We start from the raw sequence: 225,302 nt of genomic DNA, 5'->3' as shown, positions 1-225,302 counted from the left end.
CAGGGACGGGTCGATCTGGACGGAGATCAGGTCGCCCTTGCCTTTGAGGCGGATGCGGACGAGGCCAGCGCCAGCGACGCCATCGGCTTCGGTGGCTTCGATCTTGGCTTGCGCTTCCCGCATCTTGCCCTGCATTTCCTGGGCCTGCTGCATGATCTTGGCGAGGTCTTTCATGGCGGTGCTTCCTCTTATTATTAGCGCCGGGCGGCGAGCTGGATGACATTGTCACCCGCAGGCCCGGATTCAAGCGGTTCGGGCTCGATCACATCCACAATGACTGCGCCCGGCAGGCTGGCCAGCGCCTCGGCGACGGCCGGATGGGCAGCGGCGGAGGCGAAGCGCTCCTCGCGGGTGCGGATCTCGGTCTGGCGCACGGTTTCGCCGCCGCCGGAGACGCGCTCGACCACCCAGTCCATGTCGGTTTCGTTCTCGAGGAATTTCTTCAGGCGGGCCAGCAGGTCGGCCGGGGCGCCGGGCTCCAGTTCGCACTGCAGCAGGCCGGGCGTAATCTTGCCGGGGCGGACGTATTTCTCCAGCTCGACCTGCAGGTTCACTTCGCGCAATTCATCAAGGCAGGCGATAATATCGGCAAAACTTGTGATGCCGCCGGGGTGGTGCGGCGCCTCAGGGGGGGCGTCAGACTTTCCCGGCGAATCTGTGCCTCCGCTGGCGAGGAGGCGCGCGGCCTCTTCCGGAGATGGCAGGCTGCAGGCGGCTGTCAGGCGCAGCAGCACCATGTTCAGTGCCGTCGCCGTGTCGGGCGCGGTCTGCAAATCATTGAAGCCGGAGAGCAGGATCTGCCAGCAGCGCGAGGCCTGCGCCGGTGTCAGCTTCTGCGCGAGCGCCTGCGTTCGGGCGGCCCAGTCGGCCGGGCCGCCGGGATCGAAATCACCGCCAGTGGCCTGCGCGACGGCAACGTCGGCGGCAATGTCCATCAGGTCCTTCAGGATGACCGACGGGTCAGCCCCGGCATGGACCTGGTCCTTGATCTCGGTCAGGGCAGCCTTGGCGTCGCCATTGATGGCAAAGCTGAACGCATCGAGCAGGCGGCCCCGATCGCCGAGGCCCAGCATGTCGCGCACGGCGGGGCCGGTGACCTCGCCGCCATCCATGGTCTGGACGATGGCCTGATCGAGAATGGAGAGCGCATCGCGCACCGAGCCTTCGGCGGCGCGGGAAATGAGGGCGAGGCCTTCTTCGGAGACCTTGGCGCCTTCGCGCTCGGCAATGCGTTTCAGGTGAGCGGCAAGTTCGACCGAGTCGAGCCGCTTCAGGTCAAACCGCTGGCAGCGCGACAGGACCGTGACCGGCACCTTGCGGATTTCCGTGGTCGCGAAGATGAATTTCACATGCGGCGGCGGCTCTTCCAGCGTCTTCAGCAGCGCATTGAACGCGGCTGTCGACAGCATGTGAACTTCGTCGATGATGTAGACTTTATAGCGCGCCGAAACGGGCGCGTAACGGGCGCCGTCCAGCAGGTCGCGCATGTCGGCGACGCCTGTGCGGGAGGCGGCATCGAGTTCCAGCACGTCCGGGTGGCGGCTGGCCATGATGGCTTCGCAATGGTCGCCGGGCGGGTCGAGATGAATGGAGGGCGCGTCGTGGCCCTCGCGTGTGTAGTTGAGGCCGCGGGCGAGCAGGCGCGCCGTGGTCGTCTTGCCGACGCCGCGCACGCCGGTGAGCATGAAGGCATGGGCGATGCGGCCCGTCTCGAACGCGTTCGAGAGCGTGCGGACCATGGCCTCCTGGCCGATCAGGTCGGTGAAGAGGCGCGGGCGGTATTTGCGCGCGAGAACCTGATAGGCCTTGGGCTTCGCGCCAGCCTCTTCCTCTCCGAACATGGAGAAGGTCTGGTCGTCGCGCTCGGGGGTATCAGATTCGCTCATCGCGGGGACATTAGCGGCTTCGCAGGCGCGGGGGCAAGGAAACAAAGCAAGGCTCATCCTGAGCGAAGTCGAAGGATGCGCCGGGAGGCGGAGAATCCGGCATCCGCCCGCGCCCGTCCTTCGACTTCGCTCAGGATGAGCGCTTTGCGAGGGCGGCACTACCTATCGAATTCGTAACTCAAGCCGGGATTGGCTTGCTGCTATGCCTGCAATCATGGGTGGGATGAGACATGCGCAGAGGCTGGCGGAGGCCATGGCAGGGTCGCTCTGGGCGAAAGGCCTGCTGTCGGCCGGGCTGCATGCGCTGGTGCTGGGCGCCGTGCTGCTGGTCAATCCCTGGCGCCCGCGCCCGCCGGTTGCGACGGTGCCGCTGATTGTCGACCTGATCGTCGAGCCGCCTCCCGAGACACCCCCGCCGCCAGCCCCTGCCCCGCCCGCGCCCGTCGAGACAGTCCCTGCCCGCCGCGCCCTGCCCAAGCTGGAGACACAGGCGACGCGCGCACCACCCGCCGCCGCGCCTGACGATACGCCGGGCGAGACGCTGATCCTGCCGGAGGAGACCGCCCCCGGCAGCGCGGAAACCGGCAATGTGCCCGAGGGGCCGGGCGTAGACCCCGCCGTACAGACAGCTTTGGCGATGATGTTTTGCGGACGCATGAGCCCGGAGGAGCGCGAGGCCGCAGACTGCCCGCCGGAGCCCACGCCTGATCCGTTTGACCGGGAGCCCTGGTTCAGGCTGGCCACGCCGGAAGAGAAACGGCTACAGGCGCTGTATGGCGAAAAGCTGGCGCGGACAGGTGGCTATGACAATCTGCTGGAATGGTATGTCGAGCATGACAAGCCTATTCCCAAAATGCTGCCGGGCGGGATCGACAATTCGATATTTGTCGACCGCAAGAGCGAGGCGGATATCCAGCATGACCGCTTGATGCGCGGCGGCACGATGGACTGGGAAGACGACATCCGCCGCGCGCACGGCCAGTAGGCTCAGCCCTAGCGCGCGATCAGTCGATCCCGAATCGCCTGCTGCATGGCGTCGTCCACGCCGAGCGTGTCGGCAAGGTAGGCGTCGAGGGAGCCGGATTCGGCGGTCATCGTGGCGAGGGCTGTTTCGAGATAGCGCAGGCGCACGCCGAGGAAGGGGCGGTAGACTTCCGCGTCATGGCGCTTGCCCAGCATGTCGTTGAAATACTTTGCCGCTTCCGGAAGGAAGAGCGAGACATTCACGGCCTTGTTGGTCAGCTCGTAATCCTCGCGGATGTCTGCCTCGCTGACACCCAGCACATGATGCGTGAGGGCGCAGAGGATGCCCGTGCGGTCCTTGCCGGCGGCGCAGTTGACGAGGCCCGCCTGATCGCCATCCAGGGCAGCCAGTTGGCGGAACCAGTCGGCAAACATCTCGGTATGGTGGGCCTTGTAGGGGGCCAGCTGGTAATAGGTGTTCATCCAGCCATCGGCGGCCTCGGCATTGACTTCGACTTCCTGCAGGAAGCGCGTGTGGGGGGCATCCACCTCACGGCCGCCATCATGGGTGATCGTGGCGGGAGCCGACCAGCGGCCGGGCTGTTTCTCGCGCTCGTCAGGGCGGCGCAAGTCTGCCTGCAGGGCGATGCCGAGCGCCTCTACGGCCTCGATATCGGCCTCGGAAGCCTCGGCATAATGGCCGGAGCGGAACAGGAGGCCGGGTTTCACCGCGCCCCCGTAGCGGGAGGCGTAGCCACCGAAATCACGGAAATTGCGGACGCCTTCAAGCGGATAGATGCGGGTTTTCATGGCTAACCAGCTAGCGCGCGATACCCACCCCGTCCAGACAGGACCTTGCGTCAGCTGTGAATGACCGGGAACCAGGGCCAGTCTTCCGCGTAGTGAGGGCCTACGGCATATCTGCCGATGAAGGAGATACCTCAATGACAAAGTTCCGTTCTGCCCTACTCGCTGCCTGCCTCGTGGTTGGCGCGCCCGTCCTGACAACCGCATGCACAAGCATGCCGGACGAAGTCAGCCGCGCTGATATCGATTCCCAGAGCACACAGGCTCTGAACCGCCTGACCGCTGACAATTCGGCCGCCAAGGCAATCGCTGCGAAATCGCGCGCCGTGCTGATCTTCCCGTCGATCGTCAAAGCCGGTCTCGGCGTTGGCGGCGCTTATGGTGAAGGCGAAATGCGCAAGAGCGGCGTCGTGCAGGACTATTACAGCACGTTCACCGGTTCGTGGGGCCTTCAGGCCGGCGCGCAGCAATATGGCTATGCCGTCTTCCTGATGAATGACGATGCCGTGAAATATGTTGAAGATTCGGACGGCTGGGAAATCGGCGTCGGCCCAACGGTCGTTCTGGTGAATGCCGGTGTTGCCGAGAACCTCTCGACCTCGACGCTGAAGGAAGACGCCTATGCGTTCATCTTCGACCAGAAGGGCCTGATGGCCGGCATCTCCATCGAAGGCACGAAGATCACGAAGCTCGACGCGAAATAGGCTTTAGGCTTTTGACCTGAATGACGGGCGCTTCCTTTGGAGGCGCCCGTTTCGATTCCGGGTTGTCTCCGGCAAATTTTCGCCTGAAACTTCGCCCTGTGGAAACGGGACGGAGACGAAAAGGGGACCGACATGCCCGAATGGATTCTTCGCTGGATGGCCATCGGCCTTTTGGCGCTCATCACCTTCATCTTCATCGTGCTGGGAGCGGCTGTCCTCAGCGGCCTGACCAATGACCTGTTCCATGCCTTTCTGGAGCTGACCTGGCCCGACAGGCGCGTGGCCGCCATGGCCTCGTTCGAGCCGGATTCGCGCGAGCAGATTTCCTTCTCCATCCTGAATTATGGCATCACGGCGCTTGGCACGGCCTGGGTCGCGTCCTTTGCCTATCTCGTCGTGATGCGGAACCAGCAGAAACAGACCGACCAGCAGCTGTCCATGGCACGCCTGCAACTGACAACGGACCTCGACGAGCAGATCCTCCAGGTGCTGGAATCCGAAGGCGTCGTGGATTTCACCGCTGACGGCAAGCCGGCACGTGTCCGCCTGATCAGCGTGATGGACCGCAACACGCAATGGCGCGCCGGATCGGACCGTTACTGGAAATACCGGGAGGGCGAACGCACGGTTGCCTTTGTCGACACGTCCACCGTGGTCAGCCAGAAGGCCGAGGTCAGCGTCTCGGCCCTGCAGCGCTATCTCGGCTGGATCCGGCGGATCATGCGGGCCATCGAGACCGGCGTCCTGCATGACCGCGACGTGCTGCTGTTCTGGCGATGGGTCGTGATCGGCTGCTACAAGGGACGATACCCCTTCATGCGCGACATCTTCTTCAAGGACGACCTTGATGATTTCGTGGCGCTGGTCGACCGGATCGTGGTGACCGGCGCGAAGGAAGGCAGCGGACGCGGCTTTGTCGGCTACCTGCAGACTCTCGGCGAGCCGGAGCTGATCGCGCTGCTGTCGGACGAGGCGAAAGCGATTGTGACGCCGCAGGCCGTGGCGGCTTAGACCCTCACCTCCCATTGCTGCGCAATGGGCCCCTCCTCTCCCGGAGGGAGAGGGGTTGACCCGGCGCCGTCGCGGATGTGGATTTGCGGCATGAAGGAAACGAGGGATCGAGCTCGCAAATTACGCCGGGACGGAAGTTTTCCGGAGCGTTTGCTATGGTCAAAATTGCGGAACCGACACCTCGGTGGTTGGAAGTTCCGGCGGCAGCATCCGATTGGTCCCTATTTTGCTGACTTCGCATGCGAAGAGGCGAAGCTCATTATTGAACTTGATGGGGATACGCATGGCAATCCGGACCAGCAGGCACATGATGCCAGGCGGACGGCTTTCCTCGAGAGTCAGGATTGGCAGGTAGTTCGTATCTGGAATAGCGATCTGCTGGAAAATATCGACGGGGTTCTGGATACGATCCAGCTCACCCTCATTCACATTTCCAGAACACGCGACGGCTCGACGTAACCCCTCTCCCTTTGGGAGAGGAGGGGCCCGCGCCCGTCAGGGCGTGGGAGGTGAGGGTCTACCGGAACGGCGGTTCGTCGAAAGCGCGGAGTTTGCGGCTGTGCAGTTTGGCGCCCTTGTCGGCGGCGAGCATTTCGAGGGTTTCGATGCCGATGCGGATGTGTTCGCCGATGGCGCGTTCGTAGAATCGGTTGGCCGCGCCGGGCAGCTTGATCTCGCCGTGGAGCGGCTTGTCGGAGACGCAGAGCAGCACGCCATAGGGCACGCGGAGGCGATAGCCATTGGCGGCAATCGTGGCGCTTTCCATGTCGATGGCGATGGCGCGGGACTTGTTGAAGCGCCGGGCGCTAGCGGTGAAGCGCAGTTCCCAGTTGCGGTCATCCGTGGTGACAACCGTGCCCGTGCGCAGGCGACGCTTCAGGGCATCGCCGGTTTCGCCGGTGACGCGGGCGGCGGCTTCCTGCAGCGCGACCTGGACTTCGGCAAGGGCCGGGACCGGGATTTCGGGCGGCAGCACGGCGTCGAGCACATGGTCTTCGCGCAGGTAGGCGTGGGCGAGCACATAGTCGCCGATGGACTGGCTGTGGCGCAGGCCGCCGCAGTGGCCGACCATGAGCCAGACCTGCGGGCGCAGGACGGCGAGATGGTCCGTGATCGTCTTGGCGTTGGACGGGCCGACGCCGATATTCACCAGCGTGATCCCTGCCCCGTTGGGCGCGCGCAGGTGATAGGCCGGCATCTGGTAGCGGCGCCACGGGGCCGCGTCGATGTCGGCGCGCGACGCCTCGGCAACATCCGACACTTCCAGCCCGCCGGGGACGGAGAGCGAGGTGTAGTGACTGTCCGTGCCGATCTGGGTCAGCGCCCAGTCGCAGAAGGCATCGACATAGCGGTGATAGTTCGTGAAGAGAACATAGTGCTGGAAGTGCTCGACCGGCGTGCCGGTATAGTGCTGGAGGCGCTTCAGCGAGAGATCGACGCGCGGCCCGTCGAACAGGGCCAGCGGGTGGGTCTCGTAGGGCTCGTAAAGCTCGCCATCGGCCACTTCGTCGCCAATGTCTGCCAGTTGCGGGCTGGGGAACCAGCGGGCGAGTTCGGCGGGCGAGATTTCCTCAAGGCCCTCGGCCTGTCCCTGTTCCCAGACATAGGCATAGGGGATTTCCTGCGACGAGCGCTCGACGACGACTTCGATGTCATAGTCGCGCATCAGAGGCGTAAGCTGTTCGATCAGGTAGGGGCGGAAGAAATCCGGCCGTGTGAAGCTGGAAATATAGGTGCCGGCTTCGGACATCTTACCGAAGGCGCGGGAGATGGGCGGCGGCGGGCCATCCGGATCATAGGTGAGCCGGATCTGCGGATAGCAGAAGGCGCCGCTATCGCGGAGATTGGCCTCGGGCGGCGTGCCCTTGTGGAGGTAAAGATCGAGCGCGCCGGAAAGCGCCTCGACGGCTTCGCTGTAAAGCTTGTCCAGCGCGTCAACGACCGCTGCAGGTGTGGTGAGTTTCGTCATGTGCCCAGATGCCGGAAATGAATGGACTCGTCAATTGCCGCTGCTTGTTACGGCGAATTACGGATTGCCGACTTCCCTTGATGGTTGCAATGGCTTGGCGCGCCTGAAAAACGGAATAGTTTCAGTCGCAACCTTGGGAGGGGATAATGCGTACACGCCTGTTGGACGGAGTTGTGGCCCTGTCGGCCGCAGCGGGGGCCGGGCTGGAAATGATCCTGTCGCTGGCCCCGCCAAACCCGGGTGGGCTGGCCGGAACGCTCGTCGAATATTTAAGCTATTTTACGCTGGATACGAATGTGCTGGTCGCTCTGGCCATGGGCTGGAGCGCGCTGGCACCTGAAAGCGGGCCGGGGAAATTCTTTTCGAAGCCGGGCGTGCGCACTGCCATCACGCTCTACATCCTGCTGGTGGCGCTGGTTTATCACTTCATGCTGCGCGATATCTGGACGCCTTATGGCTGGGCCAAGGTATCCAATTTCATCCTGCATTATGTGACGCCGGTCCTGATGCTGTGCAACTGGCTGCTGATCTCGCGCAAGGACGGGCTGCGCCTGTTGCAGATTCCGGGCTGGATGACCTTCCCGGCCGTTTATGCCGTGCTCGTTCTGCTGCGCGGGCAGCTGACCGGCATCTATCCCTATGGGTTCCTCAATGTGGCCGAGATTGGCTGGACCGCATCGCTGATGAATGTGGCTGGCATGATCCTCGGCATGGGGATCGCCGGATGCGTCATGGTTGTGGCGGCGCGCAGGCTGCCGCATGGCCCCATGGGGGCCATGCCGGCCAAGTGAGGCGTCAGTGCGATCCTGGTGACGGGACCGCGCTGGAGCCCGCCGTTCCGATGCCGAGTGAGCCGTCCATGTAATCCGAAATCGGCGTGGGCGTTGCAGCACAGGCGACCGGTGCAGGTGGTGCCTGCCCGGTCGATTTTGCGCTGTGGAGAGCCTTCGGTTCAGGACGTATCGGCGTGCGCGACGGCTTTCAACGCAATATCATGAAGCTCCAGAATAGCGGCGCGTTCGTGCGTGTCCTGACGGGGACTGCGCACCACGGGTGGCAGGTCTTCGGCGAGAATGGGCGCGGGCTCCGGCGCACGCAGGTCGTGCGCGAGGCGCCGTGTCATGCGGGCAATGTGGCGGGCGGGATCGGCATAGACATCGCGCAGGGCGACAGCGCGGCGCACGAGCGTCTGGGCGGGAATGAGGTCGTCCGGACGGGGCGGATATTCGCCGGGCTCGGGTGGTGGCAGGGGCTGGTCGAGATAAAGCATGCGCGGGCGTAAGGCAGCGGCGCGCCGGGGCGGTTGCGGACGCGCGGCGCCGGGGCGTGGGCAGGGATCGGACAGGCGGAAGACGGGACGCGTGAAGAGTGGGCGGCGCGCGGGCCGGGCGGGCTTGCGGGTGGGCGCCCCGCCCTGACGTGAGCTGCGCACAACGCGTTCCGGCAGGGGCTGTTCCAGCACCATCAGGACAAGCAGGCGGCGCGTGAGCATTTCGAGCCGCACGAGGCGGGCGCGCAGGACGGCGCATTCAGCCCGCTTGAGGAACGGGCGGCACAGCGTGAGCCCGAGGCGCAGACTGCCCACAAGTTCATGGGCATGATAATCCGCCCGCCGCCAGGAGACGATGAGGAGACTACGGAGGGAGTCAGAGAGGTTGAACATGGCGCCGATCATGCCACGAGCTGGCGAGGGGGCGGAAAGCGGAGGGGCAAAAGAGCCGGAATGGCCGGTGCGTGCTGGATCGGCGGCAGAGCGAAGTGTGGGATAGGCGGACGGCCCGCGCGCGAATCACTGGTTGCGTCCGGCGCAGCATTTCGCGGGCCATATGCCGGATGCCCGGTCCACCCCCGATAGGGCCGCGGGCAATGTCTGGCACCTGCAGGAAGCCGTGCAGATCGCGGCGCTGGCCGGCGATTCACCCCTGCCCTGTTATGCCGCACCATGACCGTGGACAGGCGCCGGATGAACTTGCGGAATTCTGACCGGAATCGGCTCAAATACCTCCAGTACATTGTTTTAATACTATTTACATGGGAATCTTCCGCAACGTAAGCTAACAAAAGGCGCGAGTTATCATGCAAATATGCATGCCAGACCTCCAGAATTCGGGATTCGAAGCGCCATTTCAGATGAAGGTTTAGGCAGGCGCGCCCGCTAAACAGGCGCTGGCAGAACAGACGCAGCGTTTGACATAAAATTCGCGTTTCAATCGTTGCGTTGCTGCGTCTGCGAGAACATTATTGCAGTGCAGCATGAGTTGGCTGCTCCCAGTTGGCCAGTGCGCGCCTCAGCGCATTACGGGGAGTAGCGATCATAAGACTCAGTTGCGGGGGGAGTTTCCTGCCGGAATTTTCCGGCGCTAACTTCTTAAAGGGCTAAACCCATGTTGAAACCAATTGCATCTATCATGGCCGCTGCCGTGATCCTCTCGCCAGTCGCTTTTGCTGAAGCGCAAACACCCATCACTGTCGAAATCCAGTACGACAAGGACCTGCTGGCGCTTGATGCCGGCGCACCTGTCGTGATGGCTTCGATCAAGGCGCAGGCCAAGAAAGCCTGCACCAGCTATGTTCCCGTCTTCGGCGGCAATTACACAGATCGCAGCTGTGTCAACGACATCGTGTCGGCCGCCGTTTCCAAGATCAACGAACAGCAGGCGCTGGAAGGCCGTGAAACGGCTGACGAATTTGCCCAGCAGACCGTGATGATCCTCGCCGACGCGGAACAACGCTAGGCCATTTCCTCCCGGTCTTGTGCGTTGGAGGGGTCGCCCACGGCCACGGGCGGCCCCTCACTTCACCTCATTGGTGAAAGGTGAGTCCTGTTACAAAATCTGAAGGACAAAGCGCGCGAACCATGTATGTTCACGCTTTGGTGCAGGGCGACGTGAAAGCGTCGCCTTGTTTGCTTTGGTGACTGGACGGGCCCTTCCGGCGGACAATGGATACGGGATGATTTTCAAACACGGAGACGGCGCGCGCCCCTCTGCCGCAAATGATCCACGCATGCTGCAGCAGGCGCTCAACGCGGCCGGTTACGGCGTATTCCTTTATGATGCCGCCAGCGGCCAGATGAGCCTGGATGCCCGCACGCGCGAGCTGTTCGGCGTGCCACATCTCGACAGCGCGCAACCCGCCGACATTATGATCCAGCTGGCTCATGAAGAAGACCGGGCTTGGGTGGCGCGGGCCGCCAGCGAGGCGCTGAACCCGAACGGCAGCGGGACTTATACGGTCGAGCACCGCACGCTGATGCAGGATGGCAGCGTGCGCTGGGTCGCCGTGAACGGACGCACCGAGTTTGAAACCACTGGCGACGAGCGCCGCGCGGTGTTGACCTGCGGCGTGGTGCGGGACGTGACCGAGGAACGCGCCATCATGGACGAGCTGATGGTGGCACAGACGAATCTGGCCACGGCTGTCGAGGCGGCCAACCTCGGCATCTTCCAGTCTGACTTCATCAGCAATACATCAAGCTGGGACCGGCGCGCGGTGATGCTGTTCGGCGCCGACGTCGAGGGCGCTCAGCTTGGTGAGCAGGAGATCTTCGAGTCGATCCATCCCGATGACTATGAAGAGGTGATGGCGGCGATCCAGCGCTCGATGGATCCCGACGGCGACGGCGAATACAAGGCCGACCACCGCATCAAGGGCGCCGACGGCGAATTCCGCTGGATCGGCGTGCGCGGGAAAACCGAGTTCGGCGTGCAAAAGGGCGAGCGGGCGCCGCTCTACCAGCGCGGGGTCGTGTTTGACCGGACCGAGGACAAGATGCGTGAGGAGCAATCGGCGCTGCATGTGCGCGAGATGAACCACCGCGTGAAGAACACGCTGTCGCTGGTCACGTCGATCATGAACCAGACGCTGCGCTCGTCGGAGGACCTGGACGATTTCCGGGAGAAGTTTTCGGGGCGCGTCGGGGCGATTTCTTCGGTGCACTCGATCATCGTGGATGGCACCAGCACGCCGGCGCGCCTGCGCGACCTGATCGAAAGCCAGGTGACCCCCTATGTTCCGGACACGGGCGATTGCCTGGAGGTATCGGGCGAGCAGGTGCAGCTGACGGCGGAGCGCGCGCGGGCACTGGTCCTGGTACTGCACGAACTGGCGACGAATGCCAGCAAGTATGGCGCGCTGAGCGTGGCGGAGGGCAAGGTGCGGATTGCCTGGGAGCGCGTGCGCGAAGACGGGCACGACTTTGTCGACATCCGCTGGGAAGAAGTGGGCGGGCCGGCCGTCTCGACGCCGGAGCGGACGGGATTTGGCAGCAAGCTGATCATGAGCCTGCTCGGCAAGGGGGACGGATCTTTCGCGAAGACGGACTACCTGCCCGGCGGCGTGCAGGTTTACATGCGCGTTGGTCTCGAAGCGGACTGATCCGGCCGCCAGCGATTTCATAAATGTCGATGCAAACCGGGCGGCCTTTCGAGGGCCCGGCCCAGATTTCGATTGACGTGCGCCGTATTTGTAACAATATTACATTACATTAATTGACACGGGACCGGATGACCGGCCCGGCAAAACCGGAGGAAACACGCATGCTGAACTCGACCGCAACTCGCACACCCGCCGCCGCCCTGATGGCCCTGCCGGTTGCCTATGGCCTGTTCCTTTTGATGAATTCGCTGATCGACGTGAAGGAGATCAGCATTGTTCCGGTGGCCTCGCGCGTGCTGGATGCGATCACGCCGCAGCGGCCGGACCCGGATGCGCCGATGACCAAGCGCACGAAGCCAACACCGCTGGATGCGGCCACACAGCCGCCGCCACCGCCGCGCGCATCAGCGACGCAGACTGACATTTTCCTGCCGACCCCTGTCGTGGCCGGCGCCGTGCCGGAGGGCCTGTGGACACATGTGCAGATGCCGACGATCAAGCCGGTTGTCGTATCATCGCGTGGGTATCAGGTGGTGCGTCCGCCTTTGCCTGTCTATCCGCGCCGGGCCGCCGAGCGGGGCATTTCGGGGACATGCAATGTGGCCTTCAGCATCGACCCGCGTGGCAAGCCGTTCCGCGTCTCGGCCACGTGTAGCGACCCTGTCTTCGTCAGCGAAGCGGAAAGCTCGGTCTCGAAAGCGGAGTTCGCGCCGCAACTCGTCGACGGCCAGTTCGTGACGGTGACGGGGCTGGAATATCCGCTGAATTTCAAGCTGGGTGAGTGACCGCTTCACCTGCTGCGCAGGCACCTCCCCCGCAAGCGGGGGAGGATGAAGGGACTATTCCGCCGGGACGGAGGCGGGTTTGCGTTTGTCGAAATTGGTCCAGACGCCGTCTTCGCCGTGCCAGTCGCCGCGGGTGGCGCCTTTGGAATATTCGGTGGCGCGCTGTTCGAAGAAGTTGGCGTGCTCGACCCCGTTGAGGATTTCCGAGAGCCAGGGCAGCGGGTGCTTGTCGATGCCGTAGATCGGCTCGAGCTTCAGCTGGCCGAGGCGCCAGTCGGCGATATAGCGGATGTATTGCTTGATATCGTCGGGCGTCATGCCTTCGATCTCGCCGGCTTCGAAGGCGAGTTCGATGAACTTGTCTTCCAGCGCGACCACAGTGCGGCAATTGTCGCGGATCTTCTCGCGAAGCGCATCGGTCATCACGCCGGTTTCCGCGCAGAAGGCGTGGAAGAGCTTGATCATGCCTTCGCAGTGGAGCGACTCGTCGCGGATCGACCAGGTGACGATCTGGCCCATGCCCTTCATCTTGTTGAAGCGCGGGAAGTTCATCAGCATGGCAAAGCTGGCGAAGAGCTGGAGGCCTTCGGTGAAGGCGCCGAAGACGGCCATGGAGACGGCGATGTCTTCATTGGTCTCGCAGCCGAACTGGCCGAGATAGTCATGCTTCGCCGACATCTCCTGATATTCCATGAAGGCGGAGAATTCGGAATCGGGCATGCCGATGGTTTCCAGCAGCAGCGCATAAGCCGCGATGTGGATCGTCTCCATGTTGGAGAAGGAGGCCAGCATCATCGACACTTCGGTCGGCTTGAAGAGCGGCATGTAATTGGTCATGTAGTTCGCGCCGACCTCGACGTCGGACTGCGTGAAGAAGCGGAAGATCTGGGTCAGCAGGTTACGCTCGCCGTCCGACAGCTTGACCGCCCAGTCCTTGCAGTCCTCGCCCAATGGCACCTCTTCGGGCATCCAGTGGACCTGCTGCTGCTTCTTCCAGAAGTCATAGGCCCACGGGTAGCGAAACGGCTTGTAGGCAAAGCTGGGTGTCAGCAGTCCTGGCAAATTCTGGTGTCCGTCAGCCATGGGGGCCTCCTTGGTGTTCATGTCGATGTTTGGAGTAATATACACCACATATAGTGCTTCATTCAGGTTAATGACGCAAGATGTTCCGGTAACGATTGCGACACTTGTCCACAGGCCTGCACACAGGAAAAGCGCTGGCGACGTGTTTGCGGGCAAATGCGCCCAAATTTCTTATACGCCCGATTCCGGTGCGAGTCCCCCGTCGGTCGCGGGGCATTTTTCAGGAAGACGCACGCACAACCCTAATGCGCATCTCAGGACACATTCGCACGTCACATTAGCTTATTGTTTATTATATATAATATATACACGCCCGATGCGTTTTGTTGACCAACCTTCTTACGACCCTGAATGGCTTGCGATAATGCGCACGCAAGCGGGGACGCAATAGAGACCGCCCCCATGATCTCCGCACTTGAACATCTTCGGCAGATTTTCGATGCCCTGCCTTATCCGATCTTCGCCAAGAACGGGAAGCATCAATGGATCTATGGCAACGCGGCGTTCGAGCAACTTATCGGCACCGATGACTATATCGGGAAGGATGATTCTGCCTATTTCCCGATGGAGCAAGTCAAGGTGTTCCGCACCCAGGACCGCCGCGTATTCGGCGGCGAGGAAAGCCTCAATGAGGAAGAGATCGGTGAGGGCCTTTTTGCACTGACCCGCAAGATACCGCTGACCTTGCCCGACGGGTCGCTCGGCCTGGTCGCCATCATTCTCGCCACACTCAAATCTGATGCAGCGACGACGGACCGGGCGTGGATATCCGAAGCCTTGCGCCGGGAACCGGCAGAACAGAAACAGCATCTGGAAACCTCCTGGTCCGAACGGCATGAGGAGCTGCAACAGCGCCTGACCGCAGTTGAAAGCATGCATTCCAGTACGCTGCAGATTGCGCGGACGGACGCGACGACCGGTCTCATGAACCGTCTGGGCTTTGATGCCGAGATCGAAAAAGCCATCCTTGCGTCCAAGGAAAGCGGCAAGCCCTTCGGCGTCGCGTTCATCGATGTTGACCGGTTCAAGCAGATCAATGACCGGTTTGGCCATGCGTCCGGCGACAAGGTGCTGACCGTCGTCGGCAGGCGCCTGAACGAGCTGCCTGACGTATTCGCCGTGGCCCGCTGGGGCGGTGACGAATTCGCGCTTTTGACAGAACTGCCGAATATCGGCCTGGAAGCCCTGAGCCAGGGATTCGAAGAGGCGCGCCAATATGCCTTCCGTCCGGTCAAGGATGGTAATCGCAGGATCAGTATTTCCGGGTCTGCCGGTATGGCCGTCTATCCCGATGATGCGACCGACGCTGAAGAGCTGATGCGCTATGCCGATATTGCCCTGATCCGGGCCAAGCAGTCTGGACGCGGACGCGTTCTGATTTTCGATCACAAACTCAATGATGCCGAAAAGCGCCGCACACGGATAATGAGGGACCTGCCCGAGGCCATCGCCAATGGCGAAATAGTGCCCTATTACCAACCCATCATCTGTACGAGCAAACGCACTGTTCGCGGTGTCGAAGCACTGGCGCGCTGGACGCACAAGGAGTTGGGGCCGATCGATCCGGCAGAGCTGTTTGAACTCGCCCACATGGCCGCAATGGCGAGTGACGTCGACAAGCATCTGCGCACCGTGGCCCTGGAGCAGGTAAAGCCGTGGCTGGACAATGGCCTGATCAACTACCTTTCACTGAACATTTCACCGCAGGACATCGTCTGTGAGGATTTCGCAGAGAAGTTTCTGGGCAGGCTGAAGGCGATGGAGATCAGTCCGCAAAGTATTTGCGTTGAGATCCTGGAATCAGCCATTGTCAGCGATCTTGGTCTGGCGCACGCCAACCTCGAGCAACTGAGTGCTGCAGGCGTGAAGATTGCGCTGGATGATTACGGCACAGAGTTTTCAAACCTGCGAGCCTTGCTGGACCTGCCGCTGGACAAGCTGAAGCTGGACCAGTCGCTGGTGCGCGCACTCGGCACGAACAACAAGGTGGGCAACCTGCTGATCTCGATCATGGAGCTGGCCAAGGCGCTGGATGTTCGCGTGGTGGCCGAGGGCATCGAGACCCGGCTGCAGTCCAGCTTCATCACCTCCATCGGATGTGACCTGATGCAGGGATACCTGTTTTCCCCGCCCCTGCCCTATGCGCAAATGAACGAATGGCTGGGCGAGTATCGCGAGAAAGTGGCCTGAGACCTGTCGCGCTAGTGAGCGTGGCGGGATGACGGCGACAGGTGGGCTGGCAGCACGGGGCGCGGCTGGCCAGGCGCGGTCGCATTCACCGGCATGACGGCCTGAGAGACAGTCAGCGACACGTCTTCCCAATCGCTTGTCTCCAGCCCCGATTCGAGACGACGCTCGGCACGCATGGCGCGGCGGAAGACGAAGGCTGTGAGCACGACGAGGCCGACGACCGAGATGGCCAGGGCAATGTTGACGAAGGTCTGCGGGACGTGGAGTTCGGCGAGGAGTGTCCAGACGGCGGTCAGGTCGACAATGGTCGTGATCTCCATGATGAGGAGCGTCATGACCAGGGCTTTCAGGAAGCGGCCCATGAGATGTGTTGTCCATGAAAACACCAGCATGCGCTGGCACAGGTTCTATTATCTGCCTGTCCCGACCGGCCCGCAAGATGGATTTATCAGGTCGCTAGTGTGTCGCCGCGCAGGCGGCCGGGACATGGGCGCCGAGCATGGGCAGGCCCTCGGTGCAAAGTTCCAGACCGCCCTGCCACATCATGTGCAATGCCACATAGAGGATCACGGCAAGTCCGACAAAGGCGATCCAGCGATGCTTGCCAAGGATGCGCGCGATCAGCGATGAGGCGAGGCCCATCAACAGGATGGACAGCGTGAGGCCGAAGACCAGCACCCAGGGATGTTCGCGCGCGGCGCCGGCGACGCCGAGGACATTGTCGAGCGACATGGAGACGTCGGCGAGGATGATCTGCACAACGGCGGCGCGCAGGGACTTGGCAGGTTTTTGCCCGGCAATCGTGCCGTCACCATCAAGGTCTTCCGCCGCAAGGGCTTCAGCCGTGTTGTGCGCAGCGTGTTCCTGAAGCTCGCGCCACATCTTCCACGCGACCCAGAGCAGCAGGATGCCGCCGGCAAAGAGCAGGCCGACAATCAGGAGGAGCTGGGCTGCAACGAGCGCAAAGGCGATGCGCAGCACCGTGGCGGCGATGATGCCAATGAGAATGGCCTTGGCGCGCTGCTGCTTTGGCAGGCCGGCGGCGGCCATGCCAATGACCACGGCATTGTCGCCCGCCAGGACGAGGTCAATTGCGATAACGGCGAAGAACGCCTGAATGAGTTCCGGCGTCAGGAAATCTGGCGTCATGGCGGGAAGGCTTTCCTTGCCGGTTAACCTGGAAATGCTGTCGGCTTCGTTACTCAGATGGGGGTGATCGGTTCAGGCGGCAATGCCATACCTGTTGAAACGGGTCTCCGCTTCTAGGAGCGGGCTGTGTTTGTTGTAATTTCGGCCGTCGTCGAATTGGCGATGAAGCAGAGTTCGTGCGCCTCATGGTGCAGGGCTTTAATCTGGTCGGCGGACGGGGCGAGCCCCTCATAGCTGACGACCGGGCTCAGGGTCACACGGGTGATCGCCATGCGACCGGCCGGATTCTTGCCCATCACACCAACGGCCTGGTCTTCATAGGTGTTGACGACGAAGCCGGCATCACGCGCCTTGTGGAGGTAAAAAAGCATATGGCAGCTGGAGATTGACGCGACAAAGGCCTCTTCGGGATCGACATTGCCCGCGACTGAATACGGCAGCGGGACAATATCAGGTGATGCCGAAGCTGGCACTATCAGGCCGCCGTCAAACTCCCACTCATGCGCGCGTGTGTGCTTGTTGGCCTTGAAGTCCCCCTCACCACGCGACCATCTGATGATGGCTGTATGTTTACCCATGTCAGGTCTCCCGAATGTGCGCATTGCGGCTGCCGCTGTTTACCCCGCCGCGACGGCCAGCATCAAGCCGCATGAATCGGAATGCGGTTGCCGCTTCGCCGGTCTAGTCAGGCACCGGAAACTGACAGGAGGCCACATGCGTGTCGCAGATATTTACTGGGCAGATGTTGAAGCAGCGCTGGACGCAACCGGCTTTGCCTCGCTGGGCGTGCTGCTGGAGGCCGATGCGCGAGCAAATCTGATCGGCGCCTATGACCAGAGCGCGCCCTATCGCAGCCATGTGCATATGGCGCGGCACGGGTTCGGGCGGGGGCAATACAAGTATTTCCGCTATCCCCTGCCCGGCGCGATCGCGGCGCTGCGGGAGGCGCTGTATCCGGGCTGCGCGGCCATCGCCAATCGCTGGGCTGAGCGGATGCGCACGGACATGCGCTATCCGGCCGAGCATGCCGACTTTCTGGAGACATGCCGCGCGGCGGGACAGACGCGCCCGACGCCGCTGATCCTCTCCTATAAGTCCGGGGACTATAATTGCCTGCATCAGGACCTGTATGGCGGGATCGTTTTTCCGCTCCAGATCGTTATCCTGTTGAGTGAAGAAGATGATTTTGACGGCGGTGAATTTGTGATGACAGAGCAGAGACCAAGGATGCAGTCGCGAGCGCATGTCGTGCCGCTGCGCGCGGGCGAAGCGGTGGTCTTCGCGGTGAATGAGCGGCCTGTGAAAGGCACGCGGGGCGACTATCGCGTGAAGATGCGGCATGGCGTCAGCACACTGACGCGCGGGGCGCGGTTTGCCACGGGCATCATCTTCCATGAGGCGACCTGATGGCTGACCTGTTGAGCGATCTTCGGCCGGGCGAGATGTGGCATGGCGAAGGCGTGCTGCACTTGCCGGGCTTTGCCGATGCGGGCGCTATATGGGCCGCGCTGCACCCTGTGCTGAAGGCGGCGCCGTTCCGGCATCTGGTGACTCCGGGGGGAAAGACCATGTCAGTGTCGATGACGAATTGCGGACGGGTTGGATGGGTGTCTGACCGGGCGGGCTATCGGTATCAGGCGGTTGACCCGCTGAGCGGGCGGCCATGGCCGGACATGCCCGACGCCTTGCGCGATGTTGCCGTGCGGGCAGCGACAGCATTCGGCGCGGCCGACTTTGCCCCCGATGCCTGCCTGATCAATTGCTATGATGTCGGCGCGCGGCTGACGCCGCACCAGGACCGGGATGAGCAGGACCTTGGCCAGCCGGTTGTATCTGTGTCGCTTGGCCTGCCCGGCCGGTTCGTGATTGGCGGGACGGAGCGGGCTGGCCCGAAACAGACTGTGCTGCTGGAGCATGGCGACGCGCTGGTGTTCGGGCGGGAGGCGCGCCTTGCCTATCATGGCGTGCTGCCGATCAAAGCAGGCGATCACCCGGTGATCGGCGCACGGCGCATCAGCCTGACCTTTCGCAAGGCGGGGTGAGGCTCAGAGATTGAGCGCGTCGGCAAGGTATCTGGCGCAGGTTTCTGGCGTGCTGGCTGTCGTATCAACTTCAAGGTCGTAGCGGACGTGGGCATGCACGCGCCCGTATTGCCAGCGGACCTGGCCGATCTCGCGATCACCCCGCGCGACTTCCCGTCGCTCGCTCGCCTCAAGCGTGGCGTAGACTTTGACGAAGGTGACGTCATGGCTCGCAAGTAGCGCCTGATACTCGTCCTGCTCCTTATCGAGCATGACATCATCCACGATGAGATTGAGCCCTTCATTCGCCATGGCAGCAATAGCGTGCCGCATGCCGCGCAGGACACGGGTCGCATAGGGACCCGTCCTGATCATGACTTCCGGGGGATCGATGCCTTCCAGTGGCAGGATCCGTAGACCCTCCGGATGATGCGCATAGCGCAGCGGCATCATCTCAAGAAAGGTGTCCATCTGCACATGCAGGAAAGGCTGCTCAGCCACAGCCTGCAGGGCACGGGCGAGCGTGGTCTTGCCTGCACTGCTGGTGCCGTTGAGAATGACGACCTTTGACCGCATAGGGAATATTTTACCAGTGACTGAATGCCCTACATCTATCGGCCGCATACCCCTGCGGCAACCGCTTCCCTTCTCGACTCCTGCCTGCAGGCCGCGCACAATAAAAAAAAGGGAGAAGACGATGCAGGTTGCCGCCTATGCTGCGAAGAGCCCGGAAGCACCGGTTGAGCCACTCGAGATCACGCGCCGCGACTTGCAGCCTAATGATGTGCTGATCGACATTACCTGGTGCGGGGTGTGCCATAGCGACATCCACACGGCGCGCAATGAATGGGGCCGGACGAAGTATCCGATTGTTCCGGGACACGAGATTGTCGGGACAGTGAGCGCGACTGGCGCAAATGTTCGCAAGCACAAGGTGGGTGACACGGTTGGTGTTGGCTGTCTGGTGGATGCCTGCCTGACGTGCGGCGCCTGTCATGATGGCGACGAGCAGTATTGCGAGAAAGGATCGACGGGCACCTATGGCGGCACCGAGCCGGTGATCGGCGGGCAGACGCATGGCGGCTATTCGAAACAGATCGTGGTACGCGATGAATTCGTACTGAAGGTTTCCGATAGGCTGAACCCGGCGGAAGTGGCGCCCCTGCTGTGCGCAGGCATCACCAGCTGGTCGCCGCTGAAACACTGGAACGTCAAGGCCGGTGACAAGGTGGGGGTGATCGGGCTGGGCGGCCTCGGCCATATGGGCGTGAAGTTTGCCGTGGCGATGGGCTGCGAAGTGGTGATGATCACAACGTCAGAAGAGAAAGGCACCGATGCCAAGCGTCTGGGCGCGCATGACGTCCTGGTGTCGACGGACAGGGACGCGATGAAGGCGCAGCGGGGAAGTTTTGATTTCCTGCTGAACACCGTGCCGGTGAAGCATGACCTGAACCCCTATCTCATGCTGCTTGGACGCAATGGCACGATGGTGATTGTGGGCGCGATTGAGCCGCTGGAGCCCATGCATGGCGGCCTGCTGCTGAGCGGACGCAAGCGCGTGGCGGGATCGGGCATTGGCGGCATCGCGGAGACGCAGGAGATGCTGGACTTCTGCGCCGAGCACGGCGTGACCAGCGACGTGGAAGTGATCGCGATGAAGGATATCAACGCCGCCTATGACCGCGTGGTCAAAGGCGACGTGAAATACCGGTTCGTGATTGATATGGCGACGCTCTAGCGGGCGACGGAGATGGAGAAGGCGCCGAAACGCTGGGGCGTGACCTGCGCGTCGAATTCCTCGGTGCGGTTCACATAGGTGAAGGCGAGCTGGACGTCTCGGTAGTGGATGGCGAGGCCGGCCTGAAGATCGCCGACATAGGTCTTGCGATCATCGACGCGGGGGCTGTCGCGGAACAGGTTGCCATCAAGGAACATGTCGCGGCCAACGGCGCGGCCAGCGACGCCGACAAAGAAGTAGCCACCCATCGGATTCTCTTCGGTGCCGGGGATGAACTCTCCAGCGCCTGACAGGGCCGGACGGATGCGCGGCGGGCCGAAGCTGGAATCGAGGTCCCAGCCGATCCGCGCAGTCAGGCCCGAGGACGCATAGGTGCGCACGTTGCCGAGCGCACCGCCAAGGTCGAAACCCAGATCGGTTTCGACGCCGAGCGGCAAGGTTGGCCCCGGAAAGCGGTAGAGGCGCTGGGCGATGATCTCGACGCCGGGTTCATCCTTCAGCTGGCTGGTCCAGCCCTGCGCCTCCGCGACGCCGATGATGCGGTGGAAATTGTTCTGGACGAATTCGCCGCCCGCAGAGGGGCCGACAATGCCGAGATTGACCTGCAGCGTGTCCTGCGTGTTGCCATTGGTGCCGACGATCGTGCCTGAAGCGTAGAGCCAGCCGGCATAGGGCCGGTCTGTCGGGTCTGGCACGGCCAGCGTCTTGTCCTCGGGCGTGAAGATGACGTGGCTGAGGGCAAAGCCCTGGCGCAGTTCCTGACGCTTCAGATCGAGGAAGGGAATGCGGTCGGCCACCCATTCGAGCGCCGGGAAGATTTCGTCGGCGCCGGACACGCGCTCAATGCGCAAACCGTTGGAGTAGTTTCGGTCCGTGCCACCGCCGAACTTGTCGTTCTCGACAGTGAGCGAGACGACCGCGGGTTTCTTCACCTCCTGGGCATGAGCCGGGGGCGTAACAAAAAGGGCCGCGACAAGCGCGACCCGTGAACAGGTGTGGGTCAACATCATGACCGGTGAACTAGCATCTATCGACGCATCGTGAAACTTACACCTGCGAAATCTTCAGTGTTGCTGAAACTGCCATTGCGGTCTTCATATTTCACTTCGCGGCGGATGTAGCTGAGCGAAAGCTCCCCGCCTGCCCGCTGGATCGAAACGCCTGCCTGAAGGTCGCCGACCGTGACCTGATCGGTCAGGGACATGTCGTTGAGATTTGGGGCGAAGCTGGTGTTGCCGGCATCCCAGATGAGGGCTTCGCCATCGGCGCCGGCGAAGATGTACCAGCCTTGAGGCTGGCCGTTCTTGTCGAGGATGTTCAGATCCTTACCGATCCGGACTTCACCGCCGACGCGCTGGCTGAGGAGTTCGCCATCATCCCGCACAGCGATACGCGGGGCGACGCCGACGTCAAACTTGAGGCCGGTCAGAGCGCGGGGCGCAGCGAAGGCCACTTCGGCGGCGATGTCTTTTTCGATCTGGGTTGGCGCGCCCATGCCGAGCTTGCCGCGTTCGGCTGCGATTGCCACCAGAGCGGGGCTGCCGGTCCAGGAGAGCTCCGGAAGGTCAGACGGGACGATGCCGGCGAGTGAGTCGAAACTGGCGGTCGACCCGTTATTGAATTGTGCCACCGGGGCTGGCAGCACACCGAGCACTGTGCCTGAAAAATGCGCAGGTGCGCCGTCGACGACATGAACCGACACGTCGGCAGGCTGTTCGGCTTGAATATTGTGGGTTCCGAGCGCCGAAGGCACTGCCATGCTCATGCCGAGACTTGGTGGCACGGCCGGTTCGCTCCGGACAAAATCATGCGGAGATGTCGACACACAGCCCTGGCAGGCCATGGTCATGACTGTTGATGCTATTGCGAATACCATACGCTTGACACCCTTCATGGCTAATCCTCGTACGCTCACGCTTGTAGAGAATTACACCTCACCCGACTTAATGTAGCATAAAGGACACAGGATCCCCAAATGCCTTTCGCTCGTAAAAGATTAATTACGCCCTATTGAACGCCTTCCTGTAGTTACGGTTCCACAACCCGCATTTTTTTCGATTTTTCCCGCAAGAATTGGGCCATCGGGCCCATCAATCTTGTTAATCCGTATGAATTTTTGTTCGAATTGCGGCAACCCGGCAAGACCTTGCACGAAATTCAGCCAGGCAGATGTTCCACCTGAATGCGAAAGGCGGCCAGCCCGATTGGACTGACCGCCTTGCCATGCGTGGATTGTGAGAGCCGGCCTATTGGCAGGCAAGGCACTCGTCATAATCGGTGTTCGGCGTGTCGAGCGTCTGGCCCTCGATCCGTTCGGAACCGGCAAAGGCTGCACGCTGCACCGATTTGGAGCGGCAGTAGTAGAGCGACTTCAGGCCGCGTTCCCATGCCGTCCAGTGGAGCATGTGGAGATCCCACTTGGAGACATCACCCTTGAGGAAGAGGTTCAGCGACTGCGACTGGCAGATATAGGGCGTGCGGTCGGCCGCCAGCTCGATGATCCAGCGCTGGTCGAGTTCGAAGGCGGTCTTGAAGACGTTCTTCTCGTGTTCGTCGAGGCATTCAAGGTGCTGGACCGAGCCCTCATGCTCGAGGATGGAGGTCCAGATCTCGTCAGTGTTGAGGCCCTTCTGATCGAGCAGGGTTTCGAGTTGCTGGTTCTTCACCGTGAACGAGCCCGACAGCGTCTTGTGGGTGTAGACATTGGCTGGGATCGGCTCGATGCCTGCGGATGTACCGCCGCAGATGATCGAGATCGACGCGGTTGGCGCTACGGCGAGCTTGTGGCTGAAACGGGCCATCATGCCGACGTCACGGGCATCCTCGCAGGGGCCACGCTCCTTGGCGAGCTTGACCGATGCGGCATCTGCACCCTGGCGGATGTGCTTGAACATCTTCTCGTTCCACACTTTGGCCATGGCGCCTTCCATCGACACGTTCATCGACTGGAGGAAAGAGTGGAAGCCCATGAGGCCGAGACCGACGGAGCGTTCGCGCTTGGCCGAATAGACGGCGCGGGCCATTTCCGGCGGCGCGCGTTCGATGAAGTCTTCGAGCACATTGTCGAGGAAACGCAGGATGTCTTCGATGAAGTGCTCTTCCTTCGACCATTCCATGAACTTCTCGGCATTGACCGAGGAGAGGCAGCAAACCGCCGTGCGATCCTGACCACGATGGTCGACGCCGGTTGGCAGCGTGATCTCGGAGCAGAGATTCGACTGGGTGACCTTGAGGCCAAGCTTGCGCTGGTGGGCGGGCATCGAGTTGTTCACGGTATCGGTGAACAGGAGATAAGGCTCGCCGGTCTGCATGCGCAGCTCGAGGATTTTCTGCCAGAGCTTGCGGGCATTGATCGTGCGCAGGACTTCGCCCGATTTCGGGCTGACCAGACCATAGTCCTCATCATTGCGGACGGCTTCCATGAAGTCGTCAGTGATGTTGATGCCGTGGTGCAGGTTGAGGCTCTTGCGGTTGAAGTCGCCGGACGCCTTGCGGATTTCGAGGAATTCCTCGATTTCCGGGTGGTGGACGTCGATATAGCAGGCAGCCGAACCGCGGCGCAGGGAGCCCTGCGAAATCGCGAGCGTCAGCGAATCCATCACACGGATGAAGGGGATGATGCCGGACGTCTGACCGTTCTGGCCGACTTTCTCGCCGATGGAGCGGACATTGCCCCAATAGGTGCCGATGCCGCCGCCATTGGAGGCGAGCCAGACATTCTCGGTCCAGGTCTCAACGATATCGTCAAGCGAATCGCCAACCTGGTTGAGGAAGCAGGAAATCGGCAGGCCGCGCGCGGCGCCGCCATTCGAGAGGACGGGCGTCGACGGCATGAACCAGAGTTTGGACATATAGTCGTAAAGGCGCTGGGCGTGCTCGGCGTCGTCAGCGAAAGCCAGCGACACACGCGCGAACATATCCTGATACGACTCGCCGGGCAGCAGGTAGCGGTCGCGCAGGGTCGTCTTGCCGAACTCGGTCAGCAGGGCGTCACGCGACGGATCGGTCTGCACGGGCGTGCCTTCGACCACGCGCAAAACCGCCTCGGCACCGGCTTTCGGCTTGCCTTTACGGGGCGAATTTTTGGTCACAGACTTGGCCTCGGATGCAGACATGTGCAGCCCTCCAGTTTCATTGTTAAATATAGGAACTGAAGCCCCCGGTCGCCAGATATGGCGCCCAACTTCTCTCCTGACACAACATATAGTGTCCGAAGGTTAACAGTGGGTCAACGGGACAATTCGTGAAAGTGTCAAATTTGGCGTGGAATTCGGGTTAACAAAGCCTTAACGCGACGCCGGATCACCCGCCCCCAAAGGCGAATTGCGCAACTGCTTATTCGTGCAGCAGGCGACCGTCGGGGTCAATCCAGAAATCGGGGGAAAAAGGCGGAGACAGGCGAACGACCCGGGCGGAACTCGTTGGGGCTGCTTCGTTCCCGATCTGACCCGATTGGCGAATGGCCCGTCCGCCACCTGCCTCCTCCGGGCTATATGCGCGGAGAGACGGCGAATCGCAAGGGCGAGGATGAGTCGGTTTCAGGTATCCCCAAGAATCACGCGCTCTTCAGCGGAGAAAGCGCGGGCCCGCGACAGGAACCTTTGCTCGCGGCCATTGTCGAGCGAGAACATGCCGCCACGCCCGGGCACTACATCTAGTATGAGCTGGGTATGCCTCCACGCGTCGAACTGGCTGGACGATATGTAGACGGGCACACCATCGACCGCACCGAGGCAGATGTCGACGTCGCCGAGACGGAACTCGCCCGCCGGGTAGCACATGGGGCTGGAGCCATCGCAGCAGCCGCCGGACTGATGAAAGATGATCTCGGGATGATCCTTGCGAATCTCCTCGATGAGGCGGAGCGCAGCCGGCGTGGCGGTGACGCGCGGGGGAATGGTGAAGGCGTCGGTCATGCGACCTCCGGTTTCCGGCAACTGGTAAAGCTTTGGCGTGTTCCGGCGCGCAACAGGAAGGCGCGCGCGCCGGAACCGCTTGTCAGCCCGAAGGGGCGCCTTCAGGCGATCAAAAGAAGCCGAGCTTTTGCGGGGCATAGCTGACCAGCATGTTCTTGGTCTGCTGGTAGTGATCCAGCATCTTGGAATGATTCTCGCGGCCGATGCCCGACTGCTTGTATCCGCCGAAGGCCGCATGGGCCGGATAGGCGTGGTAGCAATTGGTCCACACGCGGCCCGCCTGGATGGCGCGGCCGAAGCGGTAGCAGGTGTTCGCATCGCGGCTCCAGACACCGGCGCCGAGGCCATAGAGCGTGTCATTGGCGATGGCGAGCGCTTCGGCGTCATCCTTGAACGTGGTGACCGAGACGACCGGGCCAAAGATCTCTTCCTGGAAGACGCGCATCTTGTTGTGGCCCTTGAGGACCGTCGGCTGGATGTAGTAGCCCCCCGCAAGGTCGCCGCCATGGTCGACAGCGGCCCCGCCGATAAGGACTTCCGCGCCCTCCTGACGACCAATGTCGAAATAGGAGAGGATCTTTTCTTTCTGCTCGGAGGAGGCCTGTGCGCCGACCATGGTGGACGGATCGAGCGGATTGCCGAGCTTGATGGCCGCCACGCGCTTCAGGGCCCGTTCCATGAAGCGGTCATAGATCGACTCGTGGATCAGGGCGCGGGACGGACAGGTGCAGACCTCGCCCTGGTTCAAGGCGAACATGACGAAGCCTTCGATAGCCTTGTCGAGATAGTCGTCATCTTCGCGCATGACGTCTGCGAAGAAGATGTTCGGCGACTTGCCGCCGAGTTCCAGTGTGACCGGGATGATGTTCTCGGAGGCATATTGCATGATGAGGCGGCCCGTCGTCGTCTCGCCGGTGAAGGCGATCTTTGCGATGCGCTTGCTGGAGGCTAGCGGCTTGCCGGCTTCAAGACCAAAGCCGTTGACGATGTTGAGCACGCCCGGTGGCAGGATGTCTGCGATCAGCTCGGCGAAGACGAGGATCGAGGCGGGCGTCTGCTCGGCTGGTTTGAGGACGACACAGTTGCCGGCAGCGAGCGCGGGCGCGAGTTTCCACACGGCCATCAGCAGGGGGAAGTTCCATGGGATGATCTGGCCGACGACGCCAAGGGGCTCGTGGAAGTGATAGGCGACGGTGTCATTGTCGATCTCGCTGATGCCGCCTTCCTGCGCCCGGATACAGCCAGCGAAATAGCGGAAGTGATCGACTGCGAGTGGCATGTCTGCGGCCATGGTTTCGCGGATGGGCTTGCCATTGTCCCATGTCTCGCAGGTGGCGAGGAGTTCGAGGTTTTCCTCCATGCGGTCCGCGATACGGTTCAGCATCAGGGCGCGTTCGGCAACCGGGGTTTTGCCCCAGGCATCCTTCGCGGCATGGGCAGCATCGAGGGCAAGTTCGATGTCTGACGCATCAGACCGCGCGATGGCGCAGATCGTCTTGCCTGTGATGGGTGATGGGTTGTCGAAATAACGCCCGGCCTTGGGGGCGACGAACTTGCCGCCGATGAAATTGTCGTAACGGTCCTTGAACGGAGACGTCATTGTCGTGGAATCGAGAAACTGGGTGTCGGCCATGTTGATATTTCCTCCATTGGCTTCTTCGTCGTGATGCGAAGACTGGAGTTCAACATTGTCTTGAAAGGATGCGCTGTCAGGTGGGGCGCGAGCGGGCCTGAGGGCCAAGTGTCTCAGAACTGAGACAGGTTACGCCGGAAACGTCAGTCTGCGCTGAGGCCCAGCCGGTCCATGCGGCGATAGAGGGTTGCGCGGCTGATGCCAAGGGCGCGGGCGGCGGCGGCCATATTGCCGTCGGCGCGGGCAATGGCGCGTTTCAGTTCGCGTCGCTCGGCGCTGTCGAGGCCGATGCCGCGCTGGTCGGAATCGCCGAATATGTCGCCGGCGGGGCGCGGCGTGGCGAACGCGCCCTGCCCGAGATTATAGGCCTGACGCGCGGCGCGCGTGGCGCCGATGACGAGGTCATCGCCATTGACAGCAAAGAGGACGGCCCCGCGCTGACCATCGCCCTGCCCGCGCACAATGCGCTGGCCGGCAAAGGCGCTCTGGAAATGATCGGCTTCGATCTGGCGTGCGGCATCGGCCACGGTCTGGGCGATCAGTGTGGCGAAGGGCTGGGTCAGGTCTGACCGGCAGGAGGAGACATCAAGCACGGCGGCGAGTTCGCCATGCTCGTCGAACACGGGCGCACCCATGCAGGTCATCACCGTGTTGCTGTCGTGGAAGTGCTGGTCGCGATAGATGGTGACGACGCGTTCCTCGGCGATGCAGGTGCCGATGCCATTCGTGCCTTGGGTGGCTTCCGACCAGTCGGCGCCCTGCCAGAGCCCGGCGGAGCGGAACATCTTTTCGTCCGAGCTGGGTGCGCGCTGGTCGAGCACGATGCCGCCCGTATCGCACAGGAGGATGCTGCAGCCCGCGAGGCCGAGGCTGGCGTGGAGACGGTCCATGACCGGGTTCGAAATGGCGAGCATGCGTCCAAGCACGTCGCGGCGTTCGGTAAGGGCCGCCTCATCAATACGAACGTCCCTGTGTGGGGCGTCTGGCGCGAGACCGTGCGTGGTGAGAGAGCGTGCCCAGGAGGCCGCGATGGCAGACTTGGCAGCAGCGCTGCGCGAGAGGGCGATCTCGCGTACATGGTCCGCATGCGCCCCGGTGGGCACGGATGCGGACGGATCAGACTTGCTTTCCATGTCCAGAACCTAACACGCGGCGTGACGGCCTCAAAGTGGGCAAGACATGCCCCGTTTTTGAGTTGTCCGGGGCAAAGCCTGCTGGTAGGTCTCGCTCTCGCGAAAAACCAGAAGGGGGAAGCGATGACATTCCGACATATGATGCTGGCTGGCGTATCTGTCATGATGGTTGCGGGCAGCGCCGTGGCAAAAGAGGACGAGGCCCCTTCGCGGCGCTTTACCGCTGACCGCGTGTTCGACATGGAATACGCCTCCGATCCGCAAGTCTCCCCTGACGGCAAGCGCATCGCCTATGTACGCCATTCGATGGACCGGATGACCGACAAGGACACGGGCCAGATCTGGATCATCGACCTTGAGAGCGGTGCGAACCGTCCCCTTCTCGCCGGCAGCACGGGCGCGTCATCACCCCGCTGGTCGCCGGACGGCACGCGCCTCATCTATGCGACCGCCACAGACGGCAAGCCCGAAGTCCGCCTTCTATATCTCGACACGGGCCGCAGTTTCCCGCTCGCGCAGTTCCTGGAAGGCCCATCAGAGGCTGTCTGGTCGCCCGATGGCAAGCATGTGGCGTTCAGCATGTTCGTGAAGGGCGAGGCACCGAGCTTCGCCAAGGCCCCGACGCCGCCGGAAGGCGCGACATGGAATGATGGCGTCAAGGTGATCGACACGCTGACCTTCCGCTTCGATGGTGCAGGTTACCTGGAGGACGGCGCGACACAGGTGTTCGTACTGCCGGTGGATGGTGGTACGCCGCGCCAGGTAACGTTTGGCGACGCCGATATGCAGAGCCCGGAATGGCTCGACAATGACACGCTGCTTGTTTCAGGCAACACGGCGGACGACCGCGACCTCGACCCGATCGAGAGCGAGATCTATGCGGTGGAACTGGCCGACCTGTCGATCAAGCCGCTGACCACCCGTGACGGGCCTGACACGTCCCCTGTCGTGTCGCCGGACGGCAAGACGATTGCCTATCGCGGCTTTGACGACAAGACGCTCTCCTACCAGCAGGCCGATCTTTACCTTATGGACGCAGACGGCTCGAACAAGCGGGCCCTGGCGGCAGACTTTGCCGGCGATGTTGGCGAGACGGCCTGGGCGCCTGACGGCAAGAGCCTGTTCGTGCTGTCGGAAGACCATGGCGTGTTGTCAGTTTACGAGATCAACCTCAACGGCAAGGTGAGCCAAGTGGTGACAGGCCTTGGCGGCGCTTCGATTGGCCGGCCCTATGCGGATGGCAGCTTCTCACTCAGCGGCGGCAAGAAGCCGGTGATCGCCTATACAGCCGGGTTCACGGACAAGCCGTCCGAGATCGCGGTTATCGGCGCGAACGGCAAGGACGCCAAAGTGCTGACCGATCTCAATGCAGATGTCCTGCCCTATCTCGACATGGCTAGAATCGAGGAAGTGAAGGTCAGCTCCAAACATGACGGCAAGGAGATCGAAGCATGGGTCGCCCTGCCGCCGGACTTCAAGGCCGATGGCAGCTTCCCGCTGATCCTGGAAATCCATGGCGGGCCCTATTCGATGTACGGGCCGTTCTTCGCCAGCGAGATCCAGCGCTATGCGGCGGAAGGTTATGTCACGATCTGGTCAAACCCGCGCGGCTCAACAGGCTATGGCGAGGATTTCGCGCTGGAGATCGACCAAGCTTATCCGGGCCATGATTATGATGACCTGATGACCGTCGTCGACGAGATGGTGGCGCGCAAATATGCCGACCCGGAACGCCTTTTCGTGACCGGTGGATCAGGCGGCGGCATCCTGACAGCGTGGATTGTCACGCAGACGGACCGGTTCGTGGCGGCCGCTTCGGTCAAGCCGGTGATCAACTGGATGACCATGGCGCTGGCCGGAGACATTGCGCAGGTGGTGCGGCGCCACTGGATACGCGCGGAGCCATGGTCTGACCCGGAGACCTTCCTCAAGCATTCGCCGATCCGCTTTGTCGACAAGGTGGTGACACCGACCATGATCATGGTTGGGGAAGAGGATTACCGGACCCCGGCATGGGAAGCCGAACAGTTCTATACGGCGCTGAAAATGCGCGGTGTGGATACGGTTTATGTGAGGGTCCCGGGATCGCCGCACTATATCGCTTCGCGCCCGAGCCGCCTGATTGCCAAGACGGATAATATCATGGGCTGGTTCGCGAAATATGATCCGGCGAAGAAGGACGAGGCAAAAGAAAAAGCCGGGGACGAATAGTCCCCGGCTGGATCAGCGGCCAGTCTTGCGACGTGTGCGAGCGGGAACGAGGGCGCGTTCCTGCTTGCGCGCGATGAGCGCCGTAAAGAGGCCCATAACGGCTTCCTGCATGATCTCATCCGTCATCGTTTTGAGGCGGAGATCAATGTGATTGGTAAGGCGCTGGACGCCGTTGCGGGCCAGAAGGTCGACACCGCGCTTGCGCTTGGGGCGGGATTTAGTCGGCTGGCGATTCATCTTTAGTCCTCGTTTTGGCGACCCCGGTAATGATGCCGAGGCCAATGAGAATAACAGAGCAGACACCGATCCAGATAAGCGCCACGCCAAGCATGAATGCGCCATAGGCCAACCCGGCGATGAGTATGATGAAGCCGATGAGATAGAGCGCAAAAGAGGACATGGGGGATACTTTCGGGACTGACTGTACTGGTGGCATAACGCCGTTCAGTCGCCCCGGTTCCCTGTCAGACCCGTATATCGCTTTAGTGCGCTCCTAACCCGCCAGAGGCCAGGATGGGCCATATGGTGGCGAGCAACAGAAGTGCAGCCGTGATGTTGAAAGCACGCAGCCGGACTGGCCGGTTGAGGAAGCGACGCACCTGCGTGCCCAGAACCGCCCATGTCGATGTACTGACGAGACCGACCATGGCAAAGACGGTCACCATGACGGCGACGCTGACGAACGGGTGGTCTGGCAGCGTGTAGGCGCTGATCGCGGTGAGGACCATGGCCCAAGCCTTGGGATTTACCCATTGAAAGGCCGCCGCCTGAAGGAAGCTGAACGGCTTGCCTGTGGCCTCGCCCTGCCCCGCTGCCGGCGGCGGCGCGGCATTTGCGATCTTCCAGGCCAGATAGAGCAGGTAGAGCGCGCTGACCGTCTTCAGGGCCACGAGCGCAACGGGAAAGGCCTCGAACACGCGCGCGAGCCCAAGCCCGACCAGAACGATCATGATCGCCAGCCCTACGATGATGCCGCTCATGTGCGGAAGGGTGCGCTTCAATCCGAAATTTGTGCCGGACGCCATGAGCAACAGATTGTTCGGCCCCGGTGTGATCGAGGTGATGAACGCGAAGGCCGTAAGGGCGAGAAGGAGCTGTATAGGCATGATGACCGCAACAATATGCGATGCATGGCGCAATGTGCTTGTCTTTTGGTGCGCATAAGCAGTATTTATGCAATCCATGACCGATATGGACACCATAAATAGCAATATATTGCGCGAACTCCAGGCCAATGGCCGGATCAGTAATCTTGAACTGGCCGAAAAGGTCGGGCTGTCCCCGTCCGCCTGCCTGCGCCGGGTGCAGGAGCTGGAGCGCATAGGCGTAATCCAGGGATACCGCGCTGTCGTCGACAGGAACGCCGTGGGCGGTGGCTTTCTCGCCTACATCACCGTCGGGCTGTCACAGCACACGAAAGCGCACCAGATGGCCTTCGAGAAGGCCATGCAGCGGGCGCCGGAAGTGCGCGAGTGCCACAATGTGACCGGCACGATTGAATATCTGTTGAGGGTCGAGGTGGCCGACCTTGCGGCGTACAAGCATTTCCACACGGAAGTTCTCGGCACCGTGCCGCAGGTCAGCTCGATAACGTCATACATCGTGATGGGCTCGCCCAAGGACCAACGCGCCTGACAGGCGGCCCTAGCGGGGGCGGTGCTCTGTTCCCTCACCGGCGGTGATGAAGACCGCAGTTGCGCTCTCAGGGACGTCAGCGATGTGCCACACGCCAGGCGGGTTGATCGCGTACTCACCGGGCGAAAGCGTGACACTCTGCGTGCTGCCGTCCGGATATTCCTGGTGCAGGGTCATGCTGCCGGCTGTGCAGAGCACCAGTTCCGATCCATGAGGATGAACCTCCCAGCCGGACCAGTCTTCGGTGAACGTGTACATCGAAACCAGCCGCCCTTCGATGCCGTCATTCGGGTGGAGCTTTCCATAGGCTTCGTACCATTCCATCCCGCCCGTCATTTCCGGCAGGACGTGCGCTGTGGCGCCGAGGCCGAGGTGGACGGGAAACTGCGTGAGCGTCATGGGCTGGGTCATGAGGGCCTCCTGTATGGCCTGAAGCTAGCAGCTTTAGTGGTAGGCTCAAAATCTTTGAGGTGGGCTTGTAAGGCCCCATGAGGGGGCGCAGTGTCCGATCAGGATCGCGGGAGAGAACGCAATGATTCTGATCGGCATGTATGACAGCCCCTTCGTTCGGCGCGTCGCCATTGCGATGAAACTCTACAAAATTGAATTCGAGCACAAGTCCTGGTCGACCTTCGGCGACGCCGAGAAGATCGTGGCTTACAATCCGCTCATTCGTGTGCCGACACTGATGCTGGACGGCGGTGAAGTGTTGATTGAAAGCGCGGCCATCCTGGATGCGCTGGACGACATGGTAGGCCCTCAGCGTGCCATGACGCCCACCAACGGGGCGGCGCGGAGGTCGGCGCTCAAATTGTGCGCGCTGGCCTCAGGCATGGCCGACAAGGCCGTGTCGCTTGTCTATGAACGTCACGTGCATGAGCGCCCGAATCCGAAATGGATCAAGCGATGCACGGGCCAGATTTCCCGTGTGTTGAACGTGCTGGAAGTGGAGCGCGCGGGCCAGCACACGCCCTATTGGTTTGGCGAGGACATGGCGCATGGGGACATCATGGTCAGCTGCGCGGTGAACTTCATGCGCGATGCCCTGGCCGATGACATCGACCTTTCGCCCTGGAAAGCCCTCGGCGAGCATACCGACAAATGCGAGGGCCTCCCGGAATTCCGGGAGGCCCTCATGAAGTTCAAGATTGGCTAGGCGTGCGGCCTAGTAATCGTGGTTCGACTTGGCGTGACGCTTGCGCTCGTGCGGGTCGAGATAGATCTTGCGCAGACGGATATTGGTCGGGGTGACCTCAACCAGCTCGTCGTCGGCGATATAGGCCAGCGACTTCTCGAGCGTCATCTGCAGCGGCGGTGTGAGGCGGACAGCCTCGTCGGTGCCCGAGGCGCGCATGTTGGTGAGCTTCTTGCCCTTGAGAACGTTCACTTCGAGATCGTTGTCGCGCGTATGCTCGCCAATGATCATGCCGGCATAGACCTTGTCACCCGGGTGGATGATCATCGGGCCACGATCTTCGAGGTTCCAGAGCGCGAAGGCAACGGCTTCGCCCTGCTCCATGGCGATCAGAACGCCGGTGTGACGACCCTGGATGCGGCCTTTGTGCGGCGCGTATTCATGGAAGATGCGGTTCATGATGGCCGTGCCGCGCGTATCGGACATCAGCTCGCCCTGATAGCCGATCAAGCCACGGGTTGGGGCGTGGAAGACCATGCGCGTGCGACCGACGCCTGACGGGCGCATGTCGAGCATGTCGGCCTTCCGCTCGGAGAGCTTCTGCACGATGATGCCGGTATGGTCGTCATCGACGTCGATGATGACTTCCTCGATCGGCTCAAGCTTCTCGCCATTCTCGCCTTCCTGCATGACGACCTGCGGACGCGAGACACCGAGTTCAAAGCCTTCGCGGCGCATGGTTTCGATCAGCACGGCGAGCTGGAGTTCGCCACGGCCAGAGACGGTGAACGCTTCGGCGTCGGTAGCGCGCTCAACCTTGAGAGCGACGTTGCCTTCGGCTTCCTTCACGAGACGGTCCCAGATGATACGGGACGTGACCTTGGTGCCCTCGGTACCGGCATATGGCGAGTCATTGACGCGGAACGTCATCGAGATGGTTGGCGGGTCAATCGGCTGGGCTTCGATCGGCGTATTGACCGACGGGTCGCAGAACGTATCGGCGACGTTCGCCTTGGTCATGCCGGCGAGCGAGACGATGTCGCCTGCCATGCCTTCGTCGACCGGGATGCGCTCAAGGCCGCGGAAGGCGAGCACTTTCGACACGCGGCCCTGTTCGACGAGCGAGCCGTCACGGGCGAGGACCTTGATCGACTGGTTTGGCTTGATCGTGCCGGACGAGATGCGACCGGTCAGGATACGGCCGAGGAAGGGGTCGGACGAGATCGTCGTGGCGAGAAGGCGGAACGGGCCTTCCTCGACTTTCGGGGTTGGGACGTGATCGACAACCATCTGGAACAGCGCGTCCATGTCGGTGGTCGGGTTTTCGTATTCGGTGTTCATCCAGCCCTGCTTGGCAGACCCGTAAAGGATCGGAAAGTCGAGCTGCTCGTCGGTGGCGTCGAGGTTGGCGAAGAGGTCGAACACTTCATTGATGACTTCGTCTGGACGGCGCTCGGGCTTGTCGATCTTGTTGACGGCCACAATCGGGCGCAGGCCGACTTTCAGGGCCTTGGAGACCACGAACTTGGTTTGCGGCATCGGGCCTTCCGATGCGTCAACCAGCACGATCGCGCCGTCGACCATCTGGAGAATACGTTCCACCTCACCGCCGAAGTCGGCGTGGCCTGGCGTATCGACGATGTTGATACGGTAGCCGTTCCACTCGACCGAGGTCGTCTTGGCGAGGATGGTGATACCGCGCTCGCGCTCGATATCGTTCGAATCCATCGCGCGTTCGACGGTTTTCTCGTTTTCGCGATACGTGCCGGACTGTTTGAGCAGTTCGTCGACCAGTGTTGTCTTGCCGTGGTCAACGTGGGCGATGATCGCGATATTACGCATTTTCTCGATAGACTGGGACATAGGGATATAAAGGCTTTCGGGAGGAGGAATTAGGTGTCTGGCGCGCCCCCTAGCCGAACATGGAGCTTTTGACCATGGGGGATGGGCAGGATTGCCGACGCCGGGTAAGGAATTCCCTTCTTTTGGCAAACCGATAGTGTCCCATTCCATGACAAACTCCAATGACATGCCGCTGGCGGCAAAACCCCTTGATCGCGCGGCACACAGGCGGACGGACGAAGCCTGGCTGGAAAAGGCCATGCAGGATGACGCATCTCTTTACTTCCTGATGCGGGCTGGCGAACCCTTCCTGGAAACGCGCGGCCTGTTCTGGATGGGACCGGAAGCGCGCAAACTTTCCCCGGGATCGCCCGTTCTGTTCATGGGCGAAGACAAGACCGGCGCACCGGTATTCGCAATGAACCTGCCGGAGCGGTTTGACGTCGCCGCATCGCTGATTGCTGGTACGGGCGAATTCAAGGATTTCCGTGCGGCAGTGGGTGCCATGGCCGAGATGGAAGCCAATCTCGCCTCGACGGCGCGCAGCCTGTTTGCCTGGCATTCGAGCCATGGCTTTTGCGCGAAGTGTGGCGGCGTGGTCGGCATTGTCGACGCAGGCTGGAAGAGCCAGTGTCAGGCGTGCGGGACAGAGCACTTTCCGCGCACGGACCCGGTCGCCATCATGCTGGCCGTGAAAGACGGGAAATGCCTGATCGGACGCCAGGCGATGTGGCCGGCGGGATTCATGTCGTGCCTCGCGGGCTTCTGCGAACCGGGCGAGACGATCGAGCAGGCCGCAGCGCGCGAACTGTTTGAGGAGGCGGGTATCAAATGTGATCCGGCGAGCGCTGAATACGTCGCGTGCCAGCCCTGGCCTTTCGCATCTTCACTCATGGTGGGGCTCATTCTTGAAGCGGAAACAACGGAAATAACGGTCGACAAAACGGAGCTCGATGAAGCCCGATGGATCACACGCGCCGAAGCACGTGAAATTCTTTCCGGGAAACATTCTGAACTTTATGCGCCGCCGCCGATGGCCATTGCGCATCATATACTGAAGACTTGGGCCCTTCGCGACGAATAGACGTATACGGAACTTCGTTTCCCGCTCGCGCCTCAGGTGAAAATCAAGAGTTGATTTCCCGCGAATCACAATATTATTGGCTCGCCACTGACAGGAGATTGGAAATGGCGACTGCAACGAAAAAACCGGCCGCAAAAAAACCGGCCGCAAAACCAGCAGCAAAAAAGCCGGCCGCTAAGCCAGCCGTAAAAGCTGCGACCAAGACCGCTGCTAAACCAGCCGCGAAAAAGCCGGCTGCAAAGCCAGCCGTGAAAAAACCGGCCGCGAAGCCTGCTGCGAAAGCCGCTGCGAAGCCTGCCGTGAAAAAAGCTGCTGCGAAACCAGCCGCGAAAAAGCCAGCCGCGAAAAAGCCGGCCGCCAAAAAGAAATAAGTCTACGGACGATAATTCGAGAAACGGGCGAGCGTGTCTCGCCCGTTTTTTTATGCGTTTTCAAAGCACTGCGCAGATGTGCAAAAAAGAAGCCCCCGCACTCTCTTGGAGCACGGGGGCCGTCCTGCCTTGCGGTCAATTCAAGGGCTGCCCACGCGGCCGGACCCTTTCGCCCTGACTAGAATTTCAGGACATAGGCCACGTCGATCACGTCGACCGAGTCGTCATAGTCCAGATAAGTATAGCCAACGCGCACGCCCTGGTTCGGGGCGAAATAATAGTCGCCACCGATGCCCAGCGCGGCAGCATCATCGTCGGCGGAAGCCGAGACGCCGCCAGCAGATGCCTTGATTTCCGTGCTCACGTAACCGACGCGACCGAACACGTCGGCTTTCTCGGAAAACGGGATCCGGCCCACGGCATATGCGCCGTAGGAATTTTCCAGTTCAACGTTCACATCGACGCCAGCAATCGAGGTGGACTCGTCGGCGACGCCGATTGCGCCCTCGATTTCGGCACCGAGGAATTCGTTGAAGTTGTAGCCTCCACGCAGCTGGATGGCGCCAAGGTCGGCATCATCGGCGCTGTAGTTTCCATAACCGAACGTGCCGTAAAAACCCTGCTCCTGCGCGAGGGCGGGAGTAGCGGCGAGAGCAGCGATCGTCAGGGCCGTGGTGAGTGCAAGTTTCATGGGAGGTATTTCCTTATGTTGATCCCGTCTCCGGGAACCCGAAATCTAGCGATTGATTGTGGCAAGGTGCGTGAATTCCGATTCATGTTTGCATACGGCCAAAGTGTGTGGCCGGCGTGCAACGCCCCTGAATCGGCGCCTTGGGAATACAGGAAAAAACACGTCGCCCGCCCTCGGAATGAGAGCGGGCGACGGTAAAAATACGATTCAGATGTGTGGCAAAACCTGCCTTAATGGTTAAGCGCAGACCATTCCGCATCGGCCTTGGAAACGAAGCCCGGAATGTCCGCATTCCATTTACCCTGGATGTCGGAATTGTAATTCAGATAGAGCTTGCCATCGACGATCTTCCAATAGCGCGCATCGCCTTTGGCATATTTGCCGTCGGCCATCGCCCAGGCACAGTATCCGCCATATTGCGGCGCATAAGCCTCAGGGTTTGCGAGAAAGGCATCGCGATGCTCGGCGTTGGTGAACTGGAAGGTCGCGCCCTTGTAGTCAGTCGTGAAATCCTTCGACCCCTTGGCGGGCGCGCCGGTCTCGAAATAAGCGACAGGATCGTATCCCTGCAGCGCCGTGGTCGAGAAACGGCCCGTGTAGATGGCCGGTTCGGCCGAGGCGATTGGGGCATATATCGCAGGTGCAAGGAGCAGCGCAGCGACGAAGAGCGTGGAACGGAATTTCATAAGGCACCCATGGTCTGGATTAAAAAAAGGGGTCGCCGGGGCGGAGAGCGAACGAGGCAGGAAGGGGCGATGCCTCGCCAACATATCCCCGGCGACCAGGCAGGAACTCAGACAGCTTTCGCCTGAGTTCCTGTAACGTGTGATGACGGGCCGTGCTCCACTCCGGGAAGAATGGCATCGCGGATGCCGCCAAGAATGCTGAACAGCGTCTCGCGCCTGAAGATGAGCAGGGCCAGTGACCCCAGCCAGACAGTGACGGCCATGGCGAACAGGCCGCCGCCGTCATTGTTGGGATCAATGCCCAGCGGCGTGAACAGGTGGAAGCTGACCGCGCCGCTCATGACTGCGACGGCAATCAGGGCAGCCAGTGTTTGCAGGCGGCGCAAGGCCGGGACAAGACCGAGTAGGAAAAGTGTCGAGGCCACTAGCTCGGCGGAGCCAATCACGTACTGGCTGAAAAGGCCGGTCTGCGCGAACAGGCCCCCTGCCCCGAAACTGGCCGCCCATGCATCCAGCCGGCCGAAGATGACCTGCGTTTCGACAGCATTGGTGAACTTGTAGCGAAGGCTATCGAGGAGCACCGCCGCAGCGATGAGGCTGAAGACAATCGGTGCGTATGTCTTTATCCTGTCGAGCATTTGCGCGTCCCTCTCCCTGTTTATGAACGCAATGTCTCACGGGAGGCCGCCGCATGACAAAGCAAACCGGTGTAACGCGGGCCCACAATTCCGTGAGCGGCCCATTACCGGTTGTGAAGTATGCGACCCACGCCTAACCCGCGAAGCAGGCCCGCGTGCACGGTGCCCAGGCAAAGGGTTTATAGGCCTTGTTGAGCGGCGTTTCGGCGACATGGTTGGTGTAATTTGAGATCGTCTTCAGGGAGACGCCAAGAATGACGGCCAGAATATCCGCCTTGTCCCAGCCGGCATTCAGAAAGACCGACACTTCCGTATCGGATACGAAGCCACGCTGACGCACCATGCGACGCGTGAAGACACGCAGCGCATCCAGACGGGCATCTGCAATCGCCTGATTGCTTCTGACCGCATCAATCACTGCCGGATCGAGCCCCGCCTTTGATGCGACTGCGGAATGGACCGCGACACAGAAGTGGCACGCATTCTCGATGCTGACCGTGAGCAAGACCACCTGGCGCGCAAGCGGATCCAAGCCTGAGTGCTCAAAACTTTTCGACAGGGAGAGGTACCCCTCCAGCGCTGCGGGGTTTTCGGCCAGAACGCCCAGCATGTTGGGGATCATGCCATAGGTTTTGTTTACCCCAGCGAGCGCATCCCTCGCGGCAGATGGCGCCGTGGTCTCGTCATGTATCTTCAGGTCACTCATGGGGTGGCTTTCCTGGATCAATCACCGGACGGAGAGATGTCCGTCCCTGTTCGTGAAGGATTTAGGCGGTTTTGCCCTTCGCAGAACGCCGAGAGACCCCATATGCTTCATTCTGAATACGCATAGGAGGCCCGGGGTGGACCGAATTGATGCCATGCGCCTGTTCATTCGCGTTGCGGATGCTGGCAGTTTCTCCAAGGCAGCGAGTGATCTCGGCCTCGGCCAACCGACCGTTTCCCGGCGGATACAGGACCTTGAAGCCACGCTGGATGCCGCGCTCTTCATGCGCACGACCCGTTCGCTGAGCCTGACAGAGGCGGGCGAGCGTTTCTACAAGCGCGCCGGCGACATCCTGGCCGACTTCGACGATGCGGAAGCAGAAGCGCGTGGGCTGGACCATGAGCCGGTTGGCCTGCTGCGGATTTCCTGCGTCTCGTCCATGGCCCGCCTGGTGATCGGGCCGCGGATTGCGAGCTTCATGAAGCTCTATCCACATATCCGCGTCGATGTGCTGACCGATGACACCTATACTGATCTCGTTGGTGAGGGCGTGGATCTCGCCTTCCGGATCGGGACGCTGGTAGATTCCAGCCTCATGGCGAAAAAAGTGGGCGAGGCACCCCGCGCCCTGTTTGCGGCGCCGGAATATCTTGAAGCGCGGGGTGTGCCCCAGCATCCGCGCGACCTTAGCCAGCATGACGCTCTCATGTTCCGCCAGACGTCGACAACCGAATGGACACTATCTCGCAATGGCGAAACGGAGACGGTTAAAGTAGATGGGCGATTCAAGGCCTCGTCTGGCGACCTGCTGCTACAGGCTGCTCAGAACGGCCTTGGCCTCTTCCTGGCGGCGAGCTGGCTTGTACATGGATGCGTCAATGACGGCAGCCTTGTGCGCGTTCTGCCGGAATGGACAGCCACGCCAAGCCCGATCCATTGCGTGTGGACATCCGGCAAGCTGCGCGGCAAGGCCAAGCTGTTCGCCGAGCATGTCGCCGACGCGCTGAAATTCGAGACGCCCGTCTGCTAGAAACCGAGGGCCGGCTTGGCGGGGAACACGCCGAGAATCTTCAGCGACTGCGAGAAGAAGCCCAGCTCTTCCAGAGCGATCTGCACCGGACGTTCGTCCGGATGACCTTCGATTTCTGCGTAGAACTGCGTCGCCGTGAAGGAGCCGCCGATCTGGTAGCTCTCCAGCTTGGTCATGTTGATGCCGTTCGTGGCGAAACCGCCCATCACCTTGTAGAGCGCTGCGGGAATGTTGCGCACTTCGAAGAGGAAAGCGGTCTTCGCAGGCCCCTGCCCTGCTTCGATATCCTTGGCCGTGCGCGACATGATGATGAAGCGGGTCGTATTGTGGGCCGCGTCCTCGATATCCTCGGCAAGAATGTCCAGACCATACACTTTGGCCGCGAGGCGTGGCGCGATGGCCGCCACGGCGCGATTACCGGCTTCCGCGACTTCGCGGGCCGCGCCAGCCGTGTCTGCTGCCGTCACAGGCTCGATATTATGAGCCTTCAGGAAGTTCCGGCACTGGCCAAGGCCCATGATATGGGACCGCGCCTTCCTGATTTCGTCCAGCTTCACGCCCGGCAAGGCCATCAGCTGGAACCGGATGGGCAAATAATGCTCGGCCACGATCTGGAGGTTTGTCGTGGGCAACAAATAGTGGATGTCACCCACACGGCCCGCGATCGTGTTTTCCACCGGAATCATGGCTAATTCGGCTTCCCCCTTCTCCACGGCGGTGAAGCAGTCCTCGAACGTACGGCAGGGGAGCGGCGTCAGGCGCGGGTAGGCCTCGTTGCACGCGATGTGGGAATTTGCGCCCGGTTCGCCCTGATACGCGATGTGATTGGCCATTCAGCGTCCTTTTTAACCTTCTGTGCATGCGTCGGATCGCCGCGACGAAAGGAGAAGCGCCCCTTCCTCACAGCCTTTATGTTGTCTGCACTCCGTTAGCGTGCCAAAAGGCGCGCGCCAAGACACATGACAGATAGATTCGAAGGAATGCCCCAATGGGAGAACTCGGTCTCAACAAGATCCTCGGCGCGTTGCTCGCCACCGCGCTCGGCCTGATGGCCCTGCATCAGCTTTCGGCCATCGTGTTCAACCACGGTGGCGAAGGCCATCATGGTGAAGAGCAAGCTGAAGCGACCTCCCTGAGCGAGCAGATGTGCGCCAAGTACGCGTATTGCGTTGCTGTTGCCGATAGCGGTGGCGGTGGCGAAGCCGAAGAAGAGGTGTTCGACCTCGGTGCGGCGCTTGCTGCTGCTGACCCTTCCAAAGGCGAGCGCGTCTTCAAAGCCCAGTGCACCACCTGCCACAACATCACGGACGGCGGCGCCAATGGCACCGGACCGAACCTGCACGGCGTTGTCGGCGCCTCCAAGGCGGCACACCCGGGCTTCACCTATTCAGCCGCTCTCTCGGGCCTGGGTGGCAGCTGGACCTATGAAGACCTGAACCACTGGCTCAACAATCCGGGTGCCTTTGCCCGTGGCACGTCCATGTCGTTTGCCGGCCTGCGCCGCGATACCGACCGCGCCAACGTGATCGCGTACCTTGCAGCGAATTCACCAGGCGCGCCTGCTTTCCCAGCTCCGATGGAAGCCTCGTCCGATGAAGCCGCCCCCGCCGAAGCCGCGCCGACGGAAACCGTTACTGAAGCGGTGACCGAGGATGCAGATGCTGCGACCGAAACAGATGAGCAAACCTTTACCGAAGACGCACCCACACCGACGGACGAAGAAAACGAGTAGGGCTCAGGCGCCGGTCTTCCAGACTGGCGTTATCCCGCTCTTAGACGAGACATGTATGCGCCGGGCCCCTATGGGCTCGGCGTAATACGTTTTGATACGCGTTATTGCCTGATCGAGCGGTTCACGTGCGACGGCCATGTGCCAGGCATTCGCGTGCAGAAGGTGATGCGCGTCCGTCATGATGCCGACGTGGCCCTTCCAGAAAACGAGATCGCCGCGCTTGAGGGCGCCTGAAACTTTCCAGTCGACGATTTCGTCCCCTGCCCAAGCGTATTGCATGTCGCTGTCACGCGGCAGGAGCACGCCCGTCGCCTCAAAGGCCTGCTGTGTGAGGCCGGTGCAATCGATACCCAGACTGTCGCGTCCACCCCAGCGGTAGGGCGTGTGCAGATAGGTTTCGGCCACGGCAACCGGATCGGCCTCCAGCGTATCCAAGGGCGCGACATGGTGCGTGTGGAGCCATCCGGCGGCAGATTGGACGTATTGCCCCTCCGTTGCGGTAGGCGACAACAGAGCGCCCCGGCTGAGAACGCACTGAACGGGCGCTTTCAGGTCAGGTGCCGCATATGCAAAGGTCCGGAGAGCCGAGATTTTATGGGTAGGTTCTGCGACCTCTTGTGACAGGTCTGATGCCTTCATCCAGCCGACATAGTGGTCGCGCCGGGACCGCACCTTTGCGTAATCGCTCTGGTGCCCGAAGACGTCAACAATCTCGCCGAACAGGGCCTGCGTGGCCACCCGCGCTGTCGCATCGGGCCCTTCCAGCAGGTCTGCTGTTCCAACAACTACCTGAAAGGCCTGTGCCTGCCCGTCCGGACGGGCAAGGCGGCTATCTGTCAGTTCGGGCATGTTCGGGCCTCGGCAAGCGGCGCCTAGGCAGCTGCGGTCGACTTCCCGCCGCGCCGTGGCGTCATGGTTTCGTCAGTTTCGCCCGAAGCTGCGGCCATAACAAGGCCGGCAAAGGACCGAAGATAGGTCATTCCGGCAGGCGTGCGCTCAATGAAGATGTTCCGGAGGTCATTGTCATCCTTGATACGGCGGATGAAATCGAGCCGTGACAGGGTGTCGAGGGCGCGCGTGACGGCCGGTTTGGCAATGTCGAGATGATCGGCCAGTCCGCGAACGGTGTGCGGGCCGGGAACGAGCGCAATGGTCATGAGGATCGCCTGCTGGCGCGCCGTCAAATCCGGCGCATCCGAGCGCACTGAGGCTGTTACCGCCCGCCGCCAAAGCTCCAGTCCGCCGCGTTCCGACAATTCCATCTACATATCCTCTTGATTCGCCTCAGAAACGAATCTCGGGTGATTTGCAAAGGTCGTCCAGACCGGAAACAGGCGTTAACCGCTTGCCTCTTCACATTGGCACCAAAACACACGACATTGCGCGCATGGCCACTGCACACACACACGATCATATTCACGCCAACACGCCCTGCAGCCCGCAGGATGTGGAGACGTTCCTGAACGACGCCGAAGCGCTGGTGATGCGGCGCGGGGCGCGGATGACGCGCATCCGCCGTAAAGTCCTGCGACTGCTGCTGGAAAGCGCCGAGCCCGCCAAGGCCTATGACCTGTTGGCGAACCTCGACGGCGAAGGCTCGGCCAAACCGCCGACTGTCTATCGCGCGCTCGATTTTCTGCAGGAAGCCGGCCTTGCCCACAAGATCGAGAGCCTGAATGCCTATGTCCCTTGCGGGCATACGAGCCACAGCCATTCGGCCGTGTTCCTCATCTGCGATACATGTGGAGGTGCCGAGGAGCTGCACGCGGTTGCGACCAGCGATGCGCTGAAAGATGAAACAGCCGCTGCAGGCTTTAAAATGACGCGTGCTGTCGTTGAAGTGCGCGGTATCTGCCGGGACTGTAACGCGTGATCACACTTTGGCGGGGCAGTTGCAATCAATGGGATTGCGACGAGATGGGCCACATGAATGTGCGCCTCTATGTCGAAAAGCAGGTTGAGGGACTGGCCGCCTTCACCCATGCATTGGACATGCCGCTGGCCTTTCAGGAAAGCGCGCCATCCACGCTTGTTCCCGTAGATCAGCATGTCCGCTTCATTCGGGAAGTGCTGCCGGGCCGCCCGATCAGCATGGATGGCTGCATCGTCAGCGTCGGCGAGAGCGATGCTGTCATCTATCAGGAACTGCGTCACAGCGATGGCGCACTGTCGGCCGCCTTCCTGACACGCGTTGCGCATGTCGATACAAAAGCCCGCGAACGCTTCGCGTGGAGCACGCGCGCCCGGGCGGCGCTTGAGGCGCATATTGATACACCACCCGCAGAAGCGGCGCCGCGGTCATTTGATCCCAATGCCCCTGCCTTGGCGACGACCGACATCAACATCGCGACCGCCCGTGACCTTGGTATTCCCATGATCGGCAAAGGCGCCGTGCCGCAGCACCATCTGGATGTGCACGGGTGCATGTCGCCTGCCTGGATCATCGGACGCATTTCCGACAGCGTGCCGAACCTACTTTATGATTGGCGTAAGCGGGTGGCCGACGCCGCTGGCGGCGTTCGCATGGGCGCGGCGGTGCTGGAAAACAGGCTGCGCTACCATCGCTGGCCGAAGGCCGGCGACCTTTACGAGATCCACACCTCGCTCGGCTCAACGGCCGAGAAGACCCATTCGCTGGTGCACTGGGTCATGGACCCCGTAACAGGCCTGCCATGGGCCACCAGCCAGGTCGTGGCGATCACGCTGGACCTCGATGCGCGCAAGGCCATCGCGACGCCCCCAGCTATGCTGGAAGACCTTGAGCGAATCGCCCCGCGCGGGCTCAGCCTCTAGAGATATTCGGCGAGGATTTCCGCGATGCGCGGAATGTCGGCCTGACGAAGGCCGGCAATGTTCATGCGGCCGGATGATGGAAGGTAGAGCCCGTGGCGCTCCCGCATCTCGACGGTTGCTTCCGGCGTGACCGGCACCTGGCTGAACATGCCGTTCTGGGAGGCGAGCGCGGCAAATCGGTTGGAACCGGTGCGGGCAACGAGTTCATCTGACAGCGATTCGCGAAGGCCGATCATGCGTTCGCGCATCTCGGTCAATTCCGCTTCCCATTCGGCGCGCAGTTCAGGATTGCCGAGGATCGTCGCAACAATAGCCGGACCATGGGCGGGTGGCATGGAATAGCTGGTGCGGGAAATATCGGCGACATGGGTCATGACCGCCTGCGCGGCGCGGGCGGTATAGGCCTGGCCGAGAAAACAGCCAGCGCGCTCGCGATAGAGACCGAAATTCTTCGAGCAGGAATATGAGACCATCGAGTCTTCGGCAATCTGCAGAAAGAGGCGCGCGCCCTCCATGTCGGCATCGAGGCCGCTGGCAAAGCCGTGATAGGCGATGTCCAGCATCGGGATTACGCCGCGCTCGACAGTCAGCATAGCCAGATCAATCCATTGCTTGACGCTGAGGTCGATGCCCGTCGGGTTGTGGCACGGGCCCTGGATGATGATGCCATCGCCGCGTTTCGTTTGTGACAGGCTGGCCATCAGGCCTTCGAAGTCCACCTTGCCGGTTTCCGGATCGGCATAGTCATAGTCGGCGACGGCGAGCCCGGTATTCTTGATCAGTGCAGGATGGTTCGGCCAGGTCGGGCGGCTGACCCAGACGGTCTTCACACCAAGACGCTTCATCAGGCCGACGCCGAGATAGAGCGCCCCGCAGCCGCCGGGCGTGGCCAGCGAGACAAGGCGGCCCTTCTCAATAAGATGCGAACTGTCGCCGAACACGAAACGCTCGATGGCTGCGCAGAAATCCGGATTGCCGCGTGGGCCTTCATAAACTTTGGTCGTCTGCTGCTGCAGGATCATTGCTTCCGCCTTGGCGACGGCGGACATGACGGGCGTATGGCCCGCATCATCCTTGTAGACGCCGACACCGAGATCGAACTTCTCAGCGCGCTTGTCTTCGCGATAAGCGGTCATCAGACCGAGCAAGGCGTCGGGCGCAAGAGCCGTGAGCGATTCGAAGGCGGGGTTCATAATGTGTCCAGTTCAGGCGAGATAGTTTCAAACGCAACCAATAGGCAAGTATGCCTCTCCTCGCAACATCACAGGTGCGCGCGCGGAACAAGCAGGCTGTGAAGCAGTAGTCCCTATAGCGCTGTTGCGTATGGACGGGGAATATATGGTCAACAATCTCAACACCACACTCGGCTGGCTGATGCGGGCGGGTTATGCCGCACGCGGGCTAGTCTATCTTGTCGTTGGCGCGCTGGCCCTGTTTGCGGCCATCAACGGCGGCGAAGCCGAAGGCACGACCGGGGCCCTAGCCTATATTTTTTCACGCCCGCTTGGCGCCTTCCTGTTGGCCTTCGTTGCCGCCGGTCTCTTTGCCTACACGCTGTGGCGTCTCGTCGATGGGGTGATGGACCTTGAGAATGAAGGCGACGATGCCGAAGGCTATGCCAACCGGGCCGGGCAGATCATGTCGGGCCTGACGCACGCGGTGCTCGGCGTCTCCGCGCTAACCATTCTCTGGAAAGGCCATGCCAGCGATGACGGCAACTCGGCTGCCAACTGGAGCGCGATGTTGATGCAGCACCCTGCAGGACGTGCGCTGGTCATTACTGCGGGGATCACGACGCTCGGCGTCGGGATATATCTCTTCATCAAGGCCTGGCAGGCTTCCTATCGCAAGGACATTCGCTGCACGCCGGTTACCGAACGGCTGGCGCCCTTTCTGCGCTACGGACTCGCGGCGCATGGCTTCGTGTTGCTGATTGTTGGCGGGCTGATCCTCTATGCGGGGCTCACGGCTCATGCCGAGCATGCCGTGGGCTTTGGCGAAGCGCTGGAGAAGCTGGAGACGCAACCGTTTGGACGAACCCTGCTGGGCGCGACTGGTGTGGGCCTGATGGGCTTTGCGCTCTATTGTTTCGTCCTGTCGCGCTACCGGATCGTGCCACGCCTTGCGCCCTCCGACCTGCCGACACTCGGATGAAATAATGACCGTTGCGATTTGCGCCGCAATGGTCATCTATTCTCGGGCAAAGAGACCGAGAGGAAACACCCATGCCTGCTTATGTCATCCTGATCCGCGACCGCCTGCGCGACGAAGAAGCCATGTCGCGTTACGCAGCCGCCGCTGGAGCCGCGCGCGGGGATCACAAGATCACGCCACTGGCCTTTTACGGCACGCATGAAGTGCGCGAAGGCGCAGACGCCGATGGCGTGGTGATCCTCGGCTTCCCGGACATGGCCGCAGCCAAGGCCTGGTATGACAGCCCGGAATACACCGCGGCCCGGGAACACAGGTTCCAGGCCGCTGATTACCGCGTGATCTTCGTTGAAGGCGTTCCGGAAAGCTAGTCGACGAGCGTCGCTTCGGTCTTGGACTTCACTTCGTCCATGGTGACGCCCGGCGCCAGTTCGATCACTTTCAGGCCCCCCTCAACGACGTCCATGACGCAAAGGTCGGTGATGATCCGGTCGACGACGGCCTTGCCAGTGAGCGGCAGGGTGCATTCTTTAAGCACCTTGGTCTCGCCCTTCTTGTTGGCGTGATCCATGACGACAACGATGCGCTTGACGCCGGCGACCAGATCCATCGCGCCACCCATGCCTTTGACCAGCTTGCCGGGGATCATCCAGTTGGCGAGATCGCCATTCTCGGCGACCTCCATGGCGCCCAGGATGGCGAGGTTGATGTGGCCACCGCGGATCATCGCGAAGCTCGTGGCGCTGTCGAAGAAGCTGGAGCGCGGCAGCGTGGTGATCGTCTGCTTACCGGCATTGATGAGGTCCGGGTCTTCCTCGCCTTCATAGGGGAACGGGCCCATGCCGAGCATTCCGTTTTCCGACTGGAGCGTCACGTCGACGCCCTCCGGGATATGGTTTGCCACCATGGTCGGGATGCCGATGCCTAGGTTCACATAGAACCCGTCTTCCAGTTCCTGCGCGGCGCGGGCCGCCATGTCGTCACGTGTCCAGGGCATTAGTGGGCCTCCCGCTTGCGTGTGGTTCGCTGCTCGATGCGCTTCTCGAAAGTGCACTTGACGATGCGCTGGACGAAGACGCCCGGCAGGTGGATTTCGTCCGGGTCGAGATCGCCCGTGGGGACGATTTCCTCAACCTCGGCGATCGTGACCTTGCCGGCCATGCCCATCGGCGGATTAAAGTTGCGAGCGGTCTTGTTGAAGATCAGGTTTCCCTGCGTGTCGGCCTTCTCGGCCTTGATGATGGAAACGTCCGAGACGAGGCCTGTTTCGAGAATATAGGTCTCGCCGCCAAACTCGCGGTGTTCCTTGCCCTCGGCGACCAGCGTGCCGACGCCCGTCTTGGTGTAGAAGCCGGGAATGCCCGCGCCCCCTGCCCGGCAGCGCTCGGCCAGCGTGCCTTGCGGGTTGAACTCGAGTTCCAGCTCGCCGGAGAGATACTGGCGCTCGAACTCCTTGTTCTCGCCGACATAGGACGAGATCATTTTCCTGATCTGGCGGGTCTCGAGCAGCAAGCCGAGCCCGAAGCCATCGACGCCTGCATTGTTCGAGATCGCCGTGATATCCTTGACGCCGCTGTCGCGGAGCGCCGCGATCAGGTTTTCAGGAATGCCGCAGAGACCGAAGCCGCCGGCCATGACGGTCATGCCGTCGAATGTGAGGCCGTTCAGGGCCTCTGCTGCCGTCTTGTAAACCTTGCTCGCCATCAGGCTGATGCCACCTTCTGCTCAATTGCGCCGAAAATCGAATGGCCTTCGCCATCCAGCATTTCAATGCGTACCACATCGCCGGGAGACATGAAGGGGGTCTCGGGTGCATTTTTCAACAATTGTTGAATCATGCGGATTTCCGCGATGCAGGAATAGCCGCGACCGCCCTCGCTGACCGGCTTGCCGGGGCCGCCGTCTTCGCCCTTGTTGGACACCGTGCCGGAGCCGATGACCGTGCCAGCGCTCAGCGGCCGTGTCTTCGCAGCATGGGATACGAGACGCGCGAGGCTGAATGTCGCGTCCTGCCCGGCTTCGGCCCGGCCGAAAGCCTCGCCATTATAATCGACGCGCAGCGGCAGGTGCACGAGGCTGCCCTTCCAGGCATTGCCGAGTTCTTCCGGCGTGACAGCAACGGGGCTGAACGCGCTTGGCGGCTTGGACTGGAAGAAGCCGAAGCCCTTGGCGAGTTCGCCGGGGATAAGACCGCGCAGCGAAACGTCATTGCAGAGGAGGACGAGCTTGATGTGGCCAGCGGCGTCTTTCTCGGAGACACCGGCAGGCACGTCATCCGTGATGACGGCGATCTCGCCTTCCATGTCGCAGCCCCAGCTCTGGTCGCCGAGGGGAATGTCGTCACGGGGGCCGAGGAAGGCGTCGGAGCCGCCTTGGTACATTAACGGATCATCATAGAAGCTTTCCGGCACTTCGGCGCCACGTGCCGCGCGGACCAGTTCGACATGGTTGATGTATGCCGAGCCATCGGCCCACTGGTAGGCGCGCGGCAGCGGGCTTTCGCAGTCATGCTCGTGGAAGCGAAAAGTCGGCACCGAACCGATCTCGACCTGCTCGGCCAGCTGCTGCAGCTGCGGCGCGTAGACGGCCCAGTTGTCGAGCGCGGCCTGAAGCGTCGGGACGATGCGCGCAGCATCGGTGCATTTGGTGAGGTCTTTCGAGACGACGACGAGGCGACCATCGCGGGCGCCGTTTTTAAGGGTGGCGAGTTTCATTTCGTTTCTCTCTTTTAAGTTTCTAGTTGTAGTAAGCGCGCCAGTCTCCGTTGTATTTTTTTTCGAAGTTCTCTCTGGAGTCAAAGCTCACCCGCAACGGCTCCGCGTCAAAATACCTGCACGCATCATATTCCTTTGACTTTGCCTGAAGTGCTTTGCGCCACGCCTCCTGCGCGTGCTTGCCCGCCTTGCTTGACAAGTCACTATCCGCTTCAAAAAACACGATGGCGACTCCAAAGATTCTTGAAACCAGCCAGGCGCGCGGCCCAGGCATGACAGAACGAATGGCCTGGATATCAGCGTCTGTAATCGCGGCCACAGCCTCTGCCCTGACGGCATTTTCAAGCTCTGAAAATATCACCAGCGTTTTTTCCTGCGACGCGGCATCAAGATGATCCAGCACGCCGAGTTGACGTGCCGTTTTTAGAACCCTGCCTTGCTTGCGGGTGTTGAAACCGAACCCGTCCTTCTTCTGGAAACTGGCGGCATCGCCCCGGCGATCAAAGATGATATTCAGCCGTGGCAGTTCTCCATCATGGATCTCATCATAGTGAACGTTCAACGGAGCGGTAACACCGTAGTGGGAGGCAACCCACGCACACAATTGCGCATCTGGCGCTGATAGCGCGGCCTTCCCGAGCTTGATTTGCAAGGTTTCCTTGTAGCCGGGCTCTCTCGCGGAAATCAAACCTCAACTCTCCTCTCGAAACATTGCGGCGCGCCTCAGTGGCTTTCCGTCTCGATCTTTTCGTGAAGCCATGCGGCGTGCTTGGGCGCTTTCTTCGTCCGGCTCCACTCTTCCAGCATCTCCGGCGCAACGCGCTTCAGCTCGGCCATCTGTTCCGGCGTGCCGGTATTGCAGGCGAGTTCGAGACGGTGGCCGTTGGGGTCGAAGAAATAGATCGAGCGGAAGATGCCGTGATTGGTCGGGCCGATCACATCGAGGCCATGAGCTTCTGCGCGGGTCTTGGCGTTCAGCAGATCGTCCATCGTGGCGACCTTGAAGGCGATATGCTGGACCCATTGCGGCGTGTTGTGGTCGCGGTCCATGTCGGGCTGCTCGGGCAGCTCGAAGAAGGCGAGCACGTTGCCGTTTCCGGCATCGAGGAAGATGTGCATGTAGGGATCGTATGCGCCGGTTGAGGGCACATGATCTTCTGCGATGGCCAGCTGGAAATCCATGCCGAGAACATCATGGTAGAACTCGACCGTTTCCTTGGCATCCTTGCAGCGATAGGCGACGTGGTGAACGCCATTGAGTTTCGGGGCTGTCATTGGGCCTGCTCCTTTGTCTTCGCGTTGCGCAGATGCTGGATCAGCTTGCCGATCCAAAAGCCGATGGTGCCCCCAACAGGTATGCCGGTAAGAATACCATACATGCGTGCGCGCGTGAGGGCAGCCTGTTCATCGCCCACATCCATATCAGGCGTAACCATATGATGGTTGAACAGGCTGATCGCGATGAACAGGCCGATCAGGGCGAACAGCGCCCCCATATGTGCCGGAAAATCGCTCTGGCGCTTGCTCAAACTTTCTCACTCACATTCAACACACCGCGCTCAACCTGATCGCGTTCCATGCTTTCGAACAATGCCTTGAAATTGCCTTCGCCGAAACCGTCCTTGTAGTCGCCTTTGCGCTGGATGAATTCGAAGAAGACCGGGCCAACCTGGGCTTGCGCGAAGATCTGCAGCAGCAGCCGTGGCTCGCCGCCTTCGGTCGTGCCGTCGAGCAGGATGCCGCGCATCTGCAGCTCGTCTACGGGCTGGCCGTGGCCCGGGAGACGACCATCGAGCATCTCGTAATAGGCGGCTGGCGGGGCGGTCATGAAGGGCACCCCGAGCGTCTTCAGGCGGTCCCAGCAAGCAACGAGATCGTCGCAGATGAGAGCGATGTGCTGGATGCCTTCGCCATTGAACTCGCGCAGGAATTCCTCGATCTGACCCTTGCCGCCTTCGCCTTCTTCATTCAGCGGAATACGGATCTTGCCGTCCGGCGCAGTGAGCGCCTTGGAGGTCAGGCCGGTATATTCGCCCTTGATGTCGAAATAGCGGATTTCGCGGAAGTTGAAGAGCTTCTCGTAGAAGTCCGCCCAATACTTCATGCGGCCGCCATAGACATTGTGCGTCAGATGATCGACCAGTTTGAAGCCTGCGCCTTTCGGCTGGCTATCGACGCCCGGCAGATATTCGAAATCGATGTCATAGATCGAGAGTTCGTTCTTTCCCGTGTCATAGCGGTCGATCAGGTAGATGATCGAATTGCCGATGCCGCGAATGCCGGGTATGTGCAGCTCCATTGGGCCGGTGCGCATCTCGACTGGCTCGGCGCCTTGCGCCAGAAGATGGTCATAGGCCTTGCGAGCGTCACGGACACGGAAGCCCATGCCGCAGGCCGAGGGGCCATGCTCGCGGCTGAAATACCAGGCCGGGGATTTCGGCTCGTAATTGGTGATCAGGTTGATCCCGCCCTGACGCCAAAGCTCGACATCCTTTGAGCGGTGACGGGCCACTTTCGTGAAACCGATGGTTTCGAACACTTTCTCGAGGTGGCCCTTATCAGGGGCAGAGAACTCAATGAACTCGAAGCCATCAAGCCCGGCGGGGTTGTCAAACAGGTCGGCCATGGTTCACTCCTCTAGCGATGCAATAATATAGTTTCATGTGTAACTAATTTGCGCGGCCATGGCAAGTGTGAAAGTGGAATCGATTGATGCCTGACACCCCCTCGAGACCATCCCTGAGGCTGAGCGAGTTCCTGCCCTACCGACTATCGGTGCTATCCAATACGGTGTCGCGGAACATCGCGGACCTCTATGACCGGGCGTTCGGGATTTCGATCTGGCAGTGGCGGGTGATGGCCGTTCTGGGAGAAAACTCCGGCATCACGGCCACCGAGATTGGCCAGGTCACAGCCATGGACAAAGTCGCCGTCAGCCGCGCCGTCTCCGGCCTGCTCGACAGCGGCCATATTGCGCGCAGGGCCTCGAAAGAAGATGCGCGCCGGGCGATCCTGACGCTCACGGCCAAGGGCAAGGAAGTCTATGACCAGATCGTCCCAATCGCGCTGGGCGCCGAGCGCGATCTTGTGGAAAGCCTGAGCCCGGACGAGCAAGCCCAGCTGGCAGCATTGATGGAGAAGCTCGCCCGCGCGGCCGAGCCGGATCGCCCACTCTGGTAGGCGCTAGCTGAGCGGCCAGAACAACGGGATGACGAACATCGAGACCACGAACATGAGTATGTTCAGCGGGAGCCCCACCTTGACGAAATCCATGAACTTGTAGCCGCCTGCCGTGTAGACCAGCGTATTGGTCTGATAGCCGATGGGCGTCGCGAAACTGGCACTGGCGGCAAACATTACGGCCACCACAAAGGGGCGCGGGTCGATGCCGAGATGCGTGCCGAAGCCGATAGCGATGGGCGTCAGCAGCACAGCGGCGGCATTGTTGCTAATGAACTCGGTCAGAGCGGTCGTAACCAGATAGATCATGGCGAGCAAAGCCAGCGGCCCGAGACTGCCCATCGGCCCGGCGACCAGATCGATCACGAGCTGGACGGCGCCGGTCTTCTCCATCGCCTGCCCCAAAGCGAGCATGCCAAAGATCAGCATGAGAATGTCCCAGCGGATGGCCTGATAGGCTTCCTGGTGGTCGAGACATCCGAGTGCGACAACGGCGGTGGCCCCGATGATTGCGAGCGCCGCAATCGGCAGGACTTCAAAGGCGGCGAGGCCCATGACCAGGAGGAGCGCGATCACCGCGATGCCCGCTTTGCCACGCCGCACGGACCGGTCGCTGGTGGCCGTCAAATTGTTGAGCGCGCCGTCCTCGAACATCTGGCGCATGCCGGCGGCTGGCCCTTCGACAAGTACCGTGTCCCCTACGTCGAGGCGCATTTCGCCGAGCTGGTCCGCCATGTTCTCGCCGCGCCGATGCACGGCCATGATGTAAACGCCATAAAGCCGGGCGAGGCCAAGGCCGAGCAGGCGCCGGCCGATCAGGCGCGACTGCGGACCGATCACGCCCTCGGCAATGATGACTTCGCTTGTCTGCACAGGCTCGAACGCCGTGCCCTCCTGCGCGTCCGCGCCGATGGCGACATGGCCAAGCTCCTTGAGGCTGAGCATTTCTGACACGGGCGAGCGCAGGACGATCCGGTCGCCGCCGCGCAGGATCAGCTTCCCGAGCGACGCCTTGAGCGAAACGCCCTCGCGCAGAACGTCGATGATCGAGAAACCGCGCTGGGGCGAGAAGCCCGTCTCGGAGAGGGGACGGCCGATGAGCACGGAGTCGATCGGGATGAGGATCTGCGCGATGAAACGGCGCTCTTTCTGGTCGGGCAGCATGCCGGCCAGCGTGTCGCGCTTGGGCAGCAGCCACCAGCCGACCAATATGAAGTAGGTCATGCCCGCAAGGGCCAGCAATGATCCGGCAGCCGTGATCTCGAACATGCCGAATGGTTTGAGCCCGCCAGACTGGGCCACGCCGTCAACCAGCAGGTTGGTGGACGTGCCGATCAGGGTGGTGGTGCCGCCGAATATGGAGGCAAAGGAGAGCGGGATCAGCAGCTTGGACGGCGATATCTTCAGCGACTTGGCAAGCCGGATCGCAACGGGAATCAATACGACGACAACAGGCGTGTTGTTGATGAAGGCCGACAGGAAGATCACCGCCACCATCATAACGAGAATGGCAAGAATGGGCGACCAGCCATGCGTTGCCAGCGTCACCCATCGCCCGGCCTGATCAATCACGCCAGTGCGATCGAGCGCGGCCGACATTACGAACATGGCGGCGATGGTCAGCGGCGCGGCATTCGAGAAGACACCCAGCGTTTCCTTGACGCTCATGATGCCGGTCAGCATCAGCGCTCCCATGGCCAAAAGCGCAATCACGTCTGCAGGAAGCGATTCCCGTACGAAACCGAAAAATACGACAGTCACGAGGAACAGGACGATCGCGATCTGTACGGGGGACGAGGCCAAAAACTCGACCATGCGGATGAACTCCAGAATTCTGGAGCGATTAGACCTGAAGCCACGATCTGCGCAACGGCTCTTGCGTTTTCACTGCGCAAACGACGATACAGATTTTCTAATCGATGAGTCTAGCTGACCCGTCGGCGACGAGCGTAGAGCGAGCGCGCCACAGGACCATCTTCCTCGACTGTGAAGCCTTCCACGAGGCGCGCGATGAACGCCGACAGCTGGTCACGCACCTCATAGGGCGCTTCCATTGGCAGGAAGTGCGATGTGCCGCGCACCTGTTTCATCATCAGGTTGGGGTGCATCTGGATGAGCTGGGCGCGCACCTTTCCGCTGATGACGGAATCGGAATTCGGCCGCAGGATCGTGATCGGGATCTTCTTCTTGCGCACCTTGCGCATGGCGCCCCAGGGACGATTACGCTGTGCGGCAAAGGTCGCCGCTTCCCATTTCGGTTCGCACAGCAGGCGCCATTCCTGTTCTGCGTTGGCAGCTTCGGCATGATCAACGCGGTCAACACCATCCAGCAGGTAATCGGCCAGGAAGGGCTCGCGCCAGCTGCTGAAGGCGCCCCGGCCCGTATAGGAATCCAGCGCATCGCGGAACGATTTGAACACGGGTTTGCGCTTGCGCGCCCGCTTGGCCATGCCGTTGCGCGCAATCAGCATCGAGATCGGCGGGAAGACGTGGTTCCAGAAATAGACTTTGCGCGAGAGGATGACCGGATCGACCAGAACGAGGCCTTTGACAAGGTCAGGCCGCTTGCCTGCCACCATCAGTGCGACGCACCCGCCCATGGAATGACCGCCGAGGACAACGCCGTGTGGCGCCTCTTTTTCCAGCCACTCGATGACGTCGTCGCGAAAACGGCTCCAGGATCTCAGGCTACGCGGTTTGGAGGGCAGCGTGCTACGGCCATGACCACGCATATCGAGCGCCGCAATGCGGGCCCGCAGGCCAAGCGGCGCAAGTAGGGACTGGTAAGTCATGGCATTGAAGCCGGTCGCGTGAAGCCACACAGCCGCATAGGGCTTTATCGGGTCCCCGAACTCGATGCCCGCCAGTTCGCCGCCAGATTTCAACTCACTCTTAATTCTGCGCATCAGGCGCGGTTCCCGAATACGCGGCGCAGAATTTCGCTGGTACGTGCCAAAGGATTTTCCCGGATCTTCTTTTCCTCTTCCGCTACATAAAGGAAGATTCCGTCAAGACCGAGACCCACCGCATGCTGCGTCAGATCGTTCTGCAAGCTGCCCGTGACACCGCCAAAGCCATACTGGCCGGCAACCTGCTCCATTGAGGTAAAGGCGCCGGACTGGGCGAGCGTCTGTTTAACGTAGGGCGTGAAGGACTGGCGTAACTGTGATTCCGTTCGGGAGCGGAGATAATCCGTCGCAGCCGTGTCGCCGCCATTGAGAATCTGCAGGGCATCATTGATCGTTATGGATTTCACGGCGCCGAGGATAAGTGTCTTGGCCTCTGGCACGGCGGCCTCGGCAGCGCGGTTCATGCGCAACTCAAGATCATCAAGCGGTCCGCTGGCCCCAACGCGGGCCAGATTGATCTGGATGTCGCGATAGGTCTTGGGCAGTGGGATGCGCACGCGCGGGTCGCCGAAATAACCGTTCGTCTTGCCGAGCTGCGAGGCCACGAGATTCGTGCCGACCGTCAGCGCTTCGCGCAGGCCCGCATCGATTTCTGCTTGCGTGAGGGCGCCCTGACCTGCCTGCGAGCCCATGATGTCACCGAGAATCGCGCCGTAATCACCCGTCGCACCGGTCGTCGCGCAGCCTGTTGGCAACAGCACCAGCGCCAGCGCACTGAATGTCGCTAATCTCATCGCCCTCTCCTCAACTTGCCGCCCTGACCCCAAGCCGCGACCCTACAGGACCGTCCAAGTGAATAGAAGAGACAAGAACACCGCTGCGGCATCAAAGCGGGAGGTTACAGTCTTGTCATCAGAAATGCATTGACCACGAATGTAGTCCTCGCCTAAGACTACGGGTGTAGTCCATCTCGGGGAGAGAGCAGGAATGAAAATATCGGCCGCAGAACTCGAAGTCCTGAGCGTGCTGTGGGAGCAACCCGGCATCGCGGCAAGCGATGTGCATGAGGCGCTCGCAAATGACAAGGACTGGACAAGCCGAACGGTCAAGACGCTGCTTTCGCGTCTCGTTGAAAAAGGCGCAGCCAGCACACAGGAAGACGGGCGCCGATATCTCTATTTCCCTGCGATTGACGAAGAATCCTACAAGGCCAAGGCAGCTGGCCAGTTCATCGACCGGGTATTCTCCGGACGCGCTGCACCACTCGTTGCCTATCTGGCAGACAGCCGCGGCCTGACATCCCAGGATATCGAAGACCTGGAAAAACTTTTGGGGGACCTCAAGAAATGATCACCGAATTTCTCACGCCTGATCCGAAATCCTTCCTGGAAATGGTTCTGGCCGTTTCCCTGCTGATCATTCTGGTTCTTTTTACCCGCAAGGCCATCGCCCGCGAATTCGGCCCGGGCCTCGCCTATGCGCTCTGGCTGCTGCCGCTGGCGCGCCTTGTCATGCCGCCGTTACCGACGGGCATGTCATGGGTCAGCCTTCTCGGTCTTGCGCCCGCGCTACCGCTGACCGATGCAGCAACAGTCACAACATCAACGGCCACCCAAGTATTCGCTTCAACTGGAGCGCAAAGCGGGACGATGGACCCCATTTCCAATACGCTGGAACTCACGCCGGCTGCTCCTGTCACGGCGGATGCCATTTTCCTGCCCGGCATGGATATGGCCGTCTCGATTATAACCGTCTTACTGGCGATTTGGTTGATCGGAGCGCTGGTTTCACTTGTTCGGAACAGCGCCGCACAGAACGACTTCATGAAAATTGTCGCTCGCGAAAAGGTTCCAGCGTCACCACAACTGCAAGCTCTGGCCGATGATGTTGCCCGTCAGGTTGGCCTCAAGCGGACGCCGCAGATTGCCACCAGCCTGATCTCGAACGGACCGCTCGTGACCGGACTCTTCCGCCCGATCGTGTTGCTGCCAGCATGGTTCGAGACTGATTATGACCGGGTCCAGCAACGCGCCGCGCTTGCACACGAATTGACCCATGTGAAACGGGGCGATCTGTGGGCACTCCAAGTCGCCGAACTTTTTGTTGCATGCCTCTGGTTCAACCCATTGGCCTACATGGCCCGCAAGGCCTTCCGCACTGATCAGGAAGCCGCGTGTGACAGCGATGTCCTGCGCTGCGGCGCGGCCAGCCCGCATGCCTACGGCTCGACCCTGCTGAAGGCTGTACGGATCTCCGTGCCGGAACGCCTGCCGATGGCAGCCAGCCTGCCGCTGACGCATTCCCTGAAAGAGCGTATGCGCCGCTTGGCCTATCCGGCCCCGACGAAGCGCCGCCGGTTGGCCGGCATGGGGCTCACCGCCCTGCTCGGTTCAGTCGCGCTTATTTCCACGGCGTCCGTGACGGCGACCGCCGGGGAAATGAAGGCAGAGCTGACGCGCAGTCTGAAGATCGACAACTCCACGCTGTTCATAAACGGCAAGAAGGTTGAAAACCGCCAGTTCGTCCTGTTGGGGGATCCGATCAAGACACCTGATCCGGCTATTGAGGCGGAGATTGCTGAACTCAACCATCGCATCAGCCTGGAAACCAGCAAGTTCGTTGTGCCAGAGGCCATGCCGCCTCTGCCGCCGATGCCTGTCATTCCACCTCAACCGCCTGTTCCGCCTGTCGCAGATGTGTCTGAACTGGACGGTGGCGCCGGCAACCATGCGTACTCTTCTCATGATGCCGAGAAGCTGGCGGCGGAAAATGAAGCCGCCTGGGATGCCTGGGAAGCAGAGTACGAAAGCAGCATGGCGCAATGGGAAGCGGAGGTCGATCACATCGTCTCCAAATGGGAAGACACCTACGGCGATGATTTTGAAAAAACCAATCTCATGATCGAAACCCGTATCGACGGCCTGACTGACAGACTCGAAGCCAAGATCGAGGCGGCCTATGGCGACGGTCAGGCTGGGCGCGACGAACTGGTGACCAGCGCACTTGAGACGCTGGCGCTCTCCTGCCGCGACGCGAATCTTGCCCCCGGCGAAACCCGCATCCTTGGCGCTACCGGCCCTGATGGCGACGACTTTCATGTCGCCTGTGTCGAAGGTGACGCAACCCGCCTGGAAGCTGCCGAAACGGTGGCCGCTATCACCAAGAGCGACCTGCTCTGCGACGATGAGAAAGCCTCGTTCAAAAAGCGGAAGACCAGCCACCGCACGATCGAGATCAACAAATAGGCGTGGTAACCTCAACCTTTGCCAACGCTTTTCGGCCCCGGTGTTTCTCCGACACCGGGGCCCTTTTCTGTTCAATGCCCTTTGCGCCCGTCTGACGCCGCCTTAGGGTGCGTCATGATCAGCCAGAACAGGACGCTGTAATGATGAGAACCCGATTTGCCGCCATCTTGCTGGGCCTCGCAGGCCTCACGGCCTGCGCCTCGGTCGAGCCAAAGCCCTGCACGGCTGAATGGGTCGACTACAAGACCGACAAGGTGCTGAAGAAATTCGCGTCCAACAATCGCGGCATGATCAACGACCTGCGTCGCCTGCAGAATGCCGATGGCGATGTCGACCCGTTCGTGGCCATGCAGCTGCTTTCGAAGAAGAACCAGATCGAACGCTTTGCCGACACGTTCCAGACCATTGTAGTTCCAGAGCTGCAAGCGGCGGTCGACCAGTGCGGCGACGCGGAACTTATTCCTGCGTTCACCGAGTTCCTGCGCAATGAAGGCGTGGGCGACGCGACGCTTCAATGGGTTGGCCCGTTGATCGGATTGATGCAGGACATGCGCGAGCCGCAAAACCAGCGACCGAACACGCTCTAGGTAACGCCCGCATGAAGACGCTCATTGTTGTCCCTGCCCGCTATGGCTCGACCCGTTTTCCGGGCAAGCCGCTGACACTGATTGCCGGCCAATCCATGGTCAGCCGCGTCGCCGCCATGGCCGCCAAGGCCGCTGCCGCGCTTGAAGACGCAGCGCATGTTGTCGCGACCGACGATGCGCGCATCGAGGCGCATTGCAAGGAACGCGACATTCCCGTCGTGCTGACCGACCCGGCCCTGCCATCGGGCAGCGACCGCGCTTTGGCCGCCGCAGATGCGCTGGGTGTCCTGCCGCAGGTCGTGGTCAATCTGCAAGGCGACTCGCCGTTCACGCCGCCCGCACACATCATCGCGGTGGCCGAAGCCGTACTGACATCGGGAACGGACGCCGCGACGCCCTATGTGCGCCTGACATGGGAGGCACTGGATGACCTGCGCGCGCACAAGCTGGAGACGCCGTTTTCCGGTACCACGCTGACGCATGATACCGAGGGCCGCGCACTCTGGTTTTCGAAAATCATCCTGCCTGCCATGCGCAAGGAAGCGGCGCTGCGAGCAGCCGGAGACCTGTCACCGGTCTGTCGGCATATCGGCCTTTATGCGTTTCGCCTTGAAGCTTTGCGGCGGTATGTGAGCCTGCCCGAAGGCCATTACGAGCAGTTGGAAGGGCTGGAACAACTGCGGCTTCTGGAGAATGGCATGTCGATCCAGTGCGTTGAGGTTGCGCCCGATACGATTGCGATTCCGGGTATTGATACGCCGCAAGACGTTGCGCTGGCCGAACGGCTGATCCGCGACCATGGCGACCCGGCGGGGGCGTAAAGCACTTGGCCCGCCTGATCATCCTGCGCCATGGCAATACGTTCGACAAGGGTGATACCCCGACCCGCGTAGGGGCGCGGACGGACCTTTCCCTGTCCGTTTCGGGGCACATGCAGGCCCATTCGCTGGCCACGCACTTCCGCGATACGGTCTTCCGCGCCGCTTTCTGCTCACCGCTACTGCGGACGCGGCAGACGGCCCGTGCCGTACTGGACGCCCGGCCGCACGCGCCTGCCTTGCGCATCCTGCCCTTCCTGACGGAACTCGACTACGGACCGGACGAGAACCAGACGGAAGAGACAGTGATCGCGCGGATAGGCGCCGAGGCCCTCGCGGCCTGGGACCGGGATGCAACGCCGCCGCCCGACTGGCAGGTTGACCCAGCCGCTTTGCGCGCCGCCTGGGCGAGCCTGGTGGAGCGCGCGGCAGAGCTGGATGCAGATGACACTGTGCTGATCGTGACCAGCAATGGCATCGCGCGCTTCCTGCCGGATGTCGTGGATGGCCAGCCAGAGGGTCTTGACCGGAAGCTGAAGACCGGCGCCTGGGGCGTTGTGGACGTCGGCCCGGACGGCACGCGTATCGTCGACTGGAACCTGCGGCCTTAAGCGACTTCGCGGGCCTCTTCCTCGGCGACGCGTTCACTGGCGCCTGAGATGGGCAGAAGGATAGAGACGGTCGTGCCTTCGCCTTCGATGGATGAGAGGCTCATATGCCCGCCATGCATTTCAGCGAAGGACTTGGTGAGTGCAAGGCCGAGACCCGTGCCTTCATAATTGCGATCGCGCGTGCCCGAGACTTGCTCGAACGGCTTGGCGAGACGGGGAAGGTCCTCAATCGGAATGCCGATGCCCGTGTCGGTGACACCGATCTGGATGTCTGCGCCGCGCTGTTCAACGGTTACGGTGATCGTGCCGCCTGAATCGGTGAACTTGATGGCGTTCGACAAAAGGTTCAGTACCATTTGGCGGATCGCACGGTGGTCGGCGTCAAGATCCGGCAACCCGGGCTGCGCATCCAGCACGATCTGGATGCCCTTGTCCTCAGCCTTGCGGCGGATCATGCGTACCGCGGCGTCGACCGGATCGACCGGGTCAATCGGTTGCGGGTTGATGGTCATCTTGCCGGCTTCGATCTTCGCCATGTCGAGAATGTCGTTAATCATGTCGAGCAGGTGCTGGCCGGATGTCAGAATGTCGTGGGCATAGCCCTTGTAGCGCTGATCGCCGAGGGGGCCGTAAAGTTCGTGCGCGAGGATTTCCGAGAAGCCGTTGATCGCGTTAAGCGGCGTGCGCAGCTCATGGCTCATATTGGCAAGGAAAGCAGACTTGGTGTGCGCGGCGTGCTCGGCCTTGGCCTTCTCTTCAGAATAGCGCCGGGCCAGTTCGCCCGCGCGACCTTCAGACCGTTCGAGATCCAGCACGGCCTTGCGCATGCTCTGCTTCTGGCGCTTCAGGGCTTCTTCATTGTGCACATTCTCAGTCACGTCGATACCGACCGTGATCAGTCCGCCGTCAGATGTCGGCCGCTCGACAAGCTTCAGCCAGCGATCCGTCTGCAACTCCACCAACAGAGTGCGTGCATCCTCGGAGGATTGCTTCTCGGCGCGGATGGCGCCTGTGCGAGCGATCATGATTGTATCATAGCTGATGCCGGGCCGCAGCGTATCCTGCAGGCCAAAGTCGAGCGCGAAGGCACGGTTCCAGTAGAGCAAACGCTTGCGATGATCCCAGAGTGCAAAGGGACCGTTGAAGCCTTCAATGGCTGTGCGCAGGCGGCGCTCGGCCGCTTTCACACGGTCTTCAGATTGCTTGCGCTCGGTAATGTCGAGCACGATACCGCCGAAAATCGCCGCCTTACCTGTCGGATCATCCGTCATGCTGCCACGCATCTCGATCCAGAGTGGCGGTTCGGAATGGGAGAGGAACTGCGTCTGGATCCACCCAATGTCGCGGGCCTTCTCGAATGTATCGATCATGCGGGCCTGATGCTCCGGATGGACCTGCTGCAACAGGGCCTGCACGTCGATCAGGCCGGAGCCGTCCATTCCGAAAAGGTCTGACGCCCCATCGCTGAGGAAGACGGCTGAACTGCCGGGTGCCCATTCCCAATAGCCTGCCCGCGCACCGCGCATCACGAGGCCCATGATGCGGTCGGCCTCATCCTCACGCGTTTCCTCGATCAGGGTGACGGCGTCCTCGCGCGAAAGACGGTTCATCAGGCCGACAATGGCCAGCACGGGCGCCGCCAGCAACAAGGCGAAGATGAGCAGGCGGACGAGATCATCCAGCGTAAAGAGGGGATGAAGCACGCTCTCGCAAACAGCAGCAGGGCTGCCGTCCAGAGGCACACATGCAGTGGCTAGCCGGTTGAAATCGGGGGCCGATGTGAGACGGGCCTCGCCCGGCTTGAGGGAAAGCGTTGCCGTTTCGAGCGCCGGGTCGCCAGACCCCACGCTGGTATTGCCGGAGACCAGGGTCACCCTGCGACCTGCACCGGCCGCTGGGAGCCAGGTTCCGCCCGGAGCCAGTGCCAGCATGGCGCCGCCTTCTTCCGGACTGGAGACGAGAACGATGTCACCCTGCGAAGAGACACTAAAGCGCTGCCCTTGTTCAAGGAGAGAGGCAGCCGTTTGCGCGGCAACCTCCAACCGGCTTCCGGCAGGCGATTGCTGGGCATCCTTGAGCGAGAGAACCGCATCAACGCCCGGCGTTGCGGTCGCGATGGCAGAACGGGACGCGCCAGACTCGGCGACGAGGCGGATGGCAATTTCAGCTGTCTCGGCGCGGCCTTCCATACGGGCCGCTGTGGCGGCGGCTTGGGCGTGAAGCCCTGACAGAAGCGCGGCATCAGCACTCTGGCGCTCTTCCCATGCCTTGAGACCGAGGGCGCTGGCCATGAGGACGATTATGGCAAGGATCGTCCACTTCAGCCGAGCGGAAGCCCGTGCAGACGCCTTGTCTGCAACGGTCATTCCATCAAAACTGACGATTTGATCCGCCAAGAAGGCTCCACTCCCCGTAACTGGACATACTTACCCGTATACCGTTTTCCGGTGGAATCATTGCCTAAGTGTTAATAATCCTGACGAAATCGTTAACTACTTCAGCCAAGCGCCCGACCGACAATGTCTGCCGAATTGGGCGACAGTTTCGCTTCCTGTAGTCGCTTCAGGGTGGCCTGCGCTGCAGCGCCTGCCTTTGGCTCCAGCACGCGCCATTGTTCGAAGGCGGTGATGAGGCGAGCGGCGAGGGCCGGATTGGCGGCGTCGGCCTTGAGGATGATGTCCTCGACAGCGCGGTATCCCGAACCGTCCGGCGCGTGGAAGGCCGCCAGGTTGGCAGTCGAGAAGACGCCGACAACCGAGCGCACGCGGTTCGGGTTTTTCAGGTCGAACTCCGGATGGGCGGCCAGTTCGGCAACCGTCTCGGCTGTTCCCTGCCCGGCCTGCACGGCAAACCACTTGTCCATGACGATCGGGTTATGCTTCCAGTTCTGCTCGAAATCAGCCAGCGCTTCGTCACGCTCCGGGCATTCTCCGTGCATCGTAAGGGCTCGCATGGCGGCGAGGCGTTCCGTCATGTTCGTCGCCTTCTGATACAAGACAAGCAGCTTGCGGCGCGCGTCCTTGTCCTCGGACGCGCCGAGCAGATTGATGCACGCCCCGCGGAAGGCCCGCACACCGGCCTGTTCCGCCGAAGGCGCATAAGGCGCTGGGGATGGGGCTTCGAGCGTGGTTCCGAGCGTGTCCGAAAGCGCTTCAGCGAGAGCCGCCTGCAGGCGCTTGCGGGCAGAATGGAGGGCGACCGGGTCAGCCGGTTCACGCTCGAGAAACAGTTCGCCGACTTCCGGCAGGCGCGTCAGAAGCGCCGCGAGGGCCGGGTCATCGCCTGCGTTGCGGATGGCGGCAGCAATGGCACCGACGAGTTCGCTGTCGGGTCTGGTCTGGCTGCCCTCGGAGAGCTTGAGGATTTCCTCGGTGACAAGCGTGCGCACGCCTTCCCACTGGTTGAAGGGGTCTGTCTCGGCCACGACGAGGGCAAGCCTCTGGTCGCGGGTGAGGTCACGCTCGACGCGGACCGGGGCGCTGAAGTCGCGGTTGACCGACAGGAGCGGACGCCCGGCGGCTGCCTTGCGGGTGATCGTCGTTTCAGCGGTGTCCAGCACTGTCATCCAGGCATCTGTGCCGCCCTTGCCGTCAAGCACAGCAAGTTCCAGCGGGATGGGAACAGGCTTCTTGTCGGGCTGTCCGGGTGTTGGAGGGGTTGTCTGGGAGAGGTTGATGGTGAGTTCCTTGGTGGCCTCGTCCCAGCTTTCCTCCACCGTGACGCGCGGCGTACCGGCCTGTGCATACCAGAGGCGGAACTGGGTGAAGTCCTTGCCGGTCACGTCCTCGAAGCATTTGTAGAAGTCCTCGATCGTGACGGCCTGGCCATCATGGCGCTCGAAATAGAGGTCCATGCCTTTGCGGTATGTTTCCTCGCCAATGATGCGGCGAAGCATGCCGATGACTTCGGCGCCCTTCTCGTAGACGGTGGCCGTATAGAGGTTGTCGATCGAGCCATAATTATCTGGTCGGACCGGGTGGGCCAGCGGGCCAGCATCTTCGGCGAACTGGCGGGAGCGCAGACGGATAACGTCCTTGATGCGCTGCACCGGGCGCGAGCGCATGTCGGCGGAGAAGTTCTGGTCGCGGAAGACGGTGAGGCCTTCCTTCAGGCAAAGCTGGAACCAGTCGCGGCAGGTGATGCGGTTGCCGGTCCAGTTGTGGAAGTATTCGTGGGCAACGATGCTCTCGATGGCTTCGAAGTCTGCATCGGTGGCGGAGTCCTCATCGGCGAGAACATAAGCCGAGTTGAAGACGTTGAGGCCCTTGTTCTCCATGGCGCCGAAATTGAAGTCGCGCACGGCAACAATGTTGAAGACGCCAAGATCGTATTCGCGGCCATAAGTCTGCTCGTCCCAGGTCATGGAGCGCTTGAGACTGTCCATCGCCCAGGCGGCGCGGTCTGCATCGCCCTTGTCGACATGGATGGCGAGGTCGATGTGCTTGCCGCTCATCGTGGTGAAGCTGTCGCGATAGACATCATAGTCGCCGGCGCAGAGCGCGAAGAGATAGGACGGCTTCTTGTGTGGATCGTCCCATGTGATCGTGTGGCGACCGTTGCCTGCATCTTTCACTTCGCCGGGCGTGCCATTGGACAGCATGATCGGACAGGCTTCCTTGTCGGCAACAATGGTAACGAAGAAGCGGCTCATTACGTCCGGGCGGTCCGGATAATAGGTGATGCGGCGGAAGCCGACGGATTCGCACTGCGAGCAGAAACGCCCGCCTGACATGTAGAGGCCGGACAGCGCAGTGTTCTTTGACGGCGCAATCACCACGACGGTGCGGAGGGTGAACTGATCCGGCACATCCGCCAGCGTCAGGCCATGTTCCGTCAGGCTGTAATCGGACGGCGTCAGCGCGCGGCCGTCGATTTCGACCGAAACCAGTTTCAGTGCTTCGCCGTCCAGCTCGAGTGGCGCATTGCCTGCCCCTGCTTTGCGGGTGACCTTGAGCTCAGCGGTCACCTTGGTTGCATCCGGGTCCAACTCGAAAGACAGCTCGACATGATCCATATCGAATGGGTAAGGCGTATAGTCGGCGAGCTTGACGGCAACGGGGGTTTCAGTGCGCATGATGTCTCCGGAAAACGGCAGCGGGATATGGGCTCGATACGGCCTCGGACGGACCGCGTCGAGGGTTGGCGTCACTGACATCGGGACGGAACGGTCCGTTTCCAAGGGGCAGAGCGCCCCGGGACTGCAGGAAATACGAGGGAATACGCGCGGATGAGCCAGCTATTGTCCCTGATGGGCTCGCCCATCGTCCGGAGCATCGCCGGTATAACCAGCCTGCTGGTTGCCGTCGTGATTGCCATCCTGTCGCTCGTGCCGGGACGGGACCTGCCGGACGTACACCTCAGCGACAAGGTTGAACACGCGATTGCGTATTTGGTTCTGGCGGGCCTGATCTGCTTCTGGCTCGGGCGCGAGCGTATCGTTCGAGGCACAATTGTCGCCGTAGGCTACGGCGCGGTGCTGGAATTTGCGCAGGCGCTTGCCGGCACGGGGCGCACGCCTTCGCTGCTGGATGCCGGGGCGAACCTTCTGGGCGCCTGCATCGGTGCGTGCCTGGCATGGATTGCGCTCGCCACAGCGCGGGCGCGCTAAGGCAGCCTATTCGGCAGCTGCCGGCACCGAATCTTCTTCAGACTGGTACACATGGCGCAAGATAAGCGCGCAGTGACTTGCCAATTGCATCGCGCCTTCCGGCAGGTCTTCCGGAGCGGCGCTTGCCATGTCCGCCAGTCTGCGGGCTATGCGCAGGAGGTCCGGCGTGTGGACGATCATGCGGGCCTGGTGCTCAATGCGGCGCGGGTCGCGGTCGTATTCGCTACCTGTCACACGCCAGCCGCCCCAATCACCATCATCGGTGACAATAACGGGAAAGGTCGCAGGATTGGGATCAATGCCGAGCATGGCCATGGAGCGCCACTTGATCAATTTGCGGTCGATCCGCCATTGTTCGAGCAGAAATTCCTCTTCGTCATCCTCGGGGCGCTGATGCTTGTGCATCGACTGTTCGGAGACGAGTTCGTGCGCTTCGAAGCGGCGACCCAGCCCACAATCATATGACACTTTCAGCGGCTCATCGACATTCTTAACCCATTGCGGAATGACCTGTTCGACCAGCGCCCAGGTGCCAACAGGTTTTACAAAGACGCGTTGCGACTTGTGGAAGGTTGCCTTGGCCATAGTTCGGTGTCCCCTAAACTAACACCCCAACCTGCCAGAATCCCCTTTCTTTGAGCTGAAAACGATAGGTCAAATTTCACCTATCGCCGGGTGTTGCCCAATTGAAATCGAGGATTTCCGCTGGGTCACGGCTTTCCGCGCACGTAAAGGGCGCTAGATTGGCACCATAGCAAAGTTATGCGCCTCCACAGGAGGCCAGGGAGCCAGACGCCATGAATTTCGATTTTTCCGAGGACCAGAAATTTCTCGCCAATGAGGCGCGAAAATTTCTCGAAAGCCAGTGCGGGATGGGCGAAGTCCGCGCCATCCTGAATGACGACTCCAAGGCCTATAATGAAGGCGTTTGGAAGAAGGTCGTCGAGATGGGCTGGCTCGGCACAAGCATTCCGGAAGAGCATGGCGGCCTCGGGCTCGGCATGCTGGAAATGTGCGTTCTAGCCGAAGAGATGGGCCGCGTTCTGGCGCCCGTACCATGGGCTTCGACGGCGTACTTCTTTACTGAAGCCCTGAAGCTTGCAGGCTCCGAAGCCCAGCAGGCCGATATTTTCCCGAAGATCGTTTCAGGTGACGTAATCGGTTGTTACGCGGCCAGCGAAGGCCCGGGTAACCCGGACGCTGCTTCGCTCAAGACGACTTTTGACGGCAAGACTGTCAGCGGCGTGAAAGTTCCTGTCACGGATGGTGACATTGCCACGCACGCCGTCGTGCTGGCCAAGGACGGCAAGGGCGCAAGCCTTGTGCTGGTCGACCTGTCCGGCAAGGGCGTGTCGAAGAAGGTTCTCTCGACACTGGACCCGACCCGCAGCCATGCCGAACTGAGCTTTGACAAGGCGCCAGCCACTTTGCTCGGCAAGTCCGGCGAAGGCGCGATTCTGAACGATGAACTGCTCGACCGCGTGGCCGTGCTGATCGCGTTCGAACAATTGGGCGGCGCCTCGCGCTGTCTCGAAATGGCAAAAGAGTATGCCATGGAACGCTACGCCTTTGGCCGCCCGATCGGCGGCAACCAGGCCATCAAGCACAAGCTGGCCGAGATGTACGTGAAGAACGAAGTGGCACGGTCGAACTGTTTCTATGGCGCCTGGGCGCTGTCGACGGATGCAACCGAACTGCCTGAAGCCGCAGCTGCTGCCCGCGTGGCCGCATCGGAGGCCTTCTGGTTTGCCTCGAAAGAAAACATCCAGACGCATGGCGGCATGGGCTTCACATGGGAAGTCGACTGCCACCTCTTCTACCGCCGTGCCAAGCTGCTCGCAGTTCAAGCCGGCAGCCCCAAGGTATGGAAAGAAAAACTCGTCCGCGCGCTGGAAACGAAGAATGCGGCCTGATTTCGACATCCCCTACTTGGTCAGGCGGCCCCCACATGGGCGCCGCCTGACCAGGATGTCATTCGCCGTGGCCGGCCTCGGCTGCGGGAGCGGTAGCGGTCCAGCTGACGCTCGACTTCGGCGTCTTGCCGGCACCGGCAAAGACCTGCAGCGATGCGGAGTCATAGGTGACGTCGAAGCTCTCGATGAGCACGCCGGTCTCACTCATGAAGGTGCTGTAATTGTTCACGACAACACTGCTGAGCATCCACACAGTCCGCGTCGTGGCGGCGGAATCAGAGACGATGATTTCGAATTTGGGCATCGCCTCGCCGTCAATAACATGCTGCAGGACCTTGGCCGAAGCGGCATCAAACGTCCGCGTCACGTAGATCGCGCCACTGGCCAGCGTGCTGCGGGCTGGCGCAACCGGCATGAAGCTTTCGGGATCCACGACGGCCTGACGCGAGACACTGAACGACACGTTCGTGATCGGGACATCGACACCGTCGAGTTTCATCATGCCGTCTGCCTGAGCCGCACCCATAATGCACAAGGCAGAAGCTGCCACCGAAAGATACCTGAGAGAGTTCAACATAAAAAAGGGTCCTTGATGCGAGATCCGTCACGACCAGCCCAATGCGGTGTCGCGCAGATCTTGCCCCTTCTTAGACAGGGCAATTTGGAAGTGATTATGGCGACCCGGTGGTCGCAACCGTCAAAGCAAACAAATATTTCTGGAGGAAATTAAGTATGGACTTCAACGACACGAAGGAAGAAGCAGAGTTCCGCGCCGAAGCCCGCGCGTTCCTCGACAAGCACCTCGAACCAAAAACGGGCGCACGCCCACGGCCGGGTTCCGGCAAGGACGCGCTGCAGCGCGCCAAGGACTGGCAGAAGGTGAAGGCCGAGAACAAGTTCGCCCAGATCACCTGGCCCGAAGAATGGGGCGGCCGCGGCGGCACGTCCATGCAATCGGTCATCTGGGGTCAGGAAGAGGGCAAGTATGATGCCCCGACCGGCCCGTTCGCCATCGGCCTCGGCATGTGCGTGCCAACCGTCATCGCGTTCGGCTCAGACAAGCACAAGGAACGCTATGTCGAGAAGGCGTTGAAGGGCGAGGAGATCTGGTGCCAGCTGTTCTCCGAACCTTCTGCAGGCTCTGACGTTGCCGGCCTCAAGACGAAAGCCGTGAAAGACGGCGACGAGTGGGTGATCAATGGCCAGAAAGTGTGGACCTCGGGCGCGCACTATTCCGACTTCGGTATCGTGCTCGTGCGGACCAATCCGAAAGTGCCCAAGCACAAGGGCCTGACCATGTTCATCGTGAACATGAAGCAGAAGGGCGTCGAAGTGCGTCCGATCCACCAGGCTTCCGGTGGCCGCGAGTTCAACGAAGTCTACTTCACGGACGTGCGTATTCCTGACTCCGACCGACTCGGCGAAGTCGGCGCTGGCTGGAAAGTCGCCCTCGTGACGCTCATGAACGAGCGTCTCGCCGTCGGCGGCTCGCCGGGTCCTGACTGGGGCGAGATCATGGCATATGCGAAGGACGCAGGTTCCATGGGCGACCAGGCCTTCCGCGAGAAGCTGGCTGACTGGTATGTCGCAGCACAGGGCTACAAGCTGACGAAGTTCCGTACCATGACGGCTCTGTCACGCGGCCAGACACCGGGACCGGAAAACTCGATCGGCAAGATCATCACGGCCAACCACCTGCAGGACATCTGCAACTCGGCCATCGAGATGCAGGACCATTACGGCATCATCAATGATACCGAGACGATGCCAGGTGACGCCATCTTCCAGCAAAGCTTCATGTGGGCCCCTGGCCTGCGTATTGCCGGCGGCACGGACGAGATACTGAAGAACATCATCGCCGAACGCGTGCTGGGCCTGCCCCAGGACGTGCGCGTCGACAAGGACCTGCCATTCGACGAGATGAAAGCCGGTTAAGGCCGCTCGCGTCAGGACTTCGGTTCTGGCGCGACCGCCTTTTCGGCGACAAAGGCAGCGACATCACTGACACAGGCCCTGCCCGCATCGGTCAGGGCCTTTGCACGTGAGGCGTTATCACTGCCCTGCGCCACAGCCGATGTTGAGACACTGGTCTGCGCGAGCATCTTGCGCGAACGGCCTTCAAGCAGGGTCGCCTGAATGCGGCACCGCGCGGTCGTTCCACTCAGCGTGAAATCGGACATGCGCCAGGCCAGTTCGAAATCTGCGTCCGCGCCGGTGTCAGAGCCGATAGCGACACCACCGCCCTCGCCGCCGAGGGAATCCAAAAGCGCGATCTGCATCATGCGCGTGGCGCTGTCGGTCCACTCCACACCGGGCACGAGGCGAAGCGCTCCGCTGCTATCCTCTGACGCAATGGCGCGACCACCGAAAAGGCGCGAGGCTTCCGGCTCCCGAATGATGATAGAGGCATCAATGGGATGCACCGTCTCGGTCGGACCGAACCGGTAGAGCCCCTCAGGAACCTTTTGCTCCGGTAGAAGCGATACACATGATGCGAGGCTGGCAGCAGCCAGCGTAATAGCAATTCGGCGCAACATCAGCGCTCTCCTTCATAGGGAATGGGGTCGCCAGCGACGAAGCTCTGGGGATTGCGTTCGATCTCGCGGGCGACGCGGTCGAGACGGTTGATCAGAACGCGCAAGTCCTGGCTGGCCAGCCGGGCGTCTTCGATAGCAGACGTCGCCGGGCCCTCAATGGCGTCAGCCGCCGCAGAGACGGCCCGGTTGCTCTGTTCGATGGTTTCGTTGGCGGTCTTTGTAATGCTGCGTACATCGCTGACGACGAGGTCCAGTTGATCTGCCAGTTCGGCAATGCGCGTATTGGTGTTATTGCTCAGCGTCTCAAACGAAGCGGACGCGCCTTCGAACTTGCGCGTCGCGTTGGACACATCGTCCAGCGTGGCCGAGGCCTTGTCGGCGAGGCCATTATCCTGGGCGATCTTGCCGCTGAGCAATTCGAGATTCTTGAGCGTGGTCGACAGGGCATCAATGTTCTCGTCGGTGAAGACGAGGTTCACACGCTGGATGGCCTGGTTGGCGTTGCCCAATACTTCCGTGCCGCCTGAAAAGAGCTCGTCCAGCTGCGTGCGCTCGGCTTTGATGACGGGAACAGGTTCGCCCGCGCGCGCTTCGAGTGGATCGCCCGTACCGGCCGTGATCTGGATAAAGGTGGTGCCTGTAATACCGGCCAGCTGGATTGAGGCGGTCGAGTCCTTGCGCACCGGCGTTTCGCGGTCGATGCGGATACGGGCGCGAACCTTGGACGTGTCGGCCCGGTCAATTCGCACGGTCGAGACCTCACCCACCTTGATGCCGATATAGCGGACAGCCGAGCCTTCCTCGAGGGAGACAGGCCCTTCGAATACGATGTCGTAGGCCTTGAAGTCCTGCCGGAACTGGGCTTGCCCCAGCCACATCACGAAGCCCGCAACCGCGAAGGCCGCGATCAGCACAAAGGCGCCGATGAGGGCATAATTAGCGCGCGTTTCCATATCCGGTCTCCATTCTAGTGTCCGGTAGCGGCACGGCCACGCGGGCCGCCAAAATATTCCTGCACCCACGGGTGATCGAAGGCGCGTAGTTCGTCGATCGTTCCAATCGCCAGCACTTTTTTCTCGCCGAGTACGGCGATCCGGTCACACACGGCATTCAAAGTATCGACATCATGGGTCACAAGAAAGACGGAGAGCCCCAGCGATTGTTGCAGCTGGCGCAATAGCGTGTCGAAGCCGGCCGCCGTGATCGGGTCGAGACCGGCGGTCGGTTCGTCAAGGAACAGAAGTTCGGGGTCGAGGGCCAGAGCGCGGGCCAGCGCCGCGCGTTTGCGCATGCCACCGGAAAGGTCTGACGGAAACTTGTCGCCAGCGTCCGGCTCAAGGCCTGCGAGACGGATCTTCATGTCGGCCAGTTCTGCGCTGAGCTTGGGCCCCAGGTTCGTGTGCTCTTTCATGGGCACCATGACATTCTCGCGCACCGTAAGGTTCGAGAACAGGGCGCCATCCTGGAACATCACGCCCCAGCGGCGCTCAAGGCCACGGCGCTCTTCATCGCTAAGCGTATCAAGCTTTTTGCCAAAGACTTCGACCGTACCGGCCGACGGCTGCTTCAGCCCGACAATAGCGCGCAGAAGGACGGACTTGCCGGTACCGGACGGCCCGACCACGCCAAGCACTTCGCCGCGCTGGACGTCGAGATCGAGATGCTCGTGCACGGTATGCGTGCCGAAACGCGTCTCCAGATCGCGGATGCGGATGATCGGCTCGGCGGTCATATGCCAAGCTCCATGTAGAAGATGGCGAACAGCGCATCGATGGCAATGATCGAGAAAAGGGCCTGCACGACGGACGTTGTTGTTGCCCGGCCAAGGGACTGGACGCTGCCGCCAACGTTAAGTCCCTGACGGCACGCGATGAGGACACAGACAAGGCCGAAGACGGGCGCCTTGGACATGCCGACCCAGAATTGGTCGATCGGCACGGAATCCCTGAGGCGCACAATGAACACGCCCGGATTGATATCGAGGGACAGCCAGGCAACCATCACGCCGCCGGCAATACCGGCCAGCGTCGCCGCAAAGGCGAGAACGGGCGTCATGATAAGCATGGCCAGCACGCGTGGCACGACCAGCACTTCCATCGGCTTCAGGCCGAGTGTCTGCATGGCGTCGATTTCCTGACGCATTTTCATCGTGCCGATCTGCGCAGTGAAAGATGAATTGGTGCGGCCCGCCAGAACGATGCCCGTCAGAACCACACCAAATTCACGCAGTTCAGAATATCCGATCAGCTCGACCGTGTAGATTTCCAGATCGAAACTCTTGAGCGTGGTCGCGCCGATGAAGGCGATGACCATGCCGACGAAGAAGGAGAGGAAGGTGATGATCGGCAGCGCATCGAGCCCGGACTCTTCCATCACAGCGACGATGCTGGTCCAGCGCAGTTTCCACGGCTGCACGATAAGGCGCGCACAGGTCACAAGCGTTTCACCGAGAAAGGCCAGAGTCGAAATACTCTCAGCCGCAATATGAACGAAGGTTCGGCCGGTCCGGTCGAGCAGCGCCCTGATGCTGCCATCCTGCGGCGGGCTCTCTGGCGCGGGGCTGGATACGGCATGGATCTGTGCGATGAGGCGGGCGGCGCTTGCATGCTCGCCAATAATCTCGGGTTCGCCGTCTTCGTCTGAACCCGCCGCGCGCAATGTGCGGTCGATGATAAAAGCGCCTGCCGTGTCAAGCGTTCCAAGATCGGAGACATCCACGGCGAGGGGAGAGGAGACGTTCAGGGCGCGCAAGGCATCGTCGACGTCCTGCACATGCTGGACGGTCCAGTCCCCGGTCAGCCGGAGGACGGTGCGTTCGTCACTTTCATCAAGCGCGAATTCGGGGGAGACTGTTTCTGTCATCAGCGTGTAACTACCTGACTTGCCTAGCAAAACATGCTTAAGGCAAGGGCATTGGAATAGATGAAATTTCATCCATCGGGACAAGGCATGAGCAATCGGCACCTCGAAATCACCCGCGTCTCATCGCCCCTGAGAGTGGCTTTTGCCATTTCCCGCGGGGCGAAGACCGAGGCCAACACTGTTCTTGTTCGGTTGCAGCAGGGCGCCGCTACCGGCTGGGGCGAGTGTGTTCCCTATGCGCGCTATGGCGAGACCGTCGAGAGCGTAATGGGCGCCATCGAAGCAATGCGGGGCGCCATTGAAGGCGGACTGACGCGGGATGATCTCCAGACGCAGATGCCCGCTGGCGCCGCCCGTTGCGCGCTGGACTGCGCGCTGTGGGACCTAGAAGCGAAGATGAGCGGCACGCCCGTCTGGCAACTGGCAGGGCTGCCGGAACCTAAACCTGTCGAGACCGCCGTGACCGTGACCCTCGACACGCCGGAGGCCATGGCGCTCGCCGCCACAACAACGCAGGGTCGTCTCCTCAAGCTGAAACTCGGAGGCGCGGAAGATCTGAAACGGATCGAGGCGGTGCATCTGGCCCGCCCTGATGCACGTCTGATTGTCGACGCCAATGAAGGGCTGCTTCCGGCTGACTTCCCCGCCATTTCCAAAGCGGCAGCCGATCTTGGCGTCGTGCTGATCGAACAGCCCTTCCCCGCTGCCGATGATGAGGCACTGGTGCGCCGCCCTGCTCCGGTTGCTATCTGCGCTGACGAAAGCGCGCATACGAGCGCGGACATACAGGATCTCGCCCGCCGCTATGACGCGGTGAACGTGAAGCTCGACAAGACCGGCGGCCTGACCGAAGCGCTTGCCATGGTGCACGCTGCCCGGGCCAGCGGCATGGGCGTCATGGTGGGGTGTATGGTCGCCGGGTCCATCTCTATGGCGCCAGCCGTGCTGCTCGCGGGTCTCTGCGACGCCGCCGACCTCGACGGGCCCCTCTGGCTGAAAGAGGATGTCGCGAACGGCCTCACCTATCGCGACGGCTGGGTCGATCCGCCGACGCAGGCGCTTTGGGGCTAGGGTTACGCGACGCGATGCGAGCAGGTGGCGATCTGCCCGTTGCCGTTGATCAGATGACCTCTTAGGGTTTGCACCGACAACAGACCCGGGAGGAAATGGGCATGGCGAAAGCCGAGGTGCAGGGATTCGTGCACGATAAATTCGAAGGTGTGCGGGACCAGTTCCAGACACATCTGGACACCGGCGCGGACATTGGGGCGTCCTTCTGCGTGACGAAGGACGGCGAAACGGTCGTCGACCTTTGGGGCGGCTATGCCGATGTCGAGAAAACGCGGGCCTGGGAAAAAGACACAATCGTCAACGTCTACTCAACGACGAAAACCATGACGGCGCTGATGGCTCTTTGGCTGGCAGATCGTGGCGAACTCGATTTCGACGCGCCAGTCGCGAAGTACTGGCCGGAATTTGCCGCCAATGGGAAAGCCGACATCAAGGTCAGCCATTTGATGAGCCATTCGGCTGGCCTGTCAGCCTGGCGCGAACCCATGACGAATGAAGACCTTTATGACTGGGAGAAAGCGACCAGCCTTCTGGCTGCGCAGACGCCCCTGTGGGAACCGGGCAGCGTGCCCGGCTATCATGCCATAACGCAGGGCTATCTCGTGGGTGAAGTCATCCGCCGCATAGCCGGCAAGACCATCGGCACGCTCTTTCGCGAAGAGATTGCCGAGCCACTGGGTGCGGATTTCCATATCGGGCTGCCAGCCTCGGAAGACGCGCGGGTTGCCGACCTGAAGCCCCCGGCGGATTCCAGCTTCGGGGCTGGCCCGGACATGACGGAGGTCCTGAAGCTCACGCGCGGAAATCCCGGCGTGGATGTCGGCGATACACGCACACGCGCCTGGCGCGGCGCCGAAATCCCGGCAGCAGGCGGAACGGGCAATGCGCGGTCTGTCGCGACGATCCACACCATCCTTGCCAATGGCGGCGTGGCCAACGGCAAGCGCTTTATGAGCGAGGCAGGCTGCCGCAAGGCGCTGGAAGAACAGATCCAGGGCACGGACCTCATCCTCGGCATCCCCGTGCGTTATGGCCTTGGCTTTGGACTGTCAGGTCCGATGTCGCCTGCCCTCAATGAGCATTCCATGTTCTGGGGCGGTTATGGCGGCTCCCTCGCGCTGATCGATATGCAATCGCATACGACCATGTCCTATGCGATGAACCTGATGCAGGGCACGACGACGGGCGACATGCGCGCAATCACCCTCGCCATGCTGTCATGGCAGGCACTCAACGCTTAAAGCCCCAGGCCCCTATTTCGCCGGGTCGAGGATGTCCTTGAATCCGCTCGGCGCGTGGGGGCCGAGGAAGAGCTGTTCGAATGTGCCGATGCCTTCGGAGCCGAGACCATCTGGCCCTTCATGCCGGGCGCGGACGATTTCCTGTATGTGCAGGTTCTCGATGACATGCCACGGCATCTTGGCCGGTTCGAAATCCTCGCGTGCAATAGCGAGCTGGTCGCCCCGGAACGCGCCATGGCGATACTTGTCATGGCCATAGCCGATGCCCTTCATAAGGAAGGTGCCCATCGGCTCGAACGTGACCTTGTGAGCGCGGCCGCTCGGGTCGGTCATGTCCAGCTGGGCGCTCTGCATGCGGCGGGTGCCAGGGGTATAAACCGTATTCATCTTGGCATCGGCAAGGTGAATACCACCGCCCTGCTCTACGCCATCAGGCACAATGACGGCGCGTGTGTTCCACGGCGTGCCTGTCTCGTCATGATTGACGTGATAGAACATGGAGAGGTTCGGGAAATTGGTGGGCGTCCAGATCCAGTAGAATTGCGGCGGCGGTGCCGGGATCAATGGCTGGGCATCCGGCGCGCCGATCGGGCGCACGCCCCATGAGCGGTCGCGCGTACCGGTAAAGTCGGCCGGCTTGATGTCGATCTCGGTACCGTCCATGCGCAGGCTGCCGGACCAGCGACCGTTCTGGGTCATGCGCGTCAGGTCCATCATCATGCGCGGACCCTGACGACGGGTGAAGCGCGGCTCTTCAATCGGGAAGGCGCGGCCTTCGAACTCGACGTCGAGGGCGAGGCCCTCGGTTTCCTCAAGGCGCAGGCGGATTTTCTTCAGCGGCTCAATCACCTCGACCGAGAGCGGGCCGACATGCGTGTCCATGCGCTCCATGTTAAGCGGCCGCGAGAGATAGACGCTGGCCTGCTTGCCATTCCGAAGGATGGAGACGGCGCCGTCTATAATGTTCAGGTGCGGGTAGACGCCCATGGCAGCGGCAAAGAAAGTCGAGCCATCAGCGCTGTAGCCGTTGAAGAAATACCGGTCATAGAAATTACGGTCGGAACCGGAATAGGCAACGGGTTCCGGGGTCTGGTGGATGGGGTATTCGTCACCGGCGCTCAGCATGGGATATCCTTCCTTGGGGTCACCTCTTGGCGGGTGATCTGTCGCGTTTACGGTGGACGATGGAGGTCAGCCCATCAAGGGGTGACGCAAAGGGAGGTAGCGCAATTGATGTCACAGATGACGGCGGCAGAGGCCAATACATTCCTGTCGGGCGCATTCAAGAGTTCCGGAAACCGGAGCGAAGTGAGGCTGATGGAGAAAGGCCGCGCCGTGGTAAGGCTGGTGGCTGATGAGACGCACTTGCGGCCCGGCGGCTATATTTCCGGGCCGACGCAGATGAGCCTCGTCGATACGGTCGCCTATATGGCGGTGATGACGCTGACGGGACACGAGCCGATGACGGTGACGAGCAATCTGAACATCAACTTCCTGCGGCCCTGTATCGGCCCCGTGGTCGTCGCTGACGCGCGCGTTATGAAGATCGGCCAGGCGCTGGCCGTGATGGATGTGGACGTGCGTATCGAGGGCGCCGAGAAGGCCGCGAGCCATGCCATCGTGACCTATGCCCTGCCCCGCAAATCGGAAGCTGGCGCATGAACCGGCTGGGCCTCGCCGCCGCGCTGACCGGCTTTGCCGCCGTCGCGCTCGGCGCATTCGGCGCGCACGGGCTGAGCCTTAACGGGGATGCGCTGGACTGGTGGAATAAGGCGACGCTTTACGGGCTGGTGCACGCGGCCGCTGCGCTGGCGATTTCGATCAGCGTGCAAGCCGACCTTTTGCGCCGCGCCGGATGGGCGTTCATCCTGGGCGTGGTGATCTTTTCAGGCTGCCTCTATGCGATGGCATTGGGCGCGCCTCGCTGGCTGGGCGCAGTCGTACCGCTGGGCGGCGTTTCGTTCCTGGCGGGATGGGCGCTGGCCGCAGCGAGCGCCGTGCGGCGCTAGCCGACGATCGAGTTCAGCGAGGCGTATTTGTCTGCCAGCTTGTCGGCCGTCTTGCGGGCGGAATCGATCGTATCGGCAAAATCAGAGAGTTCGGCATCGACCGGGGCCGTATCCATATCCATGTCAGAGCGAGCCGCCACAGTGCTGAGCGCGCTCTGGAAATTGCGATAGGCCGTCTGGGCACGCACAAGGGCGCGTTCATAGCTCATCACATCTGTACGCGTGGCAGCGTCAGCAGCGGCGCTGTTCAGAACGGCCTTGGCTTCCTGAGAGACCGAAGCAAGGCCTGTTCGGGCCGCTTCGCTGTCGGCAGAGATGCGCGAGAGAACGATGGCCGGGGCGTTTGTCGCGGCGCCGATGCGGGTGGCATAATCGTCTGGCGCGTCGCCGCGGCCATTGATCAGCATGTCGGCGAAGCCAGCGAGACCGCCGGACGCTTCGACCCAACCTTGCTCGGCGGCGCTGTCAGAATATTCAGCCGAAACCTTGCGCAGGGCAGACTGGTTGTGCGAGAGGCCGCTTTCCACTGTCGTTTCCCCCGGCATCATCGAGACGGTTGCGCAACCGCCAAGAAGGCATAGGGATAAACTCAGGACTACGCTACGCATCAAACAGCCACCTCAAAACACATTTCGGGTCCCCACCCGTAATAATTCTTACGAATGGTAAAGAGCCAAGTCCAGTGATAGTTCCGAGACTTGCTGACAATTAGTGAAGAACGCATGAATAAGCGCCAGACCCGACGCACATTGTATCCACGACACGACTCTCGCCGCAGCGGACGGCTCCGCGTATCGGATATTCACGAGATTTACTGGGAAGAATCAGGCAACCCGGACGGCATTCCGGTCGTCGCCCTGCATGGCGGGCCCGGCGGCGGATCGAACCCCGAGATGCGCCGCTTCTTCGACCCGGCCCGGTATCGCATCTTCCTGTTCGACCAGCGCGGTTGTGGCCGCTCGACCCCGCACTCGGAACTCCGCGAGAACACCACCTGGGATCTTGTCGATGACATGGAGACATTGCGCGAGCATGTCGGCGTCGACCAATGGGTCGTTTTCGGCGGCTCGTGGGGCTCGACCCTGTCGCTCGCCTATGCCGTGACGCATACGGAGCGGGTGCTGGGCGTGGTGCTGCGAGGTGTGTTTCTCGTTTCGAAGGCCGAGATCAGCTGGTTCTACCAGTCGGGCGCGAGCCGCCTGTTCCCGGATTCCTATGATCGCTATATCGCGCCGATCCCCGAGGACGAGCGCGGCGACCTGCTGAATGCTTTCCACAAACGCCTGATCGGCAGCGACAAGAATGCCCGTATCGAAGCGGCCCGCGCCTGGGCCCGCTGGGAGGGCGAGACGCTCTCCATCAAAGGCCCGGTGACAACGCCGCCACGCTTCAACGAGGATGAGTTCGTTGATGCCTTTGCGCGGATCGAGTGCCACTATTTCGTCAATCGTGGTTTCTTCGCGCATGATTCCTGGTTGCTGGAAGAATGCGAGCGCAAGCTGAAGGATGTGCCGGGCATGATCGTGCACGGGCGCTATGACGTGGTGACGCCGCTATCGACGGCCTGGGCGCTGTCCAAGGCGTGGCCGAAAGCGCAACTGCACATCATTCCTGATGCGGGTCACTCCTCGATGGAGCCGGGCATTGTCGACCACCTCATACAGGCCACGGATGATCTGGCCGAGATGTTCCGGCCGACAAAAAAGGGCTGATGCGCCAGCGACGCCTGTGAGGGCGCTTGGGGGTGTTGTCTGGTTTTCGGAGTTTGAGTTCCGGGTCAGGTGTCCGGGATTGGGCCCAGTTTTTCCACAAAGAGCCGTATCCCCAGCGAAAGCTGGGGCCCAGAGCCGCAGAGACTTGCACCTGCCGGACTGGATCCCAGCGTGCGCTGGGAAAGCCGGACGGGACGAGAAAGCAGGTCTTCCCCTGCGAGTGCGTGAGCGAGCCGATCCGAGACCGGAGCCCGGAAACTGCCCGAAGGATGCCCGGTCATGTCGTCGGACAGAAAGACCAGATCCACGCGGCCATGGCTTGTAACCGCCCAGAGCATCTGCGAGCCGGGGCCGCCATTTGCCTTGAACCATGCGCGCAGGCGCTGGATCCGCAAATAGATCAGCGGCCAGATTGGCAGCAAGTACCAAGGCAGGCCCGGCATGGGGCGGAAGAGGGTAAACTCTGGCATCGGGCGCATTATACGCCGGGGTCGATTGAGGTTGGATAAGTCCCCCTCCGTCTGGCCGCTGCGCGGCCAGACACCTCCCCCGCTGCGCAGGGGAGGATAAGGGGTGCAACGCCACTATTCGACCGGCGGGACCCAGTTGGGGCCGAGGAGGACGGTCAGCGCACCGGGCAGCGGCACGTGGTACTGGTCCTGGATCTTGTCCATGAAGCCGAAGATCAGGATGATGCCGACAAAGGGCGGCACGAACCAGCGCATCACGAAGCGCCAGAGGTTCATCACCGTGCCTTCGCCAAGCTCCGAGGTCAGCATCTCGCGGCTGAGCACCCAGCCCGCGAAGATGACCGTCAGCAGGCCGCCGAGCGGCAGCAACAGGCCTTCGGTCATGAAGTCCATGAAGTCGAGATATTCGAGCGAGAAGACATAGGCGGCGCCGATCATGAACAGGGCAAAGCCCATGCCGCATGCTGCGCCGAGGCGCGTGACGCCCTGGCGTTCTTCAAGCCAGGAGACGCCGACTTCCATCAGCGAGATGGACGAGGTGAAGGCCGCAAAAAGCGCAAGCGCGAAGAAGACCGAGGCGAAGATCGCGCCGCCCGGAATGGCACCGAACGCCACCGGCATCGAGATGAAGAAGAGGCTGGGGCCGCCTGCCGGGTCGAGGCCTGCGGCGAAGACGATCGGGAAAATGGCAAAGCCTGCGATCAGCGCGACCAGCGTGTCGGAGCCGACGACGATGAGCGACGAACGGGTGATGTCGGTATCCTTGGACAGATAGGCGCCATAGGTGATCATCAGACCAACGCCGACACCGATGGAGAAGAAGGCCTGGCCGATGCCGGCGAGGAATGTGCCGAAGCCGACATCTTCCCATTTTGGCTGGAGGATGAAAGCTGCCGCGCGGGCCGTATCCCCATTGGTGACCGAGAAGCCGACCACGACGATCAGCATGACGAAGAAGGCTGGCATCAGGATGGATGAGGCCTTTTCGATGCCGCCCTTGATGCCACGCCCGACGACGAAGGCGTTCGCGCCAATGAAGCAGGCCAGCAGGAAGAGAATGTACCATTTCGACCGCAGCGGATGTTCGCCCTGCCCAATCGTGTCAGCGAAGTTCTGGCCGGAGGCCGCCGCGTCCATGCCGTCGAAACCGCCGAAGGACTGGATAAGGAACGCGATCAGCCAAGCGGAGATAACGACATAGAAGGAGAGGATAAAAAAGGCCGTGAGCGTGCCGATCCATGGCGCTATGCCCCAGTTCTGGCTGCGGCTTTCAGCGCGGGCAAGCGACTGGATGCCCTCGACGGCCGACATGCCGGATTTCCGGCCCATGGCGTATTCCGCCATCAGGAGCGGCAGGCCGATGAGCAGGACGCACATCATGTAGATCAGGATGAAGGCGCCGCCGCCCTCTTCGCCCGCCGTATAGGGAAAGCGCCAGAAATTGCCGAGACCGACTGACGAGCCAACGGCCGCCATGATGAATCCGAAGCGCGAGCCCCACTTGTCTGTCTTGCGGCCAATGCCTGCCATATGCCCTCTCCCCGGGGTAATTTGTTTCGCGCGAACCTAGCGGCCGCGGCATGAAAATCAATTGCAGGGTCTGTTAGCGGGTCAAATGATGCCCGTCGAGGAGAGCTTTTCGTCCCTGTGCATATGCGCTGACAGGATGAGCCCGAAACAGGCCATCGTCGTGAGCATGGCCGTGCCGCCATAGGAAATGAGCGGGAGCGGCATGCCGACCACCGGCAGGAGGCCGATAACCATGCCGACATTGAACACAATATAGAAGGCGACTGTCGCGGCCGCGCCCGCCGAAGCGAGCCGACCAAACCAGCTGTGTGATTGCGACGCGGAATAGAAGGACCAGCCGAGGATGACGGCAAAGCCGAGCAGCAGGGCGGTCGTGCCGATGAAGCCGAATTCCTCGCCGATCACGGTGAGGATGAAGTCGGTATGCTGTTCGGGCACATAATCCTGCTGGGACTGGATGCCCTGAAGCCAGCCCTTGCCGTTCACGCCGCCACCGCCAATGGCGATCAGGCCTTGCTCGATCTGGTAGCTTTCACCGAGCGCGTTGGTGGCGTGGCCAGACATCTGGGCGAGAAATGTATCGACACGCTCGCGCTGGTAGTCGGCGAGGACGAAATAGATGCCGGGCACCGATGCAATACCTGCGAGCATGCCGACAAGGATGACCCGCATCGACAGGCCCGCGAGGAAGATGACCACCCCGCCGGATGCGATCAGGGCGAGCGTGGTGCCGAAATCCGGCTGCTTGAAGATCAGGGCCGCCGGGATGAGCATGATGCAGAGGGCGCCGATGTGGATGAGGATGCGGCCCGATGTGGGCGTGATGACGCGGTCATAGTACCAGGCGAGCGCCATGGTCGTGGCAAGCTTGGCGAACTCGGATGGCTGGACGCCGATCGGCCCGATCTGGAGCCAGCGCTGGGCACCGCCACCGCTGAAGCCCATCACGAGCACAAGGACGAGCAGGAGTATCGTGAAGGCATAGGCCGGAAGCGCGAGCGTGCGCCACCAGGAGAGCGGTAGCATGGCCAGCACGAGCATCATGACGAAGGAAATGCCAAAGCGCGTGAGCTGGAGATACCAGAGATTATGCTCGTTCGGATTGGTGTAGGCGGAGGAATAGAGCATCGCGACGCCGGTGAGCGCCATGGCGATGATCAGCAGGATGAAGCCCCATGGCAGTTTCGCAAGCCGGCGCAGCGGACCCATTGTCTCGAAGTTCAGCGATTTGGCCGTGCGGGTGCGCGCCTCGCCCCGGCTGAAGCCGGTATAGCCGTCGCGGCTCATGTCGGCTCCCCCTGCCCTGCTGGCGTGACGGAGGCCGTCTGGCCATAGGCGGGCTTGCGGCCGCTATCATTCTCGATGGCAAAACGAAGGATGTCGCGTGCCATGGGCGCAGCGGCGCCCGAGCCACTCTCACCATGTTCGACCACGACAGCGCAGGCATATTTCGGATTGTCGGCTGGCGCATAGGCGACGAAGAGCGCGTGGTCGCGCAGCTCGCGCTCGATATTGAGGCCCTTGCGGATGCCCTTGTCGCGCTCGGCCTTCGAGATGCGGCGGACCTGCGCGGTACCGGACTTGCCGGCCATGCGGGGACCCCCAAGGCCAAGATCGCCCGAGCGATAGGCCGTGCCGCCGCCTTCCGAGGTCACGCCATACATGCCCGAGCGCATGATATCGATAATGTCCTTGTCGAGCGGCTGGTCGAGGACGCCATCATCGCCCGATTGCGGGCCGAGGCCGACAAGATGGGGTTTAAGGCTGCGCCCTTCGGCGGCGATACGGGCCGTCATCAGGGAAAGTTGCAGGGGCGTGACGCCGAGCTGGCCCTGGCCGATACCGAAGTTCAGTGTCTCGCCTTCATACCAGGGTTCGCCCATGGCCCGTTGTTTCCATTCAGGGTCGGGCACGAGTCCGCCGCGCGCGCCGGTCATGCCGAGCGTCCAGGCCTCGCCGAAGCCGAACTTGCGCGCTGCGGCTGCAATCGCCTCGACGCCGGTGCGGCGGGCAATGTCGTAGAAATAGACGTCGCACGAGTGCTTGATGCCATTGTGCATGTCCATCGAGCCGTGGCCGCCTTTCTTCCAGCAGTGCCAGGTGCGGTTGCCGAAACGGTAATAGCCATTGCAGTTGACGCGGTCGGTGGGCTTCACGGCGCCGGATTCGAGCGCGGCCGTGGCGACGACCATCTTGAATGTGGAGCCCGGCGGATAGACGCCGCCATGCGCGCGCGGATAGAGCGGCGATTGCGGATTGTCGCGCAGTTCGGCATAGGCCGTGCCGGAAATGCCGTTGACGAAATCATTCGGGTCGAAGGCGGGCGTCGAGACCATGGCGAGGACGTCGCCGGTATCGACCTGGATCATCACCGCGGCGCCGCTCTCCTCGCCAAAGCGCTCGATGACGGCGCGCTGGAGATCGGAATCGATGGTGATGTAGAGGTCCTTGCCGGGAACGGGCGCGAACCGCTCGTCCGGGATTTCCTCAATGACGCGGCCGTGGGCATTGGTGACCAGTTTGCGGAAGCCCGGCTTGCCGCGCAGGTATTCCTCGGCGAACCGCTCCATGCCCTGCCGACCGGTGCGCATGTCGGGATGGCGGAACAGTTTCTCGAGACGCTTGGCTTCGTCGGCTTCCATGCCGACGGACAGGCGTTCCAGATCGTCCTGGCTGGCGCGGGCGACATAGCCGAGCACGTGGGCAAAGTCGCGGCCGCGCGGATAGGACCGCGTCAGCGCCATCTCGACCTGCACGCCGGGGATCTCGGCGGCATGCACGTTCATGCGCGCAAAGTCTTCATAGGTGAGTTCGTTGGCGACAATGATCGGGACGAAGCCTGCATTGCGGCGACGCCCGGCGGTGATCTCGCCAGCCAGCCGCTCGATGCGCTCGTCCGACAGGTCGATCAGGGCAGCGACCTGCGCGAGCGTGCCAGCCGGATCGCGTGTCTGTTCGGGCACGATGGAAACGCGGCCTGCACGGCGATGCGAGGCGAGCGGCTTGCCGAACCGGTCCAGGATGCGCCCCCGCTGCGGCGGCGCAAGCGCCAGCTTGATATGGTTGTCCTCGGCAGCGGCCTGGTATTTCTCGCGCTCAAGCACCTGAAGCTGGAAGAGACGTGCGACGAGACCGGCCCAGACGACACCGCCTGCGCCTGCCGCAATGATCATGCGGCGCGTGAAATCATCCTCAATGCTGCGGTTACGGCTCATGTCGCCTGCCCCACGGATTCCCCGGGCGCGCGGCCAAGGTCGAACAGGCGATGACAGGCGGCGTAGATGACGCCTGTGGTGAGGAAGGCGGCGAACAGCGGTGTCGCACGCACGGCATGATCCTCAAGCGCGCTGGCCATCAGCCACAGGACGAGGAAACCGGAAATGAATTGCAGGATTGGCGCGATAACGGCGACCAGCGGTTCGTTCATCACATCGAACATGCCAGCGATCCAGGCGCTGAAACCGTACACCACGAGGTTCACGATGACGAAGCAGCCGAGCGGCGCATTGAAGCTGATATCCTGGATCAGACCGAAGGCGATGAGCAGGACCATGGGGCGCAATGACATGCCAACGCGGCCCCAGCCAACAGCCCCCCAGAGGGCCGCATAGGGCCACGCAATGGACAGACCGAACAGTGTCTTGGGGGTGAGGCCGAGCAGGCCAATGGCGGCAATGGCAAAGGCGCCGAAAAGCAGGCGCGGGGTTGGCCCCGTACTGGACCATATGCTCTTGCGCGGCCGGCCGGATTTGCGGTTAGCCATTACTGGCGCACCCCCTGGGCAGCGCTCGCCTGTTCCGGCGCCGCTTCATCGGAGGCCGGGATTTCCTCGATCGCAATGGGCGTCTCGATCAGCGGCGGCGGGATCATCTGGACATACCCGCCTGCGCGGCGTGCCATGCCATATTTCACGCGCCAGTCGCCGCCCTGCATACGGGCCTCACCGACGATCAGGCCGCGCGGAAAGGCCCCGCCTTCGGCAGACGTGAGAATGCGTTCACCTTCGATAAAGCCGCTACGCTCCGGCATGTCGGTCAGGCTGCCGAGGCCGTCGCGGCCACCGTACAGGATGGCGCGCACGCCGCTGACTTCGCCCATGACAGGTACGCGGCTGTTGAAGTCTGTAATCAGGAGGATGCGCGAGGAATGCTCGCCAAGCTGGATGACCCGGCCGACAAGACCGCCTTCATTGAGGGCTATGGCGCCGGGATCAACGCCCTGCGCGCGGCCGGCATTGGCCAGCAGCGTCTGGGCAAAGGGACCGTCGCTCTCGGCGGTGACACGCGCCGTGACGCCGCGCACGGGGGGCTCGCCCATCAGGTTCAGAATTTGCTCATAGGCTTCGAGGCGCTCGGCCATGGAAATGGCCGCAGCCTTGTAGCGCGAGAGTTCGCGCACTTCTGCTTCGAGATCCTTGATGCGCCGCTCGCGGGCGACCTGACCGGTCATGCGGGCCCAGAGGCTGATACTGTCGCCGCCGCCAAGCTGGTCGCCAGCCACTGTGCGGACAGGATCGAAGATGTGGCGGATTTGCGGGGCGGACTGGGCCACGACGAGGGCGCCGGCGCCGAAAATCAAGACAAAGAGAATCAGTCGCTTGGCTGAGCGCTGCTTCGGTTTTTGTCCTGATCGGCTTAGGCGCGCCATTCGCCCTGTTTCCTTGCCGTTTTTTCTGCCCGTTTCCCTAGACTTCCGGAGACAGGACCGTTTTCATTTTCGAGTAGTTTTCTAGCACATAACCGCAGCCATTCACGACGCATTTCAGCGGATCATCTGCAATCATCACAGGCAATTGCGCCTGTTCACGGATGACCGTGTCGAGGTTGCGCAGGAGGGCACCGCCGCCTGTCAGCACGATGCCACGGTCAACGATGTCAGCAGCCAGTTCTGGCGGCATGGCTTCGAGCGCGATCTTCACGGCGTCGATAATGTCGTTCACCGGCTCGCTGAGCGCTTCGGCAATCATGGCCTCGGTGATCTCGGTTTCCTTCGGCACGCCGTCCAGCGTACCGCGGCCACGAACCGTCAGGGCCATGCCGGTGCCGTTCTCGGGCGCCATGGCTGTGCCGATCTCTTTCTTGATCCGTTCGGCGGACATTTCGCCGATCAGGATTTTCTGCTCGCGGCGCAGATAGTTGACGATGGCCTGGTCCATCTTGTCGCCGCCGACGCGCACGGAGCGCGAATAGACGATGCCGCCAAGGGAGAGAACTGCCACTTCAGACGTGCCGCCGCCGATATCAACGACCATCGAGCCGGCTGGCTCATCAATCGGAAGACCAGCGCCGATTGCGGCTGCCATGGGCTCTTCGATCAGCTGGACTTCACGGGCACCAGCGGCAAGGGCCGACTGGTGGATGGCGCGACGCTCGACGCTGGTCGCGGAGCTGGGCACGCAGATGATGATGAGGGGAGACACGAACGCCCGGCGGTTATGAACCTTCCGGATGAAGTGCTTGATCATTTCCTCGGCGACTTCGAAATCGGCGATCACGCCATCCCGCATCGGGCGGATGGCTTCCATGTTCACCGGCGTCTTGCCGAGCATGTTCTTGGCTTGCTCGCCAACCGCGTAGACGATCTTGCGGCCGCCTTGGGTCATGTAGGCAACGACCGAAGGTTCATCGAGCTTTACGCCCTGGCCTTTCACATAGACCAGCGTATTCGCTGTGCCGAGGTCGATGGCCATGTCCGTGGACAACATGCCGAGAAGGCTACCAATCATGACGTCTACGAGCTCTTTCTGATGCGCAACGAACCCCCGGTCCGTTACAATTGTGCAATTCTATACACAGCCCCATACCCCATGTGCCGTTAACGCCCATTTAATGCAAGGGACGGAGGGCACATAAATGGTACGCTACGTACACCACCTGAAAATCAATGGTATCCATTGGTGTTTACCGTAGAATCGCCTGATGCGATTGGGGGATAACGGAACGGATCGTTCCGAAATGGTAAACGCCGAGCGGGTGCTTGTTAACGAATTGGCGGTTTTGCACTCACCCGGCGTCACGGTGCGATTTGTACACTTGGTACGATTTGAGTCGTTTCTGGCGGGCGGGGCCCGCGATGAGCGGAAGATGAACACGTCGTTCGGAGAGTATTGGGGCGGGGGCTCCTAAACCGGAACTGCAGCATCGGTCTGGCCCATAAACGCGCTCCCAAACCCATCAGCGCTCACGGCTTGAACACACCCCTGGCAAGCCCCGACCGGTGCTGCATTTTTCCTCAGGCAGCATGTCCGGCGATTTCATCCAGTTCGCGCACGATACGGTCGGCGGGCTCCTGCTCGCTATCATGGCGGGCGTGTTCGGCCTCGGCGCGGAACCTGGACGGGCGGGCCATGGACGGGAAGTGGATATGGGTGTCGCCCCGGCCGCGTATGGTGAGGCGACCATAATGGAAAAGCCGGCCGAGAGGCCCTTGGTGGATGGCGCTGCCTTCGATGGCGTCGAGCGTAATTTCCTGCACATCGGCGCGAAAGAAGCCCGATTTCAGGATCACGCGCCGGTCCGTAATGACAAATTCCGTTGTGCGCAGGCGAATCTGCTCGGAGATGAACATGACAATGCCGATGACGAGCACGCCGAGAAAGATCAGCGCCAGCCAGCCGGGCACCCAGCTGAGCCCGTGAAACCGGCCGCGATAGACCACGTGCTCGCCGTCATAGAGCCTTTTGTCGATATAGCTTGCCATGGGAATTAACCTTGTCGCCTGCTGACCAATGGGCAGCGATGGGCAAGGTTCCCGCTGGCAAGCGCTCAGGCGGCGGTGACGAAGGTGGCGATGACTTTCTTGCGGCCCGTCTTGTCGAAGTCGACCGTGAGCTTGTTGCCCTCGGAAAAGGCGACCTTGCCGTAGCCGAACTTGTCATGGAACACACGGGAACCCGTCTTGAAAGCGCTGGTTCCGCCTGATGTGGCCGCAAGTGGTCCAGCTTCGCCGGGCGGGCGGGATGGCGTACGCGAGGCATTTTCCTGCAACCGTTTCCACCCGGGGCTGTCATAGGATGAACGCGCGCCAAGGTCTTCCATCGTGCCGCTGAACGCCTCTTCGCCGCCGGGAAGACCGGAAAAGCCGGTTTCGCTCATCGCATCGACATGCTCGTGCGGGAGTTCATCCACGAAACGGCTGGGCATGACGCTTTGCCAGCGGCCATAGATCTGGCGGTTGGCCACGAAGGAGATATAGGCGCGAGCGCGGGCGCGCGTGATGCCGACATAGGCGAGGCGACGCTCTTCCTCGAGGCCCTTCAGGCCGCTCTCGTCGAGACTGCGGCGCGAGGGGAAGACTTCCTCCTCCCAGCCGGGCAGGAAGACCATGGGCCATTCGAGGCCCTTGGCGCCGTGCAGCGTCAGGATCTGGACCTGGTCCTCCCCTGCCCCGCCGCTGGACGCATCCATGACCAGTTCGACATGTTCGAGGAAGCCGGCGAGCGTATCGAACTCGCCCATGGAACGGACGAGTTCCTTCAGGTTGTCGAGCCGTGTCTGGGCCTGCGGGCTGCGGTCCTTCTGGAGCATGTCGGTATAACCGGACTCTTCGAGGATGACCTCGGCGAGTTCGGTGTGCGGCAGGCCATTGGCATACTTGTCGCGCCACATGTTGAGCTGGTCGATGAACACGGTCAGGCCGCGCTTGGCACCGCCTTTGATCTCGTCGGTCTGCAGCACCATTGGCGTCAGCGTGTAGAGGCTACGGCCATCGGCACGGGCATAGGCCTGCAGCTTGGCCAGTGTCGTGTTGCCGACGCCGCGTTTGGGCTCATTGACCACGCGCTCGAAGGCCAGATCGTCGTCGGGCGAGCGGATGAGGCGCAGATAGGCCATGGCATCGCGGATCTCGGCGCGCTCGAAGAAGCGCGGGCCGCCAATCACGCGGTAAGGGATGCCGAGCATGATGAAGCGTTCCTCGAAAGCCCGCATCTGCCAGGAGGCACGCACCAGCACGGCGCAATCATCATGCTTGCCGCCAGCCCGGACCCAGCTTTCGATATCGTCTGCGATAAGGCGGCTCTCCGCCTCGCCGTCCCACAGGCCGCGCACTTTGACCTTTTCGGCGTCCACGAGGTCGGCGTCACTGTCGTCGCCGACAAAGAGCGTTTTGCCGAGGCGGCTGCGATTGTGGCTGATCACGCTGGAGGCGGCGGCGAGAATGTGGCGCGTGGAGCGATAGTTGCGTTCGAGGCGGATGACCTTTGCGCCGGCAAAATCCTTCTCGAAGCGCAGGATATTGTCCACTTCGGCGCCGCGCCAGCCATAGATTGACTGGTCGTCATCGCCGACGCAGCAGATGTTATGGTTGCCTTGGGCCAGCATGCGCAGCCAGAGATATTGGGCGACGTTCGTATCCTGATACTCGTCGACGAGGATGTATTTGAAGCGGGCGTGATAATCCTTCAGCACGTCCGGGTTCTCGCGGAACAGCGTGATATTGTGGACGAGCAGGTCACCGAAATCGCAGGCGTTCAGCACTTTCAGCCGGTTCTGGTAGATCTCGTAGCACTTGATCCCCTTGCCGTCGGCGAACATGTGCGCGTCTTCGGATGGCACACGGTCCGGCGTCAGCGCGCGATTCTTCCAGCCGTCGATGAGGCTGGCAAGGAAGCGCGGCGTCCAGCGCTTGGGATCGATATTCTCGGCCTGGATGATCTGCTTGCAGAGGCGAACCTGATCGTCGGTATCAAGGATGGTGAAACTGGATTTGAGGCCGACAAGCTCGGCATGCTGGCGCAGGATCTGCGCGCTGATCGAGTGGAACGTGCCGAGCCAGCGCAGGCCCTCGCCGTCCGGGCCGATCAGTTTCAGCGCGCGCTCGCGCATTTCACGCGCAGCCTTGTTGGTGAAGGTCACCGTCAGCGTCTGGCTGGGCCAGGCCTTCTTGGTGGCGATGATATGCGCCAGGCGCGTGGTCAGCACGCGTGTCTTGCCGGTGCCGGCGCCTGCCAGCACGAGCAGCGGCCCATCGGTGTGCAGCACGGCTTCGCGCTGCTCCGGGTTCAGGCCAGACAGATACGCAGCCTCGCCTGCTGCAGCGGGGGGGCGCGCAGCAGCCATCTGGCTGATCGAGAGACGATTCGGATTGGAACTCATAGAGAACATATAGCAGGGATTGGCCAATGTGTTAGGCTAAAGCCGCACCAAGCAGGGAGGCGCCCATGAACAATGAGGCTACCGAGAAATACCTGGAGACCGCGAAAAAGAACGTGCTCGCAAAGACCGGCAAGACGGTGGAGCATTGGGCGGAGGTCGTGAAAGCCAGCGGCATCGAAAAGGTTGGCCAGCAAGTGGCGATGCTGAAGGAGAAGCATGGCATCACCCATGGCTATGCCCAGATGATCTGCCAGATCGCCAGCGGGCGCCTTGATGCCTCTGTGGATGAGCTTCTGGAGATGCAGTTCAAGGGTAAGGAAAGCCTCAGGCCGCTTCATGACGCCATTGCAGCCTATGCCGGGAAACTGGGTAAGGATGTCGGGGTTGATCCCGGCAAGACGGCCACCAGCCTGCGCCGCAGCAAGAAATTCGCCGCCATCGTTCCCGCGTCAAAAACGCGGATCGATCTCGGGATCAACCTGAAAGGCATGCCCGGCAATAACCGGCTGGCCGAGGAAAAACCGGGCGCCATGTGCACGCACAAGGTGCGGCTTGAATCGGCTGCGGATTTCAACGCGGAGGTGAAGGCCTGGCTGAAGGAGGCTTACGAGATAGCATGACGAACAAACTTTTCCCCATCGCACGCCTCCCTGATCTCGCCCTTGAGCCATTTGAGATGGGAGAGGCCTATATATGCCGCGACGCAGGCTTCAGTGACAGCATTGGCCTTACGCAACTGGGCGCGTCCTACACAGAGGTGCCTCCGGGCAAATCAGGGTGCCCCTTCCATGTTCATCATGTCGAAGAGGAGATGTTCGTCATCCTGGAGGGAGAAGGCACTTACCGATTCGGTCCTGACAGCTATCAGGTCAAAGCGGGCGATGTGCTGGCCGCGCCCCGAGGCGGGCCTGAATACGCGCACAAGCTGACCAATACGGGCAAAGTGCCGTTGAAATACCTCAGCATCTCAACGCGCGCTGATACAGAGATTTGCGAATATCCTGACAGTGGGAAGTTCCTCGCCAATACGAAAGAGCCGGGTTCGCGCATCAATCGTTTTCGCTACCTTGGCAGGATGGAGAGCGAGGTGGATTACTGGGACGGGGAAGACTCGCCGGGCTAATCAGGGTTTCCGGAAGGCAATCGTTACCTGGCCGATCTCGATGCCGTAGCGGGTGACATAGGCCCGGTTAAGCAGCACATTGTCGTCCATCAGGTACATCCAGTCATCGAAGCCGACATTCCAGGTGGAATCACCAACTTTCAAGTCGACCTTGTATTTCCAGTTGAACGCATTGCCCGCTACGCGTCCCTCGGCTGGCACGGGCACATCGCCCGCTGTACCGCGATAGGCGCCATTGCCGAGCACGTCGATTTCCCACACCCGGGTATCGCGCTCGCCGTTATCATATTTGAAATTTTCGGTCAGGGTCAGCCGGTTGCCCTCAAGCGTGCCGGTGATGTCAACCTTGAACTGGCGGCGGACCTTGCCGAAGCGGTCCTCGAACACGCCATAGGCCTGTGTCTGGCCGAGGAAGTAATCCTCCAGCACCAGTTCGCGCGGACTGTCGGCGTATTGTGCCACATTCTGGTTGGCACAGGCCGTGGCCAGTGTGGTGGCCGCGAGCATCACTGGCAGCAGGGTTTTTGTTGGGCGCATATCCTAAGTCTCCGGCGGCAGCATGGCTTGCTGACCCTCTCTACGCACGCGCACTCGAATTGGATGAAAATAACCCCGCCTGCCTGCCCGGAACCATTCCGGGCAGGCAGGCGGAGCAATAAGTTACACTCGTGCCGGGTGCATCATCCGCACATGTCCGGGAGGCAAACCGGAATGGCGGAGGAGTCTTCAGGCCGTTAAACAAAGCAATCTACGGGAAAGCCGCCGACCTTGATGGCCCCGCCATTCTGGTGGAGCAGGCACGCACTTTCATGGTACGGATAATCACATACTTTCCGTCTGCGCTCAATAATTTTCGCGCCTCAGTAGAGCGTGGCGAGCGATTTTGCATCATAGTTGGACAGCTCGTCGAGGCGGCCTTCACGGACCTTCTTCGCCCATTCCGGATCCTGCAGCAGGGCCCGACCGACAGCGACCATGTCAAACTCGCCGCGCTCAAGGCGCTCTTCCAGATCATCGAGCTTGCGGATAGTGGCGCCCTCGCCGCGGAAGGCCTTTTCAAAGTCGCCCGTCAGGCCGACAGAACCGACCGTGATGACCGGCAGGCCGGTCAGCTTCTTCGCCCAGCCGGCTGCGTTGAGTCCGTTCTCGCCGTCGACTTCAGGGAATTCAGGTTCCCAATAGCGGCGTTGCGAAGCGTGGAGCACGTCGACGCCTGCATCCACGAACACTTTCAGGAAGGCCTCGTATTCGGCCGGTGTTTGGGCGAGCCTTACCGTGTAATCCTGTTGTTTCCATTGCGAGAAACGCAGGATGATGGCCATGTCCGGGCCCACCTGCTTGCGGGTTTCCTTGATGATGTCAGCGGCAAAGGTCGCACGTTCCGGCAGCGAGCCGCCGAAGCGGTCGTCGCGCTTGTTCATCACGTCCCAGAAGAATTCGTCGATCAGGTAGCCATGGGCGCCGTGGATCTCGATGGCGTCAAAGCCGATGCGAGCTGCTTCGCCAGCGGCATTGGCGAATGCCATCACCATGTCATCAACTTCGGCGCTGGTGGGCTGTTCGAACACTTCCTTGCCGGAATGCGTGACGCCGGACGGGCTGTCGGTTGGCGCATCAGGCTCAGGGCCGGTGCCGGGCTTGCGCATCATGCCCTGGTGCCAGAGCTGCGGGGCGATAAGGCCCTTATTGGCGTGGACCTTCTCGACGACGCGTTTCCACCCGGCGAGCGAATCAGCGCGGTGGAAGTTCGGCACGTTCGGGTCATTGGAGGCCCCGCCCCGCTTCACTGTGGTGCCTTCGGTGACGATCAGGCCGACATCGGCTGCGGCGCGGCGCGCGTAATAGTCCGCCACATCCTCGCCCGGTGTGCCCCCTGGCGACTTGCTACGCGTCATGGGGGCCATGACGATGCGGTTTGGCAGGTTCAGCGACTTGATTTTGAGCGGTTTGAAAAGCGGACTGGTCATGTGGGGCAGGCTCCATTGAATTCTGAAGAAGACAAGTGGCGTCGCCCCCTACCCACGTCAACCATTGACGTTAGGAAGGCGCCGAGGCACCGGTTCATGGCGGGTTCAGCCGGTGTGCCCAATCTGCAAGCCGGTCATGATGAAAAGGGGGAATGTTTCCATGCGGTATAGCCTGTTGGCCTTGGCGGCGGTTTCTTTGGCGGCCTGCCAGACGCCCGGATATGACTACGAAGCCCGGATCGCACCGAATTATCCTCAGGCAGCTGAATTCCGTGATCCTGAAGTTGGGCGCTTTAGAGGTCCGGCGGGAGATGTCGCGGAGGCAGAATTCTCCGCAATGATCTCGCAAGTCAGTCTTGATGGCATGCAGTGGTTCAGGCGGTCAGGCCCTGAGCCGGACAGTCTCTATGAAGGCGGCGTGGCGATTGATGGCTGGGAGTCGGAAGTGCGCTATGAGCGCGAACGCCGCTGCGTGGAGCATGAGGGCCTGTTTAACTGCAAGCGCCAGGGCATTGTGGAATCAGAATGCACGAATGAAACGGTTACCGTCTCGGTTTCGGCGACGCTTGTGGATCTTGGGTCAAACCGACCTGTGTTCACATCCGCGCAACCGGGCTCTGCCGCGCGCGACACCTGTATCGACGTGGCGGAATATCAAGACGGCACGGTCGAGATCGGCACCTATCGCGACCCGTATCGCAGTACCTATAATCCCTATGATGCGCCCATCGGTCTCGTGCGGGACGCGGTGGTCGATGCTGTCGGGCGTTTTCGCTATGATATCGCGCCCTACAACAAGACGCTGCGAGCCGAGATCATGCAGAAGGGCCTGATCCCGGAAGAGCAGAATGATACGCGCTTCACGCTGGCAGTTGATGCCACGAAGAACGGCAATTTCCTCGGCGCCTGCGCGCAGTGGGATGAACTCGCCCGCGAATATCCGCGCGCGCCTGCTGTGCTTCACAATCAGGGCGCCTGCGCAGAGGCCCGCGGCGACATGGAAACGGCGCAGCTGCGCTATGCCCGCGCCGCCGAACTGGCAAGCCAGATTCCGCTGATGAAGGACAAGTCCGCCAAGCCCATTTTCGATGCGCTGGAGCGTGTTTCGGGGCGCCGCTATGACGAACAGCTGCTGGACGCCAGCACACCCAAAAGCGGCAGCTAGGCCTAGTGACCGAACATCGTGGCCAGTGTGACGCCGGTTTCGGCTGCTTCCGCAGCGATGCCCCAGGCAATCCCGCCTGAAAAGGCAACGGCGCTAAACACGCATTTCATGAGGATGCTTTTCATCTGACGGCCACTCCCGGTTTGGAACACTTCACAGAAGCAAAGTGCAAAGCCGGGGCCGTGCTGTAAGGCCTCGTTAACCCTGTTTTTCGGGATCGCCGTCGAGGCGGTGGCCCTCTGTCAGCCGGGTGAGTTTCTCGGCGCGGGCCTGTTCCAGCGACTTCTGGACCTTTGTGCGACCGAACTTGGCACGATTTTCAGCCGCTGCCTGTTCCTTGGCAGACCGGGCCTTGGCCTTGCGGGCTTTGTTGAGATTGATCGGGGTCGTCATGGCGCCAGACTACTCAGCCAAAGGCCGCCAGTCGAGCGTCGAGGCGCGTCTTCACGTCGGGCCACTCCGTGTCGATGATTGAGAAAAAGGCCGTATCGCGCACGAAACCATCCGGCAGTGTGCGGTGGTTGCGCAGGATGCCTTCGCGTTGTGCGCCCAGCTTCAGCACCGCCGCCTGCGAGCGCTTGTTCCGATCATCCACCTGAAACTGCACACGCACAGCCCCTTGCCCGAACGCATGGGCCAGAAGCAGGCGCTTGGCCGCCGGATTGATCGCCGTGCCCGCAGCATGTGGCGCATAGACCGTCATCCCGATCTCGACGCTGCGATTGACCGCATTGGCGTCGAGATAGCTGGTTACGCCAAGAAAATCGGCGCCATCCGGCGACAAAACGCTGAACGGGATCATCGTCCCCGCCGCCGTGCGCGCAGCGATCGTTTCCAGCCACAGGCCAATCCAGTCGCCCGGCCCACGGTGGGACCAGAGAACGAATTGCTCCGGCGCGCCTTCGGCCAATGCCCGCAAGGCCGCGCCATATAGCGCCGGATCGAAAGGCTCGAGGCGGACATGCGCGTCCGCCATCATCACCGGCGCCAGAAGCATGGCCTAGTCCTTGTGGGTCTCGCGCCACTGTTCCATGGCGAGAGAGATGGCAAAGGTCTCGCGGTATTTCGGGCTGGAGGCCGGGCGCGGCGCGCGGGCCGACGTCATCGCCATGATTTCGGCAAGCTTGTTGTGCGCCGCGCCGGACTGGCCTGCCCCGATATAGGCGTGCAGCTCGACCAGCGCCGAGGAGAGCGGGTCGTGCGCACGGATCACGAAATAGGGCTCGTCGTCGGCAAGCTTGCCGATCACGTCAAACTGGGAGGGATTGTCCTTGGAGCCGACGGGAGGTTTGGACATGGATATCTGCCTTTCTGGGCGGAAGTGATTCTTCTCGCGCCAATCTAAACCCGCACAGGAATCGCGCCACCCCCTGCCGGCAAGCCTCCACACATTCCTGCAGAAGGCTTGCCCAAGGTGGCCCTCAGCTCGACGAGACGATACCGCCGTCGCACGGAATGGTGTGGCCGGTAATGTAGGCGGAGGCCTTCGACGACAGGAAGATCGAGAGGCCGGCAACGTCGCTTGGCGCGCCAACGCGTCCTGACGGGTTGCGGCTGGAAACAGAATCCCAATCCACGCCCTCAGTCTCGCCTTTGAAGCCGACGCCAGTGGACAGCATGTAGGTCGGGAACGGGCCCGGCGCGATGCCGTTGACGAGGATATGCTCGCCCGCCAGATGCGCGCCCATGAAGCGCGTCAGGTGGATCACAGCAGCCTTTGACGTGCCATAGGCGAAGCCGCTCATCGGGCTCGTGTGCATGCCGTCGATTGAGGCGATATTGATGACGCGCGCAGGCTCCGCAGCACTGGCAGACTTGCGCAGCAGCGGCATCAGTTTCTGTGTGAGGAAGAAGACGCCCTTGACGTTGACGTCCATGACCTTGTCCCAGCCAGCTTCCGGGAAGTCTTCCAGTGTCGCGCCCCATGCCACACCGGCATTGTTGATCAGCACATCGATCTTGTCTTCGCGCTTGGCGATCTCGTCGGCGAGGTGATTGATGCCAAGCAGCGTGCCCACGTCTGACGGGATGGCATAGATCTCGCCGCCATACTCGGCTTTCAGCCGCTCGACCGTCTCTTCACAGGCCTGCGCCTTGCGCGACGAGATGATGACCTTGGCGCCCTGGCTGAGGAAGCCTGCCGCGATCATCTCGCCGATGCCGCGCGAACCGCCCGTGATGACGACCGTCTTGCCGGCCACCGAAAACAAATTGCTGAAATCCATGCTCATGTCTTCTCTCCTCCTTGAACGACTGCCGTTCTGACGGAGTGCCGAAGGGCGCGCAAGGGCTTAGCGCTTAGCGCTGGCGAAACAACGATAGCGGCCACGTCATGCCCCTGCCTGGGTTCAATCACCGGGATCTTCCATGATCTCGTAGAGATAGGCTTCCGGATACATCAGGAAGTCGCGCGTAAGACTCACATGGTCAAAGTCATCCCATTTTGTCTGCTGCGGTCCCTCTGCCGTCATATGATAGATAAAGGCGTCAGGATACGAGAGGATGATGGGCGAGTGCGTTGCGATGACGAACTGACTGCCATTCTGGACAAGTTCATGAAGCCGACGAAGGAATGCCAGTTGGCGCCTCGGCGACAGCGCGGCTTCTGGCTCGTCCAGCACGTAAAAGCCCTTGCCCTCGAACCGGTTCTGAAAGAGCGCCATCACGGTTTCCCCATGTGACTGTGTGTGCAGTTTCCGCTCGCCATACCGCGCCAGGGTCGATGTCGCGTCCAGATAAGTCGCCTGCCCATAAAGGCTTTCAGCCCTGAGAAAGTAGGAATCCTTTGGCCGCTTCGTGCCGCGCACCATCTTGAGCTGAGCATGCAGGCGCGAATGCGTGTCCTCGACCTTGAAACGGTGGTCCCGGCTGCCTCCTTCGGCATTCAGACCCATTGCAACCGCAATTGCTTCGATCAATGTCGACTTGCCGGAGCCGTTTTCTCCGACGAGGAAAGTCACCTTCTCGTGCAATTCCAGAGTTTGCCAACTCGCTACCGCAGGCAGGTTGAAGGGATAGGACTCGGGGTCCCACCCAGCGTCGCGCTTCTGGACAACGTCCATCACGAAGCCCGCGAAATCGATTGCCCGGCGCCCTGCCATGCGCACCACTCCCATCTGTTTGGAACCGGCACGAAACCAGAGATTGCAGGCAGGAGTCTACCGAATGTTTTCAGAAAGCCTTCTTCAGCCCGGTGAGATCATCTTGCTCGGGTCGACGATATTGTCGAAATCCTCGCCCGGGATGCCGTCCTTGATGGCTTCTTCGCGCAGGGTTGTGCCATTCTTGTGAGCCGTCTTGGCGATCTTCGCGGCGCGGTCGTAGCCGTATTTTTCCTTGAGGGGCGTCACCAGCATCAGCGAGTTCTTGAGGCCCGTCGCAATATTCTCAAGGCGCGGCTCGATGCCGACAACGCAATTGTCAGTGAAGCTGATGGCGGCGTCGGCCAGAAGGCGTGTCGACTGGAGGAAGTTGTAGGCCATCATCGGGTTGAACACGTTCAGTTCGAAATGGCCCTGCGACCCGGCAAAGCCGATGGCGGCATTATTGCCATGAATGTGCGCGCAGACCTGCGTCAGCGCCTCGCACTGGGTCGGGTTCACCTTGCCGGGCATGATGGAGCTGCCGGGCTCGTTTTCCGGCAGCGCCAGCTCGCCAAGCCCCGAACGTGGACCGGAACCGAGGAAGCGGATATCGTTGGCGATCTTGAAGCAGCTCATCGCCACCGTATTGATGGCGCCATGCGTGAACACCATCGCATCATGCGCGGCAAGGGCCTCGAACTTGTTCGGCGCTGACGTGAATTTGAGGCCCGTAATGCCTGCGATCTTCTCGGCCACTTTCTCGGCAAAACCGACCGGCGAGGCGAGGCCCGTGCCGACGGCCGTGCCGCCCTGCGCTAGCTGCATCAGCATGGGCAGCGTGGATTCGATACGCGCAATGCCATTCTCGACTTGCTGGGCATAGCCGGAGAATTCCTGGCCGAGCGTCACCGGCGTGGCGTCCTGCGTGTGCGTGCGGCCGATCTTGATGATGTCCGCCCAGGCCTTGGCCTTGGCGTCGAGCGCGGCGTGCAGGTGCTTAAGCGCTGGCACGAGGCGGTGCGTCACTTCCTCGGCGCAGGCAATGTGCATGGCGGTCGGGAACGTGTCGTTCGACGACTGGCTCATGTTCACATGGTCGTTCGGGTGGACCGGCTTTTTCGAGCCCATCTCGCCGCCAAGAATTTCGATGGCGCGGTTCGAGATCACCTCATTGGCGTTCATGTTCGACTGCGTGCCCGAGCCTGTCTGCCACACAACCAGCGGGAAATGGTCGTTCAGCTTGCCGTCGATGACTTCATCGGCGACCTGCACGATCACCTTGCCCAACTCCGGATCCATCTTGCCGAGATCCATGTTGGCTTGCGCGGCGGCCTTTTTCACAATGCCGAGCGCGCGGACGATGGGCTCTGGCTGCTTTTCCCAACCGATCTTGAAGTTTCCGAGGCTGCGTTCAGCTTGCGCGCCCCAGTAGCGGTCGGAAGCGACCTCAACAGGGCCCATTGTGTCGGTTTCGGTGCGGGTTGGGGTATTGGCCATGAAGAAGGGCTCCGTTGGAATGCGCTGGATATGTCTGGCGCGGGGTTTAGCATGCAGGCGGCATTGGGCAAGGTGGCCAAAAGGCATAGGCGCGCCTGAAATGACTGGAAAAGTCAGCCGGACTGCCTGACAATATGGCCATGATCGACAAGCTGTCAGACCCCGTAATCCTCTTCGCGCTCGTCCTGGCGTTCGTGCTGGGCTTCCTGGTTCGAGGAAATGGGCGCAGTTCGCTTTCGCCCGCTCCCATGAACCAGGAAGAGATCGACGCGGCCATGAAGCGCGTAACCGTTTCCCGATGGATGGATATCGATGCCGAAATCGCCGCAGGCCGCAAACTCGCTGCGATCAAGATGCTGCGGGAATCCACCGGGCTTGGCCTCAAGAATTCCAAGGAAGCCGTAGAGGCCCGCATGGCGTCGCGCGGGATGACACGGCATTGAACACCACTCAACGATTTGAAGCTCGACGCAACCCGGCATTGGCGTGGTTTTTACTCGTCCTTCATTTTATTGGAATGTGTGGATTGCTCCTGCTTTTGGTTAGCCACGCTGGTATTGCGCTTCCGTATGTACTCAGTCCCGCCGTGTCCGATGATAAGCGGATCTGGATTCTCCTTGCAGTGCTTATCTTTGTTTGGATTAGGTCGATTCCGTCCGTCGTTGCCGGCGTTACAACTCGAGGGCCGGTTCTCGTGATAACCGACTCTGGCGTCGAGCGACCGGGCTACTGGATGCTTGAGTGGTCAGACATAAAACAAATCCGCTTTTCGCCTGGCTCCCTGAAAATAATTCCGGCGCATAGGTCTCAAGAGCGCGTTGATCTTTTTTGTACACAATTCGGCTTTTCGGAGATTGCGAATGCTGCACAATTCCTGAAGTCTGTGGCCCCATCTCGCCTCTCGGAAATGATATGAACAAGGACTGGGTGCAATCAGGCAAAGTCCGTGCACGCATCACGGAGATGGGGGCGCTGGAAGTGCGCTGCCATGGCCTGACGACGCAGGCAAAATATTACAAGACCCTACTGAAGGAATTCTTCCGCAAGGACTTCCCGCCCCTGCGCCCCGGCTTTGGCGACTATAGCGTCCACATTGTGATGGAATATACCGGCGAGCCGCCCTGGATGGACCTCGACAATCTCGCCAAGGCCCTGCTCGACAGCCTCACCGGCAATGTGTTCGACGATGACCATCAGGTCGCCCGCCTGCTGGTCGAGCGGCGCGTGGGCGAGCGCGAAGGCATCTGGCTCAGCGCCGAGGCGATGGACTAGGGCCTAGACCTCCACATCGAGCCGCTCCAGCCCTCTGAAGAATGGCAGCGCCCGCCAGACCATATCCTGCTCCGGCAGGCGCATATCCGGATAGCGCTCGAACAGCTTCTGGTAGACGCGCCGCGCCTCCATACGCGCAAGCGGGGCGCCGATACAGATGTGCGGGCCGCCACCGAACGCGACATGGCTCGGGCGCTTCACCGTGATGTTGAACGCATCGGGCGCGTCGAACGTATCCGCATCGCGATTGGCCGAGGCAAGCGAACAGAACACGACCTGACGGTGCTTCATGGGGCACCCGGCGACAGACTTGTCTGCCTCCAGTATGCGCGACGTGGCCGACACCGGTGCCTCGAAGCGCAGCACTTCCTCGACGGCCTGCGCGCCCAGCCCCGGCTCGGTTTTCAAGGCGGCCATCTGATCCGGATGGGTCAGGAACAGCCAGACGCCATTGCCGATCAGGTCGGTGGTCGTGAGGTTACCGCCCACCAGCAGCGCGCCGAGATTGATAACCAGTTCATCATCGCTGAGCGGCGCGTCTCCGCTCGCCTGCAATTGCACCATGTCGGAGATGAGGTCGCCGCCGGGCGCAGCGCGCCGGGCTTCCATCAGCTCCCGGAAATATGTGTCGAGCGCGATGCTGCCCGTTTCCATGCGCGCCGTCTCTTCCGGCGTGCGCACGGGATTGAGGCCGAGGATCACGTCTTCCGACCATTGGCGGAATTCCGGCAGGCGCTCCTCGTCCACGCCCAGAATGCGCGCAATGACCAGAACGGGAATCGGTACGGCAATCTCAGCCATGAGATCAAAACGGCCACTGGCAGGCGCCGCCTCGATTGTCTCGTCCACAATGGCTTCGATCTCGGCCTTCATGTTGTTTATGCGCGTATAGAACGCCTTCGCGAGCGGCGGGCGAACCCGCGAGTGATCCGGTTCGTCGAGGAACAGGATGCTTGTGCGGCCCGGCTCGTTCTCGTCCTCAATCAGCTGGCGCGAGATCGAGCCCTCCTCCGATTGAAGCGGGTGGCGCACAAATGACCGGTCATTCACCGTGGCGCGCACATCGCCATAGCGGGTGAGAAACCAGGTCTTGGCCATCTCGTCGCGCATGACGGGGCAATTTTCGCGCAGCGCCTTCAGCTTGGGGTGCGGATCGTTGCGAGCATCCGGCATGAAAGCCGTCACCTCGATTACGGATTGCGGCACACCAATCGTGCCCTCATCATCGGCCATGTTTTCCTCCCGGTAGTCTTCTTTGTGGGGAGGATAGCACAAGGCGTGGCGCGTTGCCCGCTTATTCCTGTTTCTGAAGAAGGTCAGGCATCGCGCGCGGAATGCAGCTGGCAGTCGCCTGCGCCAGAAGATCGCCGCTTTCATTGCGCAGCCAGCCTTCAGTGAAGATGGCCGCACGGCCCCGGCGCACAACCTGACCACGGCCGATAAGACGCACGCCAACCGGAACAGGCCGGATGAAGCTGGTCGTCATCTGCAGCGTCGGCGACATGGCGGGACCGCCCTGCACGATTGAGCCAGCCACCGACATGACCTCATCCAGCATCGCCGTCACGAACCCACCCTGCACATTCCCGCCCGGATTGGTGGCCTGTGATGGCGCGAGGAAAGCCGCTTCGCACCACCCCGTCTCCGGATCAAAGCCGATCAGTTCAAAATTGACGAAGGCGGTCGCCGGCGGTCGTTTGTCGGGATTCCCGAGAATCTCCTGCCAATAGGACCGCGCATCAAAGCTCATCAGCCGAGGCGCTTGAACGGCATAGGAATGGCCGTCGCGGTCGCCTTGGCGACCAGCTCGCCGTCAGGACCGAAACACTCGGCCTCCATGAAGGCGGCAGACTTGCCGAGCTTCAGGATGCGCGCCTCGACACTGGCGGCACCGGGCATCAGGCGGCGCAGGAAACTTGTTTTCATTTCAAGGGTTGGCGCAGTCATCGTCACGTTGGACGCGATGATGACGCATGTGCTCATCGCCTCGTCCAGCATGGCCGAAATGAACCCGCCTTGCACCGCGCCGGTCGGGTTGGCGAACATTTGCGGCACGTCAAAATCCATGCGGATGCGCATCTTGTCCTGCTCGACTTCAACCAAAGTCATGCCAAGTGTGTCAGAACAGGGCGGCCGCTTCTTGGAGCCCTGGAAACGGGCAAGCATGTCAGCATCGCTGATGCGGGGCTTTTCAGTCTCTGCCAATGCGCCGACGACCTATTTGCGCCGGAAGGCGTCGAGATTGACGACCGTACCGGCTGCCGGTGCGGCCTCGGGCTCAGCGGCCTGGAAGGCAGCGGCGGGCGCGATGACTGAATCGTCCTTCGCAGCTGTCTCGAAGGTCAGGCCGAAATTGACCGACGGATCGACGAAGCGTGTGATCGCGGCATAGGGCACGAACAGGTGCTGCGGCACGCCGGAGAATTTCAGGATAATCTCGAAATGGCCTTCGTTGACTTCAAGGTCCCAGAACTGGTGCTGGACAACAATCGTCATGTCTTCCGGAAAGCGCTCCATCAGATAGTCAGCGACTTTGACGCCGGGCGCCTTGGTGCGGAACGTGATGTAGAAATGATGTTCGCCCGGCAGGCCTCCATTGGCCAGCGCGCGCTTCAGCGCCTCGCGTACGACGCCGCGCATGGCAGCCTGGGTGAGCGCATCATATCCGATATAGTCCGTCATGTTCGCTGATCGACCCTCGATTCTGGTGTTGGTTATTTTCCTGTACACTATGCCCGGCACCCTCAACCGGCAACGGGCTTCGCACGGCAGGCGAGGATTATTTTTCACCTCGCCTCGTCGCCTCATGGGGGATGTGAATATCTTCGCAGCTGCAGTCATACAAGCAGGTCTGGTGGCGTTCCGCGTTCGCTGGCCATGCGGCCCAAGGGCGTATAAGCTGACTGCAAAAATAACAGCGAGATGCCGGAGGAAGCCCACGCCATGAAGATGCCACAGCACGGACGCGACTGGAGCGAGGTGAAAGCCGACATGGTGGCGCGTGGCGGCGGCGACGCAGCCTGGCGCGACGGGCGCACCGCCGTCTATGTCTTCAATGCCGGCGAGGACGTGTCCAGCGTGCAACATGAAGCCTACGGGATGTATATGGCCGAGAATGGCCTTGGTCCCCTCGCCTTCCCCAGCCTTGCACAGATGGAGAAGGAGGTCATCGCGATGGGCCTTGAGCTGCTGCATGGCCCGGAAGGCGCGACCGGCGCGATGACGTCCGGCGGTACCGACTCGATCACGATGGCGATCAAGACCGCGCGCGACTATGCCCGCGCCAATGGCCGCCCGCGCGAAGGCGCAAATATCGTGCTCGCCCAGTCAGCCCATCTTGCCTTCGACAAGGCCGCGCACCTGATGGATATCGAGATCCGCCGCGTGCCGCTAAAGACTGACGGCTCCTATGAAGCAGACCCTGTCGCCATGGGCGAAGCGGTCGATGACGCGACGATCATGATGGTCGGTTCGGCGCCAAGCTTCCCGCACGGGATCATTGATCCGATTGCCGCGCTCGGCGACGTGGCTGCGAAGAAGAATGTCTGGCTGCATGTCGATGCCTGCGTCGGTGGTTATTTCGCACCCTTCGCGCGCATGAACGGCGTGCCTGTGCCACCTTTTGATTTCGAGGTTCCGCAAGTCCATTCGATGAGCGCCGACCTGCACAAATATGGCTATTGCGCCAAGGGCGCCTCGACTGTCCTCTTCCGCTCAGAAGCCCTCTATGAATACATGCCGTTCGACATGGCGGGCTGGTCTGGCGCGCCAATGAAGACGCCGACGCTGGCAGGCACACGCCCCGGCGGCGCGATCTCGGCGGCATGGGCTGTGATGAACACACTTGGCGTCGAGGGCTATCGCGAGAAGCAGGGCCTCGTCTGCAAAACACGCGAGCGCATTGAAGAAGGCGTCAAACAACTCGGCTTCGAAATCCTCGGCAATCCGATGCTTGGCTTGGTCGCCTTTCGCCATCCGGAGCATCACGCCTTCGCCATCTATGGCGAGATATACCGGCGCGGCTGGTTTACCTCCATCACCAAGGAGCCACCGAGCCTGCACCTGATGCTGTCGCCGAAGCATGCCGAGGTGGTGGACGCCTATCTGGCTGACCTGAAAGCCAGCGTTGAAGCCGTCGCCGCCGGCAAGGCCGGAGCGAAGGTCGAGGCGCGTTACAGTTGAGCTAGATAAAATTCGGCAGCGAGGCGAACAGGCCCAGCATCAGGCATCCGGACGCGATCCCGATGGCCGCAAGACGCGGCCCATGCAGCTGGCTCCAGAGCAATGCGCCCGTCAGGCTCATCGTGATAAGTGCGCCTGCGGTCAGGTCGATGAACAGGATCCAGAGAATGCCGAGGCCACTGCCCTTGTGCAGGTTCTTGATAAGCCCGAAAACATTCTCCGCCGTTCGGGTGGCCGTCACCGTGGTTGATCCCTTGGCATATTCCACGAGCAGTGAACCGTTCGGTCCTTTGAACGATTGCTTCCAGACCTCGATGGGCGTGACTTCGGTGTTCATGAACACGGCGCTTTCTCCCTTGCCCTGCCGGGCCGGTTCAGCCTTCGAGGCACGCGGCACTATGCTTGTGCCGAACGTGTCCTGAGCCCACGTCCCGAGATCTTCCTGCGATCCGATTGCGGCAGGATCGACTTCCAGAACCACCGATGACACCTCCTTCGGTGCGCCCGTGTCTATCTTCGCCGTCGACCTGTGGTTCAGCAGGAAACCGCTCATGCCCATCATCAGGAAGATCAGCGCGCCCCAGAGGCCCGTCCACGCATGCACGCGCTTCAACCAGCGCAGGGCTTTCGTACCGCTCATGAATTTCGGCAGGAAAGGCAGGAAAGCCTCGCGTTTTCTGGCGGGTTTGGCTGATGCAGTCGGCGTGTTGGTCACTGGGCATACCTTGTCTTTTAATAATGGCGGTGGCCATGCGGGCTGCACTGCATGAGAAGCCGGGCGGGGCCAATAGGTCTTGTCCCGTATTAACAGTGATAAGACGCACAAAGCCCGCCGATCCGTCGCCAATGCAATGAAGTCGCGCACTTTTTCGGGCAGATGCGATGAAACATTGCAGCACTCCCCCCGCCCAACGAGACCCGCCGAAATCCACCTTGCGCGGGGGAAATTTGCCTCTATCCTTGCGCAATAGGCATCTCGCCTGAAAGATTTTCCCCCATGATTTTCGACCGGATCAAATCGCTGGATGCCATTTTGGCAACGGCCGAAAGCAAGTCACTTCACCGCTCCCTTGGCGCCTTCCAGCTGACCATGCTGGGCATCGGCGCCATTATCGGCACGGGTATTTTCGTGCTGACCGCCGCCGCCGCACAAAAGGCCGGCCCGGGCATGATGTTCTCATTCGTCATCGCTGGCTTTGTCTGCGCCGTGGCCGCGCTCTGCTATTCCGAGCTGGCCTCGATGGTGCCGGTGTCGGGCTCCGCCTACACCTACACCTATGCCGTCATGGGCGAGCTTCTGGCCTGGATGGTCGGCTGGGCGCTGATCCTCGAATATGCCGTGGCCGCCTCGGCCGTGTGCGTTGGCTGGTCTGGCTATGTCATGGGCCTCATCCAGCATACGACAGGGCTAGGGTTACCCGAGTTTTTAAGTAGCGGCCCGGCATGGGGCTTTAGCGGCTTCATTCCGACTGTCGATTTCAGCCATGGCATCGTCAACCTGCCAGCTATTCTGGTCGCTGGCGCGGTCACATGGCTCCTCGTGCTTGGCACCAGCGAGAGCGCCTCGGTCAACGCCGTACTTGTTGCGATCAAGATCGTGGCGCTGACGGCTTTCATCGTTCTCAGCATGCCGCTGCTCAAGGGCGAGAATTTCTCGCCGCTTCTCCCGACAGGGATATTGGGTCATGACGGATTGGGGGTGGTCGGCGCAGCTGCGTCCATCTTCTTCGCCTATGTCGGCTTTGACGCCGTCTCCACGGCAGCAGAAGAGACCAAGAACCCGCAGCGCAACGTGCCCATCGGCCTGATCGGGTCCCTCGCCATCTGTACGATTTTCTATCTTCTGGTCGCGGCCGGTGTCGTCGGCACAGTGGGCGCCCAGCCGGTTCGCGATGCGGCCGGTATGGTGCTTGGCCCGGACGGCATTGGCTTCGCCAATCGCTGCGCAGAACTGGCCCGCGAAGGCACAGCCCCTATCGTCTGCTCCAAGGAAGCCCTGGCTGAAACGCTCCGCCGGATCAATTTCCCGCTGATCGGCAACCTGGTTGGCCTTGCCGCCTCGATCGCCCTGCCCTCGGTCATCCTGATGATGATCTACGGCCAGACACGTATCTTCTTCGTCATGGCGCGCGACGGCCTGCTGCCGGAAAGCCTGTCGGACGTGCACCCCAAATATCGCACCCCTTGGAAGATGACCATTTTCACCGGCATCGTTGTCGCGATCGCAGCCGCCTTCTTCCCGGTCGGGCAGCTGGCCGATATCTCCAACTCCGGTACGCTGTTCGCCTTCTTCATGGTGGCGCTAGCGGTCATGATTCTGCGCCGCACCGATCCCAAGCGTCACCGGCCTTTCCGCACGCCGCTGATTTGGGTCATCGCTCCAATCGCTGCGCTCGGCTGTCTCGGCCTCTACCTGAACCTGCCCTTCGTTGCACAAATGGTGTTGCCGATCTGGGGGGCGATTGGCCTCCTGATCTACTTCTTCTATAGCCGCAGCCACAGCCATCTGGGACGGGGAATTCTGGAAGTTCCGGAACTCAGCAAGGACGTACCGCAACAACCTGTCCCGCCTATCGATTAGACAACCGGCAAAGGCGCACGGACAAACTTCCTGCACACCTTGTTTTCATCGGCCCCATGCGACAGTCTGGGGCCGACAGAAACCTGAACCTGCCGGAGTTCCCGTATGCGCCTTCTCGCCCCAAGTCTTGCTGCCCTCGCGCTGACCGCCTGTGCCCACGCGCAGAGCAAAGGCGACCAGGCCGTTATCGACAGCGTCGATGCGCGCTACGAACAAACGGCCGCCATCGCCAAGCAGATATGGGATTGGGCCGAGGTCGGGTATCAGGAAGACAAGTCTTCAGGCCTGCTGCAATCGACCCTGAAGGATGCAGGCTTCACGGTTGAGGCCGGGGTCGCAGGTATCCCGACCGCTTTCGTTGCCAGTTATGGCTCTGGCGGGCCGATCATTGCCGTCCTCGCCGAGTTCGACGCCCTGCCCGGCATCAACCAGGATGCCAGCCCCGACCGCTCACCCATAGAAGGCAAGGCAGCGGGTCATGCCTGCGGCCACAACCTCTTCGGGGCCGGTTCGGTCGGCGCCGCACTGGCAATCCGCGACTGGCTGGAAGAGACTGGCACGCCGGGCACGATCCGCCTCTATGGCACGCCCGCCGAAGAAGGTGGCAGCGGCAAGGTCTATATGGTCCGCGAAGGCCTGTTCGATGATGTCGATATTGCCCTGCACTGGCATGCCGATGATGAGAACTCGGCCGCCGCGCGCACGACACTCGCCAACCGCTCCGCCAAGTTCCGTTTCCATGGCGTCTCTGCGCATGCGGCTGGCGCACCGGAACGTGGCCGCTCGGCGCTCGATGGCGTCGAATCGTTCAACTACATGGTCAACATGATGCGCGAGCACGTGCCCCAGGACGCGCGGATTCACTACGTCATCACCAAGGGCGGCATCGCCCCGAACGTCGTGCCGGACTTTGCCGAAGTGTTTTACTACGCCCGCTATCCGAACGCAGAAGGCGTCGAGGAAATCTGGACGCGCATGGAAGATGCCGCACGTGGGGCAGCGCTGGGCACTGGCACCAAAGTCGACTGGGAGATCATTCACGGCAACAATCCGCTCCTCATCAATGAGACATTGGCCAAGATGATGGACGAAAAGCTGCGTGAAGTCGGCGGCATAACTTACACGCCCGCAGAGCAGGAATTTGCCGAAGAGATTTACAAAAGCTTCGACAAGCCCGGTCTGGCGCTCGGCAGTCAAAGCGAAGTTCAGCCGTATTCCGTCAAGCTGGGCTATGGCTCCACAGATGTCGGTGATGTGTCCTACGCCGTGCCGACAGTCGGCATGCGCGCCGCAACCTGGGTGCCCGGAACCGCTGCCCACAGCTGGCAAGCCGTTGCCGCAAGCGGCACATCAATCGGCTATAAGGGTGCGCAGGTCGCCGCCAAGACGCTGACGCTCGCCGCAATCGAACTCTACAAGGATCCAAAACTGCGCAAGGCTGCGCGCGACGAGTTTGATGCCGCCCGCGGCGAAAACTACGAATACAAGTCGCTGCTTGGCGACCGCAAGCCGCCGCTGGATTACCGGGAATAGGGAGAGAAAAGTGGAGGCTTCTGTTGCCAGGCGCCTCCGGGCCCCGCCTAAGGAGCTGAATCCTTAGGAGTTAATTCGGTTAACTACGTACAGCTACGCTGCGAGCAGTTGACCTTCAGCATGGTTGTCATTTGCAACTATGTTGATGTGAGCTTCTGAGGGGGCTCAATCCGGCGAAGGCCTCGTCTTTACACGTCCGTCGATCCTATTTCGACCCCGTCAGAAACAGGCGAAGTATGCCTGAGCCTGCTTGTGGTGGAGTCGCCGGGTACCGCCCCCGGGTCCGAACCGCTTATTACACGCGCGTTTATCGCCATAGTCCGAAGACAGTATCTATATAGGGGACCTCTCCCTGATATGAAAGACCTTTGCGCGGCATAGCGAGTTTTGCCCACAACCATATTGACAGGCGAACCCATATACATAACATGTTATGTATAGTGCGGAGACCATGATGCCAGACATATTGCAGGACCTCGGCTATCTTGCCTTGGGCAGCAGACTGAAGCGGCTCGCCGAACGCCTGCAGGCCGACGCGACCCAGATCTTCGAGCAGAACTGCTTCATCACGCAGCCGAGCCATTTTCCCCTGCTGGCCGCGCTCGACCGCTACGGGCCGTTAACCGTCAGCGAGGCCGTCAGCGCTCTCGGCGTGAGCCAGCCGGCGGTAACCCGAAGCCTTGTGGGCCTCGTCGATATGGGTCTCGCCGAAACGACTGTGTCTGAAACGGACCGGCGCCAGAAAACGATAAGCCTGACCGAAGCCGGCACATCAGCCGTGGCCCGCATGAAACGCGATGTCTGGCCCCATGTCGCGCGTGCCGCCGAAGAAATGGCCGCCGGTCCTGACGGCAGCCTGCTCGACCAGATCGCCCGGATCGAAGCGGCCCTCGACGCCAAATCGATGCCGGATCGCGCACGCGACGGTCACGCCATTATTGAATATTCAGACGATCTGGCCGGCGCCTTCTACGACATCAATGCCGAGTGGATTTCGGACATGTTCACGCTCGAGCCGAATGACATCGCCATCCTGTCCAACCCGAAGGAGCTGATCATCGACAAGGGCGGGCAGATCCTCTTCGTCTCAACGGGCGGCCTCGGCATCGTGGGCACGTGCGCGCTGATGCCGGTCAAGGATGGCCATTTCGAGCTGACGAAAATGGGCGTGCTCAAATCAGCGCGCGGGCGCAAGTCCGGCGAGTTCCTGCTGGCAAAGGCCCTGGAACGGGCGCGCGCCATGGAAATGAACAGCCTCTACCTGCTTACCAACCGCAAATGCGCGGCGGCCATCCACCTCTACGAAAAGCTCGGCTTCGAGCATGATGCGACAATGCTCGACACCTATGGTCAGCGCTATGACAGGTGCGACGTGGCCATGTCCTATCCGCTCGAGACACTTACTGCTTGATCCGCAATTCCGAGATGGATTGCGCGATCGCGCGATAGGCTGCGGCCAGTTCATCGCCATTCGACGCGTTGAAGGCATAGGCCGGTGTCGTTGCGCAATATTCGAGAATGGTGCGCCCATCTCCGGTCTTCTGCACACTGCTCGGCACTTGGAATCCCACCGTATAGACCGTAATCTTTGCCGGCTCCGCCTTCATCGTGTCGCACAGGTCCTGCGCCTGCCGGAACGAGCTTTTAGTGGCCGTCGGGTGGTAGGAGTTGAAATCCCCGTCCGTCATCAGTATCACGGCCTTCATATTGTGCTTGGCATCATAGTCGAGCGGCTTGGATGCCTCCGGCCAGATTGAATCCCAGCTCGGCGAGATCAGGTACCAGCCCCAGGCAAGGCCGATATGACCCGCCGTGCCCCCATTGGCCGTCAGTGATTGCACGTGTGCCTTCAGAGCATCCTTGTCTTCAGTCAGCGGGACAGGACCAGATGCCCGGCAAGCCGCGAAGGACATGTCATACGCACCGCGCGATGAACTCCCGAACTGAGATTCGATCCGGTATTGCCCGTCACGCTTGCTGGAATTGCTGGCCCACCAGTTCCAGCGCGGGTTGCCCGCGCCCATCCATTTTCCCGAACCTGGCGCCGCTTCCGTCGCAGCGTCGCCGCCCGTGCGTTCATATACGCAAGTGTCCCCCATAGAGGCGTCCTCGAACGCCCGGCGTGCCGCGTCCCAGTTGCCATTGCAGTTTCCATCAGGGCACTGCTCGCGCTCATAATAGAAGAACCGCTTGCCGGTCGCGCTATCAATCATGCGGGCACTGTTATAACTGTCATAACTCGTGCGGGCCGCGGAGTTGCTGGCATCCGCCGAGAGCGTCTGCTCACGCGTAACCGCGTTAAAATACTCACCCGCATTGACCGCATTGTTATACGTCGCGATGGCCAGCCGCACGTTCCCGTCCCGCGGCTTGTCATCCGGAAGCAGTTCATCGAATGCGACTTCAGCGGCAGACTTCAGCAGGCTTAAGCGGTTATAGCTGTTCATTGAACCCGACACGTCGAACACGAAAGCGACATCGGCGTTCCCGATGGCATAGGTCGATGTAGACGAGACCGGGAAACTCAGCTTTTCGAACCCCATGAGGTTCGAAATGAAGGTCGGCTGGTCACACCGGATGCTACCCTCGATGTCCTTGTTGTCCGGATTGAAGTTGACAGTGATGGGTGTGCAGGAAATTCCACCACTCTGCTGGTCGATCAATGCGTTTGCATAGGCGCGCACATCGGCAGAAACTTCTGCTTCGCTTTTCCCGGCCTGGCGCGACAGCGCGCCTGCGAGTACGGCAGAATCCATCGCGTGCTGGACCTTGTTTTTCTGCCGGACCGTATACTGAAAATCCACTGCAATGCCGCCAAAGGCAAGCACGGCAGGAATGAAAAGAGCCGCCATGATGGCAACATTGCCTTGGCGCGAGATGCCCCATTGGCCGATCAACCTGCCTGTCATCTTTCCCGCTCCTTTGTGTTCACCCGGCGCGGTCCGGCCGTCCTAGCGTGTGATACGCAAGTCCGAAATCGATTGGGCGATGGCCCTGTAGGCGTCCGTCAGCTCTTCACCATTGTTTGGCGTGAAAGAATGCCCTGCATCGGTCGCGCAATAGTCGAGAATGGTCTCACCGCTGGGCGTCTTGGCCGCGCTGCTCGGCACCTGAAACCCGACAGAGTATATCTGAACATTGTAGGGCTCTTCCTTCATGGCGTCGCAGAACTCCATGGCCAGCTGGATTGAGTTCTGGCCGATGGATGGGTGTGTCTGGTTGAACTCACCATCAGTCATCAGGATGATGGCCTTCGCCGTGTCAGGCTCGTCCCATGGCCACGGGTGCGATGCCGAAGGCCAGATCGAATTCCAGCTTGGCGAAATCAGGTACCAGCCCCAGGCAATCCCAAGGTGACCGGCCGTACCGCCACCTGCATGCAGCGCATCCACATAATCGTCGAGTTTCGACTTGTCTTCTGTGAGCGGCAATGGCGAGGAATTCTCGCACTGCGACGGGGCGGGATTGAAGGCGCCACTGGAAGAATTCGCGCCGCCATATTCGACTTCACTTGAGCCGCTTCCCTTGGAGCTGTTGTACGTATTCCAGTTCCACAGCGGGTTGCCTGCAATCATGGAATCGTCAGCGCCGGTTCCGCCCGCGGCATCGGTAAAGGCATTTACGCCCACGCGCTCAGAGACACAGGTATTGTCACCTATATCGGTCTCGAACCAACGACGCTTGGGCGTTATGGTCCAGCTGCTGTTATAGCCGCAATAACCGCTGCAAGTGGCCCGCTCGTAATAGAAGAAGCGCTTGCCCGTACTCTGGTCAATCAGCACACGGTTGTTATAAGCGTCATAGCGGGACTTTGCTGAACTTGAACCCGATGATGCATCCGTTCCCAGCGTTATCTTGCGCGTGACATTATCAAAATACTCGCCGGCATTCACATTGGAGTTGTAGGTCGTCAGCGCGATGCGGACGGTGCCATCCAGTTCGCGATCATCGGGCAGAAGCTCATCAAATGCGGTCTTCGCAGACGTCTTCAGGTTCTCGAGCCGGTTATTCGAGTTCATTGAGCCGGACACATCAAAGATGAAAGCGACATCGACATTGCCGACGCCGTATGTGGTACCGGAGGTGACGCGAAAATCGATCTTGTCGCGATGCATCAGCTGGGACAGGGTCGTCGCCTGAGAGCAGTTGATCCCGGCCTCGATATCCTGTGTCCCCTCCAGGAAGACGAGTGTGGGAGCACTGCAGGTCAGGCCATTGTCCTGCACTTTCACCAGCGCAGAGACATAATCCCTGACCATGACACGAATCTGGTCTTCCGTCTGGCCGGCCTGCATGGCCTTGGAGCCAGCAATCACTGCGCTATCGATAATCGCCTGGATCTTGTTCTTCTGCGTGATAGCCATCTGGAAATCGATCGCGATGCCAGCGACGCACAGGATGGGTATGATCGTCAGGGCCGCAATAGCCGCCACGTTCCCGCGCGAATCGCGCACAAAGCTCCGCTTGGACTGGTGTTCCGAATTGACCAACATGACAGGTGCCTCATCCACAGCCATTCTGACTGCGCCCACATGTCACTATGACGGATATAGATTTTCGGCGTGTTAGGCACAATGGCCGTTTTCGAGAGGTCAGCGCAACGTGGAGTTAACCACTTTCCGCGACCTCCCGATCATGGACAAACAGGCGGCTAGTAGGTGATGCGCAGGTCGGAAATCGACTGGGCGATCATCTTGTAGGCGTCCTGCAATTCCTGGCCATTGTCAGGCGTAAACGCGAAATCTGACGAACTGGCACAATAGCTGAGAATATCCCTACCCTGCTTGGGTGCCTGGAAGGCCACCGTGTAGATCACGACACCTGCCGCCTTGGCGCCATCGCACATCTTTTGGGCCTGCTGAAAGGAGTTCCCCAGACCGGATAAGTATACTTCATTGAATTCACCGTCGGTCATCATGATCATGGCCTTGGCCGCATCGGGCTCGTCATAGGGGAGCGGCTTTGAGGCCGCTGGCCACACAGAGTTCCAGTTTGGCGCGAGCAGGTACCAGCCCCACGCCACGCCCGTATGCCCCGCCGTGGTCCCGTAATCGTCGAGATTGTTGATATAATTATAGAGAGCGGACCTGTTGTGCGTCAGTGGCTGAGGACCAATGTCGTTACAGTTTACTGACCACTTTCCGCTGCTGGTATTGTATGTCGGATCATCCGCCTCAAGCCATCCGCCGGGACCAGGATCCGCATCCGTAAAGGCTTGCGACCCGCCGCGTTCGTGGACGCACGTACTCGTCATGTTAGTCGTGACGGTATTGGTTTTCGTGCAGCTCCCGTTTTTATTTTTCTTGGTACAGTACGTGTAGGAAAAGTCGCGTTTTGGATTCAGGTTCGTCACAGACTTGAAATATGCGCCGGCATTTACCTGGGTATCGTAAGTCACCATCGCGATGCGCACATCATCAGGGTTGGCGAGATTTGAATCTGCGGGCATCAGCGTATCCACGGCATCGCGCGCCGCGATCTTCAGGCTTGCCATCTTGCCGCTATTGCCCATCGATCCGGACACGTCGAAGACGAACGAGACTTCCAGCTTGCCGATGCCATAGGTCGACCCCGACCGGACCCGGAAGTCCATCTTGGTCTGGCCAAACAGGTTCGACAGCGTTGTCGGCTGCGAACACATGATCGTCGCATTGATATCCTGCTTGCCGTCGACATATTCCAGGGCAACGCCCGTGCAGGAGACATTACCCTTCTGCTGTTTCAGCAGGGCTGCAACATACTGGTTCACATCCTTGGTCACATCGGCGCGAGACTTGCCGGCCTGCATCGACCGGGCCCCGTATATCACGGCATTGTCGATCATCGACTGAATCTTGTTCTTCTGAGTCATCGTCATCTGCGTGTCGATGGCAACGCCGACGATGGAAAGGATGGGGATGACGGACAGGGCAAAAATGATCGCGATGTTGCCGCCGGTATCGGCGCGCCAACGATCAACAACAGAAAACAGTTCAGCGCGCTTCAACTTTGACTCCAGTTCAGAACAAAACGCTATGCCAATGTAGATAAAACATGAGAGATCCCGGCCTGTTGGGCATTAGTAGGTGATCCGGAGATCGGAGATGGATTGTGCGATCAGCTTGTAGGCGTCCTTCAGTTCCTGCCCGTTATCAGGCGTAAACGCGAAATCTGACGAACTGGCACAATAGCTGAGGATGTCCCTACCCTGCTTGGGGGCCTTGAAGGCCACCGTATAGATCACGACACCCTTTTCCTTCGCGGCGTCACACTGCTTCTTCGCCTGATCGAAGGAGTCGCCCTGACCGCTTGAGAAATACTTGTTGAACTCACCATCGGTCATCATGATCATGGCCTTGGCGGCATCCGGCTCATCATACGGCAGAGCATTCGAACCTGTCGGCCATACAGAATTCCAGGTTGGAGCGAGCAGGTACCAGCCCCACGCCACACCCATGTGTCCGGCTGTGCTGCCATAATCGTCCAGCGAATTGATATAGGACTTCAGGGCAGACTTGTTATGCGTCAGCGGCAATGGACCGAAATCATTGCAATCGGGAATGGATGTCCAGCTCCATCTCCTTCTATATGAGTCGTAAACATATTCCGGGTCGCGCGCCTCCAGCCAGGCATTCGGGCCCGGATCGGCATCTGTAAATGCCTGCGAGCCGACGCGTTCCTGCACGCAGGAACTATCGACATAAGTGGTGGCTGTTTTCCATTTTTTGCATGTACCGTTTCCCCGATACTTGCTGCAATACGTTGCCGATATCGTGCGCTTCTCGTTCTTGTTCGTCACCGCCTTGAAATATGTGCCAGCATTCACCGCCGTGTCGTATGTCGTCATCGCAATGCGCACATCATCAGGGTTGGCGAGATTTGAATTGGCGGGCATCAGTGTGTCCACGGCATCACGCGCCGCGACCTGAAGATCATTCATCTTGCCGCTATTGCCCATCGATCCGGACACGTCGAAGACGAACGAGACTTCCAGCTTGCCGATGCCATAGGTCGACCCCGACCGGACCCGGAAGTCCATCTTGGTCTGGCCAAACAGGTTCGACAGCGTTGTCGGCTGCGAACACATGATCGTCGCATTGATATCCTGCTTGCCGTCGACATATTCCAGGGCAACGCCCGTGCAGGAGACATTACCCTTCTGCTGTTTCAGCAGGGCTGCAACATACTGGTTCACATCCTTGGTCACATCGGCGCGAGACTTGCCGGCCTGCATCGACCGGGCCCCGTATATCACGGCATTGTCGATCATCGACTGAATCTTGTTCTTCTGAGTCATCGTCATCTGCGTGTCGATGGCAACGCCGACGATGGAAAGGATGGGGATGATGGACAGGGCAAAAATGATCGCGACATTGCCGCGTGTTTCATCGCGCCAACGCCTGATAAGACTCTTCACTTGTCCCGTAATCACTGTCTTATATCCCCCCGTCCTGGTATAGTCTTGGATACAAGCCTCTATATTTCATAACATTCATTATATTTTGTTTGCCGAGCGCCCAAATATTGGCCGCCAATAGCAAGTTTGTGTTAAGACTTTTAACCAACGAATCGCACGCGAGGACCGCATGAAACAGTATCTCGACCTGTTGTCAGACATCCTGGAAAAGGGCTTCGAGCGGGCCGACCGGACGGGAACAGGCACGCGCGCCGTCTTCGGTCGCCAGATGCGGTTTGATCTTTCTGAAGGCTTCCCATTGGTCACCACCAAGAAGCTTCACCTGCGCTCGATCATCGTGGAACTTTTATGGTTCCTGAAGGGCGACACGAACATCAAGTACCTGAAAGATAACGGTGTTTCGATCTGGGATGACTGGGCGGATGCCAATGGCGACCTGGGTCCCGTGTATGGAAAACAGTGGCGCAGCTGGGCAGCGCCTGACGGCCGCGTGATCGACCAGATCCAGTGGGTCCTCGACGAAATCCGCACGAATCCGAACTCGCGCCGCCTGATCGTGTCCGCCTGGAACCCGGCTGATGTGAACGAAATGGCCCTGCCGCCGTGCCATTGTCTGTTCCAGTTCAACGTCATGGACGGCAAGCTTAACTGCCAGCTTTACCAGCGCTCGGCAGATATCTTCCTGGGCGTGCCTTTCAACATTGCATCCTATGCGCTGTTAACCCTGATGATGGCCCGGGCGACCGGACTGAAACCCGGCGAGTTCGTCCACACGTTCGGGGACGCCCACCTCTATCTCAACCATGTCGAACAGGCGAAACTGCAGCTCACGCGCGAGCCGCGCCCCCTCCCCTCGATCAGGCTCAATCCCGACAAGACCGACCTGTTCAGCTGGGAATATGAAGACTTCAAGGTCGAGAACTACACGCCTCACGCCCATATCAAGGCACCTGTGGCGGTCTGATCGGGGCCGCTTACCCCTGCTTCAGGGCCTGCCAGGCTGTCCAGGCATCCCCGGCATACATCAGGCCGGGGCCACCGCCCATATAGACGACAACGCCGAGTGTTTCTGCCACCTCCTCGTCCGTCGCGCCGAGACGCTTCAGGGCCTTGGTGTGAAATCCGATACAGCCATCGCATTGTTTGGCTGCGCCGATCGCAAGGGCAATCAGTTCCTTCGTTTTCTTGTCGAGCGCGCCATCGCCCATGGCCGCCTTCGACATTGCGCTGAAAGCCGTAATTGTTTCCAGCGCGTCGGTCTGCCGTAGCCCTGAAATGCCGTGATTGATTCCATCCGTGATGGCCGCATAGTCCTTGGTAACCGACGTCATGCCCGCTCCTGCCTGAAGATTAGCCAGTACGGTGCACCGGTTGGCCGGGAACCGAAATAGGGAAATACCCGGACCGCGCGCGTTAACGCGAAACCCGGGTACTTAAACGGCAGGACTAGAACAGGTAGCGGATGCCTGCGCGGATATTCCGGCCCGGCATTGGCACGCTGTCCTTCAGCACGCTGGTCGCCATGCGTACTTCCTCGTCGCTCACATTGCGCGCCTCAAGGAACAGTTTCGTTCCGGTCCGGCCAAAGCCGTAGCGCGCAATATCAAGGTCAGCATGCAGGTCAGCCGTCACATAGCCATCCGTCGCCAATTGGCCGACGCCCGGCGAATCCTGGTCACCGGCCCATGTCAGCTTCGCACCCAGCGCCAGTGCGCCCCAGTCGGCTTCAGCGCCGGCATTCAGCGTCACCGGCGGCACATAGGGCACATCCGAGCCGTCATCGAATTCTGCGTTGACGAAGTCGAGCCCGGCATCGAACTTCCAGTCCGCTTTCAACGGCCCATCCAGCAGCTGGTAATTGGCAAAGAGTTCGCCGCCGGTGAACTGCGCGTCCTGCTGGCGGAATTCAAAGACCGGCAGGTCATCCAGTTCTGCGCCCGTCGCGGCGAGATAGATGAAGTCAGAGAAGTCCGTCAGGAACAGGTTCGCGCCGAAGCTCATCGTGTCGTTTTCCCAGCGCGCCGTGCCTTCCAGGTTCAGCCCGCGCTCCTTGCCGAGCGTCGCATCGCCGACTTCGTATTGCTCTGTCGCCAGGTGCGGACCGTCAGCGAACAGCTCGCTCTGGTTCGGCGCCCGCTCGGCCCATGACACCTGCGTTCCGAGGAACCAGCCGGAATCCCAGTGCTTGTGCACACCGGCAGAGCCGCTGGCCAAATCAAAGCTCACCTTGCCGGCGCCTTCATTGTCGAGATCGACCTGCTCAGCGCGCAGTCCACCTTCAATCCCGAGGCCACTGTCAAAGTCATGGGTCTCATAGAGGAAGACGCCAACGCTTTTCGTGTCCGTCGGTGTGATGAACGCCTCGTCGCCAATCGCGTCGAGCGAACTATCCGCATACTGGATACCAAACTCGCCTTCGAGCGGGCCCAGCACATGGCCGACTTCCAGCCGTCCCTCGAAACCGTCGGTCTCAAACTTGGTCCCCGGCTCGCCTGGTCCTTCAAATTCAGTATGTTCGTAATTGGCAACCGAGGCCGACCCCGTCACCTTCGTCAGAAAACCATTGTCGATGTTCAGCCCACCACGCATGTCATAGCGCGTCTGCTTCAGGTCGATATAGGCGGTCTCTTCCAGCGGCAGACCATATTGCGAGCTTTGTTGACGCACTGCGCCGCCAAGGAAGCCCTTCTCGCCAACCCATGTCAGGCCGCCCGCGAGGGAATCTGTCTGCACGAACGAGTTCGGCAATTCACCGTCGGGTCCTGCGGGTTCGCCGTTTACGGCGCGCAGGCGATCAGACTGCGCCGACGAGGGAATATCATAATTGCCAAAGTCGCGCGTCGAGGCCGTCAGCGTGCCAACAAGCGATCCCATCACGCCCTGCACGCGCCCACCGGCCTCCGTACCGTCATTGACGCTATTGCTCGCCGCATAGGCTTCGCCCGCAAAGGGCCGTTTTGGCAGGTCTTCCATGATCAGTCCGTCGATCACGTTGACCACGCCGCCAATCGCCTGCCCGCCGTAAACCAGCGCTGCAGGGCCGCGCAGGATTTCCACCTTCACAGCATCAATCCCGTCCGCGGCTACCTGGTGGTCCGGGCTTGCCGCCGATACGTCGATCACGCCGATACCATTCGTCAGCACCTGAACGCGCTCGGCGCCAAGGCCGCGCAGGATAGGACGGCTGGCGCCCTGCCCGAACGAGGTCGAGGCAACGCCCGGCTGGCGGTCCAGCGTATCGCCCAGCGTCGAGGACATATCCTCAACAAGATCCTTGCGGTCCAGCGCGGCAACATTGCTGACCATTTCACCGGCCGTGCGCTGCGGCCCCGGCAGGGTCACGATAACAGGTTGTTCGATGCGGACTTCGTCTTCGGCTTGCGCGTGCGCCATGCCGGCAAGGAGCGGCGCGGTGGCCACTGCAGCTAGAAGGTATTTCATGGGGGAGGAAACCTGTATTTAGTGTTATAAGATAACGTCTCTTTTTATTAGCGGGCGCACAATGCATGTCAATTGCCCAATGCGGGAAACTGCATCAAAATCCTTCCCAGGCGGCATCGGGCCGTCACATCTTGGGAGGGAAAACCATGAAAGTCTTCGCAGCCGAACTTATCGGCACCCTGACACTCGTTCTTTTTGGTTGCGGGTCGGCGGTTCTTGCCGGCGACCAGGTCGGGCAACTCGGCATCGCCTTCGCCTTTGGCCTCGCCATCGTGGCGATGGCCTACGGCATCGGCCATATCTCCGGCTGCCACGTAAACCCCGCCGTCAGTTTCGGCGCCTTTATCGCTGGCCGCATGGATGGCAACACGATGCTCACCTACTGGCTTGCCCAGTTCATCGGCGCCACGATTGGTGCAGGTATCCTCTTCCTTATCGCCAGCGGCCAGAACGGCTATGACGTCGCCGTTGACGGTCTCGGACAGAATGGCTGGGGGACGGGTTACCTCGGCGAGTACAGCCTGATGGCGGCCATCATCTTCGAAGTGGTCGCAACATTCCTCTTCCTGATCGTCATCCTCGGATCGACCAATCTGGCCGCGCCAACGCCCATGGCGGGCCTATCGATTGGCCTGACACTCACCGCGATCCACATTGTCGGCATTCAGGTGACAGGCGTCTCGGTCAACCCGGCCCGCAGTTTCGGTCCGGCCCTGTTTGCAGGCGGCCATGCCATGTCACAGCTCTGGCTGTTCCTGCTCGCACCGCTGGTCGGCGCCGGCCTTGCCGGCATGAAAGCCCGGTTCGGTCTTCTGGAAAAAGACCCAAGCTAATGCCTCAAGCCTCGGCCGGGTTTACCAGGCCGAGGTTTTCACGCCGCCGCATGATCATCGACACGGCAACCGCGCCCACCATCTTGCCGATCACGAACACCACCCAGTTGGCAATGTGGAACGTATTTCCGTCGGGCAGCGGCATAATCCACGCATGATCCCAGAATAAGCGAATGATCGGCAGGGTGACCGGACCGTGAAGGATCGATCCGTTGAAGTTCAGCTGTTTGGCTAGGTCAGCGCCATACAGGAACACCGTCGTGTCGACAGGCGCCGCCAGCGCGCTCGACAACAGGATGCGTGTCGACAACCGGTACTTCGTAAACGTGAACATCAGCCAGTCGACGCCCTCGGAGACCGCGAAGGCAATGCCACTGGCCAGCGCAATCACAGGCCACGCATAGAAAAATGACCACGCCACAGCCATCGCCATCACGGCCAGCACGCGGTGCCCCATCTCGCGCTGCACAAAATCGCGCACAACAAACACCATACCCGTCACAATGGTCATCGGATGCAGCGACAGGCCACGCGGCCAGCTCGCGCTTTTGTCCAGAATCTCGAACTCCGGGATCACCCCGAAGGACCAGTTCAGGAAAGGTATCAAAGCGACATACATAAGCGCCCAGGCACGCCCTTTCAGCATGTATATCGCTGTAAAGGTGAGTGCGAGCGCAACCAAAACCGGAAGCGCTTGTCCTGTATTGCCGTTGGTAATTATCGAGAGAAAGGAATTCAGCACGCCATGCCCCTGCAACTGCGTTTCGTGACGGATATCTGACAAATCCAGTTGATTACACCCCAAAAGAATGTGTCTCACATGCTTAACAAGGCGAGGCAAAAAAGCCGTCCGTCAACGAAAAAGCTGAAAGTTGCATCCTTCATCCATGCAGAATGACGTGAAACTGAGCCTGATTGTTGCCCGTGGCCGCAATGGCGTCATCGGGGCCGCCGGCGAACTCCCATGGCGCCTGAAGGGCGACATGATGTTCTTCAAGCGCATAACCATGGGAAATCCTATCATCATGGGCCGCAAGACGTGGGAAAGCCTTCCCAAGCGCCCCCTGCCCGGTCGCGAGAATATCGTGATGACGCGCGACTGGACCTATGATGCTCCCGGCGCGCGCGTCTATTCCAACTTCATCGCCGCCATGAATGCCGCCAAGGCGGTTGCCGCGCGCGATGGCCGCAAAGAAGCCTTCGTGATCGGCGGCGAGGCCATCTACACGCTGGCCATGCCGCTCGCTGACCGCATCTACCTGACAGATGTCGAATCCTATCCCGAAGGCGACGCCTATTTCCCCGAACTCGACGAGCATGAATGGCGCGAACATACGTCCGAGCATTTCGAGGCCGCTGAGGGCAATGATTTTGCCTACACGATCCGCAAGCTTGAGCGCGTTCACGCCGCAAGCCATGCCGACACAAATTCCTGACCCTTCAATAACCCGGGAATAACCCGCGAACGGTCAGCCACAAGGCCGTGGCGCTCCCCTGCGTCAGCCGTTGCGGCCCTTCAATGCCGGGCCTAGTGTTCCTCCAAAACAAGGAGGAACACGCATGGATTTCGAACTCGTCGCCGATGGTCTCGGCTTTCCGGAAGGCCCCGTCGTCATGTCGGACGGCTCGGTCATCGTCGTTGAAATCCAGAAAGGCCAGATCTCCCGGCACTGGGGCAAGGGCAAGTCAGAAGTCGTGGCCACGCCCGGCGGCGGCCCCAACGGCCTCGCCATCGGGCCGGACGGTGCGCTCTGGTGCTGCAACAATGGGGGCTTCCAGTGGTCGAACGTCGAGGGCCTGCTGATCCCCGGCAACGCGGCGGATGACTATTCCGGTGGCCGCATCGAGCGCATCGATCTCTCCACCGGCAAGGTCGAACGCGTGCTCGACAGCGTTGGCGGCAACAAGCTCAAAGGCCCGAACGATCTCGTCTTTGACAAGGCCGGCAACCTCTATTTCACCGACCATGGCAAATCCTATTCCCGCCACCGCGACTATGGCGGCCTCTTCTTCCTCGCCAAGGGCGCGTCGGAAGCGAAAGAGCTCGATTTCCACTATTCCAGCCCGAACGGCGTTGGCCTCTCGCCCGACGAGCAGACCGTCTTCATGGCCGACACGATGACCGGCCGCATGTGGGCCTTCGACCTCGCCGCTCCCGGCGAGATCAAGCCCGCCAGCCCCTTTAATGGCGGCCGCGTCGTCGCCACGATGCCGGGTCTGCAATACTTTGACAGTCTCGCCATGACCGCTGCGGGCAATGTCTGCGTCGCCACCATCCTCAATGGCGGCATCACGACCATCACGCCTGAGGGCGATTTCAGCCACACGGCCTTCCCGGACATGCTGGTCACCAATATCGCCTTTGGCGGCGACGACATGAAGGATGCCTGGCTCACGCTTTCCAGCACAGGCCAGCTTATCAAGTGCCGCTGGCCGGAAGCCGGCCTCGTCCTGAACTTCAACGCCTGAGACGGCGCCTAGTCCTCGAAAATGATTTCGGGGGCAGGCTTCGTTTCCAGCGTATCGAGGCCCACGGCCACGGTGCGCGCCAGTTCGTGGAAGATACGCCCCGGCTCGCCGCCGGACAGCGCTGCTGGCTTGCCCGCGTCGCCGCCTTCGCGAATGGTCTGCAGCATCGGAATCTGCCCCAGCAAGGGCAGGCCCAGCGTCGTCGCCATGGCCGCGCCGCCGCCCTCGCCCATCAGGTAATGGCGGTTGCCTGCGGGGTCTTCGAACCAGCTCATCGTCTCGACAATGCCGAGCACGGGCACAGCCGTCTTTGTGAACATCGCCGCCCCGCGCCGCACATCGGCCAGCGCCACTTCCTGCGGCGTCGTCACGATAATTGCGGCCGTCACCGGCACGCGCTGGGCAATCGCCAGCTGCGCATCACCCGTGCCCGGCGGCGTGTCGATCACAAGCACGTCCAGTTCGCCCCATTCGGCATCATTCAGCATTTGAGCGATCGCCGACATCACGATCGGCCCGCGCCAGATCATTGGCGCATCCGGATCCGACAGGTAGCCGATCGACAGCGTTTTCATCCCGTAGGCCTCAACAGGCACCAGCTTCTTTGACGCCGCTGTCTCCGGCTGCGCCTCCTGCATGCCGAGCATGGTCGGGATCGACGGCCCGTAGACATCTGCGTCGAGCAGCCCGACTTTCATGCCCGCCTTGGCCATCGCCGCCGCCAGATTGACCGCGACGGTTGACTTACCGACCCCGCCCTTGGCGCTCGCCACGACGAGAATCCGGTCAATTCCGGCAATCTTGGGTATACTGCCACCTTGCGTCGGCGCGCCCTGCTGCATCGCCTCATCAGAGAGGCGCGCGCCCTTGGACACCCGCCGCGGGGCCGGTTCAAGCTTTACATGCTTGTGCGCAGGGGCCGTCACCTGGGCCGTCAGGATGCTGGTCACAGCCTGCACGCCAGGCACCAGTTCAGCCCGTCCTTCGGCCTCGATCCGGCGCGCCTCAGCCCCCGCCTGATCGGCCGGATCTGCAAGCAATACGAGGATCGCGCGCCCCGACTCGTCCACGTCCACCGACTCCAGCCAGTCCGGCGCCCCAAGGGCGTTTCGTACCTGTCCGGCCAGTTTCCGGCGGGATTTTTCCTTCGAACCAAACACTTTCTGCGACTCCTACGTCCTTGAAGCCCGGATTGAGGCATGCACATATCACGCAAGACACTATATAGAAGCCTACGAAACCAACAGGAGGGGCTATGCCCTGGGATGACAAGAACAAATCCAGCGGCCCATGGGGCGGCGGATCCGACGACGAGCCTGCCAAGGATGGTGGTTCGCCATGGACGCGCCCTGGCGGCGGCGGGGGCAATAATAACGACCTCGAAGCACAGATGAAACGTATGCAGGAGCGCTTCCGCAAGCGCTCTAATGGCAATGGTGGCGGCGGTGGACGCCGTCGCGGCGGCGGCGGCACGGGTCCCAATTTCGGCCCGCTCGGCTTTGTCGTGCTCGTCGGTATTGCCCTGCTTGGCTGGCTTTCCACAAGCGTGGTCATGGTCGATCCGACCCAGCAGGCGGCCGTTTTCCGCTTCGGCAAGTGGCAGACCAATTTCGGGCCAGGCCTGCACTTCCACCTGCCTGCCCCGCTTGAGGAGCATGTTCTCGTCGAGGTCGAAAACCGTAAAGAAACGCGGATCGGCAACAATCTCGAAGAAAGCCTGATGCTGACGCAGGACGAAAACATCGTCGACATCCAGTTTTCTGTTTTCTGGAAGGTGAATTCCGAACACCCGGAAAACTTCATCCTGAACGTCAAGAACCCCTCGGAAGCCGTCGAACAGGTCGCCGAATCGGTCATGCGTGAAGTCGTCGGCAAAACGCGCCTTCAGGGCGTGATCACGACCGAACGTGATGTCGTACAGACCGAAGTGGGCAAACAGATCCAGTCCCTGCTCGATGATTATCGCGCCGGCATCGAAATCCTCGCCGTCACGATCGACCGCTCGGACCCGCCGAAACAGGTCATCGAGGCCTTCAACGACGTGAACGTCGCCGAACAGGACGCCGAGACGAATATCAACCAGGCCACCCAGTTCGCCAACGAAGTCGTTCCGCAAGCCCGTGGTAGCGCCCAGCGCATCCTGCAGGAAGCAGAAGCCTATCGCGACCAGGTCCTCGCCGACGCACAGGGTGAGGCCTCACGCTTCGAACAAATCTACGAAGAATATCGCAAGGCCCCACGCGTCACGCGTGAGCGCATGTATCTTGAAACCATGGAAAAAGTGCTGGAGCGCTCCGACAAGCTGATCATGGATCAGGACTCCGGCGCCGTTCCCTACCTGCCGCTGGAACGAACGCAGCGGTCCACGAACGGAGGGCAGCAATAATGCGTACTTTTGGATGGCTAACCATCATCATCGCGGGCGCCGTACTTCTGGTGCTCATGAATTCATTCTTCGTCGTCCGTCAGGACGAGCAGGCCCTGATGCTTCAGGTCGGCGAGCCCAAGCAGGTGTTCAACGCACCGGGCCAGGACCAGGCAGGCCTCTACTTCAAGATCCCGATGTTCCAGCAGATCGAAAAGCTGGATAAGAAGAATATCGGCCTTGATATCGAGAATATCGAAGTGCTGGCATCCGACCAGCGCCGCCTCACGGTCGATGCCTTCGTCCGCTGGCGCATCAAGGATCCGCTGAAATTCTACCAGCGTTTCCGCAACGAGCCTGCCGCTGCCCGCCAGTTGCAGCAGATCACCAACTCGAACATCCGCGAAGCCCTGGGCGACGTGCCGGTGCCGGAAATCATCTCCGGCCAGCGCTCGCAGCTCATGGACCGTATCCGTGAGCGGGTGAACGCCCAGCTGACCGAGGACGGCATCGACATTGTCGACGTCCGCATCCGCCAGGCCGACCTGCCGACCGAAGTAGCAGAAGGCGTCTACAGCCGTATGCAATCGGCCCGTCTGCAGGAAGCCCAGCGCATCCGTGCTGAAGGCGAGGAAAAGGCGCGCCTTATCCGCGCCCAGGCCAGCCGCGAGAAAACGGTTATCGAGGCTCAGGCCCGGGAACAGGCCGAGACGATTCGCGGTGAAGGCGATGCCAAGTCGACGGAAGTCTATGCCAATGCCTACAACAAGGACCCGGAATTCTTCCGCTTCCAGCGCGCCCTGATTGCCTGTGACAAGGCCATTCAGCAAGGCACGCAGATCATCGTGGCACCCAAGAGCCTCGGCATATGTGACGAGTTCATCGACAGTGCCCGCGTCAATGGCGGTTCCCGCTAGGAAATCGGGCCTGTGTCAAAGCTTTACCTGATACTGGCTGCGGCCGGTCTATGGTTCTTTCTGGAGGGGGCGATCTACGCGATCGCCCCCGACTTCATGCGCCGCATGGCCGCCCGACTTGCGGAAATGTCCAGCCGCGACGTCGCCTTTGCCGGGCTGGCCTCGGCCGTCCTCGGCGCCCTTCTGGTTGTCTTTGCAGTGCGAGGCGCCTGAGCCTGTTGCAACAGGGGCGCAAAGCGCCATACTGCTCAGGATACGAGCAACATCCGATCCTCAGGAGCCTCCTCTCACATGCGCATTCCGGCACTCGCCGCCCTTGGTTTCATTCTTGCCTCCGGGCTGCCGGCTTCTGCTCAACAGAGCCTGTCGCAAGCGGTCGATGGTGTTGACCAGAAAGTGCAGCCGAGCAGCCTTCGCGACCTGTCGAAGCGCCTGATGCCCGCCGTCGTGAACATCTCGACCCAGCAGACAATCGCGCCCAATGGCCTGCCAACCTTCCCTGAAGGTTCCCCCATGGAGCGCTTCAATGAATTCTTCGGGCGCGACGAAGATGGCTTCCAGCGCCAGGGCTCGCTCGGCTCCGGCTTCGTCATCAGCGCCGACGGCATCATCATCACCAACAATCACGTCATCGACAATGCCGACGAGATCGAGGTCAACTTCTCCGACGGTCGCGTGCTTGACGCGATCCTGATCGGGCGCGACCGCGACACCGACATTGCCGTGCTCAAGGTCAAGAGCAACACGCCCCTGCCTTTCGTCGATCTCGCCGACAGCGACCATGCGGAAGTCGGCGACTGGGTCATCGCCATCGGCAACCCGTTCGGTTTTGGCGGCTCAGTCTCGGCCGGCATCATCTCGGCCCGCAACCGCGACCTCAATTCCGGCCGCTCGGACGACTTCATCCAGACCGACGCGGCCATCAACCGCGGCAACTCGGGCGGTCCCCTGTTCAATCTCGGCGGCGAAGTGGTCGGCGTGAACACAGCCATCATCTCGCCGACTGGCGGCTCGGTCGGCATTGGCTTCTCGGTGCCGTCCAATCTCGTGAAGCGCATCTCGCAACAGCTGATCGAGCATGGCAAAGTCCGCCGCTCATGGCTCGGCGTGAACGTTCAGGATGCAGACGAAGCCCTCGTGAAGGCCTACAAGGCCAAGGGCAAGGGCGGCGTCATCATCACACGCATCACCGATGACGGCCCGGCTGACAAAGCCAAGCTCGAAGTCGGCGATCTCGTCCTCGCCTTCGACGGCCAGGCCATCGCCAGCGTACGTGAAATGACCCGCCTCATCTCCGACGAGCCGATTGGCAAGACCGTGCCGCTCTCCATCATCCGTGATGGCAAGGCCCGCACGATCTCGGTGACCCTCGGCGAACTGCAGGATGATGACGAAGCCACACCGGCTCAAACCCTCCCCGATGGCCCGGCCAGCAGCAATGATCTCGGCGCCGAGCTTGCCGGCATCGATGATGACGCCCGCCGCCGCTTCGGCATCCCGAAAGATGTTGACGGCGTCGTCGTCACCGGCGTCAGCGCGCGCGGGCGCTCTTTCGGCAAGCTCAACCGCGGCGACGTGATCGTGGAAGTGAACTTTACCAAAGTCGCCTCGGTCACCGACACCGTCTCCCGTGTGGAAACGGCGATGACCACGCCGCAACAGCCCCTCCTCCTGCGCGTCAAGCGCCGGGGGGATGCCGGCTGGTTCGACCAGTTCCTGTCGATAGAACTGACCAGGAAATAATCAAACGCCCAAACAAAAAAGGCGCCGCTCATCCAGCGGCGCCTTTCTTCATTCAGTCCATTCCGCTTTAGATCGCGGTGAGGATTTCCTTGGCCGCAGCGTGGCACTTTTCGATCTCGTGATCGAGGCCAACGCAGATGCGTGTCCATTCCGGCTTGTCTGCCCAGCGCGAGCCAACTACTTTGACGCCCTTCTCAAGCATCTTGTCGGCGAACTCCTGGTTGTTCATGCCAAGGTCCATGTAGATGAAGTTGCCCTGCGGGTTTGGCGCATACGGACGACCGAGATCGTTCGCCATGGCGATCAGTTTCTCGCGGCCCTTGATCATCTTCAGGCGCATGTCATTGAAATAGGCCGTGTCGTCGAGGCTGGCCATGCCAGCCACGAGGCCGAGATGGTTGACCGACGAGAGACGGCCCGTCTTGCGCATCGCCATCGCCATGTCGGCAGGCATGATGCCATAGCCGAGACGCTGGCCAGCCATCGCGTAGATCTTGGAGAATGTGCGCGCTACGATCACCGGCTTACCTGCGGCGACAAACTCGCTCATCACGCCAGCCGGGAAATCGTCGGCCATGTCCATATAGGCTTCGTCGATGAAGACCGGCACTTTGCTGGAAGCGTCTTCGATGAAGGCTTTCAGCTTGGCAGGCTCGATCGTGCGGCCCGTCGGGTTGTTTGGGTTACAGATGTATACGGCGCCGGTGTTCGGGCCAATGGCGGCAGAGATGGCTTCAAGGTCGTAGCCGAGGTCTTGCGTCAGCGGCATGTAGACCACTTTCGTGCCGGCCTGTTCGGCAACGCGTGGAACGCCTTCATACGTGATGGCCGAGGTGACGATCTCGCCGCCCTTGACGTTCACATAGTCAGAGAAGGCCGCCAGGATTGGCGAGGAACCATTCGTCACCAGAACCTGCTCCGGCAGCACGCCTTCACGGGCCGCCACTTTTTCGGCGAAAGCCTGCGTCAGCGGGTAGGCATAACGGTTCAGGTTGTTCAGTTCTTTCGACATAGCTGCGACAGCCATCGGCGACGGGCCGTAGGGGTTCTCGTTGGCCGACATGATCGCGAGGCCGTCGGGATTGACGGCAGGTGCGGTAACGTTCGCCGCCGTGGCAGGCGCTGGCGCCGTCGCGCTGGCGCTGTCGGAACAGGCAGCCAGGCCCGCCGCTGCGCCGAGCGCACCAACGCCGGCAAATTTCATCAGATTACGCCGGGATGGCGAGATCAGCTGGTCGTAGTCAGGATTTTTCATTGCAATGCCCTCTGGGAAATGGGCGGGCTTGTGGCGAAAACTCTACTGACCTCACCCGCTGGAATGAGTGCACTACGCAACGGGCTCCTCTTCTGGCGCAACGATTATTATTCAAGCCCCATAAAATGGGACAAATTTGCACATCAATCAGTCAGGCTGGCTCGCTCCTGAAGCGAAATGCACGCAAATGGCCTTGAAAACGTGCAGGCTCAGCCGGTGACGAACTCGTCCGCCGCATAGCCCTGGAAGAACAGCGCCGCCGTCAGGTCCGTGTGCTGGATGGCTGCCGTGGCCTGCTCGGCCACGATCGGCTTGGCATGGAAGGCAATGCCAAGGCCCGCCGCACGGATCATGTCGAGATCGTTCGCGCCGTCGCCAAGGGCCAGCGCGTCGGCGCGGGTCAGGCCGTGCGCCGCTGCCGCCTCGTCCAGCGCCGTCAGCTTCGCTTCACGCCCGAGAATAGGCCGCCCCACCTGACCGGTCAGCACCGCGCCATCATCCACCAGCGCATTGCCGCGATGCGCATCGAAGCCCGACGCCACGGCCACGCGTGACGTGAAGAACGTGAACCCGCCGGAGACAAGCACCGCATGTGCCCCGTTTGCCTTCATCGTCGCCGTCAGCGTCCTGGCACCGGGGTTCAGCGTGATGCGCTCTTTATAGGCGGCCTCCAGCGCAGACAGCTCCAGCCCCTTCAACATGCCCACCCGCGTCGTCAGCGCGCCCTCGAAATCCAGCTCGCCCCGCATCGCCCGCTCGGTGATCGCCGAGACTTCCGCCTTGAGCCCGGCAAAGTCCGCCAGCTCGTCGAGACACTCCTGCCCGATGATGGTCGAGTCCATGTCCGAGATCAGCAGCCGCTTGCGCCGCGCTTCGACCGGCAAAAGGGCCACATCCACCCCGGAAAGTCCCTTCAACGGTCCACGAAGTCCCTCAACGTCCGCCTCAGACGCCGCAAAAACATACTCGCAAGCCTGCCAGGGTGCGCCGTCAGCGAGTATTCTCAGCTGCCTATCCCGCACGCCCGCAGACACCAGTATTTCACCCAGTTCTGCAGCCAGATCGGCACGCGATGGCGCCGCAACGGCAGTTGCAGCAAAAAAATTGCGGGACTTATCCGGGTTCTGGCTCATGTTATTCCGTCTCTTGGTGTCTTCCAACTTACCCGACTAGCCCTTAGGTCTAGAGCATGCATCCGGCAATCCTCATTCACGGCCCCACTGCCAGCGGCAAGACCGCCCTCGCCATCGCCGTCGCCCGGCGACTGGGAGGTGAGGTCATCAATGCTGATTCCATGCAGGTTTACAGGGACCTGCAAGTCATCAGCGCCCGCCCCGACGCAGAGGAGATGGATGGTGTCGAACACCATCTCTTCGGCCATGTCGATGCGGCAACGCGTTATTCCACCGGCGACTGGCTGGAAGAAGCCCGCCGCGAAATCAAGCGCGTCGAGCTGAAAGGCAAGCGCGCCATCCTTGTCGGCGGCACAGGTCTTTACCTGCTCGCTTTGACGCAAGGCCTGTCCAGCATCCCGCCCGTGCCTGAAGACATCCGCGCCGAAGTGCGCGCTATTGCCGAGGCCGAAGGCGCCGAAGGCCTTCGCGACCGCCTCGCCCCCGTCGATCCCGACACCGCCGAGCGGCTCGGCACGGGCGACCGCCAGCGCCTCGCGCGGGCCTATGAAGTCTGGCTCGCCACGGGTCGCCCCCTCGGCCACTTCCACGACGAGCGTCAGCCGCCTGTCCTGAATGATGGCGAATGGATCGGCTTTGCCCTCACCCCGCCCCGGGCGCGCCTCTATCAGAAGATCGACCGGCGCTTTGAAGGCATGCTGATGCAGGGCGCCATGGATGAGGCCCGCGCGCTGATGGCGCGTAACCTCGACCCCGAACTTCCCGCCATGAAGGCCCATGGCATGCCCTGGCTCACCGCCTTTGCCCGCGGCGAGATCACCGCAGAACTCGCCGCCGAGAACGCGAAGCGCGATACACGCCGCTATGCAAAGAGGCAGTTCACCTGGATCGGCAGGCAGTTCCCATTCTGGCCCAGAATTCCCTCACCGGAGCCTGAAAACCGACTCAGGGTCATTCATGCCCTTTATAGGGAGATTGACACGGTCAAAGAGGCAGATTATTCCTGAGCCCGACGTTGGAGGAAACGCACCGTGCGCACATCACTAGTACTCGTTATTAGGCATCCGTAGTCGACTGATCACACAGTCGATTGCGGATGCGCGCACATAAGGGTCTCCTCAGGGGGCCCTTTTTCATTTCAGCCCTAGCCCGAATTTCCCACACAGTCCGAGAGCCCCCATGACCACTGCCACAAAGACCAAGACGCGCGCCGCTAACCCGGCACCGACAGAGCCCCGCATTATGACGGGCGCCGAGATTGTCATCGAGGCGCTTCGTGAGCAGGGTGTAGACGCGCTCTTTGGTTATCCCGGCGGAGCTGTCCTCCCCATCTATGACGCGCTCTTCTCGGCGCCTGATATCAGCCACATCCTGGTGCGCCATGAACAGGGCGCGGGCCATGCTGCCGAAGGCTATGCTCGTTCCACCGGCAAATGCGGCGTTGCCCTTGTCACATCCGGCCCCGGCGCCACCAACATGGTCACGCCGATTACCGACGCGATGATGGACTCCATTCCCATGGTCGTCCTCTGCGGTCAGGTTCCGACCCATCTGATCGGCACCGATGCCTTCCAGGAATGCGACACGGTCGGCATCACCCGCACCTGTTCCAAGCACAATTACCTCGTCACCGACGTGAACGATCTCGCGCGGGTCATGCACGAAGCCTTCCTGATCGCCACATCCGGCCGCCCCGGCCCGGTCGTGATCGACATCCCGAAGGACGTCCAGTTCGCAACGGGCGCCTATATCGGCAAGGACGGCATCCATAAATCGACCTACAAGCCGCAGACCCAGCCACACGCTGATGCGGTCAGCGCCGTTGTCGATCTCATCATGACCTCCTCATCGCCCGTCTTCTATACCGGTGGCGGTGTCATCAATTCCGGCCCCCGCGCCTCGAAGCTGCTGCGCGAACTGCAGGCCGTGACCGGCATTCCCGTCACGTCCACGCTGATGGGCCTCGGCGCCTTCCCGGCCTCGCACCCTGACTGGCTCGGCATGCTGGGCATGCACGGTGCCTATGAGGCCAACCATGCCATGCACGATTGCGACCTCATGATCTGCGTCGGCGCCCGTTTCGACGACCGCGTCACAGGACGGGTCGATGCCTTCTCGCCAAACTCCAAGAAGGTCCACATCGACATCGACGCCTCCTCGATCAACAAGATCGTCCGCGTTGACGTGCCTGTCGTCGGCGACTGTGCCGCCACGCTGGAAGCGATCCTGAAAGAGCTGGCGAAACGCAAGGGCAAGCGCCCGGACCTGTCCGCCTGGAAAAAGCAGATCACTGCATGGCGAGACCGCAACTGCTTTGCCTACAAGAACTCCGACACGGTGATCAAACCGCAATATGCGGTCCAGCGCCTCTATGAACTGACCAAGGATCGCGAGACCTATATCTCGACCGAAGTTGGCCAGCACCAGATGTGGGCCGCCCAGTTCTACCATTTCGAGGAGCCGAACCGCTGGATGACCAGTGGCGGCCTCGGCACGATGGGCTATGGCCTGCCGGCCGCCGTCGGCATCCAGGTTGCCCATCCGGGCGCGCTGGTCATCGACATTGCCGGCGAAGCCTCGATCCAGATGGTGATGCAGGAATTCTCGACCGCCGTTCAGCACCGCCTACCGGTTAAAGTGTTCATCATGAACAATGAATGGATGGGCATGGTCCGCCAGTGGCAGGAATTGCTGCACGGCGAGCGCTATTCGCATTCCTATTCCGAAAGCATCCCGGATTTCGTGAAACTGGCCGAAGCGCTCGGCGGCCATGGCATCCGCTGCGACGACCCGACTGAACTCGACGGCAAGATCAAGGAAATGATCGCCCATGATGGCCCTGTCCTGTTCGATTGCCGCGTCGAAAAGGCCGAAAACTGCCTGCCGATGATTCCCTCGGGCTCTGCGCATAATGAGATGATCCTCGGCGAGATAACTGGTAACGAAGTCAGCGACGCCGGGAAGAAGCTGGTCTGATGACCGGACAGGCATTGGGTTATGGGACGGACCGAGACATGAGTACGAGCGAGATTCTCGCCCTGCTACGCGAGCACCTTGATGTGGTGATCGCGCTCGGCTCTGCGCTCGTCGCCCTCGTCAGCGCCTTTGCCTCGCGCGCCGAAACCCGCCGCCAGCGACGCCTGCAGACCGAGCGCCTGCGCCAGAGCATCGATGCGGCCAGCCTCGAATGGGGCAATCACGCCATTGATGCGCTCGGCCGGGCCGCCATGTTCGCCCGTACGCGCCACTTGCAGGCCAATGAGGGCAGCTTTGTCGGCGGCAAGACAAGCCAGCTTATCGGTCTATCTGCCCTGGTTGAGCGCGGCCGCATGTTCTTCCCCAATCTCGATGCCGATAATAAGGGCGTCGACAAGGACAGCGCCTATCGCGGCCACCGTCCGCCCATCCTCGATGCCGTGATGTGGGCCTATTTCGAGCTGCAGGCGATGACCCGCGATGGCGGCCCGACCGGAGACAACAGCGCTGACTTCATCGAAGACTGCCGTCGCCTCATGGTGTCGGAACTGCAGGCCCACCTCGATCCGCGCCGACTCGACAAGATCGTTGAGCGCTATAATGACCAGACCCAAGACAACCGACGCGATGCCATCAACCGCGCCAAGGCGCTGAAAGCCCGCCTCGAAACGCGCAGGCCCGGCGTCATCCTCGACACATCCGACGTGCCGGGCACCCAAACGGAGACGAAACAATGAGCGACGGCACCAGCGGCGCCCCCGGCAATCCCAAATCCGCCTATTTCCTCTCGCACGCCGATGAGGAAGTCGAACGGCGCACGCTTGCCGTGCTCGTCGATAACGAGCCGGGCGTTCTCGCCCGCGTCGTCGGCCTGTTCTCGGGCCGCGGCTACAACATTGACAGCCTGACCGTGGCCGAGGTCGATGCCAGCCAGCATCGCTCGCGCATCACCATCGTCACGCAGGGCACGCCGCACATTCTCGAACAGATCGAGGCCCAACTGCTGCGCATCGTTCCCGTCGGCGAAGTCATCGACATCACCAAGTCCAAGCGCGGCATTGAGCGCGAACTGGCCCTCATCAAAGTGGCCGGGACAGGCGAAGTCCGCGTCGAAGCCCTGCGCATCGCCGAAATCTTCCGCGCTCGCGTCATCGACACCACGAACGAGAGCTTCATCTTCGAGCTCACCGGCGCCTCCGACAAGATCAGCCAGTTCATCGACCTGATGCGCCCGCTCGGTCTCGTCGAAGTCAGCCGCACAGGCGTTCTCTCGATCAAACGGGGAAAGGAACAGGGATGAGCAGGCTCGGCCTTCTGCTCCTGTCCGCCCTGCTTGTCGCAGGCGCTGCCAGTGCAGTGGAAGAAACTCCGGAAAGCTGCCGCCCCAAAGTGGCGGGCACGGCGCTTGCGCTCGCAGGCGACGCCGAGAGCGCACAGCTGCAATGCGATATTGATCGCGCTGCCCAGCTCGCCGCCCGTTCCGAACGCCGCTCTGCAACCGCCCCCCGCCCCGTCGTGCGCGTTGTTGACACGGCTTCGCCCTCCGGCACGGCCTATATCTATGACGTGATCGGCACACTGCCCAATTACTGGCTTGAGGCCCGCAACGTCCCCGGCGACGACAGCGAGCGCACCCGCGTGCCTGCCTGCACACTGGGCACGAACATTCCAGCCGACGTCTCACAACTCATCTCCAGCGAATTGACATCTGCAGCCTCAGAAGCGCTGCCGGAATATGGCGCGCGCGAGGACATTCAGGTCAATCCTGACGGATCGAAGCGCGTCGTCCTTCTCCTCGATACACACGACATCATCACCACGGTCGAAACAGAAGCAGGCACGCGGCACTTCTCGCGCCACGCCCGCGCCTCTGACGAGATCGCCCGGCTCAACCAGACCATCATCGGCGTCGCAAATTTCAGCGACAGCTGGGTCTGCGACGCCAACTGAACCCTCACCCTTCCAATCAACCCCCACCCCAAAGCGGAGCTTTTTGAAGCCAATGAAAGTTTACTACGAGCAGGATGCGGATCTTTCCCTTATCCAGAACAAGAAAGTTGCAGTCGTCGGTTATGGCAGCCAGGGCCACGCCCATGCCCTGAACATGCGCGATAGCGGCGTGAAGCAGCTCAAGGTCGCCCTCGCTGCTGGTTCCGCCAGCCGCAAGAAAGCCGAAGCAGAAGGCATCGAAGTCACCACGGTCGAAGAAGCCACGAAATGGGCTGACGTGCTGATGATCCTCGTCCCGGACGAGAAACAAGCCGTTCTCTTCGCCAACGAAATCGAGCCACACCTGCGCGCTGGCCAGCACATCATGTTCGGCCACGGTTTCAACATCCACTACAATCTCATCCGCCCACGCGCTGATGTTGACGTGTCGCTCTCCGCGCCAAAAGGCCCGGGCCACACGCTGCGCGCGCAATACCAGATGGGCTTTGGCCTGCCGGGCCTTATCGCCATCCATCAGGACGCTTCGGGCTCCGCAACCGATGTTGCGCTCTCCTATTCGAAAGCCATCGGCAACACGCGCGCTGGCGTCATCCAGACATCGTTCCGCGAAGAAACCGAAACCGACCTCTTCGGCGAACAGGCTGTCCTTTGCGGCGGTATCGTCGAGCTGATCAAGGCTGGCTTCGAAACGCTGGTTGAAGCCGGCTATGCGCCTGAAATGGCCTATTTCGAATGCCTCCACGAAACCAAGCTGATCGTCGACCTGATCTATGAAGGCGGCATCGCCAACATGAACTACTCGATCTCGAACACGGCCGAGTATGGCGAATATGTCTCCGGCCCGCGCATCGTGAACTCGGAAACCAAGGCCGAGATGAAACGCGTTCTGACCGACATCCAGGATGGCACATTCGCCCGCAACTGGGTTCTCGAAAACCAGGCCGGCGCCCCAAGCTTCCACGCCAAACGCGCCCGCATGAACGACCACCTCATCGAGGAAGTCGGCGAAAAACTGCGCGGCATGATGCACTGGGCCCAGAACGACCGCCTGGTCGACAAAGCCCGCAACTAGGCTTCGCCCATATACGGCATGCCGGACCTATTCGTCCGGCATGCCGCCTGCGGCCACGTTCAAGTCCACATCGCCCTTTACGCCCGCCACATTACCCCGCATCGAATGCTGCCAGATGGCATAGGGCATGTCTGGCGCGCCCTCGACACTGCGTATCCAGAGCGGGTAGCGGTCGAAGGATCCCGCGACCCAGTCCGCGTAGAATTCCTTTGTCGTGTAGAGCACCGGCACCGCGCCATATTCCGCTTCCAGCCTTTCCAGAAAGGCCTGTAACTCAGCCTTCGTGCCAGCCTCATCCCGGAACGGCTTGCAATTATGGGCATATTCCAGGTCCACCGCTGGCGGCAGCGTGCCCTCGCGCACCTCGACCGCGCGGATGAAGTTCACTGCCTGCGCCTCCCACGGCTTGCATAAAATATAGAAATGATAGGCGCCAACGGCATAGCCCCGCCGCGTTGCCTCGATCCAGTTCTGCTGGAAGTCCTCGTCCGTCCAGTCGCGCCCCTCGGTGGCCTTCAGATAGATGAAGTCGACCCTGGCCCCTTCCAGCAGGTCCCAGTTCACCGCGCCATTATGATGTGACAGGTCGATGCCATTGGCCCCCGGTGCCAGCAGGCCGGGCTCAGGCAGGGCCGCGTACGGCTCTGCCGAGCACCCGGAAAGGACCAGGAATACGCAGAACAGGGGGAATCGAAGGTCCATGAGGGCCAATCTGGCATGCAAAGAAGGCGCCGTCGCGTCGAAATGCTTACGCTCCGGCGGCGGCCTCAAGGCGAGATGAAGGCCCTCCAAACGGCCTCATGGCATGTATTTTGCTCTGAAATCCCTTGTATTTCAGTCACCAGGGGATGTGACCAGTGGTAAACCAACTCTCCGCCAAGCAAGGCGAAGGCAGCTTCATCGCCGCAGGCACGCGCCTTGAAGGCCAAATCGCCTTCACCGGCCCGACCATCGTGTCCGGTCACCTGAAAGGCGACGTCATCGCAGATGGTCTTCTGGTTATCGAGGCCGGGGCCATTGTCGATGGCAGCGTCGACGGCACACTCATTGTGGTTCACGGCACGCTCACCGGCACGATCAGCGCCAGTGATATGATCGAAGCCTTTCCCGGTTGCCGTATCGAGGGGCGGGCCTATGCGCCCAGCATGCGCGTTGATGGTGGCGCAACTGTGCTGGCCGATCTGTTGATTGCACCGGTTCGTCCTGCTGACTGGAACGCCCCGAAACAGGCCGCCCCTGCCCCGCAACAGGTCCGGCCACAGCCCAGCCCGAAACCGGTTCAGGCAGACATTCCGGCGCCTGCGCCACTGCCACCTTTCGTCAACACCATGTTCTCGCAGCCGGCCAAGACCAGCTCGGGCAGCTGAGGCCCTAGCGGCCTGCGCCGTCTTTCAGGCGTTCCCACGTGTCATCATTGGGGTCATAGGCAGCGAGCCCCGTGATCCGGTCGCAGGCCCATTTATATCCGTCATCACAGGCTGACTGGAGAATGCGCGTCCCCTCGGCCACGTTCTTTGCGCCGCCCTTGCCCGCGAACACCATATTGCCATAACCGGCACAGCCGCTCACTTCCCCAAGATCGCACGATTTCTTGTAGAGCAGGCGCGATTGCGCGAGGTCCTGCTCCACGCCGTCGCCTTTGTTGGTCAGGTAGGCGAGCGAGGCACAGCCAGCCGCATTCTTGCCGTTGCAGGCCTTGCGATAGGCTTCGCCGGCCAGCTTGTAATCCTGCATCCCGCCCCAGCCTTTGCGGTAATAGTCGCCAAGCTTGGTGCAGGCTTCAAAATCCTTGGTGCCGCAGGCCTGAATGGCCGCAGCGCGGCCTGCGCGGTCCTTCTCCAGGTTCTGGGTCGCCTGCTCCAGCGCGATCTCAGCCTGTGTTCGCTCGACCTTTTGGCCATATTGCGCAGAGGCCGGCGCGGCCATCAGGCCGGCAGCGGCAATAAAAGCAAGACTTGTCAGGAAGCGCATGTCGCAATCTCCAAATGATATTCTGTAACATTGAATATACGCCTCGCGCGGCGCGCCGTCCATGAGCCGGGCTGCTTAAGGAATCGTAACCTGCCCTTGCCGCCATGGCCCTGTCGGCGCAAACTCCGACAAACACTTTTGGGAGACATCAGAGATATGGCAGCGCAAGATCAGCAACCCATAGGATCCGGCTTTGGTGGAAAGACGACCGCCAGCGAAGTTCTCGCCGGCATTGACCTGACGGGTCGTAACGCGATCGTGACAGGCGGCTATTCCGGCATCGGCCTCGAAACGGTCCGTGCACTGGCCGGAGCGGGCGCCCGCGTCACCGTTCCCGCCCGCCGCGTCGAAGTCGCCGAGGACACGCTCGCCGACGTCGCCGGAGATATCGAAATCGCCTCAATGGACCTGGCAGACCTCCGCAGCGTCGACAAATTCACCCGCGAATATGACGAAACCAAGCGCGGCCTCGACATTCTCATCAACAATGCCGGCATCATGGCCTGCCCCGAAGGCCGCGTCGGCCCCGGCTGGGAACGCCAGTTCGGCACCAACCATCTCGGCCACATGGCCATGAGCCTCGCGCTCGCCCCGTCCATGCAACGGGCAGACTCCGCCCGCGTCGTCTGCCTCTCCTCGACCGGCCATGTGCGGTCTGACGTGCACTGGGACGATCCGCACTTCAACAATACGCCCTATGACAAATGGGACGCTTATGGACAGGCCAAGTCGGCCAACGCGCTTTTTGCCCTCGGCGTCGACCATCGGGGCCGCGATGTCGGCGTGCGGGCTTTTTCAGTCCATCCGGGTGGCATCTTCACGCCCCTGCAGCGCCACCTGAGTGAGGAGGAAATGGTCCAGCTCGGTTGGAAAGCCCCCGACGGCTCAATCCCGCCGCAAGTGCAGGCCATGTTCAAGACACCCGAACAAGGCGCATCCACCAGCGTCTGGGCCGCCACATCGCCCCAGCTCAACGGCCGCGGCGGCGTCTATTGCGAGGATTGCGACATCGCCAAGCTCGCTGACGAAAACAGCCAGCGCTGGGAACACGCCCGGCCCTGGATCTGCGATGACGAAAAGGCAGAACGCCTCTGGACCATGAGTGAGAAAATGCTGGCTGACGCCTGATACAAGGGCGCATGAGGAGGACAGAATGATGAAATGCATATTTGCCGCACTATTGGCCGGCGGCCTCGCCACCGCCTGTACAACGCCCCCCACCACTGATGACAGCGCCGCATTGGCGCCCGTTGAAGCACCTGCGACTGACGTGTCGGTTGCAAAGTTTTCCTATGCCAGCGTCTTTGGACAGGACGACCGCCCGGCCGCCGACTATGAACAATACGAAGTGCGCAAGTCGGAAGACGTGCTCATCTTCACCGGTATGCTGCCCGGCATGACCGTGCTTGACCTCGAAGCCGGTGGCGGAACGTATACTGAGCTCTTCTCCCGCGTCGTCGGTGACAGCGGCAGGGTCTACATGCAGAACCCGCCCGCCTTTGACGCCTTCCTCGGGGATTCTGTTTCCCAGCGCGTCGACGGGCGCCTTGCGAATGTTACACCTCTGCGCACGCCCTTTGACGACCTCTCGGCCATTCCGGATGGCTCTGTCGATGTCGCCACATGGCTGCTCGGCCCGCACGAACTCTGGTACACGCCTGAAGGCGCAGAGCCCGGCGATCTTGGAGACCCGGACACGACCTTTGCCGAGATTGCCCGTGTCATCAAACCCGGCGGCCACTTTGTCGTGCTTGATCATATGGCCCCTGTCGGCGCCCCGGCCACGACGGGCGGCGAGACGCACCGTATCGACAAGGCCATCATTATCTCCATCGCAGAAGCCAATGGCTTCACACTTTCCGAGGAAAGCGACCTCCTCGCCAATGCGGACGATGATGGCAGCCTGAATGTTTTTGATCCGGCCATTCGGCGCAAGACCAACCGCTTCCTGCTGAAATTCACCAAGGGCTGAAACGTCCTTCTGCAGTTGACACTACAGGCCCGTCGCTCCCATGCGGCGGGCCGTTTGTATGGCATTAAGCACGCCTGAATCCGCGTGGCTTCGCAAGTGTTAACAGCCTCCGAAAAACTCATCGAACCCGCTTCAACCTGTCTGAACGCACGCGCTGTAAAAGAGGTGACGCAGGACGCGGAGGGACGCAAAGTGAACAGGGAGGGGCTCCTTTTCAGGTGGCTGCGGGCACGGCTGAATCCAAAAATTGAATCGCACCGCGATGTGCTGCGCATAACCATCGGCACGACCATCATGATCCTGTCAGCCATTGCTGTCGGAGAGATGATCGTGTCGCGCCTCACAGGTTCCAACCTCTGGGTTGACCTGTCCCGCGGCATGATATTCGGCACACTGATTTCCGGCCCGGCCGTTCTCTTCAATGCGATCGTGCTGCGCGAGAATGTCATTCTCTCCGGCAAGTTCCGCCGCGCCTATCGCCTGGCCTCCCGCAATGCAGAGCACGTCCTCACCAAGAATCAGGAACTGGAAGAAGCGCAGCAGCAGCTCGCAGAACTGGCGCATTCCGACTTCCTCACCGGCCTCGCCAACCGGCGCCGATTTGAGCAGGCCTTTGCGGATGCGTTCGGCGCCGTCGGTCTTGGCGGCCCGCCCTTCTCGTTGATCCTGCTCGACCTCGACAATTTCAAACAGATCAATGACGGCTATGGCCATGATGCAGGTGACTCCGTGCTGCGCCACGTCGCCCAGCGCCTGCGCAGATCCATTGCCGATCGGCCGGGACTGGGCGCGCGCCTTGGCGGCGACGAGTTCGCCATCCTCCTATGGGATACGTATGACGCACGTGATGTCGAGAGCTTTGCGAGCCGTCTGCGCGATGACCTCGCCAAATCCCACACGTATTATGGCAAGACGCTCGATGCACCGTCCAGCGTCAGCGTCAGCCTCAACCCCGACGCATTCCAATCGGCATCGGAGATGTTCGTGGCAACGGACAAGGCCCTGTTGAACCTGAAGCGTCGGCCTGAGAATGGCATCACGATCCTCGGTCACCGCAAGGATGACGGCGACCTCTCGATTGCCGTCTGATCGCCTAGGCGCGCGCCTCGGCCAGCATCAGTTCAGGCGAATTGCCATGATGCAAAACGGCCTGTGCCGGCAGCCAGCATGTCACTTCCAGACCACCGCCTTCGACCGGCTTCATGCCCACCGTGCCGCCATGCAGGTCGACAAAGTGCTTCACGAGCGCAAGGCCAAGGCCTGCGCCGCGCTGGTCGCCGGAAACGAAACTGTCAAAGCTCGTCGCCCGCTTCTCGGCCTCAAGCCCCTTGCCATTGTCGCGCACCGATAGCGTAACCATGTCGCCGATACGCTGGGCCGAGACGACAATCTCGCCGCCGGATTCGGTAAAGCGCAGCGAATTGGAAATCAGGTTGAACAGGACCTGCCGTATCCGGCGCTGGTCTGCGCGAATGACGCCCAGCTTGCCTTTGACGTCAGACCGGACACTGATTTCCGTGTCTTCGGCTTTCGAGACGACCATCTCAATGCTTTCCTCGATCACGTCCTGTAGCTGCACGTCCTCAAGGTCGAGATCCATGCGGCCCGCTTCGATCATGGCGAGGTCGAGAATATTCTCGATCAGTTTTGACAGATGGTCAGAGGCTGAGAGGATCGCACTGACATAATCAGACTGGCGCTCAGTCAGCTGGCCATTGCGCTGGGTTTCCAGCAGCTCGGCATAACCGAAGATAACCGTCAGCGGAGACCGCAGCTGATAGCTCACATTGCGCACGAATTCCGTTTTCAGCCGGTCGGCCGCTTCAAACGCTTCAGCCCGGTCGCGCAGGGCAGATTCCACACGCCGCGTCGCCGTCACATCGGCAAAGGCGATCAGCGTGTTCCCATCCGGCAGCGGGTGGGTCAGGTAAGTCAGCATGGACCCGTCGGACCGGCGCATTTCGCCCGTGGTCGACTGGCGGGCGCGGGCGGACGGATCGGTGATGTGGGCCTTGATGCCCTCCCAGATCTCGACATCGTGGAACAGCGGCACACAGGCCTCCACCACGACCGAATAGTCTGGCTTGTCCTTCAGCAGCTCGTGCGGAAGGCTCCACAGGCGCTCGAAGGCCTTGTTGAACAGTTTCAGCCGTCCGTCGCCGCCAAACACGGCGACCGCCTCGTGCAGATTGTCCAGCGTCGACGTCTGCGTCTTCACGATGGCGTTGAACTTGGTCTTCAGTTCCAATTCGCCGGTAATGTCCTTGAACAGCAGCAGCAGGCCGCCCATAGGGTGGCGCTGACGCGTGACGGACAATGTGCGGGCATCCGGCAGCGACCAGAGATCTTCCTTCACGCCGTCAATATCGAGATAGTAGGCCAGCTCTTCCGCGCGCCATTCGGCATAGTTCGTCCGCGCCGGCAGCTTGCGCCGTTCGCGCAGCCGGTCCAGCAGCTGGCCATGTGTCGGCCGGTCCAGCAGGAATGTCTCTTCAAGGTCCCACATGTCGCGGAAAGCCTTGTTATAAAAGGTCAGCTTGCGGTCGGCGCCAAAGATGGCGACTGCGTCGGCCACATGGTTAAGCGTCTCGTCATGCGCGCGCACATGGCGGTTCAGTTCCTCGCGCGCATTCTCCTGCGCGGTCACGTCAAATGCCATGGCCCCTGCCCCGCCCGACAGCGGGAAGGTCAGCACGCGCATCGCGCGGCGTTCGCCATTGATCACCATATGGCGCGTCTCATCGATATCGACGCCCTCGGAAATCGTCTTGCGCGCCTGTTCGGCGGCGGCCTGGTCCAGCATCAACTGACGGTCCAGCACGCGGTCCAGGTTGATGCCGTCAACGGCCTCGATATAGGCCGGGTTCACCCATTGCAGCTTGCCCATGCCCGAAACACGCCAGGCCGGGAAAGGCGACTTGCCCAGCATGTCGAGAAAGGCGGTCGGGTCGCGCGCAATAACCTGCCGCGCCTCTTCCAGCTTGCCCCGGGCCGAGCTTTCCTCCAGCCCCTTGATCGTCGTATCGGTCACCCACACAACGGCGCGGGCGCCAGCCGTGCGCCCATCCGCTTCAAGGAAGCGGCCGGAAGGCCCGATAATCGTTAGCGAAAAAGCCTGTCCCGTCTCGCGCAGCTCGCGCAGACGGATGCGCAATGTGGTGTCCTGCCCGGCGCTGTCACGCGCCTCAAGGTCTGCAAGGCCCTCAATGATTCGCACCGCAGGATCCATCGAGATCGCATCATCGGTAAAGCTTAGAAGGCCTGCCAGCGCGACAGGAGAGCCATAAAGTTCCGGCGCGATGATCTCATCACCATCGGCTTCCATGGCGTCGCCCTGCCAGACGAGGATGACACCGGGGTGCGCCCCCAGCACGGATCGGTGCTCAGCGAGCGCCGTTTCAAGCTCGGAAGACCGGTCGCGAAACTTCCGCGCAGCGCCGCGCGCGCCGTCCGAAACCCGCAATGCCCACAACAGTGCCGCAAGGCCCAGCGAGGCCGCGCCGGCGGACATGATGATTGGCACCTGATCTGCACTTATCGCCATAAATCTTCCAGTTCCATTGCCCGAATCGGCCGCGTTCTGGCAGCCGGAAGTGGTTAACGGAATGCTCCCTTTCCATTAAGGCCGGGTTAACAAGACGGTAAGACCACCCCTCTGGGCACGCAAGGTAACTGAAACGTCATGTTGCAAATAAACCACACGCGCATAGTCTACCCCTCTGGCCACCTTACGGAAACCGTCCATGCACCTTCGCCTCCTGGCAACAACTCTCTCGGCGCTTCTCTGCCTGTCCGCACCTGCCGCAGCCGAAAGCGTAAGTGAGGAAGAGGCCGAGCGCCTCGTCGAGACCGTTTCGATGAGCAGTGACGCGCCCGCAGCAGACGACGAACTCGTGCTTCTGCCGGGCCAGGGCCATCTGAACCCCAAGGCGCCGCATGGCCGCCACGCCGCCAACCGCCTCGTGCCCGGCGGCGGCCTCATCATGAGCTTTGACACCAATGATGATGGTGAGGTCACGCGGGAAGAGTTGCGCATCGGCGCTGATGCCGCCTTCATCCTCGCGGATGCCAACAAGGACGGCACGCTCAGCGCGCTCGAACAACAGGACTGGGCGCGCGACCTGCCCACGCGGGACGACACGCTGGCCAATCCCGTCCGCTTCGACCCCAATCTCGACCGGCTTGTCACCCGCGACGAATTCGTGGCCGTGATCGCCCAGCTCGCCGCAGCCTATGCAGACCCCGGCGGCACGATCATGATCGCAAATCTCGCCGCGCCTGAGCCGAAAGAGAATGACAAGCGCTACCGGGAAATGACCGATCTTGACCGGGAAGAAGATGCCGCGCGCAATTAACCGGCGCTTTGCCCTCCGCTAAAGGGCTTCAGCAGACAACGTCGTCCGGGCCCTGCTCGCCAAAGCCTTCAGCAATCAGGGCAGCCAGTGCCGTTACAGCTTCCGCCGCCTCCGCGCCCTCGGCCGTCAGCTCCACTTCACAGCCCATGTGCGCCACCAGCATCAACAGGTCCATGATCGAGCGCGCATCGGCGCTCTGGTTCTCGTGATGCACCACAACATTCGCGTCGAACTCACCGGCCAGCCGCGACAGGCGCGCAGATGCCCTGGCATGAAGCCCCTTGCGGTTCACGATCATGACGCGCTGGCTGGCAGATGTGGTGGCGGGCTGCACTAGCTGGTCTTCGCCAGCAGTTCAGAGGCGATACTGATATATTTGCGGCCCGCTTCGGCCGCCACCTTGGAGGCTTCCGGCAGTGAAAGCGTCTCGCGCACTTCGGCCAGCTTGATCAGCATGGGCAGGTTCACGCCGGACAGGACCTCGATATTTCCCGCGCTCATGATCGACATGGCGAGATTGGACGGCGTACCGCCGAACATATCGGTGAGGATAATAACGCCGCGCCCGCTGTCGCAGGACTTGGCCGTTTCGCGGATCTGGTCACGCCGCGCCTCGATATCGTCCTCGACCTCAATGGAAATCGAACGAAAGCAAGGCTGCTCGCCCACCACATGTTCTGTGGCCGCAACGAGTTCCCGCGCGAGCTTTCCATGGCTGACGACAACAATGCCGATCATGCCGATACCTTCCACATCCGTTCCTAACGAACATGTCATGCTGCCACGCAACAGTTTTGCGTCAACCCTGATTCAGCTGTTACAATCAGGCAGTCCGGCTCAGTTGCCCGAAAGCCCCAGCACGTCATCCATGCCGTAAAGACCAGGCGCCCGGCCGTTAACCCAGGCCGCCGCCTGTAGTGCGCCATGCGCAAACACCGCGCGGTCCAGCGCCTGATGGCTCAGCGTCAGGATTTCCCTGTCCGAGCCAATGGTGACCGAATGCTCGCCGATCACATCGCCCATCCGGCGCACCGAAAAGCCGATCTGACCTGCAACGCGTGCGCTGTCTGGCCCGTCATAGGGCGCCGCGCGGAGGTCATCCAATATGCTGCCACGCCCCTCGGCGGCAGCCTCGCCCAGCATCAGCGCCGTGCCGGAGGGCGCATCCACCTTGCGGCGGTGATGCGTTTCGAGAATTTCGATATCCCACCCCTCGCCGAGCCGGCTCGCTGCCATCCGCGTCAGCGCCTGCAGCAGGTTGATGCCCACCGAGAAATTGCCTGCCTTGACCACGGCGAGATGCTCGGCGGCCCTTGCCACCTCTTTCTCTTCTGCGGCGCTCATGCCCGTCGTGCCGATCACGACACCGCTGACCCGCGTATGCTTCAGCGCATTCAGCGCCGCCAGCGTCGCTTCTGGCCGTGTGAAATCGATCCAGACATCGGCATTCGCCGCCGCGGCCACAGGGTCCGTCACCGGGCGAACGCCCAGCGCCTGCCGCCCGGCCAGTTCGCCAATGTCGCGATCAAACGGCCCCTTGCCCGGCGCCTCGGTACCGCCAGCCACAACAAGGCCCTCATCAAGTGCGGCGGCCACAAGTTGGCGACCCATACGGCCGCCCACGCCAGCTATGGCAACGCTGAACGGGGCGCGGGCTTCAGTATCGGTCATTGCGGTCCTTCCGGCAGTCTCTTGTCGTGTCAGCGGTCTTCCGGATCAGGCGTGATCCCGGCCGCTTCTTCCGCTACCTCAACCCTGTGCTCCAGTTTTGCAAGTTCCCGCTCGCGCAACTCGTCGGAAAACGCACTCGCGAACACACCTGCAGGCAGCGCCACCACACCAATCCCCGCCAGCGCAATCACAGAGGCAAAGGCCCGCCCCAGCGGCGTCACCGGGTACACATCGCCATAGCCCACGGTCGTCAGCGTCGCGATGGCCCACCAGATCGCCCGCGGGATCGACTGGAACGTCTCCTGCTGCTTGCCGCCCACACCTTCAATGAAATAGAGCGCCACTGCCGAGACATAGACCAGCGCCAGTGCCATCGCGAGCGTCGTCAGGAGTTGCGACCCCGCCCGCCGCACCGCTGCGCCCAGCACGTCAAAGGCCGGCACGAACCGCGCCAGCTTGATCAGCCGGAACAGCCGGAACACACGCAGCGCCACCAGCGGCACGCCGCCGCCAAGGATCATCACGATCAATTCCGGCAGGAAGGCCAGCAAGTCCGCGATCGAATAGAACCGCGTCATGTAACGCAGATGCCCGGCGAAGCCGGAATATTCCTCTTTCAGGCCATGGATATAGACGCGCACCACATATTCCACGGCAAACACGGTCACGACAAATACGTTGAATGCATGGAAAGCCGCTCGCCATTCAGGCTGCGCGGTCAGGGTCGGTTCGGTCTCAAGCGCCAGCGTCAGAAAGCTCAGCAGCACAATTGCGATGATCAGCCAGTTTACACGCGAAATACCATGTTCGCGCGCCTCCGGCACAAGCTCCATATAGAGCTTGTGGCGAAAGCCCTGCTGAACAGCAATCTGATGCACTACCATCGACAGGGTCCCCTTCCCGTAAATGCAGTCTGATTAGCCTCTTAGCACGCCCCCCGCGCCTTTGGCGACAGAGGCGACAACCTTGTCCATCAGGCCCTGGATGTCTTCGTCCGTCATCTTCTCGCGCGGCTGGATCGTCACCTCGAAGGCGACAGACTTCTTTCCCTCGGGCACGCCCGTGCCCTGATAGATGTCGAACACATCGGCCGAAACGATCAGCTGCTTGTCGGCGCCGGTCGCGTGCTTCACGAGATCGGCTGCCGGAACGGCGTCATCGACAAGGAAAGCAAAGTCGCGGCGGATCGGCGTCAGGTCAGCGCGTTGCAGCACGGGCTTGGTCTTGGTCGACTTCACCTTCATCTGCGGCAGCGCATTGAGGTTCAGCTCAAACCCGAACATCGGCCCGTCCACGCCCAGCGCCTTCAGCACGCCCGGATGCACCGCGCCGAAATGGCCAACCGTCACCTTCGGCCCCAGCTTCAGGCAGGCCGCCTGCCCCGGATGCCAGTGCGGCTGCGTCGGCGTGCCCACCTGGAACCGCTCGCCCGGCTGGCCGAGCGCTTCGAGAATGGCGAACAGGTCCGCCTTGGCGGCAAAGGAATCATAAGCCGCGGGCTTGCCCTGCCAGTGGCGCTGCACCGCCGGCCGCACGATACCGGTCGCCACGGTGCGCTGGTCCTTCGGGCCATCGCCCAGATAGACCGGGCCCACTTCGAACAGGCGCGCGCCCGGCTCGCCATGATTGGCCGCCTTCTGCGCGGCTGCCGCAAGGTTGCCGATGATCGACGGGCGCATGTAATTGAGTTCGCTCGCGACAGGGTTCGCCACGGCCAGCGCCGGATCATGCTTGGCAAACAGCGCCGCATCATCCTTCGCCATGAAGCTCCACGTCACCGCTTCAAGGAAACCCCGCGCCGCCAGCACACGCCGCGACACGCGCACGCGCTCCTGGATCGGCGTCGTGATCGCGCGGCGACCGCCAGCAGGTTCCGGCAGCGACGTCACTGGCAGCGAGTCATAGCCGATCAGCCGGGCAATCTCTTCCACAATGTCTGCCGACTGCTCCATGTCGAACCGGTGGCTCGGCGGGAGCAGATACCAGGCGTCGCCCGCGTCCTCGATATCGAACTCAAGGTCCTTCAGGATACGGCGCATCTCCGGCAGCTTGACCACGAGGCCCGTCAGGCGCTCAACATCCGCCGGATAGAACGTCACCTTCTTGATGCGCGCATCAATCGATCCGGCCACATTGGCCTTCGAGGCCGTGCCGCCGCCATGCTCAAGGATCAGCGCCAGCGCCATGTTCAGCCCGTCGACACAGCTCTGCGGGTCAACCCCCCGCTCATACCGGTAGCGCGCATCGGAATGAATGCCCGTCGCGCGGCCCGTGCGCGCCGTCGTCAGCGGATCAAACCACGCGCTCTCGATGAACACGTCCGTCGTCTCTGCCGATACCGCCGTCGAGGCACCGCCCATCACGCCGCCAAGGCCGATCACGCCGCTTGCATCGGCAATCACGCACATGTCCGGCGTCACCTTGTAGGTCTTGCCGTCCAGCGCATCGAGCGTTTCGCCATCCTTGCCGCGCCGCGCCACAATCGTGCTGCGCAGCTTGGCCGCATCATAGACGTGCAGCGGACGCGCCTGGTCCAGCGAGATATAATTGGTCACGTCCACCAGTAGCGATTTCGGCTGGATACCCACGGCCTTAAGCCGCACCTGCATCCAGTCCGGCGACGGACCATTCGTCACGCCGCGCACCAGTGCGCCCGCAAACATCGGGCACACCTCAGGCGCTTCCAGCTTGATCTCCACCGGGCAGTCGAAACTGCCTGCAACCTTCTTCACGTCGGTGCGGATGAAACGTCCCGCGCCAGCCGCTGCCAGATCGCGCGCAATGCCCTGCACGCCCAGCCAGTCCGGCCGGTTCGGCGTCACTTCAAAATCGATCACCGGGTCTGTCAGGCCGAGGGCCTTTGCCGCTGGCGTGCCCATCGGGATCGACTCGTCGAGGTCGGCAATGCCGTCATGGTCCTCACCCGCTTCCAGTTCCTTGGTCGAGCACATCATGCCCTGGCTCTCGACGCCGCGAATGGCGCGCGGCTTCTTGTCGAGCGCAAATTCAAGCCCCGGAATATACGCGCCCAGCGGCGCATAGATCGCCGTCATGCCGGCCCGCGCATTCGGCGCGCCACACACGATCTGCTTCATGCCGTCAACGGTTTCCACCTGGCACACGCGCAGCTTGTCGGCATCCGGATGCGGCACGGCCTCGATCACCTTGCACACGGTGAAGGGCGCGAGCTTCGCTGCCGGGTCGATAACCTCCTCGACCTCCAGCCCCGCCTTCAGCATCAGCGCCAGAATCTCGTCAAGCCCGGCTTTCGTCGCCAGGTGATCGGTTAGCCAGGAAAGGGTGAACTTCATCAGCTGAGCCCTCCGCTGACCGACGGTGTCGTCCACGGCGCAAAGCCGTAATGGCGCGTCCATTGCGGGTCGGCCTCAAAGTAAGGTCGCAGGTCCGGCATGCCGTATTTCAGCATGGCGAGGCGATCAACGCCCATGCCGAAGGCAAAGCCCTGATGCGTCGCCGGGTCCAGTCCGCAATTGCGCAGCACATTCGGATGCACCATGCCGCAGCCCAGCACTTCCAGCCAGTCAGTGCCCTTGCCCACTTCAACCGTGCCGCCTTCGCGCAGGCATTGCACGTCCATTTCGGCCGATGGCTCAGTGAACGGGAAGAAGTGCGGACGGAAGCGCGACACGACATTGTCCACTTCAAAGAAGGCCTTCACGAAATCGATCAGACAGCCCTTGAGGTGGCCCATATGGATGCCCTCCTCGATCACCAGGCCTTCGACCTGGTGGAACATCGGCGTATGCGTCGCATCCCAGTCATTGCGGTAAACGCGGCCCGGTACGAGAATCCGGATCGGCGGCTTCTCGCTCATCATGGTGCGGATCTGCACAGGGCTCGTATGCGTGCGCAGCACTTTCGGCGTGCCGCCTTCGGGCGCGTCGAGGAAGAACGTATCATGCGTCTCGCGCGCCGGGTGACCTTCAGGGAAGTTCAGCGCCGTGAAATTGTGCCAGTCGTCCTCGATGTCCGGGCCCTCGGCCACGGTGAAACCCATGTCGCCGAAGATCGCCGCGATCTCCTCGAACACCTGCATCACCGGGTGCAGCGTGCCGGCTTTCGGGCCGGGCGCGGGTGGCAGCGTCAGGTCGACCTTCTCAGTCGCGAGCTGCGCTTCCAGCGCCTCGCCTTCCAGCGCCGCCTTGCGCGCGCGAACGGCCTCGTCGACAGTCACTTTCAGCGCGTTCAGCTTCGGCCCGTTTTCCTTGCGCTCTTCCGGGCTCATCTTGCCCAGCGCGCCCATCAGGCCGGAGACGCGGCCCTTCTTGCCCAGTTCGGCCACGCGCACGGCGTCCAGCGCATCGAGGCTCGTCGCCGCGGCAATCGCCGCAAGGGCCTCTTTCTCTATCGTTTTGATATCAGACAAGGTTACAGCCTCTCTTGCGATTCAGCGCGCTTTCTAGTCGCTTCGGGTCAACATGCAAACGCCCAAAGGAAAAGCCCGGCTTTGGGGGCCGGGCTCTCCTGTATTGCAGCAACGTGGTGTGCAGCCTAGGCGAGCGCGGCTTTCGCCTGCTTGACCAGTGCAGCAAACGCTTCCGGCTCGCGGATCGCGATGTCGGACATGACTTTACGGTCGACTTCGATGCCGGCCTTGGTCAGGCCGTCGATGAAGCGGCTATATGTGAGTTCGTCGTCATGGATGCGGACAGCGGCGTTGATGCGCTGGATCCAGAGCGAGCGGAACGTACGCTTTTTGACCTTGCGGCCGACATAGGCGTACTGGCCGGCTTTCCAGACAGCTGCGTTCGCGTTCGAGAACGTGTTCTTCGAACGGTTGCGGAAGCCTTTGGCCTGCTTGATGATTTTCTTGTGGCGAGCGTGCGCTGGCACTTTGTTACGTGAACGGGGCATGGTGGCCTCCTAAGTCAAGATCGGGGGAAAAACGGGAAAAGCCTACAGGCCGTACGGCAGGAACTTCTTCATGACGCGCGCGACATCAGCACTCGAAGCGACTTTCGTGCCCCGGTTCTGGCGGATGTACTTGGCATTATGGCTCATCAGACGGTGGCGTTTACCCACGACACCGTGCTTCAGCTTACCCGTAGCGGTGATCTTGAACCGCTTTGCAGCGGCTTTCTTGGTCTTCATCTTCGGCATTTCTTGTCTCCTTATATGAGCTCTCACCCTTGGGCGGCCCTTGGTCGTTCATGAGCAGAGGGGCATGCCGTTCGCCCGCACCGCTCGGAAGAGGCGGCTTATGACGGATCAGGAACAGAGAATCAAGGGGCCAGATGCCCGATTCAGCAGGCGATTTGCGCCGGAAACGGGGGAAAGCACAGCCTGCCTCCCCGTCCCGGCGCCAATTACCCCGCCAGATCCCCGAAAAGCTGTCCGACCGCACCCCCGGCGGGGCCATGATGTCCCTGTCATGACAGCTGGTTTCCCCAGGCAGCTGTCATGGGGGCGACAAGCCTCGGCAAGCGGAGGGAAACAGGGTTCGCGACCCAGTGTTTTCCTGTGTCATCTTCATAATGCGATGCGGCCCTCTTCCCTCCGCCCGCCACAAAAAGAAAAACCGGAGGGACAAACGGCCCGTCCGGCTTTCGGTGCAGGCAGTAGATTTCGGAAGGAGGATAAGTATTTGATTAGAGAATGCCGGACATAGCAAGTGTCATCACAATCACCCCATTTTAGTCGACAACAAGCCACAGCGAGTTTAATGCGTGGAAATTGTTTTGCTGCGAAAAACGCGCATCGTGGATAATCATAAAGGTTCCCCGCGATTCTTTTATTTGTACAACGCAGCCGCGTCTGGAGAACAAACTGAAAATGAATAGACCTGTTCATTTGCCTGAGTTCGGCACGCCACCTCTTGATGAATTAGTGCTTGGCGTTCAATTCTCGCCGGTCCCGGGTTACTCTTCAATTTATTCTGGAGAAATATGGGAGCTGTTCAAAGAAGACTTTCCTCACGTTGAAGAACACCCGGCCTTAGAACCTCAGTTCGAAACATTTGGCGGCCATAATGCGCGACCTGGTTTTCAGTTTAGTTTTGGCCCTGCACCAACAAACAGCAGAATGTGGTTTGCTTCGGAAGAACAGAATGATCTCATTCAATTCCAATCTGATCGACTTCTTCATAATTGGAGAAGAGGCCCAAACGGGATGGCCTATCCTCGGTTTGAACCGATCGAGCAAATGTACTTATGCAATCTAGAGAAGATACGTGATTTTTTCAGGCGCCGTTTTTCGCATGAATTGGAGATCACTCAAGCCGAAATCGGGTATGTTAACCTTATTAGAGTCGATGATTTCTCGGAGATTGGAAAGTGGTTCTCGATCTGGAAAGCCTCACAGTTGAACATTGAGGGCCTAACCACCACATTTATGGAAGTGGTTAAAGACAACGATCAAAGAGCAATTGCACGGCTACATCACATTCTGCAATCCGTTCTCACTATTGACGGCAAGCACAAAGCATACAAGCTTGAATTGACTTTTAGAGGGTTACCTAAAGATAAGAGTATCGACGGTACAATTGAGTTTATTCGAAAAGGCCGCGAAAAGATCGTTACGCGCTTTACAGAACTGACCACTGACTATGCGCATCAGGCGTGGGAAAGATTGAAATGACCCTTCATGGCCAACTAGGAGCCGTTTTCCAGCGGACCGTACCAACGGTATCGAATGGAAACGTATATGCTGGCGGATTCAGTCGACAAAGACTCCTGATATCTCCCGACAATTCGGCTTGGTACAACGCATTGAATGCCAAGTTTGATGAATTGACCTCCCTTCAAAGGGGGTGGGATGGATACTCTGGTCTTCCAGTTTCATTTTCTTGCGCGAAGTTCGCAGCGAATATTCTTAATCGCCTCTGCGTAGATAATATTTGCCCGCCAAGTCTTGTGCCAGGAAGCGATGGGACGCTTCAGATCGAATGGCATATGAATCAGTACGATGTTGAAATCGACGTTTTGGGAGCCCAAAATGTGGTAGCGACGCGATATGATCTCCTCAGTGAGATTGAAGAGACTGTTGAGCTTCAGAATGACTTTACAATCATCTCGTCCTGGATCGACGATCTAGCCAAAGACCGACGCGACGAAGTTCGTGGCGCTGCTTAGACTATTGATTCATGGTGCCATACGACGAGCCTGAGATCCAACCTGAAGATCGCATCATCAGGCGGATCAATCCGGATCAGCATGTTATACGGGATGAGAACCGAGGAGTGTCGAGAGTTTCATCGAAGGCATTTTCGCCATCAAGCGGGCCGAACGGCGGGATGTCGGTAGATATACTAGCGCTTATAGATAAAGCTGGAGTAGATGCTGCAGAATTCGTTACAACACCGATTTTTACCGGGTCTGTTTCGTTCCCAGCAAAAGCCGCAAGAGACGCCGCCCTAATGATCGGATATGATCCGATTGAGGGCACCGCAGAGTTTCCCGAAAATCCATACCATGGCGAAGTGTGGGGGTCGGCAAGACCAAATAAATTCACAAACCCTCAAAAGAAGGCAATTCAGTCTGCCTCTGAGTGGTTTGTTGAGATTCCCGGCGTCGCGGTAAACGACTGATCCAAACAAAAAAGCCGGAAGGCCCATGACCATCCGGCTTTTGAATCTAGCGGTTTAGCGACGAACTCACCCGCACTTCAGGCTGAGCACCAGCCCTTCGGCATCGGTCAGCACGTTCAGGCGCGTCGGCACATAGTCCATCGTCACCTGATCGTCAGGGCCGACGACGCGGGTGTTCTCGGGCATTTCAGCCTCGGGAATCTCGCTGGCCTGCTGGCCCACATAGGTTTCCAGTGCGGCCATGCCGCACGTGTCATCCGTTGTGTCGATCGGGTTCATTTCCGGTTGCACCGCCGTGTCGGTCTCGGTCGCAGCCTCCGGCGTTTCGGCCGGCGCAGGCTCTGCTGCTTCGGGCGCGGTTTCCGGTGCAGGCGCCGAACAGGCCCCTGCCATCAGGGCCAGGCCCAGGATCAGTCCAGCACGCATCTTCATCGCGGCGCCAGAACCATCGTCATTTGACGGCCTTCCAGCTTGGGTTCGGTTTCGACTTTCGTGGTCTCTTCGAACTGGATCTTCACGCGTTCAAGCAATTGCATGCCGAGATGCTGGTGAGCCATTTCGCGGCCACGGAAGCGAAGGGTCACCTTCACCTTGTCGCCATCGTCGAAGAAACGCTGCATCGCGCGCGCTTTGACTTCATAGTCATGCGTGTCGATGTTCGGGCGCATCTTGATCTCTTTGAGTTCGCTGGAGCGCTGCTTCTTCTTGGCAGCAGCCTTCTTCTTGCGCTCTTCAAAGCGGAGTTTGCCATAGTCGAGAATCTTCACGACCGGGACTTCCTGATCGGGGGACACTTCAACAAGGTCCATGCTCGCCTCGCGCGCCGCATCAAGGGCTGCTGCAAGGGGCATCACGCCCTGTTTTTCACCGTTCTCATCAATGAGTAGAACCTTGGCGGCGCGAATATCTTCATTGGTGCGCGGGCCGGTCTGTTTCGGCGGGGCGTCGGCGTCTGGTCTGCGAGCTATGGCCTGTCTCCTTTGTGGCTGTTCATAGGCTTGGTGAATATGCCATTCGTTGGCCTAATCATCAAGCCGCGTCGGTTGTTCCCAATTTTCTTTCAAGTCAAGCAGGCAACAGCCCAAGCGCCCGAACTGACTGCCAGACATCGTCGACGCTCAGCTCTTTCAGCGTAGGCGCCGAATTGATGATCACCGGCTGTTTCGGCCCGCGCGGCGCGGCATGGTCCGGGTTGCTCTCGGTCAGCGCGAACAGGGCAATGCCCGGCGCGCCGGCCAGCGTCGCCATATGCATCGGCCCGGTATCATTGCCGACCACGAACAGCGCCTTCTCGGCCAGCGTCACGATCTGGAACAGGTCTGTCCGCGTCACCAGGCTCTTCGCCCTTGGCTCGCGCCGCACGATCTCATGCGCCAGCGGGCCCTCCGCCTTGCCGCCGATAATCACCGGCTGGATGCCCGCATCGGCCACCCGCGAGGCGAGTTCGGCATAATTCTCTTCCGGCCAGCGCTTGGCCTCCCGGTGGGCCGAGGCGCCGGGGATCAGCAGCATGTAGGGCTCTTCCAGCGAGAAATAGGCCGGCTGCAGACGCGGCGTGTCGCCCAGTTTGTGGCGCACCCATGAAAGGTCCGGGAAGGGCGCGCTCGTGCCCAGCCAACGGCCCTCCGGCGGCACGCCCGCCACCTCCAACTGCTCCGCCAGCCGGTCAATCGAGTGCATCTTTCCGCGCTCGGCATTGTCGTGGAAGAAGGCGGCCTTCTCATGATGGCCCGACCAGAGCGGCGTCTTGCCCGACCGGCTCAGCGCCGTGAAATAGTTCTTGGTGCGTCCGCTGGTCTGGAAATCATAGATAATGTCATAATCGGCCTTGCGGATGCGCTGGATCAGCGCCGCCGTGGCCTTCATGCCCTCGGGTCGGCCATCGGTCTCGACCCGGTCCACATAGGGACAGATCTTGCCAAATTCCTCGAAGAAAGGCGTCGTCAGCAGGGTAATGCGCGCCGAAGGGTGCGTTTCGCGCACAGCTTTCATCGCCCCCAGCGACAGCACGAAGTCGCCGAGCGCGCTCAGCTTGATGATCAGCACTTCCTTTGCGCTGGCGCCCGGGTTCACCGGGCTCATCGTGGTCTCGGTCCTGGCCATGTCTGCGGTATAAATCCCTACTCCAACAACCGCTTATAGACATTAAGCGTCGCGGCCTGAAGCCCCCGCTTGGAGAAATGCGCCCTGACATGCGCCTGACCGGCTTTTCCCATGCCTGCGCGGGCACTCGGCCCCACATCCAAAAGGGCCCGTATGGCCCCCGCCAGCGCGGCCGGATTGCCCGGTTCCACCCGCGCCCCGGTCTCGCCCTCGATCACCGTTTCGCGCCCGCCGCCATGGTCAGCCACGATCACCGGCCGCCCCATGGCCGAGGCCTCAGCCGCCACCCGCCCGAAGGCTTCCGGCCTGATGGACGGCGTCATCACGATATCCGAAGCGAGGCACGCCGCCGCCATGTCGCGCTCGTGCTCGGCCAGCAGCACCGTGCCGCCCAGCTTGTGCTCAAGGATCGCATCCTCCAGCCGCGTCACATAATTCGCCCTGCCCTGCGGATCGCCCGCCAGCACCAGAACCAGCTTCCGCAGCTCGTCGACCGACATCAGGCCCAGCGCCTTGATCGCCACCAGCTGGCCCTTCCACTCGGTCAGGCGCCCCGGCAGGAACAGCGTCACGCGCTTGTCGCCCGCAATGCCCCAGCGCCCCCGCACCGCCTCGATGCGGGCGGGCGCCACCTGGGCCGGATCGAACACGCCAAGGTCCACACCGCGCGGAATGGTGACGATCCTGGCCCTGTCCAGCCCGTGCACATCATGCACATGCGCCGCGATCCAGTTGGAATTGGCAATCACGAGATCGCCCTTGGCCATCACGGAATTATAGCGCCGCTTCAGGCCGCTCGTGCCCGAATAGGCGCCATGATAGGTCGTCACAAACGGCAGGCCCGTCGCCTGCGCCGCCCAATACGCGCTCCAGGCCGGTGCCCGCGACCGCGCATGCACAAGGCTCACGCCCTCGCGCGCGATCAGGCTCTTCAGCTTGCCCTCGTTCATTTTCAGCACCAGCGGGTTCTTCGATTTCGCATCCATCCGGAACAGCTCGCCGCCCAGCGCCGCAAACTCCTCCTCCAGCCGCCCACCCTTGCTCGCCAGCAGCGCCCGGCCGCCCGCCGCCACAATCGCCTCGGTCACTTCCAGCACGGTGCGTTCCACGCCGCCAGCCGAGAGTTCGGGCGCCACCTGAAGGATGGTCTTGCCGCTGAGATCCGGAAAATCGTCCAAAGCTGCTCTCGTCCCTCGCTCGCTTGACAGGGGAGACAGATGGCGGAACGGAGAGGTAATGACAACGTCCTATTTCACCGGCCCCAACGGCCACCGCCTCGCCTTTCGCCGCAGCAACGCCAGCACGGGCGATCTCACCTTTGTCTGGATGTGCGGCTTCAAGTCCGACATGACCGGCACCAAAGTGGTGCGTCTCGAAGACTGGGCGAATCAGGCGGGCCACGGCTTCCTCGCCTTCGATTATTCCGGGCATGGCCAGTCCGAAGGCGCCTTCGAAGACGGCACGGTCAGCCAGTGGCGCGCCGACGCCCTCGCCGCCATCGACGCCCAGACAGACGGCCCGCTCGTCCTCGTCGGCTCCAGCATGGGCGGCTGGATGGCGCTGCTCTCGGCCCTCGCCCGCCCGGAACGCGTCAAAGGCCTCGTCCTGATCGCCCCGGCGCCGGACTTTACCGAAAAGCTGATGTGGCCCGAATTCTCCCCCGAGGCGCAGGCCGAGATCATGGAGACCGGCCAGACACTGCGCCCGTCAGACTATGACGAACCCTATATCATCACCCGCGCGCTGATCGAGGATGGCCGCCAGTGGCAGATCCTCGACAAGCCCATCGCCTTTGACGGCCCCGTTCGCATCCTCCAGGGCATGGAAGACAAGGACGTGCCATGGACCCACGCCGCCCGCCTCGTCGACGCGATGACCGCGACTGACCTCACCATCACCCTCATCAAGGATGGCGACCACCGCCTCAGCCGCGAGCAGGATATCGCCCGCCTGCTCGACACCTGCACCGAGATCGCCCGCACCCTCGCCTAGAGGCGCGAGCCGTCCAGCGTCACGTCCGAATTACGCCAGACAATGTCGAACATGGGCTTCATCATCGCCGCTTCTTCGGTCTTGCCCTGCTTCTCCAGCGCCTTCATCAGGCCGGACATCGACCAGCCATTGTGCGGGTACTCTTCAAGGTCTTTCCGGTAGACGGCCTCCGCCTCACCATACTGGCCCGCCGCGATCAGCGCCTCACCCAGCGATTGCCGCGTCGGGTAATACCAGAAAGGCGGCTCCATATAGGGCAGTGAGTCCTGCGCTTCCACGGCGGCGGTGAAATGCGTGATCGCCTCATCATGCTTGCCATCTGCGCTGGCAATCTCGCCCTGCAACAGCTCGTCGGCAATGGTCATCAGTGTGCTGGCCGGATAATCCGCCGTATCCATGAAACTGATCTGCACACTGCCCGTCAGCGCCGCCAGCGCCTCACGCTCGGCCGTGGCTGCTGCGACATCGCCGCTCCGCGCCGCTGCAACGCCGCGCGCGTAATGCCAGATCGCATTCGAGTAATCGAGCGTCTCCGGCGGCTGCTCCGCCTCCAGTATCGTGTCCCACTGGCCGAACTGCACCAGCGACAATAGCGGGATCGTCTTGAAGAACTCGATCGTCGGGAATTCCTCGATCTGCTCCATGCGCACATTGTCGGCTACCTTTTGCCCGGCACTGATCGCCATGTCCTGCTGGCCAGACATGCTGGCCGCCGCCCACAGGAAGTGGATATTGTGCGGATAATAGAGCGCCGGATAAAAGCCCTGCGCATTGCACTGCGCAATATAGTCCTCGTCCACTTTGGCCGCCGTAACATTGGCCTTGGCCGCATCATCATAGCGCCCGACGCGCCAATAGATATGCGCCGGCATATGCACCAGATGGCCTGATCCGGGCACGAGGCCCGCCAGCCGGTCCGCCTCATCCTCGGCCCGCCCCGGATTGGCCGAGGCTTCCACCGCATGAATATAAAGGTGCAGCGCCAGAGGATGCTCCGGCGCATTGGCGATAATGTCCTCCAGCGCGCTGATCACTTTCACCGTCTCCGGCTTTGGCGCGCCGTCAGCCGACCAATAGTCCCACGGCATCGTGTTCATCCACGCCTCGGCATACATGGCCTCGGCATCATAATCGTCCGGATGATCCATCACATACTGTCCCATCGCCTCGGCATAGGCGACATCCAGCGGTTCGCGCGAGGTCGACGGGTCGCCATTATAGCGCGCGGCCATCGCCTCAATCAGCGCCTGCTCAGCAGGCGTTGCACTATCCTTCAGCTCCAGCGCCTTGTTGATCGCGGCAAAGGCCGCCACCCGGTCGGCATCAGACATCACGGCCTTGCCCTTGCTGGTGACATTGATGTTCGGGCCCGTGGCCATCGCCTCGCCCCAGAAACACATGGCACATTCCGGGTCGAGCTTTTGCCCCGCCTTGAACGAGCGGATGCTCTCGGCGTGATTAAAGCCAAAAGCCAGCACCATGCCCTGATCGAAATATTTCTGCGCGTCCGCGCTGGACGTGGATATCTCGCGGTGGAAGTCACCCATGCCCTCGAACAGCGGCGCGCCCGCCGTGGCGGCCACGTCCATCTTTTCCGTTTCAGGCGGTGTGGCGGCCAGTTCAGATGTCGGTTCCATGGCCAGGCCATCTGCGGCGTGCCCTGAAGTCTTGAAATGGCTGCAGCCGGTCAATGCGATGGCGCTGACCGCCATTGTGAAAATGCGGTATTTCATTGCTCGTCCCCTCATCACCGGGGCTTGCCAGCCAGACGGCCACCTGCCCCCTTCTGTTAATAATCCCCCTTAGCACGAATTGCCTCGCAAGTGACCCCTCTTAATTGCGCCGGCCTTTCAACCCCCAGACTACAGGCGCTCAACCAGCGAAAGACGGGCCGCAGAAAGCCCTCCTTAACAATCTGTGTACGCTCTTCTGTAAATCTGATGCCCCGCCCTAAGCATAAATATCGCTTTCTCTGTCATAAGCCCTGGCAGTAGTTTGAAACATCGGGCGGACATACCTTGCGGGGCGACTTTCTAAATTTTGTGGGCCGATTTGTCAGCCTTCTCATCGTCGTATGGGTTTCACTGACATTCCCCTCCGATGCACAGGCCATTGACGTGGGTCGTATGGACGGCCGCATGAATATCAGCCGGCATGCGACGGTTGCCAGGGATGTGCCGGCCGCCATCACGATGGCAGACATCCTCAGCCCGACCAGTGAGATTGCTTTCGTCAAAAACCACGCGGATGCTTTCCAGGCGAGCAGCCGGAAGGGCGACGTCTGGATGCGCATGCAATTACGCAATTCCGGCGTGACCGACATGCATGGCGACCTTGTCGTCCGCTTTCCTTATCTCCAGCGTGTCGATGCTTATCTTCTTGACACGGAGGGATACACTCGAACAGGCACGGCCGGTTCGGGTGTGGCTCTTTCCGGCATTGCCTTGCCCGCCCCCTTCCCGACTTTCGAAATTGATGTTCCGGCCGGACAAACCCGCACAGTCTATATACGTGCGAGTGGCGGCCCGATGGTGGTCATGCCGGTCTGGTTTCACACCAGCGCCGACTATCAGTCATGGTTTCAGGGCTCGGTCGGCATCTTCGCGCTTCTGATGGGTATCGCCTGCACATTTACGTTCTACGCCTGGTCCATCGCCCGCAAATCCGACACGCCAGCCTATCGACTCTATTTCTGGTTCTGCGTCACGGCCATCACCTATGTGATCTTCTCGACCGGCATGGGCAAATCGCTGTTCTGGCCGCAATCGAATGTCAGCACGATAACGCTCGTCTACATCCTTCAGGGCGCCGTCACGGCCTTCGGCGCCGTGTTCATCTCCAACTTCCTGGATATCCGTCGTCGCTGGCCATCCTTCTACATCGTGATCAACGGACTTATTGCGCTGTGCGTGCTCAGCAGCATCGGTGGCTTTTTCCCGAGCCTCCTGTCGCGCGCCGTATACATGATCTGCTCGGGCATCGGCCCCATCGTCGTACTGGTCGGTGTGTGGGTCATGCATCGCCGCGGCGCGCCCGGTGCCGGCGCCGTCCTGATCGGCTGGGCTCCGCTGATCATGGCCACGGTCTGGCTCTATCTCCGCCTGTTCGAGATCACGCCCTATTTCGAGATCAACCATTATATCGTGCCGCTGGGCCTCTGCTTCACCGTGTTCCAGTTCAGCTGGGCAATCAGTAACCGCGTCAAGGATGCCGAAGCCAGCGCCGCAACCGATCCGCTCACCGGTCTTTCCAACCGCCGCGACCTCGACACCACCCTCGCCGCCCTCACGCGCAGCAACACACCGGCCTGCACGGCAGTCCTCGCGATTGATCTTGACGGCTTCAAGGCCATCAATGACACGCATGGCCACGATGCCGGAGACCTTGTGCTCCAGGTCATTGCCAGCCGCCTGAAAAATGTCGGCGCAGGCCGGGCAAAGCCCTTCCGCACCGGCGGCGACGAATTCCTTATCGTCTATTCCAATCGTGATGCGCGCGCCGATATCCAGCAATTCGGCGCCCAGTGCATCACGGTCATCAATCGCCCCATCGCCTACCGGGGAACCCTGCTGAGTGTCGGCGCAAGTGTCGGCGTTGCCTTCATCGACGATCATGTGGATTTCCGGGAAAGCATCTCCCGCGCCGATGCGGCCCTCTATGCCGCCAAGCGCGAAGGCAAAGGCGTCGTGCGCCTGTTTGACCAGCGCCAGTCGCCGGTCGGTCAGCCATCCGCCGTCCAGCCGCCCCTCGGTCAGCCGGGCTTCCGCCCTGTCGTGGTCAACGGCTAGGGCTGGCCTGTTCGGCGGCCAGCACGGCGGCGAGCCCTTCCCTGTAGGATGGATAGTCCGGCCGCCAGCCCAAAGCCGCCTTGGCCCGCGCGTTGGAGACACGCTTGCACTCGGCATAGAAGCTGCGCGCCATCGCGCTCATGTCGGTTTCATCGAGCGGCGTCTCGGGCGGCGGTTCAATCCCCAGCAGGCCGGCGGCGAAGGCGGTCACATCCTGCGGCGGCGCCGCGAGGTCGTCGCACAGGTGGAACACGCCCCTTGCCTCTGGCCGCAGCATCAGCGCTTCCAGCCCGCTCGCAATGTCATCGACATGAACCCGGCTGAACACCTGTCCCGGCTTCACAACACGTGTCGCCGTGCCATTCCGCAGTTTCTCGAACGGTGACCGGCCGGGACCATAGATGCCCGGCAGCCGCACCACGCGCACCGCGCCATCTGTCGCCTCGCGCCACTGCGTCTCCGCCAGCACACGCTGCTTCGATCTTTGCGACCCCGGATTGACCGGGCTCCACTCCATCGCCCAGCCGCCGCCAAGGTCGCCATAGACGCCCGTCGTCGAAAGGTAGGTCACCGATGCCGCCTGCCCGGCGAGATGCCCCGCCACGCGCGCCGCCGGGCAGCCGTCCGCGTCCGGGGGCAGCGTGATCAGCCAGTGCGCGCCCTCGGGGGGCACCATTTGGTCCTTACCGTCCCATTGAATAACCTCTAAGCGGTCCGGGAATGGTCCGGGAATGGTCCGGGAAGTCCCCATGACGTCCCAGCCCCGCGCCACCAGGCGCTCGCCCAGTGCCCGCGCCGAATAGCCCAGTCCAAAGACAAAAAGCAGTGATGGCGGAACTGTCATTTGCGCTCGGCCTCCCAGTCATGACTATAGACCTCACTACAGGTCCCGGAGCTTCTTATCCATGTCTATCCTTGCCGCCACGGCGATCTCAATCGCCATGCTGCAGAATGTCAGCACTGATTTCGCCCAGCGCGAAGCCACCCGCCTCGACGCCTGCATCGCCCGCATCGATGTCGATGCTGAAGAGGCCTACGAAGACGCTCTCGCCTGGAGTTTTGAAGGCAACCGGCCCGGTGCCCGCCAGTGCGTTGCCCTCGCCCTGATTGCCCTTGGCCAGGAGGCTGAAGGTGCAGCAAGGCTTGAAGAACTGGCCAATGCGACCGATAGCGGCACAATGGAACAGCGCGCCCTTTACCTCACGCAAGCCGGCAATGCCTGGCTCGTCGCCGGCGCCCCCGAAGCGGCTATCGTGACGCTGACAAATGCCCTCAAGATCATGCCCGACGAGCCCGATCTCCTCGTCGACCGCGCCAGTGCACAAATCATGCTCCAAAAATGGCCTGAAGCCATCAAGGATCTCGACAGGGCGCTGGAAGCCCTGCCCGGCCTTGCCGCCGCCCACCAGCTGCGCGCTGAAGCCCGCCTCAACATGAACGACCTCCAGCCGGCCCTCGCCGACGTGAAGGCCGCCATGGCCGCCGAGCCCGATAATATCGACACACTGGTCCTGCGCGGCCGCATCCGCGAGGCCATCCGCCTCGCAGATGTGAAGATCATTGCGCCTCAGACCGAATAGCGGTCCTGCAGCATTTGCCACACAGCGCGCAGGCCGCACGCAGCCCCGCCCTCGGGCCGTCCATACTTGCCCAGCCGCCACGCCCAGACATCGAGGTGCGTCCAGCTCTTCGCATCGACGAACTGTTTCAGGAACAATGCGGCCGTGATCGAGCCTGCGAACCGGCCACCTGAATTGACGAGATCGGCAATCGGGCTTTTCAGATCAGAGAGATAAGGATCCCAGAGCGGCATGCGCCAGACAGGGTCACCAGACATGGCAGACCCGGCCTGAATGGCCCCCGCCATATCCTCATCATCCGTATAGAACGGCGCAAGATCGGCTCCCAGCGCCACGCGGGCCGCGCCGGTCAGCGTAGCAAAATCAATCAGCACGTCCGGCTCGAACTCACAGGCCCGCGCCAGCGCATCGGCGAGGATCAGGCGCCCTTCCGCGTCCGTATTGTCGATCTCCACGGTCAGGCCCTTGCGGCTGGCAAGGATATCACCCGGCCGGAAGGCATCCCCGGCCACGGCATTCTCGACCGATGGCACATAGAGCTTCAGGTGCACCGGCAGCTTCGCGCTCATGATCAGCTGCGAGAGCGCGATGACATGCGCGGCGCCGCCCATGTCCTTTTTCATGATCCGCATGCCGCTGCCCGGCTTGATATCGAGGCCGCCGGAATCGAACGTCACGCCCTTGCCGACCAGCGCCAGGCTCGGATGCGACGGGTCACCCCATTCCAGTTCCATGAAGCGCGGCGCATAGACAGCAGCCCGGCCCACCGCGTGCACCAGCGGATAATTCTCTTCCAGCAGGTCATCGCCCACGATGGTCGTTAGCTTCGCGCCGAATTTCTCGGCAATACCGGCGATGGTCGCGTCGACATCCTGCGGGCCCATGTCGGCTGCAGGCGTGTTGACGAGGTCGCGCAGCAGGGCGCAGGCATCGGCCTCGCGCGACAGGGCGTCGGCATCAGCGCTCACAGGAATGACCAGACGTGGTGGCTTGGCCTTGTCCTTCAGGTAGCGATCAAAACGGTAGGCCCCATCGGCCCAACCGGCTGCAATATGGGCGAAGGCCATTCCGCCATCCCCGGCAATGGCATAGGCCCCTTCGGGAAGTTTCGCGGAGATGGCCGCAACGGCCAGCGCATCCTGTCCCTTGCCGATGCCCGCCAGCACATGGCTCAGCGTGCCATCTTCGCCCGCCTGGTACACGACCTGCCCCGCCGCACCGGTAAACCCCTGCCCCTTGGCCAGCGCACGGGCGCCGGGAAAAGGATCATCTTTCAGACTGTCGAATCCCGATGGCGTGAACAGGTAGATTGCGGCCGCGTTGGCCCCTTCAGCGGTGAAACTCTTGTGCATTTACGTGCCTCTCCGGGCGATTTGTTAATCAGGTGGCCGGTTTCGTTAACTGAACCTTGACCTCGGCAGGCCAGACTCGGCCTCACATGCACCTGATACATACTTGGAGCCTTCCCATGTCCAGAGTCAAAACGTCACTGGCTGTCCTCGCGCTTGTCCTGGCAGCGACGACGACAGGCTGCGCAAGCACGGGGTCGAAAGAGGAAAAGGCCCAGAAGGCCGAGCTTGAAAAGGCCATGGCAGAAGCGATGAAGCCAGCCGGGCCTGAAGAAGTCGCGGCCGCCAACCGCGCCGATCCGCTGACCAAGGCCAATTTCTGGTCCAAGGAACATGCCAAGGATCCGGAAAACCTCGAAACCGCCATCACCTTCGCCAAGGCGCTGCGGGATATCGGCAGCGACGACCGCGCCGTTGATGTGCTCTCGCAGGTTCTGGTCGTTCATCCCGATAGCGCGGAACTCCTGATGGTGCTGGGACGTGCCCTCTCGACCAAGCAGGACTTTTCTGCCGCGATCCAGGCCTACAGTCAGGCCGCCACGCTGGAGCCGGAACGGGCCGAAGCCTGGGCAGCGATGGGCACGGCCTTCGACCAGATCGACCGGCACGCCGATGCACAGGCGGCCTATGACCGCGCGCTCAGCATCGAGCCGAACCGGACCTCGACACTCACCAATTACGGCCTGTCGCTGGCGCTCGCCGGTGATCTTGCCGGCGCCGAAGCCAAGCTGCGGCTAGCCGATGCCCAGCCGGACACCAATACGCGCGTGAAGGAAAACCTCGCGCTCGTGCTCGGCCTTCAGGGCAAGTATGCCGAAATGAAAGAAGCCAGCGGTGGCAATGCACCGCCCCGCATCGTCGAGCAGAATGCAGAGCTGCTGCGCGAAATGGTGCAGCCGACCCGGACATGGGAAGCGCTCGCCGAACATGCCGAGCTGGGCAAGCTGCCTCCTGCCCCTATGCCGCCCCGCATAGCGGGCTCCGACACAGAGCGCCCACAGGCGGCAACCTCGATACCGGTCACCGACGCCCCCGCCGCCATGCCGGACAGCAGCGACACCGGCCTGCGCCTGCGCCGCGCCAACTAGGCTCAAGCCTTTAGGCCAGAATGACGAAAGCCCGCCTGCGTTTTGCAAGCGGGCTTTCAGTCATCCGTCTCTCGACTGGTTTATCCTGCATCCTGCCAAGGGCGCTCGACCTGCATGCTTGCAACGTCTGGTGCCGCAGAATTATTACCCTTCATTGCCTGGTACTTGATGTAGGCCGGGCCAAGCACGACAAGAAACAGGACCGGCAGGAAGAACAGGATCATCGGCACGGTCAGCTTGGCAGGCAGGGCGGCGGCCTTCTTCTCGGCAGCCGACATGCGCATCTCGCGGTTTTCCTTGGCCATCACGCGCAGCGCATCGCCAAGCGGCGTACCGTAGCGTTCGGCCTGCGAGAGGGCCATGCAGACCGCCTTGACGCCTTCGTGGCCTGTACGTGCCGCCAGATTATCATAGGCCATGCGACGGTCCGGCAGGTAGGACAGTTCGGCCACGGTGAGCCCGAATTCCTCAGCGAGTTCAGGCGAGGCCGTGCCGATCTCCTGACTGACCTTGTTGAAGCCCAGTTCGATCGACATGCCGGCCTCGACGCAGATCAGCAGCATGTCGAGCGAGTCCGGGAAACCGAGCATGATCGACTTCTGGCGCTTGGCGGCAAGGTTTTTGACATAGAGGTTCGGCGCATAGAATCCGGCCGCCATGCCGAAGGCGAGCGAGCCGTATTTCATGGTCGGGTTGAGGCCCAAGTCATTGACGAAGAAGATATAGAGGAAGGTCAGCAAAAGCCCGACAAAGGGCATCGCCATTCGGGCAAAATAGAAGGCCGAGATCGGGCCGGGGCCGCGCAGTCCAGCCTGGTTCATCAGCTTGACGACGTTCGGATCCTCAAGGGCCTTTGCCAGGTTAAGCTTGGAGGAAACTGCCCCCATCATGCTCTTGTCTTCGCGGCGCAGGCCTTTGGTTTCGAGGGCCGCCCGGCTCTGCTTGCGCAGTTTTTCGCGCTGGTTGGACACGGCCTTGAGGCGCGTCTCCAGCTTGTCGCCTTTCAGGTAAGGCAGGAAGACCGTGACGAATGTCGCAAACACGGCTGCGGCGACCAGATAGGCTGCCAGCGTGTCGGGATGGGTGAAGCTTACAAGAAAATCATACATCGTCTGCTCCCCCTACATGTCAAAGTTGATCATCTTGCGCATCACCATGATGCCCATGCCCATCATACCGGCCGCCATGGCGAGAATGACGTGACCCGTCTCCGTGGTGAAGAGCTGCATGATGTAATCAGGCGTAGTGAGGAAGACCATGATACCGACCGCAAACGGAAGAGACCCGATGATGCCGGCGGAGGCTTTGGCTTCGGATGACAGCGCTTTGACCTTTTCCCGCATCATCTTGCGCGCACGGATAACGGTCGACAGGTTGCCCAGGGCTTCGGACAGGTTGCCACCTGCCTTGGCCTGGATCAGCAGCACGATCACGAAGAAGTTCACTTCCTGCATGGGCACACGTTTGTAGAAACTGTTCGCGGACCGTTCGAGGCCGGCGCCCATGGCCAGGTTGTCGGCCAGCGAGATGAATTCCTTGCGTAGCGGCTCCGGGCTTTCCTTCGCAATGATGCGAATACACTCGTTCAGCGGAAGGCCCGATCTCACACCGCGCACGATAATATCAAGCGCGTCGGCGAACTGGTTGATCATCTTCTTGTAGCGTCTCTTGGTCAGGAAACCGAGAATGAACCGTGGCAGGCCAAGCGCACCGGCGAGAAACGCGCCGGCAATCATGACCGGCTTGCTCTTGAAAGAAATGCCGGAAATGACGAGTCCGTCTGCGCCGGACAGGTAGATGAGGAAGGCACATACGACACCGAGTGCGAAAGAGCCGATCCAGAAGGCTGAGACGGGCAGTTCGAGACCGGCCTGCGCCATCTTGGACCCAATGTCGCGCGGCGCGATGGACCGGCGGCGCTCCTTGTCCTGCTTGCGCAGGTTATCGAGCATTGCCTCAGTCTTGGCGCGGCGCTTCGAATTCTCGTCCTGAACCTTGCCGCGCACCTTGCCGGATGTCGCCCCTGCGCCGATGGCCCGGGCGCGCTTCTTGGCGGCGTCCCCTTCCCCACTGGTGAAAGCGAGGCCGATGCCAGCCAGCGCAAGAAATGCGAGACCGGCGACGGCGTAGATCATCAGGCTGCTATCCATGAATCAGTTCCCCAACGCGTCGAGCGCTGCAGCCAGTTCACGCTCCAGATTGTAATAGGAGGCGCGTTCCCAGAAGCGCGGACGTCCGACACCCGTGCCACGGTGAGCACCGATGATTTTGCCGTTTTCGTCCTCGCCATCCATTTCGAACTTGAGCACGTCCTGCAGCACGATCATGTCGCCTTCCATGCCCATCACTTCGGTGATGCACATGATGCGGCGCGAACCGTCACGCAGGCGCGAAGCCTGAACGACGATATCAATCGAACCGACGATCATTTCGCGGATCGTCTTCGCAGGCAGCGAGAAGCCGCCCATCGTGATCATGGATTCCACACGGCTGAGGGCTTCGCGCGGGCTGTTGGCGTGGAGCGTACCCATCGAGCCATCGTGACCCGTATTCATGGCCTGCAGGAGGTCGAACGCTTCAGGTCCGCGAACCTCGCCGACGATGATGCGTTCAGGACGCATACGCAGGCAGTTCTTGACTAGTTCGCGCATGGTGATCTCGCCGGAACCTTCAATGTTCGGCGGACGCGTTTCAAGACGCACGACGTGCGGCTGCTGGAGCTGGAGTTCGGCGGAGTCTTCGCAGGTGATGACCCGCTCGCCCGGCTCGATGAAAGCGGTGAGACAGTTGAGCAACGTGGTCTTCCCCGAGCCCGTACCGCCGGAGATGAGAACGTTGCAGCGCGAATGACCGATGATGCGCAGCACTTCGGCGCCGGCTTCGCTGATCGACCCGAAATTCACCAAGTCCTGCAGCTGCAGCTTGTCCTTTTTGAACTTACGAATGGTGAGCGTGGGGCCATCAATCGCCAGCGGCGGCGCGATAACGTTCACACGCGAGCCGTCGAGCAGGCGCGCGTCACAGATCGGTGAGCTTTCATCCACGCGGCGGCCAACCTGGCTCACGATGCGTTGGCAGATGTTCATCAGCTGGGCATTGTCGCGGAAGCGGATATTTGTGCGTTCGATCTTGCCGTTGACCTCGATATAGGTCGTGTCGGCGCCGTTGACCATGATGTCGGCAATGTCGTCGCGTGCCAGAAGTGGCTCCAGCGGGCCATAGCCAAGCACATCGTTACAGATATCATCGAGCAGCTGTTCCTGCTCGGAAATGGACATCAGCACATTCTTGATGCTGATGATCTCGACCACGATGTCGCGGATCTCTTCGCGCGCGCTTTCGGCATCCAGCTGGGCCAGCTGCGACAGGTCGATCGTGTCGATGAGTGCGTTGAAGACCGTTGTCTTTGTTGCGTAATATTGCTCGGACTGCTGGTTGACCTTGCGGACCGGCTCGGGCTTTGGTTCGGGTTTCTTGACCTTGACGGGTGTCGCGGCGGTCGGCTTTGGCGCCCCTTTCACCTGTACCGGATCAGGCACTTTCGGCTTGGCCACCTGCGGACGCGGCTGCGGGGCGGGCGCAGCAGGTCTTGGCGCCGTTGGCGCTGACGCATCTGGTGATCCTGAACGTTTGCCGAAGGCCATCTAAGGGGCCCTTTCAATTGAGTTTACTTGCCGAGGAGTTTGTTGAGGAAAGACTTGGCCGGCTTTGCGACAACCCGCCCGGTTAGGACGGTCGCCAGGTGATCAATTGCCATGGACGAACGCGACGCAGCGTCGGTTTCTGAAATCATCTGGCCATTGTTTGCCGCCGTGCCGAACAGTTCCGGCTCGAATGGCAGGATGATCTCCGGCTCGACACCGATGGCTGCCGCGAAATCCTTGATCGGAATTTCCGGACGCTTCGGCACGCCGCTCATGTTGATCACAAGGCGCGGTGGGTTATCGTTCGGACGCTGGCCCTTCAGCTGGTCGATGAAGTTCTTGCCGTTGCGAAGCGAGGCAAGGTCTGGCTGGCAAACAATGATGACTTCGTCCGACGCCACAAGGGTACGCTGCACCCAGCGGCTCCACGTATGCGGCAGGTCGAGCACCATGTAGGGCACGTTCCGGCGAACGCTTTCAATGACCGTTGTAAAGGCCTCGTCCGGGATATCCATGATCTGGTTGATCGAAGCGGGCGCCGTGAAAAGCGAAAGTCTGTCCGTGGCCTTGGCGAGCAGGCGCTCGATAACGGCGTCATCGGCGCGTTCCGGCGCAAGCAGCGCATCGGCGATGGTCTGCGGCGTCTCCTGGTTGAAGTCGAGCGCCGTCGTGCCGAAAGAAAGATCAAGGTCGACAAGCGTCGTATTGACCAGCGTGTTCTCGGCCAGGGCCCAGGCCAGATTGTGCGCGATGGTGGAAGACCCTACCCCGCCCTTCGCACCGATCACGGAAATCTGCTTGCCGACAAAGGGCCGGTCCGGATCGACGAACAGGCTGGAGATGGACCGGATGATCTGAATTGGCTCGAAAGGTGGCACCAGGTATTCGCTGACGCCGCGCGCCACGAGCTGGCGATAGAGCTTGATATCATTGACCACGCCAACGACCATGACCTGGACGTTCTCATCGCAATGCTCGGCAAGGGAATCGATTTCGCCCAGTATCTGCTGCGCGTTCGCCGAGGACTCGATCATCAGCAGGTTTGGCGTCGGATTTTCCTGCATATAGGCAATCGCTGCCGGTATGCCGCCTGGAATGGCTTCGAGCGTGGCCCGGCCCATGCGACGGTCGCGTGCGCACACGTCCATCATCATGCGCGTTTCCTCGCGCTCGTAGAAAACCTTGATGGAGATCGCCGGCAGCGGCGCGTCGCCGCCGTTGACGTCGGGCATCGTGAAGATCGGCTGGTCTGTCACGACCTGCTTCTGCTCGGGCGAGGCGAGCAGGTCGTCGCTGCTCATGAAGCTGTCGAACGCATCATTGGCTGGCGCATCCAGTGCGTCCATTCCCTGATCCTCAGCGAACACATCGTCGAAGTCTGCGTCGAATTCGTCTTCAAAGAGTGCTTTCTCTTTCGACATTATACTTTCGTCCTTCTATTCGACAGGTCGCGCCTATTGGACCGCACTGGAAACGGCGCCCGATTCAGCCGATGAGCGGGCCGAGGCGGTAGATTCGCCCATACGGAATTTTTCGAGAATGACCTTGCGGCGCATCGAGTCGCCTGCCGCCAGTTCACGTTGGCCCAGTAGGTCGGCCGCATCAGCAATCATCGCCGCCTGATTGGTACGGATGGAACAGCCAAGGCTCGGCATCTCATTGTTGGAACGGATGTCGGCAACATCATATTCTGCCATCGACTTACAGTCTGGCTTGATCGCATCGTAGACCTGAAAGGCCATGATCATCGGCTCGGACGCATCAGAATCAGCGCCGTGGCTGCTGCCTGCGATCTCGTCATATTCGACACCGTTCTGCCACGCGATCTCACGCGCAGTGACAATGGCTTCGACCGCGAGCTGGGAGTTCTCGCTCGTCTCGGGCAGTGAAACGATCATCGGGCCATGGCCCTTGGTGCGATAGGTGCGCACGAAATCCTCGATGCGGGCCTTGTCCTTCAGGCTGAGCTGGCTGGACATGGGATCGATACTGATCTCGAGGAATTCGGTCCGCTTGGTGACGCCGATGGCATTGCGATCCAGCGCAGTGCCCTGAAGGTACGAGTCCGGCACAGCCGTCGGCGCCTGGCTCGCACAGGCCGTCAGACCGGCCAGGCAGAGGCTGGCAGCGATCAGAGTGTTGGCTGTCTTAAGCTTCGGGTTCATTCGGATATCCCTTACTCTTCAATAAATCCAACGGGAGAACGGTAGTTTTCTGCGTCCACGGGCGCACCGTCCTTGCCGTATTGCTCGTTCAGCTTGCCGAAGAAGATTGTCTTCGCGTCAGACGCGTTGGCATAACCGTCCGCAGGTGTGCGCAGCTGGTCCTTCTGTGTCGGATCGACCAGGTATGGTGTCACGATCACGACCAGCTCGGACTCGTCCTGCAGGAAGTCACGAGACTGGAAGAGCGCACCGAGGACGGGCAACTTCTTCAGCCCGGGAATCTGGTCCAGCGTCTGGCGTGTCTTGGACTGGATCAGGCCCGCCATCATCATCGATCCGCCCGACGGCAGTTCGATGACGGACTCGGCACGGCGAACCGACAGGGCCGGAATGGTGATGCCGGCGACTTGTATGATATTGCCATTGGCGTCGATCACCGACTGGGTGTTGCCCTGGAAGGACCCCTGCGACGTCAGTTCCGACACTTCGGTGGAAACCTTGAGCGAGATCCTGCCTTCAGACAGGACAACCGGCGTGAAGCCAAGGCCCACACCATATGGCTTGAACTCGATGGTCACGTTGCCATTCTTGTCCTGGCCAACGGGGACCGGAAATTCACCGCCAGCGAGAAACTTGGCGCTCTCCCCGGATATGGCAACGATATTAGGTTCGGCCAATGTCTTGACGATGCCGATACGCTCCAGCGCATCTAGCGAAACACCTACATTGGACTGGAGTGTATCACCGACATAGTTGGAGTATGTCAGGCCGCCGTTCAAACCGCCAAGCGCCCTGCCCTGAATCGGAAAGCTGCTGCTGGAACCAATGGCGCCAGCGAATGTCTGGGGCGCTCCGGGCGTCAGCACTTTGACGTCTTGGTCTACAAGAACACCATCATTATTCGTATCGGCGAACAGCTGCTTCTCGACGAGTTTTGCAAAGTCACCCCATCCGGGCGTACCGGACAGGTTGATACCCAGCTGTTTGATTGCAGTGCGCTGCATCTCAACGATGCGCACTTCCAGCATGACCTGATCCTTGGCTGCGACCTGGACCATGTTGACGATCTTGGTGTCCTCGTCTGCGCCAACAAAGGCCGAGACGAGCTGCTCGACTTGATCGCTTTGCGTCATGTCGTCCACCGAGCCGGTGATCAGGACATTGCCATTGAGGCCTTCCACGTTGACGCGAGCATCCGGAACATGGCGTTCAATCAACTGGTGAAGGCTGGTCATGTCGGTTTCGACATTGATTTCAAGGTTCAGCAACTGGTTCCCGGCGCGGTCAAACACGAAGGCATTTGTCTGGCCATATTTAACGCCGCGGAAGATGATCCGCTTGGATGTCTGCACCACCGCGTCGGCAATGGCCGGATTGGTGATGACAACGTCAGCCGCCGGATTTTCAAGGTCAATGATCAGGGACTTGTTGAGCCCGAGTGTTACCTGCTGCGACACGTTGGACTGACCAGGCGCCGTGATGACGGTTCCCATGTCATTGGGCGCGGCATGCGCAAAACACGGCCCAAGGGCCGCCGCGGCCAGCAGAAGGCCAGTCCTCACGGGAGACTGAAATACCATTCTCAACTTCCCCCAAGCCCTGTCGTTGTCGTCGCCATGCCATTCCGGAAAATTGTAATTCCGCCCTGCATGCCGGATCCGCCATTCAGCATGTCCGTGCGTGAATCCCGGCTCTGGTCATCGCCTGCGTCAGACCAGGGCCTGAGGGCGAGCGCCAGGCTGCCCATTCTCTGGGCCTGCGCGATCAGCTCGGCTTCCTTTTCGGACAGCTCCAGCGTCGCGGTATTGCCGATCTGGGAAGAGCGACCGTCTTCATCAGGTTTGAAGACCTGATCGATTGCCAGAACACGTACATTCTTGATGATCGTCGATGTCGATGGGCGCTCGGTCACCATCTGGTCGGTCTGCACCTGGATATCATGGGTGAGGATCACATCGACCTTGTCATTCGGCAGGATGAAGCCACCCGAGGCAGACTCGGTGGATATCTCAACCGACATGGCCCGCATGCCGGGCGCCAGGATCGCCGCCATCGTGCTGGAATTCGAAGCCAGCACGAGCTTGGCGGGATTGATGGGTTCGCGGTCAAAAATAGGTATGCGCACAATAGCGCCCGTGACTTGCTCGATCGCATCCGGTGCTTTGGCTTCTGTCAGGTAGCCATCTGCCACATTGGACTTCGGCCAGGGCGCCCATTCGAAATCACTGGTCGCCAGCCGGTCACCAATTTCGAGGTTCCGGCGCGCGACCAGAACCTGAACTTCAGAGACTTCGGTCACCTGTGTCTGTATTTCAGGGACAAGCTCCGTAACCGTCGTGGGTTTTGCCATGTTGCGGACCAGGAAGGCGGCCGCCATGGCCGCCATGGCAGCACCAACCAGAATAATGAGACGCATGGGCGACATAGGCGCCACTCCCTGTAATGACTGAACCCGGTAGGCGAACTGCTGCTATGCGGAACCCCCGTCCAATCGGGAGACTTCCATGATTGGGCCTAAGGCTTGGTTAACTCAAAGCACTCACTTGGTTTAATAAATCGGAAAGGAAGGGAGACGCCGAGGCCGACAGGATCGCGCCTGCCGCGATGGCGACTCCATACGGAACACCGGCATTTTCCTCGAACGGCGCCCGGATGAGACCTGGAAGAGCTGCTGCAGGCATGGTCCGGCGGATCATGAGGATAAAGAAAGCGCAGATGCCTCCGGCAATGGCCATCTGGAACACGAAAGGCAGGCCCGCGTCCGGGCCCAGCCACAGCATCACGGCCGGGATCATCTTCGCGTCCCCTCCCCCGAAAATATTGAAGGCGAACAGGCCGAAGGCAATCAGGAATGCGAGGCCCGCAACCATAATATGCCCCCCGATGACCTCGATCGGCAGTCCCGATACAGCTGCAGCAGGAATGAAGAGACCGGCAATCAGCAGGTTAAGCCAGTTGGGGATGGTCAGGCGACTGATGTCATGAAGCGCGGCGACCACGCACAGGATAAGGAATGCCGCAGCAAGAATATTCAGGATCATGTTTGCCGCCCTCCGGTATGCATATATCCGGGAATGTGGCGCAAAAGACTGAAGGAAGTTTTTACTTTTCGGCGCGTCAGGCGCCCGAACGGACTATAGCCGCAAAAGAAAAGGCCGCCAGGTTTCCCTGGCGGCCTTTCCGCGAACCTGTAAGGCTCAGTGGGCCTTAGCCCATTTTGCCGGAAATCGTCGTGAACGTCGTGTTGGCGTTCGTACCAAGGGCGGTAACACCACCGATGATAGCAACAGCGATCAGAGCAGCGATCAGGCCGTATTCGATAGCCGTGGCGCCGGATTCGTCTTTAAGAAAACGTGCAAACATTGGAAACTCCCATCATGCGATAAAAAAGTTCCAGACATTTTTTTCTTTCTGGAACATCGCTGAAACTACAGGACTATTCCAAATATCAGGTGAAGAAATCCAGATAATCCGTGAAGGTAAATGAGTGATTCGTTTACCTTATCAGCGGGGCCCCGAAGGCAGTTCCGAGCCTCTATATAATGGGCCGTTTCCAGTCAATTAGGAAACGAGCAACCTTCTTCGTACAAAGACTTGTCATCAAGCCAGATGCGGAGCGCCGAGAATGAACATACTTGCCAAGTCCTGCACACTTGCACTGGCAGGATCGTTTATCGCCGCCGCCGCCGCCGCTCAGGCCATCTCGGTGGAAACGAACAAGACGGTCCCGGTGCGCGTTACGAGTTCCGCTGCCAGTATCGTGGTCGGAAACAAGAATATTGCTGATGTTGCGGTCCATGACGAACACCTGCTCTTCATCACGGGCAAGACATTCGGCACGACCAATATCATGATCTTCGACAAGACCGGCAAGCAAATCCTGAATTCGGACGTGGTCGTGACCGCCAATTCATCGAACCTCGTGACAGTCAACAAGTCCGGCGCAAGCTATACCTTTGATTGCGCCCCTGAGTGCCGCTCGGTCGCCAGCGCTGGCGACCAGGGCGAGTATTTCGATCAGCTCGTATCGCAGCAGCGAGGCCTGCAGTCCCTGAATGGCGGCAACTGATCGCCTCGGCCGGTTGATGGGCAGCATGGCCCCTTAAGGCAAGGGTCGATGAAATTTCATGGACTTGCTCAATCCAGCGCAAACTTACACCTGCTATCCACGCATGTAAGACCGTAGTCTGATTGGGGTACCATCAATGTCCAAAACCTGCCTCGGCATCCTGACGCCGCGCATCAAGCGATCGTGGCAGGCTTATGCGAACGACCGTCGCGGCCTCGCCGCCGTCGAGTTCGCCATGGTCGCCGCCCCCTTCTTCCTGCTTATCTTTGGCCTGCTGGAAGTCTGCATCCTCTTCTTCATCTCGACGATCATGGAGCACGCGGTTGGCGAGGCCTCCCGTCAGATCCGCACAGGCCAGGCCCAGACAAAGGGCTTCAACGAGCAGAATTTCCGGGCAGCCGTCTGTGATGATTTCATGGGCATGCTCGACTGCGATGCCAGGCTGCACATCGACGTGAAAGCGCTGAGCGGGTTTTCCGCAGCCAACATAGACATGCCGATTGATGAAAACGGCAAGTTCAACCCCGATGGCTTCACTTACAATCCGGGTGGCCCGAACGATATTGTGGCTGTGCGCGTCTTCTATGAATGGAGCCTCATGACGCCGTTCATGACAGCGCCCCTGGCCAATATGGCCGATTCCAAATTCCTGGTTCAGGCCAACGCCGTGTTCCGCAACGAGCCCTTCGGAGACTAGCCGATGTCAGCCAGATCGTTTCTCTCCCGCCTGACACGCCGCAGCAAATGGCGCGGCATCCAAGGCCTCTGTTATAACCAGCAGGGCGTGTCCGCCGTTGAATTCGCGCTCATCGCGCCGGTGATGATCCTGGTCTATTTCGGCTGTATCGAGCTCAGCTTCCTGATGCGAATTGACCGCCGCGTCACCTCCACCAGCGCCAGCCTGGGAGACCTCACGGCTCGCCTTTCCACTGTCACCGACACCGATATGCATGAAATGTTCGATGCGGCGAAAGTCATGATGCAGCCCTATGATGCCGCGTCTGCCAATCTGCGCATCACGAGCGTTGTCGACAATGGCGACGGCAATCCGAAAGTCGTATGGTCGGATTCCTACAATCTCACCGCCTATGCACCGGGCACAAAGATTACCGTTGCCCCGGGCATCATCCCCTCCCCCGGCTCCGTCATCATGGCGGAAGTCTATTACAAGTATCAGAGCCCGTTCGGTTACGTGCTCCGGACCGAGCGAACGGTGTCGGATACGTTCTATCTGCGCCCACGCCGCGTGAACGAGATCAACCGGACGCATGACAAAAACGGCAGCGGCAACCCGTTCGGGCCGACCAGCTAAGATGGGCAGGCTGCGCGCAAGACGCAGCATCCCGCATTACACGAGGAAACGCCGGCAGCCGGCCTCCGTCAGGAGGCCGGTCTGTCTTTTGCATTGATGGTGGTCAGCATGGCCAGCCCCAGGAAAAAGAGCAGCGCGATGGCCGACATGCCGATCCGCTGGTCCTGTGACCATTTGGTGAAATACTCGATCAGGAGCGGCCCCATCCAGACCGTGATCGTTCCAGCGATCGCGAAGAGCCCAAAGAACTCGCCCCGCATATGGGGCGGCGCGACATGGACGACCATGGAGCGGCTGGACGAGATATTGGCCGTGGCAAAGATCGCGATCAGCATGCCCTGCAAGAGGTAGGCAAGGTCCGACAGCGTCCCGAAATAGGGCCAGTCGAAGAGTTCCACATTCGGGATCAGGCCGAAGAGGATCGTCTCCTTTGTGATGGACAGGCCATAGAACATGATCACGACGATCGCTGACAGCTCAAAGATCAGCGCATTCTTCGGCCCCATGCGCCGGTCCAGCCAGCCGCCGAAGATGCCCCCGACAACGGCCCACATCGAGGCCCAGATGGCGTAGACCGTCAGCTCGATCAGGCCCCAGCCGAGGAACAGGCTGACATAGACCGCGCCCACGGCCAGTAGCGCCGCCATGCCATCGGCATAAAGTGTGCGCGCAATCAGGAACTTGAAGGCCTCGCGGTGCTCGCTCGCGCGCTTCACCGTGCTGATGACGCCGCGTACGCCGTCGCGGAAAGCCGGATAGATCGGCGTGCCCTTGATGCCGGTATCCTTGGAGTAGCGGAAGAAGGGATAGATCATCAGCGCGATCCAGACGGCGCAGAGCGGGCCGGCCAGCCGGAACTGCTCGAATTTGGACGTGTCGATGCCAAAGGCGGCTTGCTTGAGCGGCCAATGCATCACGTCCGGCAAGGCAAATAGCAGGACAATCGCAATGAACATCAGCGTCGCGGCCCCGTTGCCGAGCGCGAGACCAAGCCCCGAGACGCCCGGCAGGGCCTCCGGCCGGGCAGCATCGGACAACATCGAATTATGCGCCACTTCACTATAAGTATAGGCGACATAGGCGACGATCAGGCAGGCCATAATCATCGGCACCGAGAGGCCCTGGCCGCCCGGCATGGCCCACCAGAGCATGAAACTGGCCGCTGCCATCGTGGCGAGGCACACGAACAGAAACCGTTTGCGCTTGAGGCCCCGGTCAAAGGCCGCGCCAAGGAAAGGCGCCGTCAGGGCCGCGATCAGGCCGGCCCATTTCGTCACCCCCGCCACCGTCGCCTGCCCCTGGGCACCGGCCACCGCCTGGGCCTTGGCCGGGTCCATGCCGTCCAGCGCGCCGCTGGCCAGCAGGTTGCCGCCGATAATGTCACGCGCGAAATATGGCGCGAAAATATAGATGACGATGAGAATGTAATACGGATTGCGGGCCCATTCGAACCAGGCCCAGGCAAGCCCCGTCTTGCCGGTAGCACCCCCCTCACCCCCTCGCGTGAAACCCAGCTGGGCATCTTCGATTTCGGCCATCTGGCCCTCCGTCGCTGGCAAGGTCGGTTCGGTAATATCGCTACTCATAGACTGCTCTCCCGGTGCGCTCTGAGCGGCGCTCAGGGATAACCGTGCGACATTCCGCAGCGCGAGGAAAGGTCTTTGACAGCGATCAAGCCGCTTTGCGTCGCGTCACCTGCTATGGCCGCTACAGTTTGGAAGCGAGTTCGCCAGCATATTTGGTGATGTCCCCTGCCCCGAGACAGACCACCATTGCGCCGGGCTGGGCAACCCTGTGGACCATGTCCGGCAGGTCCTCCAGCGAGGCCAGGACGTGCGCGCCCCTGTGGCCGTGCCGCTTGATGCTGGCAACCAGCGCCTCGCTCGTAATGCCCTCAATGGGCGATTCGCCCGCCTCATAGACCGGCGCCACATAGACCTCATCGGCCGCATCGAAGCAGCGCGAGAAATCGTCGAACAGGTCGCGCAGACGCGTATAGCGGTGGGGCTGGCAGACGGCGATCAGCTGGCCCTGGCCGAGCATGGCGCGGGCCGCCTTGAGCACGGCGGCAATCTCGACCGGGTGGTGGCCATAGTCATCGATGATCCGCACTGGGGGCTCGCTTGGCCCCTTCGGTGACCATTCCCCGACCGTTGTGAAGCGCCGCTTGACCCCACCAAAGGCCGCAAGGGCCGTGCGGATCTGGTCATCGGTCGCGCCAAGCTCCAGCGCCACGGTGATGGCCGCCAGCGAGTTCTGCACATTGTGCTCGCCGGCCATGGGCAAGGTGAGGTTTGGAATGATGCGCGGGGTGGCCGAGCCGGGCCGGCGCAGGGCGACGTCGAAATGGGCGCCATCGAGATCGGTGTTCAGGTTGATCGCGCGCACATCGGCCTGACGGTTAAAGCCATAGCTGATCCGGCGGCGGTCGGTGACGCGCGCGGCCAGGTTCTGCACTTCGGGATGGTCTGTGCACAGCACGGCAAACCCATAGAAAGGCAGGTTTTCGACAAATGTATCAAAGGCTTCGCGCAGCTTATCCATGGAGCCGTAATGGTCCATGTGCTCCGGGTCGATATTGGTGACGATGGCGCAGGTCGGATGCAGCTTGGCGAACGTGCCATCGCTCTCGTCGCTTTCGACCACCATCCAGTCGCTCTCGCCGGCTTTATAGTTCGAGCCATAGGCGTGGATGATGCCGCCATTGATGACCGTTGGGTCGATGCCGCAGCCATCGAGCAGACAAGCCACCATGCTGGTCGTCGTGGTCTTGCCGTGCGTACCGGCGACGCAGACCGTGTATTTAAGGCGCGTGATCTCGGCCAGCATATTGGCACGGCGGACAACGGGAATGCCGGCGGCGCGTGCGGCCAGCACCTCCGGATTGTCCTTCTTGATGGCGGAGGAAATGATGACCGTTCCGGCCCCCTTCACGTTCTCGCCCTTGTGGCCGATGAACACCTTGGCCCCCTTCTCCTGCAGGCGCTGCACATTGGCGCTTTCGGAGATATCCGAGCCCTGCACCTGGTAGCCCATGGTCAGCATCACATCGGCAATGCCGGACATGCCGATGCCGCCAATGCCCACAATATGCGCGGGGCCGAGGTCGAAAGGGGTGGGTGAAGCCATGAAGAAGACCGATCCATCAGAAAGTGTGAGCGATAGCGTTACCTTGCTGCGCATTCCGTAGGCAAGGACCCGTGCCCATTGAAATTGCCAGCCCGGCGCAGCAAGCTGCAAGTTCGCCACCAATCGTGGCGATTGATTGACGCAATCAGAGGCGCTTTGGGGCGCTTTCGCAACGTGGGGATCTGCCGATGACAATGCATCTTGCCCAGCTGAATATCGGCCGCCTCGTGGCCCCGACCGACGACCCGCGCGTCAAGGACTTCATGGACAATCTCGACTTCATCAACGGCCTTGGCAAGTCGATGCCGGGCTTTGTCTGGATGATGGAGGGCTCAGGCGAGCCGGGTACGGGCAATACCGAAGCCAAGATCGACGGCGACCCGCAATTTGTTGCCAACATGACCGTCTGGGAAGACGTGGAAAGCCTTGAGCGTTTCGTCTGGGGCACGGTGCACCGCAAGTTCTATGAGCGGCGCGAGGAATGGTTCGAGATACTCGGCGGCATGCATTTCGTCATGTGGTGGGTGCCAGCTGGCCACGAACCGACGCTGGACGCAGCACTGGAACGCCTCGCCGCCCGCGAGCGCGATGGCGATTCAGACGCGGCTTTCGGCTGGGACTGGCTGCGCGCAGCCCAGATGCACAAGACCCACGGCTGCCGCCCCTCGGCCGCCTAAAGCTCCGCGACCCGCTCGGCCATGTCGGCGAGGTCTGATGCTGCATTCATCTTGCCGACCGATTTGGCCGCCGCTGCACGTTTGCGCAGGTCATCGCCGTGTTCCAGACGCACAGCGATCAGGCTGCCCAGCAGTTTTGGGTAGAGATTGGACTCCAGCACCATGTCGGCCGATTCCACATCCGTCAGCGCTTCGGCATTGGCGGCCTGGTGGTCGTCCATGGCGATGGCGAGGGGGATCAGGATCGACGGCCGCCCCACAACAGCGAGTTCACTGACCGTTCCCGCGCCGGAGCGCGCCACGACAAGGTGCGCCGCCGCGAGGCGTTCGGGCATGTCGCTGAAGAAGGGCGCGAGGTCTGCATCGACGCCGGCGCGGCGGTAGAGGTTGCGCACGCCTTCCATCTGCTCTTCGCGCACCTGCTGAACCACTTTCAACCGGGCGCGCAGCGGCGCGGGGATATAATCGGCAATCGCCAGAGGCACAGTGTCGCCAATAATGCTGGAGCCCTGACTCCCGCCGGTGACGAACAGGTTCAGCTTGCCATCGGTGGGCGGGTAAGGCTCATCACGCATCGCGATGATGGGCGCGCGCACCGGATTGCCGATGGCCATATGGGCCGCGCCGGGCGGCAGGAAGTCGAGCCGGTTGAAGCCGCTGGCCACAAGCTTGGCATGGCGCGCGAACTGGCGGTTCACCCGGCCGAGCACCGCGTTCTGCTCATGGATGATGATCGGCACGGAGAGGCGCTTGGCCGCCGCTAGCGCGGGATAGGCCGGATAGCCGCCAAAGCCGGCGACAAGCGCAGGACGGCTTGCCTTCATCAGCTTGGAAGCGCGATTGATACCGGCATTGATCTTCAGGGCTGCTGCGGGAAGCGTCCACGGCTTGCGGAAGTTCGGCGAAGCGGCTTTGACCTCTTCCTTCCAGACGGCCGGAAAGTCAGCGGCATAGCGCAGCCCGCGGGAATCGGAGATCAGGCCCACGGTCCATCCGCGCGCACGCATCTCGTCGGCAAAGGCGCGCGCGGGGAACATATGTCCCCCGGTTCCGCCTGCCGCGATGATTACCAGCTTGTCGGAGCTACCCTCACCCATACCGTCCCCTTGTGCGCGTACCTTGTCCGCGCACAAGTGCCAGTGCAAGCCCGAGTGTCAATGCCGTGCCGATCATAGAAGAGCCTCCATACGATACAAAAGGCAGTGTCATGCCCTTGGGCGGGATCAAGGCCACATTTACGGCAATGTTTATGGCGGCCTGAAGGCCGAACAATGAAAACAATCCAGCCGCCGACGCGCGGGCATACCCGTCATCCAGACGGGCCGCCGCCCTGAACCCGCGCAGGACCATCAGCGAGAATGCCGCGAGCAGGACAATCGCGGCCACAAGGCCAAACTCCTCCACCATGACGGAGAAGATGAAGTCTGTATGGGCGTCCGGCAGGCTGGCTTTCACGAGCCCCTCCCCCGGGCCGACACCGAACAGGCCGCCGCGCCCGATGGCCTCCGCCGCCTTGTCGATCTGGTAGGTGTCGTATTGCGTCGGGTTGAAGAAGCTGTTCACCCGCGCACGCACATGCGGAAGCAGCGCATAGAGCAGGCCGGACAGCCCGGCACCGCCCCCGGCAAAGGCGGCGGCCCAACGCCATGGCAGGCCGCTGATGAAGAAGGTGATGACAAAGGCCGCCGTCAGCAGGACTGACTGGCCGACATCCGGCTGCAACAGCAGGAGGCCAAGCGTCACCGCATAGAACAGGAAGGCGATGACCGCCCATGGCCCGCTCGGATAGGCCTCGCGCTGGGCCAGCAGCCAGCCGCTGAGCACGATCAGCGCGGGCTTCACCATTTCGCTCGGCTGCAGCGAGAAGCTGCCGATCCGGATCCAGCGCTGGGCGCCCTTGGCCTCGTATCCGAAGACCAGGATCCAGATCATCAGCGCCAGCGACACGAAGAAGATCACCGCCGCCACGCGCCGGGCCCAGGACTGGTCCAGCAGGCTCATCAAGACGAGGATCACCGCAGCCGCCGCCGCAAACACGGCCTGACGGATGATGAAATAATATTCGTTGTCGTAGCCGATGCGGATCGCTGCGGTTGGCCCGGCTGCCAGCGACATGAGCAGCCCGATCCCGATGAGGAAGAAGGCCCCGCCCATCAATCCCCAGTCAATCGTGCGGCGCCATTCGGTGAGCCAGGACGTGTCCGACCGGGCAAACTGCAAGGCGGTCGGCGCTGGGCTCAAGCCATCACCTTGAAATCGGCGGGCATCATCGATTGGACAATCGAGCGGAAGACATCCCCCCGATGCTCGAAGTCGCGGAACTGGTCGAAACTGGCGCAGGCGGGTGAGAGCAGCACGATGCTTTCTTCTTCGCCAGCCGCCTTTGCATCCCGCAGGGCAGCGGCGACCGCGTTTTCCAGCGTGCCGCATTTCTGCAGGGCGACCTTGCCCTTCAGCGTGGTGGCGAAGGCGTCTTCCGCCGCGCCGATCAGATAGGCCTTGGCAATGTTCGGGAAGAGCGGCGCCAGCGGCTCTATGCCCTCGGCCTTGGGAACGCCGCCGGCGATCCAGTAGACATTCTTGAACGCCTTCAGCGCCTGTTCGGCAGCCTGCGCATTGGTGGCCTTGGAATCATTGACGAAGCGCACGCCGTCAACGCTGCCCACGGTTTCAAGGCGGTGGGCGAGGCCCGGGAAAGATTTGAGGCCCGCCATGATGACGCCATGCTCGACGCCGATTGCCCGGCAGGCGGCATAGGCCGCAGCGGCGTTCTGGTGATTGTGCTTGCCGGGCAGCGCCGGGCAGTCGGCCAGGTTGCCGATGAACTCGGCCTTGCCCGACTGGTTGTCATAAAGCTTGCCATCGATTGCACTGACGCCGCGGCCAAGCGCGTAAGTGGACGAGGCATGGACAACGCGGCCCTTTCCCTGTCCGGACAGGCCAATGGCGATCGACTGCGTGATGACATCGTCAAAGCCGACAATGGCCACATCGCCCGGCTGCTGGTTCTGGAAGATGCGCATCTTGGCGGCCTGGTAGCCTTCCATGCCGCCATGACGGTCGAGATGGTCCGGGCTCATGTTGAGCAGGACAGCCACATCGCAGTGCAGGCTCTTCACGAGGTCCAGCTGGTAGGACGAGAGTTCCAGCACATAGACGGCGTTGGCATGGAGGGCGGCAAGGTCCAGCACGCCCGTGCCGATATTGCCGCCGATGCGCGCGTCGCGGCCAGCCTGTTTCAGGATATGCCCGATCAGCGAGGTCGTGGTCGACTTGCCATTGGTGCCGGTGATGCCGATGATTTTCGGGCGGCCACGTTCCGGCAGCGACTGCACGGCGCGGGCGAAGAGTTCCATGTCGCCGACAACCGGCACGCCGGTCATCTCGGCCATGCGCACAATGCGGTGCGGCGCCGGGAACTTGTAGGGAATGCCGGGCGACAGGACGAGCGCGGCAAAGGTCTGCCAGTCGCGCTTGTTGATGTCCGACAGGGTGAGGCCGGCGGCCTCGGCCTTGTTGCGCGTTTCCTCATTATCGTCCCACGCATGCACGCGTGCGCCGCCCGCCTTCAGCGCTTTTGCTGCGCTGAGGCCTGTTCGGCCAAGGCCAAACACGGCGACATCCCGTCCTGCGTATTCCGTAATGGGGATCATGAGTTTGCGGTCACCTCAGCTTCAATGTTGCGAGGCCCGCGAGGGCGAAGAGGACCGACAGGATCCAGAAGCGCGCGACGACACGCGTTTCCGGCCAGTTCTTTTTCTGGAAGTGATGGTGAAGCGGCGCCATCAGGAAGATGCGCTTGCCGGTGCCGGTGAGGCGCTTGGTGATCTTGAACCAGCCGACCTGCATCATCACCGACAGGGCTTCCATCACGAACAGGCCGCCAATGATGACCAGAGCGAACTCGTGCTTGGTCGCCACGGCCACCACGCCCAGCATGCCGCCGAGGCCGAGCGAGCCGGTGTCGCCCATGAAGACCTTGGCCGGATAGGCATTGAACCAGAGGAAGCCCATCCCTGCGCCGATCATGGCGCCGAGCAGGACGGAAATCTCGCCCGCGCCGGGCGCGAACTGGATGCCCAGGTATTCGGCGAAGACGAAGTTACCGGTGAGATAGGCGATCATCGCATAGGCAGCGGCGGCGAAGGTCATCGGCACGATGGCGAGGCCGTCGAGCCCGTCGGTGAAGTTCACCGCATTGGCGCTGCCGACGACAACGATCATGCCGAAGAGGATGAAGAAGCCGCCGAGCGGCAGGAAGTAATTGTTCACGAAGGGCACCGCGACGCCGCCGGAGAAGGCCGGGTCAGCAGGTTGGACGGATGTCTTGGGCGCCATGCCGGCGATCATCTCGGCGAGGCCATTGAGCGGGCCCCACTGGGCATGACCGACCGGCGTGTGGGCGCCATGCAGTCCCATGATGAATGCGCACGCAACCGCCGCAATGCCGAAGCCGATCAGCAGGCGGGCACGGGCCGACACGCCATCGGCGCTCTGCTTCGTCACCTTGGCATAATCATCGAGGAAGCCGAGCAGCGCATAGGAGAGCGTCACGAACAGGACGACCCAGACGTAAGGGTTGCGCAGATTGCCCCAGAGCAGCACGCCGACCAGCAGGCCGATCCAGATGAGCACGCCACCCATCGTGGGCGTGCCCTGCTTCGACAGCTGTTGTTCCAGCGACAGATCACGGATCGGCTGGCCCTTGCCCTGGCGGGCCCGGAGCATGTTGATGATCATATCTCCGAACACGACCGTCACGAGGAAGGCCGTCACCACCGCCGCGCCTGCGCGGAAGGTGATATAGTTCAGCAGATTGAAGAAACCGCTATCTGCGGCCAACCATTCGTACAGCATCACCTGACCTCTGCAGCGTCTTCTGCGCTGCTATCCATCTTGCCCAAACCAGCCGCTGCACTTCGTTGGCGCAAGCGGTCTGCAATACGTCCCATCCCGGAGGCATTCGACCCTTTGATCAAGAGCACGTCGCCATCGCGGACTGCATTTAGCAGCGCATTCCACAGCTCATCTGCCTTGGGGGCCCATACCTGCTGAAGACCCGGCGGGAGGGCCTCTGCAAGGTGAGTCATTTTGTCACCGGCGAGGAAGACGCCCTCGGCGCCGCTGGCCACGACATCTGCTGCAAGACCGGCATGTTCGCTGTCGGATTGCGCGCCGATTTCCAGCATCTCGCCGAGCGCAACGAGGCGTCGGCCACCGGGCCGCTGGGCCAGTGCCGCGAGCGCTGCGCGCATGCTGGCGGGGTTTGCGTTGTAGGCATCGTCGACCAGCGTGAAATGTCCGCCCTGCGGCAGCGGAAGCTGCTCGGACGTGCCGCGACCGGGTGGCGGCGAATAGCCAGACAGGGCCTCGGCACAGTCCGCCAATGAGCGCCCCGTCTGGCTTGCCGCGAGAAGTGCTGCGGCCACGTTAAGGGCCCAATGCTTCCCGACTGCCTCGATTTCCACACTGACGCTCTGGCCGATCACTTCCACAGTGATGCGGCTCGTCACGCCGTTTGATTCATATCCCGTCACCCGCGCTGTCGCGTCCTCGGCAAAGCCGAATGTCTCGCGGTTGCCCGTCGGGCACAGCTCGCGGGCGCGTGCTGATAGATGGTCCAGAAACGCATCATCTGCCGGCAGTATGAACGTGCCGCCCGCTTCCATGCCTGCAAAAATGTCGGCCTTCTCGTTGGCCACGCCCTCAAGGCTGCCAAGGCCTTCCAGGTGCGCGCCGGCAATGCAGGTGATGATGCCGATATGCGGGCGCACCATGTGGCTGCGCGGCGCAATCTCGCCGGGTGTCGACATGCCGATCTCGAAGACGGCGCGTTCGGTATTCTCCGGCATGCGCGCCAGTGTCAGCGGCACGCCCCAGTGATTGTTGAAACTCTTGACGTTCCAGTGCGCCGGGCCCGCTGCGCGATAGATGCGCGCCAGCATTTCCTTGACGCTGGTTTTGCCGACACTGCCGGTCACAGCCGTGCGGATGGCGCCGGAACGCAGGCGCGCCGCAATGCCCATCATTTCCAGCGCGATCTGCACATCGTCGACCATCATCGTCGGCCCGCCGCTGACCGGTTTCGACACCAACGCGCCTGCTGCGCCTGCCTTGAAGGCGGCCTCGGCAAAGTCGTGCCCGTCGCGGGCATCCTGCAGCGCCACGAACAGGTCGCCCGGCATCAGCGTGCGGGTATCGATCGAGATCGAACCCGACACCCAGAAAGGGTCCGAGGCCGTGCCGCCGGTTGCGAGGGCAATCTCTTCTGAGGTCCAGAGCAGCTGGCTCATGCGTCCTCCCCTGCCAGCGCCGAGAGCGCCGTGTCCTGGTCGGAGAACGGGATGACCGTCTTGCCGAAAATCTGCCCGGTCTCGTGGCCCTTGCCAGCGATGACCAGCGTGTCGCCTTTTTTCAGTTCCGCGATGATTGTACGGATCGCCTCCTCGCGGTCGCCGATCTCGCGTGCGCCAGGCGCACCGGCCAGCACGGCCTTGCGGATGGCAGCCGCATCTTCCGTGCGGGGATTATCATCGGTCACGATCACATCGTCGGCCTGGCGCGTGGCAATCTCGCCCATGATCGGGCGCTTCTTGGCATCGCGGTCACCGCCGCAGCCGAAGATCACTTTCAGGCGGCCGGCCGTGTGCGGGCGGACCGCGCGGAGCAGAACGTCCAGACCATCAGGTGTGTGCGCATAGTCGACGAACACCCCTGCCCCGGCCGGTGTCTTGCCAACGAGTTCGAGACGGCCCTTCACGGGCTCAAGATGTGTCAGGCCATCGGCCACGGCCTCGAAATCCATGCCCAGCGACAGGGCAATCGCCGCCGCGCCCAGCGCGTTCAGCGCCTGGAACTCACCGATCAGCGGCAGCTCCAGCGGCTTGTGTTCAACATCGCGCCAGAACAGCGTCAGCACCTGCCCGGTCGCGCGCGGCATGATCTCGTCGATCCAGAGATCCTCGCCGCGCCAGCCGAAGGAGACGACCTTTAGGCCCGCTTCCGTCGCCGCGCCTTCAAAGGCCTCGCGATGGTCGCTGTCAGCGTTGACGATGGCAGGCATGCCCGTGTGGCCGAGCTTGCGGAAGAGGCGCAGCTTGGCGTCGAGATAGGCTTCCATTGTCGCGTGATAGTCGAGATGGTCCTGCGTGAAGTTCAGGAAAGCGACGGCGGAAAGGTCAACGCCATCAAGGCGGTACTGCTCAAGCCCGTGGCTGGACGCCTCCATCGCGCAATGGGTCACGCCTTGGCGCACCAGTTCACGAAGTGTCTCGTGGATCGTCACCGGGTCCGGCGTTGTGTGGCCGACATCAATCTTGCCGCCCGGACCGATGGCACCAAGCGTCCCCATCGAGGCCGCGCCATAGCCCGCGCGCGACCAGATCTGGCGCAGAAAGTCGACAGTGGATGACTTGCCGTTCGTACCGGTGATGGCGACGACGGTTTCAGGCTGGGAATTGTGGAAGCGCTTGGCCGCGAGGGCGAGCGCCAGACGCGGCTCATCAGCAATCACATGGGCGACTGGCACATTCTCGATGCCACCATCCGATAGGATCGCAGCGGCGCCTGCCTCAATGGCCTGCGGCACGTATTTGCGGCCGTCCGTTGCCGTGCCCTGCAGCGCGGCAAACAGGAAGCCCGGCTGCACCTTCCGGCTGTCGGCCGTCATGCCGGTGATTTCGGTGTCGCCGTCTTCGGCGAGGGGGAACAGGTCTTTCAGCTTCACAGGGAACTCCTCTCATCAGATGCAGAGCGGAGTTCAGCGCCAGCAGGACGGACGCCTTCAAAGCGCGGGGCGAGCCCGAGCAGAGGCGCGACACGTTCAATGATGCGTCCGGCCGTCGGCGCCGCATTCAGCGCAGCAGTATCGCCGCGTTCCGCCCCTACCTGGGGGTCATCCAATGTCACGATCAGGGCATATTGGGGGCGGTCATAGGGAAAAATGGCCGCAAAGCTCGTTACGTTGCGCCGGTCGTCATAGCCGCCGGGAATGGGTTTCTCCGCCGTGCCCGTCTTGCCGGCGACGCGATAGCCTGCCACTTCGGCGCGCTTGCCGGTGCCGGTCAGCACAGCTTCGCGCATCATCGCGTTGACCATGTCGGTCGTCAGGGCCGACATGACGCGCACAGGCGTCACCTTGCGGGCATCGGCCTCGACCAGCGTTGGCGCGACCCGCTCGCCGCCATTCGCAAAGGCCGAGAAGCCCTCAAGGAAGGCCATGGGCGTCACCGCGATGCCGTGGCCATAGGAGATGGTGGCCGAGGCGAGATCGTCGAAACGCTCCGGCAGGATCGGGCTGGCACTGCCTGCGAGTTCGATGGGTGCACGTTCCAGCAGACCAAGCGCGCCGAGGAAGGCTTTCTGGCGGCGCGGGCCCAGCGCGGCATTGATATGCACGGTGCCGAGGTTCGAGCTTTCGGAGATAATGCGCGAGACGGTGCCCGTGCCTGAGATCGGGTGGATGTCGTGGATCGTGTAGCCGCGAATTTCCATCGGCGTGCGTACGTCGAAAATGTCGGTCGGCTTGATGGCCCCGGATTCCAGCGCAGCCGCCACGGTGAAGGGCTTGAAGACGGACCCGAGCTCATAGACTGCGCCGGTCGCCCGGTTGAGGCGGGCGGTGTCGTCCAGCGGCAGCTCAAGCGCGCGGTTGGCATCAAGCGGCGGCCAACTGGCCATGGCGCGCACTTCGCCGGTATGCGCGTCCATCAGGATCACCGCGCCGCCCTGAATGTCGTGCTCGGCGGCAGCGGCCGAAAGTTCGGATTCCACGGCCGACTGGACGCCATTGTCGATGGTCAGGCGCAGCGGTTCGCCGCCTGCCTTGAGGCGCTCATCCATCGCATATTCGATGCCGCCAATGCCCTTGCCGTCGACATTGGTGAAGCCGAGGATATGGCCTGCCAGCGTGCCGCGCGGATAGGCCCGGCGGCTTTCTTCCTCAAAGCGCAGGCCTTCAAGGCCGAGGTCGAACACGGCCTTGCGCTGGCGCGGAGTCAGGCCGCGCTTCACATAGACGAATTCGCGCGCTTCGTTCGACAGGTGGCCCGTCAGCGTATCGACATTGATGTCCGGAAAGACGCTCTTGAGCGACCGGGCAACCTCGCCCGCATCCCAGATCAGTTTCGGATTGGCGACCAGCGAATAGGCGGTCACCGATGTTGCCAGCAATTCGCCATTGCGGTCGACAATGTCGGCCCGGACAGGCGCTTCAGCCTGCGCCACGCTATTCGTATGGCCCGGCGTTGACCCTGAGATCGCGAGGTAGCCGCCCTTGCCCGCGAGCACGACGAAGAGGGCACTGAGGCCCAATCCTGCCAGCCGTGTACGGTCGCGGGCGTCCTGGGTCACTTTTCGCCCCCCGTCTGCTGCGGCTGGGGCGCGGCGCCCGCTTTCACGGGTGGGCCGACAAGCGCATCAAGATCGCCTTCAGCGGCAACCTGGTCGGACCGCGGCGGGGCCATGCCGAGTTCGCCGCGGGCGTATTCCTCGATCCACTCGCGCCGGCTCATGTGCGACAGCTCGGTCTCGAGCAGGGCCTTCTCGTGGCGCGCATCCTCGATCTGGGCCTCAACAGCCATGATCTCGGCAGCCGTATCCTTGGCGCCGTATTTTGCCCGGTAGAGGCTGACAATCAGCAGGCCCACCACCAGGATTCCAAAGAAAAAAGCGCGACGACTCATAGGGCATCCTCCAGGTCCGAGAGCGGCGGCAGGTTCATGCCGTCGCTGGTCTCTTCCTCGATCGCGGGTGCGCCTGTACGGATCGCGGCCCGCAACTTGGCCGAGCGTGCACGCGGATTGCCTTCCACTTCCTTATCAGAAGGGACAATTGCTTTAGAAACAGAGAGTTCGAATGTCGGGTCAGGCCCTTTGGCGGCCAGCGGCATATGGCGTGAGCCACCACCCGTCTTGCCGCCCCGTTCGCGCAGCCATTGCTTGACCATCCGGTCTTCCAGCGAATGGAACGCCACGATGACAAGCCGTCCGCCCGGCCGCAGCAGCCGCTCAGCCGCCTGCAGCGCGCGCGCCAGCTCGCCCAGCTCGTCATTCACGTACATGCGGATCGCCTGGAAGGTCAGCGTGGCCGGGTGCGTGCGCGCCCCGCGACGGCCACCGACGGCCACTTCGACGGCGTCCGCAAGGTCTGCTGTTGTTTCAAACGGCCGCTGCGCCCGGCGCTGCACGATATGGCGGGCAATGCGGCGCGCCTGCTTCTCTTCGCCGAGACGGAAGATGATATTGGCGAGGTCGCGTTCGGACATGGTGTTGACCACGTCGGCCGCCGTTGGCCCGGCGGCGCCCATGCGCATGTCGAGCGGGCCATCCTTCATGAAGGAGAAGCCGCGCTCACCTTCATCGATCTGGAAGCTGGAGACCCCGATATCCAGCACGACGCCGTCAACCGTCTCGAACCCGGCCGTCTTGACTAGTGTGTCCATCTCGCCGAACCGGCCCAGAAGGGGCGTCAGACGCGGCGTTTCACTGGCCATTTTTTCGGCGCGCAGGATGGCGTCAAGGTCGCGGTCGATGGCCAGAACGCTGCATTTCGCAGCCAGCAGGATCGCGCGGGTGTAGCCGCCGCCGCCGAACGTGCCGTCAACGATGCGGTCGCCGTCCTGGGGGCCAAGCCATGCGAGCACTTCGTCCAGCATGACGGGCCGGTGGCCGGATGCTTCAGGACGCAGGGATGTGTGGCGTGCGCTCATCAGCTTTCGCCTCCTTCGACCAGTTTAGGGCCATTATAGTGGCCTGCGCCTTGCTGGTGCAGCACTTCTGAATAGGCCCGGCCAAAGGCGGCCATCACGTCTGGCGAGGCCGCAGCGGCTTCCATGGAAGCGTTGTAGGCGGCGTGCTTGTCAGGGTTCCAGATCTGGAAACTGTCCATATTGCCGGCGAACTTGATGCGGCCTTCCAGCTCTGCAGCCTTGCACAGGTCTTCCGGCAGCTTGATGCGGCCGGTCTCGTCCATCTTAAGGTCGGCAGAACCGGCGATGATGCGGTTGACGAGAACCTTGCGAACGTCAGATTGCGGCGCGAGGCGTGTCAGCGTGGCGCGGTACATGGCCATTAGGGCCTCACCGCCGCCTTCGAGGCAGCCGGAGCCGTCGAGTGCCTGCCAGAGGAAGATCCGGCTGCTTCCCCCAAGCTCTGCGCGAAAGGGCGCGGGGATGGAAACCCGGCCTTTTGCATCAATAGCGCTCTCATAGGTGGAAACGAACACCCGCCAACCCTGTAATAGTTATGCCTAAACCCCAGCATGGTTACCCATGTGTAAATTTGGAATATCATGGGCAGCTATGGGCCTCAATGGGCGAACACGGTGAATCGAAATATCCACACCCCCACCACGATGGAACATAGAAAGCACACACCGGGAACATAAAGGAACACCCCCTTGGGAAGGCATGGGGCGGGCTTATTTATTCCTTGTTAATCAATTGACTGAAGAGCCGTGTTGTCAGTTTGCATCGCGGGAAAAAACTGGCTGCTAATTCCTGCCTATCTGCCTGACATTACATCAAATCAATGTCGGCAGCCGCCTGAAAACATCAGATGCCTTTCTGAATCCTTTGCGCACCCCTTCCCTGCCCTTGGCGAATACATGCTGAGGCACAAGCAAACGCCGCCGGAGTGCGAACTCCGGCGGCGTCAGGATCAGGGATTATTCAGGCCTCAGGCCGTTTCGGATTCCAGCGCCGTTTCAGCTGCCATGACACGGGCGGCAGCGTTGACCACCGCGCCGATGCGCAGGCCGGCCTGGATCTGGTCAGTCGTCAGGCCATGCTTGCGCAGCTCGGCCTCGTGCGCATCAAGGCACATGCCGCAGCCGTTCACAGCCGATACGGCCAGCGAGAAGAGTTCGAAGTCCGCCTTCTCGATACCGGGCGAACCGATCACGTTCATGCGCAGCTTGGCCGGCACAGTCGTATAAGTCGTGTTCGAGATGAGGTGCGTGGCGCGGTAATAGACATTGTTCATGCCCATGATGGCGCTGGCCGCCTTGGCCGCCTTGATGGCCTCAGGGGTCATCTTGCCCTGCGCTTCAGCCTCGAGGGCACGCAGCGTTACAGGCTCACCCACAGCATGGGCAGATGCGAGCATGCAGCCATATTTCTGCTGATCGGTCAGTACGGTTTCATTGACCAGCGAGCCCAGGTTCAGCTTCAGGTCCTTGGCATAGTCCGGCATGCGGGATTTCAGGGTGTCGAGCGACATCAAGGTGTCCTTTCGGGGGAAGAGATGCAGGGAATGGGCGGGAGTGACGAAATCCGGCGAGCACCATGGGGCTTGCGGGGACAAACTGGCCGAGCGCCAAGGGGTAAAGGCGCATGAGGCAGCTCGCCGGACATCGTATCCTGCAGGGAAATAACGGCCCTCAAGGGGGGAGGAAAAGGCCGTCATTCCTTGCCTGCAGGACTCATTTGGGTATTCGCCGCCGCGGCGGCAAATTACAAAATTACAATGTATCTCCACCCACTGGGCGGTTACATGGGCACAGCTCGTCGGTCTGCAGGGCGTCGAGCACGCGCAGCGTATCCGAAGGGTTCCGGCCGACATTCAGGTTGTTCACATAGACGTGCTGAATGACGTTGAACGGGTCGACGACGAATGTGGCGCGATAGGCAACGCCAGCTTCAGGATCGCGGATGCCGAGACCGTCGACGAGCGAGCCATTGGTGTCGCCAAACTGCCAGATTGGCAGCTCTGCGAGGTCCGTATGGTCGCGGCGCCAGGCGAGCTTGACGAATTCGTTGTCGGTCGAGCCGCCGAGAACCACGGCATCACGATCAGCGAATTCTTCGCCGAGGCGGGCAAATTCGGCAATCTCGGTCGGGCAAACGAAGGTGAAGTCTTTCGGGTAGAAGAAGATGACCTTCCACTTGCCTTCGAAGCTGTCCTGCGTGAGCTCTTCAAAAGCGCTGACGCCGCCTTCTTCGTGTTGCATGAATTTTGGCTTCACGCCGGTGACTTTAAAATCGGGAAGTTTCTGGCCAATGCCGAGCATATGGGAGGTCTCCTGTTGGGAATGCTGCAGTTAGCGGGCCCGGTGAAGCCCGCGAGTGCTGCACTTGGGGTTGTTTTTCCCAAAAGAAAAATTGATATTTCCAGTATTTCGTATAGAGGAATTCTATGGCTATACCGACCCTACGTCAGCTTCAATTCCTCACCGCCCTGGGCGATACCGGTTCCTTCTCCCGGGCGGCCGAGGCATGCCACGTCACCCAGCCAACCCTCTCTGCCGGGATCAAGGAACTGGAAGACCTTCTCGGCGTGCGGCTGGCAGATCGCGAGGCGCGCGGCGCCCGCCTGACCCATGCCGGAGAACTTGCCGTCGCCCGCGCCAGCGCCCTGCTTGCCGATGCCCATGCGCTCGTCCAGGTCGTGCAGAGCGCAGGCGCCATGCTGACCGGCCCCTTCCATCTCGGCGCCATCCCGACCATCGCGCCCTTTGTGCTGCCGCAGACGGTGCGCGCGCTGTCGGAAGTCTATCCGGATCTCAAACTCTACCTGCATGAAGACAAGACGACCCGCCTGATTGACCAGCTGCGCACCCGTACGCTCGACGCCGCCCTGATCGGCCTGCCCTGGGATGCGCCGGGCATCGAGACCGTGCCCCTGTTCGATGATGAATTCCTGTTCGCCTCATCCACCAACCATCCGCTGGCCAAGAAGAACGGCCTCTCGCCGGAAGACCTGAACGGCGAGGACATCCTGCTGCTCGAAGATGGCCACTGCCTGCGCGAGCATGCCCTGTCGATCTGCCGCCTGAAAACCGGCGACCATGCCGGACAGGTCGCGGCAACCTCGCTCGGCACGCTGGTCAACATGGTGGCGGGCGGCCTCGGCGTCTCCCTCCTCCCCCGCCTTGCCATGGATCACGGCCTCGCTGTCAGCCATGACGTGGCCGTGCGCGAGTTCACGACGCCGGTCATCGGTCGGCAGGTTGGCATCGCCTGGAAATCCGGCAGCCCCCGCGAAGCCGACGCCCGCAAGATCGGCGAAGTGGTGAAGGCCGCGCTACTTCCCTGAGCCCGGATGCCGGACAAAAAAAGGGAGACGGCCCCGAAGGACCGTCTCCCGACGTTTCCTGCCTTTTATATCTTAGCCCGCTTCGCGCTCGTTGCGCACGTCGAGATCGTATTCCCGCACCTTGCGGTAAAGCGTCGAGCGACCAATGCCGAGCCGGCGTGAGACTTCGCTCATGTGGCCCTCATAGAAGTCGATCGCATACTGCAGGATATCGTGTTCGATATCGGTCAGTGAGCGCAGCTCGCCATGCACATCCGTTATGCTGACAGGGCTGGAGGCCACTTCGCCTGCACCGACATCATTGGCCGCCATGGGCGCGGTCGGAACGGCATTGGCCGCAACAGGCGCTGCCGGCAGGCTGGAAATGTCCGGCATCTGCCCGGAAATCTGCGGGAAGTCCTGCGGCTGAAGCTGATCGCTTTCGCACAGCACGACCGCGCGGAACACAGCATTCTCCAGCTGGCGGACGTTGCCCGGCCAGTCGAAGGCATAAAGCATCTTCAGCGTGTCATCGGCCACGCCGCCCACTTTCGTGCCTTCGCTGGCATTGAAGCGCGTGACGAAATGATCGACCAGGGCCGGAATGTCATCACGACGCTCACGCAAGCTCGGCATGTCGACCGGGAACACGTTGAGACGATAGAACAGGTCTTCGCGGAACGTGCCTTCAGCAACCTGCTGGGCAAGATCGCGGTTTGTGGCGGAGATGATGCGCACGTCCACCTTGGTCGGACGGCGCGATCCGACAGCGTCGACCTCACCTTCCTGCAAGGCGCGGAGCAGTTTGACCTGCGCGTCGAGCGGCAGTTCGCCCACTTCGTCGAGGAACAGCGTGCCACCATCAGCTTCAAGGAACTTGCCCGGCGACTTGGAGACGGCGCCGGTAAAGGCGCCCTTCTCGTGACCGAACAGGATCGATTCAACAAGGTTTTCCGGGATGGCGCCGCAGTTGACGGTGACGAACGGTTTGCCGGAGCGGCCGGACGCGCCCTGGATACAGCGCGCAATCACTTCCTTACCGACACCGCTTTCACCGAGGATCAGGACAGGGATGTCAGACACGGCCGCACGCTCCGCCAGGCGGATGACCTGGCGCATGGGCGCCGCCGACGCAATCATGTCGTCAAAGCTCATGCCGCCTTCGGCTTTGCGCGAAAGACGCTTCACTTCGCCTGACAGCGATTGCATCTTCAAGGCGTTCCGTATCGAGACAACAACGCGTTCCGGATTGGCCGGCTTGACGATGAAATCGACCGCGCCGCGGCGCATCGACTGGACAATCGTATCAATGCCGCTGGTGGCGGTCAGCATGATGACAGGCAGGTCCGGGCGCTTGGTGGCGAGACGCTCAAGCGTGTCGAGCCCCGAGAGGCCCGGCATGGTGAGGTCCAGCAGGACAACATCAACGCCATCTTTCGGATCAGCTGCAACTGCAATGCCCGCTTCGCCATCAGGCGCCGTGCGGCAGGCAAAGCCCGCCTTCTCCACCGCAGCCTGAAGCAGGCGACGCTGTGTCGGATCATCATCAATTACCAGTACGGTCTTCGCCATCATCATACCCTTGTTCGTAGCCGGAGGGTCTGAACTGCCCCCCAAGCCATCAGTTAGTGGAGCGAAATGGAACAACAGGCGTGCCACATCGCGACGCCCCGTTCTGACACAGGGGTGTGTGGATCACGTTCAATGAATCGATGAAATTTCTGGCGAATTCGCCGGATTGGCTGCGCTAGTGCTCGGACGGCGCCGCAGCGACCAGACGCTCGAAATCGGCGTCTTCCAGTTTCTTGATGAACTTCACGCCCACCAGTTCAGCGCGCTGCCAGCGTTTTTCGCAGACAAGGCGCACCGACACATGGCCGCCAAGGCCATGGATGAACAGGTAGAATTCGCGTGGAAGCTCGGGAAGGATGGCCCCTTCCCCAAAGGTCAGTTTCGCGCCGGACGGGGACATGTCGAGGATGGAAATATCCCGCGATGCGCAGAGGTCAGGCCAGACCATGCGGCCCGGCCGGTAAGCTTCGACACGTGGTTCAGCGCGCCGGAACTCCATCTGAACCCGCTTGAGGCCTGCCTGCAGTCTTGAGGTGAATCTGTCCATGCTGACGAATATGCGCACGCCGGGTAAACCATTTGCAAATATATTCCACCAATTCAGTTATAATCAGCAAGATACGGGGGCGTGCGGGCGCCGCCATGTAAAGGTGCATTGTGGAAGCCCCCGATCTGTGCGATAAGGTTTCCATCGACTTCGAACTTGTGTCGGATAACTCGCAACTAAGGCCGTGCTTAAGCGCCGCTGCAAGACCGACTTACTCCCCCGCAATAACCGAGATTGATCATGTACGCGCAACTCCGCGTGTCCGTGAATTTTTTAGACCAGGTAAGATCTATGTCCACAGGAACTGTTAAGTGGTTCAACAGCCAAAAAGGCTTTGGCTTCATTCAACCCGACGCCGGCGGCGCTGATGTGTTCGTTCACATCTCTGCAGTCGAGCGCGCTGGCATGGCCACGCTCAACGACGGCCAAAAAGTCAGCTACGAGCTCGAAAAAGACGCTCGCAGCGGCAAGATGTCGGCTGGCCAACTGGCCTCCGCCTAAAAGCCTTTAGGCCCCGCGTACGCCGCGAGAGCCACACGATCCTGAAGCCCCCGCATCGCAAGATGCGGGGGCTTTTCGTTATGGGGCCTTAATCTGGCAGGTCGCTGACCGGCTGGCCCGTTTCACGGCGCGTCGCGAAATGGCTTTCGAACGCCACGCCGAGGCACGCGGCGACAATCAGCACCGCGCCGACGGCCACGCGCCAGCCCGGCACTTCGTCAAAGAAGACAAAGCCGATCAGCGCCGCCCAGATCAGCGCCGTATATTCCAGCGGCGCCAGCAATTGCGCTCGCGCCCGCGCATAGGCCAGCGTCAGCAGGTACCAGACCGCATAGCCAATCGCCCCCAATAGCGCAAAAACGGGCAGGTCATTCACGTTCACCGGCCCGGCGAGGCCAAACAGGAAAGGCGACAGGCAGAGCGCCGGCACGCCATTGGTGAACAGGGCAATCGTCGTTGCGTCCTCCTTCACCGCGCGCAGCCTCAGCAGCACCAGCACGACGGCATAGAGCATGGCCGACGCCAGGATCGACGCGATGCCCAGCAGCCTATGCGCCCCCACCGCCCCTTCAGGCGTCGCGCTCACGGCAAAGGCCGCCCCGGCAAAGCCCAGCAGTGTCAGCCCGAACGCGCGCGGCGAGACAGCCTCACCCAGAATGAGCCACGCCGCAAAAGGCACCATCAGCGCGGCCGTGAATCCGATCAGCACCGTCTCGGCCAACGCGAGCTGCGTCAGCGCGTAGAAAAGCAGGATGGCACTCGCCACCTGCATCAGGCTGCGCATGATATGGAACAGCACGGCTTCCCGCTTTGGCCAGGCGCGCCGCTGCACCAGGAACACTGTCGTCGCAATCATCGCCCCGAACAGGAAGCGCCACGCAACCAGCACCATCACCCCTGCCCCCGGCGCCGTCGCCTTCACAAGCGCATCAATGCCCGAGCCCATGGCCACGGCCAGCACGGCAAGCAACAAGGGAGCAGACAGAAGACGCGCGATCATCCGCGCTCGCTAGGGCCAGCCCCGCACGCTGTCCAGACCTTTCCGAGGCAAGGCCCCGCCCTTTATGCCACCTGGGCCGGGGCGCTGACTGACATGCGGAAGGCGTGGTTGCTGCGCACAAAGAGATCGGCATAGGCAAAAGAAAGGGCTTCACCGAACATGTAGCCCTGCAGGCAGCTCACATTCATCTTCTCGGCCATTTCCAGGTGCGCATCGGTCTCGATGCCCTCTGCCACTGTATACATTCCGAATGACTGAAAGAGTTGGACCATCGAATTGATTGTGGCGGACAGCATGCCCTCCTCATCAAGCCGCTGGATGATCGATCGATCAAACTTGATGCCGGACAGCGGCAGGCCCATCACCGCCTGCAAATTGGAGAAGCCTGTCCCGAAATCATCGAGCACGATCATGACCCCAGCCTCGTGCAGCCGGTCCAGGTTGCGCACCACGGCGGGGACGTCATCAATGAAGGCTGACTCCAGAATTTCCATTGAGATCTGCTCGGGTCGAATACCCACGCGCCTCAAAGTCGCGAGCAAGTTTGTTGCATACCCGCGCGTGGCCAGCTCGGTCGGTGAGGCGTTCAGCGACAGGAATTTAATCATCCCGGAGGTCAGCCAGTCACCTGCCAACTCGCAGGCTGACTCCATCATCATCTGGTCCAGCGCGCTCAACAGTCCCGCTTCCTGGGCAATCGGAATAAATTCTGTGGGAGACACCGCGCCTATTTCGGGATGCTCCCACCGCGCAAGCACTTCCATCCCCTTCAGCATGTGCGTGTGGGCTGTAACGACCGGCTGAAAGGCGGGCGTAATCTGACGGTTCTCGATAGCGGCAGGAAGCGTATCCAGGATTATGCCGTACCGCGTGTGCTGCGTCTTGATCTCTTCATTGACCAATTGCACGCGTGATCGGCCAAGGCGCTTGGCAGCAAGCAGCGCCATGTCCGCTGCGCGCGTTAGCGTCTCGCCATCGCTTCCGTCATCCGGAAAAACGGCAATGCCGATAGAGCCGGACAGGTCGATCATGCTGCCATTGATGGACAGGGGCCGGAAGCACGCAGCCGCGCCACGCTCGGCAGACTTGCAAAGCCCGCCGATATCCTTTCCCGACATGTCGATCAGGACGGCAAATTCGTCGCCCCCCACGCGAGCCGCGCAGCGAATTCCCGGTAAGCCTTTTAGCCGTCTGGCAACGCCCCGAAGAACAGCATCGCCCGCAGCATGCCCCATCCGATCATTGACCCGCTTGAAATGATCAATGTCGATCAGGCCAAGCGCGAACAGCGTGCCGGTCTTGGCATAGTCGGATATGGCTTCTTCGATTTCTGAATCAAAGCCGATCCTGTTGTATATCTCCGTCACCGGATCGTATTTTATCTGCTCGCGTATCGTGCTCTCGGCCTGCTTTATGGCGCTGATATCGGTCACGACTTCAACACTGACGCCCTTGGCTGTCTTCCGGCCCTGGGCCTGAAACCAGCGCCCGTCGGTCAGTTCATGTGTCGAGGCCTGCCCACCTGTCTTGTAGCGCTTCAGTGTCGCCCGCACGGCCTTTTCCAGGTCATCGGGGGGAATCTTGGCCGGAAGGGCGAGCGCACCGCTGGCGACAGACTTCCGGATGACATCATTGAACGTGCGTCCGTCGCCCCAGTTGTCCCGCGCGCCCGGAACCATGTCGCGATAGGCGGCATTGCACAGGAGCAGCCGGTCACCCTGATCATACGCCCCAACGCCAATTGGCATGGCTTCGATAATATCGAGCAGCAACTCTTCCGCATTCCTGCGGTTGCGGGTCTCCAGAACAAGGGAATCCTCAGCATTCCGCTGGGCAGTAATATCCACACGGATTGCCGTATATCCGCTGACGCGGCCAGCTGCATCCGTCTCGGGCACAATGGTCGTCAGAACCCAATAGAAAGAGCCGTCCTTGGCCCGGTTCCTGATGACGCCTCTCCAGGTCGTCCCGGCAGAGATCGTCTTCCACATGTCGATGAAGAAGGATTTGGGATGAAACCCCGAATTCAGCAGGCGGTGCGTCTGCCCGATAAGCTCGGCACGCTCATATTTGCTGATCTCGCAGAAGCGGTCATTCACTTCAAGAATCCGACCAGCCCTGTCGGTCCTGGCAACGATCGCGAACTCATCAAGCGTGAGCTTGTAAGCCAACATGTGGCTGTCATCGAACTGCATTGGTGAACTCACATCCTGATTGTTCAACCACAATGCGTATCGTATCGTATTTAAATAACAGTAAAGTGTAAGTCCTCAATTTGGCCGCCACCACTGCGCGAATTCCGCCCCGATTAGCGCCGCCATAGCCGAACATCCGCACACGCCGGAAGACCGCCGAAAAGCCTTGGCAAGACAGCGATGCGTGGGGAGTGCCGTTAAGGACCAGAAGCGCCAAAGTGTCTTTTCCGGGCCTATTTTGACGAACGCCTCCCCGGCCCGGATATCCGCCGGATTCCAATAATCTGCTCACGGATATGAATATGCAGATTTGTCGCGCTCCTTTACCCAAAAAACGCCTTGCCAGACCCTTTCCCGCCTCGTAACTGAACCTGCCGTTGCAACGGCAACCTAGAATTACATTAACCCGGGGGGCTCCCACACAATGAAACCACTCTTCCTGCTGTTGCCACTGGCAATAGCCATCACCGGCTGCGCGACAGTCACACGCGGCACAACCGAAGCATTCCTCATCGAGACGGAACCATCGGGTGCAAACGTCTCGACCAGCCTCGGCCTCAGCTGCACGCCGACGCCCTGCGCCATCCCGAAGGTGAAGCGCGAAGCCGAATTCTCCGTCACGATCGAGAAAGACGGCTACAAGACCACGACCCATAACATCACGCACCAGATGTCCGGCGGCGGCGGCGCGGGCATGGCCGGCAACGTCATCCTCGGCGGCGGCATCGGCGCCATCCTCGACGCCAATAATGGCGCCACGCAGGAACTCGTGCCCAACCCGCTCAAGGTCACGCTGGAAAAACTGCCGGAAGACACAAGCGCAAAAGCCGAGATCGCCACCAAGCTCGAAGAGCTCACCGACGACCAGCCCGGCAGCTGATCACCCACGCGGCTCTAGAGCCTGAACAAGAGGGTGCGGAGCGCAGGCGCCGCACCCTTTTTTGTTGGAGGGGGTGGAAAGGACACTCTACCCCGCAAGGTCGCCACCGCCAAAGACCTCTCCCACACCGACGCCGCCCTCTACACCAACGGCATGACCGCCGCGATCAAGGCCTTCGACGTGGAGGAAAAAGCGCGCGAGGTGATGAAGGGGGAGCAGGGTTGGAGTGCTAAAATAGCTGCGCGATAACCTTCTCCACGCCATCCGCTTTAAATTTGACCAAAGCAGGAACCGATAAGCTTCGGTTCATCAGACCATGACATGCTTCTCGACGTATTCCTTCACCCATTCCACAAATAGGTCCTTCGTTTTATCGGGACCAAGCTGCTGCGCGACTTCCTTTGCTGCAGCCGGAAATGACCTCTTACGTACGCCGACAGAAGAAAAACCTACTTCGTCAGCGAGCGCATAAAGCTGTTCAATTGCTTCAGGCGCACGCCAAGAAACTTTCTTTTGTGCGTCCTGCATTTTTTTAAGCCACTCGGGCACCTCAGCCTTTGGCTTTTTTGGCTTTGGTTTCGGGCTATAAAGAGCGTGCAGCACGTCATCTGTCGAATTTCCCTGAAGGTCTTCAATCAGTTTGCGCATCTCCTCCTGCTCAACCTTGTTTCTGCCCTTCACTAGACGGCCTAATATCAAAATCGTGTTCTCACCAATCATACGCCTAGTTCCCCAATCAATTCATTTGCTGCTGCGCGAAGATCAGTTTGAATTGCATGAGCACCGAACCCCCCGTGATAAGCTAACTCAAGCGTCAAATCTTTGCGTCCGGGCTTTGCTTGTTTGGCAACAAGCCGCGTTGAATGCGCAATTCTCGTTGCCATGATTCTTTGATTGGGGATTGAATGGTCTGACAATTCATGCCTGAGCTCGATCTCTATTTGGTCGGGACCAGCCCGCTCAACTCCATTCATGATTACGAGTCTCTTGAGTTCAGAATAATCACCTTCAATTTTCTCCAAGAGGCTTTCCAACAAGGTCAACCCATATTTGGCAAACCGATCCGGCCGCACTGGCGACAGAATATGGGTTGAGACACTCAGAGCCACTTCAGTCATGAGAGTCGCTCCGGGATTAACGTCTATGGCAATAATGTCGTAGTGCCGCTGGCAATAAGCTATAAATCGTTTGAAGTTCATCCAAGTCGGCGCGTCACGGCGGAAATGTTGATGTCGTTCTCCGAGAAAATAGGTGATCACTTCAAATGTTCCGGGGATGAGATGAAACAGCGGCTCATTTTCCGAGCTAGGTTTTAATGGAACGACGCATCGCTCCAAAACGCGCTCTACATTTGAAGGCGTGACCACCTCCGGATCAACTACGCCCGCACCTCTAAACATTGCCATCACATTTTTAGATGTCGCATAACACTCGGACATCTTTTCCTTATCGAGCAGCAATTGAGTGAGGTTGTGCTGTGGATCGAGGTCGATAAGAAGTACTGACTTCCTCAGGTAGTCATGCGCGCAGCCAAATAGATTGGCGGCTAGAGTGGTTTTTCCGACGCCGCCCTTTAAGTTGACGACAGTTACGACCGGGGCTCGCTTCTCAAAATAGACACGAGCAACGTCGTTTAGGAAATCTTTCCTCTGCTTGACGGTGAAACGACTTCGAACTGCAACGCGCTTGATCCCAGTAATATTCTTTGGAAAGTCTTCTGGCAGTTCTAAATTTCCGAATGAAATGAAGTGCGCGGGAATGCCGTTTTTTTGCACAAACTGAATTTCCCGACGCACCCAATCTGAACGAACGGCATTCTTAGTAAGAACGAATACAACGCACTTACTCGCCTGAAGGGCCGGGAATATCCGCTCTTCCAAGCTCTCACCTAAAGCAATCCCCTTCTCATCAAACCAAGATGTAATCCCTGCAGATTCCAATATGTCAGCGATCTGCTGCCGACGTTTCGCGTCTTTCTGCGAATAGCTTATAAAGACGTGCGTCATCATCCCCCGCTGAAATTTGAATTCTTTTTTTGTGAGTGCAGTAAGCGACGCAATAATTGGTTTTGCAATCCAATGTTGATGGAAAAACCAATCAAAAAATGTGAGCGATCAGGCACAAAACACGAACACCCTAGACACGCCCCCGCCCCGCATCCATATCTGCAGGCATGGCCCGATCTTCCTCCAAATCCCCCGCCAAAGGCGTCTCTGAAGCCCCGTCCGTGTTCACGCTGGATGGCCCGGCGCAGGGCGCCATCGAGACGCTCAAGCCCGCGATCTGGACGCCCCACCGGCCCGACCGCGAATGGGACAAGCTGGAAGGCGGCAAGCGCTTCAAGGTCCACGCGCCCTACGAGCCTGCGGGCGACCAGGCCACCGCCATCCCCGAACTCGTCGAGGGCATCCAGGCCGGCGAGCGCGATCAGGTCCTCCTCGGCGCGACCGGCACCGGCAAGACCTTCACCATGGCCAAGATCATCGAGGCGACCCAGCGCCCGGCCCTGATCCTCGCCCCCAACAAGACCCTCGCCGCCCAGCTCTATGGCGAGTTCAAATCCTTCTTCCCCGAGAACAGCGTCGAGTATTTCGTCTCCTATTACGATTACTACCAGCCGGAGGCCTACGTGCCCCGCGCCGACCTCTACATCGAGAAGGAATCCTCCATCAACGAGGCCATCGACCGGATGCGCCACTCGGCCACCCGCGCCATCCTCGAGCGCGACGACGTGATCATCGTCGCCTCGGTCTCGTGCATCTACGGCATCGGCTCGGTCGAGACCTACACCTCGATGACCTTCAAGCTCGAGCCCGGCCAGCGCATCGACCCGCGCGCCGTCGCCGAGCGTCTCGTCGCCAACCAGTACACCCGCAACGACATCGCCTTCACGCGCGGCACGTTCCGCGTGAAGGGCGACGTCATCGACATCTTCCCCGCCCACTATGAGGACCGCGCCTGGAAGCTCTCCTTCTTCGGCGACGAACTGGAAGCCATCACCGAGTTCGACCCCCTCACCGGCGCCAAGATCCAGTCCCTCCCCGCGATCAAGATCTACGCCAACAGCCACTATGTGACGCCCCGCCCGACGCTCCAGCAGGCCACCGAGAAGATCAAGGCCGAGCTGAAAGCCACGATCGCCCATTTCGAGAAACACGGGAAACTGCTCGAGGCCCAGCGCATCCAGCAGCGCTGCCAGTATGACATCGAAATGCTGCAGGCCACCGGCTCCTGCAACGGCATCGAGAACTACAGCCGCTACCTCACCGGCCGCAAGCCCGGCGAGCCGCCGCCCACCATGTTCGAATACCTGCCCGACAATGCCCTCGTCTTCGCCGACGAGAGCCACCAGACCGTCCCGCAGATCGGCGCCATGTTCAAGGGCGACTTCAGCCGCAAGTCGACGCTGGCCGAATACGGCTTCCGCCTCCCCTCCTGCATGGACAACCGCCCCCTCAAGTTCGAGGAATGGGACGCCATGCGCCCGCAGACGATCCACGTCTCGGCCACGCCCGGCAAGTGGGAACTGGAGCGCACCGGCGGCGTGTTCACCGAACAGGTCATCCGCCCCACCGGCCTGATCGACCCGCCCGTCGAGGTCCGCCCCGTCTCCACCGACGGCGCCAACCAGGTCGATGATGTCATGGCCGAGGTGAAGGCCGTCGCGGCACGCGGCTTCCGCTCGCTGATCACGACACTGACCAAGAAGATGTCGGAAGACCTCACCGAATTCCTCCACGAGAACGGCGTGCGCGTGCGCTACATGCACTCTGACATCGACACGATCGAGCGCATCGAGATCATCCGCGATCTCCGCCTCGGCGTGTTCGATGTCCTCGTCGGCATCAACCTCCTGCGCGAGGGCCTCGACATTCCCGAATGCGCCTTTGTCGGCATCCTCGATGCGGACAAGGAGGGCTTCCTGCGCTCGGAGACCAGCCTCGTGCAGACCATCGGCCGCGCCGCGCGCAACTCCGAGGCCCGCGTCGTGCTCTATGCCGACCGCATCACCGGCTCCATGGAACGCGCCATGGAAGAGACCAGCCGCCGCCGCGAGAAACAGATCGCCCACAACCTGGAGCACGGCATCACGCCGACCACGATCATCCGCGGCGTGCAGGACATCCTCGGCGAGCTGGGCGAGAAACCCGGCACCAAATCCCGCGCCCGCCGCGACCGCGACAAAGGCATGGCCGAAGAAAAATCGCTTCCACTTTCCGGCGCACCGGGGCACAACCTGAAGTCAGTGATTGCGGATACAGAAAAGCGGATGCGCGAAGCCGCCGCCAACCTGGAATTCGAACAAGCCGCCACGCTCAGGGACGAGCTGAAGCGACTCAGGGAACAGGATTTGGGGTTAAGCTAGCATCCAAATGATCTGATGCTGATCACGCGGCCTGTTCAACCTTCAAAAGGCGCTCACCGATGGCTTCAACAGATGTGAACGCCAGTAAACGTATCTCTTCTTGGTCAGCTTGCTGCTCCAATGACTCGACCGCCTCTTCAATGTTATCAATCTGACGCTGAGATCCTAGTTTAGATCCTTGCGGCGGCCTGTGGATCAACATCTGATGGGCATCCACTCTATGATTGTTATCTCTATGGACTTTCAGATCCCAAAGGCGCCTTTTTATCTTGTCTACAGATGAAGCAAGCTTGCCTACCTCTATGGAACCAAAGTTTGCGAATAGATTTTTCCCAGAGTAGTCAATTACGACTTCATGGCTATTTTTAAAGGATCGCCTTGAATGGCCCTCGATAAGAGTTCGATTGAAGTTTTGGACTACATCGGAGTTTCTTGCATCCACATACTCCAAGACAAGTTCTGGAATTGAATCGCGCGTTTTTACTGCCCTGTCTGGGAGTCGCTGCTGAACCAATTTCTCATCCGGTATTTTAGTTGCCGTCGTTTCATAAATGGAAGACAGTGTTTTCATCCAAGACCGAGCGATCACCTCCATAGAAGCCCCCTGAGCAACTCGGACCTCACCCAGAGACGCACTGCTCAGTACTAACTTTGGTAGCATAATCGCAGAAGTTCCTCGCTCCATAATGTCGTGCTTGAGATGCTCACAGGTCATCTGAATTGCCATCTCAATGGCAGGTGCATTTATTCCGTAAAAACACTCCAAACGATGAAGAGCGTTAGCGCTCTCGATATGGTAGTCACTGGCACCAAGCACCGCCACTCCAATAACGAGTCTTTCATATGAGCCTTCTATTGGCTCAAGTAGTATGGGCGCCCACTGAGCTTCTTGAATATCAGCCTTCTGAGGAAATTTGATCTTTGACATCATCATTTCACCAATACCGGAAGCCCCAATAACGACGCTGTAATTGGGTAGTTTTCACTTTTTCTGAGTTGGAGAAAATCCGACAAAGCATCCAGTTCAATAATGTTCAAAATTTCGTCAATCCGACTAAATTCGACCAAAGAAGAAATATCTACGCTTGCAACCTGACCACAAAACACAGACGCCACCCCCAAGGTCGAAGTTTTTTCGGATGCAGACATGTGCTTAGTCAAAATGTCCGACAGTCGATGAACATAGTGCTTTTTTGGATCCAAATCTGATGCACTCCACTTCGGTCCCGAAAAGCAATGGCCATGATCAATTAGCCAATATTCGCTCGGGCCACCAATCAAAATATTACCTAAATGCCTGTCTATATTCGCCACCCAAACGTCGAAGGAATATACGCTTCCTAGCTTATCCCAATTCTTAAGATTTTTGATAATGGATAGAGATTCCGCAGCTACAGAATTTCGAATTCTGAAAGTAACATTAGGACTTTTGACGTCCTCACTTGCAAAAACCAAAAACTTCTTTCCGCCGTCTATGGGACTTTTTTTTATTTTTATCGAACCTGAATCTACGACAGCAAGGAAACCATTCGGCACCGGCAGGTCTAAGAATTTCGCCAAAGCGTATGAAAACAGTTCGTTGCACAATTCTTTAGGATCTAAATCCTTGATCACGGCATGCTTAACGCTGCCATCATCCAGAAGGATTTGACCTTTATAAGTATCGTTTATATTGCCGAAATTGAATGGAACGGCACCAGAAAGCACCGACGCAAGCCCAATTTTAGCAACAGATTCTCCCGAGTCAGCCACTCAAACGCCCTCAAACTGTCGCACCCTTCAAGCGCAGGAATGTAACTTAAGCAAGAAAATTAGCCGACAATCAAGCGAAGGGAGATTTGGTCTTAGCTAAAGTCGCTATTGTGCGGCACGCGTAGGGTGGGTTGAGCGGAGCGATACCCACCGATCTTTCAGTGTACGCAAGGAAACGCGCACATGTCTCAGCGAATACCCTTACCACCAGCCATCAAACAATTAGTCGAAGCGAGGAACGCACTCCAGGCACATTATCGCGCCTCGGGTTTGAGTTTTACGCTTGATGGAAATCTGGTGGGTGATCTTGGTGAAGCACTCGCCGCCGAGATATTCGGACTGAAACTAGGGCGACGGTCCTCGGAAGGTGTTGACGGAATTGCGCCGGACGGGCGGACTGTTCAAGTCAAATCCAGCGGCACGAGCCGAGGTCCAGTCTTCCGCCAAGTCGCCACCAAAGCCGATCACCTGCTCTTCTTTCATTTCGACTACGATGATTGCTCGGCTGAACTCGTATTCAACGGACCAGAGAAGATGGTTATAGCCTTCATGCCAGAAACTTGGGTTGGTCAACGAATGGCCTCAATTTCCAAAGTCCGGATGGCCGACAAAGCCGTACTTGACCAAGATCGACTACTACCGCTCCATAAGAGCGAATAGATTAGATTACCCAAGTTCGATAATAAGCTGAGGGAGGGCTTCAAGTGGGTGCTGCTTTGACATGGGCGCTGGATCAGCTCCCAAGCGGCTGGAAAGGCTACTTCATTGTCGCGATAGTATTTCTGGGCACAGCCTATTTGCTCATAATTCTGATAAAGGAATTTCTGTCGCTTCTGAATGTTTTACCCAAGCGGCATAATGTTCGGGAATCAAAACTCGCAACAATAACCAATGTAAATCCCGACAAGGGCAATGCATTCGCTAAAGTCGAGCAGGACGGCACAAATGTACATATCCCGCCCTCGGTACTGGCCAAGTGCGGAATCCAAAATCTTAAAGCTGGTGATCGCGTCAGCGTTCACTTCGTCAAAAACGGCGCAGGATATAAAGCTACGAAAGTACAAAACGCGCGGCGATGATGGCCTTTACATCTCCGGCCGCGCATATCCCATCTCCGCGTCATACGCCGCATATTGCTCCAGTCCCCGCGCCTCCTCGGCGAGCTTGCGTTCGAGGTCGTCGGCCAGCGCGTCATTTCCCGCCTCGCGCAGCTGGCGCACCGCATCGCGGACCTGCGAGCGGAAGCCCTGGAACCAGCCCTCGTCGGCGCGCAGGTAGATGTCCTCCATCAGATGGTCTTCGTAGAATTGATCCGGCCCGAACAGGGCGCGGTTCACGTCCCACACCATGCGGCAGCGATGCATGTACATGCCGTCAAACCGCATGCTGCCATCGCGCACCGGCTCCACGCCCTCCAGCCCGTCATGCCAGGCCTCGCACACTTTCAGCATCAGCCGCCATTCGAACGCATAGCCGCGCGCCTCATGCGCCGCTGCCTGCGCCGCGTTGAGGCCGAACGTCACCGGCGCGGCAAAGCTGATCAGGCTCTGCAGCCGCCGCGCCTTGCGCATGTCGGCTTCCGCCTCGGGGATCAGCCCGGCGTCCAGCAGCGCGCTGACGCGGGCGCGGCCCTTCTCCACCTCGCGCTTCACCGGCGAGGCGTCTGCGTCCAGCCCCGCCGCTTCCAGCAAGTCCTCCGCCTCCCGGCGCACCCGGTTCGCCTCCGTTTCCGCCGCCGCTGCCGCCTCGGCCTTCGCCTTCAGGTCACAGGCGCGGAAGCCGTCGGCCCGCGCCCAGTCTGACAGCGTCGAGGGCGGCACCTTCAGCCGCGCGCCAATCGCGGCCAGCGGTTCGCCTGCCTCGGCGGCCTCGCGGGCGAGTTGTCTCTGCGAGCGCAGCGTTTGCGCGCGGCGGCGATAGCGGGGGGAGCGGGATGTGCCTGTCATGGCGCGCAGTCTACGCCCGGCGCGCCTCCGGTCGGATAAGTCTCGCCTCTCCCACCCCCGCGCCCCCGGCGAAAGCCGGGGCCTCAGGCCATTTGCGCACGAGCCGCCCCGCCCTCTCCCGCGAAACCGCCCCCGCCTCTCCCCGCTCCGGCCCTCTCCGGGCAGTATCCGGGCTGTTTTCGGGCATCCTTCGGGCATCTGTTCGGGCACTGTTCGCAACCCTGCGGCGATCTGCGCGTAGTCTGACAGCACGCCCGCGTCTCCCCCGTTCCGAAAGCCCGCCCATGCTCGCAATCCTCAAGCCCGCCTTCTATCTGCTCGGCGCGCTGGGCCTCTTCGCCGCCTTCGTCCCCAAGTTCAAAACCGAGATCTGGTGGCTCCGCGTCTGGGTCTATGGCCGCCAGCAGACCTGCATCGCGCTCGCTGTAATTGCTGGGCTTTTTCTCTTCCTCTATGGCGTCGACAGCCTGCCCGCCACGCTTCTGATGCTCGCCTACGCCGCCGCCTTCATCACCTGCGCGGCAGACCTCTGGCCCTATACAAGCGGCCGCCCGCTGGAGATGGACACCGCCCTCCCCGGCGCCGAGGGCACCGGCCTCTCCGTGCTTCTCCTCAACGTCCTGCAGGAAAACACCGACGAGCAAGCCGTCCGCGCCCGCATCCAGGAGGCCGATGCCGACGTCGTATTCCTCTCAGAAACCAACGCCCGCTGGCGCTCCGCCCTCGGACGTTTTGAAACTGATTATCCTTATACGTCTCTTCTGCCCAAGGAGGAGCATAACGGCCTGCTCGTCTATTCGCGCTTCCCCATCGCGCGTGTGCAGGAGCGCTATCTCTGCCAGAGCCACGTCCCCTCGCTCACCATCGACATCGAGGCCGGCGGCCGCGAAGTGCGCCTCTACTGCATCCACCCCCGCCCGCCCCGCCCGCGCGACGCCACCGAACATCTCGATGACGAGCTGATGATCGTCGCCGAGGAGCTGCGCGCGCAGGAACGCCCCGCCCTCGTGATGGGAGACTTCAACGAAGTCGGCTGGTCATGGATGGTGCGCCAGTTCAAGGACCATGCCCATCTCTGCGACCCCAAGCGCGGCCGCGGCCTCTACAATTCCTTCGGCGCGCAAAACACGCTCCTCGCCTGGCCGCTCGACCATATCTTCGCCACCGATGATTTCGACATCAAGCAGATCCGCCGCCTGAAACCCTGCGGCTCAGACCATTATCCCATGCTCTACCGCCTGCTCCTGCGCCCCGTCTAGGCGCGCCACGATCCACCTGAAACCCAACGTCTTCGTCACCGCCCTCGAAAGCCGCGTCCACGCCCGCGCCACCCCGGCCCACCTCGGCGGCGCCACCCAGGTCCGGGACTGCGAAGTCACCCACGCGGACATGCGCAAACGCATGGCGCTGTTCCGGTGTACGCAGATGGTGTTGAGGAAGAAGGGGTGAGCAGATATTCGCGCGCTCTTTGCCGAAGCGAGCCTAATATCTTCGATTTTATTGATTCAACTTAAGCTTATAGGGATTTTAATAAAGGCAGTAAAAAAGCATTTAACACTGCCATCTAAGACTGAGTTGGACACCGCAAATAAAATACCAACATATCAAAATCTATATGTTCGCGAGCCACTCCCAAAGGTTGCGATCCTTGTATGCAATCGACACGGTAAAGGAAAAGAGTGCCGTGCACTGAAATAAAAACATCGGCAAGCGATAGAAGATTTGGATTCTTCCGTCAGAATGCAGCCTACCCTCGCTCTTTGAGCTGGCCCGCGGATCGGTAACAATATTTAGAAATATCATGAGCTTGTGATGAAACTTGTCCCCAAAAGTATTGTCGCTGCTAATTTGTGTAATTGCTTTGGCTAGAGTTACGCCGTTCCACAAAGGGCTAAGTGTCGTTTCCAAATTTTCGCCTTGCTTGACGCTTGCGCGCAAATACTGGTGATAGTGTTTGAAGTCCATCAGGTAAAACAAATAGCAAGTCAGCCAACCCGCCATGAGTCCAATTATCGCAATGTGGATGGACCAATCACCTCGCGCAACTTGAATATTGTTCGCAAGGGAGTAACCGATGGCGCCGACTATCGCGATTACAGCAGTGAGGAACAATCCTCGAATCCGCATACAGATATCGTTGAAATGCATCTGCGTCTCGACGACCTTCTCCCAGGCAGCGAGCGACTTCTCGGGATCTGTCTTAGTTTCGGTCAAGCTCTTCCTCAATAGTACGATACGAATTCTACCTGCTCTAAGAGTTCCGCAAAGCGCTTTGCCAGCGTCACTGAGGGCTGCACATGCTCCTTTTTGAGTTTCTGCTCCAGATCAACATCGACCTGAGTCCAATGACTAACATCTTGCAAAAGCTTATACTCAGGCCGCGAATGAGAATGCCCATATTCCGCGTAAAAATCCGAAACGCCGGCATCTTGCGCCATTTTTACATCCCTGATGAGACTATCGCCAACATAGACCACTTCACTGCGTGATACCCCCAAAGCGTCAACAATCGCTCTCAAAATGTGTGGATTTGGCTTCGCCTCCCCTTTCGGGGTGTAAAGGTGCTGCGTTTTTTCGAGGCGATACACTCGTTTATCGTACATTCTAAAATGCGCGATGTCTACCTCTGGGGGAATTTCATGATCTCTTGGCGAGTAGAGCACGTCAAGCACTCCATCAAGGCCAAGCTTTTTGAGGCGCCGAATGGTATAGAATGCCAGTGAATCCGTATACCCAACAATGCGTGTTCCACGCCCCCTGATCTTCAATAAGGTTTCAGCTACAGTTGGATACAGTTTTATTGTTGGCTTTTGTCCTTGGTTATACGCGGCAATGGCAGGCGCATATTTTTTCCGGACCTCGCTAACAGTCATTCCCTTCGAAATCTCTGGTATCGACTGAAGTAAAAATGAGTATTCGGATGTGCCATGTTCCTGATGTACCGGACGTATGAGCGTCTTCAGTTCATTGGCCGAAATTCCGCTAATCTTTTCAGCTTCCTTCAAAAAAGGCAGAAACCCGCTGTGCCAAATTTTGAACCAATCCCAAAGAGTGTTGTCCAGATCGGTAATTAGTACTTTTGCAACAGGTTTCATTGGAAGTATGGGCTCCCGAGGTTAGGCTTAGCTAGTCTACTGGGACGTGTTGGTCTTATCTGCAATACGCATATCGGATTAGACACACATCATTGGAGCAAGCGTAGGGTGCATTGCAAGGCCACCCGCCCTACAAACTCACCACCAGCAAGCGTAGGGTGGGTTGAGCGGAGCGATACCCACCGCCTTGCGTACCCTCCCAGTTTGTATCTGCGTTGCGTCAACCTCCCCACATTCCGAGGCAATGGTTGCCGCACGTTGAAGCTGACTCTTTTGTGTAAGAGACTGCTGCAACTAATGTCCTATGGCATTGAGTTCCAAGGACATCCGAAAGGCTGGAAAAATCATGATCCCTCGATGGGCAACAGTATTGCTCTTCTGTGCCACGCTGGTTGTGCTCGGGGTGGAGCGTGGATTTGGCGCATCCGTGATCTTTGGTGCAGGTGTAGTCCTGTTTTACGTTCTAGCGACGCTCCCGACGTCACGCGAGATAGCCCTTGCCTTGCGCATTATAATTGCGCTGACGCTGATTGCGTATCTGTTGTGGCGAGGCGCCATTGAATTGCTCGCGCTCACGCTCATCGGCGCGGCATTTCTGTCGCTCACTCTATGGACCGTAAACCGTGTCAGGCGCTAAACGCTGAGAGGTGTTGAGCGGAGTGCTATGCCCCCCTCCACTACAAACTCACCACCAGCCCCGCCACGAGGTACATCACCACCGCGATCCCGCCGCCGACCAGCGCGTAGGGCATCTGCGTGCGGACGTGGTCGATATGGTCACAGCCGGCGGCCAGTGAGGCGATGATCGTGGTGTCGGAAATGGGCGAGCAATGGTCGCCGAACACGCCGCCGCCGAGCACCGCCGCCAGCACCAGCGAGGGTGGAATGCCGAGCGCCAGGGCGAGCGGCATCGCAATCGGGATCATGATGCCATAGGTGCCCCAGCTGGTGCCCGTCATGAAGGCCGTCACGCCCGCCACCACGAACAGAACCGCCGGGATCACGATGGGCGACACGAACTGCGCCGCCACGCTGGAGAGGAACGCCCCCGTGCCCAGGACGCGCAGGCTGTCGCCCAGCGCAATCGACAGGAAGAGGATGGCCACAACCGGCACCATTTCCGAAATGCCCGCAAAGCCGCGTTCCTGCAGCCCGCCTTTCGGGAAGGCCTTGCCGCTGATCAGCAGCACCGCCGCCACCAGCATGGCAAGGCAGATGGCCCAGAGGATCGACTGGCTGCCGCTGCCCGCGAGAATGTTGCCGCCGCCCGTCCACGCCATGAAGCCCAGCGCCCCGGCAATCATCACCAGCAGCGGTAGCCACATGTATATGGCCCGCGTCGGCGCGATCAGCTCTTCATCTTCCACCAGCACTTCGCGGTTCAGGCCCGCCGTCTTCATCGGCCCGAACACGCGGCCCGAGAACACGGTGAAATAAACGCCCGCCAGCGTCACCAGCGCATAGAAATTCCACGGAATGGTGCCCGCCACGACGCCAATCGGGCTCTCGAATCCATAGGGCTCCACCAGGCCGAGCGCATAGGCGCCCCAGCCGTTCAGCAGGATCAGCGCACTGATCGGCGCCGATGTTGAGTCGATGATATAGGCGAGCCGTTCGCGGCTGAGGCCATGCGCGTCGAACAGGCGCTGGCCGAGCACGCCGCTGCTGAGCAGGCTGACATTGGTTTCCACGAAGATGGCCGTGCCTGCCAGCGCCGGGGCCAGCGCCGCGCGCCGGGGCGTCGAGACAAGGCCGCGCTTCATCAGGGCGCTCACCAGCGCTTCCACGCCGCCAGAGTCGCGCATCCACGCGATCAGCGCGCCGATGAGCAGGCAGAACAGCAGCACGCGCGTATTGCCCGTCGAGTCGAACACGCCGACCGCCCGGTCGATGGCGCCAAGCGCGCCCATGCCGGGATTGAAATGCGCGATCAGCGTTTCCGATGCCAGCAGCGCCAAGCCTAGCGCCGCATACACATTGCGCGTCAGCATGGCGACGATGATCGCCAGAACCGGCGGCAGTACAGTGAGGATATCCAGGGCCCAGCCTCCTGTGAATTGAAGGGAGCACATAAACCCATCCGCGCGCAAAAGCCCAGCCCGCGACATGCACCGCGCCACGTCCTGCCCCTCCCCGCTGCGCACCTATCGGCGGATGCATGAAATTTGATCGTTTTCTGCCAACAAATGTTGGGGCTTGGCCTCTATAGGGCCCCGATACTCACCCCTCGGCAGGAGCCCGGCATGAACAATGATTTCAGACATCAGTTCTGGAAACAGCAAATCCAGACGAGCATGATTGTCTGCGTCGGCGTTATGGCCGCTGCCATGGCGATGATCTGGATCTGCACTTACGACCTCGACATGGCCATCCGCATCCGGGGCGTCATCCTGGCTGCTGGCATCTCGGGCATCCTCGCCCCCCTCGGCTCGGCCTATGCCATCCGCCAGAATTCGCGCCACCTCTCCCTGCATCTCCAGTATGAGCGCCTCGCCAATAGCGACGACCTGACCGGCCTCGCCAACCGGCGCTGCTTCAACCGCCGGGGCGCCGCCCGCCTCGCCAGCGCTGGCCGCTCCCAGACCGCCCTCCTCCTCGTCGACATTGACTGGTTCAAACGCGTCAATGACATGCACGGACACGAGGCCGGAGACGACGTCCTCTGCCACGTCGCCCAAACCCTCATCCATGCCGCGCCGGACGGGGCCCTGATTGCGCGCCTCGGCGGCGAGGAATTCACCATCATGTGCGAGATTTCCGGGCCTGAAGAGCTAAACCGCCTCGCCGAAAAACTGCGCCGCGCAACAGAGGCGACGCACATCATCTATCATGGCGAAGTGATTTCCGTGACGATCAGCCTGGGCCTTGCAATTGCCCGCCCGGGCGACACGCTGTCTGCCCTGCTCAGCCGCGCGGACAAGGCGCTCTATGGCGCCAAGGACCATGGCCGCAACCGGTTCGCCGTCGCCGCATAAGCCACGGTTTGCCTCAAATTTCACCGATCGGGCTGAGGCCTCATAAATTATATTAACGTATAAAGTCTATCACAAAACCTTCCCCACCCGAGGATACCAGCGTGATAGACAGCATAAGGCAGATTTTCTGGGCCCAGCAGATCCGCTTTGTCGTGCTTGGAATGCTCGGCGCATTGGTCGCATCGACCTTGGCTGCCTGGTTCACCACGGCTGACCTCACGCTGCATGGCCGCGTACATACGCTGGTCGTGTCAGTGGTGCTGACGTGCACAGTGGCTGCCTGCCTGCTCGGCTATAGTGTCTGGCAGAACGTCCGCTACCTGCGCCTGCACCTGCAGACTCAGCTTGCCGCCTACAGCGACACGCTGACGGGCCTCGCCAATCGCCGGGCCTTCCTTACCGAGGGCGAACTCCGCCTCGCGCAGCCGCGGCAGCCGGGCGCCCAGGCGGCCCTCCTTCTCGTCGATATTGACTGGTTCAAACGCGTCAATGACATGCACGGACACGAGGCCGGTGATGAAACACTGATCCATGTCTCGCAGACCCTGCTGCATACAGCACCGGCTGATGCGTTCGTCTCCCGCATCGGCGGCGAGGAGTTCACCATCCTCACAGACGTGACCAATACGGAACATCTCAAACAGCTGGCAGGCGCCCTGTGCAAGAGTGCCGAGGCCGCCAGCTTCTATTATCGCGGTGAGCGCATCAAGATCACGGTCAGCATCGGCCTCGCGCTGGCCATGCCCGGCGACACGCTTTCGACCGTGCTCAGCCGCGCCGACAAGGCGCTCTACGACGCAAAGCATGGCGGCAGAAACAGGTCCGCGCTGGCAGCCTGAAAACGGTGGGTCAAAGACCCCCCGCCTACCCACGATGTAAATCACGCAAACAAAAAGGCCCCGACAATCAGCCGGGGCCTTTCTTTATCCTGGAGCGGAAGGGGGGGATTACGCTCCAGGCGTATTAGCGTTCTTCCATTTCATCACCGGCCTCGTCGAGCGCGTCGCCCGCATCGTCCATGGCGTCTTCGACAGCGTCGCCGGCATCATCCAGCTTCTCGCTGACAGTGGGCTTGCCCCAGTCTTCGGAGCTGGCCTTCTGCCAGGCCGTGAATTCGGCTTCCGACAGTTTGGCGTCGCCGTTGACGTCCCAGTCAGCGAAGGATTCCGCCGTGACGTCCATTTCATTGGCCTGAAGCTCTTCAATGGTGACGAACCCGTCGGCATTGGTGTCGACTTCGGCCAGTGCTGGTTCAGCGGCAGCAAAGGCAGGGGCGCCCATCAGTGTGGCAAGGGCGGCGAATGCGAATGTCTTCTTCATGGTGTCTCTCCTTTTGACATCCCGGCGTTTCGGGCCGTGCCCGGCGCTGGTGAGAGAACAAGCCCGGCCCGTCAAACCCGTTCCCAACCTGTCCGATTTCTAAGACTCCGGGCCAAAATGTGGCGAAAGTGGCGCTTGCCCCATTCGCATTGCGCGCAAGGAAAAGCCGCCTGCAAATCCCTGCAGACGGCTTCCTTCCCCCCCCGGTTATCCCCCGGGCTGGCCACTGCCTACATCAGTAGGCCAGCGGCGATTCAGCTGGTGCCTCGGGCGTGGCCTCAGGCTCTGGCATGTTCTCATCGACGGTTGCATCTTCAGGTGCCGGCGCGGCCGAGGCCGTGTTGCAGCAGCGCACCTGCATCTCCAGCACGCGGTCATTGAAGCGGCACTTCTCGTCATTGATCTCCCGCAGGAAGGAGAGGCCCCCTGCCCGCGTCGTGTAGCGCGTCTGCGTACAGCTGGTCAGCGTATAGCCCGGGCGGCACGTTCCCGTGTCGCTCTTCTGTACGGTACGCGTCTCGCACACCATTTCGTCCGTTTGGGCGAGGGCCGCCTCGGCAGCGGCCTTGGCCTCGTCCGCCGTGGCCTGCGCCTGGGCAGCGGCGCTGCTGGCGCTGTCTGCGACGCTGCGCGCTTCAGAGAGGCGCATGTCGGTATCGGAAAGGGCTGTCGATTGGCCGTCAATCTCCACTTTCAGGCGGCAGACATTTTCCTTCGCCTTGTCGGGATTGGCGCAATAGTCAGCAACGCTCATCTCCTGCGGGATCAGGCTCTGGCATCCAGCCAGCGATAGCGCCAGCAACGTGCCGGCGGCGAGTTTTGCGATACGCATGGCATCCCTCCGGTGTGTTCGGAGGGCATTAAGGCGGCCGTTAACTTTTGGGTCAACGCAACTCCCGTGATCGGGGAAATCAGGCTTTCAGCTTGTAGCCGGCCCTGAACATCCACCAGACGCCCGCCGTCAGCACCACTGACAAGCCGCCCGTCACCCACATGCCCGTCACGATCGAGCTGTTTGCCACGCCCAGGAACCCATACCGGAACCCGTCAATCATGTAGAAGAACGGATCGAGATGCGCCATCGTCAGGAAGGGCTCCTGCATCACCTTGATGTCGTAGAATGTGCCCGACAGGAAGGTCAGCGGCACGATGATGAAATTGGTCACCGCCGAGAGGTGATCGAACTTGTCGGCCCAGATCCCGCCCATTGCGCCCAGTGCACCGAGGACAATGGCAGAGGTCGTGCCGAACCAGAGGATCGGCCAGATATGGACGACGGACATGTCAGCCAGTCCGCTGATCTCAATGCCGATCGCGGAGATAACCGCCACCATGATGCCCCGCGTGATTGCACCACCGAGGAAACCGGCTGTCAGCTCGAGCGGCGACAGCGGCGGCATCAGGAAATCGACATGCGTGGAATTGAACTTGGCCTGCACGAGGCTGGAGCTCGTATTCTGGAAGGCGTTCTGCAGGATGGCCATGACGACAAGGCCCGGCGCCAGGAAGTCATTATAGTTCAGCCCGTCAAAGTCGCCCGTCAGGCGCCCGCGGTCGCCGAAAGCCAGCTTGAACACCGTCATGAACAGAAGCGTTGTCACCACCGGGGCAAACACGGTCTGCATCCACACTTTGAGGAACCGGCCCACTTCGCGCTTGTAAAGCGTCCACAGACCCAGCCCGTTGAACGCGCCATACTGGCGGATCACCCTGAGACTGGATTCTGTACGCGAAGAACTTGTGGAAACCGGCCGTACGGTGGTGGCATCTGGTGCAATATCTGTCATGCCCCGTTATCTAGTATGCCAGACGCCCCGGCACGAGGGGGCAGGCCCGCTTTTTTTGCCCTGATCACAAATCGGGCAAGCCTGCCAAAACTGCGACTCACATGACACAAGATATGGAAAGCCTGTGGAAAGCGGAGTCTGCATGTTGTGTTTCATTTCGGTCCTGATACGATATCTAGGTGCTGAGAGAGATGGCGCGTAACTGCCATCACAACATATAGGGGCTGACGGAACCGCGTATCGGGACCGCAACCTGGAGCTGGGAGACCTAAATCCATGTCTTGGACCGATGAACGCGTAAACGTGCTCAAGAAACTCTGGGCAGAGGGCCATTCGGCCTCCCAGATCGCGAAACAGCTGGGCGGCGTCACGCGCAATGCCGTGATCGGCAAGGTGCACCGCCTTGGCCTGTCCGGCCGCGCGACACCTTCGCGCCCGGTGAAGCGTCCGCCGCGCCTGGCCCGGCCGAAGCCAAGGCTCATGCCGGACGGAACGGTCACGACGCCAACACCCGCCGTCACCGCACCACCGGTCGAAGAGGCAAAACCAGCTGTCGAGCGCACGGCGATGACCGCTCCCCTGCCCCCGATGCGTCTGGCCGATGGCGGCGCTGCCACCATCCTCACGTTGCGGGATTCCATGTGCAAATGGCCGATTGGCGATCCTGCAGATCCGAAATTCGCCTTCTGTGGACGCAAGTCAGACTGCGGCCCGTATTGCACCGAGCATGCGAAAGTGGCCTTCCAGCCCGCCCGCAAGCGCGACACCAAGAAAAGCCAGTATGATTATGTGCGTCGCATAGCTGGCTGACACGGGTCGGCAACACGCGACAAACAGGAAAGCCCCCGGCGTTATTCGTTGGGGGCTTTTTTTGTGTCCGCTTTTGCGGCCTCCGCTTCGGCGGCTTCGTCCTCGGCTGCTTTGGCAGCCGCTGCCGCTTCCGCCTCTGCAGTGCCTTCCGGCGTAATCTGCACGCGCAACACGTCGCTGCCCCGGAAGTGCAGGTCCTGTTGCGGGAAGGGAATCTCGATACCGTGCCGCTCGAGCGCCGAATGGATCGCCCAGTTATAATCGGCTGTCACCTTGGCCGGCTTCTTCACCGCTTCCTCGGTCAGCCACACGACCAGTTCGAAATCGAGGCTGCTGTCGCCAAACCCGGTCAACCAGACCTGCGGCATGCGCGGACCCATGTTCTCCAGCGTCCACTGCACTTCGGCGGCCGCTTCCATGCCCGCCTTGCGTACAAGGTTCTTGTCGCTGCCATAGGCCACGCCGAACTTGATATGCGTGCGGCGGCGCGCCTCGCGCAGCGTCCAGTTGATCACCTGCGCCTTGATGAACTCCTCGTTCGGCACAAGGATGTCGACATTATCATTCGTGGTGACGACGGTGGAACGGATATTGATCTCGTTGACGAGGCCGGTCACCCCGGACTGCAGCTCGATGAAGTCACCCACTTTGACCGATTTCTCGATCAGGATGATCACGCCGGATATGAAGTTCGAAAAGATCGACTGAAGACCAAAACCGATGCCGACGCCAAGGGCACCGGAGAAGATGGTCAGCGCGCTCAGGTTCACGCCCACGGTCTGCAGCGCGATCGCAATGGCGACGACCATCAGCAGGATGTTCGCCACCTGCCCCAGCAATCCCGCCATGGATGGGTTCAGCTTGCTGGTGGACCGCAGCCGCGTCTGCGCCGTGGCGCCAGCCACACGCCCCACCCACAAGGCGATAATGGCGATCGCCACACTGGTCAGGATCCGCCAGGCCGAGATCGAGCCCTTGCCGATCGGTATCTGGAAGTCATTCAGCGCCGAAATCGTCGGCCCGAGCCAGCGCAGGATATAAAGGGCAGCGACGGTCCAGGCGACAATCGCAATCGTGCGCGACAGGAAACTCTTCTTCATATTGGCCGTAAGCAACCGGATGATGATCCAGGCCATCAGCAGGCTCGCCACAATGCGCAACCCGTCGCGGTTGAGGTCGGCCACCATGAATCCGACAATCGCGGCCCATACAAGAATAACGGTGAACAGGGGCCACATCACGCTGGCAATCGACCGGAACAGCCGCCCGATCGCATCCGGCTTGCCGCGTTCCTCGACGAATTCCACCAGTCGCTTGTAGGGAATGCGCGCAATCAGCCACGCCACCACGACGGCCAGAACCACGACGCCCGCCTGCCACAGGGTCGCTTCAGAGAGCGCCTGCTCAAGGAAATTTTCAAACCAGACCTGCAGCTGCCCCCACAGCGTTCCCACCTGTTCGGCAACGGCCTCGGTATCGATCTCTAGATCGTCAGGATTCATGGGGCCGCCTCATAACCATTTCATCAGCTTGAATAGCATGAACTCGATACCGACAATGATCGCAAGGACCACGACCGTAATCCAGAATGCCCCGCTCGAGTTCACCCCCGGCATGCCGCCGACATTGATGCCGAGCAGGCCCGTCACAAATCCGAGCGGCAGGAAGATCGCCGCAATGATCGAGAACACGAACATGGTCCGGTTCATCTCGGCTGCCGCTCGGTTGTTGAGATCGTCCTGCAGCACCAGCGCGCTCTCCTTGTAGACGTCGAGGTCTTCGAGGTAGCGGTGCAGCCGGTCCAGCATCTCACGGGTCGTCAGCCGGTTTTCCGGCGACATCCAGTCCGGCGGGTCTTGCTTCAGTTCCATCAACGCATCGAACTGCGGCGAGATATAGCGCTTGAACGCCAGACAGGTGCGCCGGATGCCGCCAATCTCGTCCAGCATCTCATCGGTTTTTGTATCGGCCGCGTCCGCTTCCAGCTCGTCGATCCGCTCGTTCATGCCGGTAATCGCCAGATTGATCTTGCCGATCAGCTCCTTCGAAAGCGCCATGACAAGGTCGCCGGCCGTCTTCGGCCCGTCGCCGCGCTCTTCAAGGTGGGCCAGCACATCACGGGGTGTCTGCAGCCGCCGCCGTCGCAGCGTCACAACGCGCGAGCGATCCGCCCAGACCTGCATGGCGATCATGTCTTCCGGCTCGTCGCCCGGATTGAAGTTCACCCCGCGCAGCACGCAGACTAGGCCCTCCCCTTCCCGGAACACGCGCGGGCGTGTCTCGTTCGACAGCAGCACTTCAATGGTTGCTTCAGAGGCCGGTAGCGCCTTGTGCATCCACTCGGCCGCGCCATCCGCCGTCCGGTCGAGATGCAGCCACAGCACTTCCTTCTCACTCGCAGGGTGCCAATCCTGCACCGCGTCCCAGCCTATCGCCCGGCATCCCCCGGCCCCGTCCAGCACGCACCCGAACACCATCAAGGGACGCGCCTCAGTCTGCGTCGTGCCCTTTTCGGTCCGTTTTGCCATTATGCCTGCGATGTCCTGTTTGATCTGCCAGATTAAACCTCATCGCACGCCCGCGCGCAAACGGGCGCCATCGTCCGGCCCGCAAAAAGATCAAAGCCGCGCAGCCGGCAGCCAGATACCGAAGGCGCTGCCTTTTCCAAGACGGGTTTCCACGGCGAGGCCGCCGCGATGGTGCGCCATGATATGCTTTACGATGGCAAGGCCTAGCCCTGTGCCGGTAATCTTGCCACCCCGGCTCTGATCGGCGCGATAGAAGCGCTCGCCAAGGCGCGGCAGGTGCTCCCGTTCAATGCCCGGTCCCTGGTCCTCGACACGCAGCCACACCGACGCATCCGGCTTGCCCGGACGCCCCGCCGCCTGCAGCAGCGTCATCCGCTCGCCTTCGCGCCAGCCATGCCCGGCCTTGGACCGCGCTTCGACCATGCTCGGCGTATTGCCATAGAACACGGTCACCTTGCCATCCGCCGGCGTATATTTCAGCGCATTCGTCAGCAGGTTTTCCACCACCTGCATGATCTCGTCGCGGTGCGCGATCACGGGCAGTGCGCGCTCCTCGCCAATCAGTTCCAGCGTAATCGACCGTTCGTTCGCAATGGGTTGCAGCGCCTCGGTCGCATCGATCACGATCCGGGTAAAATCCTCCTGCTCGCTGGGCGAAATATGTTCGGAAAACTCGATCCGCGACAGCGACAGAAGGTCGGCAATCAGGCGGCTCATCCGCTCGGACTCGCCGGCCATGATATCGAGGAAACGCGGCCATGAGGCCGTATCATCCTTGGCCGGTCCGCGCATGGTCTCGATAAAGCCCGAGAGGGCCGTCAGGGGCGTACGCAATTCATGGCTCGCATTGGCGAGGAAGTCGGATCGCGCGCGCGCTGCCCGCTGCACCGGCGTCAGGTCTTCCAGCACGACCAGCGTTTGTTCGGCGCCCGTGGGCCGCGAAACATGGGCGCGCCAAGTCTCGTCGGGTCCGCTGTCGACTTCAACCGAAACGGACTCGTCGCCCTCCCCGCGGCCTATCCTGTCAATGGCCGACAGAAGCGCAGGCGAACGGATCACGGTACTCGCGCGCGGATTGACCCGCCCGTCGAGCCGCAGGATCAGGTCGGCCTCTTCATTGAACGCCACGATCCGCTTCTCGCCGTCCACTTCAAAAGCCGGCAGCGGCAGGGCGCGGAGCAACTGAACGGAATCCAGCCGGCGCGTAACAGTCGTCGGCGCCTGCGTGCGCGAGCTTGCGCGAACAGGCAGAAAGGCCGCCGACCCGACAAAATAGGCAAAGGCCATCGAGGCAAGCACGGCCATCGCCGCAAAGGCGACGATGAAGTCCAGCTCCCCCGTCGCAGCCAGCAGGAACAGGACGCCGCAAAAGCAGAAACCCAGGATGAAAAAATCCCGTGCCCGGCGGCTCAGTCCCGCACGTGACTCTGGTTGGCCAAGAGATGGATCGGACTTGCTCACCCTGTCTCCCGCGCGGGTTTGAATGGCCTGGACCCCGTGTCCGTCCCCATCGCGCCGCCGTCACTTGCCGCTACAGCGGCCCTGCAAAGATGCCAAGCCCCCGACAGCGCATGATAGCAGCGACACGCCTTTATGACACCTCTGCAACAATTATTGAATTTCGATAATTTATCGTTGACAGTCGACTAGGCCCGGACTATCCGGTAGCCCAAAGAGTCGGGAGCCTCACAAGCGGCATGAAACGGTCTATTCTTCTTATCAGCACGGCAATTGTTGCAGCCTGCACCTCTTCTCCGGCGTCAGTTGGTCGCCTGGCGGGGCAACCTGTGGAATTTTTTGCCGAAACGGTCGACGCGCCGTCCGAATGGGCTGCGCGCGGCGTGGCAGGCGTTGCACCGCAGGGTGACTGGCTCAGCCAGTTCAACGACCCATTGATGGTTGGCCTCGTCAATGAAGCCCTCACCAACAGCCCGACACTGGAATCCCGCGCTGCCCTCGTGCGCGCTTCCGAAGCCGCCACCCGCATTGCGCGCTCACAGCGCCGCCCGAGCGTCAGCGGCTCTGTCTCCGCCGGCGTCAACTCCACCTCGACCACGTTTGGCGGCACGACCGACCGGAACACTGACGGCGTCTATGGCGTCGGCCTCGATGCCAGCTGGGAACTCGACCTCTGGAACCGGCTCGGCTCCGGCATAGGCGCCGCCGAGGCAGACCTTGCCGCCAGCCAGGCCGACTATGACGCCGCCGAACTGTCTCTCGCCGCGCAGACCTCAATTGCGTGGATCAACCTGAACGCTGCCCTCGCGCAGGAACGCGTCGCCGCCAAGACCGTTGAGGCACGCGACCGCGTCCGCACGTTGACCGAACGCCGCTTCCAGCGCGGCCTTGCCGACGCGCTGGACGTGCGCACCGCGCGCAGCACGCTCGCTCAGGCCGAAGCCTCCATGGCCGCCCAGCGCCAGTTCACCGGCGAAGCGGCCCGCCGCCTCGAAACCCTTGTCGGTCGCTATCCAAATGCCGAATTGCAGGCGCCCGCTGAAATCCCGACGCTCGGCTCGATCGTGCCTGA

Annotated in this window: 229 protein-coding genes and 2 other RNA genes (2 of these 231 cut by a window edge); 88 read left to right on the top strand and 143 right to left on the bottom strand. The window is 61.0% G+C overall.

Features of this window, described 5'->3' with window-relative positions; translation table 11 throughout:
• Both V7651_RS07965 and V7651_RS07960 read right to left on the bottom strand, forming a co-directional pair.
• Positions 1-174: the 5' portion of a YbaB/EbfC family nucleoid-associated protein gene (locus V7651_RS07965; RefSeq protein ID WP_335612828.1), read on the bottom strand. The gene continues 153 nt to the left of window position 1, outside the view; 174 of the gene's 327 nt are visible here — the first part of the coding sequence; its start codon is at positions 172-174; its stop codon lies off the left edge, out of view.
• A 20-nt stretch (positions 175-194) separates the two neighbouring features.
• Positions 195-1,886, bottom strand: coding sequence for a DNA polymerase III subunit gamma/tau (locus V7651_RS07960; protein WP_335612827.1), 1,692 nt, complete (start codon positions 1,884-1,886; stop codon positions 195-197).
• 253 nt (positions 1,887-2,139) lie between these two features.
• Here V7651_RS07960 and V7651_RS07955 point away from each other — a divergent pair, with 253 nt between their 5' ends.
• Positions 2,140-2,871 carry a hypothetical protein gene (locus tag V7651_RS07955; RefSeq protein ID WP_335612826.1) on the top strand — a complete coding sequence of 244 codons (732 nt, stop codon included), beginning with the start codon at positions 2,140-2,142 and terminating at the stop codon, positions 2,869-2,871.
• A gap of 8 nt (positions 2,872-2,879) precedes the next feature.
• On the opposite strand, the gene V7651_RS07950 is transcribed toward V7651_RS07955, so the two are convergent.
• Complete coding sequence (locus V7651_RS07950) at positions 2,880-3,659, bottom strand: tyrosine-protein phosphatase (protein WP_335612825.1); 780 nt, start codon at positions 3,657-3,659, stop codon at positions 2,880-2,882.
• 134 nt (positions 3,660-3,793) lie between these two features.
• On the opposite strand from V7651_RS07950, the gene V7651_RS07945 reads away from it, so the two are divergent.
• The 3 genes from V7651_RS07945 (at position 3,794) to V7651_RS07935 (ending at position 5,830) form a co-directional block, all read left to right on the top strand.
• The gene (locus tag V7651_RS07945) at positions 3,794-4,360 is read left to right on the top strand and encodes a lipid-binding SYLF domain-containing protein (RefSeq protein ID WP_035536083.1); all 567 of its coding nucleotides are present in this window, start codon (positions 3,794-3,796) and stop codon (positions 4,358-4,360) included.
• A gap of 132 nt (positions 4,361-4,492) precedes the next feature.
• Complete coding sequence (locus tag V7651_RS07940; protein WP_335612824.1) at positions 4,493-5,371, top strand: hypothetical protein; 879 nt, start codon at positions 4,493-4,495, stop codon at positions 5,369-5,371.
• Between the two features lie 90 nt (positions 5,372-5,461).
• Positions 5,462-5,830 (top strand): endonuclease domain-containing protein, encoded by a 369-nt coding sequence (locus V7651_RS07935; RefSeq protein ID WP_335612823.1) that lies wholly within the window; start codon positions 5,462-5,464, stop codon positions 5,828-5,830.
• A 58-nt stretch (positions 5,831-5,888) separates the two neighbouring features.
• Here the strand turns inward: V7651_RS07935 and V7651_RS07930 are convergent, their stop codons facing one another.
• Positions 5,889-7,340, bottom strand: coding sequence for an AMP nucleosidase (locus V7651_RS07930; protein WP_335612822.1), 1,452 nt, complete (start codon positions 7,338-7,340; stop codon positions 5,889-5,891).
• Positions 7,341-7,486: 146 nt separating this feature from the next.
• On the opposite strand from V7651_RS07930, the gene V7651_RS07925 reads away from it, so the two are divergent.
• Positions 7,487-8,131 carry a Pr6Pr family membrane protein gene (locus V7651_RS07925; protein ID WP_335612821.1) on the top strand — a complete coding sequence of 215 codons (645 nt, stop codon included), beginning with the start codon at positions 7,487-7,489 and terminating at the stop codon, positions 8,129-8,131.
• A gap of 161 nt (positions 8,132-8,292) precedes the next feature.
• Here the strand turns inward: V7651_RS07925 and V7651_RS07920 are convergent, their stop codons facing one another.
• On the bottom strand, positions 8,293-9,003 hold the full coding sequence (locus V7651_RS07920; RefSeq protein WP_335612820.1) for a hypothetical protein: 711 nt from the start codon (positions 9,001-9,003) through the stop codon (positions 8,293-8,295).
• Positions 9,004-9,724: 721 nt separating this feature from the next.
• Between V7651_RS07920 and V7651_RS07915 the strand changes: the two genes are divergently transcribed.
• From V7651_RS07915 to V7651_RS07905, 3 genes are all read left to right on the top strand, one after another.
• Positions 9,725-10,075, top strand: a complete 351-nt coding sequence (locus V7651_RS07915) for a UrcA family protein (RefSeq protein ID WP_084146129.1) — start codon at positions 9,725-9,727, stop codon at positions 10,073-10,075.
• 217 nt (positions 10,076-10,292) lie between these two features.
• Positions 10,293-11,717: a sensor histidine kinase gene (locus V7651_RS07910; protein ID WP_335612819.1), complete on the top strand. Its 1,425-nt coding sequence runs from the start codon at positions 10,293-10,295 to the stop codon at positions 11,715-11,717.
• 161 nt (positions 11,718-11,878) lie between these two features.
• Positions 11,879-12,502 carry an energy transducer TonB gene (locus V7651_RS07905; protein ID WP_335612818.1) on the top strand — a complete coding sequence of 208 codons (624 nt, stop codon included), beginning with the start codon at positions 11,879-11,881 and terminating at the stop codon, positions 12,500-12,502.
• A gap of 54 nt (positions 12,503-12,556) precedes the next feature.
• Here the strand turns inward: V7651_RS07905 and V7651_RS07900 are convergent, their stop codons facing one another.
• Entirely contained in the window at positions 12,557-13,585 is a 1,029-nt protein-coding gene (locus V7651_RS07900) for a ribonucleotide-diphosphate reductase subunit beta (protein ID WP_335592365.1), read from the bottom strand.
• 402 nt (positions 13,586-13,987) lie between these two features.
• On the opposite strand from V7651_RS07900, the gene V7651_RS07895 reads away from it, so the two are divergent.
• Positions 13,988-15,775: a sensor domain-containing protein gene (locus V7651_RS07895; protein ID WP_335612817.1), complete on the top strand. Its 1,788-nt coding sequence runs from the start codon at positions 13,988-13,990 to the stop codon at positions 15,773-15,775.
• A gap of 11 nt (positions 15,776-15,786) precedes the next feature.
• On the opposite strand, the gene V7651_RS07890 is transcribed toward V7651_RS07895, so the two are convergent.
• From V7651_RS07890 to V7651_RS07880, 3 genes are all read right to left on the bottom strand, one after another.
• Positions 15,787-16,167, bottom strand: a complete 381-nt coding sequence (locus V7651_RS07890; RefSeq protein ID WP_335612816.1) for a hypothetical protein — start codon at positions 16,165-16,167, stop codon at positions 15,787-15,789.
• A gap of 64 nt (positions 16,168-16,231) precedes the next feature.
• The gene (locus tag V7651_RS07885) at positions 16,232-16,924 is read right to left on the bottom strand and encodes a TerC family protein (protein WP_335612815.1); all 693 of its coding nucleotides are present in this window, start codon (positions 16,922-16,924) and stop codon (positions 16,232-16,234) included.
• 113 nt (positions 16,925-17,037) lie between these two features.
• Positions 17,038-17,502 carry an OsmC family protein gene (locus V7651_RS07880; RefSeq protein WP_335612814.1) on the bottom strand — a complete coding sequence of 155 codons (465 nt, stop codon included), beginning with the start codon at positions 17,500-17,502 and terminating at the stop codon, positions 17,038-17,040.
• Positions 17,503-17,638: 136 nt separating this feature from the next.
• Between V7651_RS07880 and V7651_RS07875 the strand changes: the two genes are divergently transcribed.
• A complete protein-coding gene (locus V7651_RS07875) occupies positions 17,639-18,331 on the top strand; it encodes a 2OG-Fe(II) oxygenase (RefSeq protein WP_335612813.1) in 693 nt (230 codons plus the stop codon).
• On the top strand, positions 18,331-18,966 hold the full coding sequence (alkB, locus tag V7651_RS07870; RefSeq protein WP_335612812.1) for a DNA oxidative demethylase AlkB: 636 nt from the start codon (positions 18,331-18,333) through the stop codon (positions 18,964-18,966). The genes V7651_RS07875 and alkB overlap by 1 nt, the downstream gene beginning before the upstream one ends.
• A 3-nt stretch (positions 18,967-18,969) precedes the next feature.
• On the opposite strand, the gene V7651_RS07865 is transcribed toward alkB, so the two are convergent.
• Positions 18,970-19,521, bottom strand: a complete 552-nt coding sequence (locus tag V7651_RS07865) for a chloramphenicol phosphotransferase CPT family protein (RefSeq protein WP_335612811.1) — start codon at positions 19,519-19,521, stop codon at positions 18,970-18,972.
• A gap of 121 nt (positions 19,522-19,642) precedes the next feature.
• Between V7651_RS07865 and V7651_RS07860 the strand changes: the two genes are divergently transcribed.
• The gene (locus V7651_RS07860; protein ID WP_335612810.1) at positions 19,643-20,683 is read left to right on the top strand and encodes an NAD(P)-dependent alcohol dehydrogenase; all 1,041 of its coding nucleotides are present in this window, start codon (positions 19,643-19,645) and stop codon (positions 20,681-20,683) included.
• Here V7651_RS07860 and V7651_RS07855 read toward each other — a convergent pair.
• The 7 genes from V7651_RS07855 to V7651_RS07825 form a co-directional block, all read right to left on the bottom strand.
• Positions 20,680-21,690, bottom strand: coding sequence for a lipid A deacylase LpxR family protein (locus V7651_RS07855; protein WP_335612991.1), 1,011 nt, complete (start codon positions 21,688-21,690; stop codon positions 20,680-20,682). The two genes, V7651_RS07860 and V7651_RS07855, sit on opposite strands and share 4 nt — an antisense overlap.
• Before the next feature lie 20 nt (positions 21,691-21,710).
• A complete protein-coding gene (locus V7651_RS07850) occupies positions 21,711-22,577 on the bottom strand; it encodes a lipid A-modifier LpxR family protein (RefSeq protein ID WP_051624518.1) in 867 nt (288 codons plus the stop codon).
• A 352-nt stretch (positions 22,578-22,929) separates the two neighbouring features.
• Positions 22,930-24,798 carry a ribonucleoside-diphosphate reductase subunit alpha gene (locus V7651_RS07845; RefSeq protein ID WP_335612809.1) on the bottom strand — a complete coding sequence of 623 codons (1,869 nt, stop codon included), beginning with the start codon at positions 24,796-24,798 and terminating at the stop codon, positions 22,930-22,932.
• A 275-nt stretch (positions 24,799-25,073) separates the two neighbouring features.
• An RNA gene (ffs, locus tag V7651_RS07840) (signal recognition particle sRNA small type) lies at positions 25,074-25,163 on the bottom strand.
• A 58-nt stretch (positions 25,164-25,221) separates the two neighbouring features.
• Positions 25,222-25,599 carry a DUF779 domain-containing protein gene (locus tag V7651_RS07835; RefSeq protein ID WP_335612808.1) on the bottom strand — a complete coding sequence of 126 codons (378 nt, stop codon included), beginning with the start codon at positions 25,597-25,599 and terminating at the stop codon, positions 25,222-25,224.
• Positions 25,600-25,708: 109 nt separating this feature from the next.
• The gene (gene adh, locus V7651_RS07830) at positions 25,709-27,232 is read right to left on the bottom strand and encodes an aldehyde dehydrogenase (protein WP_035536114.1); all 1,524 of its coding nucleotides are present in this window, start codon (positions 27,230-27,232) and stop codon (positions 25,709-25,711) included.
• 143 nt (positions 27,233-27,375) lie between these two features.
• Positions 27,376-28,365, bottom strand: a complete 990-nt coding sequence (locus tag V7651_RS07825; protein WP_335592378.1) for a GAF domain-containing protein — start codon at positions 28,363-28,365, stop codon at positions 27,376-27,378.
• Positions 28,366-28,488: 123 nt separating this feature from the next.
• Here V7651_RS07825 and V7651_RS07820 point away from each other — a divergent pair, with 123 nt between their 5' ends.
• Positions 28,489-30,576, top strand: coding sequence for a S9 family peptidase (locus V7651_RS07820; RefSeq protein WP_335612807.1), 2,088 nt, complete (start codon positions 28,489-28,491; stop codon positions 30,574-30,576).
• Between the two features lie 12 nt (positions 30,577-30,588).
• Here V7651_RS07820 and V7651_RS07815 read toward each other — a convergent pair whose 3' ends face one another.
• The 3 genes from V7651_RS07815 to V7651_RS07805 form a co-directional block, all read right to left on the bottom strand.
• On the bottom strand, positions 30,589-30,813 hold the full coding sequence (locus V7651_RS07815; RefSeq protein ID WP_035536118.1) for a hypothetical protein: 225 nt from the start codon (positions 30,811-30,813) through the stop codon (positions 30,589-30,591).
• A complete protein-coding gene (locus V7651_RS07810; RefSeq protein ID WP_035536119.1) occupies positions 30,794-30,976 on the bottom strand; it encodes a hypothetical protein in 183 nt (60 codons plus the stop codon). The genes V7651_RS07815 and V7651_RS07810 overlap by 20 nt, the downstream gene beginning before the upstream one ends.
• Positions 30,977-31,058: 82 nt before the next feature.
• A complete protein-coding gene (locus V7651_RS07805; protein ID WP_335612806.1) occupies positions 31,059-31,682 on the bottom strand; it encodes a LysE family translocator in 624 nt (207 codons plus the stop codon).
• Between the two features lie 76 nt (positions 31,683-31,758).
• On the opposite strand from V7651_RS07805, the gene V7651_RS07800 reads away from it, so the two are divergent.
• Positions 31,759-32,211, top strand: a complete 453-nt coding sequence (locus V7651_RS07800; protein WP_335612805.1) for an Lrp/AsnC family transcriptional regulator — start codon at positions 31,759-31,761, stop codon at positions 32,209-32,211.
• A 9-nt stretch (positions 32,212-32,220) separates the two neighbouring features.
• On the opposite strand, the gene V7651_RS07795 is transcribed toward V7651_RS07800, so the two are convergent.
• Positions 32,221-32,622, bottom strand: a complete 402-nt coding sequence (locus V7651_RS07795) for a cupin domain-containing protein (RefSeq protein ID WP_335612804.1) — start codon at positions 32,620-32,622, stop codon at positions 32,221-32,223.
• 121 nt (positions 32,623-32,743) lie between these two features.
• On the opposite strand from V7651_RS07795, the gene V7651_RS07790 reads away from it, so the two are divergent.
• Positions 32,744-33,367 carry a glutathione S-transferase family protein gene (locus V7651_RS07790; RefSeq protein WP_335612803.1) on the top strand — a complete coding sequence of 208 codons (624 nt, stop codon included), beginning with the start codon at positions 32,744-32,746 and terminating at the stop codon, positions 33,365-33,367.
• A 9-nt stretch (positions 33,368-33,376) separates the two neighbouring features.
• Here the strand turns inward: V7651_RS07790 and typA are convergent, their stop codons facing one another.
• Positions 33,377-35,209 carry a translational GTPase TypA gene (typA, locus tag V7651_RS07785; RefSeq protein WP_335612802.1) on the bottom strand — a complete coding sequence of 611 codons (1,833 nt, stop codon included), beginning with the start codon at positions 35,207-35,209 and terminating at the stop codon, positions 33,377-33,379.
• Between the two features lie 148 nt (positions 35,210-35,357).
• Between typA and nudC the strand changes: the two genes are divergently transcribed.
• Both nudC and V7651_RS07775 read left to right on the top strand, forming a co-directional pair.
• Positions 35,358-36,272 carry an NAD(+) diphosphatase gene (nudC, locus tag V7651_RS07780; protein ID WP_335612801.1) on the top strand — a complete coding sequence of 305 codons (915 nt, stop codon included), beginning with the start codon at positions 35,358-35,360 and terminating at the stop codon, positions 36,270-36,272.
• Positions 36,273-36,376: 104 nt separating this feature from the next.
• The gene (locus tag V7651_RS07775) at positions 36,377-36,643 is read left to right on the top strand and encodes a hypothetical protein (RefSeq protein WP_081812043.1); all 267 of its coding nucleotides are present in this window, start codon (positions 36,377-36,379) and stop codon (positions 36,641-36,643) included.
• Between the two features lie 178 nt (positions 36,644-36,821).
• On the opposite strand, the gene V7651_RS07770 is transcribed toward V7651_RS07775, so the two are convergent.
• The 4 genes from V7651_RS07770 to V7651_RS07755 all read right to left on the bottom strand — a co-directional run bounded on the left by V7651_RS07770 (position 36,822) and on the right by V7651_RS07755 (position 39,364).
• Complete coding sequence (locus V7651_RS07770; RefSeq protein ID WP_051624521.1) at positions 36,822-37,334, bottom strand: porin family protein; 513 nt, start codon at positions 37,332-37,334, stop codon at positions 36,822-36,824.
• A gap of 230 nt (positions 37,335-37,564) precedes the next feature.
• Positions 37,565-38,020 (bottom strand): YHS domain-containing (seleno)protein, encoded by a 456-nt coding sequence (locus tag V7651_RS07765; protein ID WP_051624522.1) that lies wholly within the window; start codon positions 38,018-38,020, stop codon positions 37,565-37,567.
• A 107-nt stretch (positions 38,021-38,127) separates the two neighbouring features.
• A complete protein-coding gene (locus V7651_RS07760) occupies positions 38,128-38,658 on the bottom strand; it encodes a hypothetical protein (RefSeq protein ID WP_335612800.1) in 531 nt (176 codons plus the stop codon).
• Between the two features lie 133 nt (positions 38,659-38,791).
• Positions 38,792-39,364 carry a carboxymuconolactone decarboxylase family protein gene (locus tag V7651_RS07755; protein ID WP_335612799.1) on the bottom strand — a complete coding sequence of 191 codons (573 nt, stop codon included), beginning with the start codon at positions 39,362-39,364 and terminating at the stop codon, positions 38,792-38,794.
• Between the two features lie 136 nt (positions 39,365-39,500).
• On the opposite strand from V7651_RS07755, the gene V7651_RS07750 reads away from it, so the two are divergent.
• Positions 39,501-40,394: a LysR family transcriptional regulator gene (locus tag V7651_RS07750; RefSeq protein ID WP_035536129.1), complete on the top strand. Its 894-nt coding sequence runs from the start codon at positions 39,501-39,503 to the stop codon at positions 40,392-40,394.
• Here the strand turns inward: V7651_RS07750 and V7651_RS07745 are convergent.
• Positions 40,391-41,227: a prephenate dehydratase gene (locus tag V7651_RS07745; RefSeq protein WP_335612798.1), complete on the bottom strand. Its 837-nt coding sequence runs from the start codon at positions 41,225-41,227 to the stop codon at positions 40,391-40,393. The genes V7651_RS07750 and V7651_RS07745 overlap by 4 nt on opposite strands.
• Positions 41,228-41,382: 155 nt before the next feature.
• Here V7651_RS07745 and V7651_RS07740 point away from each other — a divergent pair, with 155 nt between their 5' ends.
• Positions 41,383-42,126 (top strand): c-type cytochrome, encoded by a 744-nt coding sequence (locus V7651_RS07740; RefSeq protein WP_335612797.1) that lies wholly within the window; start codon positions 41,383-41,385, stop codon positions 42,124-42,126.
• 3 nt (positions 42,127-42,129) lie between these two features.
• On the opposite strand, the gene V7651_RS07735 is transcribed toward V7651_RS07740, so the two are convergent.
• The gene (locus tag V7651_RS07735; RefSeq protein ID WP_335612796.1) at positions 42,130-42,975 is read right to left on the bottom strand and encodes a C40 family peptidase; all 846 of its coding nucleotides are present in this window, start codon (positions 42,973-42,975) and stop codon (positions 42,130-42,132) included.
• Between the two features lie 23 nt (positions 42,976-42,998).
• Complete coding sequence (locus V7651_RS07730) at positions 42,999-43,388, bottom strand: MarR family transcriptional regulator (protein ID WP_051614788.1); 390 nt, start codon at positions 43,386-43,388, stop codon at positions 42,999-43,001.
• A 125-nt stretch (positions 43,389-43,513) separates the two neighbouring features.
• On the opposite strand from V7651_RS07730, the gene V7651_RS07725 reads away from it, so the two are divergent.
• Together V7651_RS07725 and V7651_RS07720 are read left to right on the top strand one after the other, a co-directional pair.
• Positions 43,514-43,999: a transcriptional repressor gene (locus tag V7651_RS07725; protein ID WP_035536267.1), complete on the top strand. Its 486-nt coding sequence runs from the start codon at positions 43,514-43,516 to the stop codon at positions 43,997-43,999.
• Positions 43,996-44,919 carry an acyl-ACP thioesterase gene (locus V7651_RS07720; RefSeq protein ID WP_335590764.1) on the top strand — a complete coding sequence of 308 codons (924 nt, stop codon included), beginning with the start codon at positions 43,996-43,998 and terminating at the stop codon, positions 44,917-44,919. The genes V7651_RS07725 and V7651_RS07720 overlap by 4 nt, the downstream gene beginning before the upstream one ends.
• On the opposite strand, the gene V7651_RS07715 is transcribed toward V7651_RS07720, so the two are convergent.
• Positions 44,916-46,112: an amino acid aminotransferase gene (locus V7651_RS07715; protein ID WP_335612795.1), complete on the bottom strand. Its 1,197-nt coding sequence runs from the start codon at positions 46,110-46,112 to the stop codon at positions 44,916-44,918. The two genes, V7651_RS07720 and V7651_RS07715, sit on opposite strands and share 4 nt — an antisense overlap.
• A 145-nt stretch (positions 46,113-46,257) precedes the next feature.
• On the opposite strand from V7651_RS07715, the gene V7651_RS07710 reads away from it, so the two are divergent.
• Together V7651_RS07710 and V7651_RS07705 are read left to right on the top strand one after the other, a co-directional pair.
• Positions 46,258-47,073, top strand: a complete 816-nt coding sequence (locus tag V7651_RS07710) for a DUF1206 domain-containing protein (protein ID WP_335612794.1) — start codon at positions 46,258-46,260, stop codon at positions 47,071-47,073.
• Positions 47,074-47,144: 71 nt separating this feature from the next.
• Positions 47,145-47,441 carry a DUF1330 domain-containing protein gene (locus tag V7651_RS07705; protein WP_335612793.1) on the top strand — a complete coding sequence of 99 codons (297 nt, stop codon included), beginning with the start codon at positions 47,145-47,147 and terminating at the stop codon, positions 47,439-47,441.
• Here V7651_RS07705 and V7651_RS07700 read toward each other — a convergent pair.
• Genes V7651_RS07700 through hppD form a run of 7 tightly spaced genes read right to left on the bottom strand, consistent with a single transcriptional unit; the run spans position 47,438 to position 52,410 of the window.
• Positions 47,438-48,067 carry a CoA transferase subunit B gene (locus V7651_RS07700; RefSeq protein ID WP_035536139.1) on the bottom strand — a complete coding sequence of 210 codons (630 nt, stop codon included), beginning with the start codon at positions 48,065-48,067 and terminating at the stop codon, positions 47,438-47,440. The genes V7651_RS07705 and V7651_RS07700 overlap by 4 nt on opposite strands.
• Positions 48,067-48,774, bottom strand: a complete 708-nt coding sequence (locus V7651_RS07695) for a CoA transferase subunit A (protein WP_335590768.1) — start codon at positions 48,772-48,774, stop codon at positions 48,067-48,069. The genes V7651_RS07700 and V7651_RS07695 overlap by 1 nt, the downstream gene beginning before the upstream one ends.
• Positions 48,774-49,784: a fumarylacetoacetate hydrolase family protein gene (locus V7651_RS07690; protein WP_335612792.1), complete on the bottom strand. Its 1,011-nt coding sequence runs from the start codon at positions 49,782-49,784 to the stop codon at positions 48,774-48,776. The genes V7651_RS07695 and V7651_RS07690 overlap by 1 nt, the downstream gene beginning before the upstream one ends.
• 22 nt (positions 49,785-49,806) lie before the next feature.
• Positions 49,807-50,472 carry a hypothetical protein gene (locus tag V7651_RS07685; protein ID WP_335612791.1) on the bottom strand — a complete coding sequence of 222 codons (666 nt, stop codon included), beginning with the start codon at positions 50,470-50,472 and terminating at the stop codon, positions 49,807-49,809.
• Between the two features lie 35 nt (positions 50,473-50,507).
• Complete coding sequence (locus tag V7651_RS07680) at positions 50,508-51,059, bottom strand: VOC family protein (RefSeq protein ID WP_335612790.1); 552 nt, start codon at positions 51,057-51,059, stop codon at positions 50,508-50,510.
• Positions 51,056-51,313 carry a hypothetical protein gene (locus V7651_RS07675; RefSeq protein WP_335612789.1) on the bottom strand — a complete coding sequence of 86 codons (258 nt, stop codon included), beginning with the start codon at positions 51,311-51,313 and terminating at the stop codon, positions 51,056-51,058. The genes V7651_RS07680 and V7651_RS07675 overlap by 4 nt, the downstream gene beginning before the upstream one ends.
• On the bottom strand, positions 51,310-52,410 hold the full coding sequence (hppD, locus tag V7651_RS07670) for a 4-hydroxyphenylpyruvate dioxygenase (protein WP_335612788.1): 1,101 nt from the start codon (positions 52,408-52,410) through the stop codon (positions 51,310-51,312). The genes V7651_RS07675 and hppD overlap by 4 nt, the downstream gene beginning before the upstream one ends.
• 86 nt (positions 52,411-52,496) lie before the next feature.
• Here hppD and V7651_RS07665 point away from each other — a divergent pair, with 86 nt between their 5' ends.
• Positions 52,497-52,964, top strand: coding sequence for a MarR family winged helix-turn-helix transcriptional regulator (locus V7651_RS07665; RefSeq protein WP_335590772.1), 468 nt, complete (start codon positions 52,497-52,499; stop codon positions 52,962-52,964).
• Positions 52,965-52,967: 3 nt separating this feature from the next.
• Here V7651_RS07665 and V7651_RS07660 read toward each other — a convergent pair whose 3' ends face one another.
• The 3 genes from V7651_RS07660 to V7651_RS07650 form a co-directional block, all read right to left on the bottom strand.
• Complete coding sequence (locus V7651_RS07660; RefSeq protein ID WP_335612787.1) at positions 52,968-54,779, bottom strand: SLC13 family permease; 1,812 nt, start codon at positions 54,777-54,779, stop codon at positions 52,968-52,970.
• Between the two features lie 110 nt (positions 54,780-54,889).
• Positions 54,890-55,870 (bottom strand): alpha/beta fold hydrolase, encoded by a 981-nt coding sequence (locus V7651_RS07655; RefSeq protein WP_335612786.1) that lies wholly within the window; start codon positions 55,868-55,870, stop codon positions 54,890-54,892.
• Positions 55,870-56,607 (bottom strand): DUF4197 domain-containing protein, encoded by a 738-nt coding sequence (locus V7651_RS07650; RefSeq protein ID WP_335612785.1) that lies wholly within the window; start codon positions 56,605-56,607, stop codon positions 55,870-55,872. Before V7651_RS07650 ends, V7651_RS07655 begins: the two co-directional genes overlap by 1 nt.
• Before the next feature lie 193 nt (positions 56,608-56,800).
• On the opposite strand from V7651_RS07650, the gene V7651_RS07645 reads away from it, so the two are divergent.
• The 5 genes from V7651_RS07645 (at position 56,801) to V7651_RS07625 (ending at position 61,074) form a co-directional block, all read left to right on the top strand.
• On the top strand, positions 56,801-57,163 hold the full coding sequence (locus V7651_RS07645; protein WP_035536165.1) for a BlaI/MecI/CopY family transcriptional regulator: 363 nt from the start codon (positions 56,801-56,803) through the stop codon (positions 57,161-57,163).
• Positions 57,160-59,058, top strand: a complete 1,899-nt coding sequence (locus V7651_RS07640) for a M56 family metallopeptidase (protein ID WP_335612784.1) — start codon at positions 57,160-57,162, stop codon at positions 59,056-59,058. Before V7651_RS07645 ends, V7651_RS07640 begins: the two co-directional genes overlap by 4 nt.
• A 140-nt stretch (positions 59,059-59,198) precedes the next feature.
• Positions 59,199-59,645: a hypothetical protein gene (locus tag V7651_RS07635; protein ID WP_035536168.1), complete on the top strand. Its 447-nt coding sequence runs from the start codon at positions 59,199-59,201 to the stop codon at positions 59,643-59,645.
• An 11-nt stretch (positions 59,646-59,656) separates the two neighbouring features.
• Positions 59,657-60,466, top strand: coding sequence for a 3-deoxy-manno-octulosonate cytidylyltransferase family protein (locus tag V7651_RS07630; RefSeq protein WP_335612783.1), 810 nt, complete (start codon positions 59,657-59,659; stop codon positions 60,464-60,466).
• A 5-nt stretch (positions 60,467-60,471) separates the two neighbouring features.
• Positions 60,472-61,074, top strand: coding sequence for a histidine phosphatase family protein (locus V7651_RS07625; RefSeq protein WP_335612782.1), 603 nt, complete (start codon positions 60,472-60,474; stop codon positions 61,072-61,074).
• On the opposite strand, the gene V7651_RS07620 is transcribed toward V7651_RS07625, so the two are convergent.
• Together V7651_RS07620 and pepN are read right to left on the bottom strand one after the other, a co-directional pair.
• Positions 61,071-63,470, bottom strand: a complete 2,400-nt coding sequence (locus V7651_RS07620; protein WP_335612781.1) for a sensor histidine kinase — start codon at positions 63,468-63,470, stop codon at positions 61,071-61,073. The two genes, V7651_RS07625 and V7651_RS07620, sit on opposite strands and share 4 nt — an antisense overlap.
• A 101-nt stretch (positions 63,471-63,571) precedes the next feature.
• Complete coding sequence (gene pepN / locus V7651_RS07615; RefSeq protein ID WP_335612780.1) at positions 63,572-66,148, bottom strand: aminopeptidase N; 2,577 nt, start codon at positions 66,146-66,148, stop codon at positions 63,572-63,574.
• 153 nt (positions 66,149-66,301) lie between these two features.
• Between pepN and V7651_RS07610 the strand changes: the two genes are divergently transcribed.
• Positions 66,302-66,682: a VanZ family protein gene (locus tag V7651_RS07610; protein WP_335612779.1), complete on the top strand. Its 381-nt coding sequence runs from the start codon at positions 66,302-66,304 to the stop codon at positions 66,680-66,682.
• A 6-nt stretch (positions 66,683-66,688) separates the two neighbouring features.
• Here the strand turns inward: V7651_RS07610 and V7651_RS07605 are convergent, their stop codons facing one another.
• Positions 66,689-67,267 (bottom strand): hypothetical protein, encoded by a 579-nt coding sequence (locus V7651_RS07605; RefSeq protein WP_035536177.1) that lies wholly within the window; start codon positions 67,265-67,267, stop codon positions 66,689-66,691.
• Between the two features lie 212 nt (positions 67,268-67,479).
• On the opposite strand from V7651_RS07605, the gene V7651_RS07600 reads away from it, so the two are divergent.
• Complete coding sequence (locus V7651_RS07600) at positions 67,480-68,595, top strand: acyl-CoA dehydrogenase family protein (RefSeq protein WP_335612778.1); 1,116 nt, start codon at positions 67,480-67,482, stop codon at positions 68,593-68,595.
• Positions 68,596-68,653: 58 nt separating this feature from the next.
• Here V7651_RS07600 and V7651_RS07595 read toward each other — a convergent pair whose 3' ends face one another.
• Positions 68,654-69,097, bottom strand: coding sequence for a type VI secretion system tube protein Hcp (locus V7651_RS07595; RefSeq protein ID WP_335612777.1), 444 nt, complete (start codon positions 69,095-69,097; stop codon positions 68,654-68,656).
• Positions 69,098-69,327: 230 nt separating this feature from the next.
• Between V7651_RS07595 and V7651_RS07590 the strand changes: the two genes are divergently transcribed.
• On the top strand, positions 69,328-70,530 hold the full coding sequence (locus V7651_RS07590; protein ID WP_335590782.1) for an acyl-CoA dehydrogenase family protein: 1,203 nt from the start codon (positions 69,328-69,330) through the stop codon (positions 70,528-70,530).
• A gap of 11 nt (positions 70,531-70,541) precedes the next feature.
• Here V7651_RS07590 and V7651_RS07585 read toward each other — a convergent pair whose 3' ends face one another.
• Genes V7651_RS07585 through V7651_RS07570 form a run of 4 tightly spaced genes read right to left on the bottom strand, consistent with a single transcriptional unit; the run spans position 70,542 to position 73,994 of the window.
• Complete coding sequence (locus V7651_RS07585) at positions 70,542-71,132, bottom strand: ABC-type transport auxiliary lipoprotein family protein (RefSeq protein ID WP_035536187.1); 591 nt, start codon at positions 71,130-71,132, stop codon at positions 70,542-70,544.
• On the bottom strand, positions 71,132-72,085 hold the full coding sequence (locus tag V7651_RS07580; protein ID WP_335612776.1) for an MlaD family protein: 954 nt from the start codon (positions 72,083-72,085) through the stop codon (positions 71,132-71,134). The genes V7651_RS07585 and V7651_RS07580 overlap by 1 nt, the downstream gene beginning before the upstream one ends.
• A 14-nt stretch (positions 72,086-72,099) precedes the next feature.
• Entirely contained in the window at positions 72,100-72,864 is a 765-nt protein-coding gene (locus V7651_RS07575) for an ABC transporter ATP-binding protein (RefSeq protein WP_035536190.1), read from the bottom strand.
• Complete coding sequence (locus V7651_RS07570; RefSeq protein WP_335612775.1) at positions 72,861-73,994, bottom strand: ABC transporter permease; 1,134 nt, start codon at positions 73,992-73,994, stop codon at positions 72,861-72,863. The genes V7651_RS07575 and V7651_RS07570 overlap by 4 nt, the downstream gene beginning before the upstream one ends.
• Positions 73,995-74,081: 87 nt before the next feature.
• Between V7651_RS07570 and dgcA the strand changes: the two genes are divergently transcribed.
• Both dgcA and V7651_RS07560 read left to right on the top strand, forming a co-directional pair.
• Positions 74,082-75,065 (top strand): N-acetyl-D-Glu racemase DgcA, encoded by a 984-nt coding sequence (gene dgcA / locus V7651_RS07565; protein WP_335612774.1) that lies wholly within the window; start codon positions 74,082-74,084, stop codon positions 75,063-75,065.
• Between the two features lie 101 nt (positions 75,066-75,166).
• On the top strand, positions 75,167-76,306 hold the full coding sequence (locus V7651_RS07560) for a serine hydrolase domain-containing protein (protein ID WP_335612773.1): 1,140 nt from the start codon (positions 75,167-75,169) through the stop codon (positions 76,304-76,306).
• Between the two features lie 12 nt (positions 76,307-76,318).
• On the opposite strand, the gene V7651_RS07555 is transcribed toward V7651_RS07560, so the two are convergent.
• Positions 76,319-77,431 carry an Rv3169 family protein gene (locus V7651_RS07555; RefSeq protein ID WP_035536200.1) on the bottom strand — a complete coding sequence of 371 codons (1,113 nt, stop codon included), beginning with the start codon at positions 77,429-77,431 and terminating at the stop codon, positions 76,319-76,321.
• A 108-nt stretch (positions 77,432-77,539) separates the two neighbouring features.
• Here V7651_RS07555 and V7651_RS07550 point away from each other — a divergent pair, with 108 nt between their 5' ends.
• Positions 77,540-77,968: a PaaI family thioesterase gene (locus tag V7651_RS07550; protein WP_335612772.1), complete on the top strand. Its 429-nt coding sequence runs from the start codon at positions 77,540-77,542 to the stop codon at positions 77,966-77,968.
• Entirely contained in the window at positions 77,965-78,315 is a 351-nt protein-coding gene (locus V7651_RS07545; RefSeq protein WP_335612771.1) for a DUF423 domain-containing protein, read from the top strand. Before V7651_RS07550 ends, V7651_RS07545 begins: the two co-directional genes overlap by 4 nt.
• Here the strand turns inward: V7651_RS07545 and V7651_RS07540 are convergent.
• Positions 78,312-78,923 (bottom strand): hypothetical protein, encoded by a 612-nt coding sequence (locus V7651_RS07540; protein ID WP_156950377.1) that lies wholly within the window; start codon positions 78,921-78,923, stop codon positions 78,312-78,314. The two genes, V7651_RS07545 and V7651_RS07540, sit on opposite strands and share 4 nt — an antisense overlap.
• 114 nt (positions 78,924-79,037) lie before the next feature.
• Here V7651_RS07540 and pip point away from each other — a divergent pair, with 114 nt between their 5' ends.
• Positions 79,038-80,027, top strand: a complete 990-nt coding sequence (gene pip, locus V7651_RS07535; protein WP_335612770.1) for a prolyl aminopeptidase — start codon at positions 79,038-79,040, stop codon at positions 80,025-80,027.
• 65 nt (positions 80,028-80,092) lie between these two features.
• Here the strand turns inward: pip and V7651_RS07530 are convergent, their stop codons facing one another.
• From V7651_RS07530 to V7651_RS07490, 9 genes are all read right to left on the bottom strand, one after another.
• Positions 80,093-80,497 carry a hypothetical protein gene (locus tag V7651_RS07530; protein WP_335612769.1) on the bottom strand — a complete coding sequence of 135 codons (405 nt, stop codon included), beginning with the start codon at positions 80,495-80,497 and terminating at the stop codon, positions 80,093-80,095.
• A gap of 114 nt (positions 80,498-80,611) precedes the next feature.
• Positions 80,612-82,027 (bottom strand): sodium-dependent transporter, encoded by a 1,416-nt coding sequence (locus V7651_RS07525; RefSeq protein ID WP_335612768.1) that lies wholly within the window; start codon positions 82,025-82,027, stop codon positions 80,612-80,614.
• Between the two features lie 81 nt (positions 82,028-82,108).
• Positions 82,109-83,314: a rod shape-determining protein RodA gene (rodA, locus tag V7651_RS07520; RefSeq protein ID WP_241767081.1), complete on the bottom strand. Its 1,206-nt coding sequence runs from the start codon at positions 83,312-83,314 to the stop codon at positions 82,109-82,111.
• Complete coding sequence (mrdA, locus tag V7651_RS07515; RefSeq protein ID WP_035541005.1) at positions 83,311-85,242, bottom strand: penicillin-binding protein 2; 1,932 nt, start codon at positions 85,240-85,242, stop codon at positions 83,311-83,313. The genes rodA and mrdA overlap by 4 nt, the downstream gene beginning before the upstream one ends.
• Positions 85,239-85,790, bottom strand: a complete 552-nt coding sequence (locus V7651_RS07510) for a hypothetical protein (protein ID WP_035541003.1) — start codon at positions 85,788-85,790, stop codon at positions 85,239-85,241. Before V7651_RS07510 ends, mrdA begins: the two co-directional genes overlap by 4 nt.
• On the bottom strand, positions 85,790-86,674 hold the full coding sequence (gene mreC, locus V7651_RS07505; RefSeq protein ID WP_051625048.1) for a rod shape-determining protein MreC: 885 nt from the start codon (positions 86,672-86,674) through the stop codon (positions 85,790-85,792). The genes V7651_RS07510 and mreC overlap by 1 nt, the downstream gene beginning before the upstream one ends.
• Before the next feature lie 37 nt (positions 86,675-86,711).
• A complete protein-coding gene (locus V7651_RS07500; RefSeq protein WP_034739794.1) occupies positions 86,712-87,752 on the bottom strand; it encodes a rod shape-determining protein in 1,041 nt (346 codons plus the stop codon).
• Between the two features lie 506 nt (positions 87,753-88,258).
• Positions 88,259-88,726, bottom strand: a complete 468-nt coding sequence (locus V7651_RS07495) for a PH domain-containing protein (protein WP_335590791.1) — start codon at positions 88,724-88,726, stop codon at positions 88,259-88,261.
• 65 nt (positions 88,727-88,791) lie between these two features.
• Positions 88,792-91,131, bottom strand: coding sequence for an ATP-dependent helicase (locus tag V7651_RS07490; protein WP_418887222.1), 2,340 nt, complete (start codon positions 91,129-91,131; stop codon positions 88,792-88,794).
• 56 nt (positions 91,132-91,187) lie between these two features.
• Between V7651_RS07490 and V7651_RS07485 the strand changes: the two genes are divergently transcribed.
• Positions 91,188-91,742, top strand: coding sequence for a DUF5655 domain-containing protein (locus V7651_RS07485; protein WP_335612766.1), 555 nt, complete (start codon positions 91,188-91,190; stop codon positions 91,740-91,742).
• Positions 91,739-92,245: a cupin domain-containing protein gene (locus V7651_RS07480; RefSeq protein WP_335612765.1), complete on the top strand. Its 507-nt coding sequence runs from the start codon at positions 91,739-91,741 to the stop codon at positions 92,243-92,245. Before V7651_RS07485 ends, V7651_RS07480 begins: the two co-directional genes overlap by 4 nt.
• Here V7651_RS07480 and V7651_RS07475 read toward each other — a convergent pair whose 3' ends face one another.
• Positions 92,246-92,782: a DUF3833 domain-containing protein gene (locus V7651_RS07475; RefSeq protein WP_335612764.1), complete on the bottom strand. Its 537-nt coding sequence runs from the start codon at positions 92,780-92,782 to the stop codon at positions 92,246-92,248. It abuts the gene before it with no gap.
• A 323-nt stretch (positions 92,783-93,105) separates the two neighbouring features.
• The gene (locus tag V7651_RS07470) at positions 93,106-94,212 is read right to left on the bottom strand and encodes an NADH:flavin oxidoreductase (RefSeq protein WP_335612763.1); all 1,107 of its coding nucleotides are present in this window, start codon (positions 94,210-94,212) and stop codon (positions 93,106-93,108) included.
• A 160-nt stretch (positions 94,213-94,372) separates the two neighbouring features.
• Between V7651_RS07470 and V7651_RS07465 the strand changes: the two genes are divergently transcribed.
• The gene (locus V7651_RS07465; protein WP_335612762.1) at positions 94,373-95,377 is read left to right on the top strand and encodes a hypothetical protein; all 1,005 of its coding nucleotides are present in this window, start codon (positions 94,373-94,375) and stop codon (positions 95,375-95,377) included.
• A 2-nt stretch (positions 95,378-95,379) separates the two neighbouring features.
• Here V7651_RS07465 and V7651_RS07460 read toward each other — a convergent pair whose 3' ends face one another.
• From V7651_RS07460 to fumC, 7 genes are all read right to left on the bottom strand, one after another.
• On the bottom strand, positions 95,380-95,502 hold the full coding sequence (locus V7651_RS07460; protein ID WP_335612761.1) for a hypothetical protein: 123 nt from the start codon (positions 95,500-95,502) through the stop codon (positions 95,380-95,382).
• 73 nt (positions 95,503-95,575) lie between these two features.
• Complete coding sequence (locus V7651_RS07455) at positions 95,576-95,770, bottom strand: DUF4169 family protein (RefSeq protein ID WP_035540987.1); 195 nt, start codon at positions 95,768-95,770, stop codon at positions 95,576-95,578.
• Between the two features lie 13 nt (positions 95,771-95,783).
• Entirely contained in the window at positions 95,784-96,374 is a 591-nt protein-coding gene (locus V7651_RS07450; protein ID WP_335612760.1) for a GNAT family N-acetyltransferase, read from the bottom strand.
• A gap of 3 nt (positions 96,375-96,377) precedes the next feature.
• The gene (locus tag V7651_RS07445) at positions 96,378-96,674 is read right to left on the bottom strand and encodes a hypothetical protein (protein ID WP_034739757.1); all 297 of its coding nucleotides are present in this window, start codon (positions 96,672-96,674) and stop codon (positions 96,378-96,380) included.
• A gap of 124 nt (positions 96,675-96,798) precedes the next feature.
• Positions 96,799-97,602, bottom strand: coding sequence for an SDR family oxidoreductase (locus V7651_RS07440; protein WP_418887228.1), 804 nt, complete (start codon positions 97,600-97,602; stop codon positions 96,799-96,801).
• 123 nt (positions 97,603-97,725) lie between these two features.
• Positions 97,726-98,478 carry an AAA family ATPase gene (locus V7651_RS07435; protein WP_035540979.1) on the bottom strand — a complete coding sequence of 251 codons (753 nt, stop codon included), beginning with the start codon at positions 98,476-98,478 and terminating at the stop codon, positions 97,726-97,728.
• An 84-nt stretch (positions 98,479-98,562) separates the two neighbouring features.
• Positions 98,563-99,957 carry a class II fumarate hydratase gene (fumC, locus tag V7651_RS07430; RefSeq protein ID WP_335612758.1) on the bottom strand — a complete coding sequence of 465 codons (1,395 nt, stop codon included), beginning with the start codon at positions 99,955-99,957 and terminating at the stop codon, positions 98,563-98,565.
• A 134-nt stretch (positions 99,958-100,091) separates the two neighbouring features.
• Here fumC and V7651_RS07425 point away from each other — a divergent pair, with 134 nt between their 5' ends.
• Positions 100,092-100,400, top strand: coding sequence for a ribosomal protein L7/L12 (locus V7651_RS07425; protein WP_335612757.1), 309 nt, complete (start codon positions 100,092-100,094; stop codon positions 100,398-100,400).
• A 469-nt stretch (positions 100,401-100,869) separates the two neighbouring features.
• Positions 100,870-101,229 (top strand): RusA family crossover junction endodeoxyribonuclease, encoded by a 360-nt coding sequence (locus V7651_RS07420; RefSeq protein WP_335612756.1) that lies wholly within the window; start codon positions 100,870-100,872, stop codon positions 101,227-101,229.
• A gap of 3 nt (positions 101,230-101,232) precedes the next feature.
• Here the strand turns inward: V7651_RS07420 and V7651_RS07415 are convergent, their stop codons facing one another.
• From V7651_RS07415 to V7651_RS07400, 4 genes are all read right to left on the bottom strand, one after another.
• Entirely contained in the window at positions 101,233-102,462 is a 1,230-nt protein-coding gene (locus V7651_RS07415) for a cytochrome P450 (RefSeq protein WP_335612755.1), read from the bottom strand.
• Between the two features lie 61 nt (positions 102,463-102,523).
• On the bottom strand, positions 102,524-102,979 hold the full coding sequence (locus tag V7651_RS07410; protein WP_335612754.1) for a PaaI family thioesterase: 456 nt from the start codon (positions 102,977-102,979) through the stop codon (positions 102,524-102,526).
• Positions 102,979-103,434, bottom strand: coding sequence for a PaaI family thioesterase (locus V7651_RS07405; protein WP_335590807.1), 456 nt, complete (start codon positions 103,432-103,434; stop codon positions 102,979-102,981). Before V7651_RS07405 ends, V7651_RS07410 begins: the two co-directional genes overlap by 1 nt.
• A 12-nt stretch (positions 103,435-103,446) precedes the next feature.
• The gene (locus V7651_RS07400) at positions 103,447-103,911 is read right to left on the bottom strand and encodes an SspB family protein (RefSeq protein ID WP_035540966.1); all 465 of its coding nucleotides are present in this window, start codon (positions 103,909-103,911) and stop codon (positions 103,447-103,449) included.
• 261 nt (positions 103,912-104,172) lie between these two features.
• Between V7651_RS07400 and V7651_RS07395 the strand changes: the two genes are divergently transcribed.
• Positions 104,173-105,411 (top strand): pyridoxal phosphate-dependent decarboxylase family protein, encoded by a 1,239-nt coding sequence (locus V7651_RS07395; RefSeq protein WP_335612753.1) that lies wholly within the window; start codon positions 104,173-104,175, stop codon positions 105,409-105,411.
• Position 105,412: 1 nt separating this feature from the next.
• Here V7651_RS07395 and V7651_RS07390 read toward each other — a convergent pair whose 3' ends face one another.
• A complete protein-coding gene (locus V7651_RS07390; RefSeq protein ID WP_335612752.1) occupies positions 105,413-106,126 on the bottom strand; it encodes a PepSY-associated TM helix domain-containing protein in 714 nt (237 codons plus the stop codon).
• Between the two features lie 282 nt (positions 106,127-106,408).
• On the opposite strand from V7651_RS07390, the gene V7651_RS07385 reads away from it, so the two are divergent.
• Together V7651_RS07385 and V7651_RS07380 are read left to right on the top strand one after the other, a co-directional pair.
• Complete coding sequence (locus V7651_RS07385) at positions 106,409-107,992, top strand: amino acid permease (protein ID WP_035540962.1); 1,584 nt, start codon at positions 106,409-106,411, stop codon at positions 107,990-107,992.
• Positions 107,993-108,097: 105 nt separating this feature from the next.
• Positions 108,098-109,525 carry an amidohydrolase gene (locus tag V7651_RS07380; RefSeq protein WP_335590811.1) on the top strand — a complete coding sequence of 476 codons (1,428 nt, stop codon included), beginning with the start codon at positions 108,098-108,100 and terminating at the stop codon, positions 109,523-109,525.
• A gap of 9 nt (positions 109,526-109,534) precedes the next feature.
• Here V7651_RS07380 and ssrA read toward each other — a convergent pair.
• Positions 109,535-109,892: a transfer-messenger RNA gene (gene ssrA, locus V7651_RS07375) on the bottom strand.
• A gap of 84 nt (positions 109,893-109,976) precedes the next feature.
• Between ssrA and V7651_RS07370 the strand changes: the two genes are divergently transcribed.
• Positions 109,977-110,936: a bifunctional helix-turn-helix transcriptional regulator/GNAT family N-acetyltransferase gene (locus V7651_RS07370; protein ID WP_035540959.1), complete on the top strand. Its 960-nt coding sequence runs from the start codon at positions 109,977-109,979 to the stop codon at positions 110,934-110,936.
• Here the strand turns inward: V7651_RS07370 and V7651_RS07365 are convergent.
• The 4 genes from V7651_RS07365 to V7651_RS07350 form a co-directional block, all read right to left on the bottom strand.
• A complete protein-coding gene (locus V7651_RS07365) occupies positions 110,926-112,434 on the bottom strand; it encodes a vWA domain-containing protein (protein WP_335612751.1) in 1,509 nt (502 codons plus the stop codon). The two genes, V7651_RS07370 and V7651_RS07365, sit on opposite strands and share 11 nt — an antisense overlap.
• A gap of 42 nt (positions 112,435-112,476) precedes the next feature.
• Positions 112,477-114,042 carry a pilus assembly protein gene (locus V7651_RS07360; protein WP_335612750.1) on the bottom strand — a complete coding sequence of 522 codons (1,566 nt, stop codon included), beginning with the start codon at positions 114,040-114,042 and terminating at the stop codon, positions 112,477-112,479.
• A gap of 134 nt (positions 114,043-114,176) precedes the next feature.
• Positions 114,177-115,511 carry a pilus assembly protein gene (locus V7651_RS07355; protein WP_035540953.1) on the bottom strand — a complete coding sequence of 445 codons (1,335 nt, stop codon included), beginning with the start codon at positions 115,509-115,511 and terminating at the stop codon, positions 114,177-114,179.
• Positions 115,512-115,583: 72 nt separating this feature from the next.
• A complete protein-coding gene (locus tag V7651_RS07350; RefSeq protein WP_335612749.1) occupies positions 115,584-116,936 on the bottom strand; it encodes a pilus assembly protein in 1,353 nt (450 codons plus the stop codon).
• Between the two features lie 154 nt (positions 116,937-117,090).
• On the opposite strand from V7651_RS07350, the gene V7651_RS07345 reads away from it, so the two are divergent.
• Positions 117,091-117,885, top strand: coding sequence for a thymidylate synthase (locus V7651_RS07345; protein ID WP_335612748.1), 795 nt, complete (start codon positions 117,091-117,093; stop codon positions 117,883-117,885).
• Positions 117,886-117,895: 10 nt separating this feature from the next.
• Here the strand turns inward: V7651_RS07345 and V7651_RS07340 are convergent, their stop codons facing one another.
• On the bottom strand, positions 117,896-118,252 hold the full coding sequence (locus V7651_RS07340) for a carboxymuconolactone decarboxylase family protein (RefSeq protein WP_035536894.1): 357 nt from the start codon (positions 118,250-118,252) through the stop codon (positions 117,896-117,898).
• A 115-nt stretch (positions 118,253-118,367) separates the two neighbouring features.
• Positions 118,368-120,362, bottom strand: coding sequence for a TonB-dependent receptor (locus tag V7651_RS07335; protein ID WP_335612747.1), 1,995 nt, complete (start codon positions 120,360-120,362; stop codon positions 118,368-118,370).
• A gap of 146 nt (positions 120,363-120,508) precedes the next feature.
• Between V7651_RS07335 and V7651_RS07330 the strand changes: the two genes are divergently transcribed.
• On the top strand, positions 120,509-121,195 hold the full coding sequence (locus tag V7651_RS07330) for an aquaporin (protein ID WP_335612746.1): 687 nt from the start codon (positions 120,509-120,511) through the stop codon (positions 121,193-121,195).
• Positions 121,196-121,199: 4 nt separating this feature from the next.
• On the opposite strand, the gene V7651_RS07325 is transcribed toward V7651_RS07330, so the two are convergent.
• Entirely contained in the window at positions 121,200-122,015 is an 816-nt protein-coding gene (locus V7651_RS07325; protein ID WP_335612745.1) for a hypothetical protein, read from the bottom strand.
• Between the two features lie 67 nt (positions 122,016-122,082).
• Between V7651_RS07325 and V7651_RS07320 the strand changes: the two genes are divergently transcribed.
• Together V7651_RS07320 and V7651_RS07315 are read left to right on the top strand one after the other, a co-directional pair.
• Positions 122,083-122,631: a dihydrofolate reductase gene (locus V7651_RS07320; RefSeq protein ID WP_035536885.1), complete on the top strand. Its 549-nt coding sequence runs from the start codon at positions 122,083-122,085 to the stop codon at positions 122,629-122,631.
• 124 nt (positions 122,632-122,755) lie between these two features.
• A complete protein-coding gene (locus tag V7651_RS07315) occupies positions 122,756-123,664 on the top strand; it encodes an SMP-30/gluconolactonase/LRE family protein (protein ID WP_335612744.1) in 909 nt (302 codons plus the stop codon).
• Positions 123,665-123,672: 8 nt separating this feature from the next.
• Here the strand turns inward: V7651_RS07315 and V7651_RS07310 are convergent, their stop codons facing one another.
• Positions 123,673-124,824: an Mrp/NBP35 family ATP-binding protein gene (locus tag V7651_RS07310; protein ID WP_335612743.1), complete on the bottom strand. Its 1,152-nt coding sequence runs from the start codon at positions 124,822-124,824 to the stop codon at positions 123,673-123,675.
• 95 nt (positions 124,825-124,919) lie between these two features.
• Here V7651_RS07310 and hflK point away from each other — a divergent pair, with 95 nt between their 5' ends.
• From hflK to V7651_RS07290, 4 genes are all read left to right on the top strand, one after another.
• Positions 124,920-126,050, top strand: a complete 1,131-nt coding sequence (gene hflK / locus V7651_RS07305) for an FtsH protease activity modulator HflK (RefSeq protein WP_035536877.1) — start codon at positions 124,920-124,922, stop codon at positions 126,048-126,050.
• Positions 126,050-126,946, top strand: coding sequence for a protease modulator HflC (gene hflC / locus V7651_RS07300; protein ID WP_335612742.1), 897 nt, complete (start codon positions 126,050-126,052; stop codon positions 126,944-126,946). The genes hflK and hflC overlap by 1 nt, the downstream gene beginning before the upstream one ends.
• 12 nt (positions 126,947-126,958) lie before the next feature.
• The gene (locus V7651_RS07295) at positions 126,959-127,159 is read left to right on the top strand and encodes a DUF2065 domain-containing protein (protein ID WP_035536872.1); all 201 of its coding nucleotides are present in this window, start codon (positions 126,959-126,961) and stop codon (positions 127,157-127,159) included.
• A 78-nt stretch (positions 127,160-127,237) separates the two neighbouring features.
• A complete protein-coding gene (locus tag V7651_RS07290; RefSeq protein ID WP_035536871.1) occupies positions 127,238-128,689 on the top strand; it encodes a Do family serine endopeptidase in 1,452 nt (483 codons plus the stop codon).
• 67 nt (positions 128,690-128,756) lie between these two features.
• Here V7651_RS07290 and V7651_RS07285 read toward each other — a convergent pair whose 3' ends face one another.
• Positions 128,757-129,944, bottom strand: coding sequence for a pyridoxal phosphate-dependent aminotransferase (locus V7651_RS07285; RefSeq protein ID WP_035536869.1), 1,188 nt, complete (start codon positions 129,942-129,944; stop codon positions 128,757-128,759).
• Positions 129,945-130,153: 209 nt separating this feature from the next.
• Positions 130,154-131,077 (bottom strand): phosphoserine phosphatase SerB, encoded by a 924-nt coding sequence (gene serB / locus V7651_RS07280; protein ID WP_335612741.1) that lies wholly within the window; start codon positions 131,075-131,077, stop codon positions 130,154-130,156.
• Between the two features lie 56 nt (positions 131,078-131,133).
• On the opposite strand from serB, the gene miaA reads away from it, so the two are divergent.
• The 6 genes from miaA (at position 131,134) to ilvC (ending at position 137,075) form a co-directional block, all read left to right on the top strand.
• Positions 131,134-132,084: a tRNA (adenosine(37)-N6)-dimethylallyltransferase MiaA gene (gene miaA, locus V7651_RS07275; protein WP_335612740.1), complete on the top strand. Its 951-nt coding sequence runs from the start codon at positions 131,134-131,136 to the stop codon at positions 132,082-132,084.
• Between the two features lie 172 nt (positions 132,085-132,256).
• The gene (locus V7651_RS07270) at positions 132,257-134,053 is read left to right on the top strand and encodes an acetolactate synthase 3 large subunit (protein WP_335612739.1); all 1,797 of its coding nucleotides are present in this window, start codon (positions 132,257-132,259) and stop codon (positions 134,051-134,053) included.
• Complete coding sequence (locus V7651_RS07265) at positions 134,053-134,790, top strand: hypothetical protein (RefSeq protein WP_035536862.1); 738 nt, start codon at positions 134,053-134,055, stop codon at positions 134,788-134,790. The genes V7651_RS07270 and V7651_RS07265 overlap by 1 nt, the downstream gene beginning before the upstream one ends.
• The gene (ilvN, locus tag V7651_RS07260; RefSeq protein ID WP_034741467.1) at positions 134,787-135,353 is read left to right on the top strand and encodes an acetolactate synthase small subunit; all 567 of its coding nucleotides are present in this window, start codon (positions 134,787-134,789) and stop codon (positions 135,351-135,353) included. The genes V7651_RS07265 and ilvN overlap by 4 nt, the downstream gene beginning before the upstream one ends.
• On the top strand, positions 135,350-136,003 hold the full coding sequence (locus V7651_RS07255) for a hypothetical protein (protein ID WP_335612738.1): 654 nt from the start codon (positions 135,350-135,352) through the stop codon (positions 136,001-136,003). Before ilvN ends, V7651_RS07255 begins: the two co-directional genes overlap by 4 nt.
• Before the next feature lie 52 nt (positions 136,004-136,055).
• A complete protein-coding gene (gene ilvC / locus V7651_RS07250) occupies positions 136,056-137,075 on the top strand; it encodes a ketol-acid reductoisomerase (protein ID WP_035536856.1) in 1,020 nt (339 codons plus the stop codon).
• 27 nt (positions 137,076-137,102) lie between these two features.
• Here the strand turns inward: ilvC and V7651_RS07245 are convergent, their stop codons facing one another.
• The gene (locus V7651_RS07245) at positions 137,103-137,777 is read right to left on the bottom strand and encodes a GH25 family lysozyme (protein ID WP_335612737.1); all 675 of its coding nucleotides are present in this window, start codon (positions 137,775-137,777) and stop codon (positions 137,103-137,105) included.
• A gap of 155 nt (positions 137,778-137,932) precedes the next feature.
• Between V7651_RS07245 and V7651_RS07240 the strand changes: the two genes are divergently transcribed.
• Positions 137,933-138,442: a polymer-forming cytoskeletal protein gene (locus tag V7651_RS07240; RefSeq protein ID WP_335612736.1), complete on the top strand. Its 510-nt coding sequence runs from the start codon at positions 137,933-137,935 to the stop codon at positions 138,440-138,442.
• A gap of 4 nt (positions 138,443-138,446) precedes the next feature.
• Here V7651_RS07240 and V7651_RS07235 read toward each other — a convergent pair whose 3' ends face one another.
• Entirely contained in the window at positions 138,447-139,046 is a 600-nt protein-coding gene (locus V7651_RS07235; RefSeq protein WP_335612735.1) for a tetratricopeptide repeat protein, read from the bottom strand.
• A 156-nt stretch (positions 139,047-139,202) separates the two neighbouring features.
• Between V7651_RS07235 and V7651_RS07230 the strand changes: the two genes are divergently transcribed.
• The 3 genes from V7651_RS07230 (at position 139,203) to V7651_RS07220 (ending at position 142,107) form a co-directional block, all read left to right on the top strand.
• Complete coding sequence (locus V7651_RS07230; protein WP_335612734.1) at positions 139,203-140,174, top strand: SDR family NAD(P)-dependent oxidoreductase; 972 nt, start codon at positions 139,203-139,205, stop codon at positions 140,172-140,174.
• Positions 140,175-140,199: 25 nt separating this feature from the next.
• Positions 140,200-141,018 (top strand): hypothetical protein, encoded by an 819-nt coding sequence (locus V7651_RS07225; protein WP_335612733.1) that lies wholly within the window; start codon positions 140,200-140,202, stop codon positions 141,016-141,018.
• A gap of 264 nt (positions 141,019-141,282) precedes the next feature.
• Positions 141,283-142,107: a GGDEF domain-containing protein gene (locus tag V7651_RS07220; protein ID WP_156950403.1), complete on the top strand. Its 825-nt coding sequence runs from the start codon at positions 141,283-141,285 to the stop codon at positions 142,105-142,107.
• Between the two features lie 4 nt (positions 142,108-142,111).
• Here the strand turns inward: V7651_RS07220 and V7651_RS07215 are convergent, their stop codons facing one another.
• The gene (locus V7651_RS07215) at positions 142,112-144,562 is read right to left on the bottom strand and encodes a sensor histidine kinase (protein WP_241766930.1); all 2,451 of its coding nucleotides are present in this window, start codon (positions 144,560-144,562) and stop codon (positions 142,112-142,114) included.
• A gap of 199 nt (positions 144,563-144,761) precedes the next feature.
• On the opposite strand from V7651_RS07215, the gene V7651_RS07210 reads away from it, so the two are divergent.
• Complete coding sequence (locus V7651_RS07210; protein WP_335612732.1) at positions 144,762-145,373, top strand: EF-hand domain-containing protein; 612 nt, start codon at positions 144,762-144,764, stop codon at positions 145,371-145,373.
• A gap of 28 nt (positions 145,374-145,401) precedes the next feature.
• Here the strand turns inward: V7651_RS07210 and V7651_RS07205 are convergent, their stop codons facing one another.
• The 8 genes from V7651_RS07205 to rpmI all read right to left on the bottom strand — a co-directional run bounded on the left by V7651_RS07205 (position 145,402) and on the right by rpmI (position 152,165).
• Positions 145,402-145,707 (bottom strand): HPr family phosphocarrier protein, encoded by a 306-nt coding sequence (locus V7651_RS07205; RefSeq protein WP_241766929.1) that lies wholly within the window; start codon positions 145,705-145,707, stop codon positions 145,402-145,404.
• Positions 145,707-146,111: a PTS sugar transporter subunit IIA gene (locus tag V7651_RS07200; protein ID WP_034741666.1), complete on the bottom strand. Its 405-nt coding sequence runs from the start codon at positions 146,109-146,111 to the stop codon at positions 145,707-145,709. Before V7651_RS07200 ends, V7651_RS07205 begins: the two co-directional genes overlap by 1 nt.
• A 99-nt stretch (positions 146,112-146,210) precedes the next feature.
• The gene (gene dapB, locus V7651_RS07195) at positions 146,211-147,044 is read right to left on the bottom strand and encodes a 4-hydroxy-tetrahydrodipicolinate reductase (protein WP_335612731.1); all 834 of its coding nucleotides are present in this window, start codon (positions 147,042-147,044) and stop codon (positions 146,211-146,213) included.
• 29 nt (positions 147,045-147,073) lie between these two features.
• Positions 147,074-147,928: an ion transporter gene (locus tag V7651_RS07190; RefSeq protein ID WP_051624588.1), complete on the bottom strand. Its 855-nt coding sequence runs from the start codon at positions 147,926-147,928 to the stop codon at positions 147,074-147,076.
• Positions 147,929-147,961: 33 nt separating this feature from the next.
• The gene (gene pheT, locus V7651_RS07185) at positions 147,962-150,355 is read right to left on the bottom strand and encodes a phenylalanine--tRNA ligase subunit beta (protein ID WP_335612730.1); all 2,394 of its coding nucleotides are present in this window, start codon (positions 150,353-150,355) and stop codon (positions 147,962-147,964) included.
• Positions 150,355-151,431 carry a phenylalanine--tRNA ligase subunit alpha gene (pheS, locus tag V7651_RS07180; RefSeq protein WP_335612729.1) on the bottom strand — a complete coding sequence of 359 codons (1,077 nt, stop codon included), beginning with the start codon at positions 151,429-151,431 and terminating at the stop codon, positions 150,355-150,357. The genes pheT and pheS overlap by 1 nt, the downstream gene beginning before the upstream one ends.
• A 125-nt stretch (positions 151,432-151,556) precedes the next feature.
• Positions 151,557-151,919 (bottom strand): 50S ribosomal protein L20, encoded by a 363-nt coding sequence (rplT, locus tag V7651_RS07175; protein ID WP_035536848.1) that lies wholly within the window; start codon positions 151,917-151,919, stop codon positions 151,557-151,559.
• A 42-nt stretch (positions 151,920-151,961) separates the two neighbouring features.
• On the bottom strand, positions 151,962-152,165 hold the full coding sequence (gene rpmI / locus V7651_RS07170; protein WP_034741433.1) for a 50S ribosomal protein L35: 204 nt from the start codon (positions 152,163-152,165) through the stop codon (positions 151,962-151,964).
• Between the two features lie 672 nt (positions 152,166-152,837).
• Between rpmI and V7651_RS07165 the strand changes: the two genes are divergently transcribed.
• The 3 genes from V7651_RS07165 to V7651_RS07155 are packed head-to-tail and all read left to right on the top strand — an operon-like array spanning position 152,838 to position 154,590.
• Positions 152,838-153,641 carry a TIGR04255 family protein gene (locus V7651_RS07165; RefSeq protein WP_335612728.1) on the top strand — a complete coding sequence of 268 codons (804 nt, stop codon included), beginning with the start codon at positions 152,838-152,840 and terminating at the stop codon, positions 153,639-153,641.
• On the top strand, positions 153,638-154,135 hold the full coding sequence (locus V7651_RS07160) for a hypothetical protein (RefSeq protein ID WP_335612727.1): 498 nt from the start codon (positions 153,638-153,640) through the stop codon (positions 154,133-154,135). The genes V7651_RS07165 and V7651_RS07160 overlap by 4 nt, the downstream gene beginning before the upstream one ends.
• An 11-nt stretch (positions 154,136-154,146) precedes the next feature.
• Positions 154,147-154,590 carry a hypothetical protein gene (locus V7651_RS07155; RefSeq protein WP_335612726.1) on the top strand — a complete coding sequence of 148 codons (444 nt, stop codon included), beginning with the start codon at positions 154,147-154,149 and terminating at the stop codon, positions 154,588-154,590.
• 66 nt (positions 154,591-154,656) lie between these two features.
• On the opposite strand, the gene V7651_RS07150 is transcribed toward V7651_RS07155, so the two are convergent.
• The 4 genes from V7651_RS07150 to V7651_RS07135 form a co-directional block, all read right to left on the bottom strand.
• On the bottom strand, positions 154,657-155,022 hold the full coding sequence (locus V7651_RS07150) for an I78 family peptidase inhibitor (RefSeq protein ID WP_335612725.1): 366 nt from the start codon (positions 155,020-155,022) through the stop codon (positions 154,657-154,659).
• A complete protein-coding gene (infC, locus tag V7651_RS07145) occupies positions 155,019-155,558 on the bottom strand; it encodes a translation initiation factor IF-3 (protein ID WP_035536844.1) in 540 nt (179 codons plus the stop codon). The genes V7651_RS07150 and infC overlap by 4 nt, the downstream gene beginning before the upstream one ends.
• 97 nt (positions 155,559-155,655) lie before the next feature.
• On the bottom strand, positions 155,656-156,693 hold the full coding sequence (locus V7651_RS07140) for a glycosyltransferase family 9 protein (RefSeq protein WP_335612724.1): 1,038 nt from the start codon (positions 156,691-156,693) through the stop codon (positions 155,656-155,658).
• A 17-nt stretch (positions 156,694-156,710) separates the two neighbouring features.
• Complete coding sequence (locus V7651_RS07135) at positions 156,711-157,871, bottom strand: glycosyltransferase family 4 protein (protein ID WP_335612723.1); 1,161 nt, start codon at positions 157,869-157,871, stop codon at positions 156,711-156,713.
• Between the two features lie 58 nt (positions 157,872-157,929).
• On the opposite strand from V7651_RS07135, the gene V7651_RS07130 reads away from it, so the two are divergent.
• Positions 157,930-158,685, top strand: a complete 756-nt coding sequence (locus tag V7651_RS07130; RefSeq protein ID WP_335612722.1) for an alpha/beta hydrolase — start codon at positions 157,930-157,932, stop codon at positions 158,683-158,685.
• Here the strand turns inward: V7651_RS07130 and V7651_RS07125 are convergent.
• Positions 158,682-160,418, bottom strand: a complete 1,737-nt coding sequence (locus tag V7651_RS07125) for a tetratricopeptide repeat protein (RefSeq protein ID WP_335612721.1) — start codon at positions 160,416-160,418, stop codon at positions 158,682-158,684. The genes V7651_RS07130 and V7651_RS07125 overlap by 4 nt on opposite strands.
• A 405-nt stretch (positions 160,419-160,823) precedes the next feature.
• Between V7651_RS07125 and V7651_RS07120 the strand changes: the two genes are divergently transcribed.
• Entirely contained in the window at positions 160,824-162,473 is a 1,650-nt protein-coding gene (locus V7651_RS07120; RefSeq protein ID WP_335612720.1) for a diguanylate cyclase, read from the top strand.
• Here the strand turns inward: V7651_RS07120 and V7651_RS07115 are convergent.
• The gene (locus tag V7651_RS07115; protein WP_335612719.1) at positions 162,463-163,317 is read right to left on the bottom strand and encodes an SDR family oxidoreductase; all 855 of its coding nucleotides are present in this window, start codon (positions 163,315-163,317) and stop codon (positions 162,463-162,465) included. The two genes, V7651_RS07120 and V7651_RS07115, sit on opposite strands and share 11 nt — an antisense overlap.
• A gap of 61 nt (positions 163,318-163,378) precedes the next feature.
• Between V7651_RS07115 and V7651_RS07110 the strand changes: the two genes are divergently transcribed.
• Positions 163,379-164,053, top strand: coding sequence for a tetratricopeptide repeat protein (locus V7651_RS07110; RefSeq protein WP_335612718.1), 675 nt, complete (start codon positions 163,379-163,381; stop codon positions 164,051-164,053).
• Here the strand turns inward: V7651_RS07110 and V7651_RS07105 are convergent.
• Positions 164,041-165,405, bottom strand: a complete 1,365-nt coding sequence (locus V7651_RS07105; protein WP_335612717.1) for a leucyl aminopeptidase family protein — start codon at positions 165,403-165,405, stop codon at positions 164,041-164,043. The genes V7651_RS07110 and V7651_RS07105 overlap by 13 nt on opposite strands.
• Positions 165,406-165,521: 116 nt before the next feature.
• Between V7651_RS07105 and V7651_RS07100 the strand changes: the two genes are divergently transcribed.
• Positions 165,522-166,490, top strand: coding sequence for a tetratricopeptide repeat protein (locus V7651_RS07100; protein WP_335612716.1), 969 nt, complete (start codon positions 165,522-165,524; stop codon positions 166,488-166,490).
• Between the two features lie 80 nt (positions 166,491-166,570).
• Here the strand turns inward: V7651_RS07100 and V7651_RS07095 are convergent, their stop codons facing one another.
• From V7651_RS07095 to V7651_RS07055, 9 genes are all read right to left on the bottom strand, one after another.
• Positions 166,571-167,599, bottom strand: a complete 1,029-nt coding sequence (locus tag V7651_RS07095; protein WP_035536832.1) for a type II secretion system F family protein — start codon at positions 167,597-167,599, stop codon at positions 166,571-166,573.
• A gap of 12 nt (positions 167,600-167,611) precedes the next feature.
• Positions 167,612-168,640, bottom strand: coding sequence for a type II secretion system F family protein (locus V7651_RS07090; protein ID WP_241766927.1), 1,029 nt, complete (start codon positions 168,638-168,640; stop codon positions 167,612-167,614).
• Between the two features lie 3 nt (positions 168,641-168,643).
• Positions 168,644-170,134 (bottom strand): CpaF family protein, encoded by a 1,491-nt coding sequence (locus V7651_RS07085; RefSeq protein WP_035536830.1) that lies wholly within the window; start codon positions 170,132-170,134, stop codon positions 168,644-168,646.
• A gap of 23 nt (positions 170,135-170,157) precedes the next feature.
• A complete protein-coding gene (locus tag V7651_RS07080; RefSeq protein ID WP_035536828.1) occupies positions 170,158-171,555 on the bottom strand; it encodes a CpaE/TadZ family protein in 1,398 nt (465 codons plus the stop codon).
• Positions 171,556-171,588: 33 nt separating this feature from the next.
• Positions 171,589-172,299, bottom strand: a complete 711-nt coding sequence (locus tag V7651_RS07075; protein WP_051624585.1) for a CpaD family pilus assembly protein — start codon at positions 172,297-172,299, stop codon at positions 171,589-171,591.
• Between the two features lie 11 nt (positions 172,300-172,310).
• Positions 172,311-173,879 (bottom strand): type II and III secretion system protein family protein, encoded by a 1,569-nt coding sequence (locus tag V7651_RS07070; protein ID WP_335590855.1) that lies wholly within the window; start codon positions 173,877-173,879, stop codon positions 172,311-172,313.
• 2 nt (positions 173,880-173,881) lie between these two features.
• The gene (cpaB, locus tag V7651_RS07065) at positions 173,882-174,724 is read right to left on the bottom strand and encodes a Flp pilus assembly protein CpaB (protein ID WP_335590856.1); all 843 of its coding nucleotides are present in this window, start codon (positions 174,722-174,724) and stop codon (positions 173,882-173,884) included.
• 100 nt (positions 174,725-174,824) lie between these two features.
• The gene (locus V7651_RS07060) at positions 174,825-175,340 is read right to left on the bottom strand and encodes an A24 family peptidase (protein WP_335590857.1); all 516 of its coding nucleotides are present in this window, start codon (positions 175,338-175,340) and stop codon (positions 174,825-174,827) included.
• Between the two features lie 166 nt (positions 175,341-175,506).
• Positions 175,507-175,662 carry a Flp family type IVb pilin gene (locus V7651_RS07055; RefSeq protein ID WP_335590858.1) on the bottom strand — a complete coding sequence of 52 codons (156 nt, stop codon included), beginning with the start codon at positions 175,660-175,662 and terminating at the stop codon, positions 175,507-175,509.
• 262 nt (positions 175,663-175,924) lie between these two features.
• Here V7651_RS07055 and V7651_RS07050 point away from each other — a divergent pair, with 262 nt between their 5' ends.
• The 3 genes from V7651_RS07050 (at position 175,925) to V7651_RS07040 (ending at position 177,680) form a co-directional block, all read left to right on the top strand.
• Entirely contained in the window at positions 175,925-176,368 is a 444-nt protein-coding gene (locus V7651_RS07050) for a pilus assembly protein N-terminal domain-containing protein (RefSeq protein WP_335590859.1), read from the top strand.
• 136 nt (positions 176,369-176,504) lie between these two features.
• Positions 176,505-177,065 (top strand): TadE/TadG family type IV pilus assembly protein, encoded by a 561-nt coding sequence (locus V7651_RS07045; protein ID WP_335590860.1) that lies wholly within the window; start codon positions 176,505-176,507, stop codon positions 177,063-177,065.
• Between the two features lie 3 nt (positions 177,066-177,068).
• On the top strand, positions 177,069-177,680 hold the full coding sequence (locus V7651_RS07040; RefSeq protein WP_335590861.1) for a TadE/TadG family type IV pilus assembly protein: 612 nt from the start codon (positions 177,069-177,071) through the stop codon (positions 177,678-177,680).
• 68 nt (positions 177,681-177,748) lie between these two features.
• On the opposite strand, the gene V7651_RS07035 is transcribed toward V7651_RS07040, so the two are convergent.
• Together V7651_RS07035 and murC are read right to left on the bottom strand one after the other, a co-directional pair.
• Positions 177,749-179,266, bottom strand: a complete 1,518-nt coding sequence (locus V7651_RS07035) for an MFS transporter (protein ID WP_335590862.1) — start codon at positions 179,264-179,266, stop codon at positions 177,749-177,751.
• 121 nt (positions 179,267-179,387) lie between these two features.
• A complete protein-coding gene (murC, locus tag V7651_RS07030; protein ID WP_335612715.1) occupies positions 179,388-180,809 on the bottom strand; it encodes a UDP-N-acetylmuramate--L-alanine ligase in 1,422 nt (473 codons plus the stop codon).
• Positions 180,810-180,997: 188 nt separating this feature from the next.
• Here murC and V7651_RS07025 point away from each other — a divergent pair, with 188 nt between their 5' ends.
• Complete coding sequence (locus V7651_RS07025) at positions 180,998-181,486, top strand: DUF3291 domain-containing protein (protein ID WP_335612714.1); 489 nt, start codon at positions 180,998-181,000, stop codon at positions 181,484-181,486.
• Here the strand turns inward: V7651_RS07025 and V7651_RS07020 are convergent.
• From V7651_RS07020 to V7651_RS06965, 12 genes are all read right to left on the bottom strand, one after another.
• A complete protein-coding gene (locus V7651_RS07020) occupies positions 181,483-182,583 on the bottom strand; it encodes a UDP-N-acetylglucosamine--N-acetylmuramyl-(pentapeptide) pyrophosphoryl-undecaprenol N-acetylglucosamine transferase (RefSeq protein ID WP_035536818.1) in 1,101 nt (366 codons plus the stop codon). The genes V7651_RS07025 and V7651_RS07020 overlap by 4 nt on opposite strands.
• The gene (locus V7651_RS07015; protein WP_335612713.1) at positions 182,576-183,727 is read right to left on the bottom strand and encodes an FtsW/RodA/SpoVE family cell cycle protein; all 1,152 of its coding nucleotides are present in this window, start codon (positions 183,725-183,727) and stop codon (positions 182,576-182,578) included. The genes V7651_RS07020 and V7651_RS07015 overlap by 8 nt, the downstream gene beginning before the upstream one ends.
• Positions 183,724-185,139 (bottom strand): UDP-N-acetylmuramoyl-L-alanine--D-glutamate ligase, encoded by a 1,416-nt coding sequence (gene murD, locus V7651_RS07010; RefSeq protein ID WP_335612712.1) that lies wholly within the window; start codon positions 185,137-185,139, stop codon positions 183,724-183,726. The genes V7651_RS07015 and murD overlap by 4 nt, the downstream gene beginning before the upstream one ends.
• Before the next feature lie 10 nt (positions 185,140-185,149).
• Positions 185,150-186,343 (bottom strand): phospho-N-acetylmuramoyl-pentapeptide-transferase, encoded by a 1,194-nt coding sequence (gene mraY / locus V7651_RS07005; protein ID WP_035536813.1) that lies wholly within the window; start codon positions 186,341-186,343, stop codon positions 185,150-185,152.
• A complete protein-coding gene (locus V7651_RS07000; RefSeq protein WP_335612711.1) occupies positions 186,343-187,779 on the bottom strand; it encodes a UDP-N-acetylmuramoyl-tripeptide--D-alanyl-D-alanine ligase in 1,437 nt (478 codons plus the stop codon). The genes mraY and V7651_RS07000 overlap by 1 nt, the downstream gene beginning before the upstream one ends.
• Positions 187,776-189,212, bottom strand: coding sequence for a UDP-N-acetylmuramoyl-L-alanyl-D-glutamate--2,6-diaminopimelate ligase (locus V7651_RS06995; RefSeq protein WP_335612710.1), 1,437 nt, complete (start codon positions 189,210-189,212; stop codon positions 187,776-187,778). Before V7651_RS06995 ends, V7651_RS07000 begins: the two co-directional genes overlap by 4 nt.
• Positions 189,209-190,837 carry a peptidoglycan D,D-transpeptidase FtsI family protein gene (locus V7651_RS06990; protein WP_335590867.1) on the bottom strand — a complete coding sequence of 543 codons (1,629 nt, stop codon included), beginning with the start codon at positions 190,835-190,837 and terminating at the stop codon, positions 189,209-189,211. The genes V7651_RS06995 and V7651_RS06990 overlap by 4 nt, the downstream gene beginning before the upstream one ends.
• Entirely contained in the window at positions 190,834-191,169 is a 336-nt protein-coding gene (ftsL, locus tag V7651_RS06985) for a cell division protein FtsL (protein ID WP_051624583.1), read from the bottom strand. The genes V7651_RS06990 and ftsL overlap by 4 nt, the downstream gene beginning before the upstream one ends.
• Positions 191,166-192,194 carry a 16S rRNA (cytosine(1402)-N(4))-methyltransferase RsmH gene (rsmH, locus tag V7651_RS06980; protein ID WP_335612709.1) on the bottom strand — a complete coding sequence of 343 codons (1,029 nt, stop codon included), beginning with the start codon at positions 192,192-192,194 and terminating at the stop codon, positions 191,166-191,168. The genes ftsL and rsmH overlap by 4 nt, the downstream gene beginning before the upstream one ends.
• A complete protein-coding gene (locus V7651_RS06975; protein ID WP_051624582.1) occupies positions 192,194-192,709 on the bottom strand; it encodes a division/cell wall cluster transcriptional repressor MraZ in 516 nt (171 codons plus the stop codon). The genes rsmH and V7651_RS06975 overlap by 1 nt, the downstream gene beginning before the upstream one ends.
• Before the next feature lie 452 nt (positions 192,710-193,161).
• Complete coding sequence (gene ahpD / locus V7651_RS06970) at positions 193,162-193,704, bottom strand: alkylhydroperoxidase, AhpD family (RefSeq protein ID WP_335590869.1); 543 nt, start codon at positions 193,702-193,704, stop codon at positions 193,162-193,164.
• Between the two features lie 241 nt (positions 193,705-193,945).
• The gene (locus V7651_RS06965) at positions 193,946-194,494 is read right to left on the bottom strand and encodes a peroxiredoxin (protein WP_335612708.1); all 549 of its coding nucleotides are present in this window, start codon (positions 194,492-194,494) and stop codon (positions 193,946-193,948) included.
• Positions 194,495-194,619: 125 nt separating this feature from the next.
• Between V7651_RS06965 and V7651_RS06960 the strand changes: the two genes are divergently transcribed.
• Positions 194,620-195,519, top strand: a complete 900-nt coding sequence (locus V7651_RS06960) for a hydrogen peroxide-inducible genes activator (RefSeq protein WP_035536803.1) — start codon at positions 194,620-194,622, stop codon at positions 195,517-195,519.
• 72 nt (positions 195,520-195,591) lie between these two features.
• Here the strand turns inward: V7651_RS06960 and V7651_RS06955 are convergent, their stop codons facing one another.
• Positions 195,592-197,070, bottom strand: coding sequence for a sigma-54-dependent transcriptional regulator (locus V7651_RS06955; RefSeq protein WP_035536913.1), 1,479 nt, complete (start codon positions 197,068-197,070; stop codon positions 195,592-195,594).
• Positions 197,071-197,245: 175 nt separating this feature from the next.
• Positions 197,246-197,617 carry a PilZ domain-containing protein gene (locus tag V7651_RS06950; protein ID WP_034741343.1) on the bottom strand — a complete coding sequence of 124 codons (372 nt, stop codon included), beginning with the start codon at positions 197,615-197,617 and terminating at the stop codon, positions 197,246-197,248.
• Positions 197,618-197,908: 291 nt separating this feature from the next.
• Between V7651_RS06950 and V7651_RS06945 the strand changes: the two genes are divergently transcribed.
• Complete coding sequence (locus V7651_RS06945) at positions 197,909-198,118, top strand: cold-shock protein (protein ID WP_034741341.1); 210 nt, start codon at positions 197,909-197,911, stop codon at positions 198,116-198,118.
• Between the two features lie 88 nt (positions 198,119-198,206).
• Here the strand turns inward: V7651_RS06945 and V7651_RS06940 are convergent, their stop codons facing one another.
• The gene (locus tag V7651_RS06940) at positions 198,207-199,118 is read right to left on the bottom strand and encodes a DMT family transporter (RefSeq protein ID WP_335612706.1); all 912 of its coding nucleotides are present in this window, start codon (positions 199,116-199,118) and stop codon (positions 198,207-198,209) included.
• 62 nt (positions 199,119-199,180) lie between these two features.
• Positions 199,181-201,313, bottom strand: coding sequence for an EAL domain-containing protein (locus V7651_RS06935; protein ID WP_335612705.1), 2,133 nt, complete (start codon positions 201,311-201,313; stop codon positions 199,181-199,183).
• Between the two features lie 424 nt (positions 201,314-201,737).
• Here V7651_RS06935 and V7651_RS06930 point away from each other — a divergent pair, with 424 nt between their 5' ends.
• The gene (locus tag V7651_RS06930) at positions 201,738-202,193 is read left to right on the top strand and encodes a translation initiation factor 2 (RefSeq protein ID WP_335612704.1); all 456 of its coding nucleotides are present in this window, start codon (positions 201,738-201,740) and stop codon (positions 202,191-202,193) included.
• Positions 202,194-202,502: 309 nt separating this feature from the next.
• Here the strand turns inward: V7651_RS06930 and V7651_RS06925 are convergent, their stop codons facing one another.
• Both V7651_RS06925 and V7651_RS06920 read right to left on the bottom strand, forming a co-directional pair.
• Entirely contained in the window at positions 202,503-202,913 is a 411-nt protein-coding gene (locus V7651_RS06925) for a hypothetical protein (RefSeq protein WP_335612703.1), read from the bottom strand.
• A complete protein-coding gene (locus tag V7651_RS06920; protein WP_335612702.1) occupies positions 202,910-204,202 on the bottom strand; it encodes an AAA family ATPase in 1,293 nt (430 codons plus the stop codon). Before V7651_RS06920 ends, V7651_RS06925 begins: the two co-directional genes overlap by 4 nt.
• Before the next feature lie 164 nt (positions 204,203-204,366).
• Between V7651_RS06920 and uvrB the strand changes: the two genes are divergently transcribed.
• Entirely contained in the window at positions 204,367-206,559 is a 2,193-nt protein-coding gene (gene uvrB / locus V7651_RS06915; RefSeq protein ID WP_418887221.1) for an excinuclease ABC subunit UvrB, read from the top strand.
• Between the two features lie 22 nt (positions 206,560-206,581).
• Here uvrB and V7651_RS06910 read toward each other — a convergent pair whose 3' ends face one another.
• Positions 206,582-207,493 carry a hypothetical protein gene (locus V7651_RS06910; RefSeq protein WP_335612701.1) on the bottom strand — a complete coding sequence of 304 codons (912 nt, stop codon included), beginning with the start codon at positions 207,491-207,493 and terminating at the stop codon, positions 206,582-206,584.
• The gene (locus V7651_RS06905) at positions 207,490-208,311 is read right to left on the bottom strand and encodes a HipA family kinase (protein WP_335612700.1); all 822 of its coding nucleotides are present in this window, start codon (positions 208,309-208,311) and stop codon (positions 207,490-207,492) included. The genes V7651_RS06910 and V7651_RS06905 overlap by 4 nt, the downstream gene beginning before the upstream one ends.
• A gap of 183 nt (positions 208,312-208,494) precedes the next feature.
• On the opposite strand from V7651_RS06905, the gene V7651_RS06900 reads away from it, so the two are divergent.
• Positions 208,495-208,971 (top strand): DUF6998 domain-containing protein, encoded by a 477-nt coding sequence (locus V7651_RS06900; protein WP_335612699.1) that lies wholly within the window; start codon positions 208,495-208,497, stop codon positions 208,969-208,971.
• Positions 208,972-209,015: 44 nt separating this feature from the next.
• Positions 209,016-209,390, top strand: a complete 375-nt coding sequence (locus tag V7651_RS06895; RefSeq protein ID WP_335612698.1) for a cold-shock protein — start codon at positions 209,016-209,018, stop codon at positions 209,388-209,390.
• A gap of 6 nt (positions 209,391-209,396) precedes the next feature.
• Here V7651_RS06895 and V7651_RS06890 read toward each other — a convergent pair whose 3' ends face one another.
• Positions 209,397-210,257 (bottom strand): hypothetical protein, encoded by an 861-nt coding sequence (locus tag V7651_RS06890; protein ID WP_335612697.1) that lies wholly within the window; start codon positions 210,255-210,257, stop codon positions 209,397-209,399.
• Positions 210,258-210,541: 284 nt separating this feature from the next.
• Between V7651_RS06890 and V7651_RS06885 the strand changes: the two genes are divergently transcribed.
• Entirely contained in the window at positions 210,542-211,516 is a 975-nt protein-coding gene (locus V7651_RS06885; protein ID WP_335612696.1) for an endonuclease/exonuclease/phosphatase family protein, read from the top strand.
• 352 nt (positions 211,517-211,868) lie between these two features.
• On the opposite strand, the gene V7651_RS06880 is transcribed toward V7651_RS06885, so the two are convergent.
• Both V7651_RS06880 and V7651_RS06875 read right to left on the bottom strand, forming a co-directional pair.
• Complete coding sequence (locus V7651_RS06880) at positions 211,869-212,471, bottom strand: hypothetical protein (protein WP_335612695.1); 603 nt, start codon at positions 212,469-212,471, stop codon at positions 211,869-211,871.
• A gap of 8 nt (positions 212,472-212,479) precedes the next feature.
• Positions 212,480-213,352: an HAD family hydrolase gene (locus V7651_RS06875; protein ID WP_335612694.1), complete on the bottom strand. Its 873-nt coding sequence runs from the start codon at positions 213,350-213,352 to the stop codon at positions 212,480-212,482.
• A 346-nt stretch (positions 213,353-213,698) separates the two neighbouring features.
• Here V7651_RS06875 and V7651_RS06870 point away from each other — a divergent pair, with 346 nt between their 5' ends.
• Complete coding sequence (locus V7651_RS06870) at positions 213,699-213,989, top strand: hypothetical protein (RefSeq protein ID WP_335612693.1); 291 nt, start codon at positions 213,699-213,701, stop codon at positions 213,987-213,989.
• 40 nt (positions 213,990-214,029) lie between these two features.
• On the opposite strand, the gene V7651_RS06865 is transcribed toward V7651_RS06870, so the two are convergent.
• Positions 214,030-215,424 carry a Na+/H+ antiporter NhaC family protein gene (locus V7651_RS06865; protein WP_335612692.1) on the bottom strand — a complete coding sequence of 465 codons (1,395 nt, stop codon included), beginning with the start codon at positions 215,422-215,424 and terminating at the stop codon, positions 214,030-214,032.
• 171 nt (positions 215,425-215,595) lie between these two features.
• On the opposite strand from V7651_RS06865, the gene V7651_RS06860 reads away from it, so the two are divergent.
• Together V7651_RS06860 and V7651_RS06855 are read left to right on the top strand one after the other, a co-directional pair.
• Positions 215,596-216,327: a GGDEF domain-containing protein gene (locus V7651_RS06860; RefSeq protein WP_335612691.1), complete on the top strand. Its 732-nt coding sequence runs from the start codon at positions 215,596-215,598 to the stop codon at positions 216,325-216,327.
• Between the two features lie 101 nt (positions 216,328-216,428).
• Positions 216,429-217,166, top strand: coding sequence for a GGDEF domain-containing protein (locus V7651_RS06855; RefSeq protein ID WP_051624577.1), 738 nt, complete (start codon positions 216,429-216,431; stop codon positions 217,164-217,166).
• A 124-nt stretch (positions 217,167-217,290) separates the two neighbouring features.
• On the opposite strand, the gene V7651_RS06850 is transcribed toward V7651_RS06855, so the two are convergent.
• From V7651_RS06850 to V7651_RS06840, 3 genes are all read right to left on the bottom strand, one after another.
• The gene (locus tag V7651_RS06850) at positions 217,291-217,647 is read right to left on the bottom strand and encodes an EF-hand domain-containing protein (RefSeq protein ID WP_051624576.1); all 357 of its coding nucleotides are present in this window, start codon (positions 217,645-217,647) and stop codon (positions 217,291-217,293) included.
• 235 nt (positions 217,648-217,882) lie between these two features.
• Complete coding sequence (locus V7651_RS06845; protein WP_051624575.1) at positions 217,883-218,479, bottom strand: alanine-zipper protein; 597 nt, start codon at positions 218,477-218,479, stop codon at positions 217,883-217,885.
• Positions 218,480-218,558: 79 nt separating this feature from the next.
• Positions 218,559-219,434: an ABC transporter permease gene (locus tag V7651_RS06840; protein WP_335612690.1), complete on the bottom strand. Its 876-nt coding sequence runs from the start codon at positions 219,432-219,434 to the stop codon at positions 218,559-218,561.
• A 276-nt stretch (positions 219,435-219,710) separates the two neighbouring features.
• Between V7651_RS06840 and V7651_RS06835 the strand changes: the two genes are divergently transcribed.
• Complete coding sequence (locus tag V7651_RS06835) at positions 219,711-220,244, top strand: GcrA family cell cycle regulator (protein WP_035536784.1); 534 nt, start codon at positions 219,711-219,713, stop codon at positions 220,242-220,244.
• Between the two features lie 41 nt (positions 220,245-220,285).
• Here the strand turns inward: V7651_RS06835 and V7651_RS06830 are convergent, their stop codons facing one another.
• From V7651_RS06830 to V7651_RS06820, 3 genes are all read right to left on the bottom strand, one after another.
• Positions 220,286-221,746 carry a mechanosensitive ion channel family protein gene (locus tag V7651_RS06830; protein WP_335590885.1) on the bottom strand — a complete coding sequence of 487 codons (1,461 nt, stop codon included), beginning with the start codon at positions 221,744-221,746 and terminating at the stop codon, positions 220,286-220,288.
• A 9-nt stretch (positions 221,747-221,755) separates the two neighbouring features.
• Positions 221,756-222,772 (bottom strand): zinc transporter ZntB, encoded by a 1,017-nt coding sequence (locus V7651_RS06825; RefSeq protein WP_335612689.1) that lies wholly within the window; start codon positions 222,770-222,772, stop codon positions 221,756-221,758.
• Between the two features lie 90 nt (positions 222,773-222,862).
• Positions 222,863-224,233, bottom strand: coding sequence for a sensor histidine kinase (locus V7651_RS06820; protein ID WP_335590886.1), 1,371 nt, complete (start codon positions 224,231-224,233; stop codon positions 222,863-222,865).
• 236 nt (positions 224,234-224,469) lie between these two features.
• Between V7651_RS06820 and V7651_RS06815 the strand changes: the two genes are divergently transcribed.
• On the top strand, positions 224,470-225,302 hold the 5' portion of the coding sequence (locus V7651_RS06815; protein WP_035536780.1) for an efflux transporter outer membrane subunit. It continues 640 nt past the right edge of the window; 833 of the gene's 1,473 nt are visible here — the first part of the coding sequence; its start codon is at positions 224,470-224,472; its stop codon lies off the right edge, out of view.

The organism is Hyphomonas oceanitis (assembly GCF_036964545.1).
GTDB lineage: Bacteria > Pseudomonadota > Alphaproteobacteria > Caulobacterales > Hyphomonadaceae > Hyphomonas > Hyphomonas oceanitis.
This window is presented reverse-complemented; position numbering and strand designations above follow the sequence as displayed.

Bases quoted from the DNA above. Each gene is read 5' to 3' on its own strand.
- V7651_RS07960 (WP_335612827.1), bottom strand. From the start codon at position 1,886: ATGAGCGAATCTGATACCCCCGAGCGCGACGACCAGACCTTCTCCATG.
- V7651_RS07955 (WP_335612826.1), top strand. From the start codon at position 2,140: ATGGCAGGGTCGCTCTGGGCGAAAGGCCTGCTGTCGGCCGGGCTGCAT.
- V7651_RS07950 (WP_335612825.1), bottom strand. From the start codon at position 3,659: ATGAAAACCCGCATCTATCCGCTTGAAGGCGTCCGCAATTTCCGTGAT.
- V7651_RS07945 (WP_035536083.1), top strand. From the start codon at position 3,794: ATGACAAAGTTCCGTTCTGCCCTACTCGCTGCCTGCCTCGTGGTTGGC.
- V7651_RS07940 (WP_335612824.1), top strand. From the start codon at position 4,493: ATGCCCGAATGGATTCTTCGCTGGATGGCCATCGGCCTTTTGGCGCTC.
- V7651_RS07935 (WP_335612823.1), top strand. From the start codon at position 5,462: ATGAAGGAAACGAGGGATCGAGCTCGCAAATTACGCCGGGACGGAAGT.
- V7651_RS07930 (WP_335612822.1), bottom strand. From the start codon at position 7,340: ATGACGAAACTCACCACACCTGCAGCGGTCGTTGACGCGCTGGACAAG.
- V7651_RS07925 (WP_335612821.1), top strand. From the start codon at position 7,487: ATGCGTACACGCCTGTTGGACGGAGTTGTGGCCCTGTCGGCCGCAGCG.
- V7651_RS07920 (WP_335612820.1), bottom strand. From the start codon at position 9,003: ATGTTCAACCTCTCTGACTCCCTCCGTAGTCTCCTCATCGTCTCCTGG.
- V7651_RS07915 (WP_084146129.1), top strand. From the start codon at position 9,725: ATGTTGAAACCAATTGCATCTATCATGGCCGCTGCCGTGATCCTCTCG.
- V7651_RS07910 (WP_335612819.1), top strand. From the start codon at position 10,293: ATGATTTTCAAACACGGAGACGGCGCGCGCCCCTCTGCCGCAAATGAT.
- V7651_RS07905 (WP_335612818.1), top strand. From the start codon at position 11,879: ATGCTGAACTCGACCGCAACTCGCACACCCGCCGCCGCCCTGATGGCC.
- V7651_RS07900 (WP_335592365.1), bottom strand. From the start codon at position 13,585: ATGGCTGACGGACACCAGAATTTGCCAGGACTGCTGACACCCAGCTTT.
- V7651_RS07895 (WP_335612817.1), top strand. From the start codon at position 13,988: ATGATCTCCGCACTTGAACATCTTCGGCAGATTTTCGATGCCCTGCCT.
- V7651_RS07890 (WP_335612816.1), bottom strand. From the start codon at position 16,167: ATGCTGGTGTTTTCATGGACAACACATCTCATGGGCCGCTTCCTGAAA.
- V7651_RS07885 (WP_335612815.1), bottom strand. From the start codon at position 16,924: ATGACGCCAGATTTCCTGACGCCGGAACTCATTCAGGCGTTCTTCGCC.
- V7651_RS07880 (WP_335612814.1), bottom strand. From the start codon at position 17,502: ATGGGTAAACATACAGCCATCATCAGATGGTCGCGTGGTGAGGGGGAC.
- V7651_RS07875 (WP_335612813.1), top strand. From the start codon at position 17,639: ATGCGTGTCGCAGATATTTACTGGGCAGATGTTGAAGCAGCGCTGGAC.
- alkB (WP_335612812.1), top strand. From the start codon at position 18,331: ATGGCTGACCTGTTGAGCGATCTTCGGCCGGGCGAGATGTGGCATGGC.
- V7651_RS07865 (WP_335612811.1), bottom strand. From the start codon at position 19,521: ATGCGGTCAAAGGTCGTCATTCTCAACGGCACCAGCAGTGCAGGCAAG.
- V7651_RS07860 (WP_335612810.1), top strand. From the start codon at position 19,643: ATGCAGGTTGCCGCCTATGCTGCGAAGAGCCCGGAAGCACCGGTTGAG.
- V7651_RS07855 (WP_335612991.1), bottom strand. From the start codon at position 21,690: ATGTTGACCCACACCTGTTCACGGGTCGCGCTTGTCGCGGCCCTTTTT.
- V7651_RS07850 (WP_051624518.1), bottom strand. From the start codon at position 22,577: ATGAAGGGTGTCAAGCGTATGGTATTCGCAATAGCATCAACAGTCATG.
- V7651_RS07845 (WP_335612809.1), bottom strand. From the start codon at position 24,798: ATGTCTGCATCCGAGGCCAAGTCTGTGACCAAAAATTCGCCCCGTAAA.
- V7651_RS07835 (WP_335612808.1), bottom strand. From the start codon at position 25,599: ATGACCGACGCCTTCACCATTCCCCCGCGCGTCACCGCCACGCCGGCT.
- adh (WP_035536114.1), bottom strand. From the start codon at position 27,232: ATGGCCGACACCCAGTTTCTCGATTCCACGACAATGACGTCTCCGTTC.
- V7651_RS07825 (WP_335592378.1), bottom strand. From the start codon at position 28,365: ATGGAAAGCAAGTCTGATCCGTCCGCATCCGTGCCCACCGGGGCGCAT.
- V7651_RS07820 (WP_335612807.1), top strand. From the start codon at position 28,489: ATGACATTCCGACATATGATGCTGGCTGGCGTATCTGTCATGATGGTT.
- V7651_RS07815 (WP_035536118.1), bottom strand. From the start codon at position 30,813: ATGAATCGCCAGCCGACTAAATCCCGCCCCAAGCGCAAGCGCGGTGTC.
- V7651_RS07810 (WP_035536119.1), bottom strand. From the start codon at position 30,976: ATGTCCTCTTTTGCGCTCTATCTCATCGGCTTCATCATACTCATCGCC.
- V7651_RS07805 (WP_335612806.1), bottom strand. From the start codon at position 31,682: ATGCCTATACAGCTCCTTCTCGCCCTTACGGCCTTCGCGTTCATCACC.
- V7651_RS07800 (WP_335612805.1), top strand. From the start codon at position 31,759: ATGACCGATATGGACACCATAAATAGCAATATATTGCGCGAACTCCAG.
- V7651_RS07795 (WP_335612804.1), bottom strand. From the start codon at position 32,622: ATGACCCAGCCCATGACGCTCACGCAGTTTCCCGTCCACCTCGGCCTC.
- V7651_RS07790 (WP_335612803.1), top strand. From the start codon at position 32,744: ATGATTCTGATCGGCATGTATGACAGCCCCTTCGTTCGGCGCGTCGCC.
- typA (WP_335612802.1), bottom strand. From the start codon at position 35,209: ATGTCCCAGTCTATCGAGAAAATGCGTAATATCGCGATCATCGCCCAC.
- nudC (WP_335612801.1), top strand. From the start codon at position 35,358: ATGACAAACTCCAATGACATGCCGCTGGCGGCAAAACCCCTTGATCGC.
- V7651_RS07775 (WP_081812043.1), top strand. From the start codon at position 36,377: ATGGCGACTGCAACGAAAAAACCGGCCGCAAAAAAACCGGCCGCAAAA.
- V7651_RS07770 (WP_051624521.1), bottom strand. From the start codon at position 37,334: ATGAAACTTGCACTCACCACGGCCCTGACGATCGCTGCTCTCGCCGCT.
- V7651_RS07765 (WP_051624522.1), bottom strand. From the start codon at position 38,020: ATGAAATTCCGTTCCACGCTCTTCGTCGCTGCGCTGCTCCTTGCACCT.
- V7651_RS07760 (WP_335612800.1), bottom strand. From the start codon at position 38,658: ATGCTCGACAGGATAAAGACATACGCACCGATTGTCTTCAGCCTCATC.
- V7651_RS07755 (WP_335612799.1), bottom strand. From the start codon at position 39,364: ATGAGTGACCTGAAGATACATGACGAGACCACGGCGCCATCTGCCGCG.
- V7651_RS07745 (WP_335612798.1), bottom strand. From the start codon at position 41,227: ATGGCCAATCACATCGCGTATCAGGGCGAACCGGGCGCAAATTCCCAC.
- V7651_RS07740 (WP_335612797.1), top strand. From the start codon at position 41,383: ATGGGAGAACTCGGTCTCAACAAGATCCTCGGCGCGTTGCTCGCCACC.
- V7651_RS07735 (WP_335612796.1), bottom strand. From the start codon at position 42,975: ATGCCCGAACTGACAGATAGCCGCCTTGCCCGTCCGGACGGGCAGGCA.
- V7651_RS07730 (WP_051614788.1), bottom strand. From the start codon at position 43,388: ATGGAATTGTCGGAACGCGGCGGACTGGAGCTTTGGCGGCGGGCGGTA.
- V7651_RS07725 (WP_035536267.1), top strand. From the start codon at position 43,514: ATGGCCACTGCACACACACACGATCATATTCACGCCAACACGCCCTGC.
- V7651_RS07715 (WP_335612795.1), bottom strand. From the start codon at position 46,112: ATGAACCCCGCCTTCGAATCGCTCACGGCTCTTGCGCCCGACGCCTTG.
- V7651_RS07710 (WP_335612794.1), top strand. From the start codon at position 46,258: ATGGTCAACAATCTCAACACCACACTCGGCTGGCTGATGCGGGCGGGT.
- V7651_RS07705 (WP_335612793.1), top strand. From the start codon at position 47,145: ATGCCTGCTTATGTCATCCTGATCCGCGACCGCCTGCGCGACGAAGAA.
- V7651_RS07700 (WP_035536139.1), bottom strand. From the start codon at position 48,067: ATGCCCTGGACACGTGACGACATGGCGGCCCGCGCCGCGCAGGAACTG.
- V7651_RS07695 (WP_335590768.1), bottom strand. From the start codon at position 48,774: ATGGCGAGCAAGGTTTACAAGACGGCAGCAGAGGCCCTGAACGGCCTC.
- V7651_RS07690 (WP_335612792.1), bottom strand. From the start codon at position 49,784: ATGAAACTCGCCACCCTTAAAAACGGCGCCCGCGATGGTCGCCTCGTC.
- V7651_RS07680 (WP_335612790.1), bottom strand. From the start codon at position 51,059: ATGACAGCCCCGAAACTCAATGGCGTTCACCACGTCGCCTATCGCTGC.
- hppD (WP_335612788.1), bottom strand. From the start codon at position 52,410: ATGGCCGACCTGTTTGACAACCCCGCCGGGCTTGATGGCTTCGAGTTC.
- V7651_RS07665 (WP_335590772.1), top strand. From the start codon at position 52,497: ATGCCTGACACCCCCTCGAGACCATCCCTGAGGCTGAGCGAGTTCCTG.
- V7651_RS07660 (WP_335612787.1), bottom strand. From the start codon at position 54,779: ATGGTCGAGTTTTTGGCCTCGTCCCCCGTACAGATCGCGATCGTCCTG.
- V7651_RS07655 (WP_335612786.1), bottom strand. From the start codon at position 55,870: ATGCGCAGAATTAAGAGTGAGTTGAAATCTGGCGGCGAACTGGCGGGC.
- V7651_RS07650 (WP_335612785.1), bottom strand. From the start codon at position 56,607: ATGAGATTAGCGACATTCAGTGCGCTGGCGCTGGTGCTGTTGCCAACA.
- V7651_RS07645 (WP_035536165.1), top strand. From the start codon at position 56,801: ATGAAAATATCGGCCGCAGAACTCGAAGTCCTGAGCGTGCTGTGGGAG.
- V7651_RS07640 (WP_335612784.1), top strand. From the start codon at position 57,160: ATGATCACCGAATTTCTCACGCCTGATCCGAAATCCTTCCTGGAAATG.
- V7651_RS07635 (WP_035536168.1), top strand. From the start codon at position 59,199: ATGATGAGAACCCGATTTGCCGCCATCTTGCTGGGCCTCGCAGGCCTC.
- V7651_RS07630 (WP_335612783.1), top strand. From the start codon at position 59,657: ATGAAGACGCTCATTGTTGTCCCTGCCCGCTATGGCTCGACCCGTTTT.
- pepN (WP_335612780.1), bottom strand. From the start codon at position 66,148: ATGCGCACTGAAACCCCCGTTGCCGTCAAGCTCGCCGACTATACGCCT.
- V7651_RS07610 (WP_335612779.1), top strand. From the start codon at position 66,302: ATGAGCCAGCTATTGTCCCTGATGGGCTCGCCCATCGTCCGGAGCATC.
- V7651_RS07605 (WP_035536177.1), bottom strand. From the start codon at position 67,267: ATGGCCAAGGCAACCTTCCACAAGTCGCAACGCGTCTTTGTAAAACCT.
- V7651_RS07600 (WP_335612778.1), top strand. From the start codon at position 67,480: ATGAATTTCGATTTTTCCGAGGACCAGAAATTTCTCGCCAATGAGGCG.
- V7651_RS07595 (WP_335612777.1), bottom strand. From the start codon at position 69,097: ATGATGAAACTCGACGGTGTCGATGTCCCGATCACGAACGTGTCGTTC.
- V7651_RS07590 (WP_335590782.1), top strand. From the start codon at position 69,328: ATGGACTTCAACGACACGAAGGAAGAAGCAGAGTTCCGCGCCGAAGCC.
- V7651_RS07585 (WP_035536187.1), bottom strand. From the start codon at position 71,132: ATGTTGCGCCGAATTGCTATTACGCTGGCTGCTGCCAGCCTCGCATCA.
- V7651_RS07580 (WP_335612776.1), bottom strand. From the start codon at position 72,085: ATGGAAACGCGCGCTAATTATGCCCTCATCGGCGCCTTTGTGCTGATC.
- V7651_RS07575 (WP_035536190.1), bottom strand. From the start codon at position 72,864: ATGACCGCCGAGCCGATCATCCGCATCCGCGATCTGGAGACGCGTTTC.
- V7651_RS07570 (WP_335612775.1), bottom strand. From the start codon at position 73,994: ATGACAGAAACAGTCTCCCCCGAATTCGCGCTTGATGAAAGTGACGAA.
- dgcA (WP_335612774.1), top strand. From the start codon at position 74,082: ATGAGCAATCGGCACCTCGAAATCACCCGCGTCTCATCGCCCCTGAGA.
- V7651_RS07560 (WP_335612773.1), top strand. From the start codon at position 75,167: ATGGCGAAAGCCGAGGTGCAGGGATTCGTGCACGATAAATTCGAAGGT.
- V7651_RS07555 (WP_035536200.1), bottom strand. From the start codon at position 77,431: ATGCTGAGCGCCGGTGACGAATACCCCATCCACCAGACCCCGGAACCC.
- V7651_RS07550 (WP_335612772.1), top strand. From the start codon at position 77,540: ATGTCACAGATGACGGCGGCAGAGGCCAATACATTCCTGTCGGGCGCA.
- V7651_RS07545 (WP_335612771.1), top strand. From the start codon at position 77,965: ATGAACCGGCTGGGCCTCGCCGCCGCGCTGACCGGCTTTGCCGCCGTC.
- V7651_RS07540 (WP_156950377.1), bottom strand. From the start codon at position 78,923: ATGCGTAGCGTAGTCCTGAGTTTATCCCTATGCCTTCTTGGCGGTTGC.
- pip (WP_335612770.1), top strand. From the start codon at position 79,038: ATGAATAAGCGCCAGACCCGACGCACATTGTATCCACGACACGACTCT.
- V7651_RS07530 (WP_335612769.1), bottom strand. From the start codon at position 80,497: ATGCCAGAGTTTACCCTCTTCCGCCCCATGCCGGGCCTGCCTTGGTAC.
- V7651_RS07525 (WP_335612768.1), bottom strand. From the start codon at position 82,027: ATGGCAGGCATTGGCCGCAAGACAGACAAGTGGGGCTCGCGCTTCGGA.
- rodA (WP_241767081.1), bottom strand. From the start codon at position 83,314: ATGAGCCGCGACGGCTATACCGGCTTCAGCCGGGGCGAGGCGCGCACC.
- mrdA (WP_035541005.1), bottom strand. From the start codon at position 85,242: ATGAGCCGTAACCGCAGCATTGAGGATGATTTCACGCGCCGCATGATC.
- V7651_RS07510 (WP_035541003.1), bottom strand. From the start codon at position 85,790: ATGGCTAACCGCAAATCCGGCCGGCCGCGCAAGAGCATATGGTCCAGT.
- mreC (WP_051625048.1), bottom strand. From the start codon at position 86,674: ATGGCGCGCCTAAGCCGATCAGGACAAAAACCGAAGCAGCGCTCAGCC.
- V7651_RS07500 (WP_034739794.1), bottom strand. From the start codon at position 87,752: ATGATTGGTAGCCTTCTCGGCATGTTGTCCACGGACATGGCCATCGAC.
- V7651_RS07495 (WP_335590791.1), bottom strand. From the start codon at position 88,726: ATGGCAAGCTATATCGACAAAAGGCTCTATGACGGCGAGCACGTGGTC.
- V7651_RS07490 (WP_418887222.1), bottom strand. From the start codon at position 91,131: ATGTTCTCTATGAGTTCCAATCCGAATCGTCTCTCGATCAGCCAGATG.
- V7651_RS07485 (WP_335612766.1), top strand. From the start codon at position 91,188: ATGAACAATGAGGCTACCGAGAAATACCTGGAGACCGCGAAAAAGAAC.
- V7651_RS07480 (WP_335612765.1), top strand. From the start codon at position 91,739: ATGACGAACAAACTTTTCCCCATCGCACGCCTCCCTGATCTCGCCCTT.
- V7651_RS07475 (WP_335612764.1), bottom strand. From the start codon at position 92,782: ATGCGCCCAACAAAAACCCTGCTGCCAGTGATGCTCGCGGCCACCACA.
- V7651_RS07470 (WP_335612763.1), bottom strand. From the start codon at position 94,212: ATGACCAGTCCGCTTTTCAAACCGCTCAAAATCAAGTCGCTGAACCTG.
- V7651_RS07465 (WP_335612762.1), top strand. From the start codon at position 94,373: ATGCGGTATAGCCTGTTGGCCTTGGCGGCGGTTTCTTTGGCGGCCTGC.
- V7651_RS07460 (WP_335612761.1), bottom strand. From the start codon at position 95,502: ATGAAAAGCATCCTCATGAAATGCGTGTTTAGCGCCGTTGCCTTTTCA.
- V7651_RS07455 (WP_035540987.1), bottom strand. From the start codon at position 95,770: ATGACGACCCCGATCAATCTCAACAAAGCCCGCAAGGCCAAGGCCCGG.
- V7651_RS07450 (WP_335612760.1), bottom strand. From the start codon at position 96,374: ATGCTTCTGGCGCCGGTGATGATGGCGGACGCGCATGTCCGCCTCGAG.
- V7651_RS07445 (WP_034739757.1), bottom strand. From the start codon at position 96,674: ATGTCCAAACCTCCCGTCGGCTCCAAGGACAATCCCTCCCAGTTTGAC.
- V7651_RS07440 (WP_418887228.1), bottom strand. From the start codon at position 97,602: ATGGATTTCAGCAATTTGTTTTCGGTGGCCGGCAAGACGGTCGTCATC.
- V7651_RS07435 (WP_035540979.1), bottom strand. From the start codon at position 98,478: ATGGCAGGGCGCCGGGCAATCGATTTCGCGGGCTTCGTGATGGACGTT.
- fumC (WP_335612758.1), bottom strand. From the start codon at position 99,957: ATGGCCAATACCCCAACCCGCACCGAAACCGACACAATGGGCCCTGTT.
- V7651_RS07425 (WP_335612757.1), top strand. From the start codon at position 100,092: ATGGCCATGATCGACAAGCTGTCAGACCCCGTAATCCTCTTCGCGCTC.
- V7651_RS07420 (WP_335612756.1), top strand. From the start codon at position 100,870: ATGAACAAGGACTGGGTGCAATCAGGCAAAGTCCGTGCACGCATCACG.
- V7651_RS07415 (WP_335612755.1), bottom strand. From the start codon at position 102,462: ATGGCCGATGATGAGGGCACGATTGGTGTGCCGCAATCCGTAATCGAG.
- V7651_RS07410 (WP_335612754.1), bottom strand. From the start codon at position 102,979: ATGAGCTTTGATGCGCGGTCCTATTGGCAGGAGATTCTCGGGAATCCC.
- V7651_RS07400 (WP_035540966.1), bottom strand. From the start codon at position 103,911: ATGACGGACTATATCGGATATGATGCGCTCACCCAGGCTGCCATGCGC.
- V7651_RS07395 (WP_335612753.1), top strand. From the start codon at position 104,173: ATGAAGATGCCACAGCACGGACGCGACTGGAGCGAGGTGAAAGCCGAC.
- V7651_RS07385 (WP_035540962.1), top strand. From the start codon at position 106,409: ATGATTTTCGACCGGATCAAATCGCTGGATGCCATTTTGGCAACGGCC.
- V7651_RS07380 (WP_335590811.1), top strand. From the start codon at position 108,098: ATGCGCCTTCTCGCCCCAAGTCTTGCTGCCCTCGCGCTGACCGCCTGT.
- V7651_RS07370 (WP_035540959.1), top strand. From the start codon at position 109,977: ATGATGCCAGACATATTGCAGGACCTCGGCTATCTTGCCTTGGGCAGC.
- V7651_RS07365 (WP_335612751.1), bottom strand. From the start codon at position 112,434: ATGACAGGCAGGTTGATCGGCCAATGGGGCATCTCGCGCCAAGGCAAT.
- V7651_RS07360 (WP_335612750.1), bottom strand. From the start codon at position 114,042: ATGGCTGTGGATGAGGCACCTGTCATGTTGGTCAATTCGGAACACCAG.
- V7651_RS07345 (WP_335612748.1), top strand. From the start codon at position 117,091: ATGAAACAGTATCTCGACCTGTTGTCAGACATCCTGGAAAAGGGCTTC.
- V7651_RS07340 (WP_035536894.1), bottom strand. From the start codon at position 118,252: ATGACGTCGGTTACCAAGGACTATGCGGCCATCACGGATGGAATCAAT.
- V7651_RS07335 (WP_335612747.1), bottom strand. From the start codon at position 120,362: ATGAAATACCTTCTAGCTGCAGTGGCCACCGCGCCGCTCCTTGCCGGC.
- V7651_RS07330 (WP_335612746.1), top strand. From the start codon at position 120,509: ATGAAAGTCTTCGCAGCCGAACTTATCGGCACCCTGACACTCGTTCTT.
- V7651_RS07320 (WP_035536885.1), top strand. From the start codon at position 122,083: ATGCAGAATGACGTGAAACTGAGCCTGATTGTTGCCCGTGGCCGCAAT.
- V7651_RS07315 (WP_335612744.1), top strand. From the start codon at position 122,756: ATGGATTTCGAACTCGTCGCCGATGGTCTCGGCTTTCCGGAAGGCCCC.
- hflK (WP_035536877.1), top strand. From the start codon at position 124,920: ATGCCCTGGGATGACAAGAACAAATCCAGCGGCCCATGGGGCGGCGGA.
- hflC (WP_335612742.1), top strand. From the start codon at position 126,050: ATGCGTACTTTTGGATGGCTAACCATCATCATCGCGGGCGCCGTACTT.
- V7651_RS07290 (WP_035536871.1), top strand. From the start codon at position 127,238: ATGCGCATTCCGGCACTCGCCGCCCTTGGTTTCATTCTTGCCTCCGGG.
- V7651_RS07285 (WP_035536869.1), bottom strand. From the start codon at position 129,944: ATGAAAAATCCTGACTACGACCAGCTGATCTCGCCATCCCGGCGTAAT.
- serB (WP_335612741.1), bottom strand. From the start codon at position 131,077: ATGAGCCAGAACCCGGATAAGTCCCGCAATTTTTTTGCTGCAACTGCC.
- miaA (WP_335612740.1), top strand. From the start codon at position 131,134: ATGCATCCGGCAATCCTCATTCACGGCCCCACTGCCAGCGGCAAGACC.
- V7651_RS07270 (WP_335612739.1), top strand. From the start codon at position 132,257: ATGACCACTGCCACAAAGACCAAGACGCGCGCCGCTAACCCGGCACCG.
- V7651_RS07265 (WP_035536862.1), top strand. From the start codon at position 134,053: ATGACCGGACAGGCATTGGGTTATGGGACGGACCGAGACATGAGTACG.
- ilvN (WP_034741467.1), top strand. From the start codon at position 134,787: ATGAGCGACGGCACCAGCGGCGCCCCCGGCAATCCCAAATCCGCCTAT.
- V7651_RS07255 (WP_335612738.1), top strand. From the start codon at position 135,350: ATGAGCAGGCTCGGCCTTCTGCTCCTGTCCGCCCTGCTTGTCGCAGGC.
- ilvC (WP_035536856.1), top strand. From the start codon at position 136,056: ATGAAAGTTTACTACGAGCAGGATGCGGATCTTTCCCTTATCCAGAAC.
- V7651_RS07245 (WP_335612737.1), bottom strand. From the start codon at position 137,777: ATGGACCTTCGATTCCCCCTGTTCTGCGTATTCCTGGTCCTTTCCGGG.
- V7651_RS07235 (WP_335612735.1), bottom strand. From the start codon at position 139,046: ATGCGCTTCCTGACAAGTCTTGCTTTTATTGCCGCTGCCGGCCTGATG.
- V7651_RS07230 (WP_335612734.1), top strand. From the start codon at position 139,203: ATGGCAGCGCAAGATCAGCAACCCATAGGATCCGGCTTTGGTGGAAAG.
- V7651_RS07225 (WP_335612733.1), top strand. From the start codon at position 140,200: ATGATGAAATGCATATTTGCCGCACTATTGGCCGGCGGCCTCGCCACC.
- V7651_RS07215 (WP_241766930.1), bottom strand. From the start codon at position 144,562: ATGGCGATAAGTGCAGATCAGGTGCCAATCATCATGTCCGCCGGCGCG.
- V7651_RS07210 (WP_335612732.1), top strand. From the start codon at position 144,762: ATGCACCTTCGCCTCCTGGCAACAACTCTCTCGGCGCTTCTCTGCCTG.
- V7651_RS07200 (WP_034741666.1), bottom strand. From the start codon at position 146,111: ATGATCGGCATTGTTGTCGTCAGCCATGGAAAGCTCGCGCGGGAACTC.
- dapB (WP_335612731.1), bottom strand. From the start codon at position 147,044: ATGACCGATACTGAAGCCCGCGCCCCGTTCAGCGTTGCCATAGCTGGC.
- V7651_RS07190 (WP_051624588.1), bottom strand. From the start codon at position 147,928: ATGGTAGTGCATCAGATTGCTGTTCAGCAGGGCTTTCGCCACAAGCTC.
- pheT (WP_335612730.1), bottom strand. From the start codon at position 150,355: ATGAAGTTCACCCTTTCCTGGCTAACCGATCACCTGGCGACGAAAGCC.
- rplT (WP_035536848.1), bottom strand. From the start codon at position 151,919: ATGCCCCGTTCACGTAACAAAGTGCCAGCGCACGCTCGCCACAAGAAA.
- rpmI (WP_034741433.1), bottom strand. From the start codon at position 152,165: ATGCCGAAGATGAAGACCAAGAAAGCCGCTGCAAAGCGGTTCAAGATC.
- V7651_RS07165 (WP_335612728.1), top strand. From the start codon at position 152,838: ATGAATAGACCTGTTCATTTGCCTGAGTTCGGCACGCCACCTCTTGAT.
- V7651_RS07160 (WP_335612727.1), top strand. From the start codon at position 153,638: ATGACCCTTCATGGCCAACTAGGAGCCGTTTTCCAGCGGACCGTACCA.
- V7651_RS07155 (WP_335612726.1), top strand. From the start codon at position 154,147: ATGGTGCCATACGACGAGCCTGAGATCCAACCTGAAGATCGCATCATC.
- V7651_RS07150 (WP_335612725.1), bottom strand. From the start codon at position 155,022: ATGAAGATGCGTGCTGGACTGATCCTGGGCCTGGCCCTGATGGCAGGG.
- V7651_RS07140 (WP_335612724.1), bottom strand. From the start codon at position 156,693: ATGGCCAGGACCGAGACCACGATGAGCCCGGTGAACCCGGGCGCCAGC.
- V7651_RS07130 (WP_335612722.1), top strand. From the start codon at position 157,930: ATGACAACGTCCTATTTCACCGGCCCCAACGGCCACCGCCTCGCCTTT.
- V7651_RS07125 (WP_335612721.1), bottom strand. From the start codon at position 160,418: ATGAAATACCGCATTTTCACAATGGCGGTCAGCGCCATCGCATTGACC.
- V7651_RS07120 (WP_335612720.1), top strand. From the start codon at position 160,824: ATGAATATCAGCCGGCATGCGACGGTTGCCAGGGATGTGCCGGCCGCC.
- V7651_RS07115 (WP_335612719.1), bottom strand. From the start codon at position 163,317: ATGACAGTTCCGCCATCACTGCTTTTTGTCTTTGGACTGGGCTATTCG.
- V7651_RS07110 (WP_335612718.1), top strand. From the start codon at position 163,379: ATGTCTATCCTTGCCGCCACGGCGATCTCAATCGCCATGCTGCAGAAT.
- V7651_RS07105 (WP_335612717.1), bottom strand. From the start codon at position 165,405: ATGCACAAGAGTTTCACCGCTGAAGGGGCCAACGCGGCCGCAATCTAC.
- V7651_RS07100 (WP_335612716.1), top strand. From the start codon at position 165,522: ATGTCCAGAGTCAAAACGTCACTGGCTGTCCTCGCGCTTGTCCTGGCA.
- V7651_RS07095 (WP_035536832.1), bottom strand. From the start codon at position 167,599: ATGTATGATTTTCTTGTAAGCTTCACCCATCCCGACACGCTGGCAGCC.
- V7651_RS07090 (WP_241766927.1), bottom strand. From the start codon at position 168,640: ATGGATAGCAGCCTGATGATCTACGCCGTCGCCGGTCTCGCATTTCTT.
- V7651_RS07085 (WP_035536830.1), bottom strand. From the start codon at position 170,134: ATGGCCTTCGGCAAACGTTCAGGATCACCAGATGCGTCAGCGCCAACG.
- V7651_RS07080 (WP_035536828.1), bottom strand. From the start codon at position 171,555: ATGTCGAAAGAGAAAGCACTCTTTGAAGACGAATTCGACGCAGACTTC.
- V7651_RS07075 (WP_051624585.1), bottom strand. From the start codon at position 172,299: ATGAACCCGAAGCTTAAGACAGCCAACACTCTGATCGCTGCCAGCCTC.
- V7651_RS07070 (WP_335590855.1), bottom strand. From the start codon at position 173,879: ATGGTATTTCAGTCTCCCGTGAGGACTGGCCTTCTGCTGGCCGCGGCG.
- cpaB (WP_335590856.1), bottom strand. From the start codon at position 174,724: ATGTCGCCCATGCGTCTCATTATTCTGGTTGGTGCTGCCATGGCGGCC.
- V7651_RS07060 (WP_335590857.1), bottom strand. From the start codon at position 175,340: ATGATCCTGAATATTCTTGCTGCGGCATTCCTTATCCTGTGCGTGGTC.
- V7651_RS07055 (WP_335590858.1), bottom strand. From the start codon at position 175,662: ATGTTTGCACGTTTTCTTAAAGACGAATCCGGCGCCACGGCTATCGAA.
- V7651_RS07050 (WP_335590859.1), top strand. From the start codon at position 175,925: ATGAACATACTTGCCAAGTCCTGCACACTTGCACTGGCAGGATCGTTT.
- V7651_RS07045 (WP_335590860.1), top strand. From the start codon at position 176,505: ATGTCCAAAACCTGCCTCGGCATCCTGACGCCGCGCATCAAGCGATCG.
- V7651_RS07040 (WP_335590861.1), top strand. From the start codon at position 177,069: ATGTCAGCCAGATCGTTTCTCTCCCGCCTGACACGCCGCAGCAAATGG.
- V7651_RS07035 (WP_335590862.1), bottom strand. From the start codon at position 179,266: ATGAGTAGCGATATTACCGAACCGACCTTGCCAGCGACGGAGGGCCAG.
- murC (WP_335612715.1), bottom strand. From the start codon at position 180,809: ATGGCTTCACCCACCCCTTTCGACCTCGGCCCCGCGCATATTGTGGGC.
- V7651_RS07025 (WP_335612714.1), top strand. From the start codon at position 180,998: ATGACAATGCATCTTGCCCAGCTGAATATCGGCCGCCTCGTGGCCCCG.
- V7651_RS07020 (WP_035536818.1), bottom strand. From the start codon at position 182,583: ATGGGTGAGGGTAGCTCCGACAAGCTGGTAATCATCGCGGCAGGCGGA.
- murD (WP_335612712.1), bottom strand. From the start codon at position 185,139: ATGATCCCCATTACGGAATACGCAGGACGGGATGTCGCCGTGTTTGGC.
- mraY (WP_035536813.1), bottom strand. From the start codon at position 186,343: ATGCTGTACGAATGGTTGGCCGCAGATAGCGGTTTCTTCAATCTGCTG.
- V7651_RS07000 (WP_335612711.1), bottom strand. From the start codon at position 187,779: ATGAGCCAGCTGCTCTGGACCTCAGAAGAGATTGCCCTCGCAACCGGC.
- ftsL (WP_051624583.1), bottom strand. From the start codon at position 191,169: ATGAGTCGTCGCGCTTTTTTCTTTGGAATCCTGGTGGTGGGCCTGCTG.
- rsmH (WP_335612709.1), bottom strand. From the start codon at position 192,194: ATGAGCGCACGCCACACATCCCTGCGTCCTGAAGCATCCGGCCACCGG.
- ahpD (WP_335590869.1), bottom strand. From the start codon at position 193,704: ATGTCGCTCGACACCCTGAAATCCCGCATGCCGGACTATGCCAAGGAC.
- V7651_RS06965 (WP_335612708.1), bottom strand. From the start codon at position 194,494: ATGCTCGGCATTGGCCAGAAACTTCCCGATTTTAAAGTCACCGGCGTG.
- V7651_RS06960 (WP_035536803.1), top strand. From the start codon at position 194,620: ATGGCTATACCGACCCTACGTCAGCTTCAATTCCTCACCGCCCTGGGC.
- V7651_RS06955 (WP_035536913.1), bottom strand. From the start codon at position 197,070: ATGGCGAAGACCGTACTGGTAATTGATGATGATCCGACACAGCGTCGC.
- V7651_RS06950 (WP_034741343.1), bottom strand. From the start codon at position 197,617: ATGGACAGATTCACCTCAAGACTGCAGGCAGGCCTCAAGCGGGTTCAG.
- V7651_RS06945 (WP_034741341.1), top strand. From the start codon at position 197,909: ATGTCCACAGGAACTGTTAAGTGGTTCAACAGCCAAAAAGGCTTTGGC.
- V7651_RS06940 (WP_335612706.1), bottom strand. From the start codon at position 199,118: ATGATCGCGCGTCTTCTGTCTGCTCCCTTGTTGCTTGCCGTGCTGGCC.
- V7651_RS06935 (WP_335612705.1), bottom strand. From the start codon at position 201,313: ATGCAGTTCGATGACAGCCACATGTTGGCTTACAAGCTCACGCTTGAT.
- V7651_RS06930 (WP_335612704.1), top strand. From the start codon at position 201,738: ATGAAACCACTCTTCCTGCTGTTGCCACTGGCAATAGCCATCACCGGC.
- V7651_RS06925 (WP_335612703.1), bottom strand. From the start codon at position 202,913: ATGATTGGTGAGAACACGATTTTGATATTAGGCCGTCTAGTGAAGGGC.
- V7651_RS06920 (WP_335612702.1), bottom strand. From the start codon at position 204,202: ATGATGACGCACGTCTTTATAAGCTATTCGCAGAAAGACGCGAAACGT.
- uvrB (WP_418887221.1), top strand. From the start codon at position 204,367: ATGGCCCGATCTTCCTCCAAATCCCCCGCCAAAGGCGTCTCTGAAGCC.
- V7651_RS06910 (WP_335612701.1), bottom strand. From the start codon at position 207,493: ATGATGATGTCAAAGATCAAATTTCCTCAGAAGGCTGATATTCAAGAA.
- V7651_RS06900 (WP_335612699.1), top strand. From the start codon at position 208,495: ATGTCTCAGCGAATACCCTTACCACCAGCCATCAAACAATTAGTCGAA.
- V7651_RS06890 (WP_335612697.1), bottom strand. From the start codon at position 210,257: ATGACAGGCACATCCCGCTCCCCCCGCTATCGCCGCCGCGCGCAAACG.
- V7651_RS06885 (WP_335612696.1), top strand. From the start codon at position 210,542: ATGCTCGCAATCCTCAAGCCCGCCTTCTATCTGCTCGGCGCGCTGGGC.
- V7651_RS06875 (WP_335612694.1), bottom strand. From the start codon at position 213,352: ATGAAACCTGTTGCAAAAGTACTAATTACCGATCTGGACAACACTCTT.
- V7651_RS06870 (WP_335612693.1), top strand. From the start codon at position 213,699: ATGATCCCTCGATGGGCAACAGTATTGCTCTTCTGTGCCACGCTGGTT.
- V7651_RS06865 (WP_335612692.1), bottom strand. From the start codon at position 215,424: ATGTGCTCCCTTCAATTCACAGGAGGCTGGGCCCTGGATATCCTCACT.
- V7651_RS06860 (WP_335612691.1), top strand. From the start codon at position 215,596: ATGAACAATGATTTCAGACATCAGTTCTGGAAACAGCAAATCCAGACG.
- V7651_RS06850 (WP_051624576.1), bottom strand. From the start codon at position 217,647: ATGAAGAAGACATTCGCATTCGCCGCCCTTGCCACACTGATGGGCGCC.
- V7651_RS06845 (WP_051624575.1), bottom strand. From the start codon at position 218,479: ATGCGTATCGCAAAACTCGCCGCCGGCACGTTGCTGGCGCTATCGCTG.
- V7651_RS06840 (WP_335612690.1), bottom strand. From the start codon at position 219,434: ATGACAGATATTGCACCAGATGCCACCACCGTACGGCCGGTTTCCACA.
- V7651_RS06835 (WP_035536784.1), top strand. From the start codon at position 219,711: ATGTCTTGGACCGATGAACGCGTAAACGTGCTCAAGAAACTCTGGGCA.
- V7651_RS06830 (WP_335590885.1), bottom strand. From the start codon at position 221,746: ATGAATCCTGACGATCTAGAGATCGATACCGAGGCCGTTGCCGAACAG.
- V7651_RS06825 (WP_335612689.1), bottom strand. From the start codon at position 222,772: ATGGCAAAACGGACCGAAAAGGGCACGACGCAGACTGAGGCGCGTCCC.